Annotated in this window: 177 protein-coding genes, 2 tRNA genes, 1 pseudogene and 2 riboswitches (1 of these 182 running past the window's edge); of the genes and pseudogenes, 71 read left to right on the top strand and 109 right to left on the bottom strand. The window is 70.7% G+C overall.

Annotation, left to right across the window (positions count from 1 at the left end; genetic code table 11):
* Positions 1-3: 3 nt before the first annotated feature.
* From AC07EJ_RS10005 to AC07EJ_RS09980, 6 genes are all read right to left on the bottom strand, one after another.
* Positions 4-76 (bottom strand) — tRNA-Glu (locus tag AC07EJ_RS10005).
* 41 nt (positions 77-117) lie between these two features.
* A tRNA-Gln gene (locus AC07EJ_RS10000) sits at positions 118-189 on the bottom strand.
* Between the two features lie 88 nt (positions 190-277).
* Complete coding sequence (locus tag AC07EJ_RS09995) at positions 278-1024, bottom strand: HAD family hydrolase (RefSeq protein WP_389485796.1); 747 nt, start codon at positions 1022-1024, stop codon at positions 278-280.
* 10 nt (positions 1025-1034) lie between these two features.
* On the bottom strand, positions 1035-2513 hold the full coding sequence (gene gltX / locus AC07EJ_RS09990; RefSeq protein WP_478884033.1) for a glutamate--tRNA ligase: 1479 nt from the start codon (positions 2511-2513) through the stop codon (positions 1035-1037).
* The gene (locus tag AC07EJ_RS09985) at positions 2506-3294 is read right to left on the bottom strand and encodes a fumarylacetoacetate hydrolase family protein (protein ID WP_383882713.1); all 789 of its coding nucleotides are present in this window, start codon (positions 3292-3294) and stop codon (positions 2506-2508) included. The genes gltX and AC07EJ_RS09985 overlap by 8 nt, the downstream gene beginning before the upstream one ends.
* 101 nt (positions 3295-3395) lie before the next feature.
* Positions 3396-3593, bottom strand: a complete 198-nt coding sequence (locus AC07EJ_RS09980; protein ID WP_389485800.1) for a hypothetical protein — start codon at positions 3591-3593, stop codon at positions 3396-3398.
* A 578-nt stretch (positions 3594-4171) separates the two neighbouring features.
* Between AC07EJ_RS09980 and AC07EJ_RS09975 the strand changes: the two genes are divergently transcribed.
* The 8 genes from AC07EJ_RS09975 (at position 4172) to AC07EJ_RS09940 (ending at position 14864) form a co-directional block, all read left to right on the top strand.
* On the top strand, positions 4172-8086 hold the full coding sequence (locus tag AC07EJ_RS09975) for a sensor histidine kinase (RefSeq protein ID WP_478884032.1): 3915 nt from the start codon (positions 4172-4174) through the stop codon (positions 8084-8086).
* Between the two features lie 9 nt (positions 8087-8095).
* Complete coding sequence (locus AC07EJ_RS09970; protein WP_362904909.1) at positions 8096-8509, top strand: roadblock/LC7 domain-containing protein; 414 nt, start codon at positions 8096-8098, stop codon at positions 8507-8509.
* A 108-nt stretch (positions 8510-8617) separates the two neighbouring features.
* The gene (locus tag AC07EJ_RS09965) at positions 8618-9028 is read left to right on the top strand and encodes a DUF742 domain-containing protein (protein ID WP_100595020.1); all 411 of its coding nucleotides are present in this window, start codon (positions 8618-8620) and stop codon (positions 9026-9028) included.
* Complete coding sequence (locus AC07EJ_RS09960) at positions 9009-9590, top strand: GTP-binding protein (protein ID WP_100595019.1); 582 nt, start codon at positions 9009-9011, stop codon at positions 9588-9590. Before AC07EJ_RS09965 ends, AC07EJ_RS09960 begins: the two co-directional genes overlap by 20 nt.
* A 367-nt stretch (positions 9591-9957) precedes the next feature.
* Entirely contained in the window at positions 9958-13194 is a 3237-nt protein-coding gene (locus AC07EJ_RS09955) for a sensor histidine kinase (RefSeq protein ID WP_478884031.1), read from the top strand.
* Positions 13195-13204: 10 nt separating this feature from the next.
* Positions 13205-13618 (top strand): roadblock/LC7 domain-containing protein, encoded by a 414-nt coding sequence (locus AC07EJ_RS09950; protein ID WP_100595178.1) that lies wholly within the window; start codon positions 13205-13207, stop codon positions 13616-13618.
* A gap of 93 nt (positions 13619-13711) precedes the next feature.
* A complete protein-coding gene (locus tag AC07EJ_RS09945; protein WP_389485807.1) occupies positions 13712-14302 on the top strand; it encodes a DUF742 domain-containing protein in 591 nt (196 codons plus the stop codon).
* A complete protein-coding gene (locus tag AC07EJ_RS09940; RefSeq protein ID WP_054239772.1) occupies positions 14283-14864 on the top strand; it encodes a GTP-binding protein in 582 nt (193 codons plus the stop codon). The genes AC07EJ_RS09945 and AC07EJ_RS09940 overlap by 20 nt, the downstream gene beginning before the upstream one ends.
* Before the next feature lie 112 nt (positions 14865-14976).
* Here AC07EJ_RS09940 and AC07EJ_RS09935 read toward each other — a convergent pair whose 3' ends face one another.
* From AC07EJ_RS09935 to AC07EJ_RS09915, 5 genes are all read right to left on the bottom strand, one after another.
* Positions 14977-15171, bottom strand: a complete 195-nt coding sequence (locus AC07EJ_RS09935; RefSeq protein WP_389485810.1) for an acyl-CoA carboxylase epsilon subunit — start codon at positions 15169-15171, stop codon at positions 14977-14979.
* 22 nt (positions 15172-15193) lie between these two features.
* Positions 15194-16795: an acyl-CoA carboxylase subunit beta gene (locus AC07EJ_RS09930; protein WP_393586655.1), complete on the bottom strand. Its 1602-nt coding sequence runs from the start codon at positions 16793-16795 to the stop codon at positions 15194-15196.
* A gap of 154 nt (positions 16796-16949) precedes the next feature.
* Positions 16950-19292 (bottom strand): polysaccharide lyase 8 family protein, encoded by a 2343-nt coding sequence (locus AC07EJ_RS09925; RefSeq protein WP_389485814.1) that lies wholly within the window; start codon positions 19290-19292, stop codon positions 16950-16952.
* A gap of 93 nt (positions 19293-19385) precedes the next feature.
* A complete protein-coding gene (locus AC07EJ_RS09920) occupies positions 19386-23225 on the bottom strand; it encodes an endo-alpha-N-acetylgalactosaminidase family protein (protein ID WP_478884030.1) in 3840 nt (1279 codons plus the stop codon).
* A gap of 116 nt (positions 23226-23341) precedes the next feature.
* A complete protein-coding gene (locus tag AC07EJ_RS09915) occupies positions 23342-23851 on the bottom strand; it encodes a hypothetical protein (protein WP_478884029.1) in 510 nt (169 codons plus the stop codon).
* Between the two features lie 244 nt (positions 23852-24095).
* Here AC07EJ_RS09915 and AC07EJ_RS09910 point away from each other — a divergent pair, with 244 nt between their 5' ends.
* Both AC07EJ_RS09910 and qcrB read left to right on the top strand, forming a co-directional pair.
* Complete coding sequence (locus tag AC07EJ_RS09910) at positions 24096-24704, top strand: YceI family protein (protein ID WP_389485820.1); 609 nt, start codon at positions 24096-24098, stop codon at positions 24702-24704.
* A gap of 217 nt (positions 24705-24921) precedes the next feature.
* The gene (gene qcrB / locus AC07EJ_RS09905) at positions 24922-26565 is read left to right on the top strand and encodes a cytochrome bc1 complex cytochrome b subunit (RefSeq protein WP_478884028.1); all 1644 of its coding nucleotides are present in this window, start codon (positions 24922-24924) and stop codon (positions 26563-26565) included.
* A gap of 15 nt (positions 26566-26580) precedes the next feature.
* Here the strand turns inward: qcrB and AC07EJ_RS09900 are convergent, their stop codons facing one another.
* The 3 genes from AC07EJ_RS09900 to AC07EJ_RS09890 form a co-directional block, all read right to left on the bottom strand.
* Entirely contained in the window at positions 26581-27456 is an 876-nt protein-coding gene (locus AC07EJ_RS09900) for an LLM class flavin-dependent oxidoreductase (protein ID WP_389485824.1), read from the bottom strand.
* Positions 27457-27645: 189 nt separating this feature from the next.
* Positions 27646-29016: a hypothetical protein gene (locus AC07EJ_RS09895; protein WP_393586647.1), complete on the bottom strand. Its 1371-nt coding sequence runs from the start codon at positions 29014-29016 to the stop codon at positions 27646-27648.
* A gap of 92 nt (positions 29017-29108) precedes the next feature.
* Positions 29109-32135 carry a glycoside hydrolase family 3 protein gene (locus AC07EJ_RS09890; protein ID WP_478884027.1) on the bottom strand — a complete coding sequence of 1009 codons (3027 nt, stop codon included), beginning with the start codon at positions 32133-32135 and terminating at the stop codon, positions 29109-29111.
* Positions 32136-32418: 283 nt separating this feature from the next.
* Here AC07EJ_RS09890 and AC07EJ_RS09885 point away from each other — a divergent pair.
* Positions 32419-33897, top strand: a pseudogene (locus AC07EJ_RS09885) (glycoside hydrolase family 30 protein); the annotation flags it as partial.
* A gap of 77 nt (positions 33898-33974) precedes the next feature.
* On the opposite strand, the gene cimA reads toward AC07EJ_RS09885, so the two are convergent.
* The 6 genes from cimA to ureA all read right to left on the bottom strand — a co-directional run bounded on the left by cimA (position 33975) and on the right by ureA (position 41419).
* Positions 33975-35600, bottom strand: a complete 1626-nt coding sequence (gene cimA / locus AC07EJ_RS09880; protein ID WP_389485830.1) for a citramalate synthase — start codon at positions 35598-35600, stop codon at positions 33975-33977.
* 295 nt (positions 35601-35895) lie between these two features.
* Positions 35896-37212: an MFS transporter gene (locus AC07EJ_RS09875; protein ID WP_389485832.1), complete on the bottom strand. Its 1317-nt coding sequence runs from the start codon at positions 37210-37212 to the stop codon at positions 35896-35898.
* 117 nt (positions 37213-37329) lie between these two features.
* The gene (locus AC07EJ_RS09870; RefSeq protein ID WP_389485873.1) at positions 37330-37884 is read right to left on the bottom strand and encodes a TetR/AcrR family transcriptional regulator; all 555 of its coding nucleotides are present in this window, start codon (positions 37882-37884) and stop codon (positions 37330-37332) included.
* A 76-nt stretch (positions 37885-37960) separates the two neighbouring features.
* Positions 37961-38989: an agmatine deiminase family protein gene (locus AC07EJ_RS09865; RefSeq protein ID WP_389485834.1), complete on the bottom strand. Its 1029-nt coding sequence runs from the start codon at positions 38987-38989 to the stop codon at positions 37961-37963.
* A 10-nt stretch (positions 38990-38999) separates the two neighbouring features.
* The gene (locus AC07EJ_RS09860; protein WP_389485836.1) at positions 39000-40733 is read right to left on the bottom strand and encodes an urease subunit alpha; all 1734 of its coding nucleotides are present in this window, start codon (positions 40731-40733) and stop codon (positions 39000-39002) included.
* Entirely contained in the window at positions 40730-41419 is a 690-nt protein-coding gene (gene ureA, locus AC07EJ_RS09855; RefSeq protein WP_326711006.1) for an urease subunit gamma, read from the bottom strand. The genes AC07EJ_RS09860 and ureA overlap by 4 nt, the downstream gene beginning before the upstream one ends.
* 225 nt (positions 41420-41644) lie before the next feature.
* On the opposite strand from ureA, the gene AC07EJ_RS09850 reads away from it, so the two are divergent.
* Positions 41645-43090: a cytosine permease gene (locus tag AC07EJ_RS09850; RefSeq protein ID WP_389485838.1), complete on the top strand. Its 1446-nt coding sequence runs from the start codon at positions 41645-41647 to the stop codon at positions 43088-43090.
* A 46-nt stretch (positions 43091-43136) separates the two neighbouring features.
* On the opposite strand, the gene AC07EJ_RS09845 is transcribed toward AC07EJ_RS09850, so the two are convergent.
* From AC07EJ_RS09845 to AC07EJ_RS09830, 4 genes are all read right to left on the bottom strand, one after another.
* Positions 43137-44444 (bottom strand): KamA family radical SAM protein, encoded by a 1308-nt coding sequence (locus AC07EJ_RS09845; protein WP_389485840.1) that lies wholly within the window; start codon positions 44442-44444, stop codon positions 43137-43139.
* A 38-nt stretch (positions 44445-44482) separates the two neighbouring features.
* Entirely contained in the window at positions 44483-45553 is a 1071-nt protein-coding gene (locus tag AC07EJ_RS09840; RefSeq protein ID WP_389485842.1) for a hypothetical protein, read from the bottom strand.
* Between the two features lie 160 nt (positions 45554-45713).
* On the bottom strand, positions 45714-46802 hold the full coding sequence (locus AC07EJ_RS09835) for a branched-chain amino acid aminotransferase (protein WP_389485844.1): 1089 nt from the start codon (positions 46800-46802) through the stop codon (positions 45714-45716).
* 288 nt (positions 46803-47090) lie between these two features.
* Positions 47091-48140: a 3-isopropylmalate dehydrogenase gene (locus AC07EJ_RS09830; RefSeq protein ID WP_362904705.1), complete on the bottom strand. Its 1050-nt coding sequence runs from the start codon at positions 48138-48140 to the stop codon at positions 47091-47093.
* Positions 48141-48297: 157 nt separating this feature from the next.
* Between AC07EJ_RS09830 and AC07EJ_RS09825 the strand changes: the two genes are divergently transcribed.
* Positions 48298-49929 carry a purple acid phosphatase family protein gene (locus AC07EJ_RS09825; protein WP_389485848.1) on the top strand — a complete coding sequence of 544 codons (1632 nt, stop codon included), beginning with the start codon at positions 48298-48300 and terminating at the stop codon, positions 49927-49929.
* Between the two features lie 12 nt (positions 49930-49941).
* On the opposite strand, the gene AC07EJ_RS09820 is transcribed toward AC07EJ_RS09825, so the two are convergent.
* Positions 49942-50082, bottom strand: coding sequence for a hypothetical protein (locus AC07EJ_RS09820; protein WP_362904700.1), 141 nt, complete (start codon positions 50080-50082; stop codon positions 49942-49944).
* 252 nt (positions 50083-50334) lie between these two features.
* The gene (locus tag AC07EJ_RS09815; RefSeq protein WP_478884026.1) at positions 50335-50871 is read right to left on the bottom strand and encodes a GNAT family N-acetyltransferase; all 537 of its coding nucleotides are present in this window, start codon (positions 50869-50871) and stop codon (positions 50335-50337) included.
* A gap of 76 nt (positions 50872-50947) precedes the next feature.
* Between AC07EJ_RS09815 and AC07EJ_RS09810 the strand changes: the two genes are divergently transcribed.
* From AC07EJ_RS09810 to bla, 4 genes are all read left to right on the top strand, one after another.
* Positions 50948-51772 carry a CDP-alcohol phosphatidyltransferase family protein gene (locus tag AC07EJ_RS09810; RefSeq protein WP_389485852.1) on the top strand — a complete coding sequence of 275 codons (825 nt, stop codon included), beginning with the start codon at positions 50948-50950 and terminating at the stop codon, positions 51770-51772.
* Positions 51769-52623 carry a phosphatidate cytidylyltransferase gene (locus AC07EJ_RS09805; protein ID WP_478884025.1) on the top strand — a complete coding sequence of 285 codons (855 nt, stop codon included), beginning with the start codon at positions 51769-51771 and terminating at the stop codon, positions 52621-52623. Before AC07EJ_RS09810 ends, AC07EJ_RS09805 begins: the two co-directional genes overlap by 4 nt.
* A 53-nt stretch (positions 52624-52676) precedes the next feature.
* Positions 52677-53816: a lysophospholipid acyltransferase family protein gene (locus AC07EJ_RS09800; RefSeq protein WP_389485875.1), complete on the top strand. Its 1140-nt coding sequence runs from the start codon at positions 52677-52679 to the stop codon at positions 53814-53816.
* Positions 53817-53900: 84 nt separating this feature from the next.
* Positions 53901-54803 carry a class A beta-lactamase gene (bla, locus tag AC07EJ_RS09795; RefSeq protein ID WP_393584965.1) on the top strand — a complete coding sequence of 301 codons (903 nt, stop codon included), beginning with the start codon at positions 53901-53903 and terminating at the stop codon, positions 54801-54803.
* Positions 54804-54887: 84 nt separating this feature from the next.
* On the opposite strand, the gene pruA is transcribed toward bla, so the two are convergent.
* Complete coding sequence (pruA, locus tag AC07EJ_RS09790; RefSeq protein ID WP_389485858.1) at positions 54888-56519, bottom strand: L-glutamate gamma-semialdehyde dehydrogenase; 1632 nt, start codon at positions 56517-56519, stop codon at positions 54888-54890.
* Positions 56520-56551: 32 nt separating this feature from the next.
* On the bottom strand, positions 56552-57478 hold the full coding sequence (locus AC07EJ_RS09785) for a proline dehydrogenase family protein (protein WP_478884024.1): 927 nt from the start codon (positions 57476-57478) through the stop codon (positions 56552-56554).
* Positions 57479-57661: 183 nt separating this feature from the next.
* Between AC07EJ_RS09785 and AC07EJ_RS09780 the strand changes: the two genes are divergently transcribed.
* Entirely contained in the window at positions 57662-58882 is a 1221-nt protein-coding gene (locus AC07EJ_RS09780) for a PucR family transcriptional regulator (RefSeq protein WP_389485862.1), read from the top strand.
* On the opposite strand, the gene AC07EJ_RS09775 is transcribed toward AC07EJ_RS09780, so the two are convergent.
* Positions 58871-59452, bottom strand: a complete 582-nt coding sequence (locus AC07EJ_RS09775) for a TetR/AcrR family transcriptional regulator (protein WP_389485864.1) — start codon at positions 59450-59452, stop codon at positions 58871-58873. The genes AC07EJ_RS09780 and AC07EJ_RS09775 overlap by 12 nt on opposite strands.
* Before the next feature lie 109 nt (positions 59453-59561).
* Here AC07EJ_RS09775 and AC07EJ_RS09770 point away from each other — a divergent pair, with 109 nt between their 5' ends.
* Positions 59562-61100 (top strand): MFS transporter, encoded by a 1539-nt coding sequence (locus AC07EJ_RS09770; RefSeq protein ID WP_393584962.1) that lies wholly within the window; start codon positions 59562-59564, stop codon positions 61098-61100.
* 140 nt (positions 61101-61240) lie between these two features.
* On the opposite strand, the gene serA is transcribed toward AC07EJ_RS09770, so the two are convergent.
* The 6 genes from serA to AC07EJ_RS09740 all read right to left on the bottom strand — a co-directional run bounded on the left by serA (position 61241) and on the right by AC07EJ_RS09740 (position 71231).
* The gene (gene serA / locus AC07EJ_RS09765; RefSeq protein ID WP_389478379.1) at positions 61241-62866 is read right to left on the bottom strand and encodes a phosphoglycerate dehydrogenase; all 1626 of its coding nucleotides are present in this window, start codon (positions 62864-62866) and stop codon (positions 61241-61243) included.
* Between the two features lie 300 nt (positions 62867-63166).
* Positions 63167-64168: a ketol-acid reductoisomerase gene (gene ilvC / locus AC07EJ_RS09760; RefSeq protein WP_326773974.1), complete on the bottom strand. Its 1002-nt coding sequence runs from the start codon at positions 64166-64168 to the stop codon at positions 63167-63169.
* A 109-nt stretch (positions 64169-64277) separates the two neighbouring features.
* Entirely contained in the window at positions 64278-64802 is a 525-nt protein-coding gene (ilvN, locus tag AC07EJ_RS09755) for an acetolactate synthase small subunit (RefSeq protein WP_362904674.1), read from the bottom strand.
* A gap of 29 nt (positions 64803-64831) precedes the next feature.
* Positions 64832-66673 carry an acetolactate synthase large subunit gene (locus AC07EJ_RS09750; protein WP_389478378.1) on the bottom strand — a complete coding sequence of 614 codons (1842 nt, stop codon included), beginning with the start codon at positions 66671-66673 and terminating at the stop codon, positions 64832-64834.
* A gap of 243 nt (positions 66674-66916) precedes the next feature.
* Positions 66917-69931 (bottom strand): putative bifunctional diguanylate cyclase/phosphodiesterase, encoded by a 3015-nt coding sequence (locus tag AC07EJ_RS09745; protein ID WP_478884023.1) that lies wholly within the window; start codon positions 69929-69931, stop codon positions 66917-66919.
* Between the two features lie 349 nt (positions 69932-70280).
* Entirely contained in the window at positions 70281-71231 is a 951-nt protein-coding gene (locus AC07EJ_RS09740) for a 2-hydroxyacid dehydrogenase (RefSeq protein ID WP_389478375.1), read from the bottom strand.
* A 98-nt stretch (positions 71232-71329) separates the two neighbouring features.
* Here AC07EJ_RS09740 and AC07EJ_RS09735 point away from each other — a divergent pair, with 98 nt between their 5' ends.
* Positions 71330-72328 carry an aldo/keto reductase gene (locus AC07EJ_RS09735; RefSeq protein ID WP_389478398.1) on the top strand — a complete coding sequence of 333 codons (999 nt, stop codon included), beginning with the start codon at positions 71330-71332 and terminating at the stop codon, positions 72326-72328.
* 193 nt (positions 72329-72521) lie between these two features.
* Positions 72522-73673 carry a PQQ-dependent sugar dehydrogenase gene (locus tag AC07EJ_RS09730; protein ID WP_389478374.1) on the top strand — a complete coding sequence of 384 codons (1152 nt, stop codon included), beginning with the start codon at positions 72522-72524 and terminating at the stop codon, positions 73671-73673.
* A gap of 36 nt (positions 73674-73709) precedes the next feature.
* Here AC07EJ_RS09730 and AC07EJ_RS09725 read toward each other — a convergent pair whose 3' ends face one another.
* The 4 genes from AC07EJ_RS09725 to AC07EJ_RS09710 all read right to left on the bottom strand — a co-directional run bounded on the left by AC07EJ_RS09725 (position 73710) and on the right by AC07EJ_RS09710 (position 78398).
* The gene (locus AC07EJ_RS09725) at positions 73710-74012 is read right to left on the bottom strand and encodes a DUF6191 domain-containing protein (RefSeq protein WP_389478373.1); all 303 of its coding nucleotides are present in this window, start codon (positions 74010-74012) and stop codon (positions 73710-73712) included.
* Positions 74013-74128: 116 nt separating this feature from the next.
* Positions 74129-77188, bottom strand: a complete 3060-nt coding sequence (locus tag AC07EJ_RS09720; RefSeq protein ID WP_478884022.1) for a helix-turn-helix transcriptional regulator — start codon at positions 77186-77188, stop codon at positions 74129-74131.
* 194 nt (positions 77189-77382) lie between these two features.
* Positions 77383-77580 (bottom strand): hypothetical protein, encoded by a 198-nt coding sequence (locus AC07EJ_RS09715; RefSeq protein ID WP_389478371.1) that lies wholly within the window; start codon positions 77578-77580, stop codon positions 77383-77385.
* Positions 77581-77786: 206 nt separating this feature from the next.
* Complete coding sequence (locus AC07EJ_RS09710) at positions 77787-78398, bottom strand: hypothetical protein (RefSeq protein ID WP_389478370.1); 612 nt, start codon at positions 78396-78398, stop codon at positions 77787-77789.
* A gap of 162 nt (positions 78399-78560) precedes the next feature.
* Here AC07EJ_RS09710 and AC07EJ_RS09705 point away from each other — a divergent pair, with 162 nt between their 5' ends.
* The 3 genes from AC07EJ_RS09705 to AC07EJ_RS09695 are packed head-to-tail and all read left to right on the top strand — an operon-like array spanning position 78561 to position 82903.
* Entirely contained in the window at positions 78561-80993 is a 2433-nt protein-coding gene (locus AC07EJ_RS09705) for an FHA domain-containing protein (RefSeq protein ID WP_389478369.1), read from the top strand.
* A 24-nt stretch (positions 80994-81017) separates the two neighbouring features.
* On the top strand, positions 81018-81902 hold the full coding sequence (locus AC07EJ_RS09700) for a hypothetical protein (RefSeq protein WP_478884021.1): 885 nt from the start codon (positions 81018-81020) through the stop codon (positions 81900-81902).
* Positions 81902-82903, top strand: coding sequence for a serine/threonine-protein kinase (locus AC07EJ_RS09695; protein WP_478884020.1), 1002 nt, complete (start codon positions 81902-81904; stop codon positions 82901-82903). Before AC07EJ_RS09700 ends, AC07EJ_RS09695 begins: the two co-directional genes overlap by 1 nt.
* Positions 82904-82953: 50 nt before the next feature.
* On the opposite strand, the gene AC07EJ_RS09690 is transcribed toward AC07EJ_RS09695, so the two are convergent.
* The gene (locus AC07EJ_RS09690; RefSeq protein WP_478884019.1) at positions 82954-84249 is read right to left on the bottom strand and encodes a streptophobe family protein; all 1296 of its coding nucleotides are present in this window, start codon (positions 84247-84249) and stop codon (positions 82954-82956) included.
* Between the two features lie 207 nt (positions 84250-84456).
* Here AC07EJ_RS09690 and AC07EJ_RS09685 point away from each other — a divergent pair, with 207 nt between their 5' ends.
* Positions 84457-85602 carry a DUF6777 domain-containing protein gene (locus AC07EJ_RS09685; protein WP_478884018.1) on the top strand — a complete coding sequence of 382 codons (1146 nt, stop codon included), beginning with the start codon at positions 84457-84459 and terminating at the stop codon, positions 85600-85602.
* 96 nt (positions 85603-85698) lie between these two features.
* Here the strand turns inward: AC07EJ_RS09685 and AC07EJ_RS09680 are convergent, their stop codons facing one another.
* The 12 genes from AC07EJ_RS09680 to AC07EJ_RS09625 all read right to left on the bottom strand — a co-directional run bounded on the left by AC07EJ_RS09680 (position 85699) and on the right by AC07EJ_RS09625 (position 101425).
* A complete protein-coding gene (locus tag AC07EJ_RS09680; protein WP_393584946.1) occupies positions 85699-86247 on the bottom strand; it encodes a GNAT family N-acetyltransferase in 549 nt (182 codons plus the stop codon).
* On the bottom strand, positions 86225-88498 hold the full coding sequence (locus tag AC07EJ_RS09675; protein WP_478884017.1) for an MMPL family transporter: 2274 nt from the start codon (positions 88496-88498) through the stop codon (positions 86225-86227). Before AC07EJ_RS09675 ends, AC07EJ_RS09680 begins: the two co-directional genes overlap by 23 nt.
* A 136-nt stretch (positions 88499-88634) precedes the next feature.
* A complete protein-coding gene (locus tag AC07EJ_RS09670; protein ID WP_389478361.1) occupies positions 88635-89888 on the bottom strand; it encodes an SLC13 family permease in 1254 nt (417 codons plus the stop codon).
* 136 nt (positions 89889-90024) lie between these two features.
* Entirely contained in the window at positions 90025-91536 is a 1512-nt protein-coding gene (gene gatB, locus AC07EJ_RS09665; RefSeq protein ID WP_389478360.1) for an Asp-tRNA(Asn)/Glu-tRNA(Gln) amidotransferase subunit GatB, read from the bottom strand.
* Positions 91537-91552: 16 nt separating this feature from the next.
* The gene (locus tag AC07EJ_RS09660; RefSeq protein WP_100598271.1) at positions 91553-91786 is read right to left on the bottom strand and encodes a hypothetical protein; all 234 of its coding nucleotides are present in this window, start codon (positions 91784-91786) and stop codon (positions 91553-91555) included.
* Between the two features lie 5 nt (positions 91787-91791).
* Positions 91792-93297: an Asp-tRNA(Asn)/Glu-tRNA(Gln) amidotransferase subunit GatA gene (gene gatA, locus AC07EJ_RS09655; protein WP_199842072.1), complete on the bottom strand. Its 1506-nt coding sequence runs from the start codon at positions 93295-93297 to the stop codon at positions 91792-91794.
* Positions 93297-93593: an Asp-tRNA(Asn)/Glu-tRNA(Gln) amidotransferase subunit GatC gene (gatC, locus tag AC07EJ_RS09650; RefSeq protein ID WP_016642027.1), complete on the bottom strand. Its 297-nt coding sequence runs from the start codon at positions 93591-93593 to the stop codon at positions 93297-93299. The genes gatA and gatC overlap by 1 nt, the downstream gene beginning before the upstream one ends.
* A gap of 295 nt (positions 93594-93888) precedes the next feature.
* Positions 93889-96600 (bottom strand): putative bifunctional diguanylate cyclase/phosphodiesterase, encoded by a 2712-nt coding sequence (locus AC07EJ_RS09645; RefSeq protein ID WP_478884016.1) that lies wholly within the window; start codon positions 96598-96600, stop codon positions 93889-93891.
* Between the two features lie 260 nt (positions 96601-96860).
* Positions 96861-99068, bottom strand: a complete 2208-nt coding sequence (gene ligA, locus AC07EJ_RS09640; RefSeq protein WP_389478356.1) for an NAD-dependent DNA ligase LigA — start codon at positions 99066-99068, stop codon at positions 96861-96863.
* Positions 99069-99109: 41 nt separating this feature from the next.
* Positions 99110-100114: a methionine synthase gene (locus tag AC07EJ_RS09635; protein ID WP_389478355.1), complete on the bottom strand. Its 1005-nt coding sequence runs from the start codon at positions 100112-100114 to the stop codon at positions 99110-99112.
* Positions 100115-100179: 65 nt separating this feature from the next.
* The gene (locus AC07EJ_RS09630; protein ID WP_389478354.1) at positions 100180-100878 is read right to left on the bottom strand and encodes an SDR family oxidoreductase; all 699 of its coding nucleotides are present in this window, start codon (positions 100876-100878) and stop codon (positions 100180-100182) included.
* 7 nt (positions 100879-100885) lie between these two features.
* Positions 100886-101425 carry an LOG family protein gene (locus AC07EJ_RS09625; protein ID WP_389478353.1) on the bottom strand — a complete coding sequence of 180 codons (540 nt, stop codon included), beginning with the start codon at positions 101423-101425 and terminating at the stop codon, positions 100886-100888.
* A 53-nt stretch (positions 101426-101478) separates the two neighbouring features.
* On the opposite strand from AC07EJ_RS09625, the gene AC07EJ_RS09620 reads away from it, so the two are divergent.
* Together AC07EJ_RS09620 and AC07EJ_RS09615 are read left to right on the top strand one after the other, a co-directional pair.
* A complete protein-coding gene (locus AC07EJ_RS09620) occupies positions 101479-101802 on the top strand; it encodes a DUF427 domain-containing protein (RefSeq protein ID WP_478884015.1) in 324 nt (107 codons plus the stop codon).
* Positions 101803-101855: 53 nt separating this feature from the next.
* Positions 101856-102635: an alpha/beta fold hydrolase gene (locus tag AC07EJ_RS09615; protein ID WP_389478351.1), complete on the top strand. Its 780-nt coding sequence runs from the start codon at positions 101856-101858 to the stop codon at positions 102633-102635.
* Between the two features lie 43 nt (positions 102636-102678).
* Here AC07EJ_RS09615 and mnmA read toward each other — a convergent pair whose 3' ends face one another.
* Positions 102679-103809, bottom strand: coding sequence for a tRNA 2-thiouridine(34) synthase MnmA (gene mnmA / locus AC07EJ_RS09610; protein ID WP_389478350.1), 1131 nt, complete (start codon positions 103807-103809; stop codon positions 102679-102681).
* 84 nt (positions 103810-103893) lie between these two features.
* Here mnmA and AC07EJ_RS09605 point away from each other — a divergent pair, with 84 nt between their 5' ends.
* Complete coding sequence (locus AC07EJ_RS09605) at positions 103894-104598, top strand: N-acetylmuramoyl-L-alanine amidase (RefSeq protein ID WP_389478349.1); 705 nt, start codon at positions 103894-103896, stop codon at positions 104596-104598.
* 86 nt (positions 104599-104684) lie between these two features.
* On the opposite strand, the gene AC07EJ_RS09600 is transcribed toward AC07EJ_RS09605, so the two are convergent.
* From AC07EJ_RS09600 to AC07EJ_RS09590, 3 genes are all read right to left on the bottom strand, one after another.
* Entirely contained in the window at positions 104685-105854 is a 1170-nt protein-coding gene (locus tag AC07EJ_RS09600; protein ID WP_389478348.1) for a cysteine desulfurase family protein, read from the bottom strand.
* Between the two features lie 79 nt (positions 105855-105933).
* Positions 105934-106209 (bottom strand): DUF4190 domain-containing protein, encoded by a 276-nt coding sequence (locus AC07EJ_RS09595; RefSeq protein ID WP_389478397.1) that lies wholly within the window; start codon positions 106207-106209, stop codon positions 105934-105936.
* Between the two features lie 86 nt (positions 106210-106295).
* Positions 106296-106457 (bottom strand): hypothetical protein, encoded by a 162-nt coding sequence (locus tag AC07EJ_RS09590; RefSeq protein WP_389478347.1) that lies wholly within the window; start codon positions 106455-106457, stop codon positions 106296-106298.
* A 113-nt stretch (positions 106458-106570) separates the two neighbouring features.
* Here AC07EJ_RS09590 and AC07EJ_RS09585 point away from each other — a divergent pair, with 113 nt between their 5' ends.
* From AC07EJ_RS09585 to AC07EJ_RS09575, 3 genes are all read left to right on the top strand, one after another.
* On the top strand, positions 106571-107188 hold the full coding sequence (locus tag AC07EJ_RS09585) for a TetR family transcriptional regulator (RefSeq protein ID WP_389478346.1): 618 nt from the start codon (positions 106571-106573) through the stop codon (positions 107186-107188).
* A 91-nt stretch (positions 107189-107279) separates the two neighbouring features.
* Entirely contained in the window at positions 107280-108137 is an 858-nt protein-coding gene (locus tag AC07EJ_RS09580; protein ID WP_389478344.1) for an alpha/beta fold hydrolase, read from the top strand.
* Positions 108138-108335: 198 nt separating this feature from the next.
* Positions 108336-108509, top strand: coding sequence for a hypothetical protein (locus tag AC07EJ_RS09575; RefSeq protein WP_389478343.1), 174 nt, complete (start codon positions 108336-108338; stop codon positions 108507-108509).
* A 55-nt stretch (positions 108510-108564) separates the two neighbouring features.
* Here AC07EJ_RS09575 and AC07EJ_RS09570 read toward each other — a convergent pair whose 3' ends face one another.
* The 11 genes from AC07EJ_RS09570 to AC07EJ_RS09520 all read right to left on the bottom strand — a co-directional run bounded on the left by AC07EJ_RS09570 (position 108565) and on the right by AC07EJ_RS09520 (position 121037).
* Complete coding sequence (locus tag AC07EJ_RS09570) at positions 108565-109419, bottom strand: thioesterase family protein (protein ID WP_389478342.1); 855 nt, start codon at positions 109417-109419, stop codon at positions 108565-108567.
* Between the two features lie 67 nt (positions 109420-109486).
* Positions 109487-110158, bottom strand: coding sequence for a trimeric intracellular cation channel family protein (locus AC07EJ_RS09565; protein ID WP_478884014.1), 672 nt, complete (start codon positions 110156-110158; stop codon positions 109487-109489).
* 81 nt (positions 110159-110239) lie between these two features.
* Positions 110240-111634: a M1 family metallopeptidase gene (locus AC07EJ_RS09560; protein ID WP_389478340.1), complete on the bottom strand. Its 1395-nt coding sequence runs from the start codon at positions 111632-111634 to the stop codon at positions 110240-110242.
* A gap of 94 nt (positions 111635-111728) precedes the next feature.
* Positions 111729-113087 (bottom strand): ABC transporter ATP-binding protein, encoded by a 1359-nt coding sequence (locus AC07EJ_RS09555; protein ID WP_389478339.1) that lies wholly within the window; start codon positions 113085-113087, stop codon positions 111729-111731.
* An 8-nt stretch (positions 113088-113095) separates the two neighbouring features.
* Complete coding sequence (locus tag AC07EJ_RS09550; RefSeq protein WP_389478338.1) at positions 113096-114196, bottom strand: ABC transporter ATP-binding protein; 1101 nt, start codon at positions 114194-114196, stop codon at positions 113096-113098.
* Positions 114193-115200, bottom strand: coding sequence for an ABC transporter permease (locus AC07EJ_RS09545; protein ID WP_389478337.1), 1008 nt, complete (start codon positions 115198-115200; stop codon positions 114193-114195). The genes AC07EJ_RS09550 and AC07EJ_RS09545 overlap by 4 nt, the downstream gene beginning before the upstream one ends.
* Positions 115201-115272: 72 nt before the next feature.
* Positions 115273-117024 carry an ABC transporter substrate-binding protein gene (locus AC07EJ_RS09540; protein ID WP_389478336.1) on the bottom strand — a complete coding sequence of 584 codons (1752 nt, stop codon included), beginning with the start codon at positions 117022-117024 and terminating at the stop codon, positions 115273-115275.
* Between the two features lie 58 nt (positions 117025-117082).
* Positions 117083-118081, bottom strand: coding sequence for an ABC transporter permease (locus AC07EJ_RS09535; protein ID WP_389478335.1), 999 nt, complete (start codon positions 118079-118081; stop codon positions 117083-117085).
* Positions 118082-118514: 433 nt separating this feature from the next.
* A complete protein-coding gene (locus tag AC07EJ_RS09530) occupies positions 118515-119315 on the bottom strand; it encodes an enhanced serine sensitivity protein SseB C-terminal domain-containing protein (protein WP_389478334.1) in 801 nt (266 codons plus the stop codon).
* Positions 119316-119485: 170 nt separating this feature from the next.
* Positions 119486-120253 carry an enhanced serine sensitivity protein SseB gene (locus AC07EJ_RS09525; protein ID WP_389478333.1) on the bottom strand — a complete coding sequence of 256 codons (768 nt, stop codon included), beginning with the start codon at positions 120251-120253 and terminating at the stop codon, positions 119486-119488.
* A gap of 106 nt (positions 120254-120359) precedes the next feature.
* Entirely contained in the window at positions 120360-121037 is a 678-nt protein-coding gene (locus AC07EJ_RS09520; protein WP_389478396.1) for an AAA family ATPase, read from the bottom strand.
* 137 nt (positions 121038-121174) lie between these two features.
* Positions 121175-121278: riboswitch (glycine riboswitch) on the top strand.
* Positions 121279-121390, top strand: a riboswitch (glycine riboswitch).
* 47 nt (positions 121391-121437) lie between these two features.
* On the opposite strand from AC07EJ_RS09520, the gene gcvT reads away from it, so the two are divergent.
* From gcvT to AC07EJ_RS09500, 4 genes are all read left to right on the top strand, one after another.
* Entirely contained in the window at positions 121438-122577 is a 1140-nt protein-coding gene (gcvT, locus tag AC07EJ_RS09515) for a glycine cleavage system aminomethyltransferase GcvT (protein ID WP_389478332.1), read from the top strand.
* Between the two features lie 91 nt (positions 122578-122668).
* On the top strand, positions 122669-123052 hold the full coding sequence (gcvH, locus tag AC07EJ_RS09510; protein ID WP_389478330.1) for a glycine cleavage system protein GcvH: 384 nt from the start codon (positions 122669-122671) through the stop codon (positions 123050-123052).
* 13 nt (positions 123053-123065) lie between these two features.
* Positions 123066-124325: a serine hydroxymethyltransferase gene (gene glyA, locus AC07EJ_RS09505; RefSeq protein WP_389478328.1), complete on the top strand. Its 1260-nt coding sequence runs from the start codon at positions 123066-123068 to the stop codon at positions 124323-124325.
* Positions 124326-124477: 152 nt separating this feature from the next.
* Complete coding sequence (locus AC07EJ_RS09500; RefSeq protein WP_389478327.1) at positions 124478-125848, top strand: L-serine ammonia-lyase; 1371 nt, start codon at positions 124478-124480, stop codon at positions 125846-125848.
* Between the two features lie 29 nt (positions 125849-125877).
* On the opposite strand, the gene AC07EJ_RS09495 is transcribed toward AC07EJ_RS09500, so the two are convergent.
* Positions 125878-126867: a L,D-transpeptidase gene (locus AC07EJ_RS09495; RefSeq protein ID WP_389478325.1), complete on the bottom strand. Its 990-nt coding sequence runs from the start codon at positions 126865-126867 to the stop codon at positions 125878-125880.
* 260 nt (positions 126868-127127) lie between these two features.
* Here AC07EJ_RS09495 and AC07EJ_RS09490 point away from each other — a divergent pair, with 260 nt between their 5' ends.
* Entirely contained in the window at positions 127128-127679 is a 552-nt protein-coding gene (locus AC07EJ_RS09490; RefSeq protein WP_478884013.1) for a glycoside hydrolase family 25 protein, read from the top strand.
* A gap of 27 nt (positions 127680-127706) precedes the next feature.
* On the opposite strand, the gene AC07EJ_RS09485 is transcribed toward AC07EJ_RS09490, so the two are convergent.
* Positions 127707-128447: an NADPH-dependent F420 reductase gene (locus AC07EJ_RS09485; protein WP_393584900.1), complete on the bottom strand. Its 741-nt coding sequence runs from the start codon at positions 128445-128447 to the stop codon at positions 127707-127709.
* 46 nt (positions 128448-128493) lie between these two features.
* Positions 128494-129186: a FadR/GntR family transcriptional regulator gene (locus tag AC07EJ_RS09480; RefSeq protein ID WP_478884054.1), complete on the bottom strand. Its 693-nt coding sequence runs from the start codon at positions 129184-129186 to the stop codon at positions 128494-128496.
* Between the two features lie 295 nt (positions 129187-129481).
* Here AC07EJ_RS09480 and leuA point away from each other — a divergent pair, with 295 nt between their 5' ends.
* On the top strand, positions 129482-131206 hold the full coding sequence (gene leuA, locus AC07EJ_RS09475) for a 2-isopropylmalate synthase (protein ID WP_478884012.1): 1725 nt from the start codon (positions 129482-129484) through the stop codon (positions 131204-131206).
* A gap of 61 nt (positions 131207-131267) precedes the next feature.
* Here the strand turns inward: leuA and AC07EJ_RS09470 are convergent, their stop codons facing one another.
* Positions 131268-132539 carry a M4 family metallopeptidase gene (locus tag AC07EJ_RS09470; protein ID WP_389478320.1) on the bottom strand — a complete coding sequence of 424 codons (1272 nt, stop codon included), beginning with the start codon at positions 132537-132539 and terminating at the stop codon, positions 131268-131270.
* On the opposite strand from AC07EJ_RS09470, the gene AC07EJ_RS09465 reads away from it, so the two are divergent.
* Both AC07EJ_RS09465 and AC07EJ_RS09460 read left to right on the top strand, forming a co-directional pair.
* Positions 132534-132707 carry a hypothetical protein gene (locus AC07EJ_RS09465; RefSeq protein WP_389478319.1) on the top strand — a complete coding sequence of 58 codons (174 nt, stop codon included), beginning with the start codon at positions 132534-132536 and terminating at the stop codon, positions 132705-132707. The genes AC07EJ_RS09470 and AC07EJ_RS09465 overlap by 6 nt on opposite strands.
* Positions 132708-132724: 17 nt before the next feature.
* Positions 132725-132943 (top strand): hypothetical protein, encoded by a 219-nt coding sequence (locus AC07EJ_RS09460; protein ID WP_389478318.1) that lies wholly within the window; start codon positions 132725-132727, stop codon positions 132941-132943.
* A gap of 15 nt (positions 132944-132958) precedes the next feature.
* Here AC07EJ_RS09460 and AC07EJ_RS09455 read toward each other — a convergent pair whose 3' ends face one another.
* Both AC07EJ_RS09455 and AC07EJ_RS09450 read right to left on the bottom strand, forming a co-directional pair.
* Complete coding sequence (locus AC07EJ_RS09455) at positions 132959-133174, bottom strand: EF-hand domain-containing protein (RefSeq protein WP_389478317.1); 216 nt, start codon at positions 133172-133174, stop codon at positions 132959-132961.
* 41 nt (positions 133175-133215) lie between these two features.
* Positions 133216-134133, bottom strand: a complete 918-nt coding sequence (locus AC07EJ_RS09450) for a helix-turn-helix domain-containing protein (RefSeq protein ID WP_389478316.1) — start codon at positions 134131-134133, stop codon at positions 133216-133218.
* A 58-nt stretch (positions 134134-134191) separates the two neighbouring features.
* Between AC07EJ_RS09450 and AC07EJ_RS09445 the strand changes: the two genes are divergently transcribed.
* Entirely contained in the window at positions 134192-134836 is a 645-nt protein-coding gene (locus AC07EJ_RS09445) for a GNAT family protein (protein WP_389478315.1), read from the top strand.
* A gap of 56 nt (positions 134837-134892) precedes the next feature.
* Here AC07EJ_RS09445 and AC07EJ_RS09440 read toward each other — a convergent pair whose 3' ends face one another.
* The 6 genes from AC07EJ_RS09440 to AC07EJ_RS09415 all read right to left on the bottom strand — a co-directional run bounded on the left by AC07EJ_RS09440 (position 134893) and on the right by AC07EJ_RS09415 (position 141441).
* Positions 134893-136092 carry a YVTN family beta-propeller repeat protein gene (locus AC07EJ_RS09440; RefSeq protein WP_389478314.1) on the bottom strand — a complete coding sequence of 400 codons (1200 nt, stop codon included), beginning with the start codon at positions 136090-136092 and terminating at the stop codon, positions 134893-134895.
* Positions 136089-136892, bottom strand: coding sequence for a polysaccharide deacetylase family protein (locus AC07EJ_RS09435; RefSeq protein ID WP_389478313.1), 804 nt, complete (start codon positions 136890-136892; stop codon positions 136089-136091). The genes AC07EJ_RS09440 and AC07EJ_RS09435 overlap by 4 nt, the downstream gene beginning before the upstream one ends.
* Positions 136893-137187: 295 nt before the next feature.
* The gene (locus AC07EJ_RS09430; RefSeq protein WP_165914622.1) at positions 137188-137691 is read right to left on the bottom strand and encodes an ATP-binding protein; all 504 of its coding nucleotides are present in this window, start codon (positions 137689-137691) and stop codon (positions 137188-137190) included.
* 308 nt (positions 137692-137999) lie between these two features.
* The gene (locus AC07EJ_RS09425; protein WP_389478312.1) at positions 138000-138767 is read right to left on the bottom strand and encodes an enoyl-CoA hydratase/isomerase family protein; all 768 of its coding nucleotides are present in this window, start codon (positions 138765-138767) and stop codon (positions 138000-138002) included.
* Between the two features lie 82 nt (positions 138768-138849).
* Entirely contained in the window at positions 138850-140046 is a 1197-nt protein-coding gene (locus AC07EJ_RS09420; protein WP_389478311.1) for a L,D-transpeptidase, read from the bottom strand.
* 195 nt (positions 140047-140241) lie between these two features.
* Entirely contained in the window at positions 140242-141441 is a 1200-nt protein-coding gene (locus tag AC07EJ_RS09415) for a L,D-transpeptidase (protein WP_389478309.1), read from the bottom strand.
* A 174-nt stretch (positions 141442-141615) separates the two neighbouring features.
* On the opposite strand from AC07EJ_RS09415, the gene glgX reads away from it, so the two are divergent.
* Entirely contained in the window at positions 141616-143931 is a 2316-nt protein-coding gene (gene glgX, locus AC07EJ_RS09410; protein ID WP_478884011.1) for a glycogen debranching protein GlgX, read from the top strand.
* Here the strand turns inward: glgX and AC07EJ_RS09405 are convergent.
* The 4 genes from AC07EJ_RS09405 to AC07EJ_RS09390 are packed head-to-tail and all read right to left on the bottom strand — an operon-like array spanning position 143928 to position 147591.
* Complete coding sequence (locus AC07EJ_RS09405) at positions 143928-144572, bottom strand: response regulator (protein WP_389478305.1); 645 nt, start codon at positions 144570-144572, stop codon at positions 143928-143930. The two genes, glgX and AC07EJ_RS09405, sit on opposite strands and share 4 nt — an antisense overlap.
* Entirely contained in the window at positions 144562-145848 is a 1287-nt protein-coding gene (locus AC07EJ_RS09400; RefSeq protein WP_389478303.1) for a sensor histidine kinase, read from the bottom strand. The genes AC07EJ_RS09405 and AC07EJ_RS09400 overlap by 11 nt, the downstream gene beginning before the upstream one ends.
* A gap of 37 nt (positions 145849-145885) precedes the next feature.
* Positions 145886-146656 (bottom strand): ABC transporter permease, encoded by a 771-nt coding sequence (locus AC07EJ_RS09395; protein ID WP_389478302.1) that lies wholly within the window; start codon positions 146654-146656, stop codon positions 145886-145888.
* Entirely contained in the window at positions 146653-147591 is a 939-nt protein-coding gene (locus AC07EJ_RS09390) for an ABC transporter ATP-binding protein (protein WP_393584884.1), read from the bottom strand. Before AC07EJ_RS09390 ends, AC07EJ_RS09395 begins: the two co-directional genes overlap by 4 nt.
* A gap of 174 nt (positions 147592-147765) precedes the next feature.
* On the opposite strand from AC07EJ_RS09390, the gene AC07EJ_RS09385 reads away from it, so the two are divergent.
* From AC07EJ_RS09385 to AC07EJ_RS09370, 4 genes are all read left to right on the top strand, one after another.
* The gene (locus tag AC07EJ_RS09385) at positions 147766-149619 is read left to right on the top strand and encodes an ABC transporter ATP-binding protein (protein WP_389478299.1); all 1854 of its coding nucleotides are present in this window, start codon (positions 147766-147768) and stop codon (positions 149617-149619) included.
* Positions 149616-151508, top strand: a complete 1893-nt coding sequence (locus tag AC07EJ_RS09380; protein ID WP_478884010.1) for an ABC transporter ATP-binding protein — start codon at positions 149616-149618, stop codon at positions 151506-151508. The genes AC07EJ_RS09385 and AC07EJ_RS09380 overlap by 4 nt, the downstream gene beginning before the upstream one ends.
* A 385-nt stretch (positions 151509-151893) precedes the next feature.
* Positions 151894-153951: a M4 family metallopeptidase gene (locus AC07EJ_RS09375; RefSeq protein ID WP_478884009.1), complete on the top strand. Its 2058-nt coding sequence runs from the start codon at positions 151894-151896 to the stop codon at positions 153949-153951.
* A gap of 288 nt (positions 153952-154239) precedes the next feature.
* Positions 154240-155823 carry a M4 family metallopeptidase gene (locus AC07EJ_RS09370; protein ID WP_393584877.1) on the top strand — a complete coding sequence of 528 codons (1584 nt, stop codon included), beginning with the start codon at positions 154240-154242 and terminating at the stop codon, positions 155821-155823.
* 61 nt (positions 155824-155884) lie between these two features.
* Here AC07EJ_RS09370 and AC07EJ_RS09365 read toward each other — a convergent pair whose 3' ends face one another.
* Together AC07EJ_RS09365 and glgP are read right to left on the bottom strand one after the other, a co-directional pair.
* The gene (locus AC07EJ_RS09365) at positions 155885-156406 is read right to left on the bottom strand and encodes a GNAT family N-acetyltransferase (RefSeq protein ID WP_393584876.1); all 522 of its coding nucleotides are present in this window, start codon (positions 156404-156406) and stop codon (positions 155885-155887) included.
* Positions 156407-156490: 84 nt separating this feature from the next.
* Positions 156491-159109: an alpha-glucan family phosphorylase gene (gene glgP, locus AC07EJ_RS09360; protein WP_478884008.1), complete on the bottom strand. Its 2619-nt coding sequence runs from the start codon at positions 159107-159109 to the stop codon at positions 156491-156493.
* Positions 159110-159599: 490 nt separating this feature from the next.
* Between glgP and AC07EJ_RS09355 the strand changes: the two genes are divergently transcribed.
* The 5 genes from AC07EJ_RS09355 (at position 159600) to glgB (ending at position 168658) form a co-directional block, all read left to right on the top strand.
* Complete coding sequence (locus AC07EJ_RS09355) at positions 159600-160805, top strand: S8 family peptidase (protein WP_389478290.1); 1206 nt, start codon at positions 159600-159602, stop codon at positions 160803-160805.
* Between the two features lie 194 nt (positions 160806-160999).
* Positions 161000-163129 (top strand): alpha-1,4-glucan--maltose-1-phosphate maltosyltransferase, encoded by a 2130-nt coding sequence (locus AC07EJ_RS09350; protein ID WP_478884007.1) that lies wholly within the window; start codon positions 161000-161002, stop codon positions 163127-163129.
* Positions 163126-164841: a maltose alpha-D-glucosyltransferase gene (treS, locus tag AC07EJ_RS09345; RefSeq protein ID WP_389478287.1), complete on the top strand. Its 1716-nt coding sequence runs from the start codon at positions 163126-163128 to the stop codon at positions 164839-164841. The genes AC07EJ_RS09350 and treS overlap by 4 nt, the downstream gene beginning before the upstream one ends.
* Before the next feature lie 152 nt (positions 164842-164993).
* A complete protein-coding gene (locus tag AC07EJ_RS09340; RefSeq protein WP_478884006.1) occupies positions 164994-166421 on the top strand; it encodes a maltokinase N-terminal cap-like domain-containing protein in 1428 nt (475 codons plus the stop codon).
* Positions 166418-168658, top strand: coding sequence for a 1,4-alpha-glucan branching enzyme (glgB, locus tag AC07EJ_RS09335; protein ID WP_478884005.1), 2241 nt, complete (start codon positions 166418-166420; stop codon positions 168656-168658). Before AC07EJ_RS09340 ends, glgB begins: the two co-directional genes overlap by 4 nt.
* On the opposite strand, the gene AC07EJ_RS09330 is transcribed toward glgB, so the two are convergent.
* From AC07EJ_RS09330 to AC07EJ_RS09315, 4 genes are all read right to left on the bottom strand, one after another.
* Positions 168645-170900, bottom strand: coding sequence for a HelD family protein (locus AC07EJ_RS09330; protein ID WP_478884004.1), 2256 nt, complete (start codon positions 170898-170900; stop codon positions 168645-168647). The two genes, glgB and AC07EJ_RS09330, sit on opposite strands and share 14 nt — an antisense overlap.
* Before the next feature lie 200 nt (positions 170901-171100).
* The gene (gene trxA / locus AC07EJ_RS09325; RefSeq protein ID WP_393584864.1) at positions 171101-171427 is read right to left on the bottom strand and encodes a thioredoxin; all 327 of its coding nucleotides are present in this window, start codon (positions 171425-171427) and stop codon (positions 171101-171103) included.
* A 1-nt stretch (position 171428) separates the two neighbouring features.
* Positions 171429-171833, bottom strand: a complete 405-nt coding sequence (locus AC07EJ_RS09320) for a MerR family transcriptional regulator (RefSeq protein ID WP_362908161.1) — start codon at positions 171831-171833, stop codon at positions 171429-171431.
* A 51-nt stretch (positions 171834-171884) separates the two neighbouring features.
* Positions 171885-172484, bottom strand: coding sequence for a CGNR zinc finger domain-containing protein (locus AC07EJ_RS09315; RefSeq protein WP_389478281.1), 600 nt, complete (start codon positions 172482-172484; stop codon positions 171885-171887).
* An 85-nt stretch (positions 172485-172569) separates the two neighbouring features.
* On the opposite strand from AC07EJ_RS09315, the gene AC07EJ_RS09310 reads away from it, so the two are divergent.
* Entirely contained in the window at positions 172570-173364 is a 795-nt protein-coding gene (locus AC07EJ_RS09310; RefSeq protein ID WP_389478279.1) for an MBL fold metallo-hydrolase, read from the top strand.
* Positions 173365-173610: 246 nt separating this feature from the next.
* Here the strand turns inward: AC07EJ_RS09310 and AC07EJ_RS09305 are convergent, their stop codons facing one another.
* Entirely contained in the window at positions 173611-175308 is a 1698-nt protein-coding gene (locus tag AC07EJ_RS09305) for an MFS transporter (RefSeq protein WP_389478278.1), read from the bottom strand.
* Positions 175309-175484: 176 nt separating this feature from the next.
* On the opposite strand from AC07EJ_RS09305, the gene AC07EJ_RS09300 reads away from it, so the two are divergent.
* On the top strand, positions 175485-176081 hold the full coding sequence (locus tag AC07EJ_RS09300) for a TetR/AcrR family transcriptional regulator (RefSeq protein WP_389478276.1): 597 nt from the start codon (positions 175485-175487) through the stop codon (positions 176079-176081).
* A 176-nt stretch (positions 176082-176257) separates the two neighbouring features.
* On the opposite strand, the gene AC07EJ_RS09295 is transcribed toward AC07EJ_RS09300, so the two are convergent.
* Positions 176258-177631, bottom strand: coding sequence for a cation:dicarboxylate symporter family transporter (locus AC07EJ_RS09295; RefSeq protein WP_389478275.1), 1374 nt, complete (start codon positions 177629-177631; stop codon positions 176258-176260).
* Positions 177632-177859: 228 nt separating this feature from the next.
* Between AC07EJ_RS09295 and AC07EJ_RS09290 the strand changes: the two genes are divergently transcribed.
* From AC07EJ_RS09290 to AC07EJ_RS09270, 5 genes are all read left to right on the top strand, one after another.
* On the top strand, positions 177860-179491 hold the full coding sequence (locus tag AC07EJ_RS09290) for a sensor histidine kinase (RefSeq protein WP_389478273.1): 1632 nt from the start codon (positions 177860-177862) through the stop codon (positions 179489-179491).
* Positions 179488-180189, top strand: a complete 702-nt coding sequence (locus AC07EJ_RS09285; RefSeq protein WP_389478272.1) for a response regulator — start codon at positions 179488-179490, stop codon at positions 180187-180189. Before AC07EJ_RS09290 ends, AC07EJ_RS09285 begins: the two co-directional genes overlap by 4 nt.
* Before the next feature lie 128 nt (positions 180190-180317).
* Positions 180318-181691, top strand: a complete 1374-nt coding sequence (locus AC07EJ_RS09280) for an extracellular solute-binding protein (protein WP_389478270.1) — start codon at positions 180318-180320, stop codon at positions 181689-181691.
* 41 nt (positions 181692-181732) lie between these two features.
* On the top strand, positions 181733-182644 hold the full coding sequence (locus AC07EJ_RS09275) for a carbohydrate ABC transporter permease (protein WP_389478393.1): 912 nt from the start codon (positions 181733-181735) through the stop codon (positions 182642-182644).
* Positions 182645-183475 carry a carbohydrate ABC transporter permease gene (locus AC07EJ_RS09270; protein WP_389478269.1) on the top strand — a complete coding sequence of 277 codons (831 nt, stop codon included), beginning with the start codon at positions 182645-182647 and terminating at the stop codon, positions 183473-183475. It begins immediately after the preceding gene.
* Positions 183476-183526: 51 nt separating this feature from the next.
* Here AC07EJ_RS09270 and AC07EJ_RS09265 read toward each other — a convergent pair whose 3' ends face one another.
* Entirely contained in the window at positions 183527-184213 is a 687-nt protein-coding gene (locus AC07EJ_RS09265; protein WP_478884003.1) for a DUF2848 domain-containing protein, read from the bottom strand.
* A gap of 135 nt (positions 184214-184348) precedes the next feature.
* On the opposite strand from AC07EJ_RS09265, the gene AC07EJ_RS09260 reads away from it, so the two are divergent.
* Together AC07EJ_RS09260 and AC07EJ_RS09255 are read left to right on the top strand one after the other, a co-directional pair.
* Complete coding sequence (locus tag AC07EJ_RS09260) at positions 184349-185704, top strand: MFS transporter (protein ID WP_478884002.1); 1356 nt, start codon at positions 184349-184351, stop codon at positions 185702-185704.
* A gap of 43 nt (positions 185705-185747) precedes the next feature.
* Positions 185748-186542 carry a carbon-nitrogen hydrolase family protein gene (locus AC07EJ_RS09255; RefSeq protein ID WP_478884001.1) on the top strand — a complete coding sequence of 265 codons (795 nt, stop codon included), beginning with the start codon at positions 185748-185750 and terminating at the stop codon, positions 186540-186542.
* Between the two features lie 27 nt (positions 186543-186569).
* Here AC07EJ_RS09255 and AC07EJ_RS09250 read toward each other — a convergent pair whose 3' ends face one another.
* Positions 186570-187196, bottom strand: a complete 627-nt coding sequence (locus tag AC07EJ_RS09250; protein ID WP_389478263.1) for a GntR family transcriptional regulator — start codon at positions 187194-187196, stop codon at positions 186570-186572.
* Between the two features lie 135 nt (positions 187197-187331).
* Here AC07EJ_RS09250 and AC07EJ_RS09245 point away from each other — a divergent pair, with 135 nt between their 5' ends.
* Complete coding sequence (locus AC07EJ_RS09245) at positions 187332-188021, top strand: helix-turn-helix domain-containing protein (RefSeq protein WP_389478261.1); 690 nt, start codon at positions 187332-187334, stop codon at positions 188019-188021.
* A 15-nt stretch (positions 188022-188036) separates the two neighbouring features.
* On the opposite strand, the gene AC07EJ_RS09240 is transcribed toward AC07EJ_RS09245, so the two are convergent.
* A complete protein-coding gene (locus AC07EJ_RS09240; protein ID WP_389478260.1) occupies positions 188037-189062 on the bottom strand; it encodes an ATP-dependent 6-phosphofructokinase in 1026 nt (341 codons plus the stop codon).
* A 290-nt stretch (positions 189063-189352) separates the two neighbouring features.
* Between AC07EJ_RS09240 and pta the strand changes: the two genes are divergently transcribed.
* From pta to pyk, 3 genes are all read left to right on the top strand, one after another.
* Positions 189353-191428 (top strand): phosphate acetyltransferase, encoded by a 2076-nt coding sequence (gene pta, locus AC07EJ_RS09235; protein WP_393584852.1) that lies wholly within the window; start codon positions 189353-189355, stop codon positions 191426-191428.
* Between the two features lie 80 nt (positions 191429-191508).
* Positions 191509-192732 carry an acetate kinase gene (locus tag AC07EJ_RS09230; protein WP_478884053.1) on the top strand — a complete coding sequence of 408 codons (1224 nt, stop codon included), beginning with the start codon at positions 191509-191511 and terminating at the stop codon, positions 192730-192732.
* A gap of 74 nt (positions 192733-192806) precedes the next feature.
* Positions 192807-194237, top strand: coding sequence for a pyruvate kinase (pyk, locus tag AC07EJ_RS09225; RefSeq protein ID WP_389478257.1), 1431 nt, complete (start codon positions 192807-192809; stop codon positions 194235-194237).
* A gap of 73 nt (positions 194238-194310) precedes the next feature.
* On the opposite strand, the gene AC07EJ_RS09220 is transcribed toward pyk, so the two are convergent.
* The 4 genes from AC07EJ_RS09220 to AC07EJ_RS09205 form a co-directional block, all read right to left on the bottom strand.
* On the bottom strand, positions 194311-195573 hold the full coding sequence (locus AC07EJ_RS09220) for a hypothetical protein (protein ID WP_389478255.1): 1263 nt from the start codon (positions 195571-195573) through the stop codon (positions 194311-194313).
* Positions 195563-196120, bottom strand: coding sequence for a DUF6114 domain-containing protein (locus AC07EJ_RS09215; RefSeq protein ID WP_389478254.1), 558 nt, complete (start codon positions 196118-196120; stop codon positions 195563-195565). The genes AC07EJ_RS09220 and AC07EJ_RS09215 overlap by 11 nt, the downstream gene beginning before the upstream one ends.
* Before the next feature lie 135 nt (positions 196121-196255).
* Entirely contained in the window at positions 196256-196873 is a 618-nt protein-coding gene (locus AC07EJ_RS09210) for a DUF6230 family protein (RefSeq protein WP_389478252.1), read from the bottom strand.
* A gap of 631 nt (positions 196874-197504) precedes the next feature.
* Positions 197505-198473, bottom strand: coding sequence for a tetratricopeptide repeat protein (locus AC07EJ_RS09205; protein ID WP_389478250.1), 969 nt, complete (start codon positions 198471-198473; stop codon positions 197505-197507).
* 316 nt (positions 198474-198789) lie between these two features.
* On the opposite strand from AC07EJ_RS09205, the gene AC07EJ_RS09200 reads away from it, so the two are divergent.
* Entirely contained in the window at positions 198790-199416 is a 627-nt protein-coding gene (locus tag AC07EJ_RS09200; protein WP_389478249.1) for a TetR/AcrR family transcriptional regulator, read from the top strand.
* Between the two features lie 15 nt (positions 199417-199431).
* On the opposite strand, the gene AC07EJ_RS09195 is transcribed toward AC07EJ_RS09200, so the two are convergent.
* The 6 genes from AC07EJ_RS09195 to AC07EJ_RS09170 form a co-directional block, all read right to left on the bottom strand.
* Positions 199432-200520: an alpha/beta fold hydrolase gene (locus AC07EJ_RS09195; protein ID WP_478884000.1), complete on the bottom strand. Its 1089-nt coding sequence runs from the start codon at positions 200518-200520 to the stop codon at positions 199432-199434.
* Positions 200521-200620: 100 nt separating this feature from the next.
* Positions 200621-202321: a coenzyme B12-dependent isobutyryl-CoA mutase large subunit gene (locus AC07EJ_RS09190; RefSeq protein WP_389478390.1), complete on the bottom strand. Its 1701-nt coding sequence runs from the start codon at positions 202319-202321 to the stop codon at positions 200621-200623.
* A gap of 94 nt (positions 202322-202415) precedes the next feature.
* The gene (locus AC07EJ_RS09185; RefSeq protein ID WP_116509791.1) at positions 202416-202754 is read right to left on the bottom strand and encodes a DUF3817 domain-containing protein; all 339 of its coding nucleotides are present in this window, start codon (positions 202752-202754) and stop codon (positions 202416-202418) included.
* A gap of 43 nt (positions 202755-202797) precedes the next feature.
* Positions 202798-203307 (bottom strand): MarR family winged helix-turn-helix transcriptional regulator, encoded by a 510-nt coding sequence (locus tag AC07EJ_RS09180; RefSeq protein WP_116509794.1) that lies wholly within the window; start codon positions 203305-203307, stop codon positions 202798-202800.
* Between the two features lie 124 nt (positions 203308-203431).
* Positions 203432-203731: an MTH1187 family thiamine-binding protein gene (locus AC07EJ_RS09175; protein ID WP_389478246.1), complete on the bottom strand. Its 300-nt coding sequence runs from the start codon at positions 203729-203731 to the stop codon at positions 203432-203434.
* Complete coding sequence (locus tag AC07EJ_RS09170; protein ID WP_389478245.1) at positions 203728-204072, bottom strand: DUF3817 domain-containing protein; 345 nt, start codon at positions 204070-204072, stop codon at positions 203728-203730. The genes AC07EJ_RS09175 and AC07EJ_RS09170 overlap by 4 nt, the downstream gene beginning before the upstream one ends.
* 165 nt (positions 204073-204237) lie before the next feature.
* On the opposite strand from AC07EJ_RS09170, the gene AC07EJ_RS09165 reads away from it, so the two are divergent.
* The 4 genes from AC07EJ_RS09165 to AC07EJ_RS09150 all read left to right on the top strand — a co-directional run bounded on the left by AC07EJ_RS09165 (position 204238) and on the right by AC07EJ_RS09150 (position 206891).
* The gene (locus AC07EJ_RS09165) at positions 204238-204876 is read left to right on the top strand and encodes an AIM24 family protein (protein WP_478883999.1); all 639 of its coding nucleotides are present in this window, start codon (positions 204238-204240) and stop codon (positions 204874-204876) included.
* Position 204877: 1 nt separating this feature from the next.
* Positions 204878-205528, top strand: coding sequence for an AIM24 family protein (locus tag AC07EJ_RS09160; protein WP_389478243.1), 651 nt, complete (start codon positions 204878-204880; stop codon positions 205526-205528).
* The gene (locus AC07EJ_RS09155; protein WP_389478242.1) at positions 205525-206298 is read left to right on the top strand and encodes an AIM24 family protein; all 774 of its coding nucleotides are present in this window, start codon (positions 205525-205527) and stop codon (positions 206296-206298) included. Before AC07EJ_RS09160 ends, AC07EJ_RS09155 begins: the two co-directional genes overlap by 4 nt.
* Positions 206299-206414: 116 nt before the next feature.
* Positions 206415-206891 carry a MarR family winged helix-turn-helix transcriptional regulator gene (locus tag AC07EJ_RS09150; protein ID WP_389478241.1) on the top strand — a complete coding sequence of 159 codons (477 nt, stop codon included), beginning with the start codon at positions 206415-206417 and terminating at the stop codon, positions 206889-206891.
* Between the two features lie 42 nt (positions 206892-206933).
* Here the strand turns inward: AC07EJ_RS09150 and AC07EJ_RS09145 are convergent, their stop codons facing one another.
* Together AC07EJ_RS09145 and AC07EJ_RS09140 are read right to left on the bottom strand one after the other, a co-directional pair.
* On the bottom strand, positions 206934-208400 hold the full coding sequence (locus AC07EJ_RS09145) for a sensor histidine kinase (protein WP_389478240.1): 1467 nt from the start codon (positions 208398-208400) through the stop codon (positions 206934-206936).
* Positions 208397-209062 (bottom strand): response regulator transcription factor, encoded by a 666-nt coding sequence (locus tag AC07EJ_RS09140; protein ID WP_389478238.1) that lies wholly within the window; start codon positions 209060-209062, stop codon positions 208397-208399. Before AC07EJ_RS09140 ends, AC07EJ_RS09145 begins: the two co-directional genes overlap by 4 nt.
* 139 nt (positions 209063-209201) lie before the next feature.
* On the opposite strand from AC07EJ_RS09140, the gene AC07EJ_RS09135 reads away from it, so the two are divergent.
* Positions 209202-210014 (top strand): PepSY domain-containing protein, encoded by an 813-nt coding sequence (locus AC07EJ_RS09135; RefSeq protein ID WP_478883998.1) that lies wholly within the window; start codon positions 209202-209204, stop codon positions 210012-210014.
* A 37-nt stretch (positions 210015-210051) separates the two neighbouring features.
* Here AC07EJ_RS09135 and AC07EJ_RS09130 read toward each other — a convergent pair whose 3' ends face one another.
* The 3 genes from AC07EJ_RS09130 to AC07EJ_RS09120 all read right to left on the bottom strand — a co-directional run bounded on the left by AC07EJ_RS09130 (position 210052) and on the right by AC07EJ_RS09120 (position 213710).
* Positions 210052-211305 carry an MFS transporter gene (locus AC07EJ_RS09130; RefSeq protein ID WP_389478235.1) on the bottom strand — a complete coding sequence of 418 codons (1254 nt, stop codon included), beginning with the start codon at positions 211303-211305 and terminating at the stop codon, positions 210052-210054.
* 182 nt (positions 211306-211487) lie between these two features.
* Complete coding sequence (gene meaB, locus AC07EJ_RS09125; protein WP_100595830.1) at positions 211488-212444, bottom strand: methylmalonyl Co-A mutase-associated GTPase MeaB; 957 nt, start codon at positions 212442-212444, stop codon at positions 211488-211490.
* A gap of 63 nt (positions 212445-212507) precedes the next feature.
* Positions 212508-213710, bottom strand: a complete 1203-nt coding sequence (locus AC07EJ_RS09120; protein ID WP_478883997.1) for an acetyl-CoA C-acetyltransferase — start codon at positions 213708-213710, stop codon at positions 212508-212510.
* Positions 213711-213847: 137 nt separating this feature from the next.
* On the opposite strand from AC07EJ_RS09120, the gene mce reads away from it, so the two are divergent.
* Positions 213848-214288 (top strand): methylmalonyl-CoA epimerase, encoded by a 441-nt coding sequence (gene mce / locus AC07EJ_RS09115; protein ID WP_389478232.1) that lies wholly within the window; start codon positions 213848-213850, stop codon positions 214286-214288.
* A 247-nt stretch (positions 214289-214535) separates the two neighbouring features.
* Positions 214536-216008 carry the 5' portion of a polarized growth protein Scy gene (scy, locus tag AC07EJ_RS09110; RefSeq protein WP_478883996.1) on the top strand. The gene runs 2616 nt beyond the window's last position, so only the first 1473 of its 4089 coding nucleotides appear in the window; it begins with the start codon at positions 214536-214538; its stop codon lies off the right edge, out of view.

Here is a 216008-nt window from a genome sequence, read left to right as displayed (position 1 = left end):
CTGTACCCCCGACCGGATTCGAACCGGCGCTACCGCCTTGAGAGGGCGGCGTGCTAGGCCGCTACACAACGGGGGCTTTGCGGATCTGGAATCCGCGATGCAGATAAGCTCTGCGAGCTGGCCTACCAGGACTCGAACCTAGACTAACGGAACCAGAAACCGTCGTGCTGCCAATTACACCATAGGCCATCAAAAAGCAACCCCTTGCGAGGGTTCTGTTTGATTTACGCTTCCGGGTCCGGCCTTTCGGCCCGTTTCCCTTGGCGCAGGAAGAACATTACCCGAAGGTGGACGGCGCTCCAAAACGGGTATCCGGGGCCAGCAGGGCGGGGAGCTGGTCGAGCGCCGTGATGCGCGTGAGTTCGGGACGGCCGCCGGTCCGCGCGCGGTCCAGCCAGATGCCGGTGAGCCCTGCCTCCTCGGCGCCGTGGGCGTCGGTGTCGGGCTGGTCGCCGACGTACGCGACCTCGTGCGGGGGCAGTTCCAGGGCCTCACAGGCGGCGTGGAAGGCGGCGGCCTGCGGCTTGGCCACGCCGAGTTCGGCGGCGCAGACGACGGCCTCGAAGCGGTCCCTGACGCCGAGGACCCGCAGCTTGCGGTCCTGGTTGTGGAGTGAGGAGTTGGACAGCACCGCGTGCCGGTAGCGGTCCGCGAGCAGGTCGAGCACGGGGACGGTGTCGGGGAACAGCGCCCAGGCGGCCTCGTAGTGGACGATGTAGCGCCCGAACCAGGCGTCCGCCTCGGTGTCGTCCATGTCATCGGGATTGCCGGCATTACCGGCGCCGCGCCCCACGAAGGCCCGTACGCGATCACGGCGCTGGCCCTCCCAGTCGGTCTCGCCCGACTCGAAGCGCGCCCAGTGCTCCCGGGTGAGGGTGCGCCAACGAGCGAGGGCCTGGCCGACGGAGGTGAATCCGTCGGCCAGGCCCTCGGCCCGAAGGTGATCCCGCATTCCCGCGCGATCCGCGTTCGCGTAGTCGAAGATCGTGTCGTCTACGTCCCACAGGACCGCGCGGATCGGCATGTGCCCGAGCTTAGGCCGTGAGCTTGGCCAGGGCGGCGTCGATGCGGGTCAGGGTCTTGTCCTTGCCCAGGATCTCCAGGGACTCGAAGAGGGGCAGGCCGACCGTGCGGCCGGTGACGGCGACGCGGACCGGGGCCTGCGCCTTGCCGAGCTTGAGACCGTGCTCCTCACCGGCGGCCAGGACGGCCTCCTTGAGGGAGTCGGCCGACGCCCAGTCGGCGGCCTCGAGCTTCGCGCGGGCCGTGGTCAGGAGGCCGGCCGGGTCGCCCTTCATGGCCTTGGTCCAGGACGCCTCGTCCTCCACCGGCTCCTTCAGGAAGAGGAAGTCGACGTTGGCCGTGATGTCGGACAGGACCGTCACACGGGTCTGCGCGTGGGGGGCGATGGCCTCCCAGGCCGCCTGGTCGAAGTCCTCGGGCGCCCAGTTGGCGAACGGGGCGCGCAGCCACGGCTCACAGGCCGCCGCGAACGCCTTCACGTCCAGCATGCGGATGTGGTCGCCGTTGATCGACTCGGCCTTCTTGAGGTCGAAGCGCGCCGGGTTGGAGTTGACGTCCGCGAGGTCGAACTTCGCGACCATGTCCTCGATCGAGAAGACGTCCTGGTCGGCCGAGAAGGACCAGCCCAGCAGGGAGAGGTAGTTGAGCAGTCCCTCGGGCAGGAAGCCGCGCTCGCGGTAGAGGTTGAGCGAGGCCTGCGGGTCGCGCTTCGAGAGCTTCTTGTTGCCCTCGCCCATGACGTACGGGAGGTGGCCGAAGGCGGGGGTGAGCTTCGCGATGCCGAGCTCGGTGAGCGCCTTGTAGAGGGCGATCTGGCGGGGCGTGGAGGAGAGCAGGTCCTCGCCGCGCAGGACGTGGGTGATCTCCATCAGGGCGTCGTCGACCGGGTTGACCAGCGTGTACAGCGGGGCGCCGTTCGCGCGGACGATGCCGAAGTCCGGGACGTTCTCCGGCTGGTAGGTGATCTCGCCGCGGACCAGGTCCTCGAACGTGATCGCCTCGTCGGGCATGCGGAAGCGGACGATGGGCTCGCGGCCCTCGACCTCGTACGCGGCGACCTGCTCGGCGCTCAGGTCGCGGCAGTGGCCGTCGTAGCCGGAGGGCTTGCCGGCGGCGCGGGCGGCGTCGCGGCGGGCGTCGAGCTCCTCGGTGGAGCAGTAGCAGCGGTACGCGTGCCCGGCGGCGAGGAGCTTCTCGGCGACGTCCTTGTAGATGTCCATGCGCTGCGACTGGCGGTACGGCGCGTGGGGGCCGCCGACCTCGGGGCCCTCGTCCCAGTCGAAGCCGAGCCAGCGCATCGAGTCGAGCAGCTGCTCGTACGACTCCTCGGAGTCGCGGGCTGCGTCGGTGTCCTCGATGCGGAAGACGAGGGTGCCCTGGTTGTGCCGGGCGTAGGCCCAGTTGAAGAGGGCGGTACGGACCAGACCCACGTGGGGGTTGCCGGTCGGGGAGGGACAGAAACGTACGCGGACGTTCGTCGCGTTAGCCACGCTTGATCACCTTGTTGGTGAGAGTGCCGATGCCTTCGATGGTGACGGCGACCTCGTCGCCGACGTTGAGCGGGCCGACCCCTTCCGGGGTGCCCGTGAGGATCACGTCGCCGGGAAGCAGCGTCATGGCCTCGGAGATGTTGACGATCAGGTCCTCGATCGAGTGGATCATCTGGGACGTGCGGCCGAGCTGGCGCTGCTGTCCGTTGACGGTGCACTGGATCGTCAGGTCGCTGGGGTCGAGGTCCGTCTCCACCCAGGGGCCGAGAGGGCAGGAGGTGTCGAAGCCCTTGGCCCTGGCCCACTGCTTCTCGCGCTTCTGGACATCACGCGCGGTGACGTCGTTCGCACAGGTGTAGCCGAGGATGACGTCCTTGACGCGCTCGCGCGGGACCTCGCGGCACATGCGGCCGATGACGACGGCGAGCTCGGCCTCGTGGTGCAGTTCCTGCGAGAAGGAGGGGTACGCGATCTGGTCGCCGGGGCCGATCACCGAGGTGGACGGCTTGAAGAACGCGAAGGGGGCGTCCGGGACCTCGTTGCCCAGTTCCTTCGCGTGTTCCGCGTAGTTGCGGCCGAAGGCGACGACCTTGTTCGGGAGCACCGGCGGCAGGAGCCTGACCTTGCTCAGCGGGACCTTCGTGCCGGAGAGTTCGAAGTCCGCGAACGGGATGCCCTTGATGATGTCGAGGACGAGCCCATCGGTCGTTCCGGGGGGACTGTCGCCCTCGACCGCGCCGAAGGCGACATTGCCGTCGATGGAGAATCTGGCGATGCGCACGGGTGCCTTGCGCCCCTCTACTTCCGCTGACTGGAAACTGACGACCCAGGCTAACGCGGCTCGGGCACCCGACCTCGCGGATTACAGCGCGTCAGGACGCGTCAGGAGGCGACGGGCGTCTGCTCCGGGACTTCCATCAGGATGGCGCGGCGCGGATTGGCCGTCTGGGCGGGGAGGTCGACGGAGTACTCCGGCTGCTCCGGTGCCGCCTGCAGCTCATCGGCGTCCTTGAGGTGCATCAGCGTCGTACGCCGCGGGTTGGCGATGTTGCGGAACATCGGGGACTTCACAGTCTTCATGTGTCGCTCGTGACCTTGTCGGTGCGGGCGCCCGCAGGGCGCCGGTTGTCGGATTCGCCATCCCTGTAAAGCGTCAGGCTAAACATCTGATTCCCGTCGAAAGAGAGGAAGAGACGATGTTCCTCATGTGAGTTTGCTCACCAGAGGGTGGGCAAAAGTTTCAATTCGGACCCGAAGTGCGCCGCACCGAAACGGATATTTCGCCACTGAAGCGACCATTCCGCTCCCGATCATGGCGACTGGGACACCCCCGGGGTGTAGATGGAACGTCAGTAAAAGTCCGTTATCGACGAGATCACTTTCTACGTCTCGTGACGCACCCCTCACAAGGCGTCACACTGGTACCGCGCTGACGCTCGGCCCTTGTTGGAGATCCTGCACTGTGCTGGAATTCGCGGGACCGCCGCGAGATCGAGCCGGCGCGTACGGGGCGCGATGCAGCGCCGAGTCGCGGCGGGAAGGGGGAGCAGCGCCGGTCACCGACGACCGAAGGGGGCGTGTCAGCTCGCCCCCGAACTACGCCGACACCGTCCCGTCCGCGCACGCGGGGGACGCCTGGTCCAGAGGTTGCGACGCTAGTGCAGGGACGTAAGAACAGGGATGGCAGCGCTGCGGCGGAGCCGGAGCCGCGTGGCGGGACTGGCCCGATGACAGGCAGTTCCTCGCCCCAGCACGCCCAGAACCCGGGCCGGACCGCCTCCGTCGAGGGCAGTACGGCGGCTTCGGCCGCGCCCAAGGCTGCCGCCAGGCCGAAGAGCCCGAGCGGCCCCGGCTCGCGAATAGCCCTGCGTAACTGGCGCATCTCCACCCGCCTGGTCTCGCTGCTCGCCCTCCCCGTGGTCGCCGCGACCTCCCTCGGCGCGCTGCGTATCGGCGAGTCGATGAGCGACATCCAGCAGCTCGACAACATGAAGCTGCTGACGGACATGACCAAGCAGGCCACCGAGCTCGCGTCCGCGCTCCAGGAGGAGCGCGACCAGTCGGCGGGCCCGCTGGCCAACGGCGGCAATGCGACCGAGGACTACACCGTCAGGGGCGCGCGCGAGAAGACCGACCGCGCGCGCAAGGCCTTCATGGAAGGCACGTACGAGATCACCGACGGGGCCACCAACAGCGGCCTCGACGGTGTGCAGGACCACGTCACGCAGATCGCCGGCCAGCTCAACAACCTCAAGGGCATCCGGCAGGACGCGTTCAAGGACCGCAGCACCTCGTCCCAGACGATCGACGCCTACAGCCGCCTCGTCGAGCAGCTCCTGTCGCTGTCCACCGACATGGCGCAGGCGACCAGCAACCCCGAGATGATCAAGCGCACGCGCGCCCTGGCGTCGTTCTCCTCCGCCAAGGAGTACGCGTCCGTGCAGCGCGCCGTCATCGCGGCCGCCCTGCCCCCGAACGACCGCGACTTCGGCAAGCTCTCCGAGACGGACCGCCGCTACGGCGAGTCCGCACTGGAGAACCAGGAGTCCGACCTCAAGGGCTTCAGCTCCGTCTACGGAAACGTCGCCGCCACCGAGCTGATGAAGCCCATCGACTCGGGCAACGCGACCATCAAGGCCGCCGACCAGTACGCCCGCCGCACCCTCGACAGGGAGGGCGGCATCAAGAACGAGGACAAGCGGTCCTACAAGGACTGGGTCGACGCGGACAGCCAGCGTCTGCAGGAAATGTCCAAGATCGAGCTGACGCTGCTCAACCAGATGGAGCAGCAGGCCCGCGAGCTGCGCAACGAGTCCGAGCGCACGGCCATCATCAACGGTGCGCTGATCCTGCTCGTCCTCGGTGTCTCGCTCGTCGGCGCGTTCGTCGTGGCCCGCTCCATGATCCGCTCGCTGCGCCGGCTCCAGGACACCGCGACCAAGGTCGCCCAGGACCGCCTGCCCGAGCTGGTCAAGCAGCTGTCCGAGTCGGACCCGCAGGACGTCGACACCTCCGTCGAGTCCGTCGGTGTGCACTCGCGCGACGAGATCGGCCAGGTGGCCTCGGCCTTCGACGACGTGCACCGCGAGGCGGTCCGCCTCGCCGCCGAGCAGGCCCTCCTGCGAGGCAACGTCAACGCGATGTTCACCAACCTCTCGCGCCGTTCGCAGGGTCTTATCCAGCGCCAGCTCTCGCTCATCTCCGAGCTGGAGTCGCGCGAGGCCGACCCCGACCAGCTGTCCTCGCTGTTCAAGCTCGACCACCTCGCGACCCGCATGCGCCGTAACGGCGAGAACCTCCTCGTTCTCGCCGGTGAAGAGCCCGGCCGCCGCTGGACCCGCCCGGTCCCGCTCGTCGACGTGCTGCGCGCCGCCGCCTCCGAGGTGGAGCAGTACGAGCGCATCGAGCTGGCCTCCGTGCCGACCACCGAAGTGGCCGGCCGCGTCGTCAACGACCTCGTGCACCTGCTCGCCGAGCTGCTCGAGAACGCGACCTCGTTCTCCTCGCCGCAGACCAAGGTCAAGGTCACCGGTCACGCACTGCCCGACGGCCGTGTGCTGATCGAGATCCACGACACCGGCATCGGCCTCTCCCCCGAGGACCTCGCCGCGATCAACGAGCGGCTCGCGTCGCCGCCCACCGTGGACGTCTCGGTCTCGCGCCGCATGGGTCTGTTCGTGGTCGGCCGCCTGTCGCAGCGTCACGGCATCCGTATCCAGCTCCGCCCGTCCGACTCCGGTGGTACGACGGCGCTCGTCATGCTGCCCGTCGACGTCGCCCAGGGCGGCAAGAAGGCTCCTGGTAAGCCCGGTCCCGGCGCCGCCTCCGGTGGCCCCGCCGCAGCGCAGGCCGCCGCCGGTGTGGCCGCGGCACGGCGTGGGGTCGGCGCGGGTGCGCAGGGCGGTCCCGGAAGTCCCGGTGGCGCGGGCCTGCTCGGTGCCGGTCCCGGCGCGACGCGTCCGCAGGTCGCCGGATCGGGTCCGCGCGCGGCGCTGCCCGGCCGTGACGGCAACGGCCCGCAGGCGCCTCAGTCTCCGCAGTCCCAGCAGTCCCCCCAGCAGGGTCGTCCGGCTCCGGCCGGCGCGCGCGGCGCGCAGGGTCCGCAGGGCGGTCCCGGCCAGGGTCAGGGCCTCGGTCAGGGCCTCGGCCAGGGGCCGGGCCAGAACGGTCCTGTGCCGCCCCAGCAGCGTACGAACCAGGCGCCCGAGCAGGGCCGCCGGCCGGTCCTGCCGCCGCGTGGCGGTCCCCGCGCCGAGCTGCCCGGGGGCAACCCCCAGCCCCGCGCGGCGAGTTGGGGCAACGACGACGCGCAGCCGCCGGTGCCGCGCGCCTCGCTCGACGCCCCGCGCGGGCACGAGGAGCCGGACTCCACGACGCAGTTCCCGCGGGTCGACGACCGCCAGGGCCCCGGCTCGACGGCCGAGTTCGCCCGGCCCGACTTCGACGGGCCCCGTCCCGGCGCGCCCGCCCCGCACGACCAGGGCCAGGGCCAGGACACGGGGGCGTTCGTCCGTAACGACGTCTTCGGCGGCCACCAGGGCCACTCCCAGAACCCGAACCACTTCCCGCCCCACAACCCATCGCAGGGCCAGCCGCAGAACCAGGGTCACCAGACCGGTCAGTTCGCGGCGCCCGGCTTCGACGACGGTCTGCGCCCGGGGCTTCAGGACCCGTCCGCCACGGGCCAGTTCCCGGCTCCCGGCCAGAACAACTCCGGGCGTCCGCGCCAGGACGGCCAGTTCCCCGGCGGCGACGGCTTCGGGCAGCCGCAGCAGGGACCGGGCCAGGGCCAGCAGCAGGGTCAGGGTCAGGGTCAGCAGCAGGGGCAGGGGCAGGGTCAGGGTCAGGGTCAGGGTCAGCAGCAGGGTCGCCCCGGCGGTCCCGCGCGCGACCTGCCGCAGCTCGGCTCCCGGGACGCGGCGGACTTCTCGATGCCGCGGCCTCCCCTCCAGGGCGGCCAGGACCAGCACTTCCCGGCGCAGCAGCCGCAGGCCCCCGGCCGGCAGGACGAACTGCCGCCCGCCGGACCCGGCGACGGCCGCACCCCGCTCTTCGACACCCTCGAAACCAACTGGTTCCACGGCCAGCAGTCGGGCCAGCAAGCCGGACCGCAGCAACAGGACCGGCCGCAGGGGCCCGCGCCCCAGCAGAACAACGGCCGGCCGGGCGGCCTGCCGCAGCGCTCGCCGCAGCAGCAGCCCCAGTCGCCCAACCCCTCCCCCGCGCCCGCCCGCCCGGCGGCCGCCGCACCCGCGGCGCCCCAGCAGGCCCAGGCGCCCGCCAACTGGCGCCAGTCGCCCAACGACGAGCTCGGCCGCCAGGCCGAGCGGGTCCGCCAGCCCTCGGCCGGCGGGGTCACCGTCTCCGGGCTCCCGCGTCGCGTCCCGCGTGCGAACCTCGTCGCGGGTACGGCTCAGCAGCAACAGCACCAAACCGGTCCGCAGGTCTCGCGTTCGCCTGATGACGTTCGCGGCCGGCTGACCAATCTCCGTCGGGGCATCCAGCAGGGTCGCCAGGCCGGTACGGGCCAGACCGGCAGCTTCCCCAGCCCCACTCACCAGCAGGAGCGTTAGTTGAGCCAGATGAGCCAGGCGGCACAGAACCTGAACTGGTTGATCACCAACTTCGTGGACAACACGCCGGGGGTCTCCCACACCGTCGTCGTGTCCGCGGACGGCCTGCTGCTCGCCATGTCGGAGGGGTTCCCCCGGGACCGCGCCGACCAGCTGGCGGCCGTCGCTTCGGGCCTCACCTCGCTGACCGCGGGTGCGTCCCGGATCTTCGAGGGCGGCACCGTGGCCCAGACCGTGGTGGAGATGGAGCGTGGCTTCCTCTTCCTCATGTCGGTCTCGGACGGTTCCTCCCTCGCGGTGCTCGCGCACCCGGACTGCGACATCGGCCTCGTCGGCTACGAGATGGCGCTGCTCGTGGACCGTGCGGGTTCCGTACTCACCCCCGATCTCCGCGCCGAACTGCAGGGCAGCCTGCTGCACTAGTCACGACCTCCCCCACACGCACGTACGACCGCACCGTCAGGCCGCCACGCCCCCCACCGGCCCCGTCAGACGGCACGCAGACCACCTGCTGTCCCGCCCGGAGGATCCATGACCCCGCCCACCGCCTCTCACGACCCGTACGGCGTATCTCCGCACGCCTCGTACGGTCCTGAGGGCGACCAGCCGCTGGTGCGTCCTTATGCGATGACCGGTGGCCGGACACGGCCGCGCTACCAGCTCGCCATCGAGGCGCTCGTCAGCACGACCGCCGACCCGGCCCAGCTGATAGGGCTGCTCCCCGAGCACCAGCGCATCTGCCACCTGTGCCGAGAGGTCAAGTCGGTGGCGGAGGTGTCGGCCCTGCTGTCGATGCCTCTCGGTGTGGCCCGGATCCTCGTCGCGGACCTGGCGGAAGCGGGAATGGTGGCCATCCACCAGCCCGGTGGCGACGAGAACGCAGGCGGCCAGCCCGACGTGACACTGCTCGAAAGGGTGCTCAGTGGACTTCGCAAGCTCTAACGGCGGAGGCGGCCGTTCCACCACGTCCGCGAAGATCGTGGTGGCGGGCGGCTTCGGCGTCGGCAAGACCACGTTCGTGGGCGCCGTCTCCGAGATCAACCCGCTGCGCACCGAGGCCGTCATGACGTCCGCGTCCGCGGGCATCGACGACCTCACCCACACCGGGGACAAGACCACCACCACGGTGGCGATGGACTTCGGCCGCATCACGCTCGACCAGGACCTGATCCTGTACCTCTTCGGTACACCCGGTCAGGACCGCTTCTGGTTCATGTGGGACGACCTGGTGCGCGGCGCGATCGGTGCGATCGTGCTCGTCGACACCCGCCGTCTCGCCGACTGCTTCCCGGCCGTCGACTACTTCGAGAACTCCGGGCTGCCCTTCGTCGTCGCCCTCAACGGCTTCGAGGGTCACCAGCCCTACACGCCCGACGAGGTGCGTGAGGCGCTGCAGATCGGCCCGGACACCCCGATCATCACCACGGACGCCCGACACCGTGCGGATGCAAAGAGTGGCCTGATCACGCTGGTCGAGCACGCCCTGATGGCCCGCCTGAAGTAGTTCCGCCGCCGAAAATCCGGCCACCAAGTGACCAGATCCATACGGCAGTTGTCGTAGTGCGCCCGGAGGCCGCTGTGTCCTTTGACACGGTCGGCCTCCGTGTTCATAACGTTTCGACAGAGAATTCCGGTGCCGCCGACACAGGTCGCGCACACCCGGTTCCACTGCGCGCACAAGAGCCCCGCCTTTTGGCGGGGCTCGCTCTTTATGACCGTTTTATCTGGGGCATGGGTCACTCGGAGGTTCCGGTTCCCAGTGTTTGGAAGAGAACCGCCTGACGTGCTGGAATGCGCTGAACTGCCCAGTAGGTAAGGGCCTGGAGACAGCGGCACAGCGTAGGTGCCGACGCCGAGAGGTTGTTGGTCGAGTGAGGCGAAGCAAGAACAGTCCCGAGCCGTCGTCGGCGCGGGGCAACTTCACCCCGCCGCCGCGTGCAGCGGCGTCGGCCGCGCATGTGCCACGGGCCGAGCAGCCCCCGGCGCCGTCCGGCGGCCGGATGTCGCCGCGCAACTGGCGTGTGCCGACCAAGCTGAACGCGATCCTGCTCATACCCGTGCTCGTGGGTCTGATCATGGGTGGCTTCCAGGTGAAGGGCTCGATCGACACCTGGAACGAGGCCGAGGACGCGGAGAACACCGCGCGTCTGGTGCAGGCGTCCCTGACGTACGCCAACAGCCTGATCGAGGAGCGCGACATCTCCGCGGCTCCTCTCCTGCTCGGCCACAAGAACGACCCGAAGGTCGTCAAGGCCCGCGAGACGACGAACGAGGCCGCCGACGCCTTCGACGCCGCCGCGAAGAACATGCCGGCCAAGGAAGGCCTGGAGCGCCGCCTCACGCAGTTCCGTCAGGTCGAGCCCGGCCTGGAGAAGCTGCGGGCCGCCGCCTACACGAGCAAGCTCCCCGCGGTGCAGACCGAAGAGGGCTACGTCGGCATCCAGCACCCGCTGATGGAGTTCGCCAACGAACTCGGCCTCGGCACCGGAAACATCACGAGCTACGGCCGCACGGTCTACGCGATCTCGCTCTCCAAGGCCGCGCTCTCGCTGGAGCGGTCCATCGGCATGCACCTGCTGGTCGCCCCGGGCCCCTCGGCCTCGACCTTCAACAAGCAGAAGATCGCCCTCTCCTCCTACGCCTACCTCGAGGGCATCGCCATCGAGGAGTACAAGGGCGGCGGCACGCAGGCGGACGTCGACAAGCTCGAAGCCGCCAAGAAGCAGCTGACGATCGACGGCGCGAAGCAGGCCAAGCAGGCCGCCGCCGCCGCGAAGGCGCAGGGAAAGACCTACGTCCCGCCGCCGGCCGACCCCACGGACATGGTGTCCGCGATCGCCACGCTGCCCACCACGCAGCCGAGCGCCCGCCTCGCCATCGCGCAGAGGGGCGTCACCGCGGAGAACTGGTGGGCGGTCAACACCGCCAGGTTCAACGCGTACCGCACCATCGAGTCCGACCTCGCCGACAAGGCGGTGAACGAGGCCGCCGGCATCGCCGACGACGCCAAGCAGTCCACGTTCGTCACCGGTGCGGTCGTCCTGGTCGCCCTGCTCGCCGCGTTCGCGCTGGCCGGGATGATGGCGCGCCAGATGAGCCGCTCGATGCGCCGACTGCGCACCGCCGCTTTCGACGTCGCCGAGCAGCGCCTGCCGATGCTCGTCGACCAGCTCTCGCGCACCGACCCGGGCCGCGTCGACACCCGTGTCCAGCCCATCCCGATCAACTCCACGGACGAGATCGGCGAGGTCGCCCGCGCCTTCGACCAGGTGCACCGCGAGGCCGTCCGCCTCGCCGCCGAGCAGGCCCTGCTCCGCGGCAACATCAACGCGATCTTCACCAACCTGTCGCGCCGCAACCAGTCCCTGATCGAGGGCCAGCTGACCCTCATCACGGACCTGGAGAACAATGAGGCCGAGCCGGACCAGCTGGAGAACCTCTTCCGCCTGGACCACCTCGCGACCCGCATGCGCCGCAACGGCGAGAACCTCCTCGTCCTCGCCGGCGAGGAGCCGGGCCGCCGCTGGGACCAGCCGGTCCCGCTGGTCGACGTCCTGCGCGCCGCCTCCTCCGAGGTGGAGCAGTACGAGCGCATCGAGCTGTCGGGCGTGCCGGAGGCCGAGATCCACGGCCGTTCGGTGACCGACCTCGTGCACCTGCTCGCCGAGCTCCTGGAGAACGCCACCACGTTCTCCTCGCCGCAGACCAAGGTCCGCGTCACCGCGACCCGTCTCCCCGACGGCCGCGTCATGGTCGAGATCCACGACAAGGGCATCGGCCTCACCGCCGAGGACTTCGCGGACATCAACCACAAGCTGGCCAACCCGCCGACGGTGGACGCCGCGATCTCGCAGCGCATGGGCCTGTTCGTGGTCGGCCGCCTGTCCGACCGGCACGGCATCCGCGTCCAGCTGCGCCCCTCGGGCGAGCAGGCCGGCACGACGTCGCTCGTCATGCTGCCCGACGTCATCACCCACGGTGGCAGCGGCGAGCACCTCCCCGAGTCCGAGTTCACCGTCTCGTCGATGATCCCGTCGCAGTCGGCGTACGAGCCGGCCCCGCTGCGCACCGCCGCGGAGCTCGGCTTCGACGACAGCCGCTACGGCGAGGTCCCCGACGACCTGCGCGACCTGGACCCGGTCGGCCGTTCGCTGATGCGCGAGGAGCGCCGTGCGGCCCTGGAGGCCCAGGCGCACACCGGTGACGACCGCCCCCTGTTCCGCGACGAGATCGCGGCGGCGCAGGGGCAGGACCCGTACGAGGAGCAGCAGACCACTTATGCTCCCGCGCAGCCCGCGTACGACGACCGTCAGCAGCAGGCGTACGAGGACCACTCGGCCGGCTACGGGCAGGGCGGGCAGACGTACGACGAGCAGCCGCGGAACGGCTCCTACAACGATTCGTTCTTCGCGCCGCAGGACGGCTACGCGCCCCAGGACTCCTATGCGGAACCCGTCCAGGAGACCTACTCGGCCTTCGGTGACGGGCCGCTGCGCGGCTCGCAGCAGCGCGACTGGCAGACGCAGGACGGCTACGAGGAGCAGTACCGGTCCGAGCACACCGCTCAAGCGGAATCCGCGCAGCGCGCTGACGCCGGTGAGCAGGAGCGCGTAGGCTTCGACCCGCACGGTCCCGCGGCGCCGGCCGGGCCCACCCCGTCCGCCGCACGTTCGCTCACCGACTCCGGTCTTCCGATGCGCGGTTCGGGCGGGCAGCAGCGCCAGGCCCCGGCGGCGACGCCGGCGCCCGACCGTGGCGACAACACCACCCAGGACAACGGCAGCGGCGACGGCAGCGGCCCCGACGACTGGCGTTCGTCCAACGACGAGCGCTGGGTCCGCGCGGAGCAGCTTCGGAAGCCCAAGGCGGGCGGAGTCACCTCCTCCGGTCTGCCGCGCCGGGTGCCCAAGGCCAACCTGGTCGAGGGCACGGCGGAATCGACCCCGCAGGGCGGCCCCCAGGTCTCCCGCGCGCCTGAGGACGTCAGGGGCAGGCTGAGCAACCTGCGCCGTGGCGTGCAGCGGGGACGCGAAGCAGGAAGTGACACGAACGGCCAGGCCACGAATCAGCACAGTGGTCCTGACAGCACCTACAACCAGGAGCGTTAGTGTGAGCCCGATGAGCCAGGCGGCACAGAACCTGAACTGGTTGATCACCAACTTCGTGGACAACACCCCTGGGGTGTCCCACACGGTGGTGGTCTCCGCCGACGGACTCCTTCTGGCGATGTCCGAAGGGTTCCCGCGTGACCGTGCCGACCAGCTGGCGGCCGTCGCGTCGGGACTTACCTCGCTGACCGCGGGCGCGTCCCGCATCTTCGAGGGCGGCAGCGTGAACCAGACAGTTGTGGAGATGGAGCGAGGATTCCTCTTCCTTATGTCCATCTCCGACGGTTCTTCCCTCGCCGTCCTCGCACACCCGGAGGCGGACATTGGCCTCGTCGGGTACGAGATGGCACTTCTTGTCGACCGCGCGGGGACGGTTCTCACTCCCGACCTGCGGGCCGAGCTTCAGGGGAGCCTTCTCAACTGACAGACAAGCGGTGCGATTTCGCGTCCCGTAGCCGTAAGGTTTCGGGACGCGGCTCCACGGTGATGGTGCCCGGCACAGTTGGAGGAGGAAAGCGTGGCTGGTTCTGCAACACCCCCGAGCGGTTCATCGGCGAATTGGTCCTACGGGCCTGGCCAGGGCCAGGGGCAGGGTGACGCGTCGAACCGGTACAACTTCCCCTCCGCGCCGAGCCACCGGCGTCAGCCGTACGCGCCCCCGCACCCGCCGCAGCCGCGGCAGCCGGGGCCGTACGACCAGCCGTCGGCACCCCGCATTCAGCCCGTGCAGCCGCAGCGGCGTCCCGACACCCCTGCGCCGGCTGCCAACAACCCCCTGGTGCGTCCCTACGCCATGACGGGTGGCCGCACCAGGCCGCGCTACCAGCTCGCCATCGAGGCACTGGTGCACACCACCGCGCAGCCGCACCAGTTGCAGGGCCAGTTGCCCGAGCACCAGCGGATCTGCACCCTCTGCCGAGAGATCAAGTCAGTGGCCGAAGTCTCGGCCCTGCTCAGCATCCCCCTCGGCGTGGCCAGGATTCTCGTCGCCGACTTGGCGGAGGCGGGCCTGGTCGCCATTCATCAGCCCGGCGGCGAAGAGAACGCCGGCGGTCAGCCAGACGTGACTTTGCTCGAAAGGGTGCTCAGTGGACTTCGCAAGCTCTAGCGGAGGGCCTTCCCGCTCCACCACGTCCGCGAAGATCGTGGTGGCGGGCGGCTTCGGCGTCGGCAAGACGACCTTCGTGGGCGCCGTCTCGGAGATCAACCCTCTGCGCACCGAGGCCGTCATGACGTCCGCGTCCGCGGGCATCGACGACCTCACCCACACCGGGGACAAGACGACGACCACCGTCGCCATGGACTTCGGCCGCATCACCCTGGACCAGGACCTGATCCTGTACCTCTTCGGTACGCCCGGTCAGGACCGCTTCTGGTTCATGTGGGACGACCTGGTCCGCGGCGCGATCGGTGCGATCGTCCTCGTCGACACGCGCCGTCTCGCCGACTGCTTCCCGGCCGTCGACTACTTCGAGAACTCCGGCCTGCCCTTCGTCGTCGCCCTCAACGGCTTCGACGGCAGCCAGCCGTACCAGCCCGACGAGGTCCGTGAGGCGCTGCAGATCGGCCCGGACACTCCGATCATCACGACCGACGCCCGCCACCGCGCGGACGCGAAGTCGGCGCTCATCACGCTCGTGGAGCACGCGCTGATGGCGCGCCTGCGCTAGGCCTGCGGCGCTCCCGCGAACACGGGAAAGCCCCCGGTGACCTTCGGGTCACCGGGGGCTTTTTCGCCCTTCGGGCTCGTCCTCGAACGCCGGACGGGCTGAATATCCGCGCTCAGCCCTGCCAGCTGTGCGGGGCACGGAAGCCGTGCTGGCGCTCCAGGCGGCGCCAGCCGGCCTTGTCGCGGCCGCGCAGGGCGGGGCTGTCGGTCGGTGCGGCGGCGGCGCGGGCCAGCAGGATCGCGGTCAGGGCCGCGACCTCCTCGGGCTCGGCGTGGCCCTTCTCAACGCGGATGTCGGATGCAGACATGTGCAGTGATCTCCTTGTGGGGTTACTGCGGGGGGTTGCCGTGCTTGCGCGAAGGCAGGTCGGCGTGCTTCGTGCGCAGCATCGCGAGGGAGCGGATGAGCACCCCGCGGGTCTCGGCGGGATCGATGACGTCGTCGACCAGGCCCCGCTCGGCCGCGTAGTAGGGGTGCATCAGCTCGGCCTTGTACTCCTTGACCATGCGGGTGCGCATGGCCTCGGGGTCCTCGGCCTCGGCGATCTGACGGCGGAAGATGACGTTGGCGGCGCCCTCGGCGCCCATGACGGCGATCTCGTTGGTGGGCCAGGCGTAGGTGAGGTCGGCACCGATCGACTGCGAGTCCATGACGATGTAGGCACCTCCGTACGCCTTGCGCAGGATGAGCGAGATCCGCGGCACGGTGGCGTTGCAGTACGCGTACAGCAGCTTGGCGCCGTGACGGATGATCCCGCCGTGCTCCTGGTCGACACCCGGCAGGAAGCCGGGGACGTCGAGGAGGGTCACGATCGGAATATTGAAAGCGTCGCACATCTGGACAAAGCGGGCAGCTTTTTCGCTGGCCTCGATGTCCAGGACGCCCGCGAGGGACGAGGGCTGGTTGGCGACGATGCCGACGACCTGGCCGTCCAGGCGGGCCAGCGCGCAGATGATGTTGCGCGCCCAGCGCTCGTGGATCTCGAGGTAGTCGCCGTCGTCGACGAGCTCCTCGATGACCTTGGTCATGTCGTACGGGCGGTTGCCGTCGGCCGGGACCAGGTCGAGCAGGACGTCCGAGCGACGCTCGGCGGGGTCCTCGGAGGCCACGGTCGGCGGGTTCTCGCGGTTGTTGGAGGGCAGCATCGAGATGAGGTACCGGACCTCGGCGATGCAGGTCTCCTCGTCGTCGTACGCGAAGTGGCACACGCCCGACGTCTCGGCGTGCACGTCCGCGCCACCGAGGCCGTTCTGGGTGATCTCCTCACCGGTGACCGCCTTGACGACGTCCGGTCCGGTGATGAACATCTGCGAGGTCTCGCGGACCATGAAGACGAAGTCGGTCAGGGCCGGGCTGTAGGCCGCGCCGCCGGCGCACGGGCCGAGCATCACGCTGATCTGCGGGATGACACCGGACGCCTTGGTGTTGCGCTGGAAGATGCCGCCGTAACCGGCCAGCGCGGACACGCCCTCCTGGATACGGGCGCCCGCGCCGTCGTTGAGCGAGACCAGCGGAGCACCGGCCGCGATGGCCATGTCCATGATCTTGTGGATCTTCGTGGCGTGGGCCTCACCCAGCGCGCCGCCGAAGATACGGAAGTCATGCGCGTAGACGAAGACCGTACGGCCCTCGACCGTCCCCCAGCCGGTGATGACACCGTCGGTGTACGGCTTCTTGGACTCCAGACCGAAACCCGTCGCCCGGTGCCGGCGCAGCTGCTCGACCTCGTTGAACGATCCCGCGTCCAGAAGCAGCTCGATCCGCTCGCGCGCGGTCAGCTTGCCCTTCGCGTGCTGGGCCTCCGTCGCCTTGTCACTGGGCCCACGCAGCGCCTCTTCGCGGATCGCGTGGAGCTCGGCGACGCGTCCGCGCGCGTCGGTGGGCTCATCCCCGGGGGAACCGGCTGAGGCGGTGTCGTCCAAAACGGTCATGTAGCGACCTTACGAAGGCGACCAAGCAAAACGGGCCGTCGACTCCGTACAGTCTCCGGCCCGTTTTCCTGGTACCCCCGAACAGAACTCCGTCGCCATGCAGGCGAAGTGACTGCTCAGGGCCCTGCTGTCTTGTAGAGGTCACACAAACGGCTCAACTGAGAGTCACCTCACACCGATGGCTCACGCATGCCGCCCCAGGAGTGACGCGCAGCCGCAGCCTATGGCCTGTGGCGACCACTTCGACGGAGGGGTCGTGGCTGACGACGCGGCGCACCGGCCGGTCCCAGACGACATCCACGGGCTCGCCCGTGCGCGGCGGTTCGCTGATGGTCAGCGTCGCGGTGCGCCCCTTCCTGCGCAGGAGGACGCTCGCGGGAGCCGACACCGTGAGCTCCCCCGCGCTCCCCGCTTCCCAGAAGTTCGCCGCGCTCACGCCGAGGGAGGGCACGGTGACGGCCTGGGCGGCGGCAGTGTTGGCGAGGACCGACAGCCAGTGGCGGTCGCCCGCACGCCGCGCGAGGTCGTGCTTCGAGGCTCCCGGCATCAGCAGATAGGCGTACGCGGCGTCGGTCGGGTCCGTGCCGTGGTCGAGCCAGAGGGTCTGCCAGCGGCGGGTGCGGCGCTCGGTGGAGCTGGTGGTGTTGATGTCGGACCAGGCACCGGTGCGGTCCTCGCACAAGTGCCGCAGCGGGGCGCCGCCGGGGAAGACCCAGCCGCCGTGGCCTTCCAGGTGGGCCCATCGGGCGCGGGCGGCGCCGTCGACGGTGAAGGCCTGGGTGCCGCCTTCTCCGAGGTTGCGGTTGTCGACGACGGTCTCGACGGGTACGCCGTCGGCCGCCGTGATCCCGGCGCCCAGGCACACCACGGTGTCGGCGAGGCAGAACCACGACTTGCGGGCCTGGAGCGTCGAGCCGAGGCCCTTGACGTGCTGCCCGACCGACGCGAACTCGCCGTCCGTCGCGCCGCCGACCCACTTCACGTCGGGCCGGGCCGCGCCCCACTCGCCGCCTGCCTTGTCGGCGAGGCGCTTGGTGGAGACGGTCGTGCCGGGCAGCCGGTAGAAGTCGACGGTCGGCCAGAACCAGTCCGTGTACTCATCGCTGCGCTTACCCGCCGCCCACCACGAGAGCATGCCGGCGCCGGTGTGCCAGCCGCGCGGGTTCTCGCCGTTGCCGCACTCGTAGTACGCGATCCGGTCCGAGGACATGGAGATGTTCGCGGCGAAGCCGGGGCGCTTGTGCACCGCACGGTCCATGGCGGCGAACAGCTGGTGGCCGACGGGCTCGGGCGCGGCCTCGACGGCGGAGTCCGCGACGGCGTGCAGCCGGGACAGGTCGGCGACCCCGAACTGCCGGGCGGTCAGCAGGGGCGTGACCGTGTCCCGCTCGATCCAGCCCTTGATCCGCCCGTGCCAGCGCTCGCGCTCGGCCGCGCTCGCGCCGGCGGCCAGCTGCGCCATGGCGGCGATCAGACCCTGGCCGTGGAAGTGGTCGCTGCGCATGACCTTGAGGTCGTCGCTGTTGAGGTAACCGCGGCTGATGGCACGGCCGTTGACGCTGTCCATCATCAGGCCGTCGAACAGGAGCGGGGCGTAGGCGTGCTCGACGCTGTCGAGGATGATCTGCCGGTTCGGGTCGGTGACGGCCCAGGTGGAACCGGCGAGCAGCGCGAAGAGCCGGCCGAGACCGTCGAGCATGACCTGTCCGTAGGTGCCCGAGTAGGCGATGTACGTGTGCTGGACGAACGAGCCGTCGGCGTAGAGGCCGTCCCCCTTGGTGACGTAGGGGAAGACGGGCGAGAGGGCGTCGCGGGCCAGGGCCGTCTTGTCGGGGTTCCTGCCGAGGATGCCGCGCAGGGCGACCGAGCGGCACAGGTCGACGCGGTTGGCGCCGGTGGAGGTGCCGGAGTAGTCGCGGAGGATCGCGTCGGGGATGAAGTGGTCGACGGCGGCGAAGGCGGCGTCGCGCTGGTCCTGCGTGAGGTGGTCGTGGAGGACGGCGACGATGTCCATCAGGAGGCGGGGGCTGCCGATCTGCCATTCCCACCAGTTCCCGTACGGGGTCGTGGTCGCCTTGTAGACGGTCGCGGAGAGGTGGTCGAGGCCCTTGACGACGTCGGCGAGGAGGGCCTCGTCGCCGGTCGAACCCGTGCCCTCCTGGGCGTACGCCTGCGTCATGGTCCACAGGCGGTTGTAGCCCTGGGTGATGCCGGCCGGCGGGTCGAAGGGGTAGCCCGGCCAGAGGGAGGTGGCGGTCGGGGCCATCGTCGCTCTGAAGCCGCGGGCGAGTTCCCCGAGTTCCTTCAGACGCGAGGCGTAGGGCTCGGCGGTGGCGTCGAAGCCGGTGCCGAGGGAGATCTCCAGCCATCGCTTGCGAAGGGTCTCGAACTCGTCGTCGGAAGCGTCCGAAGCGTCGGCGGCATGGGCGGGCGGGGCAAGTGCCGCACCGGCAAGGAGAGTTGACGCGATGAGGAACGTGCGGCGCGTGGGTGTCATGGGGTTGCACCTAATCAGTCGTAGAAAGCGCTGTCTACGGTGTGCGCGGAAGGGGCCCCGCCGCTGAGAGCGGGGCCCCGGGGCGCGGTGGGATCAACTCCCGCAGTGGAAGCGGGCGTTGCCCCAGTCGGCGTGGTCGTTGCCCGGACCGTCGCCGCCGTCGCCGGTGATCAGGTCGACGTACTTGGCGCCACTCACGTCGGCGGTCAGGGACCAGGCGTCGTCGGCGGCCTCGAGGACCGGCGACTGGACCTTCTGGATGCCGTCCGCCTCGACGGAGAACTGCACGCTGCCGCGCGTCCCCTGCGAGTCGTCCTGGCCCACCTCGGCGGTGAACGAGGTGCAGCGGCCGCCCAGGTAGTAGCGGATCTTCCCCGGGGATGCGGTGCCGAGACCCTTGGCGTAGACGGTGCCGTTGACAGTCAGCGGCTTGCCGTCGCCTGCGCCGGTCTCACCGTTCTCCAGGTCCTTCTCTGCGGGACCCCAGCCGTTCTCCATGGCCGTCCAGTCCAGGTCACTGGCGTACGTGTCCGTCGTGGGCGGCGGCGGGAGGGTGCGCACGGTGGCGCCCGCAGTCAGCGTCCGCGCGCTGTCCCCGACGGTGTACGTGGCCTTCGAACTCAGCTGGTACGGCTGGTACTTGGCGTCGACCGGCGGGGTGACCTGCCAGGTGGCGGTGGCCTTGGCGCCGGGCGCGACCGGGTCGAGCGCGACCGGGCCCGCGGGCTCCGCCGTCCAGCCCTCGGGCAGGTCGAGCGAGAGGGACGCGCCCTTGACCTCGCTCGCCTCGTAGTTGGTGAAGGTGGCCTCGACCTTGTTCTTCTGGCCGGGCTCCAGCGTCTCGTCCGACTTCAGGGCGAGGGTGCCGCAGGCCGCCTTCTCCTTCGCCGGTCCGAGGTCGGTGACGGTGAAGTCGTCGAGCACGAAGTCGGCGCCGTCCGGGGCCCCTTCGAGCTTGCGCAGGCCGGTCCAGGCGTCGCCGCAGCCCGCCGTGACGGTGCCCTCGTAGTGGCCCGTGGTGCGCTGCTGCCCGATCTGGGTGCTCGCGGTCTCGACCTGGTCGGGGGTGCCGTCGGCGGCGATCCGGTCGTAGCCGCTCACCCACTGGTAGGCACCCGCGTGGCTGGACTGGTAGTCGAACGCGACCTTGTAGGCGTGTCCGTCCGCCATCGGGACGTCGGCCGGGGACGTGCGGTAGACGACGCCCGCGTTCTCCTCGTGGGACTTCAGGGACTCGCCGGCGCCGATGACGTCGTCGACGAGCTTCCCGTTCCAGCCGGCCTGGGTGTACGGGGCGTTCTTCTGCGCGATGTGCGTGCGCGGGTCCGTGACGCCGCCCGCGTCACCCTTGTCGAAGGGGCCCCAGCCCTGGTCGACGTCCTCGAAGTCCTCGTGCACGACGGTGCCGGGCTTCGTCGACGGGGCATTGCTCACGAGGCGCACGTCGTCGATGCGGACCTTCGCGGGCGACCCCTTGGCGGCCTCGATCCGCAGTGTGGTGCGGCCGCTCGCGGGCGCCGTGAAGTTGACCTTCACGCGCTGCATGTAGGTGCCGCCCCAGTCGTTCGAGGAGATCCCGTTCTGCAGCGTGGAGCGCTCGACCGCGACGGACTTGCCGCCCGCACTGAGCGTCGTGCGGCGGGACTTCCCGGGTTCGACCTCGACCCAGGCGGAGGCGGTGTAGCGCTTGCCCGCGTCGAGTCCGCTCACGCGCTGCTCGATCGCGGCGGTGGCGGCGCCGCTCAGGGCGGCGCTGTTGCGCCCGTGGTCATCGGTGTCGCGCCCGACCGTGCCGTCCTTGTCCCAGGCGGCGAGACGGGCGTCGTTGAAGCCGGGGTCCTTGACGTGTGTGCCCTCACCCCAGGCCGGGTCGACCGCGTGGGGCGCCTTGTCCGCCGGGTAGAGCACGTACGGCTGTTTCGCGTCGGCCTTCAGCGTGACCTTGCCGCCGGAGGCGCGCACGGTGCCGGTCTTCACGCGGCCGTTGTCGGTGAGCTTGTAGACGGTGTACGACGCTCCGGGCACGGCCCAGCTCGTCGTGCCGCCGTCCTTGTTGTAGTGGTACAGCTTCTTGCCGCCGTCCCACGGGAGCAGGTAGGCGCTCCCGTCGAGGACCTTCCTGCCCTGGTCGTAGAAGGTGCGGCGGCCGTCCTCGACGGTGCCGCGGAGCCCGCCGGTGAAGGTGATGTCGTTGCCGTTCCAGCGGGTGATCCGCTGGTGCTGGAGGAACTTGGCGGGCAGGTCGCGCTGCCAGACGTTGTCGTAGAAGGCGTTCCAGTCGTTCTCGCCGGTCCAGCCCTCGAACTCGTCGATGGCGCTCTGGCCGAGGACGGGGTCGCTGTTCCAGACGTCCTTCTCGCCGTTGCGGATGAAGCGGATGATCTTCGAGTTGAGGCCCTTGTCGGTCTTGGGCCCGTAGTCGAGGTCGTTGGCCCAGTGCGACCACAGGGACTCGCGCTCGAACTTGTCGGCCCACTCCGAGGCCAGGTTCCAGCCCTGCGAGCGGACGGCCTCGGCGGTCTTCTCGGCGATCCAGCCGTGCGTGTAGTACACGTCGAGGTAGATCGTCGTGAGGTTCGGGTCGGTCTCCTCGCGCAGCTGCTTGAACCGGGCGGCGAGGTCCCCGCTGTTGATGTCGCGGCGCTGGTCGATGTAGTAGCTCTGGTCGAGCCAGTTCCAGCCCGGGGCCTTGGGGTCGACGAGGTCGCCGGTGAAGTGCTTGGCGACGGGGTACGCCTCGGTGGCGTTCACGTGCACGCCGAAGCTGGTGCCGAACTTCTTGCCGCCCTTGAGCAGCTTATTGAGGTCCTTCAGGCCGCCCGCGCGCTTGTTGATGTTGCCGCCGTAGTCGGGGTGCGCGGAGTCGTGGCCCTCGGAGGCGTAGCCCTTGAGCAGGGCGAACTGGCCGAGGTTGTCGGTCGCGAGCGAGATCCGCTTGACGTCGTCGAGCGTGCGCAGGAAGGGGTGCGTGGCCTGGCTGGCGAAGTTGAAGGGGATGTGCGTGATGACCCGGTCGGGGGTGCCGTCGCTGCCTTTCGCCTTCACGCCGATGTCGTGGAAGGCGACCGCGCCGTCCTGCCAGTCGACCGTGCCGTCGCCGTTCGCGTCCGGGGTGACGACGACCTTGGCCCAGGGCAGATCCTTGTCCGGCGCCGGGGCCCCTTCGCCGCGGTAGGTCCACTGGCCCGACCAGACGCCGACGCGCGTGGAGCCGTCGGCCGACTTGCGCGCCTGGTGCCAGAAGCGGGCGTGGTCCCCGCCGGTGTTGCCGCTCGGCTTGTCGTACGTGGAGTTGGACTCGACGGCGGCGGCGAGGGAGCCGGTGTTGACGATGGCGTACGAGGCGCCGACGGGCGAGGCGTCTGCCGGGGTGTCCCCCGTGACCTTGCCGAAGACGTCGGCGGTCCGCGTCGAGTCGTTGTCCAGCGTCGTGAACGCGGTCTCGGCGCCGCCGTCCGAACTGCCCACGGAGACGAGGTCGTGCCCGGGTATGTCGATCGTGCCGACCCGGAAGGCCGCGGTGTCGCGCACGGCGGTCACCTCGAAGGTCGTCGCGCGCCCGCTGACGCTCAGCGAGGCGTCGATCTCGACACCCGCGAGATCCGGGAAGGTCAGCGTGTACGAGGCCTTCGAGCCGGTGAGGACCGGCGCACCCTTCGTGGCGACCGTGTAGGCCTTGCCGTTCAGGGTGACCTTCTCCACCGGGCTCGTACTCCCCAGGAGCGCGGCCCCCGAGGCGCGGTCGGTGTACGTCAGGACGCGCGGGAAGTCGTCGGCGACGGCGACGGACAGCTGCGCGGATCCGATGACGGCCTGCGCCACGGCGGGCACGGGGTCGGCGGCGGCCGGCAGTACGGGGCTCGCGAGGGCGAACACGGCGGACGATGCGGCGACGACGGCGACTGCGCAGGCGGCGCGAGATCTTCGTGACATAGGGGACTGGGTATCGGCGCGGGCGCGGCGGGTCAACGGACCTGGCGCTTCCGGGCGGCGGCAGTCCAACAACGCCGCCCGGAAGTCCAAGTCAGCGCGCGCGGGCGCCGGCTGGGTCAGCAGCCGCCGCAGTTGTAGTAGAGGACGTCCCAGTGGTTGCCCTCGTCGGCGTAGATGTTGCCGGAGCCCGACTGGTACTGCGGGGCTCCGTCGCCGCGCAGACCGATGTACGTGAACGTGTTCTTGATGTAGTTCGTGACGCAGGTGTTCTTGCCGTAGTCGAGCTTGTAGCCGTTCCAGTGCGAGTAGGTGCCGCTCGCGTGGCCGGTCTCGGTGCCGCCGGTGATGTTGAGGGCGCAGCCGGTGGCGCGCTTGAGGGTCTGGGCGCCCTGGGCGGTGGCGAGGTTGAGCTGGTCGAAGGACGTACAGGTGGAGTTGTTGCGGTTGGAGCAGCCGCCGGAGGACGACCAGGTGATGCCGACCTGGCTGAACATCGAGGTCACGGTGGCGTGGCTGATCTTGGTGGCGGCCTGGGCGTCGGTGGCGGAGCTGAGCACACCGAATCCGGGGGCGAAGAGGGCGCCGAGTACGAGCGCGAGGGCGCTCACGACTGAGCGGATTCTCATGGGGAGGAGGTCCTTCCTGCTGGTGACCGTGCTGGCTGTGAGACGGCTGTGCAGGTGGAGCAAGGAGATAGTGCCCGAGTTCTACGCGCGTCCGCCAGAGCGCGTCGGGTGACGACACGGTGTAATCGAGAAGACACGAGCTGTTTGATGTTGAAAGTTGAACAGAACGGCGCTACAGTCGTTCTCGTTGAACATTAAACATTCAACCGACTCCCCCTCCACGCCCCGTCCCCAAGGAGCAGTCATGGGTCTCTTCGGCCGCAAGAACGACGACGCCGCCCCCGCAGCCACCGGCACCGCCGGCCCCGACCTCGCCGCGCTGACCGGCGACTACGCCATCGACCCGGCGCACACCACGATCGGTTTCGTGGCCCGTCACGCCATGGTCACCAACGTCAAGGGCTCTTTCACCCAGTCGTCGGGCACCCTGCACCTGGACGGCGCGGACCCGGCGAAGTCGACCGCGTCGATCGACGTCACGATGAGCAGCATCGACACCGGCTCCGCCGACCGTGACACCCACCTGAAGAGCTCCGACTTCTTCAAGACGGACGAGTTCCCGACGATGACGTTCCGCTCCACCTCCGCCGAGTTCCTGGGCGACGACGACTACCGGATGACCGGCGACCTGACGATCCTCGGCACCACCAAGCCGATCACGATCGACCTCGAGTTCAACGGCTCCGCCACGGACCCGTTCGGCAACGAGCGCGTCGGCTTCGAGGGCAAGGGCCAGATCCTGCGCTCCGAGTGGGGCCTGACCTGGAACGCGGCCCTGGAGACCGGTGGTGTCCTCGTCTCGGACAAGATCAAGCTGACCTTCGACATCTCGGCGATCAAGAACGCCGCCTGACGCTGCCACCGGAAGCCGGCCCCCGCACGGCTCCCCGCGCCACGAGCACGCCCGTCCTTCCCGTCCCCCGCGGATGAAGGGCGGGCTCTCGTCGTCAGGGACTTCCCGAATGTGATGTGGGCCACAGATAACCTCCCTGATGTCACACTCCGGCCCGCCTCCCCCGTCCAAGTGGTGAGCACCCATGTGGTGAGCGCCCAGGGGAGGAGCCGGCCAGATGTCCGAGAGGACCGCGGAAGGCAGCACGGGGACGGCGCGCGAGCGAGGACCGGCACCGGCCGGTGAGCGGCTCGCGGACTGGGCGGACGGCCGCCTGGGCCTGCACACCCTGTCCAGGAAGTACCTGCGCAAGGTCTTCCCGGACCACTGGTCGTTCCTGCTCGGCGAGGTCTGCCTCTACACGTTCGTGATCCTGGTCCTGACCGGGGTCTATCTCACCCTGTTCTTCCACCCGTCGATGAACGAGGTGGAGTACCACGGCAGTTACGTCCCGCTCAACGGGATCCGGATGTCCGAGGCGTACGCCTCCACGCTCGACATCAGCTTCGACGTGCGGGGCGGACTGCTGATCCGGCAGATCCACCACTGGGCGGCGCTGATCTTCGTCGCCGCGATGCTCCTGCACATGATGCGGCACTTCTTCACGGGCTCGTTCCGCAAACCGCGCGAGCTGAACTGGGTGTTCGGCTGGACGCTGCTCGTACTCGGCCTGTTCGAGGGCCTGTTGGGGTACTCGCTGCCGGACGACCTGCTCTCCGGTACGGGCATGCGCTTCCTCGACGGGGCGATCCTGTCGGTGCCCGTCGTGGGGACGTATCTGTCGATGTTCCTGTTCGGCGGTGAGTTCCCGGGGCACGACATCGTGGGGCGGTTCTACTCGGTGCACGTGCTGCTGTTCCCCGGCATCATGGCGGCGCTCGTGGTGACCCATCTGATCCTGGTCGTCTACCACAAGCACACGCAGTTCCCGGGCCCGGGAAAGACCGAGCGGAACGTCGTGGGGGCGCCGTTCTTCCCCGTCTACCTCGCCAAGGCCGGCGGCTTCTTCTTCCTGGTGTTCGGCGTCGTCGCGTTCCTCGCGGCCGTCGCGTCCATCAACCCCGTCTGGAACTACGGGCCTTACCGGGTCGACCAGGTGTCCACGGGGGCGCAGCCCGACTGGCACCTGGGGTTCGCGGAGGGGCTGCTGCGGGTGATGCCGGGGTGGGAGATCACGCTGTGGGGACACACGCTGGCCCTCGGCGTACTCGTCCCGCTCGTCGTCTTCCCCGCGGTGCTCGTCGTGATCGGCGCGTATCCCTTCCTGGAGGCCTGGGTCACGGGCGACCGGCGCGAACACCATCTCCTGGACCGGCCGCGCAACCGGCCGGTGCGCACCGGGCTCGGGGTGGCCTGGCTGACGTTCTTCCTGGTGGCCCTGGTGGGCGGCGGCAACGATCTCTGGGCCACCCGCTTCCATGTGTCACTGAACGCGGTCACCTGGTTCGTGCGCGTCGCCCTCGTCGTAGGCCCGGTGATCACCTTCGTGATCACCCGGCGGATCTGCCTCGGGCTCCAGCTCCGCGACCGCGAACTGGCCTTGCACGGAAGGGAGTCGGGCCGCATCAAGCGCCTTCCGCACGGCGAGTACGTGGAGATCCACGAGCCGCTCACCCAGGCCGAGCTGCACACCCTGACCGCGCACGAGCAGCCCCCGGCCCTGGAGAGTGCGCCGGAGACCGACGTGAACGGCGTGCGGCGGCGCATACCCCGGGCCGAGCGGCTCCGGGTACGCCTCTCGCACGCCCTCTACGGCGAGGGCGCGCGCGTGCCGAAGCCGACCGCGCAGGAGTACGAGGAGGCCTGGCGCGAGCACCGGTGAAGCAGGCGGGTGGCGTCAGAACACCACGTCGGCCAGGCGGTCGACCTGGTCCGGGTCGGTGCCCCAGCAGTAGAGCATCACCTCGTCCGCGCCGATGTCCGCGAAGCCGGAGACCGCCTCGCGGATCTGCGCGGGAGCGGCGAGCATGCGCTCGGCCGATCCCGCGGCGCGCGGGTCGAAGCCGTAGTACGCGGTGATGGCGTCGCGGGCACGGGCGATCAGGTCGTCCGGGCCGAGCGCCACATTGACCTGGGCGACCAGGCGCGGGCGGCCTGGGCGGCCGTGCTCGTCCCAGAGCCGCTCCACATCGCGGAACATCGGGTCCATCCACTGCGGGGGCAGCGCGGCGCCGAGGAAGCCGTCGCCGAAGCGGGCCACGCGGGCGAGGGCCGCCGGTGCGAAGCCCCCGAAGAGGACCTCGGGGCCGTCGGGGGTGACGGGGGCCGGGCCGATCGGGCCGACGCCCTCGGCGTCGTCGTAAGGGTGGCCCGCCCAGGTGCGCCGCAGGGTCTCCATCTGCTGGTCGAGGCGGCGGCCGCGGCGGCGGATGTCGATGCCCGCGGCACGGCAGTCGTCCTCGCGTCCGCCGACGCCGATGCCGAGCGTGAAGCGGCCGCCGGACATCCGGTCGAGGGTCGCGGTCTGCTTGGCGAGCAGGGCGGTGCCGTGGTGCGGGGCGAGCAGGACCTCGGTCTGGAGCCGGATGCGGGAGGTGGCTCCGGCGAGAGTGGCGAGGGTGATCAAGGGCTCGGGGTTGTCGTAGACGAGCCGGTCGAGGAGGCCGAGCGTGCAGAAGGGGGTCGCGTCGGCGCGGCCGGCCCAGTCGAGCAGGACGGCGGGGTCGTCGACGGGCAGGCCGAGGCCGATACGCGGGGTGGCTTCGGTACGCATGGGGTGGAGCTCCTTCGGAAGGGGGCATGCGGAATCTCGCTGCCGCCCCTCCGGGACCGCGCACGGTGTGTACGTGCCGGCTTGCTTCCCGTCTGCGGCGTACTTCTGGGGAAGCGGTTCGTAAGAGTGCGGTCAGGCTACCCGGGCCACTGGCCTTCGCGCCTCCCCTTTTCTGGACCGGCAGAGCGCTCAGAAGCCGCCGCCGAAGTCCCCGCCTCCCCCGAAGTCGCCTCCGCCGCCGAAGTCCCCGCCGCCTCCGAAGTCCCCGAAGTCGTTCGAGTCGAAGTCCGCCCCCGAGTAGTCCCCGCCGTCGTATCCGGCTCCCGCGCCGAAGTCGCCATATCCGGAGCCGTAGTCGGCCGCGTAGGCGGGGCTCGCCATCATCGAGCCGAGCACCGTGCCGAGGAGGAGTCCGGGCAGGATGCCGCCGCCGAAGTAGCCGCCCGCCCAGGGGCCGTAGGCCGGGCCCGCGTCGTAGTAGGGGCGGCGCTCGCCGTAACCCGTGTCGACCGTGCGGACCATGGGGTCGACGCCGTCCTTGAGCCGGGTCGCGTCGGCCGCGCAGACCGGGACCTCGCGCTCGGCGCCGGACGGGGGCGCCCACCGCGCGTCCGTCACGGAGGGCCCGTGCCGCGGGTCGAAGAAGCAGGGCACCCGGCGCTCGGGCAGTGGCCGGCCCTCGCGGCGCGCCGCCAGCATCGCCAGCGAGAACCGCCCGTCGTCCAGGGCCTGGGTCACCCCGCGCACCTCCTCGGGGCGCTGGGCGGCGGCCATGAACTGTTTCGCCTTCTCGTACGAGTCGAGCGCCCGCTCGTAGTCGGCGCGCATCGCGTCGTCGGCGCCGGGCTCGGCGGGGTGGAAGTCGAGCCGGTCCAGCTCCTCGCCGAACGCCGTGATGTCCTCGTCGACGACCACGCGGAGCTTATCCAGGGCGGCCCGCTGCTCGTCCTCGCGCTGCTTGCGCCGCCTGCGGGACACGGCGTACGCGGCGCCGCCGCCCGCGACGACGACCGCGCCGATGCCGATCAGGGCGCCGACCGGGGCGCCGCTGTCACCGCCGCCCGCACCCCACGCGGAGGGCGCGGAGCCGCCCGCGTTGCGGACGGCCGTGTCGACGAAGTCGTTGAGCTGCGTGGTGGCGTTCTCGCCCTGGACGCTGGTCGTCAGGTTTCTGACCGCGTCCTGGGACATGACCCGGCTGTCGGCCCTGGCGTCGAACTTCTGGCCGAGGCGGATCGCGTAGACACCGGTGATGCCGGTCTTGGTGCGCAGGTCGGTGAAGAGGTCCTGCGTGGGGAAGTTCGCGGGCAGCACCGCCACCATGACGGGCTTGTCCGCGTCCTTGATCTTCTTGGTGAGGGCGTCGGCGTCCCCGGCGGACAGCTGCGCGGAGGCGGCCGGGTCGACGTACACAGGGCTCTTCTTGAGGGCGTCGGCGACGGTCGAGACGTCGGAGGCAGCCGCCTGGGCCCCCGGTGTCACCGCCGTCATGGCACTCAGGGCGAGGAGTGAACCGGAAAGGACGGATATCAGGCGCGATGCCCGACGGGTGGGCCTCATACCTCGACGCTAACCCAGGAGGGGACCGGATGCCGTATGTACCGCAAGGAGGGGCCCACCGCACTCGGTGGTGAGCCCCTCCCTGCGCTGTCTCACGCGGCGCGGTACGCCTCGGTCAGCTTCGCGACCGCGTCCGCGTAGCGCCCGGACAGGAGCAGGTGGTCGGCGTCGGCGAACGGCTTGGCCACCGCCGGCGTGATGTCCTGTCCCACCTTCTGCTGGACGAGCAGCCGCGCCCTGCCCACGACCGCCCGGCCCGCCTCGGCCGACCCGGCCTTCTGCGCCGCGGCGGCCGCCAGGGCGAGGGCCTTGAGGGTGAGCGTGCCGCCGCCCGGCGGGGTGCGCAGCGTCGTCAGGCCCCAGCCGAAGGGGTACTGCGGGTCGTACGCCGTGTCCCCGACGTTGATCGGCAGCTGGGCCTCCGACTTCGGCCAGGTCACAGGCAGCTGCCCGGTGAACGGCTTGGCCCCGTACAGGACGTCCGCGACGCCGTCGCCCTCCGTGCCGGGCAGCCAGGACGCGACGAGCGCGTCGATGTCGCCCAGCCGGTCGCCGATGAGCTGCGGGCGCCCGGAGACGATGAGCACGGCGCACTTCATGGCGCCGCACACCTTGTCCACGGCTGCCTGGTCGGCGGCCGTGAGCTCCAGGTCGTTGCCGTTGCCGACGTCGCCGATGCCTTCCGCGTACGGGGTCTCGCCGACCACGACGACGCCCACGTCATAGCCGGCCGTGGGCGCGGAGGCGTCCTTGGAGTAGCTGATGGTGGCGCCGGGTGCGGCCTTCTTCATGCCCTCCAGGACGGTCGTCCCGTCGGTGATCTTTCCGGACGAGCCCTGCCAGGTGACGGTCCAGCCGCCGGTCTGGTTGCCGATGTCGTCGGCGTTGGACCCCGCGACGTACACCTTCTGGCTCTTCTTGAGGGGGAGCACGCCGCCCGCGTTCTTCAGGAGTACCTGGGACTCGGCGGCGGCGGTGCGGGCGACGGCACGGTGTCCGGCGGAGCCGATGGCGGCGGCCCCGCTCGTGTCGGCATACGGCTTCTCGAAGAGGCCCAGCTTGAACTTCTGGGTCAGGATGCGCGAGACGGCGTCGTCGATCCGCGGCTCGCTGATCCGGCCCGCCTTCACCTCGTCGATCAGGGTCGTGCGGAAGTCCTTGTAGGCGGACGGGACCATGATCATGTCGAGGCCGGCGTTGACCGACGTACGGACGTCGGACGCGTAGTCGCCGGGGAGCTGGTCGATGGCCTGCCAGTCGCTGATGACGAAGCCGTCGAAGCCCATGCGGTCCTTCAGGACTCCGTTGATCATCGCGGCGTCGGCGTGCATCTTCACCGGGCCCTCGTCGTCGCCGATGATGTCGAGCGACGAGTACGAGGGCATGACCGTGCCGACCCCGCGGTCCACGGCCTCCTGGAACGGCGCGAGGTGCACCGCCTCCAGCTCCTGCCGCGTGACCTTCGTGACGCCCTGGTCGATGGTGTAGGAGCCCGTGGTCGACGAGCCGTACTCCGTGCCGCCGTCGCCCACGAAGTGCTTGGCGGTGGCGAGGACCTTGTCGTCCCGGTCGAGATCCTTGCCGCTGCGTGCCCCTTGGAGCCCCTGGACTACGGTCTCCATCTGCTTCACGAGAGCGGGGTCCTCGCCGAAGGACTCGTACGACCTGCCCCAGCGTTCGTCACGGGAGACGCACAGGCAGGGCGCGAAGTCCCAGGGGATGCCGGTGGCGCGGACCTCGGCGGCCGTGACCGCGCCCGCCTTCTCGGCCGTCCCCGGGTCGCGGGTCGCGCCGATGCCGATGTTGTGCGGCAGGACCGTGGCGCCGACGAGGTTGTTGTGGCCGTGCACCGCGTCCACGCCGTAGATCAGCGGGATCTGGAACCGCGTCGCCTGCGCCCGGAGCTGGAAGCCGTCGATCATCTTCGCCCAGGCCGCGGCGGTGTTCGGCGTCGGTGTCGAGCCGCCGCCGGAGAGCAGCGAGCCGAGGTCGTACGCGGCGATGTCGCCGCCCGTGCCGACCGCGTTGCGCTCGGCCTGCGTCATCTGGCCGGCCTTCTCCTCCAGGGACATCCGGGAGAGCAGGTCGGCGACGCGCCGCTTCACCGGGAGCTTGGTGTCGAGGTAGGGCAGCCCGTGGGCGTCGATCACCACCTGCGGGGTCTCGGCGGGCGCCTTCGCGCCGGTGACCGTCAGCTTCAGGGGGATCGTCTCGGCGGACTCGGCCGCCTTGTCCTTGAGGGTCGGTACGGACACGGTGTGCGCGGCGCCCGAAGCGGTGCCTGCCGGGAAGGTGAACTCGCCCTTGACCGGCGTGTAGTCCGTGCCCGCGCCGGCGCTGCCGCCCGCGCTCTCGTACGCGACGGTGACCGGCTCGGCGAGCGGGGCGGAGCCGGTGGTGGCGACCGAGATCGGCACGGCGGCCGTGCCGCCCTCCTTCACCGGGTAGACGGCGGCACCCGTCAGGACCTTCGTGGTCAGGGCGGGGTCGGCCTTGCCGTACAGCTCGACGCCGTCCATGGCGAAGGTGCCGGGCGTGCCGGTGGGCAGCGTGAGCGCGTAGCCCCACATCTCGGTGAGGCCGAGGTTCTGGTCGATGCCGCCGACGGGCTGGTAGTCGGTGCGGTACGTGAAGTCGGTGAAGGGGATCTCGACCTGGTGCCAGCCGGTCCACTCGTCGGTGAAGGAGGTCGTCCACAGCTCGGACGCCTCGCCGTTCGAACCGCCGTCCTTGATCTCGAAGTTGACCCGCTTGCCGCTGTTCTTCCCGTCCCACCAGAAGCGGATGCCCTTGTGCGCGGACCAGTCGTGGCCCGGCTCGTTCGCGGCGAAGTCGTGGGTGAAGCCGCCGTAGCCGCTGATGTCGTACGTCCCGGAGAGGACCTTGTCGCCTTCGGGGGCGTCGCCCCGCGCCGCGAGTTCCAGCTTGGGCGGGTCGTCGCTGTCGCCGCCCCACGTGAAGATGCCCTCCGCGGGCTGGGACGCGAAGGGGACCTCGCCCTCGAAGCGGTCGACGGGCACCGGCGGCGGTTCCTCGGCGCCGGTCGCCGCGCCCGCCGAGGCGAGCGGGAGCAGCCCCGTGAGCAGGGCTGCGGAGACGAGCAGGGCGGTTCTTCGCATGGACTTCCCTTCGGCCGGTTCGGGTACGCGCCGCAACCTCTGGGGGGGGTAACGGGAGTCCCTGGTGAAGCTCCAGACTTAGCTCACGCCGTGAGTTAACTGGCGCCCCGTGAACCCGTCAAGACTTCACGTCAGAACCGGTGCACAGCCAATTCCCGCTGGGTTACTGGGCAGTTGAGCATTCAGTTTCTGAACGCGCGCCCCCTTGACTCCCGTTCGCAGCCGTCATTTACTCACGCCTCGCACGCCCCATCTCCTCACCCCCACAGAAGGGCGGCGCACCATGAGAACCCCCACACGGCTCCGTTCGGGTCCGCGCCGGGCGGCCCGGCTGCTCGCCGCGGGACTGCTCACGACCGCGGGTCTGACCGGGCTCGTGGCCTCCCCCGCGCAGGCCGCGGGCGAGCCGGTCACGGCCTGGCTGACCACGACGGACGACGCCGGCGGACGCCATGTCGTCCGCGGCCTCGAACAGCAGGCCCCGTTCTCGTTCCAGGCGGGCACGGGCGGCGATGGCGAGAACATCACCGTCGACGACGGCACCCGCTACCAGACCTTCACCGGCGGCGGCGCCTCGTTCACGGACACCGCTGCGTGGCTGATGAACAGCAGCGGCGCCCTGTCACCGGCCACGCGCGACGCCACGATGCGCAAGCTGTTCTCCCCCACCGAAGGCATCGGCCTGTCGTTCCTGCGCAACCCGATGGGCGGCTCCGACCTGGCACGTTACGGCTACACGTTCGACGACGTGCCCGCCGGACAGACCGATCCCGACCTCTCCCGGTTCTCCGTCGCCCACGACCTCGCGGACGTCCTGCCCCTCACGAAGCAGGCCCGTCAGCTCAACCCGGACGTCACCGTGATGGCCTCACCCTGGACCGCGCCGGCCTGGATGAAGGACAGCGGACAGCTCAACGGCGGCTGGCTGAAAGCGGAGGACTACGGCACCTACGCCTCGTACTTCGTGAAGTACCTCCAGGCCTACCGGGACCAGGGCGTCCCGGTCGACTACGTCAGCGCGCAGAACGAACCGACGTGCTGCGGGGGCTACCCCTCGATGAGCTGGAACGCCTCGGGGCTCGCCTACTTCACCAAGAGCGAGCTGCTGCCGAAACTGGCGGCCGCCGGCCTGAACACCAAGGTCCTCGCGCACGACTGGAACTGGGACACGTACGACGGCTACGCGGCGCAGACCGTGGACGACGCGGCGGTGCGCGCGCACCCGAACTTCGGCGGGATCGCGTGGCACGGCTACGGCGGCGACGTCGCCGAGCAGAGCAGCATCCATGACCGCTACCCCCAGCTCGACGCCTTCGGGACCGAGCACTCAGGCGGGACGTGGATCGCCGACCAGCAGCGCGAGGACATGCTCAACATCGTGGACTACACCCGCAACTGGGCGAAGTCGGTGACCAAGTGGTCGCTCGCCGTGGACCAGAACATGGGCCCGCACAACGGCGGCTGCGGCACCTGCACGGGGCTCGTGACCGTGCACAACGGTGACGGGCGCAGCGGACAGGTCGACTACACCGTCGAGTACTACACGATGGGCCATCTGACGAAGTTCGTCCGGCCCGGAGCCCAGCGCATCGCGTCGACCGGCAGCTCGGCCGTGCCGAACGTCGCCTGGCGCAACCCGGACGGCTCGAAGGCGCTCATCGCGTACAACGGCGGCACGTCCGCGAAGACCATGACCGTCAACTGGGGCGGACAGCACGCCACTTACACGCTGCCCGCGAAGACGTCGGCGACGTTCACCTGGTAGCGAACCGGTAGCCGGGGCAACAGAAAGCCGGAGGGGCCGGACCACGGCCCCTCCGGCGTCTGCACATGTGCCGCCTACTCGACCGGCTCGACCCCGGCCCGCAGAAGCCCGTACGTGTAGGCGTCCTCAAGGGCGCCCCACGACGCGGCGATGACGTTCTCGGCGACGCCGACCGTGGACCACTCGCCCGTGCCGTCGCTGGTGGAGATCAGCACGCGGGTCGTGGAGGACGTGCCGTGCTTGCCCTCCAGGATGCGGACCTTGTAGTCGACGAGCTCCAGCTTGGCGAGCTGCGGGTAGATCCGCTCCAGACCCACGCGCAGGGCGCGGTCGAGGGCGTTGACCGGGCCGTTGCCCTCCGCCGTGGCGACGATGCGCTCGCCCTTGGCCCACAGCTTCACGGTCGCCTCGTTGGCGTGGCTGCCGTCGGGGCGGTCCTCGACGATGGCGCGCCACGACTCGACGCGGAAGTAGCGGCGGGCGCGGCCCTCGGCCTCCTCGCGCAGGAGGAGTTCGAAGGAGGCGTCGGCCGCCTCGTACGTGTAGCCCTGGAGCTCGCGCTCCTTGACGCGCCCGACGACGCGGGCGACGAGCTCGCGGTCGTCGGAGATGTCGACGCCGAGCTCCTTGCCCTTGAGCTCGATGGACGCGCGGCCGGCCATGTCGGAGACGAGCATGCGGATGCGGTTGCCGACCAGGTCCGGGTCGATGTGCTGGTAGAGGTCCGGGTCGACCTTGATCGCCGAGGCGTGCAGGCCCGCCTTGTGGGCGAACGCCGAAACTCCCACGTACGGCTGATGCGTGGAGGGCGTGAGGTTGACGACCTCGGCGATGGCGTGCGAGATCCGGGTCATCTCGCGCAGGGCGCCCTCGGGGAGGACCTTCTTGCCGTACTTGAGCTCCAGGGCGGCGACGACCGGGAAGAGATTGGAGTTGCCGACGCGCTCGCCGTAGCCGTTGGCCGTGCACTGTACGTGGGTCGCGCCCGCGTCCACGGCGGCGAGGGTGTTGGCGACCGCGCAGCCGGTGTCGTCCTGGGCGTGGATGCCGAGCCGGGCACCCGTGTCGGCGAGGACCGTGGCCGTGATCGCCTGGACCTGCGCGGGCAGCATGCCGCCGTTGGTGTCGCACAGGACGACGACGTCGGCGCCCGCCTCGTGCGCGGCCGTGACGACGGCCTTGGCGTAGGTGGGGTTGGCCCGGTAGCCGTCGAAGAAGTGCTCGCAGTCGACGAAGACGCGGCGGCCCTGCTCGCACAGGTAGGAGACGGTGTCGCGGACCATCTCCAGGTTCTCCTCGAGCGTGGTGCGCAGGGCCAGTTCGACATGGCGGTCGTGCGACTTGGCGACCAGCGTCACGACCGGGGCGCCGGACTCGACGAGCGCCTTGACCTGCGGGTCCTCGGAGGCCTTGGCGCCGGCGCGGCGGGTGGCGCCGAACGCGACGAGCTCCGCGTGCTGGAAGTCGATCTCCTGCTGGGCGCGGGCGAAGAACTCGGTGTCGCGGGGGTTGGCACCGGGCCAGCCGCCCTCGATGAAGCCCACGCCGAAGTCGTCCAGGTGCCGGGCGATGGTCAGCTTGTCCGCGACGGTCAGATTGATGCCCTCACGCTGCGCGCCGTCGCGCAGCGTGGTGTCGAAGACGTGGAAGTCGTCGTCGACGCGGGAAGAGCGGGGATTGTCGTCGGTTGCGTCCGTCATGCTGATCTGGCTCCTGTGTCGGATCTCGGTCTACCGGAATGACCGGCTCCACCGTCCCCCTATGATCCCTCGCGCTCCGGTCCTGGCTTGTGGTGGGCCAGGAAACCAAAAAAACCCCTCGCGGGTGCGAGAGGTCTGCGCGCGGGTCGAGACGACGATGTCCGCCCGTACCTGGTCGTACGTGGCGGTCACTGCGGACCGGCGCGCCTGCTGCCAATAATCATGGCGAACGAGAGCACGTCGGCAGTCTGCCACAGCCCGGGCGTGGCCCGGACCGTGGTCTCACGATGTGGGCTCAGACCGCTTCGGCCGCGGTCTGCCGGGTCTCGGGCGCGGCGACCGCGACCTGGTTCAGGTCGATGTCCCTCGTCTCGCGCATCGTCAGGTAGACGATCAGCGACACGGCGGCGCAGCCGGCGACGTACCAGTAGAAGCCCGACTCGACGCCCGCGTCCTTGAACCACAGGGCCACGTACTCCGCGGTGCCTCCGAAGAGCGCGTTGGCGATGGCGTACGGGAGGGCGACGCCGAGGGCGCGGATGCCGGTCGGGAACAGCTCGGCCTTCACGCACGCGTTGATCGACGTGTAGCCGGTGACGACGACGAGGGCGAGCAGGGCGAGGCCGAGGGCCGGCCAGAAGGAGCCCGCGTGCTTGAGCATCGTCATGATCGGCACGGTCAGGAAGGTGGAGCCGACGGCGAAGGTGATCAGGAGCGGGCGGCGGCCGATCCGGTCGGACAGCTTGCCGGCGAGCGGCTGGATGCAGGCGAAGACGATCAGCGCGCAGAACGAGACGAGCGTCGCGGTCTGCTTGCTGAGCCCGGCGGAGTTGGAGAGGTACTTGGTGAGGTACGTCGTGTACGTGTAGTACGCGACGGTGCCGCCCATCGTCAGGGCCATCACGAGGAACGCCTCGCGCTTGTGCGCCCACAGCGCCGTGAGGGTGCCCTTGCTGTCGGCGCCCGCGTCGTCGGCGGATTCCTCGTAGACGTCGGTCTCCAGCATGTTGCGCCGCAGGTAGAAGATGATCGCGGCGCCGAGCGCGCCGATGATGAACGGGATGCGCCAGCCCCAGCTGTGCAGCGCGTCGTCGGACAGGGTGCGCTGGAGGATGATCTGGAGGCCGAGCCCCACGATCTGCCCGGCGGTCATGGAGACGTACTGGAAGCTGGACGCGAAGCCGCGGCGGCTCGGGTCGGACGCCTCCGTGAGGTAGGTGGCGCTGGCCGCGTACTCGCCGCCGACCGAGAGGCCTTGCAGGAGGCGGGCGATGAGCAGGACGACGGCGCCGCCGTATCCGGCGACCGCGTAGGTCGGCGCGATCGCGATGAGGACGGCGGACGCCGACATCAGCGTGACGGTCAGGGTGAGCGCCGCCTTACGGCCCTTGCGGTCACCCACCCTGCCCAGCAGCCAGCCGCCCACGGGCCGCATGAAGAAGCCGACGGCGAAGATGCCGGCCGTGTTCATGAGCTGTGCCGTGGGGTTCCCGTCAGGGAAGAAGGCTCCCGCGAAGTACGTGGCGAAGCTCGCGTACACGAACCAGTCGAACCACTCGACCATGTTCCCGGCCGACCCGACCAGGATCTTCTTCCATTGCTCTCGTCCCATGAGCGGCCACGGTGCCGGAATGCTCCACTCCGTGACAAGGGTGTACCGCGCAACGATCACGCGTACTTGTGTTCATAGTGTTCATGGAGCGTCGGCGGACGCGGCGCGCACGAAGGGCTACGCGGGGTTCTTGACCAGTGCCTCGTCCAGGAACTCCCGTACGTGGGAAAGGATCTGGGCCCGGTCCGTGCCGCGCAGACCGATCGCGACATGGATGGAGAAGCCGTCGAGCAGCGCCCGCAGCCGGGACGCGAACCGGTCGGGGTCGAGCGGCGGGAGCTCGCCGCGCGAGGTGCCCTCGGCGAGCAGGGCGACAAGGTCGCGGTGCCAGGCCAGCTCGATCGCGGCCTGCCGCTCGCGCGCGTCGCCGTCGGCCTCGGCGTTCTGCGAGCGGTTCCAGACCTCCAGCCACAGCGTCCAGTGCGGGTCGCCCTGGGCGTCGGGGACGTACAGGTCGACGTACGCGTCGAGACGCTCGCGGACCGTGCCGCCGCCGGACAGGAGCCGCGCCCGCTCCGCGCCGAGGCGGCCCTCGCTCCACTCCAGGGTCCGCAGGAGCAGCTCGTCCTTCGAACGGAAGTAGTAGAGGAGGTGGCCGCTGCTCATGCCGACCTCGCGGCCGAGCGCGGCCATGGTGAGCTTCTCCAGGCCGCGCTCGGCGATCATCTCCATGGCGGCGGCGAGGACTTCTTCGCGCGGAGGGGCGTTCTTCCGGCGGGCCTGTGCCACGGGGACTCCTGCGGGTCTTTCAGCGTGCGGGCGTGATCTCGGGTTGCTGCTGGGTGATGCAGTGAATGCCACCGCCCCCGGCGAAGATCGTACGGGCGTCCACGAGCTGCACCGTCCGGCCCGGGAAAAGACGGCGGAAGATGCCGGCCGCGACCTCGTCATTCGGGTCGTCGAAGGAGCACAGGACGACGCCGTCGTTGCACAGGTAGTGGTTGATGTACGAGTAGTCGACCCAGCCCTCGTCGTCCTTGAGGACGGTCGGCGCGGGGACCTCGACGACCTCCAGGGGCCGGCCCTTGGCGTCCGTCTCCCCCTTGAGCTGGGCGATGAGCTGCTTGCTCAGCTCGTGGTCGGGGTGGGCGGGGTCCTGCTGCGAGTGGACCAGGACGACGCCGGGCGCGGCGAACGCGGCGACGATGTCGACGTGGCCGCGGGTGCCGTAGACGCCGTAGTCGCCGGTGAGGCCGCGCGGCAGCCAGATGGCCTTGGTGGTGCCGATCCGGGCGTGGATCTCCTGCTCGACCTCGGCCTTGGTGCGGCCCGGGTTGCGGTCGGGGTCGAGCTGCACGGTCTCGGTGAGGAGCACGGTGCCCTCGCCGTCGACGTGGATGCCGCCGCCCTCGTTGACGAGGGAGGAGGAGTGGACGGGGACGTCGGCGAGGTCCGCGATGTGGCGGGCTATTTTCGCGTCGTGCTCCCAGACGGCCCAGTCCTGGGCGCCCCAGCCGTTGAACGTCCAGTCCACGGCGGCCAGTTGGCCGTCGCCGACGACGAACGTGGGGCCGATGTCGCGCATCCACGCGTCGTCGAGGTCGCGCTCGACGAGGTCGATGTCGTCGCCGAGGAGCGCGCGGGCCGAGTCGCTCTGGCCGGGGGCGACGATCACGGTGACCGGCTCGAAGCTGCGTACGGCGCGGGCCACGGACGCCCAGGCCTCGCGCGCCTCGGCCAGCTCCTCGTCGTTGGTGAACGTCGGGTTGGGGCTCGGCCAGGCCATCCAGGTGCGCTCGTGCGGGGCCCACTCGGGGGGCATGTGGAAGCTGCTCATGAGCGGGTCCTCACAGGAAGTAGAGACGGTTCAGGGAGACGGAGTCGGCCGGTTCGGAGCGGACCGGGTCGCCGTCGAGCGTGACGAGTCCGGTGGCCTGGTCGACGTCGATGGAGCCGGTGCGGGAGTTGAGCCGCAGGTCGGCGGGGCCGATGCCGCGAGTGCCGCGGACGGCGACACGGCGGCGGCGGGTGGGCATCTTGTCGTTGCCCTGGTCGAGGGCGGCCTGGGCGACGAACGCGACGGAGATGTCCGCCGCGGTCGCGCCGTGCGCCCCGAACTGCGGTCCCAGGACGAGGGGTTCGCAGGTGTCGGTGGCCGCGTTCGGGTCGCCGACGACGCCGTACGCGGGGAAGCCGGACTTGAGGACGAGCTGCGGCTTCGCGCCGAAGAACTCGGGGCGCCACAGCACGATGTCGGCGAGCTTGCCGGCCTCGATGGAGCCGACCTCGTGGGAGAGGCCGTGCGCGATGGCGGGGTTGATGGTCAGCTTCGCCATGTAGCGCAGGACGCGCGCGTTGTCGTCATGGTCGCCGTCGCCGGACATCGGGCCGAGTTCGGCCTTCATCTTGCCGGCCATGGCGAAGGTCCTGCGCACGGTCTCGCCGGCGCGGCCCATGCCCTGCGCGTCCGACGACGTGATGCCGATGGCGCCCAGGTCGTGCAGGACGTCCTCGGCACCCATCGTCCCGGCGCGGATCCGGTCGCGGGCCATGGCGGCGTCGCCCGGCAGGTCGGTCTTGAGGTCGTGGACCGAGACGATCATGCCGTAGTGCTCGGCGACGGCGTCGCGGCCGAAGGGCAGCGTGGGGTTGGTGGACGACCCGATGACGTTCGGGACGCCCGCCATCTTCAGGACGTTCGGTACGTGTCCGCCGCCGCAGCCCTCGATGTGGAAGGCGTGGATGGTGCGGCCGTCGAGGACCCTCAGGGTGTCCTCGACGGACAGGCACTCGTTCAGGCCGTCGCTGTGCAGGGCGACCTGGACGTCGTGCTCCTCGGCGACGCGCAGCGCGGTGTCGAGGGCGCGGGTGTGGGCGCCCATGTCCTCGTGCACCTTGAAGCCGGACGCGCCGCCCTCGGCGAGCGCCTCGATCAGCGGGGCGTCGTGCGAGGACGAACCCCGGCCGAGGAAGCCGATGTTGACGGGCCAGGCGTCGAAGGCGTTGAACGCGTGGCGCAGCGCCCAGGGCGAGTTGACGCCGACGCCCCACACGGGCCCGAACTCCTGGCCGATGATCGTGGTCACACCGGAGGCGAGCGAGGCCTCCATGATGCGCGGCGACAGCAGGTGTACGTGGGTGTCGACGGCGCCCGCGGTGGCGATGAGGCCCTCGCCCGACACGATGGACGTGCCGGTGCCGACGACGACGTCGACCCCGTCGAGGGTGTCGGGGTTACCGGCGCGCCCTATGGCGTGGATCCGACCCTCGCGGATGCCGATGGAGACCTTCCTGATCCCCTGTACGGCGTCGATCACGAGGACGTTGCTGATCACGACGTCGCAGGTCTCGCGGACGGCGGCGGCCTTGAGGTGCAGTCCGTCGCGGGCCGTCTTGCCGAACCCGGCGAGGAACTCCTCGCCGTACGCCTGTGAGTCGGACTCGACGCGGACGGTCAGGCCCGAGTCGCCGAGGCGCACGCGGTCACCGGCGCGCGGGCCGTGGGTGGCGGCGTACGCGTGGGGGTCGATGTGCCGGCTGCCCGGCGCGCAGTGGTCGCTGTGCTTGGTGGGCCTGCTCATGCGCCCGTTCCCTTCACTCCGAGATATCCGCAGGCGGCTGCCCTGCGCAGGGCCTCCTCCTTGGCGCCCGGCGCGTCCAGCGGGCCGTCGACGAGCCCGGCGAAGCCGATCGCGACGCGCGCGCCGCCGATGGGCACGAGGCCCACCTCGGCGCTCTCCCCCGGCCCGAACCGCACCGACGACCCGGCGGGGACGGCGAGCCGCATGCCGTACGCGGCCGCGCGGTCGAAGTCGAGCCGCGGGTTGGCCTCGAAGAAGTGGAAGTGGGAGGTGACGGAGACGGGGACGCTCGACGTGTTGGTCGCCGTGAGCGTCACCGTGGCCGGCGGGTCGCTGTGCTCGGGGCCCGGGAGCAGCGCGCCCGGCGCCTCGTCGCCCAGCGACGAGCCGATCGGGTCGCTGACCACGGCGAGCCGGGACCCGTCGTCGAAGACGGCCTCGACGTGCACCTCCGTGACGACGTCACTGACGCCGGGGAGCACATCGTCGGGGCCGAGGACGGAGCGGGCCGCCTCGATGGCCTCGGCGAGCCGCCGGCCGTCCCTGGCCGCCTCGCACACCGTGTCCGCGATCAGGGCCGTCGCCTCGGGGACATTGAGCCGCAGGCCCCGGGCCTTCCGGGCCCTGGCCAGCTCGGCGGCCCCGAACAGCAGCAGCCGATCGCGTTCCGTGGGGGTCAGACGCACGCCACCACACCTCCGTGTCCTGATTCGTTGCCTGAAGCCGTCTCGCTCACTATCCGTCACTCGGTGACGACCAGTCGTCATTGCCGGACGAGCCTCGATTTAGAACACCACTCTAACAACCGAATTATTGCCCGTGAAGTGTTGACTGAACTTGACGTGTCAGTCACATTAAAACGTCATTGAGCGACGCTCTAACCGCGAATCGTCCCTCCAGGAGAGCACGCAATGCCGATCGAAACGCGCGGTGTCGACACCGTCCCGGACGAAGAACGCACCAGCCGCCCACGGGACTTGGTGAGCATCCTCCTCGGCTCCAACCTCGCCCTCGGCGTGATCATCTTCGGCGCGCTGCCGGTGACGTTCGGTCTCGGATGGTGGGACGCCTTCACGGCTCTGGTCACCGGCACCGTCGTCGGCAGCATCCTCGTGGCGCCGCTCTCCCTGGTCTCCCTGCGCACCGCGACCAATCTCTCCACCAGCAGCGGCGGGGCCTTCGGCGTCCGGGGCCGGCTCCTCGGCTCGGTCATCGGTCTGCTGCTCTCCCTCGGCTACAGCGCGCTGACCCTCTGGGTCGGCGGCGACTCGGTGGTCGGCGCGCTGCACCGCGTCATCGGGCTCCCCGAGAACGGCGTGACCACCGGCGTCGTCTACGCCGTGCTGGCCTTCGCCACCGCCTTCGGCGCCGTGTTCGGCTACAAGCTCCTGCTCCGCATGAGCCGCTTCCTGGCCATCGGCATGACGATCCTGCTGGTCCTGGGCGTTGTCGCCTACGCACCGCACTTCACCACCGCCGCGCCCGACCCGAGCGGATACGCGCTGGGCGGCTTCTGGCCGACCTGGATCCTCTCCGCCGTCGCCGCCGGCCTCAGCGGTCCGATCGCCTTCATCACCCTGCTCGGCGACTACACCCGCTACATCTCGCCCAAGCGCCACAGCAGCAAAGCCGTCTACCTGTGCACCTACGCCGGCCTCATGGTCGGCCTGCTGATCCCGCAGCTGTTCGGTACTTTCACCGCCATCGCGGTCCACGCCGACGACTGGGCCGTCGGCCTCGTCGCCATGGCCCCGGGCTGGTACCTGATCCCGCTGGTGCTCGCCGCCTCCGCCGGCTCCGTCGGCAACGCCGGTCTGATGCTCTACAGCATGGGTCTGGACATGGACGCGATCCTGCCGAAGGCGACCCGGACCCAGTGCACGTACGTCATCGCCGGTGCCTCCACCGTCCTCGTCTACGCCGGCCACTACCTGTGGAACGCGGCGGACGCCATGACCGCGTTCGTGCTGATCCTGACCGCCCTCGGCACCCCGTGGGCCGTGATCACCCTGCTCAACCACTTCCGCTGCAAGGGCACGTACGACTCCGAGTCGCTCCAGGTCTACAACCGCGGCACCGTCGGCGGCATCTACTGGTTCCAGGCCGGCTGGAACGTCCGCGCCGCCCTCGCCTGGGCCATCGGCGCGATCGTCGGTGTCCTGTGCGTCGACGCCACCCCGACCTACACCGGCCCCATGGTCCCGTACACCGGTGGTATCGACTTCAGCTTCCTGCTGTCCGCCACCATCACGACCATCGCCTACCTGACGCTGAACATCGGGCAGAAGGCCCCCACCGCCCCGCCCTCCACCGGGGCGGAGAAGCCGACGGAGGAGCCCGTGACGGCCTCCGCCTGACGCCTCTCACGCGTGGCCCGGCGCGCGCCGGGCCACGGCCGCAACGTCAGGTGGCGTCTAGGCCCGGCAGGAACTGGCTCGCGCCGAAAGCGGGCTTCAGGTCGGTGAACCAGGTGGCGTCCTCGTCGTACGCGGCGAAGAACGGCCGGTTCACCAGCGCCGGATCGCGCGCCTGGATCAAATGCAGGACGAACACCTTCTCGCCGCCCACTTCGGTGATCCCGTCCACGGACACCTTGCCGGGCATCGCCGACATCACGGGGCCACGCACCGTCCGCGCGAGCCCGGTGACCTGGGCGTAGGCATCGCGGAAGATCCGGTACCCGCGGGCCAGCGGCACACCGAAGAACCCCTGCGGGCCCGTGTCGCGCTCCACGAACTGGTAGTACGGCACGGCTCCCAGGCGGGTCGTCTCGCTCCACAGACCGGCCCAGGCCTCCGCACTGTCGTTGATGCCCCGGACCAGGGGGCCCTGGCAGCGGATCACGGCGCCGGTGTCACGGATGCGGCGCATCGCCTCCCGCACGACGGCGGGGCGCAGCTCCTGGGGATGCGTGAAGTGAGCCATCAGCGCGAGATTGCGGCCGCTCTCCGCCACCTGCGCGAAGAGGCGCAGCAGATCGTCGGCATCCCGGTCGGTCACGAACCGGTACGGCCAGAAGGCCAGTGATTTCGTGCCGATCCGGATGGACTGGACGCTCTCAATCCCGAGCAGCGGCTCGACGGTACGCCGCAGCACCTCGGTGCTCATGACGAGCGGGTCGCCGCCGGTGACGAGCACGCTGGTGACCTCGGGGTGGGCGCGCAGGTACGCCGTGGTGGATGCCATGTCGTCGGTCGCGATCCGCAGTTCGGGCTCGCCCACGAACTGGGGCCAGCGGAAGCAGTAGGTGCAGTACGCATGGCACGTCTGCCCGGGGCGCGGGAAGACGAGGACGGTCTCCGGGTACTTGTGCTGGAGGCCTTCCAGGCGGCGCCCCTCGTGCACCGGGACGTTGGCGTCCAGCTGCCCCGAGGGATGCGGGTTGAGCCTCATCCGGATCTCGTGCGCCGCCCGCCGCACCTCGGCCGCGGGCGCCTCACCCGCGATCAGGCCGGCCATCTGCTTCAGGTCCGGCGCGGGCAGCATGCCCACCTGTGGAAAGGTCAGACGGAAGATCGGATCGTCGGGCGCGGCCGACCAGTCGATGACCTCGTCGACGACGTACGCGTTCGTACGGAACGGCAGGACGGCGGCCACGGCGCGCAGCCCGAGCCTCTCCTCTCCGGACAGGCCCATCCGCCGCAGCAGTCCGTCCAGGTCCCGGGACGTGAAGGCGCGAAACCTCCCCGCCCCGTTCTTCTCCGGCCCCAAGGCTGGAACGTGCGCTGAACTCATCCGTGCCAGGGCCTCTATTCCGTCACCAGGGCTTGCGGGCGCAGCCAGACAAATGCCGCCGCGGGAGCGTCGTACTTCTCCGCGAAGTGCTGGGTGAGCCGCGAGTGCAGCTGACTCTCGTCATCGACCACGATCAGCTCGTGCGAGACGGGAGACCCCAAAGTCTCACTATATGCGGTGAGTTGGTCCAGCCGGTGGCGGGCGATGTGCGACACGAGATCGAACTCCGCCACGTAGAGGACCTCGTCCACCACTACGAAGCGGCACATGAACTCGCGCCGCCCGTCGGCGTCGTCGACCAGGGTGACGGCCAGATGCGTGAACTGCTCCATCGGCTTGCTCTGCTGCCACAGCTCGTCGAAGCGCTGCTCCACGAACGCGCCCAGGGGCGATCGTACGGCGACCTCCAGCTGGGGGCCCTCGCCGGAGAGCCGGCCGACGGTGAGGAAGGAGACGAGCGCCCGGTCGTCCCACCCGTAGAGCGTCACTCCGGGCGAGGTCGAGCACAGCCGCACCTCGAGGAGCTCGCGGGACGCCTCGTCGAGCCTGCCCCGGAAGGCATGGAGTGTGCGCAGATTGCGCATGATGTCGCGGCGGATGTCGGCATGCTGGTCGCCGAGTTCCCTGCCGCGCAGGATGACGGCCAGGGAGTCCGGGTCGAGCAGCAGGATCTGGACGCGTGCCCCGTGGGCGGTGGCCGCCTTGACGCCGCGGAAGAGCCGCTCGGAGAACTGCGGACCGAGGACGTTCGAGAAGGTGTCGAGCAGTTTGACGTTCGACGTGGTGCCGTACACCTGGGCACTGAACCACTCGTAGTCGAGCCGGGTGTGTTCACGGACGCGCCCCTCCTGGGCCCGGCTGATGAGGGGGCCGATCACGAAGACCGTGACCACCACTCCGACGATGTCCGTGCCGAGGTTGAGCGCCAGGTTCTCGCCGTAGTTGTCCATGGCGGAGCTGCGCCACAGCAGGACCGCGGAGACCGCCGCGAGACCGATCAGAACGGAGAGGCTCTGCGGTCTGCGCGGGGTCCGTAACACGCGCAGGAGCCAGCGGGGCCGGGAGATGGGCGGGATCGCGGACACGTGTGGTGCACCCCCCTCGTAGAGCCACAGGAGGGCCCGATCCCCCCGTGGAATCTTTCGATACCCGCCCGGCACGGGCCGTACTCCGTGGGGGTCGAACGAATTGCCGGTCCCCGGATGCCCGTCGGGGCACCGGGAACCGGCGGGAAATCCGTCCGGCTCAGCCGAGCTGGTGCATCCAGCCGTGCTTGTCCGCGGACGTGCCGCGCTGGATGTCGAGCAGCGCCTCGCGCAGCTTCAGCGTGACCTTGCCGGGCTCGCCGCCCGACTGGGACCACTCGGCGCCGGCGCGCTTGACAGTGCCGACGGGCGTGATGACCGCCGCGGTGCCGCAGGCGAAGACCTCGGTGAGCGTGCCGTTCTCGGTGTCGGCCTGCCACTGGTCGATGGAGACGCGGCCCTCGACGGACTCGTAGCCCAGGTCGCGGGCGACCGAGAGGAGCGAGTCACGGGTGACGCCCGCGAGGAGCGAGCCGGTCAGCTCGGGGGTGACGATCTTGTCTCCGTACACGAAGTACAGGTTCATGCCGCCGAGTTCCTCGACCCACTTGTGCTCGACGGCGTCGAGGTAGGCGACCTGGTCGCAGCCGTGGGCGGCGGCCTCGGCCTGGGCGAGCAGGGACGCCGCGTAGTTGCCGCCGGTCTTGGCGTCGCCCATGCCGCCGGGGACGGCGCGCACGCGGTCCTCGGACAGCCAGATCGACACGGGCTTGACGCCACCGGCGAAGTAGGCGCCCGCGGGCGAGGCGATCACGATGAAGAGGTACTCGTTGGCGGGCTTCACGCCCAGGCCGACCTCGGTCGCGATCATGAAGGGGCGCAGGTAGAGGGACTCCTCGCCGCCATGCGCCGGGACCCACGCGATGTCCTGCCGGACCAGCGCGTCGCACGCCTCGATGAACGTCTCGACCGGCAGCTCGGGCATGGCCAGGCGGCGAGCCGAGGCCTGGAAGCGCTTGGCGTTCATCTCGGGGCGGAAGGTCGCGACGGTGCCGTCGGGCTGGCGGTAGGCCTTGAGGCCCTCGAAGATCTCCTGTGCGTAGTGCAGGACGTTCGTCGCCGGGTCGAGGGAGAGCGGTCCGTAGGGCACGAGCTGCCCGTCGTGCCAGCCGCGGCCCTCGGTCCACCGGATCGTCACCATGTGGTCGGTGAAGTGGCGGCCGAATCCCGGGTTGGCCAGGATCGCCTCGCGCTCCGCGCCGGACAGCGGGGTCGAGGAGGGCTTGAGCTCGATCGTGGGCGTCGTCATGGTTGCGTGTCCTTCACCGGTTTGTGTGTGACGGACCGCTTTGCACGCTCGTGCAGCTGGAAGCTCGAACTACCCAACTGCTCAACTACTTGGTCGTCCGAGCTTTTGCGTTCACCGCGGCCCCACGTTCGATTATCGCTCGTGGGGTCCGATGGACGAAAACGGCCCGTACGGGTCCGGCGTGAGGTGCGGTCCTGGGGTTGATGGTGGCACCCGGGGACCGCAAAGGTGAAGCCGCCGGGTGCGGATGCGACCCGGCGGCTGCTTAAGTGCATTAAGCGCGGCGGGTCAGCCGGCTACTCGGCCGGCGAGCGCGTCGCCGATCTCGTCGGTCGTCCGCGCGGTGGTGCCGCGCTCGGCCAGGTCGGCGGAGACGGCGTCCTCGATGCGGGCGGCCTCGGCCTCGTAGCCGAGGTGACGCAGCAGGAGCGCCACGGACAGGACGGTGGCCGTGGGGTCGGCCTTGCCCTGGCCGGCGATGTCGGGGGCCGAGCCGTGGACCGGCTCGAACATCGACGGGAACTCGCGGGACGGGTTGATGTTCCCGGAGGCCGCGACGCCGATGCCGCCGGAGACGGCAGCGGCGAGGTCGGTGATGATGTCGCCGAAGAGGTTGTCGGTGACGATCACGTCGAAGCGCTCGGGGTCGGTGACGAGGAAGATCGTCGCCGCGTCCACGTGCAGGTAGTCGGTGGTGACCTCGGGGAACTCCGCGGCCACCTTGTTGAAGATGTTCGTCCAGAGGTGACCCGCGAAGGACAGCACGTTGTTCTTGTGGACCAGCGTGAGCTTCTTGCGGGGGCGGGCCTGGGCGCGCGCGAAGGCGTCACGGACCACGCGCTCGACACCGAACGCCGTGTTGACGGAGACCTCGGTGGCGACCTCGTGCGGGGTGCCGGTGCGGATCGAGCCGCCGTTGCCCGTGTACGGGCCTTCGGTGCCCTCGCGGACCACGATGAAGTCGATCTCCGGCTGGCCCTTGAGGGGCGTCGCCACACCCGGGAGCAGCTTGCTCGGGCGGAGGTTGACGTGGTGGTCGAAGAGGAAGCGGAGCTTGAGCAGGAAGCCGCGCTCGAGGACGCCGGACGGGACCGAGGGGTCACCGATCGCGCCGAGCAGGATGGCGTCGTGCTGCTTGAGCGCCGCGACGTCGGCGTCGGTGAGGGTCTCACCGGTCGCGTGGTAACGCCTGGCGCCGAAGTCGTACTCCTTGGTCTCCAGCTTCACATCCTGCGGGAGGACGGCGCCGAGGACCTTGAGCCCCTGGGCCACGACCTCCTGGCCGATGCCGTCACCGGGGATCACTGCGAGATTGAGGATGCGAGAGCTAGCCGACATGCTGGACAGCATACTTCGGCGTCCCATGGGATGACACTCGCTGTCCAACATTCGGACAGTCGACCGTGCGGGTCCGTCGCGGGGGACGCCATACGGCCCACCTGTGTTCACCCGTAGGTATGACCCTTGTTGGTTGCTGCTGGGAAGTTCTCTTTCCATGACTGCGCCATCCAGGGGAACACCTCCCGGACCCCCCACGCCGAACGTCGGGATACCCGAGCAGCTGGCCCGCCGCCTGAGCATGCCGGAACAGCACGAGTACCTGCGCGCCCGGTTCAGCAGGCGGCGCGTCCTGACCGGGACCGCCGCGAGCGTGGGCGGCCTGACCCTCCTGGGCGGCTCGGCCCCCTCGGCGTACGCGGGACCTTCCGCTCCCGCCTCACCCGCCGCTCCCGTCCGCTCGGCGGCGGTGCAGGTCGACGGCTCCCTCGTCGCCCCCTTCGCCCGCCATCTCGCCTTTGGCGCCGACCCGAAGACGCAGATGCGGATCTCCTGGCAGGTGCCGTTCGCGGTGCGCAGGCCGTTCGTACGGGTGGGCCTGAAGCCCTGGGACCTCAGCCGGAAGATCGAGGCGGAGGTGCGCGCGCTGCACACCCCGCCCCTCTCCAAGAAGCTCCCGGCGGTCGAGCAGCACTATCTGCACGCGGCCCTGGACGGCCTGACCCCCGGGACGACGTACTACTACGGGGTGGGCCACGACGGTTTCGACCCGGCGTCCGCGGAGCGCATCGCGACGATCGGCTCCTTCCGCACGGCTCCGGCGAAGGCGGAGACGTTCGTCTTCACGGCCTTCGGCGACCAGGGCGTCAGTTATGACGCGCTCGCCAACGACCAGTTGATCCTGGGGCAGAACCCCTCGTTCCATCTGCACGCGGGCGACATCTGCTACGCCGACAGCACCGGGCACGGCAAGGAGTCGGACACGTACGACGCGCGCGTGTGGGACCAGTTCCTCGCACAGACGGAGTCGGTCGCGAAGTCGGTGCCGTGGATGGTGACGACCGGCAACCACGACATGGAGGCCTGGTACTCCCCCAACGGGTACGGCGGCCAGTCGGCCCGCTGGAGCCTGCCGGACAACGGCCCGGACCCGCGGAACGCGCCGGGCGTCTACTCCTTCGTGTACGGGAACGTGGGCGTCGTCGCGCTCGACGCGAACGACGTCTCGTACGAGATCCCCGCCAACAAGGGATACACGGACGGCAAGCAGACCGCGTGGCTGGGCAGGCGGCTCGGTGAGCTGCGCGCGCGCAAGGACATCGACTTCGTGGTGGTCTTCTTCCACCACTGCGCGTACTCGACGTCGACGCACGCCTCCGACGGCGGGGTGCGCGCCGCGTGGCTGCCGCTGTTCGCCGAGCACCAGGTGGACCTGGTGATCAACGGGCACAACCACGTGTACGAGCGCACGGACGCCATCAAGGACGGAGAGGTGGGCAAGCCGGTGCCGGTCGGCGCGTCGACCGATCCGACGCGCGACGGCATCGTGTACGTCACCGCGGGCGGCGCCGGCAAGGACCTCTACGGGTTCGGAACCGGGGTCGGGGACAGCTACGAGGGTCATGTCCACGACCACGAGTCGATCGTGACGTTCCACTGGACGAAGTCACGCCGGCCGAACCCGGACACCGTTCAGTGGTCGCGGGTGCGGTACACCGGCTTCTCGTTCCTCGCGGTGGAGGCGGAGAGCGGCGGGGCGGGCGTGACACCGAGGCTGAAGGTCTCAGCGCTGGCCGAGAGCGGCGAGCGCATCGACTATTTCGAGGTGAGGCGGGGCGCGAAGCCGTAGGGGCGAGGGGCCCTAACGGATCTCGTGCCCCGTCTCGCCGCCGTTGTCCCTGCGGTCGAGGGCGCGCTGCAGGGCGGCGGCGGCGTTCTTGCGGTCCGATTCGGACGGCGATGCGTGACGGACTCGACGGCGGACGGGCGTCGCAGTGGCCATGAGAGATCGACTCCTTGAGATCACGGGGGATATCGAGGCGCCGGAAGAGGCGGGGAGCCTGGAGCCGCAGGGGTTACCTGCCTTCTGCTCAGCTCACGACCGCCATTCGCTGGATCGAGCGAGACGTTCGGCTCCTACAAAGCTAAGCGAGGAGCCCGCTTCTGTCTCCACAATTACTCGGACTTCCTACTATCTGAGACGGGGACCACGGCGACCTGCGCCTTCGCGCCGGGGGCAGTCGGCGCTCCGGGCTCAGAGAACGTCGCCGCCCCGCCAGTCGAAGAGGAGCGTGTGGGCCGGGTCGAGGGCGGCCGTGACGTGACGCAGGAACGGCGGGCTCTCGTCGTCCGGGAGCCACACCGGCCCGTCGGGACCGTACGCGCCGAACTCCCCCGGCCACTCCTCCCAGCCGCGCGCCCGGTAGAGCGCCGCTCCGTCGGGCGACGCGGACAGCGCGCCCAGTTCGTAGGCCGCGTCGATCACCCGCTCCAGGGCCGCCAGTACCTGCCCGCCCAGGCCGCTCCTGCGCGCGTCGGCGCGGACGGCGACGCCCTCGACGTAGCCGGTGCGCAGCGAGCGGCCGTCGTGCGCGAGCCTGCGCTGCACGACCGAGCCGTGCGCCACGAGGGTGCCGGCGCTGTCGCGCACGAGGGCGTGCACGCCGCCGACGGTGTGGTCCCAGTCGTCGTCGCTGAAGCCGCCGTTGAAGGCGTCGTCCAACAGGGCGCGCACGGCCCGGAGTTCGGCTCGGCTGAGGTCGGCGGTGTGTGCGGTGCTCAACGAGGTCACCGGGACACCGTACTCACGCGCTATTTGAGTACGCGTGCCGATTTCACGCCCCGTCCGCGGCGGCACAGTCGTACTCATGAACGGCCTCTACGCTCTCAAGCCCTGGTACGCGGACCGGCTCTCCGGTCTGCGCCACGCGCTCGCCGCCCGGCAGGTCTCGCCCGACACCCTGACGGCGGCCGGCGTCGGGTGCGCCGCGGGCGCCGCGGCGGCGCTCGCCTGGCTGCCGGCGCCCCTGGCCGCGCTTCCGGTGGCGGTGCTGCTCGCGGCGCGGCTCGCCTTCGCGAACCTGGACGGCGCGCTCGCCCGCGACACCGGCCGCACGACGCGTCGTGGCGCGCTCCTGAACGAACTGGGCGACCGCACGGCCGACCTGCTCGTCATCGCGGGCTTCCTGCCGCTGGCCCCCCTGTGGCTGGTGGCCGCGGCGGCCTTCGCGACGACGCTCCCTTCATGGGTCTCCCTGGCGGGCGCGGCGGCGGGCGCGCCCCGGCGCAACGGCGGCCCGGTCGGCAAGACGGAGCGCTGCCTCCTCGCGGTCGTGGCCGCGGCCTCCAGCTGGGCGGTACCGGCGCTCGCCATGATCGCGGCAGGGTCCGCGGTGACGGCGGTGCTGCGAACGGTGTGGGTGTGGCGGGCGCTCGGCCGGCCTGGGCCGGATGTGGCTACGGGCACGGCTGTGGCTAGGGAGACGGCTGAGGTTCCGGTGGCGGAGCCCCCGGCCCCGGCCACCCGTCGCCGCCCGTCCGCCTCTCCCTCCCGCTCCCCCAAGCTCAGCTCCCCTCCCTCGAAGCCCGATCGAGCCCTCCCTCTCGACCCCGGCGAAGTGTCCGGCTCCATCACGCACACCCGCCCACAGTCCCCCGCGGACCGCGGCACGCAGCTGCGGGGCACCCGATGAGCGCCGTGTTCGTCGCCGGCGAGGTGGCCGGGCGGGCCGTGCCGGTCGTGGCCGGAGTGCTCGGGGCCGGTGGCGTCGCCGTCGCCTCGCTGCCGTCCCGGCTCCGGATGCGGGCCGAGCTGCGCAGACGCTGGCGGACCTGGGCGCTGGCCGCGCCGCTGTTCATCGGAGCGTTCTTCGTGGGCCGCGCGGGCGCGTTCGTGCTCGCGGCCGGGCTCGGCGTGATCGCGGTGGGCGAGTACGCGCGGATGGCAGGCCTGCCACGCGCGGAGCGGGCCGTACTGGTCGCCGCCGCGATCGCCGTACCGGGCGCGGCACTTGCGGGGCCCGACCCCCGCATGACCGGGGCCCTTCTCGTGCTCGCCGTCCTCGCGGCGGTCTGCGCGGGCGACGCCGAACAGGGCTTCACGCGCGCGTGCCGCACGCTCTTCGGTCTGCTGTGGATCCCGGTGTCGCTGAGCGGCCTGGTGCTGCTCGGCGACACGGCGCTCGCGGTGGGGGTCGCGGTGGCGTTCGGTGACGTGGGCGCGTGGTGCGGCGGTACCGCGCTCGGCCGACGGGGGCCGCTCGCGCGGCGGCTTTCGCCGCTGTCCCCCAACAAGACGTGGGCCGGTGTCGTGGGCGCCGCGGTCGCAACTGCCGCCGCCCTCGCGGCAGTCGGCGCGTTCACGCCGGTCCTGTGGGCGGCCGTCCTGGCCGGCTGCGTCCTCGGCGATCTCGTCGAGTCGATGGTGAAGCGCGAGGCGGGCGTGAAGGACGCGGGCAGCTGGCTGCCGGGCTTCGGCGGGCTCCTCGACCGCGTCGACTCGCTCCTCGTGGCCCTCCTCCTCGTGATGGTGGTGACCCTGTGACGACGACCGTGACCGCTCCGGCCCGTGTACGCCCGCCCCGTGCGGCCGCCCGTATGCGCCACGCCCTGTGGTGGCTCGCCCTCACCCTCACCGGCGGCGTGGAGCGCCGGGGCCTGCTCCCGCGCGGCGGCTGTGTCGTGGTCGCCAACCACAGCTCGCACGCCGACACCGCGGCGCTGCTCGCGGCGCTCGACGCCTCGCACGCCCCGGCGATCGGCGCGGCGGCGGACTACTGGTTCGCCTCGCCCTGGCGCAGCCGGATCTGCCGCCGCCTCGCCGCCGGGTTCCCGGTGCGGCGGTCGGGCGGGGGCATGGACGACCTGCTCGGCATGACGGACACACTGCGCGCGGGCCGCGCCGTGGTCCTCTTCCCCGAGGGCACGCGCGCGCGTGCGGGTGAGCTGGGTTCGTTCCACCGGGGCGCCCTGGTCCTGGCGGAGCACGCGCGCGTGCCGGTCGTGCCGGTCGGTATCGCGGGCACGGAGCGGCTCCTTCCCAAGCACGGCAGGCTGCGCCCGTCCCTGGTCCGGGTGCGCATCGGTGAGCCGCTCCCGTACACGGCGACACCGGAGGAGGCCCGTATCGCGGTGGCCGCCCTTCATGCCCGTACGGTCGCGGAGCCGCTGCGGGACTCCCGCGTCCGCAAGGTTCTGGCCCGTGTGATCAGCGCCCGGCTCGGGCTGCTCCTCGCCTTCGCGTGGGCGTTCGCGGAGGCGCTGAGCTGGCCGCTGATGCCGGAGCTGTTCCTCGCAGTGGCGTGCGTGGCGGTGCCGCGCCGGTCCCTGAAACTGTCCGTCACGGCGCTCGCGGGCAGCCTCGCGGGCGGCCTGTTCGCGCTCCAACTGGCCTCCATGGGCGTCTCGTTGCCCGCACCTCTGACGACGGACCGGATGCGGGCGGAGGTCCGTCACGAACTGTCCGTCGAAGGCGCGTCGGCCGTACGCCACCAGCCCTGGAACGGCATCCCGTTCAAGGTCTACGCGAAGGAGGCGGGCCGTGCGGACGTCCCCGTCACGGGCTGGCTGTCCGAGTCGGCTCGTGCCCGCGGATCCCGCACCCTCACCGTGGGCCTCGCCTTCGGCGCCTTCGGCTTCCTGGTGCACCGGCTGCGCCGGCTCTACGGGCTCTACCTGGGCCTGCTGTGCGGCGGCTTCGCGGCCGGCCTCGCGCTCATCGTGGCGGGCTGGAGCTGACGCGGGCCGTCACAGAGGGGCGCGGGCCTTCGGACCGGGCGATCCTCGCCGCGTCTCCGACCCCGTTCACGTACCGTCGAGATCATGAAATTACCTCCCTCGCGCAGGACCCTCCTCGGCGCCGCGGCCCTGGCCCCCGCCCTCCTCTCCGTGCCCGGTACCGCGCGGGCGACGCCCTCCCTCGACGCCCGCGAAGGCGCCCGGCGCCGGCTGCGCGAGCTTGAGGCGGGCTACCCAGGCCGCATCGGTGTGCACGCCCTGGACACCGGCACCGGCGCCGTCCTCGCCTACCGCGCGCACGAACGCTTCGCGATCGCCTCGACGTTCAAGGTGCTCGCCGCCTCGGCGATCCTGCACAGGGCGCGCGAGCAGGAGCCCGGACTGCTCGACGTACTGATCCGCTACGGACGCGACGACCTCGTGGCCGCCTCGCCCCGCACCGAGATGCACCTCGAAACCGGCATGACGGTAAGGGAGTTGTGCGACGCGGCGATCACGTACAGCGACAACACCGCGGCCAATCTGGTGATGCGCCGGATCGGCGGCCCCGCCGGCGTCACCGCGTTCGCCCGCTCGCTCGGCGACTCCGTGACCCGGCTCGACCGGTGGGAGACCGACCTCAACACGAACATCCCCGGCGACCGGCGGGACACCACGACGCCCGCCGCCATGACCGGGGACCTGCGCGCGCTGGTCCTCGGCGACGCCCTCCACCCGCTCGACCGCGGTCAGTTGACCCGGTGGCTGGTGGAGAACACCACCGGCGACAAGCGGATCCGCGCGGGGCTCCCGACGGGCTGGCGCGTCGGCGACAAGACCGGGTCCCCTGCCTACGGCGGGGTCAACGACGTGGCCGTGGCCTGGCCGCCGGGCGGCGGGGCTCCCCTGGTCGTCTGCGTGTACACGACCCGGCTCGACGCGGACACGCCGGGCGAGGACCGGATCGCCGCCGACATCACGCGCATCGTCGTGGACGCGCTGCTCTGACCCCGGACACGACACCGCCTCCGACCGGGGTGGGGCCCTGGTCGGAGGCGGGGTTCAGAGGGGCGTCGAAACGCCGGGCGGGCGTCAGCCCATGTGCGGGTAGCCGTACTCGGTCGGCGGGACCAGCGTCTCCTTGATGGCGCGGGTCAGAGTCCAGCGCTGGAGGTTCTGCGGGGCGCCGGCCTTGTCGTTGGTGCCGGAGGCGCGGCCGCCGCCGAAGGGCTGCTGGCCGACGACGGCGCCGGTCGACTTGTCGTTGATGTAGAAGTTGCCCGCGGCGTAGCGGAGCTTGTCCATCGTGTGCGCGGCGGCGGCGCGGTCGTTCGAGATGACCGCACCCGTCAGGGCGTAGTCCGAGGCGGACTCCATCTGGTCCAGCATCTCGTCGTACTTGGCGTCGTCGTAGACGTGCACCGCGAGGATCGGGCCGAAGTACTCGGTCGTGAAGACCTCGTTCGCCGGGTCGCTGCACACGATGACGGTCGGGCGGACGAAGTAGCCGACCGAGTCGTCGTACTCGCCACCTGCGATGACCGTGCAGGTCGGGTCCGACTTGGCGCGGTCGATGGCCGCCTTGTTCTTGGCGAAGGAGCGCTCGTCGATGACAGCACCGATGAAGTTCGTCAGGTCGGTGACGTCACCCATCTTGATGCCGTCGACCTCGGTCGCGAACTCCTCCTTGAAGCCGTCGTTCCAGATGGAGGCCGGAACGTAGGCGCGCGAGGACGCGGAGCACTTCTGGCCCTGGTACTCGAAGGAACCGCGGGTCAGGGCCGTCTTGAGGACGGCGCGGTCGGCGCTCGGGTGGGCGACGACGAAGTCCTTGCCACCGGTCTCACCGACGAGCCGCGGGTAGGTGCGGTACTTGTCGATGTTCGTGCCGACCGTCTTCCACAGGTGCTGGAAGGTCTTGGTCGAGCCGGTGAAGTGGATGCCGGCCAGGTCGCGGTGGTTCAGGGCGACCTCGGAGACCGCGATGCCGTCACCGGTGACGAGGTTGATGACGCCCTTGGGCAGGCCGGCCTCTTCGAGGAGCTGCATGAGCAGCACGGCGGCGTGGGTCTGCGTCGGGGACGGCTTCCAGACCACCACGTTGCCCATGAGGGCGGGGGCGGTGGGGAGGTTGCCCGCGATGGCGGTGAAGTTGAAGGGCGTGATCGCGTAGACGAAGCCCTCGAGCGGGCGGTGGTCCATGCGGTTCCACACGCCGGTGGAGTTCGCCGGGGGCTGCTCGGCGAGGATGTTGCGGGCGTAGTGCACGTTGAAGCGCCAGAAGTCGACGAGCTCACAGGGCGTGTCGATCTCGGCCTGCTGCGCGGTCTTCGACTGGCCGAGCATCGTGGACGCGGCGAGGGTCTCGCGCCAGGTCGTGGAGAGCAGCTCGGCGGCGCGCAGGATGATCGCGGCGCGGTCGTCGAAGGACATCGCGCGCCAAGCCGGGGCGGCGGCGAGCGCGGCGTCGATCGCGTCCTGCGCGTCCTGCTGCGTGGCGCCGCGGCCCGTACCGATGACGGCCTTGTGGTTGTGCGGCTGGACGACGGTGAACTCGTCACCGCCACCGAGGCGCTTGACGCCGCCGATGGTCATCGACAGCTCGATCGGGTTCTCGGCAAGCTCCTTGAGCTTGACCTCGAGGCGCGCCCGCTCCGGGGAGCCGGGGGCGTAGCCGTGCACCGGCTCGTTGACGGGAGCGGGGACCTGGGTTACAGCGTCCATGAGTCTCGGAACTCCTTTGAGAGGGGTGGGGCTCAGCCCTTGGTGAGGATGGAGCGGGCGAAGAACAGCAGGTTGGCGGGCTTCTCCGCGAGGCGGCGCATGAAGTAGCCGTACCAGTCGGTGCCGTACGCGGTGTAGACGCGCATCCGGTGGCCCTCGGCGGCGAGGCGGACGTGCTCGTCGCTGCGGATCCCGTACAGCATCTGGAACTCGTACTCGTCCAGCTTGCGCCCGGCGCGGCGGGCGAGCTCCTGGCTGATGGAGATGAGGCGCGGGTCGTGGGACCCGATCATCGGGTACCCGTCGCCCTCCATCAGGATCTTCAGGATGCGGACGTACGCCTTGTCGATCTCGGCCTTGTCCTGGTACGCGACGGAGCCGGGCTCCTTGTAGGCGCCCTTCACGATGCGTACGCGGCTGCCGGCGGCGGCGAGGCGGGTGGCGTCGTCCTCGGTGCGGAAGAGGTAGGCCTGGATGACGCATCCGGTCTGCGGGAAGTCCTTCCGCAGCTCCTCGTGGATGGCGAACATCGAGTCGAGGGTGGTGTGGTCCTCGGCGTCCAGGGTGACCGTGGTACCGATCTCGGCGGCGGCCTCGACGACCGGGCGGACGTTGGCGAGGGCCAGCTCGTGGCCGCCGTCCAGCGCCTGTCCGAACATCGACAGCTTGACGGACATCTCGGCCTTGGTGCCGAGGCCCAGGTCCTTGAGGCGCGCGATCAGCTCGAGGTAGGCGTCGCGCGCGGCGGCGGCCTGCCCGGGCGTCGTGATGTCCTCGCCGACCACGTCGAGAGTGACCTCGAGGCCCTTGCCGCAGGCGTCCACGACGATCGGCACGACGTCGTCGACGCTCTCACCGGCGATGAACCGGTCGACGACCTGCTTCGTGCCGGGGGCTGCCGAGATGAAGCGGCGCATCTTGTCGCTGCGCGACGCGGCGAGAATCACGGGACCCAGCACGGGCCACCTCCACGGAGAGTACGAACGAGTGGCCGTATCGGCGTAAACGAACTGAATCGCAACAGACCGGTACGGCACGGAGAACCACCGTGAAATCTAAGGATCCCTCCGATCGTGTGCCATCGACAGCTGTCACGCATCTGTGGCCACCACCTCAGACATTTGTCTGAAGAGTGCCGCGGGGTGCGCGAGAATGGCGGGGTGAAGGGCGACTACCAGGAACTGGTCGACGAGATCTCGGCGCTGCTCAGCGCCCCCGCGACGCTGGAGAACCGGGATTTCGGGCTGATCGCGTTCGGCGCGCACGACAGCGACAGCGATTTCGACGAGTCGACGCTGGACCCTGTCCGCACCCGCTCGATCCTGACCCGCCGCTCCACGACGGCGGTGCGCACCTGGTTCGAGGGCTTCGGCATCGCCCGCGCCACCGGTCCCGTCCGCATCCCGCCGACCCCGGAGGCCGGGGTCTACCGGGGCCGCATCTGCCTTCCCGTACGCCATCGGGGTGTGGTCCTCGGCTATGTGTGGCTGCTCGACGACGAGCCGGGGCCGACCGAGCAGCAGCTGACCGCCGCGATGGAGGTGGCGGGCCGCATCGGTGCGCTGCTCGCGGACGAGGCGCAGGCGGGAGCGGACCTGACCCGTGAGTTCCGCGAGGTCCTCACGGCCGAGCGCGGCTGGCAGCGGGACATGGCGGTGGCGGCCCTGCGCACGGCGCTCGGGTCGCGGGCGGACGGGCTGCACGCGGTGGTGTGCGTCGCGCCCTGGCCTTCCCCGAGCTCTCAGCTCCACTCGGGCGGGGGATACCCCCATGCGGAGGACCCGGACGACGCGCCGTCCTTCCGTACGATCCCGGCGGCCGACGCGCTGTGCACGGTGCCGTGGGGCGCGGCGGGGCAGGCGCTGGCCCTGCTGGTGCGGCTGCGGTCGGCGGACGCGCTCGGGCCGGCCACGGCCGCGGCGGCGAAACTGCGGGAGCGCGCCGGTGCCGCGGTCGTCGCGGCGGGGTTCGCGGGCGCGCGACGGGAGCTGGACGACCTGGGCGCCGCCTGGCAGGAGGCGACGGCCGCGGCGCGCGCGGCACTCGCCGAGCCGCGTCTCGGTCCGGACGCGCACTGGGCGGCGATCGGCCCGTACCGCCTGCTCACCGCGCTGCCCCCGGACACGGCGCACGACCCGGTCCTGGCCCCGCTCCTGCAGCCGGCCCACCGCGAACTGGCCCGTACCGCCGAGGTGTTCCTCGACTGCGCGGGCCAGGCCGGGCGCACGGCGGCGGAGCTGGGCATCCACCGCCAGACCCTCTACTACCGCCTGTCCCGCGTGGAGCAGCTCACCGGGCTCGACCTGGACGACGGCGAGGACCGGCTGCTGCTGCACATGGGGCTCAAGGCGTCACGCCTGTGACTTCTGGGCGGCTTCCATCAACAGCCGTACGCCCTCGGTGAGTTCGTCGGCGCTGGGCGAGTAGTCCGCGTCGAAGGTGTGCTGGGCGACGAGCCCGAGGACCAGCACCGAGAAGAGCTTCCCGAGCGTGTGCACACTCGGATCGTCGGCCGGCGGCTCCTCCCCCATGACCATGCCGATGAAGCCCCGCCCCGCCTCGTGCTGAGCTTGCGCCAGGTGCTCGCGCACGACCGGCATCTTGTCGCCCATCGTCACGAGCTCGATGCTCAGGTGCCAGATCGACCCGGGCTTTCCTAGGCTGTCGGTGATCCCGGCCATCACGGCCCGGAACCGCTCCAACGAGCCGGGGGCACCGGGCAGTTCGCCCACGTCGCTCCAGTCGTCCGAGGCCCCTTCGGCCAGCGCGACGTACGCCTGCGCGAGCAGCGCGTCCTTCGACCCGTAGTGATAGCCGATGGACGCCAGGTTGGCGCCCGACTCCTTGACGATGTCGCGCGCCGTCGTGCGCACGAACCCCTTCTCCAGAAGGCAGCGCTTGGCGCCTTCGAGCAGATCCTCACGATGTCCCATGCCGCCACCGTACCCCCGTTTCATACAGCCGTCCCAGACGAACGTCTTACACAACCGATCTATACGCTCGTACTAGACAAGCGTTTAAGACACTCGTACAGTCCTCCTCATGACGAACTCACCGAGCACCAACTCCCGTGCGGGACGCCGTGAATGGACGGCGCTCGCGGTCCTGATGCTTCCGCTGCTCCTCGTCTCGATGGACGTCTCCGTCCTCTACTTCGCGATCCCCTCGATCAGCGCGGACCTCGAGCCGACCGGCACCCAGCAGCTGTGGATCTTCGACATCTACGCGTTCGTGCTCGCCGGCCTGCTGATGACGATGGGCTCCCTCGGCGACCGCATCGGCCGCCGCAAGCTCCTGATGATCGGCGCCACCGCCTTCGGCGCGGCGTCCGTGTGCGCGGCCTACGCGAACAGCGCGGAGCTGCTGATCGCGGCCCGCGCGATCCTCGGCATCGGCGGAGCGACCCTGATGCCCACGACGATGGCACTGGTGCGCAACATGTTCCGCGACGACAAGCAGCGCGCCACGGCCATCGGCATCTGGTCCGGCGTCATGACCGGCGGCATCGCGCTCGGCTCGGTGATGAGCGGCATCCTCGTCGAGCACTTCTGGTGGGGCTCGGTCTTCCTCGTCAACCTGCCCGCGATGGCCCTGCTCCTGCTGCTCGCCCCGGTCCTGCTCCCCGAGTTCAAGGACCCGAAGCCGGGCCGCTTCGACTTCCTGAGCGTCCCGCTGTCGATGGCCGCGGTGCTCCCCCTCGTCTACGGCATCAAGGAGATCCCCTCCGAGGGCTTCGAGCCGCTCTACGTCGCCTCGATCGTGGTCGGCCTCGTCTTCGCCGCCCTGTTCGTACGCCGCCAGCGCACCGCCGAGTCACCGATGATCTCGCCGGACCTCTTCCGGGGCCGCGGCTTCGGCCCCGCCGTCACCCTCAACCTCATCTCGGCCTTCGCGATGATGGGTTCGGCGTACTTCACCACGCAGTACCTCCAGGCCGTCCTCGGCAAGAGCGCGCTCGAAGCGGCCCTGTGGGCGCTCGCGCCGACCGTCTTCATCGGCCTCGCCGCCCCCGTCGCGACGGTCCTCGTCCAGCGGGGCGTGCACCGCGGCTCCGTCGTCACCGCCGGATTCCTGACCAGCGCCTGCGGCTACGGCCTCCTGATGCTGGCCGGCACGGACTCGCTGTGGACCGTCCTGGCCGGAGCGGGTGTACTCGCCTCCGGCGCGGTGATCGTGGGCTCCCAGCTCACGGACCTGGCGCTCGGCGCGGCCCCGGCCCAGAAGGCGGGCGCGGCGTCGTCCCTCCTCGAGACGGGCCAGGAGTTCGGCGGCGCCCTCGGCATGGCCGTGCTGGGCTCGATCGGTACGGCGGTCTACCGCCACGAGATCGGCGACGCGCCGGCCGAGGCGAAGGAGACGCTGGGCGGGGCGCTCGCGGTGGCGCAGCACCTGCCGGGCCGGGCGGGCGACGCGCTCCTGACGTCAGCGCGGGAGGCGTTCACGAGCGGGATGCACATCGCCGCGCTGGCCGGCGGGGTGGTCCTGCTGGGGGCGGCGGTACTGGCTCTGCGGGGCCTGCGCGGGGTGGCTGCGCCGCAGCGGGAAGCGCAGCCTGAGCCGGAGTCGGAGGTTCTCGTCTGAGTCCCGGGGCGCCGCCCCGGACCCCAACCCGAACGCCGTACGGGCTGAACTTCAGCCCGTACGGCGTTCGGGTTGGGGGGAGAAAAAGAAGAGCCCGAGCCCCCCACAAGGGTGACTCGGGCTCAACCACGTACCAGGAACTAGTCGGTCAGGTTCACCGAGCGCGCGGACGCCGCGCCGATCTCGTCACCCAGCTCACTGAGCACCCCGGCGGGAACCGTGTCGTCGACGGTCAGGACGGCCAGCGCCTCGCCGCCCACATCCGCACGGGCGACCTGCATGCCGCCGATGTTGATGCCCGCCTCGCCGAGCACGCGGCCCACGGTGCCGACGACACCGGGACGGTCCTCGTAGCGCAGGACGACCATGTGGTCGGCCAGGGCGAGGTCCACGTCGTACTCGCCGACGGCGACGAGCTTCTGGAGGTGCTTGGGTCCGGCCAGCGTGCCGGAGACCGAGATCTCCTCGCCGCCGGTCAGCGTGCCGCGCACGGTGACGACGTTGCGGTGGTCCGGGGACTCGGAGCTCGTGGTGAGGCGGACCTCGACGCCGCGCTCCTGCGCGAACAGCGGAGCGTTCACGTACGACACCGTCTCGTCGACGACGTCCTCGAACACGCCCTTCAGAGCGGAGAGTTCGAGCACCTTCACGTCGTGCTGGGTGATCTCGCCGTAGACCTCGACGTCGAGGCGGGCCGCGACCTCGCCCGCGAGCGCGGTGAAGATCCGGCCGAGCTTCTCGGCGAGCGGCAGGCCCGGCTTGACGTCCTCGGCGATGACGCCGCCCTGGACGTTCACCGCGTCCGGGACGAGCTCACCGGCGAGCGCGAGCCGCACGGAGCGGGCGACGGCGATACCGGCCTTCTCCTGCGCCTCGTCCGTGGAGGCTCCGAGGTGCGGGGTGGCCACGACCTGGTCGAACTCGAACAGCGGGGAGTCCGTGCAGGGCTCCTTCGCGTACACGTCCAGGCCGGCACCGGCGACGCGGCCCTCCTTGAGCGCCGAGTACAGCGCCGCCTCGTCGACGATCCCGCCGCGCGCGGCGTTGACGATGCGGACGGTCGGCTTGACCTTGCGCAGCGCGTCGTCGCCGATCAGGCCGACCGTCTCGGGGGTCTTGGGGAGGTGCACGGTGATGAAGTCGGAGACCTCGAGCAGCTCGTCCAGCGTGAGGACCTTGACGCCCATCTGGGCGGCGCGCGCGGGCTGCACGTACGGGTCGTACGCGACGACCTTCATGCCGAACGCCGACATGCGCTGCGCGACAAGCGCGCCGATGCGGCCGAGGCCGACGACGCCGAGGGTCTTCTCGGCCAGCTCCACGCCCGTGTACTTGGAGCGCTTCCACTCGCCGGCCTTGAGGGCCTGGCTGCCCTGCGGGATGTTGCGCGCGGTGGCGATGAGCAGGCCGCAGGCGAGCTCGGCGGCGGTCACGATGTTGGAGGTCGGAGCGTTGACGACCATAACGCCGGCCTTGGTGGCGGCGGAGACGTCGACGTTGTCGAGGCCGACGCCGGCTCGGGCGACGACCTTCAGCTTCTTCGCGGCGGCGATCGCCTCGGCGTCGACCTTGGTGGCCGAGCGGATCAGGATCGCGTCGACATCGGCGATGGCCGGGAGCAGCTCGGCCCGGTCTCCGCCGTTGCACTGGCGGATCTCGAAGTCAGGTCCAAGCGCATCGACGGTCGCGGGAGACAGCTCTTCCGCGATGAGTACGACAGGTTTGCCGGTTGCAGCAGTGCTCACGTGAGTCCTCACAAGTCCCATTGCGGACGGCCGTCCCGACGGCCGCAGGCGGTGGAGGGGTGTCAGCGGCGCCGGGAAGTGGGGGGCGTGCTTGCACTTCTTCGGTGTCGCTGTGCCGCGTGGTAGACGCACGACGCTGTGGGCCCGACGCGAATGTGTTCTGCAGTCTAGTGGCGCTTCACAGGTGGTCTTGCGCCTCCGTGGAAGGATCACCCGTCCGTGGCTGGACGAGGTGGACAAGCCCTTGACGCGGGAGCGCGGCGGGCCGTCCACCTGGACGAAGGGGCCGGGGCGTTCGCCCCGGCCCCTTCGTCACAAGGCTTACGCCTCGTCGTTGTCCACCCAGCTCATGAGCTTGCGGAGCTCCTTGCCGGTGGTCTCCAGGAGGTGGTTCTCGTCCTGGGTCTTGTACTCGTTGTACTTCTTCAGGCCCGAGTGGTACTCGTCCATCCAGTTCTTGGCGAACGTGCCGTCCTGGATCTCGGCGAGGACCTTCTTCATCTCGGCCTTGGTGGCGTCCGTGATGATGCGGGGGCCGGTGACGTAGTCGCCCCACTCGGCGGTCTCGGAGATCGACCAGCGCATCTTCTCCAGGCCGCCCTCGTACATGAGGTCGACGATGAGCTTCAGCTCGTGGAGGCACTCGAAGTACGCGATCTCCGGCTGGTAGCCGGCCTCGGTCAGCGTCTCGAAGCCCGCCTTGACCAGCGCGGCGGTGCCACCGCAGAGGACGGCCTGCTCACCGAACAGGTCGGTCTCGGTCTCCTCGGTGAAGGTCGTCTTGATGACGCCGGCGCGGGTGCCGCCGATGCCCTTCGCGTAGGAGAGGGCCAGCTCGAAGCCGTTGCCCGTGGCGTCCTGCTCGACAGCCGCGATGCACGGAACGCCGCGACCCTCTTCGTACTGGCGGCGCACCAGGTGACCCGGGCCCTTGGGCGCGACCATCGCCACGTCCACGTTGGCCGGGGGCTTGATGAAGCCGTAGCGGATGTTGAGGCCGTGGCCGAAGAACAGCGCGTCGCCGTCCTTGAGGTTGTCCTTGATGGACTCCTCGTAGACCTGGGCCTGGATCGGGTCCGGGACCAGGATCATGATGACGTCGGCCTCGGCGGCGGCCTCGGACGGCGTCACGACGCGCAGGCCCTGCTCCTCGGCCTTGGCCTTGGACTTGGAGCCCTCGTGCAGACCGACGCGGACGTCGACACCGGAGTCACGGAGCGACAGCGCGTGGGCGTGGCCCTGGCTGCCGTAACCGATCACCGCGACCTTGCGGCCCTGGATGATGGACAGGTCGGCATCGTCGTCGTAGAACAGCTCGGCCACTGGATTTTCTCCTTGGTGTGCAGGTGTTGCGTCCCACCGTACGGCGGGATTGCGGAGGGAAGTTTTCGGGTCTCGGTATACGAGAGGGCGCTCGAAAGCGCCTGGGGGCTCAGGCCGTGCGGTCGAGCGCCCGCAGGCTCCGGTCGGTGATGGAGCGCGAGCCGCGGCCGATCGCGATGGTGCCCGACTGGACGAGCTCCTTGATGCCGAAGGGTTCCAGCATCTTGAGCATCGCTTCCAGCTTGTCGCTGGAGCCGGTGGCCTCGATGGTGACGGCCTCCGGGGACACGTCCACGGTCTTGGCGCGGAACAGCTGGACGATCTCGACGATCTGCGAGCGCGTCTCGTTGTCGGCGCGGACCTTGGCGAAGACGAGCTCACGCTGGACGGCGTGGCCCTGCTCCAGTTCGACGATCTTCAGGACGTTGACCAGCTTGTTGAGCTGCTTCGTGACCTGTTCGAGCGGCAGGTCCTCGACATTCACCACGATGGTGATGCGGGAGATGTCGGGGTGCTCGGTGACGCCGACCGCCAGCGAGTCGATGTTGAACCCGCGGCGGGAGAACAGTGCGGTGATCCGGGCGAGGACACCGGGCTTGTTCTCGACCAGGACGGAGAGCGTGTGCTTGGACATGGCTCTTGGTCTCTCTTTCGCTCTCGGTCTCAGTCGTCTTCGTTGTCGCCGAAGTCGGGGCGGACCCCGCGGGCGGCCATGACTTCGTCGTTGGAGGTGCCTGCGGCGACCATCGGCCACACCATGGCGTCCTCGTGGACGATGAAGTCGACGACGACGGGGCGGTCGTTGATGGAGTTGGCCTCTTCGATGACCTTGTCCAGGTCCTCGGGACGCTCACACCGGATGGCGTAACAGCCCATGGCCTCCGACAGCTTGACGAAGTCGGGGACGCGGGTGCCCTTGTTGTCCTTGACGTCGTCGGGGCCGCTGTGGAGCACGGTGTTGGAGTAGCGCTGGTTGTAGAACAGCGTCTGCCACTGGCGGACCATGCCGAGGGCGCCGTTGTTGATGATGGCGACCTTGATCGGGATGTTGTTGAGCGCGCAGGTGGTCAGTTCCTGATTGGTCATCTGGAAGCAGCCGTCGCCGTCGATCGCCCAGACGGTGCGGTCCGGCATGCCGGCCTTCGCACCCATCGCGGCAGGCACCGAGTAGCCCATCGTTCCGGCGCCGCCGGAGTTGAGCCAGGTGGCGGGCTTCTCGTACTGGATGAAGTGCGCGGCCCACATCTGGTGCTGGCCGACGCCCGCGGCGAAGATCGTCCCTTCGGGGGCGAGCTGACCGATCCGCTCGATGACGTTCTGCGGCGAGAGCGAGCCGTCCTCGGGCTGGTCGTAGCCCAGCGGGTAGGTGTCGCGCCAGCGGCTGAGGTCCTTCCACCAGGCGCTGTAGTCGCCCGTGTGGCCCTCGCTGTGCTCCTTCTGCACGGCCTGGACCAGATCGGCGATGACCTCGCGGGCGTCACCGACGATCGGCACGTCGGCGACGCGGTTCTTGCCGATCTCGGCCGGGTCGATATCGGCGTGGACGATCTTCGCGAACGGCGCGAAGCTGTCCAGCTTGCCGGTGACACGGTCGTCGAAGCGGGCTCCGAGGGCGACGATCAGGTCGGCCTTCTGCAGCGCGGTGACGGCGGTGACCGCACCGTGCATGCCCGGCATTCCCACGTGCAGCGGGTGGCTGTCGGGGAATGCGCCGAGCGCCATCAGGGTGGTGGTGACGGGCGCTCCGGTGAGTTCTGCGAGGACCTTCAGCTCGGCCGTGGCGTGCGCCTTGAGCACACCGCCGCCGACGTAGAGGACCGGCCGCTTCGCGGCGGTGATCAGCTTCGCGGCCTCGCGGATCTGCTTGGCGTGCGGCTTGGTCACCGGGCGGTAGCCGGGCAGGTCCTGCTGCGGCGGCCAGGAGAACGTCGTCTGCATCTGCAGCACGTCCTTCGGGATGTCCACGAGGACCGGGCCGGGACGGCCGGTCGAGGCGATGTGGAATGCCTCGGCGATCGCCTTCGGGATGTCCTCGGCCCTGGTGACCAGGAAGCTGTGCTTCGTGATCGGCATCGTGATGCCGACGATGTCCGCCTCCTGGAAGGCGTCCGTGCCGATGGCCTTGGTCACGACCTGACCGGTGATCGCGACCAGCGGGACGGAGTCCATCATGGCGTCCGCGATCGGCGTCACCAGGTTCGTCGCACCCGGACCACTCGTCGCCATGCAGACGCCGACCTTGCCGGTGGCCTGCGCGTAGCCGGTGGCCGCGTGCCCCGCGCCCTGCTCGTGCCTCACGAGAACGTGCCGCACCCGGGTCGAGTCCATCATCGGGTCGTACGCGGGAAGGATCGTGCCGCCGGGAATGCCGAATACGGTGTCGACCCCGACCTCCTCGAGCGAACGGATGAGGGACTTCGCACCCGTGACGTGCTCGACGGGGGCGGACTGCTGTCCTCGGGGCCGCGGCTGCGGATGGTGGGCCCCGGTGGCCTGCTCGGTCATCGGCATTCTCTTCTCGATGCTGAGGGTTTTTGCGAGGTTTGTACGGTGTTCGGTTACTGGACTACACGCGCTTGTGCAACAAAAAACCCCTCGTGCCGTGAGGCAAGCGAGGGGAGCGCGCCGGGTGCGGTCGCTGGGGTCCGGTGTTCCGACCGGTGGGTCCCAGCTTCAGCCGACGCGCTTTCCAAGTACGAGAATTCGGGTGCGCATGGCATTGACCCTCTCCCCGGCACACTGTGCGTGTCAAGTAGGTGGGACGGGAGTCTCATCATGTGAGCGCAGCAGGGTCGTCCGGCCGGACGGCGAGGGTACGCCCGCGAACACCGGCTCGGCCGGACCGCTCGGCACCGGGTAGTTCCCCGAGGCCAGGGCACGGCGCAGTCGGTACTCGTCGAGCGGCCCGGAGAAGGCCATCCCTTGTCCATGTGTGCATCCCATGTCGCGCAGCGCGACGACCTGCTCGGGCAGGTCGACCCCGTCGGCCACGGACTTCAGGCCGAGGTCGCCGGCGATGCGCAGCAGGCCACTGGTGATCTTGTGCAGGCGGGCGGATTCCACCACTCCTTCTACAAGGCTGCGGTCGAGTTTCAGTACATCGACAGGGAGCCTGCGCAGCGCCGTGATGGCCGCGTATCCGCTGCCGAAGCCGTCCAGGGCGATCCGGACGCCGAGTCTGCGCAGCGCGGTGAGGCGGCGCTCCAGCTCGTCCAGGGGCACCCTGGGGTCGCTGTCGGCCAGCTCGATGACCAGCGCGCCCGAGGGCAGCCCGTGGCGGGTGAGGAGCGCCTCGATGGAGCCGAGGGGCAGCGACCGGTCGAGGAGCCTGCGGGCGCCGATCCGGACGGTCACGGGCACGGCATGGCCTCCGCAGCCCCGCCCGGCGGCCTGCTCGACGGCCTCCTCCAGCATCCAGCGGCCGAGCTCGGCGGTCCGCTCGCCCTCCTCGGCGGTCCGCAGGAACTCGGCGGGCGTGAACAGGATGCCCTGATGCGAGCGCCAGCGGGCCTGCGCGGCGACCGAGGTGATCCGGCCCGTGGCGAGCGAGACGACCGGCTGGTGCAGCAGGGCGAACTCGCCCTCGTGCAGGGCGGTGCGCAGCCGCGTGGCGAGCTCCGCCTTGCGGACGACGTCGGCCTGCATCTGGGGCGCGTACAGCTCCACGCGCCCCTTGCCGGCTGCCTTCGCCCGGTACATCGCCAGATCCGCGTTGCGCAACAACTCGCCTGCGGATACGTCGGGTTCGGCGAAGGCGACGCCGATGGAGGCGGCCACCCGGACATCGTTGCCGTCGATGCCGTACGGCTGCGAGAGGGTGACCCTGAGGCGGTCCGCGAGCTCGTAGATGTGCTGCTCGCGCGCGGTGTCGTCGCGGCTGCCGTCGCCGACGATCAGTGCCGCGAACTCGTCGCCTCCCAGGCGGGCGGCGGTGTCTCCGGAGCGCACGGATTCGGCCAGCCGTCGGGCGGCCTGGACGAGGAGTTCGTCGCCCGCCTGGTGGCCGATGGTGTCGTTGACCTGCTTGAAGCCGTCGAGGTCGATGAAGAGGACGGCTGTGCCGCGGTCGGTGGCGCGGCGGCCTCCCAGCGCGTGGCCGACCCGCTTGGTGAACAGGGCGCGGTTGGGCAGGTCGGTGAGCGGGTCGTGCTCGGCGTTGTGCTGCAACTGCGCCTGGAGACGCACCCGTTCGGTGACGTCCCGGCTGTTGAGGATGAGGCCGCCGTGGTGGCGGTTGATCGTCGACTCCACGTTCAGCCAGGCGCCGGCGCCGGAGCGGAAGCGGCACTCGATCCGGGTCGTGGGCTCCTCGATCTGGCTCGCCGCGAGGAAGCGGCGCACTTCGTGGACCACGCGCCCGAGGTCCTCGGGATGGATGATCGAGGCGAGCTCGGACCCGACGAGTTCCTCGGCGTCGCGCCCGTAGACCCCGGCGGCGGCCGGACTGACGTATCTCAGGATGCCGTTCGGCGCGGCGATCATGATGACGTCGCTGGAGCCCTGCACCAGGGAGCGGAAGTGGTTCTCCTTCTGCGCCAGCTCCTGGGTGAGGGTGATGTTGTCGAGGAGCATGATGCCCTGGCGGACGACGAGGGCCAGGACGACCGTGCAGGCCGTGAAGAGGACCACACGGTCGACGCTGTGGCCGTTCAGGACGTTGTAGAGGATCCCCAACGTGCAGACGGCGGCGGCCAGATAGGGAGTGAGCGCCCCGAGCGATCCGGAGATGGGGCGGGTGACCTGGTACCGCGCGAAGGCGGGTCCTTCGTCGGGCTCCCCGCCCCTCGGCCCCACCCAGGGCGCGCACGCGAGAAGCAGCGATCCCGCGAACCAGCCGGCGTCGAGGATCTCCCCCGAGCGGTAACTCGCGTGCAGCAGGGGCGAGGTGAACAGCGCGTCACACATCACGGTCAGGGCGAGCGCGCCGATCGCGGTGTTCACCGCCGTGCGGTTGCCGGGCGAGCGGCGGAAGTGCAGCGCGAGCACCATGCTGACCAGCACGATGTCGAGGAGCGGGTACGCGAGGGAGAGCGCGGTGCGGGTGACGCTCTGCCCCTCGAACCGCGCGGTGTGCACGAGGGCGAGGCTCCAGGACAGCGTGATCAGCGAGCCGGCGATGAGCCAGGCGTCGAGCGCAAGACAGACCCAACCGGCCTTGGTGAAGGGGCGCTTGGCGAGAACGAGCAGCCCCACGATGGCGGGCGGCGCGAAGCACAGGAAGAAGAGGTCGGCGAGGCTCGGCGTCGGCACGGGGCGCTGGAGGACGACCTCGTACCAGCCCCACACCCCGTTTCCCAGGGACGCCATGGCGGAGGAGACCGCGAACAGGACCCAGGCCGGTCGAAAGCGGCTGCGCCGGCTGCGCGCGTAAGCGAAGTTCGACACGGCGGCGACCGCGGCGGCGGCGCTGAGTCCGAAGTCACCCATGAACAGGGCGAGTCGGTCGGATCCCCAGCCGAGCGCGGATCCCGTGGCGTACCCGGTGCACAGGAGGGCGAGCGTGAGCTGTGAGGCGAGGCCGGTCCCTCCGCCCTGGAACAGGCCACGGCCGGTGAGCACGGCTCCGGGGGCGCTCACGTGGACACTCCGGTCCGTGCCGCCCCCGTGTCCCGGTGTCCGTGCCCTGCTTGCTGAGGCCTCCGGCGTCCGCCGCTCCTGTGGCGTCCGCCCCTGCGGCTGCCGAGGCAGCTGGGTCGGCTTCTGCGGACCGGTGCGCGCGCGGGTCGTCGCCGGCTGCCCCGCCGAGTCGGATCGTTCGCCCATAGGCCGTGCATCGCCCGTCGCCCCCCTCGCAGTCCCGGTGTCCGTCCCCGGCGCCGAACTCTCCACGGCGCTACCCCAGTCGGGACGATACACCAGACTCGTCACTCAGGGACATAGTCTCTCTACTCTCCGTGACGACCAGCGGCGATGTGCGCACGGGGCGCATCCGAGCGGGCGCGGAGCGTGTGCGGGGGCGCGCGAAGTCGGGCCGGGAGGCCCCGGACCGGCCTCTCCTGAACCCGCCTCGGTTCGTCGTCCGTCGGTGATCGGTTCGTTGGTGATCAGTTCGTCGGTGATCAGGCCGCCGGTGATCAGGCCGTCCGTGATCAGGCCGTTCGTCAGTCTGTGGTCAGTCCGTCGTCAGGACGACGTTCTCGAGCGGCTCTCCCGCCGCGAACCGGGTCAGCTGAGCGGCGAGCAGACGCTTGGCCCGCGGCCAGAAGGCGGATGTGGAGCCGCCGACGTGCGGGCTGACGAGTACCCCCGGAGCGTGCCACAGCGGGTGGCCCTGGGGCAGGGGTTCGGGATCGGTGACGTCGAGCGCGGCGGTGATCCGGCCGCTCTCCAGTTCGGCCAGGAGTGCCTCGGTGTCGACGACGGCCCCGCGCGCGACGTTCACGAGCAGGGCGCCGTCCTTGAGTCGCGCCAGGAAGGGGGCGTTCGCGAGACCACGCGTCGCGTCGTTGAGCGGCGTCGAAAGGATCACCACGTCCGCGTCGGGGAGCAGCGCGGGCAGTTCGGTGAGCGGGTGCACGGGGCCGCGCGCGGTCGTGCGGGCGGAGCGCGCGACGCGCACCACCCGCGCGCACTCGAAGGGAGCGAGCCGGTCCTCGATGGCGGAGCCGATCGACCCGTAACCGACGATCAGTACGTTCTTGTCGGCGAGCGCCGGATAGAAACCGGAGCGCCACTCCTCGCTCTCCTGTCCCCGCACGAAGCCGGGGATGCCCCTCAGGGACGCCAGGATCAGGGCGAGGGTGAGCTCGGCGGTGCTCGCCTCGTGCACGCCGCGCGCGTTGCACAGCTGCACGCACGACGGGAGCGACTTGAGGCCTCCCTGTACGTGGTCGATGCCGGCGGAGAGTGTCTGTACGGCCCGTACGGACGTCATCTCGGCCATGGGACGTACGCCGACGTCCGCGCCCTTCATGTAGGGGACCACGTAGAAGGCGCAGTCGGCCGGGTCGGCGGGGAAGTCGGGGCCGCCGTCCCAGAAGCGGTAGTCGAGCCCGCCGGGAAGCCCGGGGACCTCGTCTTCACGGAACGGGAGCCATACGTCGGCGGATACCTCAGCACTCATGGTCAGGAGGCTAATGGGAGGTGGGCTGTGCGCGGCGGGCCGGGTCCCAGAGGTTAGTTTGGGTGCCTCTCGAACACGCAGGGGGAGGCTACTTCCAGGTGGAGCGCAGGACGATCGGGGCGGCAGCGCTCGAGGTGGGCGCGATCGGGCTCGGGTGCATGCCGATGAGCTGGGCCTACACCGGCTCGCGGCAGCGGGGGGACGAGTCCGTACGCACCGTGCATGCCGCGCTGGACCGGGGGTCGACCCTGCTGGACACGGCGGACATGTACGGGCCGTTCACGAACGAGCTGCTGCTCGGGCGGGTCCTGAAGGAGCGCCGCGGCGACGCCTTCGTGTCGACCAAGTGCGGGCTGCTCGTCGGGGAGCAGCACATCGTCGCCAACGGCCGTCCCGGGTATGTGAAGCGGGCCTGCGACGCGTCGCTGCGGCGGCTCCAGACCGACACCATCGATCTGTACCAGCTGCACCGCGCCGACCCCGAGGTGCCCGTCGAGGAGACGTGGGGCGCCATGGCGGAGCTGGTGGGCGCCGGGAAGGTGCGGGCGCTCGGGCTGTGCGCGGTGGGGGCGCGGGCGGCGCGCAGGGGCGGGGCCGGGCTGCATGCGGGAACGATCCAGCAGCTGGAGCGGGTGCAGCAGGTGTTCCCGGTGAGTGCAGTGGAGGCCGAGCTCTCGGTGTGGTCGCCGGAGGCCCTGGAGGCGCTGCTGCCGTGGTGCGAGGCGCGGGGCGTGGGGTTCCTCGCGGCCATGCCGTTGGGCAACGGCTTCCTCACGGGCACGCTGACGCCGGGGCAGGGCTTCGAACCCGACGATCTGCGGGCCCGGCATCCCCGGTTCATCGCGGAGATGATGGCGGCCAACCAGCCGATCGTGGCGGGCCTGCGCCGGATCGCCGCGCGGCACGGGGAAGCGGTGACTCCGGCGCAGGTGGCGCTGGCGTGGGTGCTGGGACGCGGGCGACACGTGGTGCCGGTGCCGGGCGCCAAGCGGGAGCGGTGGGCGGTGGAGAACGCGGCGGCGGCGGAGCTGCGGCTCACGGACCGTGACGTGGCGGAGATCGGGGAGCTGCCGCGGGCACGCGGGTCCTGGGACTGAGGAGACCGTTAGGGGGGCTTGAGGCTGGGGATGCGAGAGCGGGGGCGGGATCAGGTTGCTCCGAACGCGTCGGGGTTGATCGGGAACCTGCGGGGTGGCTGCGGTGTATGAACAGTAGAACCGCAGCGCAGAACAGCAGCCCAGTCCGCGGCGTCGAGGGGATCCGATCGTGCAACGTCCAGGTGTGCAGCCCATGTTGGCCGTGGTGGCCTGCGCCTCGATCCTGTTCGCGGCGGGGTGTTCCTCGGGTGACGACAGTCCGTCGGACAGCCGGCACAGCGCCTCCCCCGGCTCGTCCGCTTCCGGGAGCTCGGGGGGCGACACCGGTCCGGCGAAGGGCTCGGTGAGAGTGGTACGCACGGTCGCCGAGGGCCTGAATTCCCCCTGGGGCCTGGCCCCGCTACCGGGCGGCGGACTGCTGGTGTCCTCGCGGGACGAGGCGACAATCACGCGGGTCGACACGAAGACGGGCAAGAAGACCGAGGTCGGCACCGTGCCCGGGGTGGTCCCTGGGGGCGAGGGCGGACTGCTCGGACTGGCCCTCTCCCCGTCGTTCGCCTCGGACCACTGGCTCTACGCGTACTTCACCGCGCAGTCGGACAACCGCATCGTGCGGATGCGGTACGACGCGAAGAAGCCGCCCGGTGATCAACTGGGTGCGCCCGAGACGGTGTTCACGGGTATCCCGAAGGGCTCGAACCACAACGGCGGGCGCATCGCGTTCGGCCCGGACAAGCTGCTCTACGTGGGCACGGGCGAGACGTACGTGAAGAAGTACGCCCAGGACAAGAAGTCCCCGGGCGGCAAGATCCTCCGGATGACCCCGGACGGGAAACCGGCGCCAGGAAACCCCTTCGGCGACTCCGTGGTCTATACGTACGGTCACCGAAACGTCCAGGGGCTCGCCTGGGACAAGGACAAGCGGCTGTGGGCGTCGGAGTTCGGCCAGGACACGTGGGACGAGCTCAACCTGATCGAGCCGGGTGACAACTACGGCTGGCCCGTTGTGGAGGGCAAGAGCGGCAGGTCCGGCTTCCACGATCCGGTGGCCGTGTGGCACACGTCCGAGGCATCCCCGAGCGGGATCGCCTACGCGGAGGGCTCGATCTGGATGGCGAGCCTGAGAGGCGAGCGGCTGTGGCGGATCCCCGTGCGGGGGGCGAAGGTGGCGGACACGCCCCAGTCCTTCCTCATCGACGAGGCGACCGAGCAGGGCAGGTACGGGAGGTTGCGCACGGTGGTCGCCGCGGGCAGGAACAAGCTGTGGCTGACGACGAGCAACACGGACTCACGAGGTACGCCGCGCAAGGGCGACGACCGGATCCTGGAACTGGAGGTGTCCTGAGGGGCGGGGCCCGATCCCGGCGGGGGTAGGACGCGCTCAGCTCCGGTCATCGGACGGGGCGGTGGGGTCGAGGTCAGGCGCGGAGTCATGGCTCGGGTCGGGGCCGGGGCCGGTCTTCGGGGTCGCGCCCGCCTCGGGGGTCCGCTCAGGAAGTGGCTCGGGCTCGGCTGTCGGCTCCGGTGAGGCCTGGGCAGGGACGCGGACGACCACCTTGCCGGAGGTGAGGTCTATCGGGCCGCGCCCGGGATCGCCGTCGTTGAGGTCGACGCGAGTCAGCTCCAGCCGTTTGCGCTCCTCGTTGGTGTGCTTGCGGCCGGGCGAGAAAAGCTCCTCGAACATGTTGAACACGACGCCTCCGGGTGGCCGAGACCTCCGTCCAGCGTACGACAGTGCGAATTTTCACCCTTCGTGGCGATCCGGTGTGGTTCGGGGCGGGCCGAGTCCCGGCCCGGTCGTCAGCCCGTCGGCGCGAAGAGCCTCAGGCGGTGGGCCAGAGCGGCTGCCTCACCGCGGCCGGCGACGCCCAGTTTGGCGAGGATGTTGGAGACGTGGACGCTCGCCGTCTTCGGGGAGATGAAGAGCTCCTCGGCGATCTGGCGGTTGCTGCGTCCTGCGGCGACGAGGCGCAGGACGTCGCGTTCGCGGCTGGTGAGGCCGAGTTCCTCGGCGGGGTCGGCCGGGGCCTGGGGGCGTGGTGCGGCGCGGTTCAGGGTGAGGCGGGCGCGCTGGGCGAGGAGGGCGACCGCTTCGGTGAGCGGGCGCGCTCCGAGGTGGTCGGCGACGGCGCCGGCGAGCCGCAGCAGTTCCGTGGCCCGCTCCCGCTCGTCGTCGAAGGTGGCGGCTGCCGTGAGGAGGGACTCCGCCGCGCGGAAGCGGACGCGGGCGAGGTCGTAGGGGCGGTCGAGCGACTCGAAGGTGGTGAGGGGATGGGACCAGTCGTCAGGGGTGTCGCGGCCTTCGGCGCGCAGGAGTTCGGCGCGGACCCACTGCTCGTGGGCGAGCCACACGGGCATGGGGGTGACCAGGCGCTTCGCAGCGGTGCGGATGCGGTCGACGGCTCCGGCGCGGCCGGGCTCCGCGGCCGGCAGGCCCCGTGCGTCGGTCTCGGCGACGGCGGCCGCGACGAGGAGGGGCCAGGCATAGCGCTGGTTGCTCGGCGGGATGCCGTCGGCCACGACGCGGGCGAGTTCGGTGCGGGCGTCGAGGAGTCCCTGGGTGCCGCCCGCGGCCGCCGCGATGCCCACGGCGAGGGCGGACAGGGGCAGGGTGTACTGGGGCATCGTGTCGTGGGTGCCGTAGTGGGCGCGGGCGGCGGCGAGCTGGGCCGCCGCCTCGGCGTGGTCGCCGCGGCCGAGGGCCACGGTCGCGAGACGGGTGGCGGCCGTGCCGCGGGGCTTGGCACTCAGGGCGGAGGACCGCAATGCCGTGTCGACAGCGGCCTCGGCCTCGGTCCAGCGGCCCAGGGAGGTGAGGGACTCGGCCATGTTGGTGAGGACCCAGCCCTCCGTGTCGAGGAGGCCGTAGCGGCGGCACAGGCCCATGCCCGATTCGGCGACGGTCACGGACTCGAGGGAGCGGCCCGCGCCCTCCAGGACGGAGGCGAGGTTGATGTGGACGCGGCCGACCTGCGGGACGAGGCCGATCTCGACGACGCGGTCGCGGACGGCGTGCATCTCGGCGAAGCCGCGGTCGGCATCGCCCGCGTCGACGAGGAGGCCGCCGAGAGTGAGTCTGGCGTTCAGCTCGATGTCCTCGGCCTTGACCATGCGGGCGTACTCGACGGCCCGTTCGGCGGCGGCCAGGGTCTCTTCGCCGGGCTCGTGGAGCATGCCCCAGGAAGCGACGTTGGTGAGGACCTCGGCGTGCACCTCGGACGGCGGCAGTCCGCGTACGAGTTCCTGGGCGGTGGCGATCTCGGCCCAGCCGTCACCGCGGCCGAGGGACGGGACGAGACGGGAGCGCTGGATCCAGAACCAGGCGGCGCGCAGTGGGTCCTTCTCCTCGTCGGCGTCGTCGATGAGGCGCAGGGCGCGTTTGATGATTTTCAGGGCGCGTTCGCGTTCACCGCACAGGCGGCCGGCGACGGCGGCCTCGGCCATCAGATCGAGGTAGCGCAGGGGGGTGGTGGCGGGATCGCAGCCGCAGGGCGGATAGACCTCGGTGTAGTCGACGGGGCGCAGTTCGGCGCGGATGTCCTCGGGGGTCTCGTCCCAGAGGTTCATCGCCCGTTCCAGGAGCCGCAGTTGCTCGGAGTAGGCGTGCCGGCGGCGGGCTTCGACGGACGCGTCGAGGACGGCGGGCAGGGCCTTGGCCGGGTCGTGGGCGTGGTACCAGTAGCTCGCGAGGCGCGTGACGCGTTCGTCGGCGCGGACGAGCGAGGGGTCGGCCTCGAGCGCCTCGGCGTAGCGGCGGCTGAATCGGGAGCGTTCGCCCGGCAGGAGGTCGTCGCCGACGGCCTCGCGGACCAGGGAGTGGCGGAAGCGGTAGCCGTCCCCGTCGGGGGTGGCGAGCAGGATATTGGCGCCGACGGCGGCGCGCAGGGCCTCGATCAGTTCGTCCTCGCCGAGCCGGGCGACGGCGGCGAGCAGCGCGTACTCGACGGTGGAGCCGCCCTCGGCGACGATCCTGGCCACGCGCTGGGCGTCGTCGGGAAGGCTCTCCACACGGACGAGGAGCACGTCGCGCAGTGTCTCGGACAGGCCGGTGCAGCTGCCCTCGCTGGTGGCGACGGCCAGTTCCTCGACGAAGAACGCGTTTCCGTCGGAGCGCTCGAAGATGTCGTCGACCTGGGCCTGTTCGGGCTCGGCCGCGAAGATCCCGGCGATCTGGCGGGACACCTCGTCGCGGCTGAACCGGTCGAGTTCGAGGCGGGTGACGGTGCGCAGGCGGTCGAGTTCGGCGAGGAGCGGGCGCAGCGGGTGGCGGCGGTGGATGTCGTCGGCGCGATAGGTGGCGAGGATGACGAGGCGGCCGCTGCGCAGCGTGCGGAAGAGGTAGGAGAGGAGGTGGCGGGTGGAGGCGTCGGCCCAGTGAAGGTCTTCCAGGACGACGAGGACGGTGCGGTCGGCGGCGACGCGCTCCAGGAGACGGGCCGTCAGCTCGAAGAGCCGGGCCATGCTCTCCTCGTCGTGGCGTCCGTCGCGTCCGGTCGGCGCCGGGGAGAGTTCGGGCAGGAGCCGTGCGAGTTCGGTCTCCTGTCCGGCGGCCGCCGCGACGAACTCCTCGGGCAGCAGCCGGCGAAGGGCCCGCAGGGCGGTCGAGAAGGGGGCGAACGGAAGCCCGTCCGCACCGATCTCGACGCATCCGCCGAGCGCGACGACGGCGCCCTCGCGGCGTGCGGCGAGCGCGAACTCCTCGACGAGACGGGTCTTGCCGACCCCCGCCTCACCCCCGAGCAGCATGGCCTGCGGCTCCCCCGTGGTGGCACGGGCGAGCGCCTTGTTGAGTACGCCCAGTTCACCGGCGCGGCCGACGAACACCGGGCTGACGCACCTGGTCTCCACAGGGGCGAGCATCGCACAGGGATCCGACTGCGCGGCACCCGTTATCGCCAACGGCGGAGCCGGGCGCGGGTCAGGTGCGTCGAGACGCCTGTCAGATGTGTGGAAGTCGAGGTGACCGTCAAGCGCGTGGAAGCCAAGGTGACTGTCAGGCGCGTGGAAAGGGAGGACCACCCGCGCGTGGCCCTCCCCCGGCTCTGCCTTCATCGTCAGGCCGCGCGGGCGAAACGGGAGCGGAGCGAGCGCGGACTGCTCACCCGCCCCTCCGCGTCCTGGCCGGCAGAGCCGGCGCGGCGCTCCGCGCGCCGGTTGCGCCGGGCTTCACGGGCCTCGCGGACCAGGCGGCTGTGCTCGGCCTGGCGGACCAGTTCGGCGGCGCGGACCTGGTGGATCTCGTACTCGTACATCTGGTGCTCCTGGTGGTGAGTGGTGGTGGGCTTCGCTTTCTGCGATGCCTCAACACTCGTCTCCCAGGGGGGTCCGCCACATCGGGAGAGTGCCGCATGTTCCGGGTGCGGGGGGCCTTAGACGTACCTCAGAGGTCCTCAGAAAAGTCTGAGGTGCCCCCGACGCACGTCTCAGGAAACAGGAACCAGGAGTCAGGTATCAGGAATCAGGAAGAGGCCGAGGGGAGAGCCATCAGAACGTCGGTGTACTTCGCCACGGCGAGGATCAGACCGAGAGCGCCGAGGGAGAAACCGGCCCAGGCGACCGACTTGATCCACACGGCCTGCGGCCTGCCGGGGGCGCCGAACGCGGGCCTCGCCAGGACGACCGCGGCGACGATCAGCGCGAGGAGCGCGAAGACCCCGCCGACCAGGGCGGTGGCGTGCCACGAGTCGCCGTAGACCTCGGAGACCTGCTTGGCGACGCTCGCGCCCTGCGAGGTCTGGAGCTGGCCGATCAGGGACTCGCGGGCCGAGGCGACGGTCGCGACCCAGCTGCCGCTGAGCGCGACGACGCCGAGTGCGGCGGAGACGACGGCGCCGGCGCCCTGCCCCACGCCGGAGGAGTTCTCCACGGGCTCGGCGGACGCGAACGGCTCGTCGTCCAGGTCCGCGTCAGTGCCGTCGGTGACCTCGGCGGCATCGGTGGTGTCAGTTTCCTTGGTGACCTGAGTGACCTCAGGGGTCCCGGCGGCCTCCGGGGCATCGGCGGTGGTGGCCTCGGGGGTCTCGGCCGTGTCGGGCGTCTCGACCGTCTCGTCATCAGTCTTCGTAACCATGCCCCGCACCGTACGGACGGAGTCTGAGAGCTCTCTTAACGAGCTGAGTCCGGGCTGAGTCCGGCCTGTGCCGGGCCTGTGCCGGGCCTGTGCAGGGTCTGTGGGTGGCCGGGGCACTCATCCGATCAGGCACATGCCAGTACATATCGTTAGAATTCGAGCATGGCAGAGCGGCCAGTCTCGCCGACTGCGCCCGAGCTTGTGCTCGAAACCGATGCGGGACCCACGGTGATGAGTCCGAGCAGGGACTACCACGTCGGCCGCGACCCCCTGAGTGACATCGTCATCGACGACGTCCGCGTCTCGTGGCACCACGCGGTGCTCCGGCCCGTCGCCGACCACTGGTCCCTCGAGGACGAGGACAGTACGAACGGCACCTACACCGGGGGCAGGCGCATCCACGAGTCCGGGGTGGGAGCGGGCACGGTCATCCGGTTCGGTCACCCCGCCGACGGGCCGCGCGCCGTACTGGTCGGCCATGAGCCGCCGCCGGCACCCAAGTCCGTAACGGAACACCCGGCGGATCAAGTGCCGGACCATATTCCTGATCACGTACTCGATCAGGTGGCGGCGGCACCCGGCCGCGCCGAACGGCCCTCGTCCGTGTCCATGCCCGGCGCGACCGGCACGTTCCGGCGGCCGTCCACCGTGCGGCCGCTGCCGGCCCGCACCGTTCACATCGGCCGCAGCACCGACAACGATCTCGTCGTCGACGACCTGACCGTCTCCCGCCGCCACGCGGAACTGCGGGCGCAGCCCGACGGCACGTACGAGATCGTCGACCTCGGCTCGCACAACGGCACCTTCCTCAACGGCTCGACCGTCTCCCGCGCCCGGGTCTCACCCGGGGACATCGTGGGTATCGGCCACTCCGCGTTCTGCCTGGTCGGCGACACGCTGCAGGAGTTCGTCGACACCGGCGAGGTCTCGCTCGACGTCCAGGGCCTGGCGGTCACCGTGGACCGGGGCCGCAAGACGCTGCTCGATCACGTCTCGTTCCCGGTCGGCGAGAAGTGTCTGCTCGCCGTCGTGGGCCCCAGCGGCGCCGGCAAGTCCACGCTGCTCAACGCGCTGACCGGACTGCGCCCCGCCGACCAGGGCACGGTGCTGTACGACGGCCGCGACCTGTACCGCGACTACGCGGAGCTGCGCCAGCGCATCGGGCTCGTACCGCAGGACGACATCCTGCACTCCCAGCTGACCGTGCACCGGGCCCTCGGCTACGCGGCCGAACTCCGCTTCCCGCAGGACACCGCACGGTCCGAGCGGCGCGACCGCGTCGACGAGGTCGTCCGCGAACTGGGCCTCGAACAGCGGGCGGCGCAGCCCATCCACAGCCTCTCCGGCGGTCAGCGCAAGCGCGTGAGCGTCGCCCTCGAACTGCTCACGAAGCCGTCCCTGCTCTTCCTCGACGAGCCGACGTCCGGGCTGGACCCGGGCATGGACCGCTCGGTGATGAACATGCTGCGCGGCCTCGCCGACGACGGGCGGACCGTCATCGTCGTCACCCACAGCGTCCTCAGCCTGGAGGTGTGCGACCGGCTGCTGGTGCTCGCCCCCGGCGGGAAGATCGCGTTCTACGGGCCGCCGGGGGACGCGCTCGGGTTCTTCGGTTTCGAGGAGTGGCCGGAGGCGTTCGAGGCCTTCGAGAACGACCGGGACCGCCCCTGGGCGGAGGACTACAGCACGTCCCTGTTCCACCGTCAGTACATCGTGAACTCCACGGCGCAGCCCCGGGTGCCGAACGCCCCGTCGGCGGAGGTCGCCCCGCCGCCGAGGACGCGGAGCTGGGGCGCGCAGCTGCGGACCCTCGTACGGCGGTACGCGGCCGCGCTGAGCGCCGACCGGACCTTCCTCGCCATCATGATCGCGCTGCCGTTCGTGATGGGTGCGATGGTCCGTGCGCTGGCCGGCAGCCGCCTCACCCAGGAGTCGGCGATGAACGCGCTGCTCCTGCTGTGTGTGGGCGGTGTGCTCACGGGCGCCGCCAACGCCGTGCGCGAGCTGGTCAAGGAACGGGTGATCTACCAGCGGGAACGTGCCGTCGGGCTGTCCAGATCCGCGTACCTGATGTCCAAGGTCGTCGTTCTCGGCGCCATCACGGTGCTCCAGGCCGTCGTCCTGACGCTGGTCGGGCTCGTCGGTGTCGACCTCAACGCGCCGGGTGGCAAGGGGGTGTTGATGCCTCCGCTCGTGGAGATCACGCTCACCGTGGCACTCCTGTCGTTCACGGCGATGATGCTCGGCCTGCTCGTCTCCGCCCTGGTGCGCAAGGAGGAGGTCACCATGCCGCTCCTGGTGCTCCTCGCGATCATCCAGGTCGTGTTCTGCGGTGCGCTGCTCAAGCTGCACGGGGTGCCCGGGATCGAGCAGTTGTCGTGGCTGGTTCCGTCGAGGTGGGCGCTGGGCGCGATGGCGGGCACGGTCGGTCTGTCCCGGATCGTGCCGGGGAAGCTGACGAGCGACCCCCTGTTCGAGCACTCCGCCGGGGTGTGGCTGCTCAACATGGGGATGCTGGTCGTGCTCTCGGTCGTCTTCGGATTCGCCGTCGCACGCCTGCTGCGCCGGCACGAGCCCGCCATCATGCGGAAGTAGCGGAGAGGCAGCGGAGAGGCGCCCATGGCGACACCGGAATTCCGCCCCACCCATGTCGTGCCCCCGGACGGGCTGCCCGCCTGGGAGGAGCCGGACGTGTCCCGGCCGACGCAGCCCCTCGACCCGTTGCTCCCGGTCGAGTTGGTCGACCGGCGCGCGGACTGGGGCCGGATCGTGTGCGCCAACGGCTGGTCGGCGTGGGTCGACGGGCGCCTGCTCGTCGCCGTGCCGCACGACCCGCCGGAGGCCGGAAAGCCGATGGCCCGCACTGCGGATCCGCGACCGCTGATGGCGCGCGTCGAGGAGGCGGCGGGCCAGTACCGGCGCGCCGCGCGGGAACTGGCCGAGGAGCGCATCGACGGGGAGACGTTCCGGCGCCGCACGCAGGGGCTGCGGGTGGGGATGGTCGTCGACGGCGAGGCGGTGTGGCTGTACGACGCCGAGCACGAGCGCTGGGTGTACTGCGACGGTACGCAGCTGAGTACGTACGCGGCGGAGGCGGGCCCTGGGCGCCCGAGCGCGGCGACATCGGCGCCCGCGCACCCGGCGGACCCTGAACCCGCGCACCACTCGGACCCTGAACCAACCGGCATCGCGGACCCTGAACCCACGGGCGTCGCGGGCCCGACACAGGCCGGCGTCGCGGACCCGACACAGGCCGGCGGCTCGGGCCCGGACGAGAACGCCGACGGCCCCGGCCCCGGCCCGGACAAGAACCCCACAGGCCCCGGCCCGGACGAGACCCTCGATGGGGCACCCCCCACCCCGAACGAGACCCCGACCCCGACTCCGGCCCAGACCCCGCCCCCCAAGCCCCCCGAACCCACGCGCGTCGTGGACCCCGGGCAGATGACCGGCTACGACGCGGACGAGCGCGAGCGCAGCGCCCAAGGGCCGGGTGACCGGTGATGGTGGACGATCCGCGGTTGCCCGCCGGACGGCCGTCCGATCTGATCGGGCGGCAGATCGCCGGGTACCGCGTGGAGTGCGAGATCGGCCGGGGCGGCATGGCGGTCGTCTACCGGGCCATGGACCTGCGCCTCGACCGCACCGTCGCGCTCAAGCTGCTCGCACCCGAACTCGCCCGTAACGACACCTTCCGCAAACGGTTCACGCACGAGTCGCGCGTCGCCGCCGCCATCGACCATCCGCACATCGTGCCGGTCTTCGAGGCGGGCGAGACCGAGGGCATCCTCTACATCGCCATGCGCTTCGTCGCGGGTCAGGACCTTCGCGCGCTCCTCGACCGCCAGGGGCCGCTGCCCGTGGGGACGGCAGTACGGATCGCCGCTCAGGTCGCGTCCGCGCTCGACGCCGCCCACGACCACGACCTGGTGCACCGGGTCGTGAAGCCGGGCAACGTCCTGGTCGCCGCGGGCACGGACAGCGATCACCCCGAGCACGTCTACCTCACGGACTTCGGCCTGACGAAGAAGTCGCTGTCCCTGACCGGGTTCACGTCCGTGGGCCAGTTCGTCGGCACGCTCGATTATGTGGCGCCCGAGCAGATCTCCGGCCGCCCCGTCGACGGCAGGTGCGACGTCTACAGCCTCGCCTGTGTCGTCCAGGAGACCCTGACCGGTCTGCCGCCGTTCCAGCGCGACGACGACATGGCGCTGCTGTGGGCCCACCAGTTCGACCCGCCACCGCCCCTGACCGGGCTGCGCCCCGAACTCCCCGCCGCCATGGACGCCGTACTCGCCAAGGCGCTGGCCAAGAGCCCGGACGACCGCTACGACTCGTGCCTCCAGTTCGTGGCGGCGCTGCGCGCGGCGGCGCGTGGCGGTGTCCGGGACAGCCATCCTCCGACGCGCGTGGACGGCCGGATCAGTGCGTGGTCTCCCACGGCCGAACCCCCGCCCGCACCCCCGCGATGGGCACTGCCGGTCTTCACCGGTCTCGTGCGCTGACCCCGCCCCTCATGTCTGACCCGCCCAACTCGCTGAACAGGCCCCGCCCCTCACTTCTGCACCGGCCCCGCCACCCGCACCTCTCCGCGCCGGTGGAGCCGCGACGCGAGCAGACCGCCGAGGAACCCCGTGACCAGGCCCCACAGGACGGCGAGGCCGAGGGCGGTCCACAGGTGCGGGCGCAGCGACACCTCGCCGCCGAGCCCACCGCCGATGTCGCCGATGCCGAGGAGCGACAGGCCGTAGCGCGCGGAGATGCGGGCGAGGAGGCAGATCGCGAGCACGGTCAGGACTAGGGCCACCGCCATGTGGACGGCGTGCTGCCACGCCCGCATCCGGGCGGGTGACCGCAGCGCCATCCCGAACGCGGCCGCCAGCGTCAGGATCGCGGCCACCGCGACCGACCACCAGATCCGGCCGTCCTGCTCGGCGAGCGTGCTGACGTTGACGGTGGAGATGTCGGGCGTACGGAGTACGGCGTCGAGGATGTGCGGCATGGGCAGGCCGAACGGGCCGTCGACCTTGCCGTCCCAGGACGCGCCGAGGCCGATGGTGTAGCCGAACCAGACGAGGTTGGGCAGGCCGAGGAGGATCACGGCGAACGTCTCGGACGCGTGGCCGCGCGTCGCGGCGACGACGAGCCCGATGACGACGCCCAGGGCCACGTACACGAGGAGCAGCGCGACCATCGCGTACGCGGCCGGGCGCACCGACTCCTGGAAGCGGACGAGGCGGGCGGGGAGCGGGGCGCCGCGTGACACGAGGACGGCGAGGATCATGACGCCCGCGAGCCACAGCACGCCGAAGAGGATCGTGAGGGGCAGGTTCGTCCGGAATCCGACCTTGGGCGCGCCGTTCAGGATGCCCTCGATGATGCCGCCGGTCGGGTCCGTGACGGGGATGTCGAAGTTCTGCCTGGCCAGGAGCGAGAGGACGATGAGCGCCACCACCCACGGCACGGCCACCCGCCCGGCCCAGCCGAGGAGTTCGCCGCTGCTCGCGATGGCCCGGTGCCGCAGGGGCCGCAGGAAGCCCGCGGCGATCACCAGCGCTCCGGCGAGGGTCACGGAGAGGGGCAGGACGGAGATGTCGGCGTGCGTCCGGGCGAGGTCCCCGGCGTTTCCGTCCAGTTCGACGGAGCCGCCGGCCGCCATCACCACGACGGCGGCGACCACTCGGGGGAAGGCGCTCCCGGGGAGCCCGGTCGCACCCGCGGCCCACAGGCCGAGGGAGGCCGTGACCACCATGGCCACGAGCCCGGCGAGCACCGCCACGAGGGCCGCGGCCCAGCCGTGTTTCGCGCTGCGCCTGGTTCCGGTCGGGCCGTCGGATGCCTGTTCACTCACGTGGCCACGCTAGGCAGACGCCCGGCGGTCCGCCCCTCGGGAGGGCCGACCGCGCCGGCTTACGGGCCGTACGAGTTCGGCTTGCGAGGCGTACGAGCACGGAGCACACAATGTGGAGGTAGCGGGACAGAGGGACCCGGCCACCGGACCGAGAGGCGGGCCCTCCCCCGTCCCGTCCCCTGCCTCCTACGGTGAGAAGAAGCGCCCGTGAGTGACCGACCGACGGAGCCCGGCCGCCCCACCGGCCCCCCATCCGGCCCGCTCTCGGGCCCGACCCGGCCCGCGTCCGTACCCCCGCCGCCGTCCGAGCACCCCAACGACGGCGAGCGCGGGCCGTCCGGCGAAGGCACCGACACCGGCTCCGGCTCCGGCTCCGGCAGAACGGGCGGCGGCCCCGGCGGAACAGGCGGCGATCCCGGCGACACCCCACCCCCCGGCGGCCCGCCCCCGCCGAGTGGGACCCCGCCACCGGAGGGACCGGGACCCGATCGCCCCTGGTGGCGGTTCACGCCCAAGAAGCTCGTGGGGCTCGGTGTCCTGATCGTCGCCGCGGTGGTCCTCACCATCGTCCTCACCAGCTCCGGCGGCGGTGGTGGAGGCAGGGGCGGAACCACGGCCGGCGGCAAGCTCTTCCTCCAGAGCGCCGACTCGTCCGGCCCCGACCCGTACACCGGGTCGAGCACCCGCAAAGGTGCCACCGCGACGACTCCGACCACGCTGCCCAGCGCGCCCGGCGACGGCTCGTCGCAGAGCGCGAACGTCGTACGGGGAGTCGAGGGCTCCGCCGCCGGTCTGTACGGCGGCACCCGCAACGTCTCCAGCTGTGACGTGGAGAAGCAGATCTCCGCGCTGGGCGCGGAGCCGGACAAGAGCAAGGCGTTCGCCTCGGTCCTCGGTATCGACCCGTCCGGAGTCCCCGCCTATCTGCGGTCACTGACACCGGTTCGGCTCCGCCTCGACACCCGGGTCACCAATCACGGCTTCCGCGACGGCGCCGCGACCACGTTCCAGTCGGTTCTCCAGTCCGGCACGGCCGTCCTCGTGAACGACCGCGGCGAGCCGCGCGTGCGGTGCTCGTGCGGGAATCCGCTGCTCGCGCCGGTGCCTCTGCAGGGGTCGGTGAAGCGTGAGGGCAAGGCCTGGTCCGGTTACAAGTCGTCGGACGTGGTCGTCGTGTCGCCCGCGGCGCAGCCGGTGAACAGGTTCGTGATGTACGACCCGGAGACCGAGGGCTGGTTCACCCGGAACGCGGGCAGCACGGGCGCCGGCGACATGAAGACCACGCCGCGCACCCCACCGTCGGGCGCAGATTCCCCCGCCCCGAAGTCACCCCCCTCACAACCGGCGAGCTGACCCCGGCCTCCGGAGTCCCGGCCGACGGAGCCCCGGCCAACGGATCCCCGGCCGGCGAATCCCCGGTCCACCGAGTCATGGGACGGACCCGGCGAATCAGCTCGCGCGCCACTCCGGCGCGAGCACCGACCACACCTCAAGGTCCTGCTTGACGCCGTTGTGCGAGCCCGCCGCGCGCAGCACCCCGTCCCGCCGCATGCCGAGCCGGCGCGCCACGTTCAGACTGGGTCCGTTCTCGGAGGAGACGACCCACTCCACGCGGTGGATGCCGCGTTCGTGGACCGCCCAGTCGATGAGGAGGCGGGCGCCGCGCGTGACGAGGCCCCGTCCGGCGCCCGCCGGTTCCAGCCAGCAGCCGATCTCGCAGTTGCCGCCCTCCGCGTCGAAGATCCGGAACAGCAGGCCGCCGACGAGTGTCCCGTCCAGCCAGAGGCCGTGCAGGCTTCCGCTGTCGGCGGCGCGCTTGTCGGCGTAGGACCTGAGCAGGTCTCGGGCCGAGGCGACGTCCTTGATGTCCGAGCCGAACGCGATGTGCTGCCCGATGAACTCCCGGCCGCGCTCCAGATGGGCGAGGAACTGCTCGGCGTGCCACGTCTCAAGGGGCCGCAGCTCCGCGCCGTCGTCACCCAGGGAGATCGTGTACATCGCGCCTCCGCTCCTCGGCTCGGGCCTTCACCAGAGCGTCCACCAGCGCGTCGTCCGCGGCCGGGCGCTGTCCGGAAATACTCGCATGCGCCTCGCGGCGCTCGGGCGGCTCGATGCTGATGCGGGGCAGCCGGCGGTCCAGCCACTTCGGCAGCCACCAGTTGGCGCCGCCGAGCATGTGCATGAGGGCGGGCACCAGGAGCGTGCGCAGGACGAACGCGTCGAGGGCCACGGCGGCGGCCAGCGCGATGCCGAACATCGCGATGACCCGGTCGCCACTGAGGACGAAGGCCAGGAAGACCGAAATCATGATGACGGCCGCGGAGTTGATGACGCGGCTGGTCTCGGCGAGCCCGACGCGGACGGCCCGCCGGTTGTCGCGGCTCTCCAGCCACTCCTCGTACATGCGGCTGACCAGGAACACCTGGTAGTCCATCGAGAGCCCGAACAGGACCGAAACCATGATCACGGGTAGGAAGGGTTCGATCGGGCCCGCTCTGCCGAGGCCGAGCATTTCGCTGCCCCAGCCCCACTGGAAGATCGCGACGACCACGCCGAAGGCCGAGGCGACCGCCGCGACGTTCATCGCGGCGGCCTTGAGGGGGATGCCGATCGAGCGGAAGGCCAGGAGCAGCAGGACGCAGCCGAGCCCGATGACGACGCCCACGAACAGCGGCAGTTTGCCGATGATGACATCGGCGAAGTCGTCGTAGCTGGCGGTGACTCCGCCGAGCTGCACGTCGAGGGACGTGTTCTTCTCGGCCGCCGGGATGACGTCGCTGCGCAGCCGGTCGACGAGCTCGCTGGTCCTCTGGGACTGCGGCGCGGACTTCGGCACGACGGTCAGAAAGGCGGCGGTGCCGCTGTCGTTGTACGTCGCGGGGGTCACGGAGGAGACGCCCTCGGCCGAGCCGATCATGGACTCAAGACGGCTCACGGCCACCTGGTCGCCGGCGCCGTCTATGGGGGTGACGAGGGTCAGCGGCCCGTTCACACCTGGCCCGAAACCGTCGGCCAGGAGGTCGTAGGCCTGCCTGGTCGTGGACGACGACGCGTTGTTGCCCTGGTCGGACGTGCCCAGGTGCAGGAAGAGCGTGGGCACCGAGAGCACCGTGATCACGCCGAGGGCGACGCCGCCGAGGAGACGTGGGTGGCGCTCCACGAAGACGGCCCAGCGGGCGGCGAGCCCGGTCGGCAGCTCCGGTTCGGGCCCGTGTTCGGCGAGTCTGCGCCGCTGGCGCCTGCTGAGTGCGCGCATGCCGATGAACGACAGGAGCGCGGGCAGCAGTGTGACGGACGCGGCGACGGTGAGGAGCACGGTCAGGGACGCGGCGATCGCGACGCCGTTGAGGAAACTGAGGCGCAGGATCAGCATGCCGAGGAGCGCGATGCAGACGGTGGCGCCGGCGAAGACGACGGCGCGTCCGGTGGTGGCGACGGCGCGCTCGGCGGCGGCGTTCACGGACAGGCCCTGTTTCAGGCCGCGCCGGTGCCGGGTCACGATGAACAGCGCGTAGTCGATCCCCACGCCGAGGCCGACGAGCATGCCGAGCATCGGGGCGAAGTCGGCGACGGTCATCACATGGCCGAGGAGCACGATGGCGGAGACGGCTGTGCCCACGCTGACGAGCGCCGTGGCGATCGGCAGGGCGCTGGCCGCGAGGGAGCCGAAGGCGACGAGCAGCACGGCGGCGGCGACCACGACGCCGACGATCTCGGCGACATGGCCCTGGGTGGACTCGGTCAGGGCCACGGCGCTGCCGCCGAGTTCGACCCGAAGTCCGTCGGGGGCGTTCTTCTCGGCGGCCTTGGCGGTGTCGACGAGGCGCTGCGCGTCCGCCTTGGCGATGTCGCCGGACTGCTCGTGGAAGGTGACCGTGGCGTAGGCGGTGCGTCCGTCGGCGCTTATCTGTCCGGTGCCCTGCTGGTCGTACGGGCCGGTGACGGCGGCGATGCCGGGCAGGTGCTCGATCTTGTCGAGCGTGCGGGTCATGCGCTCTTTCACGTCGGCGGCGCGGACCATGCTGCCGTCCGTGTGCCACACGACGGTGTCGCTGTCGCCGCCGAGGCCGGGGAACCCGTCGTTCAGGAGCTGGGTGGCGCGTCCCGACTCGGTGCCCGGTGCCTCGTAGTCGTTCGAGTACGAGGAGCCCGCGACGGCCGCTGCCGCGCTCGTGCCGCCGAGGGCGAGGAGCCACAGCAGGACGACTACGAGGCGGTGCCGTGCACACCATCGTGCGAGTGCTGCCACGGACGTGCTCCCAGGGTTTGTGGATCTTCACCGGGAACAGCCCGCAAAGACACATGAGCAATGGCAAACCACTCTTACAGCAAGAAGTGATCTTTTGTCTCTTTCGTGGCCTTACTCACAAACCGAGTCAGCTGAGTCAGCCGAGCACCTGAAGTCCCGCCCAGAGCGCGACCGTTGACACCACCAGCATCGCCGGGACCGTGAGCACGCCGAGCCGCGTGAAGTCGCCGAGCTCGGGATGCACATCGTGGGCATGGACGATGCGGCGCCACAGGAGCGTGGCGAGCGAGCCCACATACGTGAGGTTCGGGCCGAGATTGACGCCGATGAGCACCGCGAGAACCGGTCCCGGACCCGCGGCCGCCGCCACGGGGAGCAGCGCGAGAACAGCCGGAAGGTTGTTGATCAGGTTGGCGAGCAGGGCCGCGACCCCGGCGACGGCGAGCAGCGCGGGCAGCGACGAGCCCGCGGGAAGCAGCCGGTCGATGCCGTCCCCGAGCCCGTTGTCGACGACCGCCTTGACCACGATCCCGAGCGCGAGGACGAAGAGGCAGAAGTACGGGTGCGCCGACTTCACCAGCGCGAACGGGGTCGTGCGCCGCTGCCCGAGCGCCCGCGCCGCGAGGACGGCCGTGCCGGCGATCGCCGCCCACAGCGGATCGATCCCGGCGAACGAGGTGACGACGAAGCCCACGAGTGTCAGGGCGAGGACGGTCAGGGTGAACACGGGCAGGCCGGGCGGCTCCTCGGCGTCCGGCTCGTGCGCGGGCGCCGCCAGGTCGGCGGCGAAGTACCGCCGGAACACCGCGTACTCGACGGCGATCGCGCCCAGCCACGGCAGCGCCATCAGGCCCGCGAACCGCGCGAAGGTGAGTCCGCTCGCGGTGAAGGCGAGGAGGTTGGTGAGGTTCGAGACCGGCAGGAGCAGCGAGGCGGAGTTGGCGAGGTGGGCACTCGCGTAGACGTGCGGGCGCGGCCTCGCGCCGATCCGGCGGGCCGTGGCGAGGACGACCGGCGTGAGCAGCACGACGGTGGCGTCCAGACTCAGTACGGCCGTGATCACGGCGGCCGCGGCGAAGACCCCGCCGAGCATGCGGCGCGGACTGCCCTTGCAGGCGCGCGCGATCGCGTCGCCCGCGGCTTTGAACAGGCCCTCGTCGGCGCAGAGCTGAGCAAGCACGAGGACGGCCGCGAGGAATCCGACGACCGGCAGCAGCTCCCGCGTCTCGGCCCACGCGTGCGCGGGCGACACCGCGCCGACCGCCACGACGACCGCCGCGGCGGGCACGGCGACGACGGCCTCCGGCAGCTGCCGGGGACGCACCACGGCGAAGCCGAGGATGCACAGGAGGAGGGCGACGGAGAGGAATTCGGCGGGGATGGTGCTCAACGTGCGACTCCAGAATTCGTACTCCCCACGGCAAACGCCGACCGGGCATCTCAGCCCGGCCGGCGTTTGAGGCCAAAGGACGCGGGGGTACGGGGGCGGAGCCCCGAAGGAACCGCCTCAGCCCCCGCAAGAACCCTCAGCCCTCGGAGACGCCCAGCTTCTCCAGGATGAGCTCCTTGACGCGCGCCGCGTCCGCCTGGCCACGGGTGGCCTTCATGACGGCGCCGACCAGCGCACCGACCGCCTGGACCTTGCCACCGCGGATCTTGTCCGCGATGCCCGCGTTGCCCGCGATCGCGTCATCCACGGCAGTGGACAGCGCACCCTCGTCCGAGACGACCTTCAGGCCGCGCTTCTCGACGACCGTGTCCGGGTCGCCCTCGCCCGCGAGGACACCCTCGATGACCTGGCGCGCCAGCTTGTCGTTGAGGTCGCCGGCGGAGACGAGCGCCGCCACCCGGGCCACCTGGGCCGGGGTGATGGGCAGCTCGTCGAGCGCGGTGCCCGACTCGTTGGCGTTACGGGCGAGTTCGCCCATCCACCACTTGCGGGCGGAGACGGAGTCGGCGCCGGCCTCGATCGTGGCGACGATCGGGTCGACCGCGCCCGCGTTGAGGATGGACTGCATGTCGTGCTCGGAGACTCCCCACTCCTCGCGCAGCCGGTTGCGGCGCACGCGCGGCATCTCGGGCAGCTCCGCGCGCAGCTCCTCCACCCAGGCGCGGGCGGGCGCCACCGGCACCAGGTCCGGCTCGGGGAAGTAGCGGTAGTCCTCGGCGTTGTCCTTGATGCGGCCGGCCGTGGTGGAGCCGTCCTCCTCGTGGAAGTGCCGGGTCTCCTGCACGATCGACCCGCCCGACGAGAGCACCGCCGCGTGGCGCTGGATCTCGTAGCGGGCCGCGCGCTCGACGGAGCGCAGCGAGTTGACGTTCTTCGTCTCGCTGCGGGTGCCCATGGGCACCTCGGGGCTGGTGCGCAGCGACAGGTTCACGTCGCAGCGCATCTGGCCCTTGTCCATCCGGGCCTCGGAGACGCCGAGCGCCTTGATGACCTCGCGCAGCTCGGCGACGTACGCCTTCGCGACCTCCGGCGCACGCTCCCCGGCGCCCTCGATCGGCTTGGTGACGATCTCGATGAGGGGGATGCCGGCGCGGTTGTAGTCCAGCAGGGAGTGCGAGGCGCCGTGGATACGGCCCGTCGCGCCACCGACGTGCAGCGACTTGCCGGTGTCCTCCTCCATGTGGGCGCGCTCGATCTCCACGCGGAAGATCTCGCCGTCCTCCAGCTGTACGTCGAGGTAGCCGTCGAAGGCGATGGGCTCGTCGTACTGGGAGGTCTGGAAGTTCTTCGGCATGTCCGGATAGAAGTAGTTCTTCCGGGCGAAGCGGCACCAGTCGGCGATCTCGCAGTTGAGCGCGAGGCCGATCTTGATGGCCGACTCGACGCCGATCGCGTTGACGACCGGGAGGGAGCCGGGCAGGCCGAGACAGGTGGGGCAGGTCTGCGAGTTGGGCTCGGCGCCCAGCTCGGTGGAGCACCCGCAGAACATCTTCGTCTTCGTACCCAGCTCGACATGGACCTCGAGGCCCATGACGGGGTCGTACGTCGCGAGTGCCGCGTCGTACGGCATCAGTTCAGTGACGGTCACGGTGAGACTTTCCCTCTCAGCCCAGCAGGACGTCGTCGTCGCCCAGGCGCTTCAGCTCCCGGTAGAGGATCGCCAGGCCGGTAACGATGGCGGCGGCGGACACCGCGGCGTCGATGAGCCGCAGGGTGTCGTGGTCGTTGCGGGCCAGCTTCGCCTGCTTCGCGACACTGATCGCGCCGAAAGCAGTGGTCGCAATCGACACGTATGCGCCGGTCTTGGACTTCTTGAAGTTCTTGGCCTTCTTTGCCATGGCACTCACAGCGACGGAGCCTCCTCGAGCAGCGGGTGGCCCCACTTTTCCACGAAGGCGGCCTCGACCGCGGCGCCGACCTTGTACAGCCGGTCGTCCTTCATGGCGGGGGCGATGATCTGCAGCCCGACCGGAAGGCCGTCCTCCGGCGCGAGGCCGCAGGGCAGCGACATGGCTGCGTTGCCCGCCATGTTGGTCGGGATCGTGCACACGTCGGCCAGGTACATCGCCATCGGGTCGTCGGCACGCTCGCCGATCGGGAAGGCGGTGGTCGGCGTCGTCGGCGAGACGATCACGTCGACCTGCTCGAAGGCCCGCTCGAACTCCTGGGTGATCAGGGTGCGGACCTTCTGGGCGCTGCCGTAGTACGCGTCGTAGTAGCCGGAGCTGAGCGCGTACGTGCCGAGGATGACGCGGCGCTTGACCTCGTCGCCGAAGCCGGCCTCACGGGTGAGGGCGGTGACGTCCTCCGCCGACTTCGTGCCGTCGTCGCCGACCCGCAGGCCGTAGCGCATGGCGTCGAAGCGGGCCAGGTTGGACGAGCACTCGGACGGCGCGATCAGGTAGTACGCCGACAGGGCCAGGTCGAAGGTCGGGCAGTCCAGCTCGACGATCTCGGCGCCGAGCGACGTGAGCAGCTCGACCGACTCGTTGAAGCGCTGGACGACGCCGGCCTGGTAGCCCTCGCCGGAGAACTGCTTGACGACGCCGACGCGCATGCCCCGGACCGAGCCGTTGCGAGCGGCCTCGACGACCGGCGGGACCGGCGCGTCGATGGACGTCGAGTCGAGCGGGTCGTGGCCGGCGATGACCTCGTGCAGGAGCGCCGCGTCCAGGACCGTGCGGGCACAGGGGCCGCCCTGGTCGAGGGAGCTGGAGAACGCCACCATGCCGTAGCGCGAGACGCCGCCGTAGGTCGGCTTGACGCCGACGGTGCCGGTGACGGCCGCGGGCTGGCGGATCGAACCGCCGGTGTCCGTGCCGATGGCGAGCGGGGCCTCGTAGGCGGCGAGGGCCGCGGAGGAGCCGCCGCCGGAGCCGCCGGGGATGCGGGTGAGGTCCCACGGGTTGCCCGTCGGGCCGTACGCGCTGTTCTCGGTGGAGGACCCCATGGCGAACTCGTCCATGTTGGTCTTGCCGAGGATGACGACGTCGGCTTCCTTGAGCTTGCGCGTCAGGGTGGCGTCGTACGGCGGGATCCAGCCTTCGAGGATCTTCGAACCGACCGTGGTCGGGATGCCCTCGGTGGTGAAGATGTCCTTCAGCGCGAGCGGGACGCCGGCCAGCGGGCCGAGCTTCTCGCCCGCGGCGCGCTTGGCGTCGACGGCGCGGGCCTGCGCGAGCGCGCCCTCACGGTCGACGTGCAGGAAGGCGTGCACCTTCTCGTCGACGGCCTCGATCCGGGCCAGGTGGGCCTCGGTGACCTCGACGGCCGTGAGTTCGCCGGCGGCGATCTTCGAGGCGATCTCGGCGGCGGTGAGCTTGATGATGTTGCTGTCCGTCATGGTGATTAGTCCTCCCCCAGGATCTGCGGCACCTTGAAACGCTGCTGCTCCTGGGCCGGGGCGCCGGAGAGCGCCTGCTCGGGGGTGAGCGACGGACGAACCTCGTCCGCCCGCATGACGTTCGTCAGCGGGAGCGGGTGGGAGGTCGGCGGTACGTCTTGGTCGGCGACCTCCGAGACGCGGGCGACCGCGCCGATGATGTCGTCGAGCTGTCCGGCGAAGTGGTCGAGCTCTTCGTCCTTCAGCTCCAGACGCGCCAGCCGTGCGAGGTGTGCGACCTCCTCGCGCGTGATGCCAGGCATGCAGCGATCCTCTGGGGTGAGTGAGTGTGGTTTGGGCCGGGGCCAGTCGTCCCATTCCCGTCGTCCGCCCGAAGGGCGGGTCGTGCGTCGTCCGGTGCGTGCGATCGCAAGGCGCCGGAGCGTCCTCGTGGCGGAGCCACGTGGACGCTTCGGCAACGCGGCGAGCGTGCGTGCCGGGCGTCGCACGACAGACGGGAATGGGACGACTGGCCCCAATCCTATGGGGCACGGTGCCGTGCCCCCTAAACGGTTTCCCGTTCGGAGGTCCTGACGCCCCCCGTCACCCCTGTACGGCTCAGTTGACGGTCTGTCCCGACGACTGGTCCTCGGCCTCGGCGGCGAGGACGGAGGGCCGCTGCCATCCGCGGGACCCGCGCGCCCGCAGCCACGCCGTCGTCTCGTCCGGCGGCATCGCGGCGGCGACCAGCCAGCCCTGCACGGCGTCGCACCCGAGGTCGCGCAGGCGCTCCCAGGTCTCGTCGTCCTCGACGCCTTCGGCGACGACGAGCAGGCCGAGCGAGTGCGCCAGGTCGACGGTGCAGCGGACGATCTCCGCGTCCTCGTTGTCCACGGCGAGGCGGGCCACGAACGAGCGGTCGATCTTCAGCTCGCTGACCGGGAGGCGACGCAGGTGGACGAGGGAGGAGTAGCCGGTTCCGAAGTCGTCGAGCGACATCTTCACGCCGTGCCCGGTGAGCCCGGCGAGGGTGTCGGCGGCGCGCTGGGGGTCCTCCAGCAGGACGTGCTCGGTTATCTCCAGCTGCAGGGCGCCCGGGGGGACGCCGTGCCGGGCGAGCCGCGCGGCGACCGCGCCGGCGAATCCCGGGGTGTGCACGTCCCTCGGCGACACGTTCACCGCGACCGGCACACGCAGGCCCTGCGCCCGCCACCGGGCGACCTGCGCGAGCGCCGTCTCCAGGACGTACTCGGTCAGATGGGGCATGAGTCCGGACGACTCGGCGATGGCGATGAACTCGTCCGGCGGGACCTTTCCCCGCTCGGGGTGCACCCAGCGCACCAGCGCCTCGAGGCCGGCGACCTGTCCGTCGAAGCGGACCTTCGGCTGGTAGTGCACCTCCACGTCGCCCGCGTCGAGCGCGCGGCGCAGATCGCCGAGCAGGCCGAGGCGGTCGGGGGTGTTGGAATCCCGCTTCGACTCGTACACCTCGACGCCCGTACGGTCGCGCTTCGCCTGGTACATGGCGACGTCGGCGCGGCGCAGCAGCCCTTCGGCGTCGAGCGCGTGGTCGGGGAAGACGGCGAGTCCGGCGCTGGCCTCCAGGACCAGGGTGAGTCCGTCCAGGTCGAGCGGGGAGCCGAGGGCGGCGACCAGCGTGCGCGCCACGCGGGTGGCGGACGTCGTGGAGTCGGCCACGGGCAGGAGTACGGCGAACTCGTCGCCGCCGAGGCGTGCGGCCTCCGCCCCGCGGGGCAGGGCCATCCGGAGCCGGTCGGCTATCTGGAGCAGGAGCCGGTCCCCGGCGAGGTGGCCGAGGGTGTCGTTGACCGAACGGAAGCGGTCCATGTCGATCAGCATGAGGGCGCTGCGCGCGCCGATCCGCTCGGCGTCGTCGAGCGCGGTCCAGGTCCGCTCCAGGAGCCACTGCCTGTTGGGCAGCCCGGTGAGCGGGTCCCGCAGCTGCTCCTCGGCGCGGGCGCGGGCGATCCACAGCGTCGAGTCGAGGGCGATGAGCGGGACGGCGAACAGCGGCAGCAGCACGGGCAGGGCGATCGCGACCACGCAGATCAGCGGGGCGATGCCGAGCAGCGCGACGCCGACGAGGCCCTGCCGGACCAGGGCGGTGCGGGCGACGGTCGGCAGTCCTGAGGCGCGCGGCGCGTGGACGGACCAGAGCAGGCTGCGGGTGACCGTGAGGTAGGCGGCCGCGACGAGCGCCACCTCGGGGACGTTGAGGACCGTCCAGGTCTCCGGCTTCCAGGGGGACTCCACGGAGGGGACCTGGCCGAACACGGCGAGCACGAGGGCCCCGGTGCCGATCCCGATGATGTCGACCGCGCCGTGCAGGATGCCCTGGCGCCAGCGGTGCCGGCGGGCGATGCCGACGAGGACGACGACGGTGAGGCTGACCATGCCGGCGGGCACCCAGCCGTAGAGCAGCAGGACCGCGAGCGTTAAGGCAGCGCCCGAGCCGGTGCCGCCCCACCAGCGGTCGCGGCCGAGCGCGACGAGGTGGCCGACGATGATGCCGGTCAGCACGGCGAGGGACCAGCCGGCGGCGCCGGACGGGAAGAGCGCGTGACTGCCGGTGAAGGCGCGGTAGAAGCCGGTGCCGAGCACGGCGGAGGCGAGGGCGACGAGGGCGAGGGGCAGCATGGGCAGCGCGCCGAGCCAGGAGCGCTCCCGACCGTCCCCTTCCGCACCGAAGGCCGCACCGAAGCCCCCGTACGCGCGGTGCGGCCAGCCGCCCGCGTCTCCCGGGTCGGCGCCCGTCCACCCGGAACCACCGTCAGCGGCGGGCCCGGTCCAGCCGGTCCCGCCGCTCACCGCCGCTCCGGACGCGGCACCGCCGATGGCACCGATGCCCGCCCCGCCGTTCGAACCCGGGGCGGGCCAACCGGACGCCACCGCACCGGATCCGGTGACGCCGTACGCGCCGATCCCCGCGCCCCCGTTCGAACCGGACGCGGGCCAGCCGGGCGCGGGCGCCATGGATCCGGCCGATGAGCCGGGAGAGCCGCTCCGTCCGCTCTCGCCCGGCGCAGCGCGACGGCGCGTACGCCCCGCGCCGCGGATCGCGAACGCCGCGCGCCACCCACCGCTCCCGCTCACCGGACCACCGCTCTCGCTCCCGCCACGGCCGTCGTCCGCGGGGCGCCCGTCCCCCCGGCCCGTCTCACCGGTGGTGTTGTCCGTCTGACCGGACTGGTTCGTCTCGTCCGGCCGCGGCACGCTGCGCGCGGCCGGCGCCGTGCTCGCGGTGCCTCGCCACACGCGCCAGCGCGTGCGCAGCCGTGAGTCCGGAGCGGCGCTCTCGGTCGGTTCCATTCCCGTCCCTCTCACAGCCGGCGGTGCCCACGCCACGCGATCCGATGCGGACGACTTCCGTCAGCGGTACCGCGTCCTCGTTCTCTGCCCCGTGCCCGCCGTGGGCACGGGATGCCCCATCCGCAGCCGGGCACGGCAGGCGCACCCCTCAACAGTAGGCCGCAGAAGGCTTCCAGGGGCAGCGGTCGCCCACGGTTGCCCGAATGCGCCCCGGCCACCCGTATGCATCTGGTATGCGCTGAACGGGTGGCCTTCAACCGCTACTCCTCGGTCGGAAGCGCCGCGTCCGCCGCCGCGTCCGGCCCCTGTTCGAGCAGCACGGCGAACCCGTCCTCGTTCAGAACCGGAACCTTCAACTGCATCGCCTTGTCGTACTTGGAGCCCGGGTTGTCCCCCACTACGACGAAGGAGGTCTTCTTGGAAACGGAGCCCGTCACCTTGGCCCCTCTGCTCTGCAGGGCCTCTTTCGCGCCATCTCGGGTGTGGTGTTCGAGGGTGCCGGTGACGACGACCGTGAGGCCTTCGAGCGGGCGCGGGCCCTGGTCCTCGCCGGCGCCCTCCTCCTCCATCCGGACCCCGGCGGCCCGCCACTTGCGCAGGATCTCGCGGTGCCAGTCCTCCGCGAACCACTGCTTGAGCGAGGCGGCGATGATCGACCCGACGCCGTCCGTGGCGGCGAGCTCCTCCTCGGTGGCCTGCTCGATGCGGTCGATGGAGCGGAACTCGCGGGCCAGCGCCTCGGCGGCGACGGGGCCCACATGGCGGACGGACAGGCCGGTGATGACGCGGGCGAGGGGCCGTTCCTTGGCCGCCGCGATGTTCTCCAGCATGGACAGGGCGTTCTTGCGGGGCTCGCCCTGCTGGTTGGCGAAGACCGTGGCGATCTTCTCCTCGCCGGTCTTCGGGTCCCGCTTGGGCAGTCCGCTGTCCTGGTCGAGGACGTACGCCCTGATGGGCAGGAGCTGCTCGATGGTGAGGTCGAACAGGTCACCCTCGTCGGCCAGCGGCGGCTCGGAGGGCACCAGGGGCTTGGTCAGGGCAGCCGCCGCGACGTAGCCGAAGTTCTCGATGTCGAGGGACTTGCGGCCCGCGAGGTAGAAGAGGCGCTCGCGCAACTGGGCCGGGCAGGAGCGGGCGTTCGGGCAGCGGAGGTCGATGTCGCCCTCCTTCATGGGGCGCAGCGGGGTGCCGCACTCGGGGCACTCGGCGGGCATGACGAACTCCCGCTCGCTGCCGTCCCGCAGGTCGGTGACCGGGCCGAGGATCTCGGGGATGACATCGCCGGCCTTGCGCAGGACGACGGTGTCGCCGATGAGGACGCCCTTCTTCTTGACGACGTCCTGGTTGTGCAGGGTCGCGAACTCGACCTCGGATCCGGCCACCGTGACCGGCTCGACCTGCGCGTACGGCGTGACACGGCCGGTGCGGCCCACGCCCACGCGGATGTTGACCAGCTTGGTGTTGACCTCCTCCGGCGGGTACTTCCAGGCGATGGCCCAGCGCGGCGCGCGCGAGGTGGAGCCGAGGCGGCCCTGGAGGGGGATCTCGTCGAGCTTGACGACGGCGCCGTCGATCTCGTGCTCGACGATGGAGTGGCGGTTCTCCCCGTAGTGGGCGATGAACTCCCGTACGCCCTCGATGCTGTCGACCACCCTGTTGTGCCGGGCGGTGGGCAGGCCCCATTCGTGCAGCAGCTCGTAGGCCTGGGAGAGGCGGTCGATGTCGAAGCCCTCGCGGGCGCCGATGCCGTGCACGACCATGTGGAGCGGGCGGGTCGCGGTGACGCGGGGGTCCTTCTGGCGCAGCGAACCCGCCGCCGCGTTGCGCGGGTTGGCGAAGGGCTTGTCGCCGGCCTCGACCAGGCGCGCGTTGAGCTCCTCGAACTTCTCCATGGGGAAGAAGACTTCGCCGCGGATCTCCACGAGCGCCGGGACGCGGTCGCCCTTGAGGCGGTGGGGGATCTCCGCGATCGTGCGCACGTTGGGCGTGATGTCCTCGCCGGTGCGGCCGTCGCCACGGGTGGCGGCGCGGGTGAGCCTGCCGTCCTCGTACGTGAGGTTGACCGCGAGGCCGTCGATCTTGAGTTCGCACAGGAAGTGGTAGTCGGACGTGCCGACGTCCCGGGCGACGCGGTCCGCCCAGGCGGCCAACTCGGCGTCGTCGAAGGCGTTGTCGAGGGAGAGCATGCGCTCGCGGTGCTCGACGGCCGTGAACGACGTGGACACCGGCTCGTACGAGCCCGCGACCTTCTGGGTCGGCGAGTCGGGTGTGCGCAGCTCGGGGTACTGCTCCTCCAGCGCTTCCAGGGAGCGCAGGAGTTTGTCGAACTCGCCGTCGCTGACGACCGGCTGGTCCTTCACGTAGTACCTGAAGCGGTGCTCCTCGATCTGCTCGGCGAGCTGCGCGTGCTGCTCCCGTGCCGTCGTGGGCACCTCTGCGGGCTGTGCGTGCTGCTGTTCGCCGGCCACCGTCTCGTCCTCCCGTTTGTCCCTGTGCGGATCTCGACCCGTCACTCTGGGTTGTCCGCGAGTGATCTCGCCGCCCGGACGCAGTGGGCGAGCGCGGCGCGCGCGTACGCGGGAGAGGCCCCCGCGAGACCGCACGCCGGAGTGACCGTGACCGACTCCGCGAGGGAGCCGGGATTCAGCCCGAGCCTGCGCCACAGCGTCCTGACTCCCATGACGCTACCGGCAGGGTCTGACAACGGGCTGTCCGTGCCCGGCACGACACCGGCGAAGAGCCGCGTGCCGGCCTCGACGGCCTCACCGATCGCGTCGTCGTCACGCTCGGTGAGGAGCGAGAAGTCGAAGGAGACGGCGTCGGCGCCCGCGCGGCGCAGCAGGGCGAACGGGACGTCGGGGGCGCAGGAGTGCACGACGACGGGCCCGTCGTGGACGGAGACGACCTCGCGGAGCGTGCTCTCCACGAGCTGGCGGTCGACGGCGCGGTGGGTGCGGTATCCGCTGGCGCTCTTGACCTGGCCGCGCAGTACGGCGATGAGGGACGGTTCGTCGAGCTGGAGCACGATCTCGGCTCCGGGGACGCGGCGGCGCACGTCGTCGAGGTGGAGGCGCAGGCCCTCGGCGAGCGAGCCGGCGAGGTCGCGGCAGGCGCCCTCGTCGGAGAGGGCGACCTCGCCGTTGCGCAGTTCCAGGGCGGCGGCGAGCGTCCAGGGCCCGACCGCCTGCACCTTCAACGGCCCCTGGTAGCCCTGGGTGAACTCCTCGAGGGCGTCCAGGTCCTCGCCCATCCAGGACCGGGCCCGCCGGGTGTCGCGGCCGGGCCGGTCGCCGAGCCGCCAGCCGCTGGGCTCCACGCGCGCGTACAGCTCGACGAGCAGTCCGGCGGTCCGGCCGATCATGTCGGCGCCGGGGCCGCGTGCGGGCAGTTCCGCCAGATACGGGAACTCCTCGACACTGCCGGTGACCGTCTTGGCCGCCTCGCGCGCGTCGCCACCGGGCATGGATCCGACCCCGGTGGCGGGCCCCGGCCTGAACTTGCTGTTTTCGCTCACCCGCGAAGCGTACGTAACAGGGCGGGGGCCGGCTCAAGCGCAGGTGGACCGAGGCTCGGAAGGAGCTAGCGGCCCGGACGCACCGTGAGGTCGTTGACCTCGGCGTCGCGCGGCAGGTCGAGGGCCATGACGATCGTCGTGGCGACCGACTCGGGGTCGATCCAGCGGGCGGCGTCGTACGGCTTGCCCTCCTGCTGGTGCACCTTGACCTGCATGGCGCTGGCCGTGCGGCCCGGGTAGACCGAGGTGACCCGCACGCCGTTGCCGTGCTCCTCCTGGCGCAGGGAGTCGGCGAGCGCCTTCAGGCCGTGCTTGGAGGCGGCGTACGCGGACCAGTCGGCGTGCGCGCTGAGGCCCGCACCGGAGTTGACGAAGATCACGTGGCCGTGGGCGACGCGAAGCTGGGGCAGGAAATGGCGGGTCAGCTCGGCGGGGGCGACCAGGTTCACGTTCAGCTGGTGACGCCACGTCTTGGGGGTGAGCTCGCCGACGGGGCCGAGGTCGACGACGCCCGCGATGTGCAGCAGCGAGTCCACCCGGTCGGGCAGCGACTGGTGCGAGAACGCCCAGGAAAGCTTGTCCGGGTCGGCGAGGTCTCCGACGAGGGTGCCCGCGCCGGGGAACTGGGCCGCGAGTTCCTTCGCGCGGGCCGCGTCGCGCGCGTGAAGGACGAGTCCGTCCCCGCGTGTGTGCAGACGGCGCGCCACGGCCGCGCCGATACCTGATCCGGCCCCGGTGATCACATGTGTTGCCATACGGGCCATGCTCGCATTAGAGCGTGCCTACTGATTCCTCCAGGTAGGCCAGCGCGCCGACCGGCTCCTCGGCGAAGAAGACGAGTTCGGTGAGCGGCAGCGGCAGGAACCCCTCTTCGTCCATGCGGCGGAACTGCTCCTTGAGGCCGTCGTAGAAACCGGCCGTGTTCAGCAGGACGACCGGCTTGGTGTGCTTGCCGTGCTTCTTCAGCTCCAGGATCTCGGTGGCCTCGTCGAGCGTGCCCGCGCCGCCCACCATGATCACGACGGCGTCGGCCTTCTCCAGGAGCAGCGCCTTGCGTTCGGCGAGGTCACGGGCGATCACCATCTCGTCGGCGTTCGTCCGCGCCTCGGCGGCCAGGAAGTCCACGGAGACGCCCACGAGGCGCCCTCCGGCCTCCTGCACGCCGTCCGCGACGACCTTCATGAGACCGCTCTCCGAACCGCCCCACACGAGCGTGTGCCCGCCCTTGCCGAGCAGTTCTGCGAACTCACGGGCGGGGCGGGTGTAGCGGTCGGCGAGGTCGGCGGCGGAGAGGAAGACGCAGATGTTCATGCGTCCTACCGTACGGGGGGAAGAACGGCGCCCGTTCCGGTGCTGTCCAAGGTATGGCTGATGGACACACGATCACGATCGAGCAGGGCACCGGTGCCGTACGCGTCGTCCACGGCGGGGTGGTGCTGGCGCAGAGCACCCGCCCGCTGCTGCTGCGCGAGACGGGCTGTCCCGTGCGCTACTACATCCCGCCGGCGGACGTCCGCACGGACCTCCTGACCCCGTCCGACACGCAGACGTACTGCCCCTTCAAGGGAACGGCGTCCTACTGGTCCCTGCCGGACGCCCCCGACCTGGTGTGGGCGTACCCGGACCCGAAGCCGGACGTGGCCGAGATCAAGGACCACCTCTGCTTCTACGAGGTGGAGGCCTCCTGACCGCGCGGCGCGTCGCTCGATGAGTTCCGCCGGGCGCGGCAGTCTTCACCCGCATGGACAAGAAGACGATTTCCCGCGACGGGACGGCCGTCGCGTACGGGCGCACCGGCGCGGGCCCGGCGGTCATCCTGGTGAGCGGCGCTCTGTCGGCGGGCTCGTCGATGGAGCCGCTGGCCGCTCGGATCACCGGCGGCCTCGGCCCCGTCCCGTACGACCGCAGGGGCCGCGGCGCGAGCGGTGACACGGCCCCGTACGCGGTCGCCCGCGAGGTGGAGGACATCGCGGCGCTCATCGACGCGGTGGGCGGCAGTGCGGCGTTGTACGGCATGTCGTCGGGTGCGGCGCTGGCCCTGGAGGCAGCGGCGAGCGGGCTTTCGGTGACCCGAGTCGCCGTGTACGAACCGCCGTTCGCGGTCGACGAAGGGGGCGGCAAGGAGCGCGCGGCGTACACGCAACAGCTGTCCGAGCTGCTGGCCGACGGCCGGAACGGGGACGCGGTGGAGCTGTTCATGTCGCTCACCGGCGCACCGGCCGAGATGATCGCGAGCGCCCGGCGGGCCCCCTGGTGGCCGGACATGGAGGCGGTCGCGCCGACGCTCGCCTACGACGACGCCGTGATGGGTGACGGACTGGTGCCGCGGGAGCGGCTGGCCTCGGTCACCGTGCCGGTGCTCGCCGTCGCCGGCGGCGCGAGCCCCGCGTGGATGCACGAGGCAGCGCGGGAGGTGGCGGAGGCGGTGCCCGACGGGACGTACCGCACGCTGAACGGCCAGACCCACGCGGTGGATCCGGACGCGCTCGGTCCGCTGCTCACCGACTTCTTCTCGGCGTAGGCCGGCGCCACCCCGTAAGCGGCTGGGCAGCCGTCTTCAGCGGCTAGGCAGCCGTCTTCGCGCGCGTGGTCGTCGCGATCGTCGCCGAGCCGACCACGCGCGTGCCGTCGTAGAGCACGATGGCCTGGCCGGGGGCTACGCCGCGCACGGGCTCGTCGAAGGTGACGGTCAGGGTGCCGTCCACCAGCTCCGCCGTCGCCGGCGTCTCCTCGCCGTGGGCGCGCAGCTGAGCGGTGTAGGTGCCCGGTCCCGTGGGGGCCGTGCCGCACCAGCGGGGCTTGATGGCCGTGAGGGTCGTGACGTCGAGAGAGTCGACGGGGCCGACCGTCACCGTGTTGTTCACCGGCGAGATGTCCAGGACGTAGCGCGGCTTGCCGTCGGGGGCCGGGGTGCCGATGCGCAGGCCCTTGCGCTGGCCGATCGTGAAACCGTACGCGCCCTCGTGCGTGCCGACCTTGCTGCCCGTCTCGTCGACGATGTCGCCCTCGGCCTTGCCCAGGCGCGACGCCAGGAAGCCCTGGGTGTCGCCGTCCGCGATGAAACAGATGTCGTGCGAGTCGGGCTTCTTGGCGACCGCGAGGCCGCGCCGCTCTGCCTCCGCGCGGATCTCGTCCTTCGTCGTGACCGTGTCGCCGAGGGGGAACAGGGCGTGCGCGAGCTGGCGGTCGTCGAGCACTCCGAGGACGTACGACTGGTCCTTGGCCATGTCGGAGGCGCGGTGCAGCTCGCGGGTGCCGTCCGTGAGCTCGACCACCTTCGCGTAGTGGCCGGTGGCGACCGCGTCGAAGCCGAGGGCGAGCGCCTTGTCGAGGAGCGCGGCGAACTTGATCTTCTCGTTGCAGCGCAGGCACGGGTTCGGGGTGCGCCCGGCCTCGTACTCGGCGACGAAGTCGTCGACGACGTCCTCGCGGAACCGCTCGGCGAGGTCCCAGACGTAGAAGGGGATGCCGATGACGTCGGCGGCCCTGCGGGCGTCGCGGGAGTCCTCGATGGTGCAACAGCCGCGGGCTCCCGTGCGGAACGACTGCGGGTTCGCGGAGAGGGCGAGGTGGACGCCCGTCACGTCGTGGCCGGCTTCCGCCGCGCGGGCGGCGGCGACGGCGGAGTCCACGCCGCCCGACATGGCGGCGAGGACGCGGAGGGGGCGGGTGCTCTGCGGGGTCTGCGAAGTCATAGCTCTAACAGGGTACGGGGCTGTGGGAACCGAATCCCGCGAGTATCCGTTGTGGATCTCGTACGACGTGAACGGGGGCGGGTCGTGGGAGCACAGGGAAAGTCGCGGCAGAAGACCGAAGGCCGCGCGAAGCGCGACGGTGACCGGGGGGTCAGCCGGCGGACGCTGCTGATCGGAGGCGCGGCGACAGCCGTCGGCGTGGGCCTGCTCGCCCGCAGCGACCTGGCGCACATGTGGTGGCAGATGCCCGGCATCGACAAGCCGCGCAAGGCCGGCGAGGTCGACTTCAGGGGCGCGGAGTGGGTGGCCGCGGCGGCGGCGAACTGGCGGCGGGCGGACCGCCCGGCCGACTACACGATCGACCGCGTGATCATCCATGTCACGCAGGGCAGTTATCAGGGGACGCTGAAGGTCTTCAAGGACCCGTGGCACGGGGCGGCCGCGCACTACGTGGTGCGCAAGGACGGGCACATAGCGCAGATGATCCGCGAGCTGGACGTGGCGTTCCACGCGGGGAACAAGGACTTCAACGAGCGCAGTGTGGGGATCGAGCACGAGGGGTTCGTGGACCGCCCGGCCGACTTCACGGACGCCATGTACGCGTCCTCAGCGCGGCTCACCGCCGGGATATGCAGGCGCTACGGGATACCCGTCGACCGGAAGCACATCATCGGCCATGTCGAGGTGCCCGGCACGGACCACACCGATCCGGGCCCGCACTGGGACTGGGACCGGTACATGCGCCTGGTGAAGCGCGCCCATGAAGAGGGGCGCACGGCCAAGGCGTAAGGCGTAGGCGTAAGGCGTAGGCGTAGGGCGTCCTGGCCCAGCCCGGCCGTCAGCCGAGCCCGGCCTTCAGCTCAGCTCAGAGGCCGTCAGCTCAGCCCGGCCGTCCTGGCCCGCTCCACCGCCGGTCCGATCGCGCCCGCGACGGCCGCGACGTCCGCCTCGGTCGACGTGTGGCCCAGGGAGAAGCGCAGGGTGCCGCGGGCGAGGTCCGGGTCGGTGCCGGTGGCCAGCAGGACGTGGCTGGGCTGGGCCACACCGGCCGTGCACGCGGAGCCGGTGGAGCACTCGATGCCCTGCGCGTCCAGGAGCAGCAGCAGGGAGTCGCCCTCGCAGCCGGGGAAGGTGAAGTGGGCGTTGGCGGGCAGTCGGCCGCCGGGGGCCGGGTCGCCGCCGAGGATCGCCTCGGGGACGGCCGCGCGCACGGCGTCGGCCAGGTCGTCACGCAGGCCGCCGATCTCGCGGGCGAACCGCTCGCGCCGTTCGGCGGCGAGCCGCCCGGCGACGGCGAAGGCGGCGACGGCCGGCACGTCGAGCGTCCCGGAGCGCACATGCCGCTCCTGTCCGCCGCCGTGGAGCACGGGTACGGGGGTGTACTCGCGGCCCAGGAGAAGCGCCCCGATGCCGTACGGGCCGCCGATCTTGTGGCCGGAGACGGTCATCGCGGCGAGGCCGGAGGCGGCGAAGTCGACAGGGATCTGACCGTAGGCCTGGACGGCGTCGGCGTGCAGCGGGACGCCGAACTCGGCGGCCACGTCGGCGAGTTCACGGACGGGCTGGATCGTGCCGATCTCGTTGTTCGCCCACATGACGGTGGCGAGGGCCACGTCGTCGGGGTTGCGGGAGATCGCCTCGCGCAGGGCGTCCGGGTGCACGCGGCCGTACGCGTCGACGGGCAGGTACTCGACGGTGGCGCCCTCGTGTTCGCCGAGCCAGTGCACGGCGTCGAGGACTGCGTGATGTTCGACGGGGCTCGCGAGGACGCGGGTGCGGGCGGGGTCCGCGTCGCGGCGGGACCAGTACAGGCCCTTCACCGCGAGGTTGTCGGCCTCGGTGCCACCCGAGGTGAAGACGACCTCACTGGGGCGGGCGCCGAGGGATTCGGCGAGGGTCTCCCGGGACTCCTCGACGGTGCGTCGGGCGCGTCGGCCCGCTGCGTGCAGCGAGGACGCGTTGCCGGTGACGGCGAGCTGGGCGGTCATCACCTCGACGGCCTCCGGGAGCATCGGAGTGGTCGCGGCGTGGTCGAGGTAAGCCATGGTGGGCTCGATTCTACGAGCCCCGGTCCCGGTGCTCAGCGCCGCGTGGGGTCCCGACCCACGGCGGGCGTCGCAGAGGTCAGCCCGTGAGGCTCCAGGACAGCGTGTGGTCTGCGGCGACGAATGCCGCGAGGACCGCCAGGTCGGCGATGCCGAGCCCGAGTCCGAGCAGCGCACGGCCACGGCGGGCGGTGCCGCGCCACAGGGCGAGGCCGGCGAGCACGATGGCGATGGGGCCGAGGAAGAGGTTGAGGACGAGCAGTCCGAGCAGACCGAGGACGAACGAGGCGACGGCCATTCCGTCGGCGTCGCGCGCACCCGTGCGGGGCTGCTCCGCAGAGGCCGTCGCGGCCACGGTGTCGGCGTGGGTGTCAGCGGTGATGTGCATTGGTGGTACCCCCTCTTTGATCAGGCTGATGGATCTTTGATCGGGCCGATGGATCAGTGCTGTTGGCGTCGCCGGGCGGTCCGCTCGCGCACGGCGAAGACGACCAGCCAGACACCGATGACGGCGGCGGCGACGAGAGTGACGGGAAGAGGCGCGTGGGCCACGGAGCCCAGCGCGACGCCCAGCAGAAGCAGGGCGGCTACGAGGAACAGCATGAGTGCCTCTCATGTCGGGTCGGTGACAGTTGGGATTACAACCGTTCACTGACTCATGAGTCTAGCGCGCACGCGGCTTCCGGATTACAGAGAACAAGTGTTAACTGCATGGCATGAGTCACACTCTCGGCATCCGGCAGGCCCAGAAGCAGAAGACCCGACAGGCGCTGCTCGACGCGGCGTTGGAGCTGCTCGAGGACCAGAGCCTGTCCAGCCTGGGGCTGCGCGAGGTCACCCGGGCCGTCGGGGTCGCGCCGACCGCGTTCTACCGGCACTTCGACTCGACGGCCGAGCTGGGCGTCGCGCTCGTCGAGGAGGCGCTCGGCAGCCTGCACGAGATGATCACCACGATGCTGACCACGACGGGCAGCAACGAGGAACGTCTGGGCCAGACAGTCGAGTTGATCGCCCGTCTGGTCCGCACGCACCCCTCCCACGTGCGGTTCATCGCGCGTGAGCGGCACGGCGGCGTCCAGCGCGTGCGCGACGCCATCGGCGGGCAGCTCGCGCGGTTCGCCGAAGAGGTGGCCGAGGGACTGGCCGCGGACCCCGTGTCCGAAGGCTGGAGCCGCGACGACCTGCGGATGCTGGCATGGCACTACGTCGAGCACATGGTGATGACCGCGTCCGTCTTCCTGGAGACCCCGCCGGAGCGCATGGACGCGGCGATCGACGTCGCCACACGGCAGTTGCGCCTCGTCAACCTCGGCCGGGCGCACTGGCTGGACTGAGGCCGCCCACGGTGGCCTGCCCCGGCCACCGGCGACATCCGGCGCCCAACTCCCCGCGCCCCGGGCCGGCACACGCCCTAGCCTGAACGGCATGACCGCCGACTGGAATCCCGACCGCTCCTACGCCAGTTCGTCCGGTGACGTCGCCTGGGCCGCGCTCGGCCCGACGGACGCGCCGCCGGTCGTCCTGGTCCACGGCACGCCCTTCTCCTCGTACGTCTGGCGCGGCCCGGCCCGCGCGCTCGCCGCCCGGCACCGCGTGTACGTGTGGGACCTGCCCGGGTACGGCGCCTCGGCCAAGCACGACGGGCAGGACGTCTCCCTGGCCGCCCACGCCCGCGTCCTGACCGAGCTGCTCGGCCACTGGGGCCTGGACCGGCCCGGCGCCGAACCCGCCGTGGTCGCCCATGACTTCGGCGGCTGTGTCGCCCTGCGCGCCCGGCTGGTGCACGGTGCGCGCTACGAGCGGCTCGCGCTCGTCGACCCGGTGGCCCTCGCCCCGTGGGGCTCCCCCACGTACCGCCATCTCGGCGCCCACGCCGACGTGTTCGCCCAGCTCCCGCCGGCCCTGCACGAGGCGCTCGTGCGCGAGTACATCAGCTCGGCAAGCCACCGGGGCCTGCACCCGGCCACCCTCGACCGACTGGTCGCCCCCTGGTGCACACCCGAGGGACAGCCCGCGTTCTACCGCCAGATCGAGCAGAACGACCAGCGCTTCACCGACGAGATCCAGGGCCGGTACGGGGAGTTGGACCTGCCCGCACTGATCTGCTGGGGCACGGAGGACACCTGGATCCCGGTCGCGCGCGGGCACGAGCTGGCCAAGCTGATCCCCGGCGCCGAACTGCGGCTGATCGAGGGCGCGGGGCACCTCGTACAGGAGGACGCCCCGGCCGAACTGACCGGCGCCCTTGCGGAGTTCCTGGGAGCGGACCGTAGACGCCGGTGATCGCGGCGGCACAGCGGGCGAGCACGGCCGATCGGGAGCCGCTCGCGGGCGTCACCCGCTACACCCCGCCCTCCCACGGCCCCCGTGTACTCCCATGACCCCTGTCAGGCGAACCGGGGAAGCAGCCTGAGCGCGTTGTCTCGTTCCACGCCGCGGAGCTCGTCCTCGGTGAAGCCGTCGAAGCCGGTGAGGTTGTCGATGTTGCGTACGACCGTGGGTTCCGGGGCCGCGGGCCAGTCGGTTCCAAACGGCCGGATGGCGCTCGCCTCGATGATGAACCCGGAGTTGACGTCGACGGAGGAGACCCGAGTGCGGCTCTACACCGAAGGCGTGGCCGAAGTGATCCTCAACGGGCTTTCGCTGCCCGGCTGAACCAGCAGGCCACGGCGTCGGGCTCGGCCCACCCGGCCCCGCCGCCCCGCCCCGTTCAGCTCAGCTTCGCGCGCGCGAGCTGCCGGGACTGGGCCACCAGGCGGTCCTCGCTGTCCCAGACCTCGGCGTCCTCCTCCAGGAAGCCGCCCGCGAGGTTGCGGGTGGTGATGGAGACGCGCAGCGGGCCGGGGGCGGGGCGGCAGCGGACGTGGACGGTCAGTTCGACCGTCGGGACCCAGCCGGTCAGGCCCATCTCGAACGCGGTCGGCGGCAGCGCGTCCACCGCGAGAAGCAGGGAGAGCGGGTCCGCGTCACGCCCGTCCGCGAGGCCGAACCAGGCCCGCATCTCGCCCTTGCCGGAAGGCGAGCCGAGCGCCCAGCCGAGCGTCGAAGGGTCGAGCTTGAGAGCGAGCCGCTCGGTGATGGCGGAGCTGCCCTTGATCGGAGTGGGGCCGTCCTGCGCGCCGAAGCACTGCTCGACCGGCGGGAGGTGCGGGGGCTTCGCGGTGGTGCGGACGTCGTCCGGGAGCGCGTCGAGGTCGCCGTAGGAGGCGAGGACGCGGATCCGCTCGACCTCGGCGCCCTCGTCGTCGTACTGGAAGAGGGAGGCCTGGCCGGTGGAGAGGGTGCGGCCGGTGCGTACGACGTCGGTCCTGATCACGGCGGGGCCGGGCCGGGACGCGGTCAGGTAGTGCGCGGAGATGGTGAACGGGTCGCTGTGCGGCAGCGCGTCGCCGAGGGCGCGGCCGAGCACCGCCAGCAGATAGCCGCCGTTGACGGCGCTGATGATCGTCCAGCCGGCCGAGAGGTCGATGTCGTACACACCGGGCTCGCGCCGGGTGACCGCGGTGTCGCGGTCGAACTCACTGTCGCCGATGACCGCCTGCGCGGCGGACGATACCTGTGCCATGCAGGTACGGTACAACAGCGAACTACTAAGCGGTAGCTTTTTAATCCGGGATCATCATAAGCCCAGGTCAGGGTGTCTCCTCCGGTACCTCCGCCGCCGACGACCTGCGGTGCCAGGCCCGCGGCGCGCGCCAGTGGTAGCGCATCGCGAGCAGCCGCAGCACGAACGCAGTGATCACCGCGACACCACTGCTGAACGCGGACAGCGCGTCGAAGCGGATGCACAGGACGATGATCGTCGAGCCGACGATCGCCGGTACCGCGTAGAGGTCACGGTCCCAGCGGACCAGGGACGGGACCTCGTTGGCGATGATGTCGCGCAGCACACCGCCGCCCACGGCGGTCGTGAGGCCGAGCGCCACGGAGGCCGTGAGCCCGAGACCGTAGTCGTACGCCTTGACCGTGCCGGTGACGCAGAACAGGCCGAGACCCGCCGCGTCGAAGATGTTCACCGCGACCTGGGTGCGCTCCACCTCGGGGTGCAGGAAGAAGACCAGGCCCGCGGCGAACAGCGGGGTCAGGAAGTAACCGAGGTCGGTGAACGCGGCCGGCGGGACGGCACCGATGATCACGTCGCGGAACAGCCCTCCGCCCAGCGCGGTGACCTCGGCGAGAACGGCGATGCCGAAGACATCGAAGTTCTTGCGGACCGCGAGGAGAGCGCCGGAGATCGCGAAGACGAAGATCCCGACGAGGTCCAGCCAATGCTGGACGGAGGGGGTGAAGAGTTCCAGAAGCACCCGACATTCTTACGCACCGCCGGACGCGCCCCGGGCCAGGCATGGCACGTGGCCTACAGCGCGTGGCCTACGGCACATGGCCTACAGCGCGGGCTTGCCCTTCGTGTAGAGCCAGGTCCGGAAGAGGCCGTCGAGGTCCTGCCCGGAGACCTTCTCGGCGAGGCGGATGAAGTCGGCGGTCTGCGCGTTGCCGTAGCGGTGTGTGGAGGTCCAGGTGCGAAGGAGCTTGAAGAAGTCCTTGTCGCCGATCCGCTCGCGAAGGACCTGGAGCGTCATCGCGCCGCGGTTGTAGACGGCGCTGTTGAACATGGTGTCGCGCTGCGGGTCGGCGATGACGCTCTGCCAGAAGGACGAGGTGGCGGGGACGGAGTTGTACGCGGCGAGGAAGGAGTCATGGGCGCTGGTGCGTCCCTTGTGCTCGTTCCACAGCCAGGGCCCGTAGCTGGCGAAGCCCTCGTTGAGCCAGATGTCCTTCCACTGCCGCACCGAGACGGAGTCGCCGAACCACTGGTGGGCCAGCTCGTGCACGATCGTGCCCTCGGAACGGACGGCGGAGTAGCTCGGCTTGGACTGCGTCTCCAGGGAGAAGCCCGCCTGCGGCATGTCGTCGACGACCGCGCCGGTCTCCTCGAACGGATAGGGGCCGAACACCTGCGACCAGTAGTCGGTGACCTCGGCGGTGACGCCGTACACGTCGACGTTGTTGCTGTTCTTCAGGACCGGGTCGATGGCGACGTAGATCGGGATGCCCGAGGGGGTCCGGCCGGTCTTGACGTCGAACTTCCCGATGGAGGCGGTCGCGAGGTAGGTCGCCATCGGCCGGGACTCGCGCCAGTGGTGCACAGTCTGCCCGCCCCGGACGTCGTACGTGTCGACGAGCCGGCCGTTGGAGACGCCGGTCAGGCCCTTGGGCGCCTTGATGCGGATGTCGTACGTCGCCTTGTCGGAAGGGTGGTCGCTGGAGGGGAACCAGGTGGAGGCGGCGTTGGGTTCGCAGGCGACGAAGACACCGTCGTCGGTCTTCATCCAGCCGTAGTCGGAGCCGAAGACGATGGGGCCGTTGAGCGCCTCCGGGACGCCGCCGTAGGTGACCGTGACGGAGAAGGTGCGGTGGTCGCGGATCGCGTCGCGCGGGGTGACGCGTATCTCGTCGCCGGAGCGCGTGAACTGGGCGCGTCTGCCGTTCACTTCGACGGACGTGACGGTCAGCTTCTGGAGGTCGAGGTCGAAGGAGGAGAGGTTCTGGGTGGCGCGCGCGGTGACGGTGGTGACGCCGTCGAGGCGGTCGGTCGCGGGATCGTAGGAGACGTTCAGGTCGTAGTGGGTGGCGTCGAAGCCGCCGTTGCCGAGCTGCGGGAAGTACGGGTCGCCGATGCCGTCCGAGCCCGGGGTGGGGGCCGGGGCCGCGGCGATCAGACAGAACGAGGCGGCCGCTGTCACGACTGACGCCAGACGTGCCGAACGGGAGAGTGCCATGAGTCGCCCTTCGCGCGTGTTCCGATGTGACGGACACGCAGACTCTGCACTCTCCCGTCAGGGCGTGTACATGACCTGCTCGGTCAAATTCCCGCTAACTGCCGGACGACCCCTGCGCCTCGTCCGCCCCGTCCGCGTCACCCGCATCGTCCACCGGCTGTACGTCACTGTCTTCACCGGCGTCGGCAGCCGCCTCGGGAGCCACCGCCTCGGGAGCATCGGCAGCCTCCGTAACCGACCCCTCGGCCGGCTCCTTCGTCAGCTCCTTCGTCAGCTCCTGTGGAGCGTCATCCGCCTCGGTCGGCGCCAGCGTCACCACCTCGATCGCCTCCTTGGCGACCGCGAGCAGCTTGGTGTCGCCCGGGGCCTGGTCCTCGGCGTTCTCCGGGTGGTGGCAGGCCACTTGGCGTCCGGGGGCGAGCTGGAGCAGCGGCGGCTCCGACGTCTTGCAGATCTCCGTCGCCTTCCAGCACCGCGTGTGGAAGCGGCAGCCGCTCGGCGGCGAGATCGGCGAGGGCACATCGCCCTTGAGCAGGATCCGCTCGCTCTTGGCGCCCCGGCGCTTGGGGTCGGGGACGGGCACGGCCGACATCAGGGCCTTGGTGTACGGGTGCATCGGCGCCTCGTACAGCGAGGTGCGGTCGGCGAGTTCGACGATCTTGCCGAGGTACATCACCGCGATGCGGTCCGAGACATGGCGGACGACGGAGAGGTCGTGCGCGATGATCACGTACGTCAGGCCGAGCTCGGACTGCAGGTCGTCCATGAGGTTGACGACCTGCGCCTGGATCGACACGTCGAGCGCGGAGACCGGCTCGTCCGCCACGACCAGCTTCGGCTTGAGCGCGAGCGCGCGGGCGATGCCGATGCGCTGGCGCTGGCCGCCGGAGAACTCGTGCGGGTAGCGGTTGAAGTGCTCCGGGCTGAGGCCCACCAGCTCCAGGAGGCGCTGGACCTCCTTCTTCACCCCGCCCTCGGGCTCCACGCCCTGGAGCCGGAACGGCGCCGAGACGATCGAGCCGATGGTGTGCCGGGGGTTCAGGGAGCCGTACGGGTCCTGGAAGATCATCTGGATGTCCCGGCGCAGCGGGCGCATGCCCCGCGTGCCGAGGCGCGTGATGTCCTGGCCCTCGAACTCGATCCTGCCGCCGGTGGGTTCGATCAGCTTCGTGATGACCCGGCCCATGGTCGACTTGCCGCAGCCGGACTCGCCGACGACGCCGAGGGTCTCGCCCTTGCGGACCTCGAAGCCGATCCCGTCGACGGCCTTCACCGCGGCGACCTGCCGCTGGAGGATCCCCTTCTTGATCGGGAAGTGCTTGACCAGGCCCTCGACCTTGAGCAGCACCTCCCGGTCCTCGGGGGACGCCGCCTGCGCGGGGACCGTGGCCGTCTCGGTGGCCGCCCCGGTGCCCGCCGTGTCCCCTGCGGATGCCTTCTTCGTCTCGCTCACGGGCTCACTCACAGCTTCGGCGCAATCTCTTCGGTCCAGATCCGCGTACGGTCCTCCGGCGAGAGGTGGCAGGCGGAGAAGTGGTCGCTGCCGACCTCGTGCAGCTCGGGCCGCTGGGTGCGGGTGATGCCGCCCTTGGGCAGGTCCGCGTACGGACAGCGCGGGTGGAAGGCGCAGCCCGAGGGGATGTTGATGAGGGACGGCGGCTGGCCCTTGACGGGGATGAGCCGCTCGGTCTGCTCACGGTCGATGCGCGGCATCGATCCGAGCAGACCCCAGGTGTACGGGTGCTGCGGCTCGGCGAAGATCTTGTCGACGGGGCCGCGCTCGACGCAGCGTCCGCCGTACATGACCAGGACCTGGTCGGCGATCTCGGCGACGACACCCAGGTCGTGGGTGATGAGGACGACCGCGGACTCGAACTCCTTCTGCAGATCCCTGATCAGGTCGAGGATCTGCGCCTGGACGGTGACGTCGAGCGCAGTGGTGGGCTCGTCCGCGATGAGCAGCTGCGGGTTGTTCGCCAGCGACATCGCGATCATCGCGCGCTGGCGCATTCCGCCGGAGAACTCGTGCGGGTAGCTGTCGACGCGCTTGGCCGGCTCGGGGATGCCCACGCGGTCGAGCAGTTCGACGGCCCGCTTGCGCGCGGCCTTCTTGGTCACGTCGTTGTGGACGCGGTACGCCTCGACGATCTGGCTGCCGACCGTGTAGTACGGGTGCATCGCGGACAGCGGATCCTGGAAGATCATCGCCATCTCGCGGCCGCGGAGCCGGCGCACGTCGTCCGGGGCGGCCCCGATCAGCTCCTTTCCCTCGAGCCAGATCTCGCCGGACATCTGCACGTTCTTGCCGCGCGCGCCGAGCCGGTGCAGCCCCATGATCGCCAACGATGTCACGGACTTGCCGGACCCGGACTCGCCCACGATGGACAGGGTCTGGCCCTTCTCCAGCTTGAAGCTGAGCCCGTCGACGGACTTGACCAGACCGTCGTCGGTCGGGAAGTGCACCTTGAGGTCGCGCACTTCGAGGAAGGCCGTCGGGGGCTTGGCCGGGCCCGCGGCCACCGGCTCGCCCACGGCGGCACCGGTCTTGGACAGTTCGGTCACGAGAGCCTCACCCGCGGGTCGGCGGCGGCGTAGAGAAGGTCCACCAGGAGATTGCAGAGGACGACGAAGAACGCGGCGAGCAGCGTCACGCCGAGGACCTTGGGCAGGTCGTTGTCGGTGATGCCCTGGACGGCGTACTCACCGATGCCGTGCAGGGAGAACACGTTCTCGGTGATCACGGCGCCGCCGAGCAGCAGACCGACGTCCATACCGAACACGGTGATGATCGGGGTCAGTGCGGCTCGCAGGCCGTGCCGGCCCACCACGGTGCGCTCGCGCAGACCCTTGGCGCGCGCGGTGCGGATGTAGTCCTCGTTCATCGTCTCCAGCATGCCCGCGCGGGTCAGCCGGGCGTAGATCGCGGAGTACAGCAGAGCGAGTGAACACCAGGCAGGGAAGAGGGTGTTGGCCCACTGTGCCGGGTTCTCCGTGAGTGGTACGTAGGTACGACCGAAGATCGGGATCTGATAGGTGAAGACGAGGAGTGCCAGCTGGCCCGTGAAGAAGATCGGCAGCGAGACACCGGCGAGGGCGACACCCATGAACGCGCGGTCGAAGAACGATCCGGGCTTGAGCGCCGAGATCACACCCACCGTGACACCGGACAGCAGCCAGATGACCGCGGCACCGGCGGCCAGGGACAAGGTGATGGGCAGCCGGTCGGTCAGCTCGGGCCACACCGCGACGTGGTTCTTGAAGGAGTAGCCGAAGCACGGCGCGTTGCAGTGGACCGTGGTGGGGCCGAGGTCGTAGGTGGACCCCGCGAAGATCCCCTTGATGAAGTGCCAGTATTGAAGATAAACGGGCTCGTCCAGGCCGAGGTTGTGCTTGACCGCCGCGATGTCCGCGGCCGAGGGACTCTTGCCGATGTACTGCTGCGCGAGCTGGTCGGCGGTCTGGCCGGCCATTCTCGGCAGCAGGAAAAAGATGCCAAACGTAACCGCGGTGACGACCAGCAACAGGATCACTGCCGCGATCAGCCGGCGGATGATGTACGAGATCACGGGGACCGGCGCTGGTGCCCGCGGACCGTGCGGCCCGCGGGCACCAATGCCTTCACCTGCCTTCCGGGGCTGCTACTTCTTCGTGGTGCCGATGTTGAGGTAGTCGTACTGCCCGCTGAAGGCGGCCGTGGACACCAGGTTGGTGGCGTACGGCGAGCGGTACAGCAGGACCTTGAAGTAGGTCAGCGGGACGAGCGCCGCGTCATCCATGGCCTGCTTGTCGATCTGCGCGTACAGCTTGTTGCGGGTGGCCTCGTCGGGCGCTCCGATGGCCTGGGCGAGCAGGGAGTCGACCTTCTTGTCGTCGAGCTCCGACAGGGCGGTGTTGCCGGAGGCGCCGACCGCCTTGCTGTTCAGGATCTGCTGCAGGAAGCCGTAGCCGGAAGGCCAGTCGGCACCCCACTGCATCATCATGATGCCGACGTTGTTCTTCTGGTTGAACTTCGGGACGCCCGCGTAGTCGGTGAAGTACTTGCCCGACGGGAACTGCTTCAGGCTGGCGTTGATGCCGACCTTCTTCAGCGACTCGATCAGCGCCTGGGCGCCGGAGACCTCGTCGTCGCGGTCGCTGCGCGCCGTGATCGTCGTGTTGATCTTCTTCTCGCCGCAGGCCTTCAGGGCGTCCTTGGCCTTGGCCACGTCACCCTTGTTGCCGCTGGTGGCGTAGACGTCTTCCTTGGCGTAGCCCGTGATGTCCGGGGGCAGCACGGTCGTGGCGACGTCACCGCGGATGGGACCGCCCTGCGCGGTCTGCACCGAGACCTTGTCGATGGCGTACTCGACGGCCTTGCGGCAGTCGACGTTCGTGAACGGCTTCAGCTTGGTGTTGATCGCCGCGTAGACGAGACGGCCGCCGTAGGCGTTGTCCGTGTTCCCCATCTTCGACTTGTCGTTGACCAGCTGCGCCTGCGTCTGGGTGTCGACGCCCTTGCCCTGGAGGTCGATCAGGGTGTCGCCGGACTGCAGGTCCTTGTCGATCGTCTGCTGGTTGACCTTCAGGTCGACGACGATCTTGTTCGGGTACTGCTTGCGCAGCGGGTCGGACTTCGGGTCGAAGTTCTTGTTGCGGACCAGGACGGCCTGCTTGCCCTCCTGGTAGCTCTGGAACTGGTACGAGCCCGAGGACACGATGTGCTTGACGTAGTCGATGCCGTCGTCCTTGGCCTTCGGCACCGGCGCGGTCTGCGGGGTGGCGACCAGGTAGTCGAACTCCTGGAAGGGCCGGTCGAGATGGAAGACGATCGTGGTGTCGTCCGGCGTCTCGATGGACTTCAGGCCCTTGTCGCTCTTGTCCTTGTAGGGGCCCTTGTACTTGTCACCGCCCGCGAGGAACTGCTGGAAGTAGTTCGGGCCGAGGGACAGCACGTCACGCGCGAAGTTCGAGCGCTCGACGGCGTACTTGACGTCCTTGGACGTGATCGGCGTGCCGTCCTGGTACTCAAGACCCTTGCGGATCGTGTACGTCCAGGTCTTGCCGCCGTCCGACGACTTGCCGGGGGCCGAGGCGAGGTCGGGGACGAGCGTGTTGCCCTTCTCCCCCGCGTCGGGCTTGAACGTCATCAGCGGGCGGGCGTACAGCCGGCTGAAGTTGTACATGTACGCGTAGTACGTGTTGCCCGGGTCGAACGAGTCGGGGACGTCCGACATCGCGTAGGTGACCGTGCCGCCCTTCTTCGTCGAGGCGTTGACGAAATCCTTCGTGGCGGCGTTCGCACCGGCCGACTTGTTGTTGTCGCCCGAGCCGTCGTCGGCCTTGCTGCAGCCGGCGAGCAGCAGGCTCACGCTGCCGATGGCCGCGACCGCGGCGATAGATGACCTTCGCATGATGGTCGGAATCCCCTCCATTGTCGGAAACTTGTGGAGCTCTCGGTGCGGCCTTGGGTCAGCGGCTGCGCGGGTCGAGGGCGTCGCGGAGACCGTCACCGAGCAGGTTGAACGCGAGCACGGTGACGAAGATGGCGAGACCCGGAACGATCATGTATTGCGGATCGACCTGGAAGTAGTCGACGGCGTCCTTGAGCATGCCGCCCCAGGAGGCCTGCGGCGGCTGGATGCCCACGCCCAGGAAGCTGAGCGACGCCTCGAAGATGATGTTCGTCGGGATCAGCAGCGTCGAGTAGACGATGATCGGGCCGACCAGGTTGGGCATCAGTTCCCGGAACAGGATGTACGGGCCGCGTGCCCCCATTCCGCGGGACGCGTCCACGAACTCCCGCTCGCGCAGCGCCAGTGTCTGGCCGCGCACGATCCGGCCCAGATACGGCCAGTTGAAGAATCCGATCACGAAGATCAGCACGCAGATGTGCAGCGGAAGCCCGTTCAGGCCGAACGCGCCGCCCTGCAGGGTCGCGGAGATCGAGATCGCGAACAGCAGCAGCGGGAACGCCAGGAACGTGTCCATCAAGCGGCTGATGATCGAGTCGACCCGGCCGCCGTAGTACCCGGCGACGACACCGAGGACCGCCCCGATCACGTTCGACAGGACGGTCGCGCCGAAGGCGACGACGAGGGAGACCCACGAGCCTTCGAGGATGCGCGCGAGGATGTCGCGGCCGAACTTCGGTTCCACACCGAGGGGATGGTCACCGCTCATACCGCCCAGTCCGCCCTTGGGGAGCGAGGAGGTGGGGTCGATGAGGTCCTGGTGGAACGTGTTCGGGTCGAGGCCGAAGAGGTGCTGCAGGGGGCGCGCGCAGGCGGCGATGAGGATGAGCAGAATGACGATGACGCCGCCGGCGACGGCGACTTTGTCCTTCTTGAAGCGGTTCCAGGCGATACGCCCGAGGGAACGCCCCTCGATCTGCTGCCCCTTGGTGCCGGCGAGCACAGCCTCGGGCTGCACCTCGGCCTGGGCCCCAGTGGTCTCGATCGGTGCGGTCACGGTGTGGTTGACCCCTCTCGGCCGACTGTGGCCGGCCCACGCCCGCCGCGGTAGCGGCTTGATCTTGTCTCGCGCGCTGGACAGTCCGGAGGCATGGCCCCGCAGTTGACCGTTCAGCTCGTACACAGAGTCGAAACCCCGTGTCTGCAGGGAGTCTTCAATGCGCTTGCGACCAGCCGCCAGACTTCCCCGTGAAAGGTTGCGCAACCGTGATGAGGCGGCAGGCGTGCATTATGCGGACGCGGGAACCGGCTGAGCGGACAATTCACGCCGACCCGGCAGAGCCGCGTCGGGTCCGGAATACGACACGGTGACCGATGTGGCGAGAATGCCCGGGTGCTGCGCCGACTCACCCTAAAACGGGGCGGAATGGGGCCGGGTCAACCCGGATGTCTCCGGCGGCAGTTGGAGCGAGGGCCCGCGGTGAACGGTTTCAGTACGTCCCGTGCGGCGGCGGGTACCCGTACCCCGCGGCGGGGGCGGGCGCGGCCGGGGCCGCGTGGGCCTCGCGGTCGTAGAACGGGCGGGCGTTGGCGCGCAGCCACATGGCGACGGGGTCGTGCTCGTCGGACATCGCGACCGTGGAGACGGGCAGTCCCTCGGGCACGGCGACGACCGACTGCTGCATCATCGCGCGCACCGCGTCCACGGACACCGGCGACGTGTCGTACACATCGAGGCCGATCGCCAGATAGGGCGCACCGAGCGTGGGCTGGACCCAGGCGCGGCGCAGCGAGCGGATCGCGGTGGTGCGGTGCGCGTTCTGCGTGAGCAGGGCGTAGAACTGCGGGATCTCGATGGCGGGGTCGCTCAGGCGCAGGGGCCCGGCGGGCTGACGGTCGAGGCCGCCCGCGATCCGGCGCAGGTCGAGCCACGGGATGCCGACGCCGCCGCCGGGCGCGTGCGGGTTGAGCCAGAGGCCGTAGTGGTCGGGGTAGAGCGTGCGGGCCGCGTCGACACCGCCGACGACCTCGTAGGCGCGGCTCCAGCCGGAGGCGGACAGCTCCTGGGCGGAGGTGACACAGGGGGCGTACGAGAAGCCCTCGACCTCCATGTTCCCGTACTGCGCGTCGGGGGATCCGGCCTGGCCGTGCCAGAGCAGCATCCACACCTGGCCGGTGCCCGCGTCCGCGAGCGCGTTGAGCAGCGCCTCGTAGGCGTCGTAACGCCCCGGCGTCACCTGGCGCAGCATGTGCTCGACCTGACCGGCCGCGGCCGTGCCCGACGCACTCACCCGTAACCGCCCCTTCGTGACGTACCCGACGATTTCGACCCGCTCCCCGCGGCGGGACCGCCCAGACAGGTCATGAAACCAGCTTAAGCGGCGATCCTGACACCGACTTGACGTACGCGCGGTCGACCGCATTCCCGTGCCGTCCCCGAACGGGGACCGGCGCCGGGCTTTCAGTGACCCTGCGTGTAGAACGGCCGCAGCGTGGCGCGCATCCAGTCACCGACCGGGTCCTGGGTGATGTCGAGCAGGACGAGGTTCACCGGCCAGGGCGCCGGGGCCCGGCCGAGGGCGCGGCCCAGGGCGTCCATGGGCAGGTTGCGCGCGGGACCCTCCCACTGCGACACCTCGACGCCGACGAAGAGGAGCGGGTCGCCGCCCTCGACGCTGGCGAGGCAGCGGCGGGCGGTGAGCACGACGCCTGCCGCCTCGAACTCCTCGCGCACGGCGGCCAGGAAGTCGACCGGGTCCTCCTGCCAGTCGGGCTCGTAGAGGCTGACCCGGCCGCCCGCGGCGGGCCCGTCCAGCGGCGTACGCCCCGACTTGCACAACTCGGCGACGGCGGGCGGGGGGAGCGGGATGCCGACGGCGCCGTCCGGGTTCACCGCGATCCCGACCTGCGGGGGCAGCCCGCGCGCGAACTCGACGGCCGGCGCGACCGTGCAGCCCATCCGGTCGCCGACGACCGCGAGGAACTGCTCCTCCGAGCTGAAGACGGGCACATAGGCCTGGCCCTCGATCTCCAGCGTCGGCAGGTCGAGGTTCGGGCTGCCGGGCCCGCCGCCCTGGGGCAGCGGTATCCACACCTGGCTGCGCCCGAGGACCTCGACGATCCGTCCGCCCGCCGAGCCGACCCCGAGGGAGGCGGCGAGCACCTCCTCCAGCTCGTTGGCCGGCCACCCGCCGTACGGGTGTGCGTGAGCCTGCGCCGGAATGTCCATGTGCCTACCACCCGCTCTGGAACCGCTCTGTCTGCGGCCGAACCCTAGCGCGTACAAGTGACACGGCACCCTCCGCATCCACCTGCGCACAGAGGGTCACGGTCGCTCAACTCCCCTCGAACCCGATCCCGTTCAGCACATCCGTCGCGTCCCGGTCGAGCAGCACGGCGGACGCGCAGCCCCACGGCAGGTCACCGCGCTCGGCCGACTGCACCAGGACCGCGACCGCGCGGCGGTGCCGGGCGAACGCGTAGCGCGAGACCCCGCGGCCGCGGTCCCGCTGGCCCGCGAGCGCCGTGTCCGCGTCGACGTCGAGCAGCATCAGGTGCAGATCCGCGCCGCGCCGCCCGGCCTCCCTGGCCAGCCAGCGCCGCACCCAGGCCTGCGTGCCGCAGTCGTGCAGGACGACGCTGCCACCCGAGCGCAGGGCCCGCCGCAGCCCGACGAAGTGCGCGAGCCGTACGAGCGGGCGGTACACGGCGTACGGGAGCAGCCGTGGCAGCCGGGCCGCCCAGCGGTCGCGGGTGTCCTGCGAGTCGATACGCACGGCTCCCCCGCCGCCGACCACGCGGCTCATCAGCGTGGACTTGCCGCTGCCCGGGAGCCCCGAGACCACGATCAGGTCACCCCGCGCGAAGCCGAGACGGCGCGGGGTACGCCCGCGCCTGCCGCGCAGATCCCTGACGACGGGACCGCGCCCTGCCAACGGCCCGGGGCGGGACACCGCCCGTTGCGCGACCCCTGTCGCCGCGTACGCACCCGCCACTGCCTTGTGCACCGTGATCGTCCTCCCCGCTCCGGTCACGCCACCCTTGCCCGCCAAGTGTAAAGAGACGGTAATGCCGTACAAGTGGTTTCCCCGTACGGTCGGCATGCAATGATGTGCGCGCCAAGAGCACGACCAACTGCATACCGGCCGCTTGAATCCGCGCGGGAGAGCTCCCCGGACGCCTACGCGTCCCCGGGGGCGCCGAAGGAGCAAGTTCCTCCCTTGAATCTCTCAGGCCCCGTACCGCGCGGGCGAGGCATATCTGAAAAGCGGGCGGCCCTCGGCCGCTCCACCCAAGGTGCAAGCCGCGACCACCCGTACGTGTGGCGCCGGCGAACCTCTCAGGTTCCGATGACAGATGGGGAGGAAGACCATCGCCCTCGTCTGTCATGCCTGGGATCCTGGAGCACCACTCATGAGCAACGTCCCCCGTAAGACCGCCCTCGACGCCCTGCACCGCTCGCTGGGCGCGAAGATGACCGACTTCGCCGGCTGGGACATGCCGCTGCGGTACGGCAGCGAGCGCGACGAGCACCTCGCGGTCCGCACCAAGGCGGGCCTCTTCGACCTCTCACACATGGGCGAGATCACCGTCACCGGGCCGCAGGCCGTCGACCTCCTGGACTACGCCCTCGTCGGGAACATGTCCACGATCGGCCCCGGCCGCGCCCGCTACACCATGATCTGCCAGGAGGACGGCGGGATCGTCGACGACCTGATCGTCTACCGCCTGGGCGAGCACGACGCCGGTCTTCCTGAATACATGGTCGTCGCCAACGCGGGCAACGCGCAGATCGTCCTCGACGCGATCACCGAGCGCGCCGCCGGCTTCGACGCCGAGGTCCGTGACGACCGCGACGCCTACGCGCTGATCGCCGTCCAGGGCCCCGAGTCCCCCGGCATCCTGAAGTCCCTCACGGACGCCGACCTGGACGGCCTCAAGTACTACGCGGGCCTGCCCGGCACCGTCGCCGGCGTCCCGGCCCTCATCGCCCGCACCGGCTACACCGGCGAGGACGGCTTCGAGCTGTTCGTCGCCCCGGAGCACGCCGAGAAGCTGTGGCAGGCGCTGACCGACGCGGGCGCGCCGGTGGGCCTCGTCCCCGCCGGCCTCTCCTGCCGTGACACGCTCCGCCTGGAGGCGGGCATGCCGCTGTACGGGCACGAGCTGACGACGGCGCTGACCCCGTTCGACGCCGGTCTCGGCCGCGTCGTGAAGTTCGAGAAGACGGGCAACGAGGGCCGCTTCGTGGGCCGCGAGGCGCTCGAGGCCGCGGCCCTGCGCGCCGAGACCGCTCCGCCGCGCAAGCTCGTCGGTCTGATCGCCGAGGGCCGCCGGGTGCCGCGCGCCGGGATGTCCGTGGTCGCCGACGGCCAGGTGATCGGCGAGGTCACCTCCGGCGCCCCCTCCCCCACGCTCGGCAAGCCGATCGCCATCGCCTACGTGGACGCGGCACACGCCGCCCCGGGCACGGAGGGCGTCGGCGTGGACATCCGCGGCGCCCACGAGCCGTACGAGGTCGTGGCGCTGCCGTTCTACAAGCGCCAGAAGTAGCCCGACCGTCCTCACAGGGGGCGCCGGAAGTAACCCAGCGCACACCCCTCTCGTTCCGCAGCACCCACCCGCGTACAGGAGAATTCAGATCATGAGCAACCCCCAGCAGCTGCGCTACAGCAAGGAGCACGAGTGGCTGTCGGGCGCCGAGGACGGCGTCTCGACGGTCGGCATCACCGAGTTCGCGGCCAACGCGCTCGGCGATGTCGTCTACGCCCAGCTCCCCGAGGTCGGTGACACGGTGACCGCGGGCGAGACCTGCGGCGAGCTCGAGTCGACCAAGTCCGTCAGCGACCTGTACTCCCCGGTCACCGGCGAGGTCGTCGAGGCGAACCAGGACGTCGTGGAGGACCCGTCGCTGGTGAACTCCGCCCCGTTCGAGGGCGGCTGGCTGTTCAAGGTCCGCATCTCGGAAGAGCCGAAGGACCTGCTCTCCGCGGACGAGTACGACGCGTTCTCCGGCTCCGGCAACTAGGGACACCACGACCATGTCGCTCATGAACACCCCCCTGCACGAGCTCGACCCGGACGTCGCCGCCGCGGTCGACGCCGAGCTGCTCCGTCAGCAGTCGACGCTGGAAATGATCGCGTCGGAGAACTTCGCCCCGGTCGCCGTCATGGAGGCCCAGGGCTCGGTCCTGACCAACAAGTACGCCGAGGGCTACCCCGGCCGCCGCTACTACGGCGGCTGCGAGCACGTCGACGTCACCGAGCAGATCGCCATCGACCGGGTGAAGGACCTCTTCGGCGCCGAGTACGCCAACGTCCAGCCCCACTCCGGCGCCTCCGCCAACCAGGCCGCCCTCTTCGCGCTCGCCAAGCCCGGCGACACGATCCTGGGCCTGGACCTCGCCCACGGCGGCCACCTCACCCACGGCATGCGCCTGAACTTCTCCGGCAAGCAGTTCGACGTGGTCGCGTACCACGTCGACGAGGCCGGCCTGGTCGACATGGCCGAGGTCGAGCGCCTCGCCAAGGAGCACCGCCCCAAGGTGATCATCGCGGGCTGGTCCGCCTACCCGCGCCAGCTCGACTTCGCCGCGTTCCGCCGCATCGCGGACGAGACCGGCGCCTACCTGTGGGTCGACATGGCCCACTTCGCCGGCCTCGTCGCGGCCGGGCTGCACCCCAACCCGGTCGAGTACGCGGACGTGGTCACCTCCACCACGCACAAGACGCTCGGCGGGCCGCGCGGCGGGATCATCCTCGCGAAGAAGGACTTCGCGAAGAAGCTGAACTCGTCCGTCTTCCCCGGCTTCCAGGGCGGCCCCCTGGAGCACGTGATCGCCGCCAAGGCCGTCTCCTTCAAGGTCGCCGCGAGCGAGGACTTCAAGGAGCGCCAGCAGCGCACCATCGAGGGCGCCCAGATCCTCGCCGCCCGCCTGACCTCGGACGACGCCCGCGCCACCGGCGTGAACGTGCTGTCCGGCGGCACCGACGTGCACCTGGTCCTGGTCGACCTGCGCGAGTCCGAGCTGGACGGCCAGCAGGCCGAGGACCGCCTCCACGAGGTCGGCATCACCGTCAACCGCAACGCGGTCCCCAACGACCCGCGTCCCCCGATGGTCACCTCGGGCCTGCGGATCGGCACCCCGGCCCTGGCCACCCGCGGCTTCCAGGCCGAGGACTTCACCGAGGTCGCCGACATCATCGCCGAGGCCCTCAAGCCGGAGTACGACGCGGATTCCCTCAAGACCCGCGTCACCGCCCTCGCCGACAAATACCCCCTGTACCCCGGCCTGAAGTAGTTTCGTACGCATTTGTACGTATGAAAGTTCGGGGCACCGCGCACACTGGACAGTGAGAGCGGTGCCCCGCCCCATGCACCGCCCCCAGCAGCACCCTGCGCACGACCCCGGCAGACAACGGCGTCCACCGAAACCCACCTAGGAGTTCCCCCGTGGCCATCTCGGTCTTCGACCTGTTCTCGATCGGCATCGGCCCGTCCAGCTCCCACACGGTCGGCCCGATGCGGGCGGCCCGCATGTTCGCGCGCCGCCTCAAGAACGAGGGCCTGCTCGCCCACACCGCCGCGATACGCGCCGAGCTCTACGGCTCCCTCGGCGCCACCGGACACGGCCACGGCACCCCCAAGGCGGTCCTGCTGGGCCTGGAGGGCGACTCGCCCCGCACCGTCGACGTGGAGAAGGCCGACGACCGCGTCGAAGCGATCAAGACCTCCGGGAAGATCAGCCTGCTCGGCGTCCACGAGATCCCGTTCAGCTTCGACGAGGACCTGGTCCTGCACCGCCGCAAGGCACTCCCGTACCACGCCAACGGCATGACGATCTTCGCCTACGACCACGAGGGCGCCCTCGTCCTGGAGAAGACGTACTACTCGGTGGGCGGCGGCTTCGTCATCGACGAAGATGCCGTGGCCGGCGAGAACCCGATCGTGCCCGAGGACACGGTCCTCAAGTACCCCTTCCGCACGGGCGACGAGCTGCTCCGCCTCACCAAGGAGACCGGCCTGTCCATCTCCGCGCTGATGCTGGAGAACGAGAAGGCCTGGCGCACCGAGGACGAGATCCGCTCCGGACTCCTCGACATCTGGCGCGTCATGCAGGCCTGCGTCTCGCGCGGCATGTCCCGCGAGGGCATCCTGCCCGGCGGCCTCAAGGTCCGCCGCCGCGCCGCGAACTCGGCCCGCCAGCTGCGCGCCGAGGGCGACCCGACGGCCCGCGCCATGGAGTGGATCACCCTCTACGCGATGGCCGTCAACGAGGAGAACGCCGCGGGCGGCCGCGTCGTGACCGCGCCGACCAACGGCGCCGCGGGCATCATCCCCGCGGTCCTGCACTACTACATCAACTTCGTGCCCGGCGCGGACGAGGAGGGCGTCGTCCGCTTCATGCTCTCCGCTGGCGCCATCGGCATGCTCTTCAAGGAGAACGCCTCCATCTCCGGCGCCGAGGTCGGCTGCCAGGGCGAGGTCGGCTCCGCCTGCTCGATGGCCGCGGGCGCGCTCGCCGAGGTCCTCGGCGGCACCCCCGAGCAGGTCGAGAACGCCGCCGAGATCGGTATGGAGCACAACCTCGGCCTGACCTGCGACCCGGTCGGCGGCCTCGTGCAGATCCCCTGCATCGAGCGCAACGGCATGGCCGCCGCGAAGGCCGTCACCGCGGCCCGCATGGCGCTGCGCGGCGACGGCCGCCACCACGTCTCCCTCGACAAGGTCATCAAGACCATGAAGGAGACCGGCGCCGACATGTCCGTCAAGTACAAGGAGACGGCGCGGGGCGGCCTCGCCGTCAACATCATCGAGTGCTGACGATCAGCGGGGGCTGAGGGCGGCGGCGGTCACAGGGTCGCCGTCGTGCCCTCCCCCGAACCGCTCCCCGCGAGCCACTGGTCCCAGCTGAGGTTGAAGGCCGCGTACCCGTTGTCGGCCGGAGCCTTGGCGCGCGGTGAGCCCGTGATGGTGACGGGGTCGCCCTGCTTGACCTGGCCGTAGAACCACTTGGCGTCGGCCAGCGACAGGTGGACGCAGCCGTGCGAGCCACGGGCGGAGCCGCTGCCCGGGTTCGGGTCACCGGTCGAGTAGTGGACGTACGTGCCGGACTGGGTCAGGTGGACGTCCCAGGGCAGCGTCAGGTCGTAGTAGTTGGCGCTGCCCTTGTTGCAGCTGATGCCGACGCTGCAGGAGGTCATGTGGACCTTCTCCTGCTTGTCGATGACGGCCATCGTGCCGTTCCAGGTGGGGTACTCGGCGCTGCCCGCGTTGATCGACAGCGTCCGCACGGCCTGGCCGTTCTTGGTGACCTTCATGGTGTGGCCGGTGACGGAGACGTCGGCCCGGACGTCGTCGCCGACCGTGAACGAGTGCGTGTAACTGTGCACGCCGTAGCGGCCGTTGCCGTTGCTGACGCCCTTCATGTCGGCGTCGACCTTCACCTTCGTACCGGAGGGCCAGTACGTCTTCGGCCGCCAGTCGGCGCGCTTGTCGCCGAACCAGTGCCAGGCGCCGGCCACCGGCTGCGAGGTGCTGACCTTCATGTGCTTCTCGACGGAGGCGCGCGCCTTGGCCGCCACCGGGTTGGTGAAGACCACCGAGATCGGCATCGCCACACCGACCTTGGCGTCGCTCAGCGGAGTGATCGTCTCCAGGAGCATCGGCGGGCCCTTCGGCTTCGCCGGTGAGGGCTTGGCGCTCGCGCCCGGCTTCCCCGCCTCCTTCCCGTCGTTCCCGCCCGCTGCCTTGTCGCCACTGCCGCCGCCGCAGGCGCTCGCGCCCACCAGCACCGCGACCGTCACGAGCGCGATCCGTATTCCGCCCTTGCGCCGTCCCACGACCTGCCCCACTCTCCGATTCACCCCATGCCCCCCATCGGGCCCAGCTCCCTGTCAGACATCCACACGGCTCCGGCAGTTCCGCGGAGCCATGTAAAGCGTGTTCCAAGACTGCGGCCGCCGAAACGTCCTGGCGGCGGCTCACCGCACAGACGGATCAACGTGCGAAAAGGGGTCCCCCGACGGCACCGGATCGGGGACGATGGTTTTTCGACCTCGTCGCCCCACCGACCAGTCGCCCCACCGACCAGGAGGCCAGCATGCTCCGCGGTATCGACGTCAGCTCCTACCAGTCCACGTTCGACACGGATGGTCTGTCGTTCGTCTTCATCAAGGCGACGGAGGGGCGTTCGTACGTCAATCCGCGCCTGACCTCGCAGACGAAACTGGCCCGTGACGGGGGCTGCGTCGTCGGGTTCTACCACTTCCTGTGGCCGGGCAACCTCACGGCCCAGGCCGAATACTTCGTCAGCAAGGCCCCGGAGAAGTCGGGGGAGCTGCTCGCCGTGGACTGGGAGACGACCGGGGAGGGCACCCACGCGAGCAACGCGGAGAAGGACCGCTTCATCCGCGAGGTGAAGCGCCTGCGCCCCCATCACCGGGTCCTGCTCTACACGAACAGGAATTTCTGGCTGAACGTGGACACGACGTCCTATGCGGGTGACGGGCTCTGGATCGCCGACTACACGACGTCGGGCAAGCCGCGCATCAAGGCGGAGTGGCGTTTCCACCAGTACACCGACAGCCCTCACGACAAGGACGTCGCCGATTTCACGAGCAAGGGCGCGCTGCGGGACTGGGCCACCCCGTGACGCGCCCTCGCACCCGGTGACTCAGACTCAGGCGCGCCACTCCGCCGTACGCCCCGGGGACGCCTCGGCCAGGGCCTTCCTGACGGTGTCCGCGTCCGCCGCGAGGCCGTAGACGGGGGTGCCGGGCTGCTGGCGCCAGGAATCGTCGAGGCCGCCCGTGTCGACCGAGTCGAAGCCGATCCCGTCGAGCAGGCCGCGTACGACCGTCTTGGCCGCCTCGTCGTCGCCGGCGACGGGCAGGGCGATGCGCTCGGCGTCGCCCTTGGGGCGCGGCTTGTCGAGGAGGTCGTGGGCGTAGGTGCCGTTGAAGACCTTGACGACCGGGTGGCCGATCTGGAGCTCGGTCCAGCGGCTCTCGGGCAGGCCCTCCTCGATGGCGGCGATGCGGCCGTCGCGCTGCTGCGGGTAGTAGTTGCCGGTGTCGATGACGGTGACGCCTTCCGGCGCGTCGTCCAGGAGTCCGTCGGGCAGGCCGGGGACCGACTTCATGGGGACGGTGACCACGACGACGTCGGCGCCGCGGGCCGCCTCGGCGACGGTGACCGGCGTGGCACCGGTCTCCTCGGCGAGGTCGCGCAGGGTCTCGGGGCCGCGCGAGTTGGCCACGGACACGTCGTGGCCGACCGCGGTGAAACGGCGGGTGAGGTTGCCGCCGATGTTGCCGGCGCCGATGATGCCGATCTTCATGTCGTGCCCTTCCGGATGTGCGTGCGGGGTGACACGGCGCTCAACCGGTGGTCCCGCGGACGTATTCCGGACCGCCGCCATTCGGGTCATCCCGGACCAAGAAGGCGTCGGACACATCTGGACACGTCTAGTTGTGGCGGGCCAACTTGCCCTGCATCACGGCGAGTTCCTCCCGGGCCGTGCGCTCCGCGGTGTCCTCGTCGCCCGACACGACGGCGTCCACCAGCGCGGTGTGCGCCTCCTCGCCGTGGCCGGCCTCCGCGGCGCGGACGTCGACGAGGGCGAGCAGGTCGATGAGGCCCTGGCGCAGGGCGGGCGCGAACTCGGCGAAGAGGTCGGTGAGTACGGGGTTGTGCGCGGCGGCCACGACCGCCGCGTGGAGCGCGATGTCGGCGTCCACGAACGCGGCACCGCCCTCCTGCGCCTTCGCCCTGCGCACGTCGAGCGCGCCGCGCATCGCCGCGACGTCCTCGGGGGTGCGGCGGCGTGCGGCGAGGCGCGCGGCCTGGACCTCCATCAGGACGCGGACCTCGTAGACGTCGGCGACGGCCGCGGCGCGCAGCCGGGCGGGCCAGTCGTCGACGGGCCGGTCGGCGGTGACGAAGACGCCCGCGCCCTGGCGGGCCCGGACGAGTCCGGCGCCGGCGAGGGCGCGCAGGGCCTCGCGGACCGTGGAGCGGCCGACGCCGAGTTCCTTGGCGAGGGTCGTCTCGCCGGGCAGCTTGGTGCCGACCGGCCAGTGCCCCGACGCGATCTGCTCGCGCAGCCGCTCGGCGGCCTGTTCGACCAGGGGGCTGGGACGGAGCGCACCGAGCGCCACGGGAATCACCTGCTCTTCTTTGAACACCGCATGCGACACCGCATGTGAATACGGCATGTGAACACCGCTGCTCGTCTTGAACACCGCGCGAACGCGGAGACTTTATCCCCCGGCCGCGCCGGACTTTCCCAAAGTACTTGTCTGAGGACCTGAGCTGTGACTAGCCTACTGCTCATGATCTTCTGCGGTCTCCTTCTTCTCGGCTGCCGCGGCGGGGCCTGACGCGACCGGCACCCCGCCGCGGGATGCCGTGCTGCCGGTCGTCGTCCGACCGAGCCGAAGGACACGTCACCCCATGACCACCGCCTACGACTGGAACCCGCAGCAGCCGGGCCCCATGCCGTACCACCGCTACCGCCCGCACCACGACCGCGTCGACGTCCCCGTGCGGGAGCGGAGCTGGCCGGGCGCCCGGATCGAGCGGGCGCCCCTGTGGGTCCCCGTCGACCTGCGCGACGGCAACCAGGCGCTCGCCGAACCGATGGACACCGGCCGCAAGCGCCGCTTCTTCGACCTGCTCGTCCACATGGGGTTCAAGGAGATCGAGGTCGGCTACCCGTCCGCGAGCCGTACCGACTTCGACTTCGTACGCCACCTGGTGACGTCGGGCGCCGTCCCCGACGACGTCACGCCCGTCGTCTTCACGCCCGCGCGGCGCGATCTGATCGAGCGCACCTTCGCGTCGATCGACGGCCTGCCGCGCGCGGTCGTCCACCTGTACATCCCGACCTCCCGCGTCTGGCGCGACGTCGTGCTCGGCCGCGACCGGGCGCAGGTGCGGGAGACCGTACGGGACGCCGCCGCGCACATGGCGCGCCTCGCGGACGCCCGGCCGGGCGCGCACATCCGCTTCCAGTTCGCCCCGGAGACCTTCAACGTCACCGAGCCGGACTTCGTCCTGGAGATCTGCGACGGCCTGACCGAGCTGTGGGACGCGAGCCCCGACCGGCCGGTCACGCACAACCTGCCCGCGACGGTCGAGATCGCGACACCGAACGTGTACGCGGACCAGATCGAGTACATGCACAGGAACCTGTCCCGCCGTGACTCGGTGATCCTTTCCGTGCATCCGCACAACGACCGCGGCACGGGCGTCGCCTGCGCCGAACTCGCGGTCCTCGCGGGCGCCCAGCGCGTCGAGGGCTGCCTCTTCGGCAACGGCGAGCGCACCGGCAACGTCGACCTGGTCACCCTGGCCATGAACCTGTACGCACAGGGCGTCGACCCGATGCTCGACTTCTCCGACATCGACGCCGTACGGGAGGTGGTCGAGCGCTGCAACCGGCTGCCCGTCCATCCCCGCCACCCCTACGGCGGCGACCTCGTCTATACGGCCTTCTCCGGGACGCACCAGGACGCGATCAGCAAGGGCCTCGCGCATCACGCGGCGTCCGCCGCCGCGGCCGGGGTCCCGGCGCGGGAGGCCCGCTGGGACGTGCCGTACCTACCCATCGACCCGGCCGACGTGGGCCGCAGCTACGAGGCCGTCATCCGCGTCAACTCGCAGTCGGGAAAGGGCGGGATGGCCTATCTGCTCGGCACCCACCACGGCGTCGACCTGCCGGCGAGGATGCGGCCCGAGTACGCGCGCGTGGTCCAGGAGGCCACGGACGACAGCGGGCACGAGGCGAGTCCGAAGGACCTGTACGAGCTGTTCCGCGCGACCTATCTGGAGCCGGGGCGCGGCGCCGGGCACGTGTCCCTGACGGCGTGGTCGACGGACGGCGAGGGGCAGGCGCACCGGTTCGTGTGCACCCTCCAGGTGGGCGACCGGACGGGCGACTTCGAGGGGCGGGGCGGCGGGACGCTCTCCGCGTTCGTGGACGCGCTCGCCGCGGCCGGGGTCGGCGTCGACGTCGTCGATTTCACCGAGGACACGCGCGGCGAGGAGGCCACCGCGTACGCACAGTGCCGGGTCGACGGCGTGACGGCGTGGGGCGCGGGCCGTGACCCCTCGCCGCTGGTGGCGTCGGTCCAGGCGGTCCTGGCGGCCGTGAACCGGGCGGTGACGGCGGCGTAGCGGAGCGGGGGCGCCCGCCGGGACTTCCGGTGGGCGCCCCCGCGAGGACGGTCGGGCCGGGCTACTCGCAGGTGCCCGCGAACGTCTTCCTGGTCACGACGTCGGTCGCCGCGGCGCTCGTGTCCAGCCACGCGATCCGCTGGCCGTCACCGAGGGACGGGGCCAGCTGGGCGACGGAGGAGCACGAGACGCGGGTGTAGACACCGGTCCCCGCGACGATGTCCGCGGTCCTGGCGACCTGCGCCTTCATCGGTCCGGTCCAGGAACCGATCGCGCCCCAGGCGTCGTAGGACGCATACGCGAAGTAGTCGTCGGTGACCGAGAACTGGGCGATGTACGCGCTCGACGGCTTGCTCAGCTTCGCCGCCTTGGACAGGTCTCCGAGCGGCGCCGACATGAACTTGGTGCTGGGGATCAGGAAGCCGCCCGTCTCACGCCAGAAGACACGGTCGGAGGTGATCTGGAGGTCCGAGACGTAGCTGAACAGAGGGCTGGCGATCCGCTTGCTCTGCGTGGTGCCCGTGGCGATGTCGTATACGTACACCCAGGTGCCGTCACCACCGGCCCAGGCGATCGTGCCGTGCTTCATGGCGAGGTGCGCGGCCTTGGTGCCGGCCTCGGGCGTCACGTCGACGGTGGTGCCGTCGGCCTTGCGGAGCATGACGTCCTGCTCGCCGTCGGCGGTGGTGCGGATGTAGGCGAGCGCCCCGTGGTCGGTGACCGGCTCGGTCTCGTCGGCGTCCGGGGTGTCGACGATCTTCCTGATCGGGCCCTGGCCCTTGTCGCCCGCGCCGTAGACGCCGATGCCGTCGGCGGTGATCCGGGTGAAGACGATCCGGCCGCCGTCGAGGGACGGGTCGAGCAAGTAGGCGTCTTTCTGGGCGAGTTCGTGCTGGTGCTTCTTGTCGAAGCGGCCGACGGTGATACCGAAGCCGGCCGACCCCGCGCCCCAGGCGACGGCGTCGCCGTGACCGATGGCGTAGACGTCGCCGTCGATCTGCGCGGCCTGCTCGTCGACTGCTCCGCCGTAGACCTCGTACGCGGGCAGCACGTTGCCGGCGAGCGTGGTGGCGTCGTGGGTGCCGCCCTTCTGCTCCCAGCCCCGCTCGATGCCGTGGGCGTCGAAGGCCTTGGCGATGGTGGCGAGGTCGGCCTTGGAGACCTTCAGGGACTTGGCCGCGAGGGTGACCGCGTTGCGCATGTCGGTGAAGCCGGACAGCGGCGTGAGGTAGTTCTGCGCGGAGCGGTAGACGATGCGGTCCGCGAGCTTCGGGTCGAGGTTCTTGCGGATGTCCCACAGGGCGCCGCCGACGATGGTGGAGTTGTAGTGCACTCCCCCGTTGCCGATGTCCAGCGTGATGGGCTCGTGGTCCCGAGCGTACGACTGGGCGGAGCGGTGCCGTTCCGCCAGGTCGCCGACGAGCGACTCGACCCGATGCAGCGCGGCACGGCGGGATTCGAGGAGCGGTCCGAGCGCGAGGACGGGTGGGCGGCGCGGTAGCGGACGGTGCCGTCGCGGTGTTCGACGCTGGCGAGGCCGCGTTCCACGAGGAGGCCGAGGGCGCGGACGATGTCGTCCGGCACGGTCCCCGGGCCGGTCAGGGCGGCCGGTTCGCTGTCCGGCCGGTCCACCAGAAGCCGGTAGACGGCGTCCTCCTCGGGGCCGAGCCCGAGGAGGGTGAGCAGCGAAGCGTCCGCGAGTCCCGGCACCTCGGGCGCCGGGACTCGCGGACGTGACTGGGGTCTCAGCGCTCAGGCCTTGCTCAGGTTCGCCCAGAACTCGTCGAACGAGAGGACCTTGTCCCCGTTGGCGTCCTGCCGGGCGATGAGCGCCTCGGCGACCGACTCGGTGACGTTGAAGTCGCCCATCTGAGCCATCGCGCTCTTGTACTCGGCCGCCGTGATGAAGCCGTCGCCGTCCGCGTCGAACCGCTGGAACGCCTTGCGTGCTTCCTCGATGTCCGCCACCGGGTCCACCCCTTCTTGCTGTAACACTGACGGGGGTCAGATTAACTGGCTGTACGAGCGCGCAGTGCGGCGACCACCCAAGCCAACTCCTCGTTGTGCCGGGGCAGCGTTTCCAGGCCCCGCACCAGGGACACCAGGTCCCGGAACCGGGCCACGTCGTTGTTGGCCGCGGCCTCCATGCGCTCCAGTACGGCGGCCAGGTCGGCGTCGGCGCCGAGCAGGCCCCGCAGCACCTCCTTCGCCGCCGGCGACTCGGGAGCGATGCCGCGCTCCCGTGCCTCCCCGGCGAGCTGCACCAGGCGGCTCATGAACCACAGCGAGCTGCCCGGCGGCACGTCGGGCCCCCGGTCGGCGGCGTTGAACTCGATCATCCTGCGCATGTGCGCCCGGAAGTCCGGGTCCTGCATCAGCTCGGCCAGCTCGACCCACGCGTCGACCTGCGCGGCCGTCGGGTCGTCCGGCAGTTCCGGAACCATGACCCGCATCCGGGTGCGGATGTCCGGGTCGGCGGCGTCCAGGCCGCCGAAGGTCTGCTCCATGAAGTCGTCGACGATGTGCTTGCGCTCGGCGGCGCTCAGGCGTGCAAGCTTGTTCATCAGGGCCATCTCCTCTGCGCTCGAGTTCCTCTTCGCGACGGTCGACAGGACGGCCCGGCTCAGCCGCAGCGAGCGGATCTGCGCGTCCAGCGCCGCCACGTGCGCTGCGGCCACGGTCGCGATGTCCGACTCCCCCTCCACCACCCGCCGTACGTCGTCCAGGCCCAGGCCCAACTCCCTCAGAGTGCGGATGAGTTCGAGCCGGGCGAGAGACTGGGCGTCGTACAGGCGGTAGCCGCCGGAGCTGCGTCCGACGGGCGGCAGGGCGCCCACGTCGGACCAGTAGCGGATGGTGCGCACCGACAGGCCGGTGCGCCGGGACAGCTGCCCGATGGTGAGCAGCCGCGGGCCGTCGTCGATCATGTGGAGGAGTCTGGACCTTCCAGCGGGTGGAGACTCAAGCGAGCCGAGGGGAAACGTCATGCCGGGCACTGTGCGGGACATTCTGGACGCCGCGGCGCGAGGAGTCTTCCCCCCGCCGGACGGGGGCACGACGGTCGTGCCGCAGGCGGATCACCGGGACGCCGGGGTGCTGTCCTTCACCGCCCACTCCGTGGTGTTCACGGACGAGGACCCGGAGTGGGTGCACGAGACGCTGCACGGCCTGGACTGCGATCCGCTGGCGGCGACGATGAATCCGCGGTTCCTCGGCGCGCTCATGGAGCGGACGGGGCGCCGTCATGACACGACGGACCTGCTCACGGTGGCCCCGGCGCTGCCGGGCGGGCCGCCGCTGGCGCTGAAGGAGATCGCGGACCCGGACCACCCGCGGGTGGTCCGGGCGCGGGTGCGCCGCGACGACGTGCGGATGTGGGCGGCGGACGGCGGGGTGCTGGTCCTCGGACGCGGCGTCGCGGGCCGCTGGGAGACGGCGGTCGAGGTCGACGAGGAGGCGCGCCACCGGGGCCTCGGCCGGCTCCTGGCGGTGTCCGCCCGGCATCTGGTCCCAGGCGGCAGGCCGGTGTGGGCCCAGCAGTCCCCGGGGAACGCCCGCAGCGTGCGGGCGTTCCAGGCGGCCGGTTACCGTCCCGTCGGCGCGGAGGCGCTGTTCATCGCGCCCCGGTAGGTCTTGTCCTAGGGTCTTTTGTTCGGATCAGCCCGGCATGATCCGAACGAGAGGCCCTAACGGAAGATGCCGGTGTGGCCGAGCGAGTAGCGGCCGGGCTGCGGGTACACGGCCAGGCCGTGCGGGCCGGACCCGACGGGGATGCGGGCGATCTGCTTCCCCGTTCGCGTGTCGATGGCGTACACCTCGGCGTTGTAACGGCCGGACAGCCAGAGGATCTTGCCGTCGGCGGAGACGCCGCCCATGTCGGGGCTGCCACCGGCCGGCAGCGCCCACTTCTTGGTCAGCTCGTTCTTCGTGAAGTCGAAGATGGAGATGGTGCCTTCGTCGCGGTTGGAGATGTACATCTCGCGGGAGTCCCTGCTGACGTAGAGGCCGTGGGCGCCCTTACCGGTGGGCAGGAGCTTGGGGGTGGTGAACTTCTTGCCGTCCAGGATCCAGACGCCGTTGGCCTTCATGTCGGCGATGTAGAACGTCTTGCCGTCCGGGGAGATCTTGACGTCCTGCGGCATCGCGCCCGCGAAGGGCAGCCGCTCCTGGGCGACGACCTTCATCTTCGCCGTGTCGACCTTGAGGAGCTCGCCGCTGAACTCGCAGGAGACGATGAAGTACCGGCCGTCGGCCGAGAAGTCGGCGTGGTTGACGCCGTAGCAGCTGACGGGCACGGTCTTGAGCGGCTTCATGGTGTGCGGGTCACGGAAGACCAGCTCACGGTCGAGCGAGGCCATCACGATGGCGTACTTGCCGTCGGGCGTGAAGTAGAGGTTGTACGGGTCGTGCACCTCCACCGTCTTCCCCGCCTTGCCTGTCTTCGGGTCGATCGGCGTGAGCGTGTTGCCCTTGTCGTTGTTGACCCACAGCGTCTTCATGTCCCAGGACGGCACGACGTGCTGCGGCTCGCCGCCGACCGGGATCGTCTCGATGACTTCGTACGTCTTGGGGTCGATGACGGAGACGGTGTCGGACTCGCTGTTGGGCACGTAGATGCGGGACGGGAAGTCCTTGACGACCGGCGACAGCTTGTTGGGGCGGTCGGCGGCGTAGAGGTCCTTGGGGTCGAGGACGGGTGGCATGCCGGGCAGGCTCTGCACGACCGGCTTCGCCTTCGGCTTCGGCTTGACGGCCTTGACGCCGTGCGTGCCGAGCGCCTCGGTGGCCCGTTGCTTCTTGGCGTCGGTGCCGCAGCCCGCGAGGGCCGCGAGGACCGTGGCGGCGGCGATCAGTGCGGCGGTGGTACGGGTGCGGCGGGGTGTCATGTCAGCAGCTCCGTGGTGGTCACCGCGGCCAGGCCGCGGCGGTCGAGGTCTTCCAGCAGGGCAGGGAGCGCAGCGACCGTGTCCGCGTAACCGAAGTGCAGGCTCACGACCGAGCCTTCGCGGATCTCCGAGGTGACCTTCCGGGTCACCTCGGCGGCGCCCGGCGAGGTGAAGTCGAGGGAGTCGACGTCGTACGACAGGACGTGCGGGTAGCCGGCCGTGCGGGCCAGGCTCTCGACGAGCGGGGTCGCCCGCTGGGTGCGCGAGGGCCGGAACCAGGTGCCGATGGAGCCGGTGAGCCGGCGCAGGCGGTCCGCGCAGCCGGTGATCTCCGCGCGTGCCTCGGCCTCGGACATCGTGTTGATGTCGCGGTGGTTCAGGGTGTGGTTGCCCAGGTCGTGGCCGCCATCGAGGATGCGCCGGGCCACGGCGGGGTGCTCGTCGAGCCAGGTGCCCACGGCCAGGACGGTCACCTTGGCGTGGGCCCGCTCGGCCTCCTTGAGGAGCGCGTACGCGATGGCCGGGTCGCCCTGGCCGTGAAAGGTGAGGGCGACGCGGGGGTGGTCACGGGGGCCGTGGTCGATCTGGACGGGCTGCCCGGGGAAGCGGCGGGGTGCCGGGGCGGCCGGGGCCGCGCGGGCGGGGTGGGCCGGGCTCGCGGGGTGGGCCGGGCTCGCGGAGTGCCCGGCGGCCACCGGGTCGCGGGCGGTGGTGGAGCAGCCGGTGGTGAGGGCGGCGGCGGTGAGTCCGGCGCCGAAGCGGAGGGCTCCGCGGCGGTCGGTCGTGGTCACCCGCCCCATTTAAGGACGATAAGGGACAAAAGGTGCTTACCGACCCGAGGGTCTTAACGAATACTGGACGGGGGCATAAATAAATCTTCATTTACCAGGCCCGTGGCCCACATCACCGAGGATTCATTTGGCCTGAGGGGCCGAGGTCTGCCATAGTCGGGAACACGACCCCCATTGACCCGGGCTCGGTCGTCAACAGCGGCCGTGGATAACACCCCCCACCTTCCACGGCGCTCCACGAAAGCCCCCGCGGCGCCCCACAAGGCGAAAACGGGGGCTTTCGTGCACCCCCGGCCAGCCACACTCAGCGGTCGGCGACCCGCATCTCGAACCAGGTGGTCTTGCCGCGCGGCAGCAGGTCCACGCCCCAGCGATCGGAGAGCTTGTCGACCAGGCAGAGCCCGCGTCCGCTGATGTCGAGTTCATGGACGGGCATCAGACAGGGGAGGCCGCGCGAGGGGTCCCGCACCTCGACCCTGATCCAGCCGCGCCTGCGGACCATGCGTAATCCGAAGATCCTGGCCCCCGTGTGCCGCACCGCGTTGCCGACGAGTTCGGAGACGAGCAGCACGACGTCCTCGGTCATCTTCGGGGAGAGCCCCCAGTGCCGCAGGACGACCACCTGGGCGAGCCTGCGCGCGGTCGCCGCCGACTCGGGTCGCGACGGCAGCGGGACCTCCGCCTCGGCCGGATTCCCGAACAACTCCAGTGCTTTCAGAGCCCGTTCGTCCTCAACCGCAGGCGACCAGCGCGCCGCGGTCGCACTCCCGTGCCTCCGCGGTTGTTCGATACCCTCCAGCCCCGCCATGCCCCCATCATGGCTGCCCAGAGCGGGTTCCGGGGCCGTTCCTGCCGAATAAGCCCCCCGGAACCTTCCATTCCGGGGGGACGGTTTGGCATATGACACTGACAGTTAGACCCTTGCCGCATGCCCGCTGAGCTGCGACGATCGCCCGATTCGGCCAGATCACCGACCGCGGCGTCCCCGACGCCCTTAAGGTTCCCTTAAGGCTGCGATAAACCGCTCCAACGAGGGACGGCGGTGAGACGTCCCGCCAACTGCGAGTGGATCAGGGGAAGTTGATACGGGTCATCTCCGCGAGCTTTGCGCACCCGCTAGAGGAACTTGGCCTTGCCCGGGCCCTCCTCGACGAAGCTCCGCATCCCGCGCTCGCGGTCCTCGGTGGCGAACAGGCCCGCGAACCAGTTCCGCTCGACCGCGAGACCGGTGTCGATGTCCGTCTCCAGGCCCACGTCGATGGACTCCTTCGCGGCGCGCAGCGCGAGCGCCGGCCCCTTCGCCAGCTTCGCGGCCCAGGCGTGCGCCTGCTCGTAGACGTCCGCGGCGGGCACGACACGGTCCACCAGGCCGATGGCGAGGGCCTCTTCGGCCTTCACCTGGCGGCCGGTGAAGATGAGGTCCTTCGCCTTGGAGGGGCCGACCAGGCGCGCGAGGCGCTGCGTGCCGCCCGCGCCGGGGATCAGGCCGAGCAGGATCTCGGGCTGGCCGAGCCTCGCGTCGTCGGCGGCGATGCGGAAGTCGGCGCACAGCGCGAGTTCGCAGCCGCCGCCGAGCGCGTAGCCGGTGACCGCGGCGACGACCGGCTTGGGGATGCGCGCGACGGCCGTGAAGGAGTCCTGCAGGGCGCGGGAGCGCACGATCATGGCCGCATGGTCCATGACCTGCATCTCTTTGATGTCCGCGCCCGCGGCGAATGCCTTGTCGCTGCCGCGGACGACCACGGCGCGTACGTCGTCGCGGCGCGAGGCCTCCTCGGCGAGTTCCTTGATGCGGTCCTGGGTGGCGACGTCCAGAGCGTTCATCGGCGGCCGGTCGAGCCGGATCGTGCCGACGCCTTCGGCGACTTCGAGGTGGGCAGTCATGGACAGCAGGTTAGTGCGCGTTAACGGGAGAGGCCCGGTGCACTTGGTCACAGTGCGCCGGGCCTCTCCATGTACGGGCGGGTCAGGCCTTCCACTTCTCCCAGGACATGTTCCAGCCGTTGAAGCCGTTGTCCGGGGCCACCGTCCGGTCCTGCGAGTTCTTCACCTCGACGACGTCACCGATCATCGAGCTGTTGAAGAACCAGGCCGCGGGCACCTTGCTGTCGTAGCCGCCGCGCACGTCGCGCAGGCCCACGCAGCCGTGGCTGGCGTTGTAGTTACCGAAGGCGCCGCCGCCCCAGTAGTTGCCGTGGATGAACGTCCCGGACGTCGTCAGGCGCATCGCGTGCGGCACGTCCTTGATGTCGTACTCGCCGCCGTAGCCCACCGTTTCGCCGTTCATACGGGTCACCGTGAGCTTCTCGCTGATGACCATCTGGCCGTTCCACGTGGAGTAGCCCGGCTTGCCCGTGGTGATCGGGACCTTCTTGATCGTCTTGCCGTCGCGCTTCACGGTCATCATGTGCGTCTTGGCGTCGACCGTGGAGACCTGGCTGCGGCCGATCGTGAACTTCACGGTCTTGGCCTGCTTGCCGTAGACGCCCGGCCGGCCCTCGACGCCGTCGAGGTTGAGCTTGACCGTCACCTCGGTGCCCGCGGCCCAGTATTTCTCGGGGCGGAAGTCGAGGCGGTCGTTGCCGAACCAGTGGCCCTCGACCGGCACGGACGGCTCCGTCTTGATCTCGATGGCCTTCTCCACGTCCTCCGGGTGCGTGATGCCCCGCGTGAAGTGGACCGAGAACGGCATGCCGACGCCGACCTTCGAGCCGTCCTCCGGCGTGAACTGGCCGACGAACGTGTTCTTCGGGACCAGCGTCGTGAACGCAACGTCCTTCGCGGACTCGCGGCCCTCGGAGTCCTTCGCGACCGCGTGCACCTTGTACTTGGTGGAGGCGGCCAGGTGGTGGGCGGGGGTCCAGCCGGCCCCGCCGTCCACGATCTTGCCCTCGACCGGGTTGCCCTTGGTGTCGGCGACCTTCACCTCGGTCAACTTGCCCTTGTCGGCGGTGATCCGGAGGTCACCGCTGGTGGCCACGCCGTCCGCACCGTCCTTGGGTGCGATGGCGACGACGGCCTGGGACGGCTTGTTGGTGTCCGCCTTGCCCGAGTCGCCGCCCTTGCCGTCGCTGCCCGAACCGCTGCCCCCTCCGCCACATGCCGTGGCCAGCAGCAGAGCGGCCCCCAGCAGAGCCGCCGTTATCGGTCGTCGCCCGTTCACGATCTTGATCTCCCCTCGCGCAAGGCCGGTCAGGCCCCCACCCCAGCGCGTCCTGGCGCGCACTGCGAAAGATAACCACACGACCTGCGGTTATGGATCCCCACGTATGTCACCGTTCAGTCCCAACTGGTGGGGCTTTGAGGGGGCATGGGGCAGGGCGCGGGGCGGGGGGCGGGTTGGCCGGCCGCGCGGGGATCAGCCGGCGGCGGAGCCCGCGGTCCAGTCCTTCCAGTTCATGTTCCAGCCGCCGAGGCCGTTGTCGGGAGCGACGGTCTTGTCAGTGCTGTTGACCACTTCGACCACGTCGCCGATGAGAGTGCGGTCGAAGAACCAGGCGGCGGGTGTGTCCGATGCGTCGGCGTCGCCGGCCTTCACATCGGGCAGCCCCACGCAGCCGTGGGTGATGTTGCTTTCGCCGAAGGCGTACTTCGTCCAGAAGTTGCCGTGCAGGAACGTGCCCGACGTCGTCAGCCGGATGGCGTGCGGCACCTCGGGGACGTTGTACTCGCCGCCGAACCCGACGGTGCGGCTGTCCATCCGGGTCACCTCGAGCATCTCGCTGACGACCATCTTCCCGTTGTACGTGGGCGTCTTGGCCGCCCCGGCGGTGATGGGGAGGGTGTCGAGGAGTTCGCCGTTGCGGCGTACCTCCATCGTGTCGTCGGCCGCGTCCACCGTGCTGATCTGGCTACGGCCGATGGTGAAGCCGATCTTCTTGTGCTGGATGCCGTAGACGCCGGGGGCGCCCTCCACGTCGCGCAGCCCCAGATCGACCGTCACCTTCGTGCCCGGCTCCCAGTAGGCGCGCGGCCGGAAGTCGAGGCGGGACTTGCCGAACCAGTGCGGGGCGATGTCCACGGCGGGCTTCGCCGTGACGTGGATGGCTCGTTCGACGGCGGCACGGTTCTCGATGGGCCTGTTGAACTCGAGCGAGACAATCATGCCGGTGCCTACGGTGGAACGGTTCTCCGGCGTCATGTAGCCGACGAACCGCTTGTCCGGGACGGACGTCGTGAAGGTGGTGTGGCGGGCCGAACGGTGGCCGTCCTCGTCGACCGCCACCACGTCCACGGTGAACTTTGCGGCGCCCGCGAGCCGCCGCGCGGTCGGCCGCCATCGCGTACCGTCGTCGTCGATCCGGCCGGGTACCAGGGTCTCCTGTCCGTCCTGGAACTTCTTGACCTTGACCGATTCCAGGCGGCCGTCCGGCAACTTCACCTCCATCGGCCGATCGGTCCGTACGTTCTTCGCCCCGTTTGCCGGGACAACTCTGATCGCTTCCTCGGGGGACCGCGGCTTGCCGAACAGAGAGTCGGTGGCGCTGCATCCGGTGACTCCGGTCAGCACCACCGCCCAGGTCAGTACGGCGGCCAGCGCGGCCCCTGCGCGTCTCACATCAGTTCTCACGCCTGCTCAACGACCGTCACCCCGTCGGGGAAACGTGAGTGCGACCCAAGCTCTGGGCAGAACACTGGGGAGGACGACGCGACGGGGAGCCGCGGCCGGGACGCCGCACGCCCTTCCCCTGCCGGTGGCGCCGGCCCGACCGAGCCGCGGGAGGCATGACAGGTGGCGAGCGCACCCGAGCAGGAGGCACCACAGGATGCCCTGGTGGAACGGCCCGCGGGGGTTCCGCAGGCGCGCTCCGCGACCGGAAGGAAGGGCCGCCGCACGAGAGAGCGGCCGCCGCCCGTCGAGCCGGTGTGGCCGGGCGCCCCGACCCCGCTGGGCGCGCGCTTCCGGGTCGGACCCGACGGCACGGCGGGCACCAACTTCGCGCTCTGGGCGGGCGGCGCCGAGTCGGTCGACCTCTGTCTCTTCGACGAGGCGGGCCGCGAGCGGCGCGCCCCGCTGACCGAGCTGACGCACGAGATCTGGCACGGCTTCGTACCGGACGTGCTGCCGGGGCAGCGGTACGGGTTCCGCGTGCACGGCCGCTGGGACCCGTGGACCGGCGCCCGCTGGAACCCGGCGAAGCTGCTCCTCGACCCGTACGCGCGCGCCGTGGACGGCGACTACTCCACTTTCGGCCTGCCGCCCGAGGTGTACGGCCATGTGCGCGACTGGCCCGAGCAGCACGTGGCCGACACGGTGCGAGACGACCGGGACTCGGCGCCGTTCGTCCCCAAGGGGGTGGTCGTCCACGACGACGCGCCCGACGACGAGTGGGCCGACGACCGCCGTCCGAAGACGCCGTGGGCGGACTCGGTGATCTACGAGCTGCATGTGAAGGGGTTCACCAAGCTGCACCCGGGGATCCCGCAGGAGTTGCGGGGGACGTACGCGGGGCTCGCGCATCCCGCGGCCGTGGAGCATCTGGTGAAGCTGGGGGTGACGGCCGTCGAGCTGCTCCCTGTGCACCAGTTCGCCCACGAGGACCACCTGCTGCGGCGCGGACTGCACAACTACTGGGGCTACAACTCCATCGGGTACTTCGCCCCGCACGCGGCGTACTCGGCGTCGGGGACCGGCGGCCAGCAGGTCGGCGAGTTCAAGCGGATGGTGCGGGCGCTGCACGCGGCCGGGATCGAGGTCATCCTCGACGTGGTCTACAACCACACGGCGGAGGCGGGCGGGCTGGGCCCGACGCTGTCCCTGAAGGGCATAGACAACCGCGGCTACTACCGCCTCCAGGACGACGCGCGCCGGTACGCGGACTACACGGGCTGCGGCAACACCCTGCACGTCGTGCAGCCGCACGTGCTGCGCCTGCTGACCGACTCCCTGCGCTACTGGGTGACGGAGATGGGCGTGGACGGGTTCCGCTTCGACCTGGCGGCGGCGCTCGCCCGCTCGATGCACGACGTGGACATGCTGTCGCCGTTCCTCGCGGTGATCGCGCAGGACCCGGTCCTGCGGCGGGTGAAGCTGATCGCGGAGCCCTGGGACGTGGGCTCGGGCGGCTACCAGGTCGGCGCCTTCCCGCCCCTGTGGACGGAGTGGAACGACCGCTACCGCAACGCCGTACGGGACTTCTGGCGCGGCGCCCTGCCGGACGTGCGGGACCTGGGCTACCGCCTGTCCGGGTCGAGCGACCTGTACGCGTGGGGCGGGCGGCGCCCGTACGCGTCGGTCAACTTCGTCACCGCCCACGACGGGTTCACGCTGCGCGACCTGGTGTCGTACGGCCGCAAGCACAACGAGGCCAACGGCGAGGGCAATCGCGACGGCACCGACGACAACCGCGCCTGGAACTGCGGCGTGGAGGGCGAGACGGCCGACGAGGACGTACTCGCCCTGCGACGGCGGCAGTTGAGGAATCTGCTGACGACGCTGCTGCTGTCCACCGGGGTGCCGATGCTCGTCGCCGGTGACGAGCTGGGACGCACGCAGGGCGGCAACAACAACGCGTACTGCCAGGACAACGAGATCAGCTGGGTGGACTGGTCGCTCCTCGAAGAACCGGGCTGGCGGGCCCTGTCCGACCTCACCTCGCGGCTCATCGCGCTGCGGCACGCGCATCCGGTGCTGCGGCGGCGCGCGTTCTTCTCCGGGCGCGCGCACTCGGCGGACGGGCTGCGGGACCTCGCGTGGTTCACGGCCCGCGGCACGGAGATGACGGAGCGGGACTGGTACGCGCCGGCGGCGACGCTCGGGATGTACCTCTCCGGGCGCGACATCCCGGGCCGCGACGCGCTGGGCGCGCCCGTGACGGACGACAGCTTCCTCGCGGTCCTGCACGCCGGGGACCGCCCGGAGAGCTATGTCCTGCCCGGCGGGCCGTGGGCACGCGCGTACGAGGTCGTGGTGGACACGTCGCTGGAGGGGCAGCGGGACGCGCCGGCGGTGACGCACGCGGCGGGGGCGGTGATCACCGTGCCGGGCCGGACGGTGCTGCTGCTGCGGGTGCTGCCCTCCGACAACGGGGAGGGCCCCAGCCGCTAGCCGAGGATCTTCCGGTCGTACGCCACGGCGACCGCCGCGGCCCGGTCCTTCACGCCCAACTTGCCGTAGACATGGGTGAGATGGGTCTTCACGGTCGCCTCGCTGATGAACAGGACGCGGGCGATCTCCTTGTTCGACGTGCCCTTGGCGACCAGGGCGAGGACCTCGCGCTCGCGGGCCGAGAGGGGTTCGTCGGCCGGGGCGGCCGGGGTGCGGACCGCGGTGACCAGACGGGAGGCGACCGCCGGGGACAGCACGGTGCGGCCGTCGGCTGCGGCGCGTACGGCCGTGAACAGCTCCTCGCGCGGGGCGTCCTTGAGGAGGTAGCCGGTGGCGCCCGCCTCGATCGCGGGCAGCGTGTCCGAGTCCGTGTCGTACGTGGTGAGGACGAGGACGCGGGAGCGGGCGCCCCGGCGGGTGAGTTCCTTGATGGCGTCCACGCCGTTCCCGCCGGGCATGCGCAGGTCCATGAGGACGACGTCCGGGTCGAGGCGGGCGGTCAGTTCGACGGCCTCGACGCCGTTCGACGCCTCGGCGAGGACCGTGAAGTCGCCGGCCGACTCGAACATGCCGCGCAGGCCGTCCCGTACGACGGGGTGGTCGTCGACGATCAGCAGGGAGATGACGGAGTCACTGGTCATGGCGCACCAACGGTACGCGAGCCGAGACGGCCGTGCCGCCGCCCGGCTCCGACTCGACCGTCAGCGCGCCCGCGATGCGTTCGGCGCGGGCCCGCATCCCGTCGAGGCCGAAGCCGCCGGTACCCGTGCGGGCGGGCAGCTCCAGGGGGTCGAAGCCGCGGCCGTCGTCGCGTACGTCGAGGGTGACCTCGCCTGCCATGTAGGAGAGCGTGACGCCGAGCCGTCCGGCGTGGGCGTGCCGCCCCGCGTTCGACAGGGCCTCCTCGGCGATGCGCAGGAGGGTCGCCTCGATCTCCTCGTGCAGCTGCTCCGTGGTGCCGGTGACGGTGAACTCGGCGCGTACGCCGGTGCGCCGGGACCACTCGGTGACGGTCTTCTTCAGCGCCTCGGGCAGGGAGGCGTTCTCCAGGGCCGCCGGGGAGAGGTTGTGCACGGAGCGGCGGGCCTCGCCGAGGCTGTGCCGGGCGAGGTCGGCGGCGCGGTCGAGGTGCTGGCGGGCCTGGGCCGGGTCGGCGGTGCCCGCGACGACCTGGAGCTGGGCGATGATCCCCGTCAGGCCCTGCGCGATGGTGTCGTGGATCTCGGCGGCGAGGCGGCGGCGCTCGTCGGCGACGCCCGCTTCCCGTGCCTGGACGAGGAGTTGGGTGTGGAGCTGGGCGTTCTCGTCCAGGGCCTGCTGGAGCGCGGTGTTCGTGCGTTCCAGTTCGGCGATGGTCTCGATCTGGATGCGGGCCTGTTCCTTCTCCTTGTTGTTGATGTGGCCCATGAACCCGACCAGGACGGAGTTGACGGCCAGCAGCCCGCCGAACAGGACCCAGCCGGCCGAGTTGTCCGGCGGCAGGCCGCCGGACTGGGAACCCGCCACGACGACGATCGCGGCGAACAGGCCCGGCCTGACCTGGCGGCGCGGCAGCAGGCGCTCGACGTCGAAGTAGCCGCAGGCCGCGTAGAACACGTAGAACGGGTTGATCAGGGAACCGACGAAGGCGATGGCCCAGCGGACCCAGTAGTAGAAGACACCGGCGGGGGTCGGGCCCGGCCTGGTGCGCATGGCCCGGCTCCACCACAGCTGGAGGGCGAGCGCGCCGGCGGACAGGGGCCAGAAGACGTACCAGTCGGTCCGGTCCATGCCGACGACGTCGGCCGTCGCGACGGACAGGACGACGCCGACGACGAGCAGGCCGAAGGGGCCGTAGCGGTGGAAGTTGGCCCAGCGCTCCGCGACCGTCCTGGCCGCCTCGGCGGCTGCGCTGCCCTGGTCCGTTGCCGTCGTCATGCACCCAGTCTGCACGGCCGCACCTGCGGTCATCGGCTCACTCCCAGCGGAACCAGCGGGCGGCGGCACCCGACAGCAGCACCGCCCAGACGACCAGCACGGCCAGGTGCGACCAGGGCCAGCCACCGGCGGCGGCCTCGCTCATGGCCTGGGACGCGGCACCGAACGGCGTGAGCTCGACGACGCTCGCCAGCGTGTGCGGCATCGACTGCACCGGCAGCCACACCCCGGCGCAGAACATGCTCGGGAAGAACACGGCCGAGCCGATGGCACCGGCGACCTTCTGCGTGCGGGCGCGGGCGGCGACCAGCGCGCCCAGCGCCAGGGCGACGACCGCCGAGAGGACGAGCGCCAGCAGATAGCCGGCCGCCTGCTGCGGCAGCCGTACGTCGAAGGCGATCCGCCCGATGGCGAGCGAGAGCAGCGAGGACAGGAGCGCGGCGACACCGTGGATGGCCATCTGCGCGCCGAGCAGCGCGCGCGGCCGCACCGGCGTCGTCGACATCCGGCGCAGGATGCCGCGCTCGCGGTGCCCGGCGATGACCGGGGCCATCGCCTGCAGGCCCGCCACGATCAGCGGCAGCAGCACGGTGACGGGGACGTAGGCGTCGATGAGGCGCAGGCCGTCGGGCCCGGAGTCGGCCTCGCGGAAGGCCGGGATGCAGCCGAGGATGACCAGCAGCGCGGGCGGGAACACCGCGATCCCGAAGAGGGCGCCCGGCTCCCGCAGGAACAGGCGGACCTCGGCCTTCAGGACGGCGGCGTCGGCGCTCGGCCGGCGCGCGGGGACAGCGGTGGCGGTGCTCATGACTGACCGGCTCCCGTCAGATCGAGGAACGCGTCGTCCAACGTGGCGTCGGACACGCGGAGTTGGTGGGCGGTGATGTGGTGGCGGGCGAGCAGGGTGAGCACGGCGTTGACCGTCTCGTCGCTGCCGGTGAGGGTGACCCGTCCGTCCCGGTGGTCGGCGGAGGCGAGCCCCGGCAACCCGGCCAGCTCGCGCTCGTCGAGCGGCGCGGACGGCGTGAAGGAGATGACGGTGGCCCCCGCGGCCTGGCGGATCAGCCCGGCCGGGGTGTCGAGCGCGGCGATCCGGCCCTTGTCGATCACGGCGATCCGGTCGCAGAGGCGCTGTGCCTCCTCCATGAAGTGGGTGACGAGCAGGACGGTGACGCCGCTGTCGCGGACGTCCTCGATGAGCTGCCAGGTGTCGCGGCGGGCGCGCGGGTCGAGGCCGGTCGTCAGCTCGTCGAGGACGACGACCCGCGGGTTGCCGATCAGCGCGAGCGCGATGAACAGGCGTTGCTTCTGGCCGCCGCTGAGTTTCGCGAACCGGGTGCCGAGCTTGTCGGTGAGACGCAGGCGCTCGGCCAGGGGGCGCCAGTCGGCGGGGTTCGGGTAGAACGCCGCGTACAGTTCGAGCGCCTCGCGGACGGTGAGTTTCGCCTGGAGTTCGCTCTCCTGGAGCTGGGCACCGAGGATTTCGGTGACGCGGTCGTGGTCGGCGACGGGGTCGAGGCCCGCGACGCGGACGCGGCCGGCGTCGGGGACGCGCAGCCCCTCGACGCATTCGACCGCGGTCGTCTTGCCGGCGCCGTTCGGGCCGAGGATGCCGAAGATCTCGCCCTCCCCGACGGTGAACGACAGGTCGTCGACGACGGCCCGCCCGGCGTAGACCTTGCGGAGCCCGGCGACCTCGATCAGGGGCCGCTCGCCCCGTGCTGCGCTGTGTGTCGTGGTCATGCTCCGAGAATCCCCGCGCGGGACCCTCCCGGGCATCGCCCAACGCGCTCGAAAGGGCATCAGCCGATCGGTTGATACGGAGCTACGACTCCTGAGGGGACGGCCGTGGCGCCGTAGCCCGATCGCCGGAAAACCCGGTGGCGTTGTCAGTGCCGATCCGTAGTCTCACTCCTGATGCCCACTACGCATGCACCGGCCACGGACCCCGACCAACTCGCCCCGGCGGCGGAGCAGTCCGCCGTGCGCACGCTGCTGCGCCTGTGGCCTTACGTACGGCCGGTGCGGGCGCGCTGGGCCGGGGCCGCGGCGGTCGCCGTGGTCGCCTCCTGTCTGTCGCTCGTCTTCCCCGTCGTCCTGAAGTGGATCGTGGACGGGCCGGTCACGGACCATGACCCGGGCGGGGTGTGGCTGGGCGCGGGCGTGCTGCTGGCGCTCGGGGTCGCCGAGGCGCTGCTGTTCGGGCTGAGACGGTGGCTGGTGGCGCGACCGCTCGCGGGGGTGGAGGCGGCCATGCGGGCGGATCTGTACCGCCATCTCCAGCGGCTGCCCGTCGCGTTCCACGACCGGTGGGCCTCGGGGCAGCTGCTGTCACGCGGGACGACCGACCTCATGGTCGTACGGATGTTCCTGGCCTTTCCGCTGACGTTCCTGATCGTCAACGGCGTGACGATCGTCGCCGGGTTCGTGCTGCTCGTCGCGCAGGACTGGGGGCTCGGGCTCATCCTGCTGGCGCCCGCGCTGCCGCTGATGGTGCTCTGCTACCGCTTCGAGTCGACGTACGCGTCGGCTTCGCGCCGCGCCCAGGACCAGGTCGGTGATCTGACCACCGTGGTCGAGGAGTCCGTTCTCGGGATCCGGATCATCAAGGGGTTCGGGCGGCACCGCAGTCAGGCACGGGCCTTTCGCGAGCTGTCGCGCACGCTGCGCGGGATCGAGCTCACCAAGGCGCGGCTGCTCGCCGGGGTCCTCTCAGTGATCACGCTGCTTCCGGAGCTGGCGCTCGGGGCCGCGCTGGTGCTCGGCTCCGTGCAGGTCGCGGACGGGAAGCTGTCCGCCGGGACGCTGGTGGCCTTCCTGTCGACGGCGCTCGCCCTGCGCTGGCCGATCGACTCGATCGGGTTCCTGGTCGCCATGAGCCAGGAGGCGGCGACGGCGACCCGCCGGATCTTCGAGGTCCTGGACGCGCCGCAGGAGAGCGAGGAGGTCCCGGCGGCGGGCGCCCCCGCCCCGCAGGACACCGCGGGCGGGCTGCGGTTCGAAGGGGTCCGCTTCCGCTATCCGGACGCCCCCGACGCGTCCGAGCCCGTCCTCGTTTCGATCGATCTGGAGGTGCGGTCCGGGGAGACCATGGCGCTCGTCGGGGCGACCGGCAGCGGCAAGACGACCCTGACCGCGCTCGTGCCCCGGCTGCACGAGCTCACCGGCGGGCGGATCACGCTCGACGGGCGGGACATCGTCTCCATGGAGCGCGAGGAGCTGCGCACCCTCGTCTCCGTGGCCTTCGAGGAGCCGACGCTGTTCTCGGCGTCCGTCGCGGAGAACGTGCTGATGGGGGCGGCCGGCGCGGACGCGGCGCAGCTCGACCGGGCGCTCGGGGTCGCACAGGCGGGGTTTGTGCAGGCGTTGCCGGAGGGGGCCGGTACGCAGGTCGGCGAGCAGGGGCTGAGCCTCTCCGGCGGGCAGCGGCAGCGGCTCGCACTCGCCCGCGCGGTCGTGGGGAGTCCGCGCTTCCTCGTGCTCGACGATCCGCTGTCCGCGCTCGACGTGCACACGGAGGCCCTGGTGGAGGCGGCCCTGCGGGAGGTGCTCGCCGCGAGCACGGCGCTCGTCGTCGCGCACCGGCCGTCGACGGTGCTGCTCGCGGACCGCGTCGCCCTGCTGTCGGGCGGCCGGATCACCGCCGTGGGCACGCACCAGGAGCTGCTGCGCGCGAACGCCGAGTACCGGCATCTCATGTCCGGTGCGGACCCGGAGACCGGGATCGAAGAGGACGGGCAAGACGGGCCAGAGGGGAAGGGCACGCGATGACCACGACGACCCGGCCGGACCGTACGCCGCGGGATCCGGCGGCCGAAGACGGAGACGTCAGCGACGACGGCGGGGAACTGCGGCTCCCCTCGCCCGGCGACCCCTTCGACCAGGACGACCTGCCCACCCCCAAGGGAGCGACCGGCACGCTGCTGCGCTCCCTGCTCGCGCCGTGCCGGCGCACCGTGTGGCTGGCCGTGCTGTGTCTGCTGCTCCGGCAGGCCGCGGTGCAGGTGGGGCCGCTGCTCGTCGCGTACGCCATCGACCGTGCGGTGCCTGCGTTCCGTGCGAGCGACCACGGCCCGCTGATCGCGGTGGCGGTCGGCTATCTCCTGGCGGCGTCCTGCTCCGCCCTCCTCCAGTTCGCGTTCGTGCAGGTGTCGGCGCGGGTGAACCAGAACGTGCTGCTCGACCTGCGCGGCCGGATCTTCCGGCACGCGCAGGCCCTCAGCGTCGACTTCCACGACCGCTACACGTCGGGGCGGCTCATCTCCCGGGCGACGACGGACGTCGAGTCCCTGCGCGAGCTGCTCGCCGAGGGGCTCCAGGAACTCATCAACATCGTCCTGGCCTCCGTGTACATCACGGCGATGCTGCTCTGGCTCGACGTCGGCATCGGGGCCGTGGCCGCCCTGTCGTTCCTGCCGCTCACCGTTCTGATCCAGCTGTACCGGCGGCGCGCGGCCCGGGTGTACGCGGTGCGGTCCTCCGCGATCGCGCGCGTCATCGTGAAGTTCGCCGAGACGATGAACGGGATCAGGCCGGTGCGCGCCTTCCGCCGCGAGCGCGCCAACGACGCGGACTTCGCCGGGCTGAACCACCGTCACGAGCGGCTCAACGGCGACGCGATGCTGGAGATGGCGCGCTACGTCGTCGGCTCCCGCCTCCTCGCGAACACCGCGGTGGCCGGAATGGTCCTGTGGGGCGCCTACCGCGTCGCCGACGGCACGCTCGAACTGGGTGTCCTGGCGGCCGCCGTGCTGTTCATCCGCCGCCTGTACGACCCCATCGACCGGCTCGCGATGTTCCTCAACTCCTATGAGTCCGCGGCCGCTTCGCTGCGGAAGATCGCGGGTCTGCTGCACCAGACGCCGACGGTGCCGGAGCCGTCGTCGCCGAGCACACTGCCCGGACTCGCCGGTGACCGGCCGGGCCGCGAGGTCATCTTCGACCAGGTCTCCTTCGGCTACCGCACCGGCGGCGAGGTGCTCCCCCTCTTCGACCTCACTCTGCCCGCGGGGCAGACGGTCGCCGTCGTCGGCTCGACGGGCGCGGGGAAGTCGACGCTCGCCAAGCTCCTGGCCCGCTTCTACGACCCCTCGGCGGGACGGGTCCTGCTCGACGGCGTCGACCTGCGCGACCTGGGAACGGCCGAGCTGCGGCGGGGCGTGGTGATGGTGACGCAGGAGGCGTTCCTGTTTTCCGGGACGGTCGCCGAGAACATCGCGATCGGGCGGCCCGATGCGAGCCGCGAGGAGATCGAGCGCGCGGCGAAGGCGATCGGCGCGCACGACTTCATCACGGCGCTCCCGGACGGCTACGACACGGATGTGCGCAAACGCGGGGGTCGAATTTCAGCCGGGCAGCGGCAGTTGGTCGCGTTCGCACGCGCGCTGCTCGCCGACCCGGCGGTCCTGATCCTCGACGAGGCGACGAGCTCCCTGGACATCCCCGGCGAGCGGGCGGTGCAGCGCGCGATGCACACGGTGCTGCGCGGCCGTACCGCGGTCGTCATCGCGCACCGGCTGTCGACGGTGGAGATCGCCGACCGCGTTCTGGTCATGGAACACGGGCAGATCACCGAGGACGGCACTCCGGACCAACTGATCTGCGGTACAGGAGCGTTCGCGGATCTGCATCGTGCCTGGCGGGAGAGCGTGGTCGGCTGAGCGGCGGCCCGGACGCGGCCCCTCCGCACCCGGGCAACGGCTCCGTATATCGAACGTGAACCTCCGGGCAACGGACCATTTCCGGCCAACCTCCTGACGCGCTCCTGACAGACAACGCTCTCTGCTGCCACTCTTCCCTCGGTCTCGCACAGCTGTCCCACAGCCGAACTGGCGCGGCCCGTTCGTGAACTGCAGCACGACCTGTTGTGCCCCGATGTGCCCAGTTGTGCCCGGCTTCGCAGTTCCATCTCGTAACGCCTCGTGCCACTTCGCAGCACCACGTACCACCCTGTTCTGCCTTGTTCTGCCTTGTTCTGCCCGGACGGTCATTCGCCGTCCGGTCTTCCCCGGCCGTGCGATCCGCGGCCCGCAGAAGGAGTCAGCCTTGAGAACGTCCGACACCTCCCACAGATCCGCCTCCCGCAAGAGGGCGACCGCCTACGGCGCGCTCGCCGCGGTCACCGCCCTGCTCGCCGCCGCCGTCCAGGCGGGCGGCATGGCCTCGGCGGACGTCCAGCCGGCTGCGGCGGCCGCCCAGGCCGTCGCGAAGGGCGCCGACCCCGGCGCACTCCCCGCGAAGCTCTCCCCCGCCAAGCGCGCGGAGCTGCTGCGCGACGCCAACTCCACCAAGGCGGACACCGCCAAGGACCTCGGCCTCGGCGCCAAGGAGAAGCTCGTCGTACGGGACGTCCTCCAGGACCGTGACGGCACCACGCACACCCGCTACGAGCGCACCTACGACGGGCTGCCCGTCCTCGGCGGTGACCTGGTCGTCGACACCGCCAAGTCCGGGAAGACCGAGGGCGTGACGCGCGCCGCGAAGTCGGCGCTCAAGGGCGTCGCCACCACCGCGGCGGTCAAGCCGGCCACGGCGGAGCGGCAGGCGGTCAAGGCCGCCACGGCCGACGGATCGAAGAAGACCGCGGCGGACCGCGCGCCGCGCAAGGTCGTGTGGATGGCGCAGGGCAAGCCGACCCTCGCGTACGAGACCGTGGTCGGCGGTCTCCAGGACGACGGCACGCCGAACCAGCTGCACGTCGTCACGGACGCGGCGACCGGCAAGAAGCTGTACGAGTGGCAGGGCATCGAGAACGGCACGGGCAACACGCAGTACAGCGGCACCGTGACGCTCGGCACGGCCCTGTCCGGATCGTCGTACACGCTCAACGACACCGGGCGCGGCGGGCACAAGACGTACAACCTGAACCACGGCTCGTCCGGCACCGGGACGCTCTACTCGGGCACGGACGACGTGTGGGGCAACGGCAGCGCCTCGAACACCGAGACCGCGGCCGCGGACGCCCACTACGGCGCGGCGGAGACCTGGGACTACTACAAGAACGTGCAGGGCCGCACCGGCATCAACGGCGACGGCGTCGCCGCGTACTCGCGGGTGCACTACGGCAACGCGTACGTCAACGCGTTCTGGGACGACAGCTGCTTCTGCATGACGTACGGCGACGGAGAGGGCAACCTCAAGCCCCTCACCGCGATCGACGTGGCGGGCCACGAGATGACCCACGGCGTCACCGCCGCGACGGCCGGTCTCAACTACAGCGGTGAGTCCGGCGGTCTGAACGAGGCCACGTCCGACATCTTCGGCACCGCGGTCGAGTTCTACGCCAACAACACCAAGGACGTCGGTGACTACCTCATCGGCGAGAAGATCGACATCAACGGCGACGGCACCCCGCTGCGCTACCAGGACAAGCCCAGCAGGGACGGCACGTCCCCGGACAACTGGTACTCCGGGCTCGGCAACCTCGACGTGCACTACTCGTCGGGTCCCGCCAACCACTTCTTCTACCTGCTCAGCGAGGGCAGCGGCGCCAAGGTCATCAACGGCGTCAGCTACAACTCGCCGACGGCAGACGGTCTTCCGGTCACCGGCATCGGCCGCGCCAAGGCCGAGCTGATCTGGTTCAAGGCCCTCACCACGAAGTTCACCTCGACCACGAACTACGCGGCGGCGCGCACCGGCACGCTCGCGGTGGCCGGTGAGCTCTACGGCACCACGAGCACCGAGTACAAGGCCGTACAGGACGCCTGGGCCGGCATAGCCGTCGGCTCGCGCTCCGGTGGCGGCGGTGGCGGCACCTCGTTCGAGAACACGGCCGACGTCGCGATACCGGACGCCGGCGCGGCGGTCACCTCGTCGATCGCCGTGACCGGTCGCACGGGCAACGCGCCGAGCAACCTCTCGGTCGCCGTGGACATCGTGCACACCTGGCGCGGTGACCTGGTCGTCGACCTGGTGGCCCCGGACGGGTCCACGTACCGCCTGAAGAACTCCAGCGGCAGCGACTCGGCGGACAACGTGAACGCGACCTACACGGTCAACGCCTCCTCCGAGGTGGCCAACGGCACCTGGAAGCTGAAGGTCCAGGACGTGGCCGCGCAGGACACCGGCTACATCAACAGCTGGAAGCTCACCTTCCCGTAGACCGCACACACCGGTAACTCCGGTCCGGTCATTATCTGTTCGGCCCGCACGGTCTGGGCGCGTCGCCCCGGGTGAGTGAACTCCCCGGGACGGCGCGCCCGTTCATGTTCCGTTCGCAATACGTACAAGGAGCATCGCTCAACGGACGATTTCCAGCCAACCTCTGATCGCCCCCCTGACATGTACAAGCCTCAACTGGCACGCTTCCCCACGCAACACCAGCAATTCCAGTACCACACGGCTTTTCAGCACCACACAGCTCTCTTACCCCACACACAAGGAGCTTGCGTGACCCCCCACATATCGCGCTTCACCAAGAAGCGTTCGACTCTGGCCATTGCCACCGCCGTTGCCGCCGGGGCCCTCCTGACCGCCGGGATGACCACCGGCGCGTCCGCGCAGCCCGTCGCCGACGCGACGCCCGCCGCCGCGCCCATGAAGCTCTCGGGCGCCGCCCACGCCGGCCTCCTCAAGGACGCCGACGCGAAGAAGGCCGAGACGGCGAAGGAGCTGAACCTCGGCTCCAAGGAGAAGCTCGTCGTGCGTGACGTGGTCAAGGACCGCGACGGCGCGACGCACACCCGCTACGAGCGCACCTACGACGGACTCCCGGTCCTCGGCGGCGACCTGGTCGTCCACGAGTCCAAGGCCGGCAAGTCCGAGGGCGTCACCCGCGCGACCTCGAAGAGAATCGCCGTGTCGACGGCCTCCGCCTCGCTCAAGGCCGCCCCCGAGGGCGCCCGCAAGGTGGTCTGGGCGGCGTCGGGCACCCCGCGCCTCGCCTACGAGAAGGTCGTCACCGGCAAGCAGAAGGACGGCACGCCGCGCAAGCTGCACGTCGTCACGGACGCCGCGACCGGCAAGAAGATCTTCGAGTGGGACGCGATCCACACCGGCGCCGGCGAGAGCCAGTACAGCGGCAGCGTGACCGTCGGCTCCACCAAGTCCGGTTCCTCGTACGCCCTCACGGACGCGGAGCGCGGCGGCCACAGCACGTACGACCTCAAGCACGGGTCGTCCGGCAAGGGCACGCTGTTCACCGACGCCGACGACAAGTGGGGCGACGGCACGACCAACGACGCGGCGACGGCCGCGGTCGACGCCGCCTACGGCGCCCAGGTCACGTGGGACTACTACAAGGACGTGCACGGCCGCAGCGGCATCAACGGTGACGGCAAGGGCGCGTACTCGCGGGTCCACTACGGCAACGCGTACGTCAACGCGTTCTGGGACGACAGCTGCTTCTGCATGACGTACGGCGACGGCGAGGGCGACAAGAAGCCGCTGACGTCGATCGACGTGGCCGGCCACGAGATGTCGCACGGCGTCACCGCGGCGACCGCGGGCCTCATCTACAGCGGTGAGTCCGGCGGCCTGAACGAGGCCACGTCCGACATCTTCGGTACCGCGGTCGAGTTCCACGCGAACAACCCGAAGGACGTCGGCGACTACCTCATCGGCGAGAAGATCGACATCAACGGCGACGGCTCCCCGCTGCGCTACATGGACAAGCCGAGCAAGGACGGCGCGTCCCTGGACAACTGGAAGAGCGGCGCGGGCAACGTCGACGTCCACTACTCGTCGGGCATCGCCAACCACTTCTTCTACCTCCTGTCGGAGGGCAGCGGGAAGAAGGAGATCAACGGGGTCTCGTACGACTCCCCGACCGCGGACGGCCAGCCGGCCGCGGGCATCGGCCGCGACAAGGCCGAGCAGATCTGGTTCAAGGCCCTGACGTCGTACTTCACGACGAACACGGACTACGCAGGCGCGCGCAAGGGCACGCTGAGCGCGGCGTCCGACCTGTACGGCGCCGACTCGGCGGAGTACAAGGCGGTCGACCGGGCGTGGGCCGCGGTCAACGTCAAGTGACGTAAGGGACAAGCAGGTCGGGGGCGGCACCGCCGGGTGCCGCCCCTTCGCGCGTCAGGCGTCAGCCTTCGTATTCCGTGAGGTCGATCTCGTGCACCTGGAGCGCGAAGCCGAGCTTCGGGTGCGCGAACTCGTGTCCCTCCGTCATGCCGAGCTTGCGGGCGACGTTCTCCGAGCCCGTGTCGCCCGGACGGATCAGGGCGACGACCCGGTCGACGCCGCGGTCCTGGAGGGCGAACTCCAAGGTGGCCTGGGCGGCCTCGGAGGCGTAGCCCTGGCCCCAGAACTGGCGGCCGAGCCACCAGTTGATCTCGATGCCGGGCTGCAGCTCGGACACCGAGAGGCCGACGACGCCGGCCAGTTCGCCGGAAGCGAGGAGTTCGACGGCGAACGGGCCGAAGCCCTCCTCGTCCCACTCCTCCTCCCAGCGCTCGATGTCCTCGGCCGTCCGCTCCAGGTCGCGCGGGCCGCCGTCGCCGACCTGGCGCATGACCTCCGAGTCCGCCTGGATCTCGGACAGGGGCACGAGGTCGTCTTCGGACCAGCGGCGGAGCAGGAGGCGGGGCGTCTGGATCTCGGTCATGGGTCCATCTTCGCCGAGACCCGCGACGCCGCCGACCACCCGGCCACCCGACCGCCAGACCACCCGGCTGCCCTCAGCGCATCGTCACCGCAAGAGCACCCCCGCCGCTTCCGCCGCCGTATCCGACGGGACGGTCACCAGGCCCGTCTCCGCCGGCGAGGCGAGCAGCCGGTGGGCGGGCAGGATACGGACCGTGTAGCCGTAGGGGCCCGTGCGGTCGAGGGAGAGCGGGCCCTCGTACGCCCAGCGGCCGTCCAGGTCCGGGCCGCCGGCCGGCTTGAGGGCCACCGTCGTCGCGTCGGTGATGCGGTCGTCGGAGCCGACGCGGCCGGCCACCGCCTGGACCTCGACGTCCTCGGGACCGAGCTCGTCGAGCGCCACCCGCACGCGCAGCACCAGCGTCGCGCCGAGCTCGGCCGTGGCCGTGGACGCCTCCACATGGTCGACGGCCACCCGGGGCCAGGACGCGCGGACGCGGGACTTCCACCGGGCGAGTTCGCTCGCCGCCTCGGGGGTGAGCGCGCGGCCCGAGCGGGCCGCGGGAGCGTACAGCTTCTCGACGTACTCGCGGACCATGCGCCCGGCGAGGACCTTCGGGCCCAGATGGGTGAGGGTGCGGCGGACCATCTCGATCCAGCGGTCGGGCAGCCCTTCGGGTCCGCGCTCGTAGAAGCGGGGCGCAACCCTGCGCTCGACGAGGTCGTAGAGGGCCGCGGCCTCCAGGTCGTCGCGCCGCTGCTCGTCGGTCGCGGTGCCGTCCGCGGTGGGGATCGCCCAGCCGAAGTCGGGCGTGAACCATTCGTCCCACCAGCCGTCGAGGACGGAGAGGTTGAGACAGCCGTTCAGGGCGGCCTTCATGCCGGACGTCCCGCAGGCCTCCAGGGGACGCAGCGGGTTGTTGAGCCAGATGTCGCAGCCGGGGTAGAGCTTCTGCGCCATGGCCATTCCGTAGTCCGGCAGGAACACGATGCGGTGGCGCACGCGCGGGTCGTCGGTGAAGCGCACCAGCTCCTGCACGAGGCGCTTGCCGCCGTCGTCGGCCGGGTGTGCCTTGCCCGCGACGACGATCTGGACGGGCCGGTCCGGGTCGAGGAGGAGGCGCCTGAGCCGTTCCGGGTCGCGCAGCATCAGGGTGAGCCGCTTGTAGGAGGGGACGCGGCGGGCGAAGCCGATGGTGAGGACGTCGGGGTCGAGCACCCCGTCGATCCAGCCCAGTTCCGCCGCGCCCGCGCCGCGCTGGCGCCAGGACGCGGCAAGGCGCTCGCGGACCTCTTCCACCAGACGGCCGCGCAGCTCGCGCCGCAGGTCCCAGATGTCCTGGTCGGCGATGTCGGCGACGGCGTCCCAGCGGTCGGATCCGGCGACGGCGAGCGCGTCCAGGGTGCGCTGTTCACCGACGTGGCGCGCGCCGAGCCGCAGGACCTCGGGGGCCACCCAGGTCGGCGCGTGCACGCCGTTCGTGACGGAGGTGATGGGGACCTCCTCCGCGTCGAAGCCCGGCCACAGGCCCGAGAACATCTCGCGGCTGACCCTGCCATGCAGGGTGGAGACGCCGTTGGCGCGCTGGGCGAGGCGCAGGCCCATCACGGCCATGTTGAAGACGTTCGGGTCGCCGCCCGCGTACGTCTCCATGCCGAGGCCGAGGATGCGTGCGGCGTCGATGCCGGGGAGTTCGGCGCCGGGGCCGAAGTGGCGGGCGACGAGTTCCCGGTCGAAGCGGTCGATGCCGGCGGGGACGGGGGTGTGCGTGGTGAAGACGGTCCCGGCGCGTACGGCTTCGATGGCGGCGTCGAAGTCCACGCCGTGTCCGGCCAGCTCATGGATCCGCTCGACCCCGAGGAAACCGGCATGCCCCTCGTTCGTGTGGAACACCTCGGGCTCGGGATGGCCGGTGAGCCGGCAGTACGCGCGCACGGCCCGCACCCCGCCGATGCCGAGCAGCATCTCCTGGAGGAGCCGGTGCTCGCTGCCGCCGCCGTAGAGCCGGTCGGTGACGTCGCGTTCACGGGGGCCATTCTCCTCGACGTCCGAGTCGAGCAGCAGCAGGGGCACGCGGCCGACCTGCGCCTGCCAGACGCGGGCGAGCAGCCGGCCGCCGCCGGGCAGGGCGAGCGCGACGCGGCAGTCGGTGCCGTCCGGTTCGCGCAGCGGGGTCAGCGGCAGTTCGTGCGGGTCGAGCACGGGATAGTGCTCCTGCTGCCAGCCGTCCCTGGACAGGGACTGCCGGAAGTAGCCGTGCCGGTAGAGGAGTCCTACACCGATCAGCGGCACCCCGAGGTCGCTGGCCGCCTTGAGGTGGTCGCCGGCGAGGATGCCGAGGCCGCCCGAATACTGGGGCAGGGCGGCGGTGATGCCGAACTCGGGCGAGAAGTATCCGATGGCGGCGGGCAGGCCGCCGCTCCGCATCTGCGTCTGGTACCAGCGGTCGCCCTCCACATAGGACCTGAGGTCGTCCGCGGCCTCGCCGAGCAGGCGCAGGAACCCCTCGTCGGTCGCGAGTTCGGCGAGCCGCGCGTGCGGCACGGCGCCGAGGAGTCTCACCGGGTCCCCGTCGGCCGCGGCCCAGCGCGCCGGGTCCACGGCCTGGAAGAGGTCACGCGTCCCGGTGTGCCAGGACCAGCGCAGGTTGCGGGCCAGCTCTTGGAGGGGGGCGAGGGGCTCGGGCAGGACGGGACGGACGGTGAATCGACGGATGGCCTTCACGTTCTCACCTCTGTAGGGGGACGCGGCGGGCATACGCGCACACGTGCGAGGAGGACGCGCTCCGTCGAGCGGCCCCCGGCTGTCACTCCGACGGTACGGCCACCGGGCTCCGGCTACCACGGCGCACGGGGTCGCGTCGGCACCCGGTTCACGGACATCTCGGCGCATCGTGGGGGTCCTTGACGGGGAGCGGGCCGGTGCGCCGGTCGTACGCCATGAGGATGACCCGGTGCGTCGCGCCGCTCCCGGTCGCGCTGCGCCACCGCCCGCGTACCGGCCGGAGGAAGTCCGGTTTTCGCCGCAGCCTTCGCAGCATCCGCCATCGGTCCCCCACGGGCAATATGGCCGATTCCGCCCCCTCATGCGGTCTTGTAGGGCCTGACACCGCACGAGAGGCTGCCAAGCGGTGTGCGTGGATTCCCGGCCGTCAGGACCGGCGGCCGCGCAACTCCGGTCCTCGCGCGCCGAGTCGAGGAGGGGAACTCACGACATGAATCCGACGCGCAAGAGGCGGCTGCGCCGGTCGGGCGCGCTCATCGCCGCGACCACGGCAGCGGTGCTCTCGGCCGGCACGCTGCCCGCGCATGCCGCGCCCCCGCTGGGACGGATACTCGGCGCCGGTGAGCCCGGCGCCGTCGCGGACAGTTACATCGTGACGCTCAAGGGGGGAACGCAGGCACCGTCCGGCACGGGCAAGGGCCTCGCCGAGAAGTACGGGGCGAAAATACGCCACACCTACAGCACTGCACTGAACGGGTACGCCGTACGGGCGGGCGAGACCCAGGCCAGAAGGCTCGCGGCCGATCCGTCGGTCGCCGCGGTCGTCCAGGACTCGCGGGTCTCGCTCGACCACACGCAGAAGAACCCGCCGTCCTGGGGGCTCGACCGCATCGACCAGGGCGATCTGCCGCTCGACAAGTCATACACCTGGCCCGAGTCCGCGGGCTCGGGCGTGACGGCGTACGTCATCGACACCGGCATCCGGATCTCGCACCGGGACTTCGGCGGCCGGGCGCACTACGGCTGGGACTTCGTCGACGGCGACGCGACCGCCCGGGACGGCAACGGCCACGGCACGCATGTGGCCGGAACCGTCGCCGGGGCGGGCTACGGCGTCGCGAAGAAGGCGGACGTGGTCGCGGTGCGCGTGCTCGACGACGCGGGCTCCGGGACGACCGCCCAGGTCATCGCGGGCATCGACTGGGTGACGAAGAACGCGCGCAAACCGGCCGTCGCGAATCTGAGCCTCGGCGGCTACGCCAACGCCCAGCTGGACGCGGCGGTGCGGAACTCCATCGCCTCCGGCGTCACGTACACGGTCGCGGCCGGCAACGACGGCCTCCCGGCGAGCCTGTACTCGCCGGCCCGCGTAAAAGAAGCCATCACGGTCGGCGCGACCGACCGCACGGACCGGCGCGCCGACTTCTCGAACTGGGGCAGCCGGGTCGACCTGTTCGCGCCAGGCGTCGACATCACCTCGGCGTCGTACGCGAGCGACACGGGGAGGGCGACCTTCTCCGGTACGTCGATGGCGTCGCCGCACGCGGCGGGTGCGGCCGCGCTGTACCTGTCCGGCCACCCCTCGGCGGGCCCGGCCGAGGTGAGCCGGGCGCTGACGGGGCGCGCGGCGACGGGCCGGGTGACGGACACCCAGCCCGGCTCACCGAACAAGCTGCTCCAGGTCAACAACCCGTAATCGAAAGGTGAGTTCATGGTCCGGTCCCGTCGTTCGCGGCGGGGCCGGGCTTGTCTGTGTGCTTACGCGCGAGTAGTTAACAAAGCGCCGGATTGCCCGCCCTGCGACCGTGGAAGGCTCCCCCGGTACACACTGCGCGACCCTCGTCGTCACCCCCGTTTCCGCAAGCCGAACCCCCGCGGTCAGGAGCGGTCATGCCCGCACAGAGTCCCTCGCCGAAGCCGCACACGGAACCGGCGAAGCAGTCGGCCAGAAGCGCGACATCACAGAAACCACCGGGCCGGCGGCGCCCACCTGTCACCTCCGCCGCCACCACGCTCGGACGGATCCCCGTCCTGGACGTCCAGCCCCTCGTGGACCACGGCCGCAGGCCCGCCAAGGCGGTGGCGGGCGAGTCCTTCCAGGTCAGCGCCACCGTCTTCCGCGAGGGCCATGACGCGGTCGCCGCGAACGTGGTGCTGCGCTCGCCTCGCGGCCACAAGGGCCCATGGACCCCGATGCGCGAACTGGCCCCCGGCACCGACCGCTGGGGCGCGCAGATCACGCCCACGTCGCAGGGCCGCTGGACCTACTTCGTCGAGGCGTGGGGCGACCCGGTCACCACCTGGCGCCGCCACGCGCAGATCAAGGTCCCGGCGGGCATCGACACCGAACTCGTCCTGGAGGAAGGCGCGTTGCTGTACGAGCGCGCCGCCGAGGGCGTACCGCAGCGCAAGGGGCAGCGCGAGACGGTGCTGCGCGCCGCCGCCGCACTCCGGGACACCGGGCGCCCGGCCGCGGCCCGCCTGGCCGCCGCGCTCACCCCGAAGGTCGACGAGGTCCTGACCCGCCACCCGCTGCGCGAGCTGGTCACCGGCTCCGACCCGCTGCCGCTCCTCGTGGAGCGCGAGCGTGCGCTGTACGGCGCGTGGTACGAGTTCTTCCCGCGCTCGGAGGGCGCACTCGTGCGCGAGGGGGAGCCGCCGGTGTCCGGCACGTTCCACACCGCCGCGAAGCGCCTGCCGGCCATCGCCGCGATGGGCTTCGACGTCCTCTATCTGCCGCCGATCCACCCCATCGGCACCACGTACCGCAAGGGCCCCGACAACTCGCTCTCCCCGGGGCCGCACGACGTGGGAGTCCCCTGGGCGATCGGCTCGCCGGAGGGCGGTCACGACGCGATCCACCCGGATCTCGGCACCCTGGACGACTTCGACGCGTTCGTGAGCCGGGCCGCGGACCTGGGCCTGGAGATCGCGCTGGACTTCGCGCTCCAGTGCTCGCCCGACCATCCGTGGGTGGACAAGCACCCCGAGTGGTTCCACCACCGGCCGGACGGCACGATCGCGTACGCCGAGAACCCGCCGAAGAAGTACCAGGACATCTACCCGATCGCCTTCGACCAGGACATGCCGGGACTGATCGCGGAGACGACCCGCGTCCTGCGCTTCTGGATGGACCACGGCGTACGCATCTTCCGCGTCGACAACCCGCACACCAAGCCCGTCGTCTTCTGGGAGCGGGTCATCAAGGGGATCAACCGCACCGACCCCGACGTGATCTTCCTGGCCGAGGCGTTCACGCGCCCCGCGATGATGCGCACCCTCGCGCAGGCGGGCTTCCAGCAGTCGTACACCTACTTCACCTGGCGCAACTCGAAGCAGGAACTCACCGAGTACGCCACGGAGTTGGCGAAGGACACGGCCGCGTACATGCGTCCCAACTTCTTCGTGAACACCCCGGACATCCTGCACGCCTACCTCCAGAACGGCGGGCGCCCCGCGTTCGAGGTGCGCGCGGTCCTGGCCGCCACGCTCTCCCCCGCCTGGGGCGTCTACAGCGGCTACGAACTGTGCGAAAACGCCCCGCTACGGCCCGGTAGCGAGGAGTATCTGCATTCGGAGAAGTACGAACTCCGGCCGCGCGACTGGGAGTCGGCCGAGCACGAGGGGCGTTCGATCGCCCCCCTCATCACCCGGCTCAACGACATCAGGCGCCGCAGCCCCGCCCTGCGCCGGCTGCGTGACGTGCACTTCCACCACACCGACAAGGACACGGTGATCGCGTACTCCAAGGCGGTCGCGGGAGCGCACGGCTCGAACACGGTTCTGGTGGTCGCCAACCTCGACCCTCACCACACCCAGGAGGCGACGGTGTCGTTGGACATGCCGCAACTGGGACTCGGCTGGCACGAGTCCGCACCGATGCGCGACGAGCTCACCGGTGAGACCTACCACTGGGGCAGGGCCAACTATGTGCGCCTCGAGCCGGGCCGTACGCCCGCGCACATCCTCACCGTCCTGCGACCGTCCTCACCGTTGATCGGAGGGTCACCCACACCATGACCGTCAATGAACCCGTCCCTGACACCTTCGAGGACACCCCCGCCAAGGACCGCGATCCCGACTGGTTCAAACGCGCCGTCTTCTACGAGGTCCTCGTCCGCTCCTTCCAGGACAGCAACGGCGACGGAGTCGGCGACCTCAAGGGCATCACCGCGAAACTGGACTACCTCCAGTGGCTCGGCGTCGACTGCCTGTGGCTGCCACCGTTCTTCAAGTCCCCACTGAGGGACGGCGGTTACGACGTGTCCGACTACACAGCCGTCCTGCCCGAGTTCGGCGACCTGGCCGACTTCGTGGAGTTCGTCGACGCCGCGCACCAGCGCGGGATGCGCGTGATCATCGACTTCGTCATGAACCACACGAGCGACCAGCACGAGTGGTTCCAGGAGTCCCGCAAGGACCCCGAAGGGCCGTACGGCGACTACTACGTCTGGGCCGACGACGACAAGAGTTACGAGGACGCGCGGATCATCTTCGTCGACACCGAGGCGTCCAACTGGACCTTCGACCCGGTGCGCAAGCAGTACTACTGGCACCGCTTCTTCTCCCACCAGCCGGATCTCAACTACGAGAACCCGCGCGTCCAGGAGGAGATCATCTCGGCCCTGCGCTTCTGGCTGGACCTCGGCATCGACGGCTTCCGGCTCGACGCCGTGCCCTACCTCTACGCCGAGGAAGGGACGAACTGCGAGAACCTGCCGGCCACGCACGAGCTCCTCAAACGGGTCCGCAAGGAGATCGACGCGCACTATCCGGACACGGTGCTGCTGGCGGAGGCCAATCAGTGGCCCGAGGACGTGGTCGACTACTTCGGCGACTACGCCTCCGGCGGCGACGAGTGCCACATGGCGTTCCACTTCCCGGTCATGCCGCGCATCTTCATGGCGGTGCGCAGGGAGTCGCGGTATCCGGTCTCGGAAATCCTCGCCAAGACCCCTGCCATTCCGTCGAGTTGTCAGTGGGGCATCTTCCTGCGCAACCACGACGAGCTCACGCTCGAAATGGTCACCGACGAAGAGCGCGACTACATGTACGCGGAGTACGCCAAGGACCCGCGCATGCGGGCCAACATCGGCATCCGCCGCCGCCTCGCGCCCCTCCTCGACAACGACCGCAACCAGATCGAGCTCTTCACCGCTCTGCTGCTCTCTCTGCCGGGCTCGCCGATCCTCTATTACGGCGACGAGATCGGCATGGGCGACAACATCTGGCTCGGCGACCGCGACGCCGTCCGCACACCGATGCAGTGGACCCCGGACCGCAACGCGGGCTTCTCCTCCAGCGACCCGGGCCGCCTCTCCCTGCCCACGATCATGGACCCGGTCTACGGCTACCAGGTGACCAACGTCGAGGCGTCCATGACCTCGCCGTCGTCACTGCTGCACTGGACCCGGCGGATGATCGAGATCCGCAAGCAGAATCCGGCGTTCGGCCTCGGCTCGTACACGGAACTCCCGTCGACGAACCCGGCGGTGCTCGCCTTTCTGCGGGAGGCCCCCGCATCAGGGGAGGAAGGGGACGACCTCGTCCTGTGCGTGCACAACTTCTCGCGCTTCGCCCAGCCCACCGAACTCGACCTCCAGGCCTTCACCGGCCGCCACCCGGTCGAGCTGATCGGCGGGGTGCGCTTTCCGGCCATCGGTGAACTGCCATATCTCCTCACCCTCGCAGGTCACGGCTTCTACTGGTTCCGGCTGCGCAAGGACGCCTGAACGCCGCCCGGGGAGGGCCGGTTTCCGCCGCCCCTCCCTGGGCACCCATCACCACACACCCCGACACGTCCCGCTCGTTCTGCCTCTGCCGCATTTCCGGGACGCCGCCCCGCACCCAGTCGCGGCCCGCCCCGGGGAAAGGACGTGACGCCATGCCGGATGCCGTCACCCGAACCGGCCCGACCGCGCGACCCGAACTGCTCGCCTCGCTGGACCCGCCCCTGCGCGCGTGGCTGCCCCGGCAACGCTGGTTCGCGGGCAGAACAGCACCCGCCCTCACCCTGCTCGCCGCGACGGACCTGCTGCCGGTCACGGCACGCCAGCCGGGCCTGATCCACGCCCTTGTGCGCATCGAGCCCACCCAGGACACGTACCAACTCCTGCTGGGCGTAAGGGAGTCACTGCCCCCGTACCTGGCGCCGGCCCTCATCGGCCATGTCACGCAGGGCCCCCTCGCCGGACGCACGGTCTACGAGGCCCTGCTCGACCCCCGCCTGACGGACCTCCTCCTGGAGCGGCTGCGCCACCCGGGCCGCCTGGACGGACTCCGCTTCGCGCACGACGGCGAGACGCCGATCCCGCCGGGCCTCGCTCCCCGCCCCCTCGACGCGGAGCAGTCCAACTCGTCGGTCATCTACGGAGATACGTTCATCCTCAAGGTGTTCCGCCGGGTGACGCCGGGCCTCAATCCGGACCTGGAACTCCAGCGCGCGCTGGCCGACGAGGGCTGCGGACGCGCGCTCGCCCCGGTGGCGTGGTTCGAGACGACGGACGACGACCCGCTCTCGCTCGGCCTGCTCCAGCCCTACCTCACGGGCGCGACGGACGGCTGGGACCTCGCGCTCGGCGAACTGTCCAAGGGGCAGGACTTCCGCCACGAGGCCCGCGAACTGGGCCGCGCGACAGCGGAGATCCACCTCGCCCTCGCGCACGCCCTGCCGACGGTCACCCTGGGCCGCGCCCACACGGTGCAGCTGGCCCGGTCGATGAAGGACCGCCTGGACAAGGCGGTCCAGGCCGTGCCCGCCCTCCATCCCTACGCGCCCGCGCTGCACACCGCCTTCGACGCCCTCGCGGCCGACGCGACCCCCCGCACCGCCCAGCGCGTGCACGGGGACCTGCACCTGGGCCAGTGCCTGCGCTCGCCCGCCGGCGCCTGGTCGGTCATCGACTTCGAGGGCGAGCCGTCCCGCCCCCTGCCCGAACGCCGGCTGCCGCACCCGCCCGCCCGCGACGTGGCCGGCATGCTGCGCTCCTTCGACTACGCGGCCCGCACCAGCCGGCCCTGGGCGCCGGACTGGGCGCGCCAGTGCCGGGACGCGTACTGCGCGGGCTATGCGCAGGCCGCCGGCGACGATCCGCGGACGGACCCGGTCCTGCTGCGCGCCTACGAGACGGACAAGGCGGTCTACGAAGCCGTCTACGAGGCCCATCACCGCCCGGACTGGCTGTCGATCCCCTTGTCCGCGATCGACCGCCTCGCCACGGAGGCCTCCGGCCTGCCGCGCCCCCGCCCCAAAGACGCGGACGCGGCACCGCAGCACCCCATGTCCACACCGAGCCAGGAGGCCACCCCGTGACGCACGACCCCTCCCGCTCCACACCTCCCACACCCGTCACCGCCGCCCCTGCCCCCACCCCCGCCGCAGACCGTGACCGCCTCCTCGCCGGCACCCACCACGACCCGCACTCCACCCTGGGCGCGCACCCCACGCCCTCCGGCACGGCGTTCCGGGCGCTGCGCCCGTACGCCCGCGCGGTCACGGTCGTCGCGGACGGCCTCAGGGTCCGGCTGCACGACGACGGCGACGGCTTCTTCTCGGGCCTCGTGGACCTGCCCGCGCCCCCGGCCGACTACCGCCTCCTGGCCACCTACGAGGGCGCTGCCGAGCACGAGTCCCCGGACCCGTACGGGCTGGTGCCCGCCCTGTGCGAGTTCGACCTGCACCTGATCGGCGAGGGCCGGCACGAGCAGCTGTGGCAGGCGCTCGGCTCGCACCCCATGACGCATCAGGGCATCACGGGCACCCGCTTCACGGTCTGGGCGCCCAATGCCCAAGGGGTGCGCGTCGTGGGCGACTTCAACTACTGGAACGGCACCGGCTTCCCGATGCGCTCGCTCGGTTCCACGGGGATCTGGGAGCTCTTCGTCCCGGCCCTCGGCGAGGGTGAGCTGTACAAGTTCGAGATCACCCGCCCGGACGGCTCGAAGACGATGCGCGCGGACCCGCTGGCCCGCCGCACCGAGGTCCCGCCCGCCAACTCCTCCGTCATCGACGCCTCGCACCACATTTGGCACGACGACGAGTGGATGGCCCGCCGTGGCACGCCGCCCGCGCACGAGGCCCCCTTCTCGGTCTACGAGATCCACCTCGCGTCCTGGCGCCCAGGGCTCACGTACCGCCAGCTCGCCACCCAACTCCCCGCTTATGTAGCCGACTTGGGATTCACGCACGTAGAGCTGATGCCCGTGGCCGAGCACCCCTTCGGCGGGTCGTGGGGCTACCAGGTCACCGGCTTCTACGCCCCGACGGCCCGTATGGGCACGCCCGACGACTTCAGGTGTCTGGTCGACGCGCTGCACCAGGCCGGCATCGGCGTCCTCATGGACTGGGTGCCGGCCCACTTCCCGCGGGACGACTGGGCCCTCGCCGAGTTCGACGGCCGCACCCTGTACGAGCACGAGGACCCGCTGCGCGCCGCCCACCCCGACTGGGGCACCCTCGAGTTCGACTACGGCCGCAAGGAGGTCCGCAACTTCCTGGTCGCCAACGCCGTGTACTGGTGCGAGGAGTTCCACATCGACGGCCTGCGCGTCGACGCCGTGGCTTCGATGCTGTACCTCGACTACTCGCGCGAGCACGGGCAGTGGACCCCGAACGAGTACGGCGGACGGGAGAACCTGGACGCGGTCGAGTTCCTTCAGGAGATGAACGCGACGCTGTACCGCAGGGTCCCCGGCGTCGTCACGATCGCCGAGGAGTCGACGGCGTGGGACGGCGTGACCCGGGCGACCCACCACATCGGACCGGGCGGCTTCGGGGGTCTCGGCTTCGGCCTGAAGTGGAACATGGGCTGGATGCACGACTCGCTCGGCTACGTGTCCCACGACCCGGTCCACCGCAGCTACCACCACGACGAGATGACGTTCTCGATGGTCTACGCGTACAGCGAGAACTACGTCCTGCCGATCTCGCACGACGAAGTGGTCCACGGCAAGAAGGCGCTGGTCTCCAAGCTGCCCGGCGACTGGTGGCAGCAGCGGGCGACCCACCGTGCCTACCTGGGCTTCATGTGGTCCCACCCGGGCAAGCAACTCCTGTTCATGGGGCAGGAGTTCGCGCAGGGAGCCGAGTGGTCGGAGGCGCACGGCCCGGACTGGTGGCTGCTCGACCCGTCGTACCCTGCGGAGCCCGACCACCGCGGCGTCCGCGACCTCACACGCGACCTGAACGCCGCCTACCGCCACGCACCCGCGCTCTGGCAGCGGGACATGGACCCGGCGGGCTTCGAGTGGATCGTCGGTGACGCGGCGCAGGACAACGTCTTCGCCTTCCTGCGCCGCGCCGCCGACGGCAGCCCGCTCATGTCGGTGTCCAACTTCTCGCCGGTGGTGCGCCACGAGTACCGGCTCGGTGCCCCCGAGGACGTACCGGCCTGGCACGAGGTCCTCAACACCGACGCGGCCCGTTACGGCGGCGGCGACGTCGGCAACCCGGACCCGGTCAAGCCGGACGCCCAGGGTGCCCACGGGCGTCCGGCCAGTGTCCGGCTCACGCTCCCGCCGCTCGCGACGGTGTGGCTCAGGCCTGCGTGACCGGGACAGCCCTCAGCACGCCGCGCAGCGACTCGGGCAGCTCCCCGCCGTGCACGACGCCGAGGGTCTGGGTGGCCCGGGTCAGCGCGACGTAGAGGTCACTGACGCCGTACTCGCCGGGTTCCACGACCAGTACGCGGTCGAACTCGAGCCCCTTGGCCTGCCGGGGGTCGAGCAGCACCAGGTGCTTGGTGAGGTCGGGCTCGCCGCCCGCCACGACGTCCGGCAGCACGGCGGCGAGCGCCGCGTGCAGCCGACGGGGGGCGATCACCGCGAGCCGCCCCTCCTCGGGCGTCGCGGCGACGGCCTCCTCCGCCACGGCCTGCACGACGTCGTCGGCTTCGCGCGCCCAGGGGCGCACGCCCGTCGAGCGGACCGAGGACGGCGGCTCGAAGCCGGGGTGCTCGGCGCGCAGCACGGCCGCCGCCACGTCCATGATCTCGGACGGGGTGCGGTAGTTGACGCCGAGCCGGGTGTGCTCCCAGCGGTCCTCGACGTACGGCGCGAGGATCTTCTCCCACGATCCGACGCCGGCCTCCTCAGCGGTCTGCGCGGGGTCGCCGACCAGCGTCATCGACCGCGTCGGCGAGCGCCGCATCAGCAGCCGCCACGCCATCGGCGACAGCTCCTGCGCCTCGTCGACGATGATGTGCCCGAATGCCCAGGTCCGGTCGGCCGCGGCACGCTCGGCGGCGCTGCGGTGGTCCTCCTCCTCGTACCAGTCGGCGACCCGCTCGGCGTCGACGATGTCGTGCGCGGCGAGGACCTCGGAGTCCTCCTCGTCCTCGAACTCGTACGTCTCGGAGCCGCGCGAGAGTTCCAGGACGCCCTGCGCGTAGCCGATCCGCTCCTGCCGCGCCGCTTCGGCCAGCGCGCGTTCGGCGCTGTCGTCGACGCCGAGCAGCTCGGCGGCCTCGTCGAGGAGCGGAACGTCGGCGGGGGTCCAGTCCGCCGGTCCCGTCACGTCCCGCCGGATCGCCCCCGCGTCCTCGTCGGCCAGGTGCACGGGCTCGGCCAGGAAGTCCGCGACCAGGCCCTGCGGGGTGAGCTGCGGCCACAACTCCTCGATGGCGGCGTGCACTTCGATGCTGGAGGCGACGCCCTTGCCGAGCTGGGCGAGGTCGTCGGGGCCGAGGAAGTTGGGCCCGCCGTACGGGTCGGCGCCGATGCGCTCCGCGAGCTGCGCGGTGAGCGCGTCGATGATCCGGAAGGCGAAGTGGGGGCGGGCGAGGTTGTGCGGCAGGAGCGTGTCGCGGGCGGCCTGCCGGGCCTCGTAGGCGATCTCCCAGTCGAGGACCAGGTCACCGTCGTCGTGCCGGACGATCAACGGGGCGCCGGGCTCGGGGAGCTGCTGCCGGTCGCGGGCGGCGAGCGCGAGGGCGTCCACCATGGCCTCGGCGCCCTTGACGGCGGCGGCGTGCGGGGTGTCCTCGGCGGTGGCGTGCACGCCGGGGAACAGCTCGCCGAGCGAGGCGAGCAGCACACCGGTCTCGCCGAGCGCGGGCAGAACCTCGCCGATGTAGCCGAGGAACGCGGGGTTCGGTCCGACGATGAGCACGGCCCGCTTGGCGAGGAGCTCGCGCTGCTCGTACAGCAGGAACGCCGCCCGGTGCAGCGCCACCGCGGTCTTGCCCGTGCCCGGGCCGCCCTCCACCACGAGCACGCCGCGGTGCGAGTGGCGGATGATCCGGTCCTGCTCGGCCTGGATGGTCTGCACGATGTCGCCCATGCGGCCGGTACGGGCCGAGTTCAGGGCGGCGAGCAGCACGGCGTCGCCCGTCGGGTCCTCGAACCCGGTGCGCTCCTCGTCACCCAGGTCGAGGATCTCGTCGTGCAGCTCGGTGACGGTGCGGCCCTCGGTGGTGAGGTGGCGCCGCCGCCTGATGTCCATCGGCGTGTGACCGGTCGCGAGGTAGAAGGGGCGGGCGACCGGCGCGCGCCAGTCGATCAGAATCGGGGTGTGTTCGCTGTCTTCCTCGCGAATTCCGATGCGCCCGATGTGATGCGCGGCGCCGCCCGCCTTTTCGGTGAGATCGATCCGCCCGAAGCACAGCGAACCGTCGACCGCGTTCAGCGCGGCGAGCAGGCCGGAACGCTCGACGACGAGGAGATCCCTTTCGAGCCGCGCCTGCTGGCCGGTGCCGACCGGTGTCAGGGCGTCCGAGACCGACTCCGCGGCGTCGCCGCGCAGCACATCGACGCGCGCGTAAAGCCGGTCGATGAATTCCTGCTCTTTCTTCAATTCAGCGATTTCACGCGCTTCACGGGTTGACAAAGCGGCTCCCTGCCAGGTACGGTGTGGTTATTCGGCCCCTCGTGAGGGGCCTTTTCTGTGGGCACACAGAAACACCGAATATACCCCCTGGCAGGATCCAATTGCACCCCGGGGATTTCACGGCCGCTATTCGGCCCGGTCAACAGCCCCGCGCCGACCCGGCGCGATCAGACGACCTCTGCCAGCTCCTCCAGCAGTCGCCGCTTCGGGCGTGCCCCGACCCGCGACCACACCGGCTCGCCGTCCTTGAAGACCATGAGCGTCGGCATCGACAGCACCCCGTAACGCACGGCGGTCTCCGGGTTGCGGTCCACGTCGATCACCACGACGTCGAGCCGGTCCCGCTCCTCGTCCGCGATGGAGCGCAGCACCGGCGCGAGCTGCCGGCACGGCCCGCACCACTCGGCGGTGAACTCCACCAGAACCGGCCGCCCGGCCCCCAGCACCTCCGCGCCGAAGTCCGCGTCCGTGACATCCCTCAGATCCGTACCCACTTCACCCTCCCAGTTCGCAGCGCGGCGACGGGTCCTCGCCCGCCAGCGCGTCCATGGCCTCCTCGGCGCGCTCCAGCTGCGCGCCGACTTTCTGCCGTACGGCGGTCAACTCACCGATCAGCGCATCGAGTTCACCGAGCTTGCGGCGGTACACCGCGAGCGAGGCGGGGCACGAGTCACCCTCCGGGTGCCCGGCCCGCAGGCACTCCACGAACGGCCGGGTCTCCTCCAGCTCGAACCCGAAGTCCTGGAGCGTCCTGATCTGCCGCAGGGCCCGCAGGTCCGCGTCGTCGTACGTGCGGTAGCCGTTGCCTCCGCGCCGCGCGGGCAGCAGCCCGCGCGACTCGTAGTACCTCAGCGTCCGCGTGGTCGTCCCCGCCCGCTCAGCCAGCTCTCCGATGCGCATGTCCTCGACGGTAGACGTTGACGCCGACGGAAAGGCCAGCCACGGGGTTCGTCAGTCTGCTTTCGGCTGGGTGCGCCGGGCGTAGGCGCGGGCGGCACGGGCACGGTCGCCGCAGCGGGTGGAGCACCAGTGGCGGCGTCCGTGGCGCAGCAGGTAGCGGTTGCAGGGGGTGGAACCGCAGCCGGTGAGGCGGTCGGCGTCGGGGCCGGTGAGGAGGTCGGCCGCGTCGGCCGCGAGGGTCGCGAGAGCGCGGCCGAGGATCTCGTCGGTGGGACAGGGCACCGCGCGGTAGGGGCCCTTTTCCTCGTCCCAGTAGAGCAGGGCGGCTGCGGGGGCTTTGCCCATCGCGTCGTTGACGGCGGACAGCGCCATGGGCGGGGCGGGCAGTTCGGCGACCCGGGCGGCGAACAACGCCCTGAGGTGTTCGCGCAGGGAGCGCAGCTGCGCCGCGCACATCTCCTGCACCCCGGCGTCGGCCGGCGCGAGGCCGTGTTCGGTGAGCCACCGATTCGCGGACGCGGGGGTGCCGAGGAAATCGATGAAGCGCCCACCGGGCAACGCGATGGCGCTGTTGACGAAGTCGAGGGCGAGGTAATCCTCCGCCCCCGGCGCGGGCGGCGGCATGGATTCCGCGGTCAGGGTCTCGCTCATGACTGTCATGGTACGGCTTGCCTTCATCCGTGAGACAGGACTATCGTTTCTCACGGATCACTCGCTTCCTATCCGTGAGGTTTTGATGGCTGACGCCAGTACGACCACGACCACCGAGCAGATCCCCATCCGCGTCCTGGGCGGCCCGACCGCCCTCTTCGAATACGGCGGCCTGCGGTTCCTGACCGATCCGACCTTCGACGCGCCCCGCGACTACGACGTGCCCGGCGGACGGCTGACCAAGACGGCGCCCTCCTCTGCCGCGCCGGCCGGACTCGGCCGCATCGACGTGGTCCTGCTCTCCCACGACGAGCACCCCGACAACCTCGACGGCTCCGGCCGGGCCCTGCTCGCCGACGTCCCGCTGACCCTGACCACGCCCGGGGGCGGACGGCGCCTGGGGGCGGGGGCCAAGGGGCTGGCCGACTGGGAGTCGATCGACCTGGACCGCACCGATGGCGGCACCGTCACGGTCACGGGCGTGCCCGCCGTCCATGGGCCCGGCGCACGCGAGGAGGTCGAACCGATCAGCGGCCAGGTCGTCGGATTCGTCCTAACCGGGCAGGGCCTGCCCACGGTCTACGTCAGCGGCGACAACGCCTCGCTCGACCTGGTCAAGGAGATCGCCGATCGGTTCGGCCCGGTGGACACCGCCGTCCTGTTCGCCGGGGCTCCCCGCATCCCTGTCCTCTTCGACGGCGCGACGCTCGTCCTCGACAGCGCACAGGCCGCCGACGCCGCCCGGATCCTCGGTGCCCGCCGGGTGGTCCCCGTCCACTACGACAGCTGGGCGCACTTCACCGAGGGCCGTGCCGAACTGGTCGCCGCCTTCACCGACGCCGGCCTGCTGGACCGCCTGGACCTTGGCGACCGGGGCTGACCGTGCGGCCGGGATCCCGGCCGCCGCTGCACTCGGTCGCCCGGGCCACACGGCATGGGGCACCAGCCGCGCCCGGACCGTCTTGCCGAGGTCCGGGCGCAGGAACCAGTCCAGTTCCAGGGCCAGTTGACGTACGACCGTCAGGCCCCGACCGCGCTCGCCCTCCAAGCGGGGATCCGCCACCGGGAAGACGGGCGACGGGTCCGACACATCGACCAGCAACCCACCGCCGCCCTTAGCGGGTAACTAGCCTTCGCTGCCCACCAGTTCGGCGGTTCCAGCCGCATCCTCGGTGCCCGGCTCCGCTGCGTCCGGCTCCGCCGCTCCCCGCGCACGGCGCGGCAGCAGCACCGCTACCAGCACCGTCCCGACGCCCAGGATCACCGCGCCGACCACGCTCGTGTGCGCCACGGCGTCGGAGAACGCGGAACCCACCGCGTCGGCCATCTGCTTCGCGCCGCCCGCGAGCTGCTCGGCCTGCGCCTTGAACTGGGCCGCCTGCTCGGGGCTGGTCGCGCCCGCCGCCTTCGCGGCAGCCTTGTGGGCTTGGTCCCCGATGCCGTGGGCCACCGCGTAGCCCGCGCCGACCGAGTCCTGCGCGGTGCTCAGCGCGTCGGCGGGCAGCTTCGATCCGGCCGTGTTGTCCGCCAGCTGCGAAGAATACGAACCGGCCAGGACCGAGCCGAGGAGGGCGATGCCGAGCGAGCCGCCGAGTTCGAGCGACGTGTCGTTGACCGCGCCGCCGACGCCAAGTTCCGACTCGGGGAACGAGCCCATGATCGCGTCGGTGCACGGCGAGAGCGCGAGGCCGATCGCGAGGCCGAGGATGGCGAGGGGCAGCACGAAGTCCCCGTACGTCGACGAGGCGTCGATGCGCGTGAGGAGCGCGAGGGCCGCCGTGCCGCCGACCATCCCGGCCGTCACCGTGACCTTCATGCCGATGCGCGGGGTGAGGTACCCGGTGAGCGCCGAGCCCACGAAGACCGCTCCGGCCAGCGGCAGCATGCGGATGCCGGTGGCCAGCGCGTCGTAGCCGAGGACGAACTGGAGGTGCTGCGTGAGGTAGTAGAAGGCGCCGAAGACCGCGAGGAAGAAGAGGGCGACGGCGAGGTTCGCGCCGGAGAAGCGGCGGTCCGTGAAGCGGCGGACGTCCAGGACCGGGCGCGGGTGGCGCAGCTCCCACAGGACGAATGCCACCAGGGCGACGCCCGCGACGACCGCGGCGCCGATCGCCTTGGCGCCCCAGCCGAAGTGCGGCCCCTCGATGATCATGTAGACGAGAGCGCCGACCCAGACGACGGAGAGCAGGCCTCCGACGTAATCGATGCGGTGCTGGTGCGCGGCCTTGGACGGCGGTACGAGGACGAGGGCGCCGACGAGGGCGACGGCGGCCACGGGCACGTTGATCAGGAACGTGGACGACCAGCCGTGGTTGCGCAGGAGCGCGCCGGCGACCAGGGGTCCGGCGGCGATGGCGAGGCCCGCGGTGGCGGTCCACAGCACGATGGCCTTGGCGCGCTCGGCGCGCGGGAAGGTGGCCGCGAGCAGCGACAGCGTGGCGGGCATGATCATGGCCGCGCCGACCCCCATCACCGCGCGGGCCGCGATGACCCCGGTGGAACTGTCGACGAGCGAGCCTGCGACGGCGCCCCCGCCGAAGACGACGAGGCCGAGGATGAGCGCCCCGCGCCGGCTGTACTTGTCGCCGATCGCGCCGAGCAGCAGCATCAGCGCCGCGTACGGAACGGTGTAGCCGTCGATGACCCACTGGAGGTCGGCGCTGGTCAGGCCGAGGTCCTTGGTCATGTCCGGCGCCGCGACGGTGAGGGCGGTGTTCGCCATCACGATGATCAGCAGGCTCAGGCACAGCACGAGCAGGGCCCACCAGCGACGGGCGTACGGCCGGTCCATCCCCTCGACCGGTTCCTTCATGACGAGGCGCATTCCCCTGCCACCCTTCGGGGCGCTCGGCCCCACAGTCCACGAGTTCACGTGTCCGCGCGTTCACGGACATTGCACAGCAGCGTGCAATTACACAACACTGTGCAATTTACGTCATTGCACAGTGCTGTGCAAAACCACACGTGAACGGGGTGGGGGCCGGGGTGCAGAATGGGCGCGTGACTTCAGGACGAGCCGACACCAACCGCCGCCGCATCCTCGACGTCGCCCTCGCCGAGCTGCTGCGCGACCCGGACGCGTCCATGGACCAGATCGCCAGGGCCGCGGGCGTCGTGCGGCGCACGGTCTACGGGCACTTCCCCAGCCGCGAGGCGCTCGTCGCCGCGCTGGTGGACGACGCCGTCGTCGCGGTCGAGGCCGCCCAGACCGAGGGCCGCGCGGGGGTGACCGACCCCGCCGAGGCCGTGGCCCGCTCGTTCCTCGCCGTGTGGGAGGTCGCCGACCGCTACCGCCTGCTGGTCGCCCTCGCGCAGCGTGCCGTCACCGTCGAGGGCATCCGCGCCCGGCTGACCCCGGTCCGCGACAGCTGCACCGAACTGCTCCGACAGGGCCTGGAATCAGGTGAGTTCACCTCTCCCCTGCCGCCGCCGGCCCTCGCGTACGTCCATGAGCAGGTGCTGTTCGGACTGCTCGAAGCGGTCAACGACGGGCTGATCCCAGCAGAAGAGGCGGGCCGCTCCGCCGCGGTCACCGTACTGACCGCGGCAGGCGTACCCGCCTCACGCGCCACCGAACTGGTGGCGGGACTCAACTAGGGCGCCGCCACACGCCCCACCACGGGCGCCCCGTCAGGGGCTCGGGGAACTGCGCGACCAGCCCCCACCGACCCGCAGCTTCACACAGGCCCACGCCACCCCGTGGGGCGCGGGGAACTGCGCGACCAGCCCAGGGCCGGCCCGCAGATTCCTCACCCGCGAACCCAGCGGAGCGCTCAGGCCTTCGCCAGCTCCTTCTCGCCCTCACCCCGCTGATCAGGAACAGCGGCAGCGTCACCACTCCCGTCGTCCACAAGCGTCCGCTCGTCGAACGGCAGGTCGCCCGCGAGCACGCGCGCGACGCGGTCCTTGTCGACCTCGCCCGTCCACGTACCGATGAGGAGCGTCGCCACCGCGTTGCCCGCGAAGTTGGTCAGGGCGCGGGCCTCGCTCATGAAGCGGTCGATGCCGATGATGAGGCCGACGCCGTCGACGAGCGCCGGCTTGTGCGACTGGAGTCCGCTGGCGAGCACCGCGATGCCGGAGCCCGAGACGCCCGCGGCGCCCTTCGACGCGATCATCATGAACAGGAGCAGGCCGATCTGCTGGCCGATGCCGAGGGGCTGGTCCATGGCGTCCGCGATGAACAGCGAGGCCATGGTCAGGTAGATCATCGTGCCGTCGAGGTTGAACGAGTACCCGGTCGGCACGGTGATGCCGACGACGGGACGGCTGACGCCCAGGTGCTCCATCTTCGCGATGAGCCGCGGCAGCGCGGACTCGGAGGACGAGGTGGACAGGATCAGCAGGAACTCGCGGCCCAGGTACTTCAGGAGTGCGAACAGGTTGTAGCCGGTGGCCAGGCGCAGCACGGTTCCGAGGACCACCACGACGAACAGGAAGCAGGTCACGTAGAAGCCGAGCATGATCGTGGCCAGGGCCTTCAGGGCGTCCACACCGGTCTCGCCGATGACGGCCGCCATCGCGCCGAAGGCGCCGACGGGCGCGGCCCACATGATCATGCCGAGGACGCGGAAGACCAGCTTCTGGATGTGCTCGACCCCCTTGAGGACCGGCTCACCGGCGCGGCCCATGGCCTGCAGCCCGAAGCCGACGAGGAGCGCGACCAGGAGCGTCTGGAGCACCTCGCCCTGGGTGAACGCCGACACGAGAGTCGTCGGGATGATCCCGAGGACGAAGTCGACGGGGCCCTCGGCGGCGTCCTTCGCCGCGGTGTGGCCGACGTCCTTCACGGCCTGCGTGAGGTGCATGCCGTCGCCCGGGTGCAGGATGTTGCCGACGACCAGGCCGATGGCGAGCGCGACCACGGACATCACCAGGAAGTAGCCGAGCGCGAGCCCGCCGACCTTGCCGATCTTGGCGGCCTTGCGTACGGACCCGACGCCGAGCACGATCGTGCAGAAGATGATCGGCGAGATCATCATCTTGATCAGGTTCACGAAGCCGGTGCCGACCGGCTTGAGCTCCTTGGCGAAGTCCGGCCAGATGAAGCCGACCGCGATGCCGAGCAGGACGGCACCGATGACGGCGAGGTACAGATAGTGGGTGCGGTCTCTCTTGGTGGCGGCTGCCACCTGGGTCTCGGCCACGGGTGTCTCCTGACGACGGTGTCTGGCGTACTGCGTACGGGAAACCTGCAACTGCGTACGGGAAACCTGCACGTACGCGCCATGCGTGCGGCTCACGTCTGGCGAATCACGGTGACTATCTCCCGGCTTGTGAGGGCCGTCACCCTTCCGTTCATTTAGTTCGCGCTTATACGTTCAAGTAGTTCACGTTTGAACGTTCGCACCTGTACCGAGAGGCAGACTGGGCCCATGCGCTTCCCCCTCCTGCCACGTGCCCGCAGCCTGGCCGGCCAGCTCTTCGCGATGCAGGTCGTCCTGGTCGCCGTCGTGGTCGCGGGGTGCGCGCTCTTCACGTACATCAGCGACGGCAGGCAGGCCGAGGAGGCCGCCACGCGCCAGGCCACGGCGGCGGCCCGCGCGGTCGCGGACGCGCCCTCCGTGCGCGGGGCGATCGCCGGGAGCGGTGACCCGACCCGCACGCTCCAGCCGTACGCGAGCGACGTCCAGCGCCACACCGGCGTGGACTTCGTCACGATCATGGATCCGCACGGCATCCGCTGGACGCACCCCGACGAGCGCCGCATCGGCGAGCGCTTCCTCGGCCACATCGGGCCCGCCCTGCGGGGCCGGACCTTCTCGGAGACGTACACGGGCACGCTCGGCCCGTCCGTGCGCGTGGTCACCCCGATCGTGTCGGGGCACCGGATCGTCGGGCTGGTCAGCGCGGGCATCACGGTCGAGGAGATCAGCGCCCAGGCGCGCGGCCAGGTGCTGGCGCTGGCCGGCGTCGCGGCCGGCGCCCTCGTCCTCGGCGGCATCGGCACGTACGTCATCAACGCCCGGCTGCGGCGGCACACCCACGGGATGAACGCCACCGAGCTGAGCCGCATGCACGCCTATCACCAGGCGGCGCTGCACGCGGTGCGCGAGGGTCTGGTGATGCTGGACGGGCAGCGCAGGATCGCGCTCATCAACGACGGGGCGCGCGAGCTGCTCGGCGTCGGGGACGAGACGGTCGGGCGCAACGTCGCGGAGCTGGGCCTGCCCACCCCGCTCACGGGCGCGCTCCTGGCGGCGGAGCCCCGGGTCGACGAGGTGCACCTGACCACCGACCGCGTGGTCGTCGTCAACACCTCGCCCGTGTCCAGCGGCGACCGGCGCGGCACCGTGGTGACCCTGCGTGACCACACCGAACTCCAGGCGGTCATGGGTGAGCTGGACTCGGAGCGGGGCTTCACGCAGGCGTTGCGCTCACAGGCCCACGAGGCCGCGAACCGGCTCCACACCGTCGTCTCGCTGATCGAGCTGGACCGCGCCGGCGAGGCGGTCGACTTCGCGACCGCCGAGCTGGAACTGGCGCAGACCCTCACCGACCAGGTCGTCGCCGCCGTGAGCGAGCCGGTGCTCGCCGCGCTCCTGCTCGGCAAGACGGCACAGGCCAACGAGCACGGCGTGGAGCTGGAGATCTCCGAGGACAGCCGCATCGACGACGGCCTGGTGCCGCCCACCCTGCCGGCCCGCGATCTCGTGACGATCCTCGGCAACCTGCTCGACAACGCGGTCGACGCGGCCCAGGGTTCGCCGCACGCGAAGGTGACGGTCACGGCCCGCGCCCAGGACGACAACCTGCTGCTCCGGGTCACGGACACGGGCCCGGGTGTCGCCGACGGCCACGCGGACGCGGTCTTCGAGCGGGGCTGGTCCACCAAGCCGGCCGGGCCCGGCGGCCGCGGCCTCGGTCTCGCGCTCGTCCAGCAGTCCGTCGCCCGCAACTCCGGCACCCTGACCCTGGCCGAATCCCCCACGGGCGGCGCACAGTTCACTGTCGTCCTGCCACTCCAGCGCACGAGCGCGACCACGCCCACGGGAGGCACCGCGTGACAGACCCCGGCACCGCCGGCGGCACCATTCGCGTCCTGGTCGTCGAGGACGACCCGGTGGCCGCCGACGCCCACGTCCTGTACGTGAACCGGGTCCCCGGCTTCACCGCGATCGGCAAGGCGCACACGGCCGCCGAGGCCCACCGCGCCCTGGAGCGCACCCAGGTCGACCTGCTCCTACTCGACCTGCACCTCCCGGACGGCCACGGTCTGCAGCTGGCGCGCTCGCTGCGGGCGGCGGGCCATCACGCGGACGTGATCGCGGTGACCTCGGCGCGCGACCTCACCGTGGTCCGCGAGGGGGTCTCGCTCGGCGTGGTGCAGTACGTGCTGAAGCCCTTCACGTTCCCGACGCTGCGCGACCGGCTCGTGCGCTACGCGGAGTTCCGGGCGGCGGCGGGAGAGGCGGGCGGCCAGGACGAGGTCGACCGCGCCCTGGCCACCCTGCGCGCACCGACTCCGGCCGCCCTGCCCAAGGGACTGAGCGCGCCGACCCTGGAGCGCGTGACGCGGACGCTGCGCGCCGCCCCGGAGGGTCTGACCGCGGCGGCGGCCGCCGAGTCCGTGGGCATCTCGCGCATCACGGCCCGCCGCTACCTGGAGCATCTCGTCGACTCGGGCCGCGCCGCCCGCAGCCCCCAGTACGGCCAGGTGGGCCGACCGGAACTGCACTACCGCTGGCTCACCGCGGACCAGTAGCGGACTAGACCATTGGTCAACCTGCCACCCCTGCACGGGGATTGACCTTGGTCCGACCCCGCCCGTACGTTCACCGGGCAGCCCCGCTCGGCAAGCCGGCCGGCGGCGGCCCGTAGGAGGTCGTGCCCGTGCGCCCCACTGCTCCCGTGCTCCTCAGCGCCACTCTGCTCGTCGCCGCGACCGGCCTGACGGCCTGCAGCAGCGGCTCCGGGGACGACCCGGACACCGTCCGCATCTCCTACAAGCAGTCGACCGACAATCAGATACGTGTCATGGACAAGTACCTGGCGTCGATGAAGAAGCAGTTCGAGAAGGAGCACCCCGGCAAGAAGGTGGAACTGGTGCCGATCAAGGCGCCGGACTCCGAGTACTACACCAAGCTCCAGCAGATGCTGCGCTCCCCGAAGACGGCACCCGACCTGGTCTACGAGGACACGTTCCTCATCAACTCGGACATCACCAGCGGTTATCTCAAGCCCCTGGACTCCTATCTCGCCAAGTGGCCCGACTGGAACCAGTTCATCGACACGGCGAAGAACGCGGCCAAGGCCGAGGACGGCAAGACGTACGGCGTCCCGGACGGCACGGACACCCGCGGACTCTGGTACGACAAGGGCATCTTCGCGAAGGCCGGCATCAAGACGCCCTGGCAGCCGAAGACCTGGGACGAGGTCCTCGACACGGCCCGCACGATCAAGAAGAAGGTCCCCTCCGTCACCCCGCTCAACGTCTACACGGGCAAGCCCGGCGGCGAGCAGTCCGCGATGCAGGGCTTCGAGATGCTCCTGTACGGGACCGGAGCGGGGTCGGGTGCCGCGGACCCGCTGTACGACAGGTCGTCCAACAAGTGGATCACCGCGGGCAAGCCGTTCAAGGACGCGCTGAATTTCGTGAAGACGGTCTACGGCGAGAAGCTCGGCCCGGACGTCTCGGACGCCCTCGACCCGAACATCGGCACCCGGGTCCGCGGCGAGCTGCTCCCCAAGAGCAAGCTGGCGATCAACCTCGACGGGTCCTGGCTGCCGCAGGACTGGCTGAAGGGCAGCGGCCACGAGTGGCCCGAGTGGTCGCAGAAGCTGGGCCTCGCGGCCATGCCGACGCAGAACGGCCAGGCGCCGGGCAAGGTCAGCATGTCGGGCGGCTGGACGTGGGCGATCCCGTCGAAGGCGTCCAACCCCGACCTGGCCTTCGAGTTCGTCAAGACGATGCAGACCAAGGCCAACGCCCAGAAGTGGTACATCGCCAACTCCGGCATCGCGGTGCGCAAGGACGTCGCGGCCGACCCGGCGTACATGAAGGCGCAGCCCGGCATCAAGTTCTTCACGGACCTGGTGGCGTCGACCCACTACCGGCCCGCGTACCCGGCGTACCCGAAGGTCTCCACGGCGATCCAGGAGGCGATGGAGTCGGTCACGACGGGCGACAGCTCGGTCGACAAGGCCGCGAGCACCTATGACGAGCAGCTCAAGACGGCGACGGACGGCAAGGTGACAACCAAGTGAAGGTGGGGCCGAGCGGTGTCCGCCGCCCCGTGACACAGCCCCTGCCCCAGCCCCCTTCACGCGGTGATCTTCAGGTGAGGCCGGGGCGGGGCGGTGCACGCCGCCCCCTGACACGCGCCCTGCCCCTGGCCCCTTCCCTGGTCCTGCTGCTGCTCTTCCTCGCCGGGCCGATCGCGTACTGCGCCTACATCGCCTTCACGGACCTGCAGTTGACGGGCCAGGCCCACTCCTCCTTCGTGGGCTTCAAGAACTTCACGGCCGCGTTCAAGGACGACGCGTTCCTGAACGCGGTCTGGCTCACCCTCGTCTTCACGGTCCTGTCCTCCCTCATCGGCCAGAACACGCTGGGCCTCGCCCTGGCCGCGCTGATGCAGCGCGCGTCGAAGACGGTCCGCACGGTCACGGGCGCGGTCGTGGTCTGCGCGTGGGTGCTGCCGGAGGTCGTCGCCGGTTTCCTCCTCTACGCGTTCTTCCGCCGCGAGGGCACACTGAACGCGATCCTGGACTGGCTCCATCTGCCCACCCAGAACTGGCTGTTCACGCTGCCCATCCTCGCGGTGTCGTTCGCGAACGTCTGGCGCGGGACGGCGTTCTCCATGCTGGTCTACTCGGCGGCGCTGGGCGAGATACCCAAGGAGATCACCGAGGCCGCGGAGATGGACGGCGCCGGCGGCTGGCGCCGCATGTGGCACATCACGCTCCCGATGATCCGCCGCTCCATCGCCACGAACCTCATGCTGAACACCCTGCAGACCCTGTCCGTCTTCGGCCTGATCTGGGTGATGACCCGGGGCGGCCCCGGAAACCGCAGCCAGACCCTGCCCCTGTTCATGTACGAGCAGGCCTTCCAGAAGAGCATGATCGGCTACGGCACGGCGGTGGCCCTGCTCCTCCTGGTCGTCGGCTCGCTGTTCTCGCTGGTCTATATGCGCCTGCTGCGCTCGGAGGCCTGAGTGTCCTCACCCCGCACCGTCCGCCACCGCCTCGCGGCCGACGCCGGACTCCTGATCGTCGCCGCGGCGTTCGTCCTGCCGCTGGCGTGGGTGATCCTCTCCGCGCTCGACACGCACGCGAATCTCCAGGTGAAGATCCCCGACGGCGTCACCCTGGACAACTTCGACGCGGTCCTGACCCCCGACATCACCTTCACGCCGCTGCTCAACAGCCTGCTCCTGTGCGGCGGCGCGACCCTCCTGACGGTGGCGAGCGCGGCTCTCGCGGCGTACCCGCTGTCCCGCTACCGCTCCCGTTTCAACAACCCGTTCCTGGCGACGGTCCTGTTCGCGACCTGCCTGCCCATCACGGCGATCATGGTCCCGGTGTACGCGCTCTTCGTGCAGGTCAACCTGATCGACACGATGCAGGGCACGATCTTCTTCTTCGCGGCGTCCCAACTCCCGTTCGCCATCTGGCTGATGAAGAACTTCATGGACGGAGTCCCCAAGGAGCTGGAGGAAGCGGCCTGGACGGACGGAGCGTCCTCGTTCCAGTCCCTGATCCGCATCGTGCTCCCCCTGATGGGCCCGGGAGTGGCGGTGGTCACCGTCTTCTCCTTCGTCATGATGTGGGGAAACTTCTTCGTCCCCTTCATGCTCCTGCTCACCCCCGAACAGATGCCGGCCTCGGTGAGCATCAACGACTTCTTCGGCAACCGGGGAACCGTCGTCTACGGCCAGCTCGCAGCCTTCTCGATCATCTACTCGACGCCGGTGATCCTGCTGTACATCCTGGTGGCCCGGAAATTCGGCGGAGGATTCGCACTGGGGGGTGCGGTCAAGGGCTGACCGGCCGCACCCTCGCGCACGGCTTGACCGACCGGCGGACCGGCCGCCCGCTCAGCCGATCGGCACCGGCATCCTGACCACGTCGTACGCCAGGTCGATCGTGTCGCCCGCGGCCGGGTCGGTCAGCGCCACGCGCCAGCGGGAGGCGAACTGGTCGACGCCCTCGGCCATCGGGATGGTGCCGGAGATCAGGACCGTGCCGGGCACCAGGTCACCCCTCTCCCGCAGGACGTCGGCCCAGTAGGCCGGCGTGAGCAGCTCGGCCAGGGTGCCGTCCTGGATGAGGGTCTCCTGCCCGTCGTGGGTCACCCAGGCGCGCAGGGTCAGGTCGTCCAGGCGCTCCTGCACGTCGGCGAGGCGCCAGGCGCGTCGGGCGAGGACGTCGGGGCTCGCGTTCTTGCTCCATGCCACGCCGTGCACCTCCAGCTCGCGGTCGGTGTGGTCGCAGGCGGCCGTCAGGAGCAGGTCGCCGTCCTGGTCGACGACCAGCGCCCACTCGGCCTCGCCGGAGGTGCGCCCGTGCTGGACGCGGACCTGCTCGGTGTGCTGGGCGAGGTAGGGGGAGACGGGGTAGAGCGCGGGGGTCACGGAGGGCGCGGGCACCCCCAGCTCGGCGAGTTCCGCCACGTGCGCGGCCACGTCGTCCTGGCTGCGCCCGGCGTACCCGGCGTTGAGCACCTGCACGACGTCGACCTTGCGGGTGGTGCCGTCGGGCAGTTCGAAAGTCAGCAGCGCCATGGGGTTTCTCCACATCGTTCGCGATATCGGGGAGGTTAACTTTGCGCGGAAGGCTTGCGCATACGACCTGTATACAAGAAGTATGCCGGAAGGTCGACAGTTAGCCTCAACCCAGGAACCTCAGGGACGGACGTCGTGAACCACACCAGCACGAGCACGGAAAAGACCCCGCTCGGCGGGTCCGCGGTCCGCCGCGCCTTCTTCGCCAGCCTGACCGGAACCGCACTGGGGTGGTACGACTTCGCCATCTACTCCGTCGCGGCGGCGCTGGTCTTCGGCGACGTCTTCTTCCCCTCGGAGGACCCCGCCACCGGCACCCTGCTGGCGTTCTCCACGTACGCCGTCGGCTACGTGTCGCGCCCGCTCGGCGGCTTCGTCTTCGGCCGCCTCGGCGACAAGCTCGGCCGCAAGAAGGTCCTGATCGCGACCCTCGTCCTGATCGGGGCCGCGACCCTCGCGATCGGCCTGCTTCCGTCGTACGCCACGATCGGCGTGGCCGCGCCGATCACCCTCGTGATCCTCCGCTTCGCCCAGGGCGTCGGCGTCGGCGGCGAGTGGGGCGGCGCGGTGCTGCTCTCCAGCGAGTTCGGCGATCCGCGCCGGCGCGGCTTCTACGCCTCGGCCGCGCAGATCGGCCCGCCGGTCGGCAACCTCCTCGCCAACGGCGTACTCGCGGCCCTCGGCGCACTCCTGACGGAGGCTCAGTTCACGTCCTGGGGCTGGCGCGTGGCGTTCCTGCTCTCCGGGGTGCTCGTGTTCTTCGGCCTGTGGATCCGCGCGAAGCTCGAGGAAACCCCCGTCTTCAAGGCGATGGAGGCCGAGCAGCAGCGCCCCGAGGCCCCGATCCGCGAGGTCTTCACGACGCACCCGCGCGCGCTCGCGGCCGCGATCCTCAGCCGCGTGGCCCCGGACGTCCTGTACGCGCTGTTCACCGTCTTCGTCCTGACCTACGCGACCGGCGAGCTCGGCATGTCCCGCGGCTCCGCCCTGGCCGCCGTCCTCATCGGCTCCTCGCTCCAGGTCTTCCTCATCCCGCTGGCCGGAGCCCTGTCCGACCGCGTCAACCGCCGTGTCCTGTACGGGGTCTCGGCGGCGGCCGCCGGCGTGTGGCCGTTCCTCTTCTTCCCGATGATCGGCGGCGGGAACTGGCCGCTGCTCGCCCTCGGCGTCGTGGTGGCCCTGGTCTTCCACTCCGCGATGTACGGGCCGCAGGCGGCCTTCATCGCCGAGCAGTTCTCCCCGCGCCTGCGCTACACCGGCTCCTCGCTCGCGTACACGCTGGCCGGTGTCATCGGCGGCGCCGTCGCGCCCCTGCTGTTCACGGCGCTGCTCGACGCGTACGACTCGTGGATCCCCCTGGCCCTCTACGTCGCGGGCACCGCGATCGTCACGATCGCCGGACTGTGCCTCGGCCGCGACGGCGACCGCAGTGACGAGGAGCTGCTCGGCGGCGAGCCGGTCCGCTCCCCCGCCGCGTCCGCGGCGCCCTGACCGCACCCCCGAATTCCGGCACCCCACACGAGGAGGACGTCTCATGCGTATCGCGCTGAGCCAGATCACCACCGGCCCCCGCCCCGAGGGGAACCTCGCCCTCCTGCGCGAACAGACCCGTCTCGCGGCGGACGCGGGCGCCCGCGTCGTCGTCTTCCCGGAGGCCGCGATGGCCTGCTTCGGGACCCCGCTGGCGCCGCTGGCCGAGCCGCTCGACGGCCCCTGGGCCACGGCCGTGCGCCAGATCGCCAAGGAGGCCGAACTCGTCGTGGTCGCGGGCATGTTCACCCCCGCCCCGGACGGCAAGGTGGCCAACACCCTGCTCGCCACCGGCCCCGGCGTCGAGGCGGCCTACGACAAGATCCATCTCTACGACGCCTTCGGCTTCGCCGAGTCCGACACCGTGGCACCCGGGTCCGAGGTCGTCACCTTCGACGTCGACGGCACCCGCATCGGCCTCGCGACCTGCTACGACGTCCGCTTCCCCGAACTGTTCAGGGCCCACGCCGACGCGGGCGCGGTGGTGTCCGTACTGCCCGCCTCGTGGGGCGCGGGACCGGGCAAGCGTGAGCAGTGGGAGCTGCTGATCCGCGCCCGTGCGCTCGACGCCACGCTCTGGCTCGCCGCCGTGGACCAGGCGGACCCGGCGGCCTCGGGCGTCCCCGCCGCGTCGAACGCCCCCACCGGCATCGGCCACAGCGCCGTCGTCGGCCCCGACGGAACCGTACGGCAGCGCCTCGAGGAAGGACCGGGGCTGCTCGTGGCGGACCTGGACCTCGACGAGGTCGCCTCGGTGCGCCGTTCCATCCCGGTACTGGCCAACCGCCGGAGCCTGTGACGGCGAGACGGACCACCGGCAGGCCCGCTATCCCGCGAGCAGCACCTTGAGCGTCGACTCCAAGTGGCTGTCGATCGCGGTGCACGCGGCCTGCCGGTCGCCGGAGGCGATCGCGTCGAGGATCGCCTCGTGCTCGTGGAGCACCGACTCCTGCCGGCCGTGCTGGTTGAACAGCGCCACCACCCCGGCCCGGATCTGCCGGCTGCGGAGCCCGTCGTAGTGGCGGTCGAGCAGGGCGTTGCCCGCCGCCGCCACGATCGTCGCGTGGAAGAGGTGATCCACCGCGATGAACTCCTTGGCATGCTCGGCCCCGCTGAGCGTGCGCTGGCGGACGAGCAGCGCGGTCAGCTCGGACACGGGGGCCTTGCCCTCGGCGATGATCCGCTCCGCCGAGTACCGCTCGACGATGCCGCGCAGCTCCATCAGCTCGGTGATCTCCCGCCCCGACAGCGGTACGACCTGCGCCCCGCGCTTGGGGACCAGCCGCACGAGGTCCTCGGCGGCGAGCAGCAGGAGCGCCTCGCGGATCGGGGTGCGGGAGACGCCGATCCGGTCGGCGAGCTCCTGCTCGGAGAGGAACTCCCCTTGCCTGTCCGGGTCGGCGAGCACGTTCTCCTTGAGAAACGCGTATGCCTTGTCCCGTCCCGACGTCACGACTGCCCCCAGGGTTGCATACAAGGAGTATACGGATTTGGTTACCGGGAGTCTCGTCACCGTAGGTTCCTACGACACGTAACCCGGTGCGAACAGACCGTAGCCACCGGCCTCCCCCGCCCCTACCGTTTGCCCGTGCACCCAAGCGACTCCGCCCCGCCGTTCAACGCTCCGGCCGCCCGACACCTCCGAGAGGCCCTGGGCATGGCGCCCGGCCATGTCGCTTACGGCATGCGCGCCTCGTACGGCCAGCATCACGTCACGCCCGACACGATCATCGCCTGGGAGCGTGGGCTCACCTCGCCGACGTCGGCGGAGCTGACCGCGCTCGCGGGTGCTCTGTGGTGTTCGCCGGGTGAGCTCATCGGCGCGGCACGGACGCTGCGTGAACACCGGATGGCCCGCAGCATGGCGCCGGAGGACGTGGCGCGCACGGTGGGGGTGGAGATCCACTCGTATCTGCGGATGGAGGAGACCGGCGAGTGGCGCGGCAACGAGCGCCAGTCGGCCGTCCTCGCCGAGGTGCTCGGCCTCGCGCCGCAGAACTTCGCGACGGTCACGGGCCGCGACGAGCAGCTGGCGGACCTTCTGCGCAGCGCGGTGACCACGCGCTGGCAGGCGTACACGCGCCCGATCGTCAAGCTGGTCCCGGTGGATAAGAGTCAACTGGAGGAAGCGCTCCAGGAGATGCAGCTCGAGTACCAGGCGCTGATGGCCGCGACGCTCACCTGGGGCGGCGGCTCGGGGCGCGAATCGGGCGAGGCCGGGCGGGAGTTCCTCGACGGGATCCTCGACGAGTTCTGGTCGAGGATGCCCACCTCGTAGGACGAGCCGTGCGCCCTAGAACACCGATTCCGCCTCGTCCATACGGTCCTTCGGCACCGTCTTCAGGGCGGCGACGGCCTCGGCGAGCGGGACCATCTCGATCTCCGTGCCGCGCAGCGCCGTCATGCGGCCGGAGACGCCCCGGTGCGCCGCCTCGACGGCGTGCCAGCCGAAGCGCGTGGCGAGGACCCTGTCGTACGCGGTCGGGGTGCCGCCGCGCTGGACGTGGCCGAGAATGACCGGCTTCGCCTCCTTGCCGAGGCGGCGCTCCAGCTCGAACGCGAGGGCGGTGCCGATGCCCTGGAAGCGCTCGTGGCCGAACCGGTCGATCGCACCGGTCTGGTAGTCCATCGTGCCCTCGGCGGGGTGCGCGCCCTCGGCCACGCAGATGACGGCGAACTTCTTGCCGCGAGCGAAGCGCTCCTCGACCATCTTGACCAGGTCGGCCGGGTCGAAGGGCCGCTCGGGCAGGCAGATGCCGTGCGCGCCGCCCGCCATGCCGGACTCCAGGGCGATCCAGCCCGCGTGCCGGCCCATCACCTCGACGACCATGACGCGCTGGTGGGACTCGGCGGTGGTCTTCAGCCGGTCCATGGCCTCCGTGGCGACGCCGACGGCGGTGTCGAAGCCGAAGGTGCGGTCCGTGGCGGAGATGTCGTTGTCGATGGTCTTCGGGACGCCGACGACGGGCAGGCCCGCGTCGGCGAGCATCCGGGCAGCGGTCAGCGTGCCCTCGCCGCCGATGGGGATGAGGACATCGAAGCCGATCTCGGTGGCGAGTTCCTTGGCGTTCTCGCAGGCGGCGCGGAAGCGGTCGCGCTCGAGCCGGGAGGAGCCGAGAATGGTGCCGCCGCGGGCGAGGATGCCACTCACGGCGTTCAGGTCGAGGGTCCTGTAGCGGCCGTCGAGCAGTCCCGCGTACCCGTCCTCGAAGCCGATCACCTCGTCGCCGTGGTGGGTGACGGCGCGGTGCACGACCGACCGGATCACTGCGTTCAGGCCAGGACAGTCGCCGCCGGCGGTGAGAACTCCGATACGCATCGTGCGTGTCTCCTGCTCGCTGTTGAGACTTGTGAGCCGTTGCGATTCTTTCACGGCCGTGGGGGCGATGCGGGTCACCGGCGGGGCGCACAGGCCCGCGGGGCGCGCGCTCCGGGGCCTTTCGGCCCCCGGACCAGGGCCTTTGTCCGGCGGGCGACCTAGCTACCCCCGGAGGTATTGTCAAGAGGGCACGGCTACGACTTTCATCAGAGGCCGGTTCAGCGGCCGAAACTCTGCGGCAGAGGCCCCCTTCTCTGCTGCCCGTCCGACGAAAGAAAGGGAGAGCACGCGTGACGCGCAGCGTGTACGTGACCGGGATCGACCGGGGTGACGGCCGGCAGGTCGTGGAGCTGGGAGTCATGGAGCTCCTGACCCGGCAGGTCGACCGGGTGGGCGTCTTCCGCCCGCTCGTCCACGACGGTCCCGACCGGCTCTTCGATCTGCTGCGGGCGCGCTACCGCCTCTCCCAGGACCCGGCGACGGTCTACGGCCTCGACTATCACGAGGCGTCGGCCGTGCAGGCCGAGCAGGGCACCGACGAACTGGTCTCACGCCTCGTGGACCGCTTTCACGAAGTCGCCCGCGACTACGAGGTCGTCCTCGTCCTCGGCACGGACTTCGCCGACACGCAGCTCCCCGACGAGCTGGCCGTCAACGCCCGCCTCGCGAACGAGTTCGGGGCGTCCGTCATCCCCGTGGTGGGCGGCCGCAAGCAGACCCCGGAGTCCGTGCACGCCGAGACCCGTAACGCGTACCGCGCGTACGAGGTCCTCGGCTGCGACGTGCTCGCGATGGTCGTGAACCGGGTGGCGGCGCAGGACCGCGAGGAGATACGCGACAGCCTGGCGGCCCATCTCCCGGTGCCCACCTACGTACTGCCGGACGAGCCCGCCCTGTCCGCGCCGACCGTCTCCCAGATCGCGCAGGCCCTCGGCGGCGAGGTGCTGCTCGGCGACGAGGCGGGGCTCGCGCGCGACGCGCTGGACTTCGTGTTCGGGGGCGCGATGCTGCCGGCGTTCATCAAGGCGCTGACGCCGGGCTGTCTGGTCGTGACGCCCGGGGACCGCGCGGACCTGGTGGTGGGTTCCCTCGCCGCGCACAGCGCCGGCACCCCGCCGATAGCCGGCGTCCTGCTGACCCTCGACGAGCGGCCCGGCGAGGAGATCCTGACGCTCTCCGACCGCCTCGCGCCCGGCACGCCGGTGGTGGCGGTGCAGGGCGGCTCCTTCCCCACGGCGGGTGAACTGTTCGCCATGGAGGGCAAGTTGAACGCGGCGACGCCCCGTAAGGCGGAGACGGCGCTCGGCCTCTTCGAGCGGTGGGTCGACACGGCCGGTCTTCTGGAACGCGTCTCGGCGCCCAGCAGCGACCGCGTCACGCCGATGATGTTCGAGCACAAGCTCCTGGAGCGGGCCCGCGCCGACAAGCGCCGCGTCGTGCTGCCCGAGGGCACCGAGGAGCGCGTCCTGCGCGCGGCGGACGTCCTGCTGCGCCGCGGGGTGTGCGACCTGACGCTGCTCGGCCCGGCGGAGCAGATCCGCAAGAAGGCCGCCGACCTGGGCGTCGACCTGGTGGACTCGCAGATCATCGACCCGGCCACGTCCGAGCTGCGGGACCGGTTCGCCGGCGAGTACGCGCAACTGCGCGCCCACAAGGGCGTCACGGTCGAGCTCGCGTACGACGTCGTGGCGGACGTGAACTACTTCGGGACGCTGATGGTGCAGGGCGGTCTCGCGGACGGCATGGTGTCCGGTTCCGTGCACTCGACGGCCGCGACGATCCGGCCCGCGTTCGAGATCATCAAGACCAAGCCGGACGCCGACATCGTGTCGTCCGTCTTCTTCATGTGCCTCGCCGACAAGGTCCTCGTGTACGGCGACTGCGCGGTGAACCCGGACCCGGACGCTCAGCAGCTGGCCGACATCGCCGCCCAGGCGGCGGCCACCGCCGAGCAGTTCGGCGTGGACCCGCGGATCGCGATGCTGTCGTACTCGACGGGAACGTCGGGTTCGGGCGCGGACGTCGACAAGGTGCGCCGGGCCACGGAGCTGGTGCGCGAGCGGCGGCCCGACCTGAAGATCGAGGGCCCCATCCAGTACGACGCGGCGGTCGAGCCGTCGGTGGCGGCGACCAAGCTGCCCGGCTCTCAGGTCGCGGGCCAGGCCAGCGTGCTGATCTTCCCCGACCTGAACACCGGCAACAACACGTACAAGGCCGTGCAGCGTTCGGCAGGCGCCATCGCCGTCGGTCCGGTCCTGCAGGGTCTGCGCAAGCCGGTCAACGACCTGTCGCGCGGCGCGCTCGTGCAGGACATCGTCAACACGGTCGCCATCACGGCGATCCAGGCCCAGACGCCGGCCTCCTGACCCCTACGAAGAGGTAAGCACCTGTGACCTCCCACCCGTCGCCCACCACCGCCCTGCCTGACGAGCTTCGCTCGGCCCCCCTGGCCAGCCGAGTTCTCGTCCTCAACTCCGGTTCCTCGTCGCTGAAGTACCAGCTGCTCGACATGGAGAGCGGCGCCCGGCTCGCCGCGGGCCTGGTCGAGCGCATCGGCGAGGAGACGTCCCGCCTCAAGCACACGCCGCTGACCGGGGACGGCGGCGCGGCGCGCGAGGTGAACGGCCCGATCGCCGACCACGACGCGGCCCTGAAGGCGGTCGCCGCGGAGCTGGCCCGCGACGGGATGGGCCTGGACTCCCCCGAACTCGCCGCGATCGGCCACCGGGTGGTGCACGGCGGCATGTTCTTCACCGAGCCGACCGTCATCGACGACGCGGTCCTCGCGGAGATCGAGCGGCTGATCCCCGTCGCGCCGCTGCACAACCCGGCCAACCTCACGGGCATTCGCACCGCGACGGCGCTGCGCCCCGATCTGCCGCAGGTCGCCGTCTTCGACACGGCGTTCCACACGACGATGCCGGAGTCGGCGGCGCGCTACGCGATCGACGTGAAGACCGCCGACGAGCACCGCATCCGCCGCTACGGCTTTCACGGCACGTCGCACGCGTACGTGTCCCGCAGGGCGGCCGAGCTTCTCGGCAAGGCCCCCGAGGAGGTCAACGTCATCGTGCTGCACCTGGGCAACGGCGCCTCGGCGTCGGCGGTGCGCGGTGGCCGGTGCGTGGACACCTCCATGGGCCTGACGCCCCTGGAGGGTCTGGTGATGGGGACACGTTCGGGCGATGTGGACCCGGCCGTCATCTTCCATTTGATGCGGGTGGGCAACATGTCCGCCGACGAGATCGACGTACTGCTCAACCAGAGGAGCGGGCTCCTCGGTCTCTGCGGCGACAACGACATGCGGGAGATCCGCCGCCGCATCGACGAGGGCGACGAGGCGGCGCGGCTCGCCTTCGACATCTACATCCACCGTCTGAAGAAATACATCGGCGCCTACTACGCGGTGCTCGGCCGGGTGGATGCCGTGGTGTTCACGGCGGGGGTCGGCGAGAACGCGGCGCCGGTGCGCGAAGCTGCCGTGGCGGGCCTGGAGGAGCTGGGCCTGGCGGTCGACGGCGAGCTCAATTCCGTACGTTCCGACGAACCGCGGCTGATCTCGCCGGAGTACGCACGGGTGGCTGTCGCCGTCGTCCCGACCGACGAGGAACTGGAGATCGCGCAGCAGACCTACGCCCTCGTGCACGACTCCGCGAACCGCAACGACTGAGCGCACCACCGCCCATTTGTAGATTCCGCCAGACGGAATATTCCGTAGCGAAACAAACCGATAGGATCGCCCCCATGCGCCGTTCCAAAATCGTCTGCACGCTGGGCCCCGCCGTCGACTCCGAAGAGCAGCTCGTTGCGCTGATCGAAGCCGGCATGAATGTGGCCCGCTTCAACTTCAGCCATGGCACGCACGCCGAGCACCAGGGGCGGTACGACCGTGTCCGGGCCGCCGCGGAGCGAACCGGCCGCGCCGTCGGTGTCCTCGCGGACCTCCAGGGCCCCAAGATCCGTCTCGAGACCTTCGCCGAAGGCCCCGTCGAGCTGGTGCGCGGTGACGAGTTCACCATCACCACCGACGATGTGCCGGGCGACAAGTCGATCTGCGGCACGACCTACAAGGGTCTGCCCGGCGATGTCTCCAAGGGCGACCAGATCCTCATCAACGACGGCAACGTCGAGCTGCGCGTCGTTGAGGTCGACGGGCCGCGCGTGAAGTCGATCGTCGTCGAGGGCGGTGTCATCTCCGACCACAAGGGCATCAACCTGCCCGGCGCGGCCGTGAACGTGCCCGCGCTGTCCGAGAAGGACGTCGACGACCTGCGCTTCGCCCTGCGGATGGGCTGCGACATGGTCGCCCTGTCCTTCGTGCGCAACGCCGACGACGTCCAGGACGTCCACAAGGTGATGGACGAGGAGGGCCGCCGGGTCCCCGTCATCGCCAAGGTGGAGAAGCCGCAGGCGGTCGAGAACATGGAGGGCGTCGTCGCGGCGTTCGACGCCGTGATGGTGGCTCGCGGTGACCTCGCCGTCGAGTACCCGCTCGAAAAGGTCCCGATGGTGCAGAAGCGCCTCGTGGAGATGTGCCGCCGCAACGCCAAGCCGGTGATCGTCGCGACCCAGATGATGGAGTCGATGATCACCAACTCCCGCCCCACGCGCGCCGAGGCGTCCGACGTCGCCAACGCGATCCTGGACGGCGCGGACGCGGTCATGCTGTCCGCCGAGTCCTCCGTGGGCGCCTACCCGATCGAGACCGTGAAGACGATGTCGAAGATCGTCGTCGCGGCCGAGGGAGAGCTCCTCTCCAAGGGCCTCCAGCCGCTCGTGCCCGGCAAGAAGCCGCGTACGCAGGGCGGTTCGGTGGCCCGTGCCGCCTGCGAGATCGCCGACTTCCTGGGCGCCAAGGGCCTCGTGGCCTTCACCCAGTCCGGCGACACGGCCCGCCGGCTGTCCCGCTACCGCGCGGCCCAGCCGATCCTGGCCTTCACCACGGACGAGGGCACCCGCAACCAGCTGACCCTGAGCTGGGGCGTCGACTCGCACATCGTGCCGTACGTCGACAACACCGACGCGATGGTCGACCTCGTCGACGCCGAGATGGTGAAGCTGAACCGCTTCAACGACGGCGACACCGTGATCATCACGGCCGGTTCGCCCCCCGGCGTCCCCGGCACCACCAACATGGTCCGGGTGCACCACCTGGGCGGCGGAGAGCGCGACTGACGTCTCGCCCCGAACTGCGCCGAGGGCGCCCCCTGTTGCAGGGGGCGCCCTCGGCGTCTGTACGGCAGCGGGTTCAGCCGGTGAGGTACTGGTGGAGACCCGGCACGTGCAGGTCACCGCCGAACTGACCGGCCTGCTTGACCTTCACGTTCGTGAAGTAGATCAGCGGGATGTTCAGCGGCGGCGGGTGCTCGGCGTCGAACGTGATCGGGATCAGGCCCAGGAGGTTGCCCGAGATCGACTCCGTGTACATGGTGGTCGTCCCGCCACGGATGGTGGACGTGGTGCCCTTGCCGGCCTGGACGTGGTACGTCTTGCCGTCCGGACCGTCCACCGTCTGGTGCAGGTCACCGATGTCGGTGCCGTTCGAGATGACGTACTTCAGGACCTTCTTGATCGTGCCGTTGGGCGTGCGCACGTTCACGACGCCCTGGTAGTCCGCACCCTTGAGGGTCAGCGAACTGGCCTCCAGGTGCCACGAGTCGTTCGGGACCTGAGCAGGGGTCTGCTCGTTGTCGCCCTCGGCATCCGTGGCGACCGGGCAGTTGTCCGGCACGCCGGTCTCGCTCGGCGACGGCGTGGGGACCACCTTGGTGGCCTTGTCCGCGGCGTCGTCGACGGCCTTGCCGGCCTTGTCCACCGTGTCCTTGACCGCGTCCCCGGCCTTGTCCGCCGTGTCCGTGACGGGCTTGGTGACCTTGTCGACGGTGTCCTTGACGGTGCCGCCCACGTCCGTGGACTTGGACGCCGACGGCGAGGGGGTCGGGGTCGCCGACTCCTTCTCCTTGGGCGTCAGCAGGTCCTTGAGCGCGTCGCCGACACCCAGCGGGTCGAGCGGGTTCTTGGTCTCGGAGGGCGCCGGGGTGGGCGTGGCCGTCTTGGTGCCGGCCGTGCTGCCGCCCGAGGAACCGTCCGAGGTGTCCGAGGACTTGGACGCGGAGGGCGACGGGGTGGGCTCGGCCTTGTCGCCCGAGTCCGCCTTGTCGTCCGACGCGTCCTTGCCCGCGGACGCCGAGGGCGTCGGGGTGGGCGAGGCGGACTCGTCACCCTTGCCGTCGGTCCCGTCCTTGCCGTCCTCGGACGCCTTGATCGCGTCGGCGCACGCCTTGTAGTCGTCCGCCGAGAACTTGGTGGGATTGTCCTTGGCCTGCGCGAGCGTGGGGGTCAGCCCCATGCCCATGAGCACGGCGGTGGGCATCGCCGCAATGGCTATGGCCTTGCCCGCGGGAATGTGCAGCCTGGTGAACATCGGCTTTCTGGGGGCTGCATGCCGCGGCCCGGTTCTCTCACGGAACTCTGCCGCAGAGTTCTCGTGACGCACCTCGTCAGCCGGCACGGTGCCTCCCGTTCGTCACGTCGTTACCGTTCGGGCTCGTTCCTGACAGATTGTCCGACGCACCGCCGAAGGCGTCGAAGGCTGCCGTCTCGCCCTTCAGGGCGTCCGCGTCGTCCGCGGACTTCCCGCCGCCCGCCTCCTGCTTCGCGGCCCGTGCGGGCCCCCAGGAGATGCCGAGAGCGCCGCCGAGCAGCGCCAGCAGGAAGCCGATGACGAAGCCACCGAAGTTGGAGACCACCAAGGAGACCAGGGCGAGCAGGATCGCCGCGACGCCCGCGAAGATGCGGGACATCGGCTGGAACCAGAGCGTCAGGCCGAGCACCACAAGCAGGACGCCGATGATCAGTGAACCGGCGCCGGCAGTCGTCGACATTCGGATGGTCATCGAGCCGAGCGTGAGATTCGCGTACGGGAAGTACATGATCGGAATGCCGCCCAGCAGCGTCAGCAGACCACCCCAGAATGGGCGCTGACCGCGCCACCCTCGGAACGATCGGCGCGTCCGGCCGAGCCTGTCGCCCAGCCCTGCTTGCGCTTCGGCGCTCATGTCGTACAGCTCCTCGGGAATGGCGTTGTTCTGTGGTGATGGTGCGTGTCGGATACGGGCACGGGGACGTCCCGGAGCTTCCGTTCGCCCCCGCGCCCGGCCGTTCAGCGCTGTGAGTGAACTAGACCCTGGGGCCTAGTAGCACTCGTGTGCGCCCTTCTGCACCTGCATGTGCAGGCCGGAGAGCTTGAAGGTGCCGGCCGTGGTCGCCCACGCGCGCTGCTTGACATCTTCGAAGTGCACCGAGTCGGCCTGCTGGGAGAACGAGTCCGGGACGTACTTGTCGCCCTTGGACGGACCCGGACCCTTGGTGGTCGAGTCGATACCGACGCCGATGTCGATGTTCTTGAACGTGGCGTTGGTCTGCAGGTCATCGGCGTCGATGTAGAGCTTCTTCGCCTCGACGCGGGGGCCGCCCGCACCGCCCGCGCTGAGCTTCATCGACACGTCACCGAAGACCGGCACCGGCACGACGACCGACTGGCACAGGTTGGTGATCTTCGCCTCGTTGAGGCCGACGACGGCAACCGGGTGCGTACCCGTCTTACCGCTGTCGAGCGCCCCGTACTGGACGAATCCCGTGCCGTCGAGCGAGTCGGCCGTCACCTTGAACGACTGACCCGAAACACTGAACGATGCCGCAAGCGCACCCTGCGAGAGGGCGACGCCTATCGCGGCAGTCGCCGCGACGCTCGGCACCATGACTACGGCGAACCGCTTCCATCTGGTTCCGCCACGAGCCACGGACTCCATGACTTTCCTCCTTCTCGGACGTACATCTCCGGCCCTGACTGCACCCCTTGGGGCGATCAGCCGGGCAGGGATGGGAGAAGTGCTACGTCCTCGGGAAGGAGAGCGCCCGTTTCGGGGGCGCGCAATGGCACCCGAATCACCGGCGATCACCCCCGAGCGACAACCACCACTGGTCGCACCTGACAGTCACGCGCAACCTGCTGGACAGGCCCTGCCGGGAAGCAGAGACCCCCCTGCCCAAGGCCGGCGGCACTGCTGCCGGCCTGCTCGGTGGGGACCCTGAAACCCCGCGACCCGATTGGCTGTCGGACTGCGGGATGAGGACCGAGCGTCGCCGATCGTGGTGCATTCTCGGCGCGGGCACAAGGGGGTTCGTTACTCGCTAGTAACGGACGGATAACCGAACAACGACCCGATGGTGTCACCCGACAACACAGGGTGGTGTCAAGCGAGTTGCCAAAACAGAGGAAGAAGGGGCGTAACCGGACAGAAGATGGCCCTTGACTTACTCCAAGTAACAGCGGCCGCCTTTACCAAGTTTTGGCAAAGCGCGACCGCTGTGCACCCGTGGCGACAGAACTTTCACCTGGGCGCCACATCGCCCGGCGTTTAGGAACTGGTCAGAAACGGCTCAGAAGAGAACCCGGGCCAGAGCCGCACGGCCCGTAGTCACGCGCGGATCGTCGGAGCCGACGACCTCGAAGAGTTCGAGCAGCCGCACGCGCGCGGCGTTCCGGTCCTCGCCCGCAGTGACCTTCACCGTGTCGACAAGTCGGCCGAACGCGTCCTCGACATGGCCTCCGACCAGGTCGAGGTCGGCGGCGGCGATCTGGGCCGCCACGTCGGAGGGCCGGTCCGCGGCGTCCTGACGGACCTTCTGCGGATCGAGATCCTGCACCCGCAGGAGCAACTCGGCCTGCGCCAGGCCCAGCTTGGCCTCGGTGTTGCCGGGGTCGTCGCTCAGCACGTTCTCGTACGCCTGGACGGCTCCGGCGAGGTCGCCGGCGTCAAGAGCCTGGACGGCGGCTTCGAGCAGAGCGTCGTAGGGACCGGCCGGAGCCTCCACGACCGGTGCAGGTCCCTCCGCATCGGCGTCGACCGTGATGCCGGTCAGGCCGAAGCGCTCCTCGGCGACCTGGATCAACTGGTCGAGCGTCCCGCGGATCTGCTCGACCGGCGCGGCTCCCTGGAAGAGCGGCAGGGCCTGTCCGGCCACCACCGCGAAGACCGCCGGGATCCCCTGGACCCCGAACTGCTGCATCAGCATCTGGTTGGCGTCGACGTCGATCTTGGCGAGCACGAACCGGCCGTTGTACTCGGCCGCGAGGCCTTCGAGCAGCGGGCTCAGCTGCTTGCACGGCTCGCACCACTCGGCCCAGAAGTCGATGACGACGGGCACTTCGGCCGAACGCTGGAGGACGTCGCGCTCGAAACCGGCCTCATCGACGTCGATGACGAGGCTCGACGGGGAGACGGCCCCGCCGCCGCCCTGCCGTGCGGACTCGGCGCGCGCCTGCTCCGCCTTCGCCTTGGCCTCCTGGGCCGCCTTCACCGCGGCGAGGTCGACGACTCCGCTCATGGACATGTTCCGTGGCTGCATGAGTACATCCTCCCCCTTCCGCGGTGTGTTGTGGGCCGGGACCGCCCGTCGCGGCCTCCCGCCGGAGTGCGGGTGCCGTCAGGGATCCGGTCGCGGACGTGATCCACGGCCCCAAGAGGGGCCGTTCTGCGGCCCGAAGGGGCCTGTGCGGCGCCGGGTCCCCACCCGGTGCCTCGTGGTTGTCGCAAGATCTGTCGCGCTTTCGCTACGGGTCGTAGCGTAACTCTCGCGCGGACTGCGTGGGGAGGGGGCCCCGGTGATCTTCGCTGTGGTCTGCCTCACGGCGCTATCCCTACCGGCCGGTATGGTCCCTTTCATGCAGAGCCGCATTCCCCCGCCCCTCCCGAGAACGGGCCGCCCGCGAAGTGCCACCGCCGACGCGGCGATCCTCGATGCGACCCGTGCGGCGCTGGTGGACCTCGGCTGGTCCAAACTCACGATGGGGGACGTGGCGTCCCGCGCGGGCGTCGCCAAGACGACGCTCTACCGGCGCTGGGCCGGCAAGAACGAGCTCGTCGTGGACGCGGTCGCGGTCCTCTTCGACGAACTCGAACTCCCGGACAGCGGCAGCCTCGCCGCGGACATCGGTGGCGTGGTCCTGCAGTTCGCGGCGCTGCTGAACCGTCCGGAGACCAAGACGGCGCTGATGGCTGTGATCGCCGAGTCGACGCGCGACGAACCGCTGCGCGAGCGCATCCGCACCTCGATCGTGGACCGGCAGAAGCGCCTGGTCCTGGAGGGCCGCGCCCGCGCCCACGCGCGCGGCGAACTCCCCCTCGAACCCGACCCGGCCGCCGCGGCCCGCACCGCCGACCTCATCTTCGACGTGGTCGCGGGAGCCGTGGTGCACCGCACGCTGGTGAGCGCGGAGCCGGTGGACGAGGAGTGGGTGGACCGGTTCACGGCCCTGCTCCTGGGCGGACTCGCGTCCGTACAGGCGTAGCCCGCCCAGGTTCCCTCACTTCTGCCAGGCGCAACTGCCCAGCGTGGCACGCTTCTTGGTGACCAGTCGGTCCGCCTCGTCCGCGGGCAGGACGCGGGTGTGCGAGCCCCGGCACACGACCGTCCGGTCCCCGTGTCCCGCGAGGTCCACGAGGATCTGGTCCCAGTGGCGGTACTGCACGTCGTGCGCGGAGTCGGCGTACGTGCGGACCGTGACGCGGTCCGGGGAGAACTGCTCGCGCCAGGTCGCGAGCGTGGCCGGCGGGACCGTGGTGTCCTTGTCGCCGCCGTACAGGTACACGGGGGCCGTCAGCTTCGACAGATCGGGGCCCGGCCGCTCGCAGTACAGCTTCTGCTCGTGGACCTGCGGCGCCGGATCCGCCTGCTGGCCGCGCTGGTTGTAGGTACGGGCGCCGTCCTCGTACGCCGTGTCGGCGAAGCCCGGGATGGACTTGACGGGGCTGTCGTCGGGGAACGCCCACCACTTGCGGGGGTCGGTGATGGAGTCCTTCAGGGCCGCGGCGAGCGCGTCGTCGGACATCGAGCAGTACGCGGGCTTCTCGCCGTACGGGGGCAGGGCCGCGGCCAGGTGCAGGGCGGAGACACGGCCGGGCGCGCGGGCGGCGAGTTCGGCGGCGTAGGGGCCGCCGCCGGAGATCGCGACGATCCTGAACTTCTCCACGCCTAGGCGGTCGAGCACGTCGAGGGCGTCCCGCGCGAAGTCGGCCTTGCCGAGGGCGGGGTCGTACGCGGTGTCGCCGAAGCCGTTGCGCTCGACGGAGATGAGACGCAGGCCCAGGTCCGCGCGCGTGGTGCGGAAGAAGTCGGTCATGTGGACGGCCCGCGCGCTGGTCCCGGTGCCGCCTATGTAGAGGACGGGGACGCCGTCGCGCGGGCCCGAGTCGGTGTAGTGGGCCGTACGTCCGGAGGGGAGCTGCGCGGCGCGTACGTCGGGGCCGAGCGGGTCGAAGGTGTTCTGCACCTTCGGCTCGGCCGGCGGACTCGCGCTCACCGCCCCGGATCCGCCGAGGACCATCCCGCCGAGCAGGGCGAGGGCGGCGCATCCGACGGTCGTGGTGGTGCGGTTGAGCCCGGACAGGCGCATGGATTCTCCAGAGGCAGGCGACGATCGACGTGCCCGCGCCTACCCGGCCAGCGCCGGGTGACACCTGTCAGTCCCCAGGTGTCACCGGCGCGAACTCCCGTCAGAACCCGGCGGGTTCGGTGTACACGCCCCACTCGTCGCGCAGCACCCCGCAGATCTCGCCCAGGGTGGCCTCGGCGCGTACGGCGTCGAGCATGGGCGGGATCATGTTGCCGCCGTTGCGGGCGGCCTTCAGCATGTCGTCGAGGGCGGAGCGCACGCGGGCGTCGTCCCTGGCCGCCTTGCGGACGCCGAGCTCGCGCACCTGCTCGCGCTCGACCTCGTGGCTGACGCGCAGGATCTCCAGGTCGCCGGTGACGGACCCGTGGTGCGCGTTGACGCCGACGACCCGCTTGTCACCCTTCTCCAGCGCCTTCTGGTACTGGAACGCGGACTCGGCGATCTCGCCGGTGAACCAGCCGTCCTCGATGCCGCGCAGGATGCCCGAGGTCATGGGCCCGATGGGGTGCTGCCCGTCCGGGTGGGCCCGCAGGCCGCGCTCCTTGATCTGCTCGAAGATCTTCTCCGCGTCGGCCTCGATGCGGTCCGTGAGCTGCTCCACGAACCACGAACCTCCCAGCGGGTCCGCGACGTTGGCGACGCCGGTCTCCTCCATGAGGACCTGCTGCGTGCGCAGCGCGATCTCGGCGGCCTGTGCGGAGGGGAGCGCCAAGGTCTCGTCGAGGGCGTTCGTGTGCAGCGAGTTGGTGCCGCCGAGCACGGCCGCGAGCGCCTCGACGGCGGTCCTCACGACGTTGTTGTACGGCTGCTGCGCGGTCAGGGAGACACCTGCGGTCTGCGTGTGGAAGCGCAGCCACTGCGCCTTGTCGGTCTTCGCCCCGTACACGTCCCGCAGCCAGCGGGCCCAGATGCGGCGCGCGGCGCGGAACTTGGCGATCTCCTCGAAGAAGTCGAGGTGGGCGTCGAAGAAGAAGGAGAGGCCGGGCGCGAAGACGTCCACGTCGAGCCCGCGCGACAGGCCGAGCTCCACGTAGCCGAAGCCGTCGGCGAGCGTGTACGCCAGCTCCTGCGCGGCCGTGGAGCCGGCCTCGCGGATGTGGTAGCCGGAGACCGAGAGCGGCTTGTACGCGGGGATGCCCTCCGCGCAGTGCTCCATGAGGTCGCCGATCAGGCGCAGGTGCGGCTCGGGCTGGAAGAGCCACTCCTTCTGCGCGATGTACTCCTTGAAGATGTCGGTCTGGAGCGTGCCGTTGAGGACGGCCGGGTCGACGCCCTGGCGCTCGGCGGCCACGAGGTACATGCAGAAGACGGGCACGGCGGGGCCCGAGATCGTCATGGACGTCGTGACGTCCCCGAGCGGGATGTCCTGGAACAGGACCTCCATGTCGGCGGCGGAGTCGATGGCGACGCCGCAGTGCCCGACCTCGCCGAGCGAGCGCGCGTCGTCGGAGTCGCGGCCCATGAGCGTCGGCATGTCGAAGGCGACGCTCAGCCCTCCCCCGCCGGCGGCGAGGATCATCTTGTAGCGCTCGTTGGTCTGCTCGGCGTTCCCGAACCCGGCGAACTGCCGGATCGTCCACGTACGGCCCCGGTACCCGGTCGGGTACAGGCCGCGCGTGAACGGGTACTCGCCGGGCCATCCGATCCGCTCGAAGCCTTCATAGGTGTCCCCGGGGCGTGGCCCGTAGACCGGGTCGACCGGGTCCCCGGAGAGCGTCGAGAAGTCGGCGTCCCGCTTGCGGGCGGAGTCGTACCGGGCCTGCCAGCGGCGGCGGCCCTCTTCGATGGCGTCAGCGTCCATGCTTCCCATGCCTTCAAATTTACTAGGACGTCCTAGTAAATGTCGATGGCAAACCGCCCGCACATCGTGCGGGCGGTTGGGGTGGCGCGGTTCGTCAGGCCTTGGCGACGGCGGGGGCGTCGTCGGCGACCTTGGAGTCCAGCTCACGGGAGACCTTCCGCTCCACGAAGAACGCGGCGGTCGGGATCGTGCCGGCGATCAGCACCCACAGCTGCTTGCCGACCGGCCACTTCGCCTTGGAGCCCAGGTCGAAGGCGAAGACCAGGTAGATCACGTACAGCCAGCCGTGCGCGATGGCGACGACGCGCGTGACATCCGCCGCGCCGTCGATGCCGAGCACGTACTTGGCGATCATGCCGAGGCACAGCAGGACCAGCAGGACGCCCGTGACAAAGGCCATCACCCGGTACCGGGTCAGCACGCTTCGTTTCATGGATACGAGCGTAACGGCCCGTTTTGCGCGATCTTCGCGCGGGTCAGGCCTCGTCGAAGTCGTGGGCGGCGACCCGCAGCGGCCGCAGCATCGCGAAGATCTCGCCGCACTCCTCGGCGTCGTACACCCCGAGCCCGAAGTCCATCGCCATCAGGTCGCGGGTGGCGGCGTCGCAGACCTCGCGGCCCTTGGCGGTGATGGAGGCGAGCGTTCCGCGCCCGTCGTTCGGGTTGGGCCTCTTGTCGACGAGCCCGGACCGCACCAGGCGGTCGACCGTGTTCGTCACCGAGGTCGGGTGCACCATGAGCCGCTCGCCGATCTTCGACATCGGCAGCTCGCCGGCCTTGGAGAAGGTGAGCAGGACCAGCGCCTCGTACCGCGCGAAGGTCAGCCCGTACGGCTTCACGACCGCGTCGACCTCGGCCAGGAGGATCTGGTGCGCGCGCATGATCGAGGTGATCGCGCCCATGGACGGCACGGACCCCCAGCGCTGCTTCCAGAGTTCGTCTGCACGGGCGATGGGATCGAAGGCAAGGCTGAGCGGCTTCGGCACGCCCAAGACCTTACCGGCCGGTCATATGCTGGTCAGCCCCGTCTCGCCCTTCGGTCCCGGACGCGCGAAAGCCCCGGCCCGCCCGGGCCGGGGCTGCACGCGGAAGACGGTTTCCGAGCAGGTGTCACTCCACGGCGAGATGCCGCTCCACCGTCGCGACCTTCGACGTCATGCCGTCCGTCACACCGGGGCGGATGTCCGCCTTGAGGACGAGGGACACGCGCGGGGCCCGCGCCTCGACGGCGGCGACGGCGCGCTTCACGACGTCCATCACCTCGTCCCACGACTCGCCCTCGATGGTGGTGAACATCGCATCGGTGCGGTTGGGGAGCCCGGATTCGCGTACGACGCGGACGGCGTCGGCCACGTACTCGCCGACGTCCTCGCCGACACCGAGCGGGGAGACCGAGAAGGCGACGATCATGCGCTCGCGACCTTCTCCTGGCGGGCGCGGGACGCGATGACCGCGGCCTCCGCCTCACGCTTCAGCTTGCGCTCGGCGAAGAAGCCGCCGGTCGGCAGGACGGAGAGGACGAAGTAGAGGGCGCCCGTCTTCACGCCCCACTTCGTGCGGTTCCACGCGTCGAGCCAGAAGAGCACGTAGAGGATGAACAGGACGCCGTGCACCATGCCCATCACCGGGACGGCGTCGAACTCCGTGGTCCGCTTCAGCACCGAGCAGACGAGGAGCAGCAGGAAGGAGACCGCCTCGGGGGCGGAGACCAGGCGGAGTCGGCGGAGTGCGGAGGCGGTCTTGATGTCCACGGGGCACCTTCGGCAGAAGCGGTGAGGGGGGCCGGCGTTCGATCTTGTGAACGCAAGCACAAGCGCTGCCCATTGTGGCATCGGGGATGTCATGGGGTTCGCTCAGGGTTCGTTCAGGGGCGGGACCCCTGTCCCGGGGGGCATCTCGCCCATTACCGTCACATCGTGGCTACGTTCCGGCTTCAAGGCAGCAGAGTGCTCGCCGTCGACATGACGGGCGACAGCGTCAGGGCGAAGAACGGCTCGATGGTCGCGTACGACGGCCGGATGGCGTTCAAGAAGATGACGGGCGGCGGCGAGGGCATCCGCGGCATGGTGACCCGCCGCCTCACCGGCGAGGAGATGACGGTGATGGAGGTGAAGGGGCAGGGCACGTGCTGGTTCGCGGACCGGGCGAGCGAGATCAGCGTCGTGAACCTGCGGGGCGACAAGCTCTTCGTCGAGTCGAGCAATCTGCTCTGCACGGACGCGGGCCTGCGCACCGGCACGTCCTTCACCGGCGTGCGCGGCGCCTCCCAGGGCAACGGCCTGTTCACGACGACCATCGAGGGCCACGGCCAGGCCGCGATCATGAGCGAGGGCCCCGCGGTGGTGCTCCGCGTCAGCCGGGACTTTCCGCTGACCGTCGACCCGGGCGCGTACGTCGCACATCAGGGGAATGTGCGGCAGACCTTCCAGTCGGGCGTCACGTTCCGCACGTTCCTGGGCGAGGGCGGCGGCGAGGCCTTCCAGATCCGCTTCGAGGGCGACGGCCTGGTCTACGTACAGCCCAGTGAGCGCAACACGATCGCGGGAGACGTGTGAGATGCCCTTCCGTGAGATCAACTCGAAGATGGTCGAGGCGACGGTCGTCCCCGGGCAGCGGATCTACAGCCAGCGCGGCGCGATGCTCGCCTACAAGGGGGACGTGACCTTCACGCCCAGCATCCAGGGCGGCCAGGGCGGGGTGATGTCGATGCTCGGGCGCCGCGTGGCGAACGAGGCGACGCCGCTGATGACCGTGGACGGCAGCGGGACGGTCCTCTTCGGGCACGGCGGCCACCACGTCCAGGTGATAGCCCTCTCCGGAGACACCCTCTACGTGGAGGCGGACCGGCTGCTCGCCTTCGACGGGAGTCTTCAGCAGGGCACGATGTTCATGGGCTCGCAGGGCGGTGTCATGGGCATGGTGCGCGGCCAGGTCACCGGCCAGGGCCTGTTCACCACGACCCTCAAGGGACACGGAGCGGTCGCCGTCATGGCGCACGGCGGCGTCATCGAGCTGCCGATCACCCCGGGCCGCCCCGTCCATGTCGACCCGCAGGCATACGTCGCGCACCACGGCGACGTACGGAACAAGCTGTCCACGGCCCTCGGCTGGCGCGACATGGTGGGGCGCGGCTCCGGCGAGGCGTTCCAGCTGGAGCTCAGCGGCAGCGGCGCCGTGTACGTCCAGGCCTCGGAGGAGAAGCTGTGAGCACCCCCGTGATCTTCGACCCGGCCACCCTGCCGGCCGACGACAACGTGAACGCGTACACGTTCTGCGTGGAACTCAAGGGCAGCAGCTGGTTCCTGCAGAAGGGCAAGATGATCGCCTACTACGGGCGCATCGACTTCAACGGGATCGGGCACGGCCGCCTCGACCGCCTCGTGCGGACGTCCTTCCACTCCCCGCTGCACGCGAGCGACTGGGTCGTGGCGGAGGGCTCGGGCAAGATGCTGCTCGCCGACCGGGCCTTCGACGTGAATTCGTACGACCTGGAGAACGGGAACCTGACGATCCGCTCGGGCAACCTGCTCGCTTTTCAGCCAACTCTCGCGCTGAAACAGTCCATCGTTCCCGGCTTCCTGACACTCATTGGCACGGGCAAATTCGTGGCGGCCTCGAGCGGCCCGGTGGTCTTCATGGAACCGCCCATCCGCGTTGATCCACAGGCGCTGGTCGGCTGGGCCGACTGCCCGTCACCGTGTCACCACTACGACCACGCCTATCTCACGGGCGTGATCGGCGGTCTACGTGCGATGACGGGCGTCGGAGGCGTCTCCGGGGAGGAGCACCAGTTCGAGTTCGTGGGCGCCGGGACGGTATTGCTGCAGTCCACGGAGACGTTGATGGCCGAACAGGCGACGGGCGCGGTGCCGCGGCAGGCGGGCGTGCCGGGGGGTCAGGGGGTGCCCGGGCAGCAGCCGGGGGTACCGCGTCTTCCCGGACAGCTCGGCGACCTCCAGCGTCGCTTCGGACTGTGAGCGGTAATCTGCGGAGTGTGACGTCGAACGCGTGACCCCTTTGTGCCACGAAGGGGTGGGAGGCGTCACATCCCCCACTTTCGTTCGCATTTCAACTTCTTAGGTAGACTCAATATATGGAGACCGAGACGGCCACACGCTGGCTGACCGACGAGGAACAGTGCGCCTGGCGCACGCACGTAGAGGTCAACAGGATGCTGACGTACCAGCTCGAGAAGGACCTCCAGCCGTTCGGCCTGACGATGAACGACTACGACATCCTCGTGCATCTCTCCGAGACGGACGACCACCGGATGCGCATGAGCGATCTCGCGACCGCCACCCTGCAGTCCAAGAGCCGACTCTCCCATCAGATCACCCGCATGGAGAACGCCGGACTCGTCCGCCGTGAGAACTGCGAGTCCGACCGCCGCGGCCTCTACACCGTCCTGACCGAGGACGGCATGGAGACCATGAAGAAGGTCTCCCCTCACCATGTGGCATCCGTACGGCGGCACTTCGTGGATCTGATCTCCGCCGAGGAGCTCGACGCCCTCCACAAGGCGCTGACCCCGATCGCCGACCACCTGCGTTCGCAGCGCGGCAAACCGTGACCATTGCGAACGGGGAACGCCGACCTTCCCCGTCCGCCGGTCTCAGGCCTCCGGCGCCACCGGCAGCCTGAGCTCGAAGAGCGCTCCGCCCGCGGGCGACGAGCGGACCGTCAGGGCGCCGCCGTGCCGCACGGCGACGTCCCTGGCGATGGCGAGTCCCAGACCCGCCCCGCCGTCGTCCCGGGCCCGCGCGTCGTCCAGGCGCACGAACCGCTCGAAGATCCGCTCCCGCTCCGCCTCCGGCACTCCCGCGCCGTCGTCGCCGACCTCGACGACCGCCCACGGCCCCTCGGCCCGTACGGCGATGTCCACCCGGGACCCGGCGTGACGCTGTGCGTTGTCCAGCAGATTCCCGACCACCCGCGCCAGCTGGCTGCGCGAGCCCGCCACCTCGACGGATTCGAGGTGCGGCTGCACCGCGACGCGGCCCGCCGGGCGCTGCGACAGCTCCTCGCCGGCCAGGGCCGCCAGATCGACGCGCGCCCCGCCCGGCCGCTCCCCCGCGTCGAGCCTGGCGAGCAGCAGGAGTCCCGCGGCGAGCTCCTGGAGCCGCACCGTGTCGGCCACCGCCCCGTCCACGTCGAGCAGTTCGGGATGGGCGGCGCCCACTTCCAGCTGGGTGCGCAGCGACGCGATGGGGCTGCGCAGCTCGTGCGAGGCGTCGGCGACGAACCGGCGCTGGCGCTCCACGGACGTCTCCAGCGCGGCGAGCGTCTCGTTCGTGGTCCTCGCGAGGCGCGCCACCTCGTCGTGCGTGGCCGGCTCCGGCACCCGGCGCGCCAGGTCCTGCGACGCGGTGATCGCGGACATCTCGCTGCGGATGCCCTCGACGGGGCGCAGCGCCCTGCGGGTCACCAGCCAGGTGACCGCGGCGACGACGCCGAGCAGCACCGGGAAGCCGATCAGCATGACGGTCAGCGCGACGGCGACGGCGCTCTGTTCGGCGGCTAGTGCTGCGCCCGCGTACACGGTGAGGTCGCCCTGCCGGGTGTTCTTCACCTCCAGCGACGCGAACCGGTAGTCCCGGGTCTCCCCGTCGACAGTGGCCGACCCCTTGCTGCCCTCGGCGTCGTCGGCGATCTCCCCGTACGCGTACGAGTCGTCGTCCCCGCCCCCGCCCTTGCCTCCATGACGGTCGGAGCCGCCGTCGTCGTCATCACCACCGTCGTCGTCGACCGGCGGGGTCACCGGTTTGACGGCGGAGGAGCCGGTCCCGCTGATCCGCTCCAGGTCCTCACTGGCCGCCAGGAGACGGCCGTCGCTGTCGACGACCTGCACCGGGGTGTCGTCCCCGTCCGGGAGGTCGAGAGCGCCCGGCGCGGTGCCCGTCGCGATCGACACGGCCACCTTGCGGGCGGAGGACTCCGCCTCGCTCGACGCCTGGTCGGTGAGGTTGGACCGCAGCGCGAGCAGTACGGAGGCGCCGGCGGCGAGGAGCGCGACGGCGACGACGAGGGTCGCGCCGAGCGTGGCTCTGGCCCGTACGGAACCGAACAGCCGGCGCCTCATCGCGGCGCCTCCAGCCGGTAGCCCGCCCCGCGCACCGTCCTGATCAGCTCCGCGCCCAGCTTCTTGCGCAGGGTGCTGATGTACACCTCGACGATGTTCGGGTCGCCCTCGTACGCGAAGTCCCAGACGTGCTCCAGGATCTCCGCCTTCGAGACGACCTCGCCCGTCCGCACCACCAGCTGCTCCAGAACCGCGAACTCCTTTGCGGTGAGCGGCACTTCGCTCTCGTCGCGCAGGACGCGGCGCGCGGCGGTGTCGACGCGCAGCGGTCCGAGCGTGTGGACGGACGAACCGCCCGCGGTGCCGCGCCGCCGCAGGAGCGCCTTCACGCGCGCGACGAGCACGACGTACGAGAACGGCTTGGTGAGGTAGTCGTCGGCGCCCGTGTCGAGCCCCTCCGCCTCGTCGTACTCGCCGTCCTTGGCGGTGAGCATGAGGATCGGCACGTCGTGGCCGGCGGCGCGCAGGGCGGCGCAGACGCGGTAGCCGTTCATGCCCGGCAGCATGATGTCGAGAACGACCAGGTCGTACGCGCCCTCGGCCGCCCGGTGCAGCCCTTCGAGGCCGTCGTGGACGACGTCGACGGCGTAGCCCTCGGCAGTCAGGCCCCGGGCCAGGGAGAGGGCCAGACGCTTTTCGTCTTCCACGATGAGCAGGCGCATACGGGCAAGGGTCGCAAAGCGAAGCTGAAGAAGTCTTCAGGATCCTTCAGCGGGGCTTCAGCATCGGTCGGCCACTGTGGTCCTCGTCGAAGCGCACCGGATGTCCGGTGGGCCGGGAACGTCTCGGGGAGGATCCCTCATGAAGCGCAACATCGTGATCGCCAACATCGCCGCCGTGGCCCTGATCGGCGGCGGCACCGCGACCGCCGTCGCGGTCTCGGGCGGCGACGACAGCACGTCGACCGTGTCGCGGGGTACGGGGTCGACGGGGCCGGCCGGGCACGACGACGACCGCGCGGAGCACGTCACCGAGCTGAAGGCCGCGAAGGTGACGGCCTCGGACGCCATCGCCGCCGCCCTCAAGTCGGTGCCCGGCGCGGCGGTCTCCGCCGAGCTCGACGACGAGAACAACCAGGTGGTCTGGGAGGTCGAGGTCCTGAACGGCACGACGTGGCACGACGTCCTCGTCGACCCCGCCACGGGCGAGGTCACCGGCTCGCACACCTCACGCCACGACGACACCGCCCGCGTCACCGCCATCCTGAAGGGCGCGAAGACGACGGCGCAGGACGCGGCCCGCGCCGCCGCCGCGAAGGGCACCGTCACCGAGATCGACCTCGACGACGACGGCGCGGCCCACGCCTGGGAGGCCGAGACCACGGCGGCGAACGGCACCGACGCCGACTGGCGCGTCGACCTCCGGACCGGCGCGGTGACTCCAGACCGCTCGTCCCACGACGACAGCGACGACGACAGCCGCGACGACCACGCGACGCGCGCCACGCACGACGCGGGCGACGACCACGGCCGCGACGACGCCGCCACACACGACGCCGGTGACGACCACGGCCACGACAACACCGCCACACACGACACCGGTGACGACCACGGCAGCCACGGCCGCGGTCACGACTCCGACGACGACCACGGCCACCACGGCGACGACGACTGACGTCGGCGTCGGCAAGCCCGGCTCGGCGTACGCCAGTTCAGCGCGCCGCCGAGCCCGTCTCCTGAGCCGCGTCCGGGACACCGTTCCCGGGGGCGGCTTCCGGCGTCGTACGGGCGCCGCGCACACCCCGTACGCCCCACACCGCCGCCGCGACCGGCGCCGCCGCGGCGACGGCGAAGCAGGCCGCGAGCGGGAGGCGGGCCACCAAGAGGCCCGCGCCCGCCGTGCCGGCGGAGATGCCGGCGTTCGCCGCCGTGTTGACCCAGGCCCCGGCCTGGGTGCGGAACGCCGGGCCGGCCGCCTCGTCCGCCACGAGATACGCGGTCGTCAGGGCGGGCGCGACGAAGAGGCCCGCACACACGGCCGCCGCGCCGAGCGTCACCAGGCCGGGCGCGAGCGCCGCCGCCCCCAGCGCGGCGGCGAGCCCCGCGGCGAGGAACGGCAGCCGGGTGCGGGCGGGAGTGGACCAGGTGACGGCGCCGTTCACGAGGCCGCCGACCGCGCTGCCCGCCGAGAGCGCGGCCATCACCCAGGCCACCGCGTCGGCGTGCTGCCGGGCGTCGGCGAAGGCGAGGACGAGCAGGTCGAGTGCGCCGAGGGCAAGGCCGACGCCCACCGCGACGACCACCGGCTGCGCGAGACCGCGCACCGGCGAGACCCCGCCGGACCGCCCACGCCGCCCCGTGTCGCGGCCGGCGATGCCCCGTACGGCCGGGGACGCCACGAACGCGGCCGTTCCCACGGCCACCAGGACCGCGCTGATGGCTACGCCGAACGCCGCGGGGGCGAACTGCACGACCACGCCCACGATGAGCGGGCCGGACACGAGCAGCAGCTCCTCGGCCACGCCGTCGAGGCTGTACGCACGCTGGAGCAGCCCCTCGCGCTTGCCGACGAGTTCACTCCACACCGTCCGCATGGTCGGGCCGAGGGGCGGGGTGCACGCGCCCGCGGCGAGGGCGGCGGCACCGAGCACGAGGGCGGAGGCCCCCGGCCGCCAGGTCAGGGCGGCGAGCACGCCGAGCAGCACGGCGTACGCCCCGGTCATAGGCGGGAGCGCACGGCGCGGCCCGTACCGGTCGATGAGGAGCGCGCGCAGGGGCGAGAGGAAGACGCTCGCGGCGCCGAAGAGCGCCATGGCCGTGCCCGCGACGGCGTACGAGCCGGTGGCGGACTTCACCGCGAGCATCAGGGACAGGGACAGGGTCCCGTACGAGAGCCGCCCGAGCAGGGCGGCGCCGAAGGTACGGCGGGCATGGGGAACGCGCAGAAGCGCTGCGTACGACGACATGGGTGGGAGTTCCTCAGAACGAAGGGCACACGGACGCCGAGGACCGCGACATCACCGTTCGACGGTGGCCGCGGTCGGGTCGTGCCCTACACACAGAGAAGGAACATGCGTCCAACGTAACAGCGGGGAGCGGGAGTTGGCCACGGATGACACCGCGGCGCAGCCCCGCCCCCACCGTCCGCTCAGGCCTCCGTCAGGCCCTCCACCAGGGAGTCCGCCGCCCGGTACGGATCGAGCTCACCCGCCACGATGCGCTCGGCCAGCGAGCTGAGGCGGCGGTCGCCGTGGAGGTCCGCGATGCGCTCGCGCAGGGCCGTGACGGCGATCGTCTCGACCTCGCGGGAGGCACGGGCGAGGCGGCGCTCCTGGAGGACACCGCGCTCCTCCATCCACGCCCGGTGCTTCTCGAGCGCCTCGACGACCTCGTCGATGCCCTCGCCGCGCGCCGCGACGGTCTTCACGATGGGCGGGCGCCAGTCACCGGCGCCCCGGGACTCGCCGAGGCCCAGCATGTGGTTGAGCTCGCGGGCGGTCGCGTCCGCGCCGTCGCGGTCGGCCTTGTTGACGACGTAGACGTCGCCGATCTCCAGGATTCCGGCCTTGGCCGCCTGGATCCCGTCGCCCATGCCGGGGGCGAGCAGGACCACGGACGTGTCGGCCTGCGAGGCGATCTCGACCTCGGACTGGCCGACGCCGACCGTCTCCACCAGGACCACGTCGCAGCCGGCCGCGTCGAGCACCCGGATCGCCTGCGGCGCGGCCCACGCGAGGCCGCCCAGGTGCCCGCGCGTGGCCATGGAACGGATGTACACGCCGGGGTCGGACGCGTGCTCCGACATGCGGACGCGGTCACCGAGCAGGGCGCCGCCGCTGAACGGCGACGACGGGTCGACGGCGAGCACACCGACCCGCTTCCCGGCCCGCCGGTAGGCACTGACCAGGGCGGACGTGGACGTGGACTTGCCCACGCCCGGCGACCCGGTGAGCCCGACGACGTACGCGTGCCCCGCGAGCGGGGCCAGCGCCGCCATCACCTCGCGCAGCTGCGGGGACGCCCCCTCCACGAGGGAGATCAGCCGGGCCACGGCCCTGGGCCGGCCTTCCCTGGCCTGGGCCACCAGGGTGGAGACGTCCTGCATCACAGCTCCGTTCAGTGAATTTCCGTACCGACCGACATACAGCAGCAGGGTCGCGCCGCGGCGTTACGCCTTGGGTACCCGCACGATCAGCGCGTCACCCTGACCGCCGCCGCCGCACAGCGCGGCCGCGCCGACGCCGCCGCCGCGCCGCTTCAGCTCCAGGGCGAGGTGCAGGACGACACGGGCGCCGGACATCCCGATCGGGTGACCCAGGGCAATCGCGCCGCCGTTGACGTTCACCATTTCCGAGGACACGCCGAGGTCCTTCATTGACTGCACGGCGACGGCCGCGAAGGCCTCGTTGATCTCGATGAGGTCGAGGTCCTCGACGCCCAGGCCCTCCTTCTTGAGGGCGTGCCGGATGGCGTTCGACGGCTGCGACTGGAGCGAGTTGTCGGGGCCCGCCACGTTCCCGTGGGCGCCGATCTCGGCGATCCACTCCAGGCCGAGCTCCTGCGCCTTCGCCTTGCTCATGACGACGACCGCGGCGGCGCCGTCGGAGATCTGCGAGGACGATCCGGCCGTGATCGTGCCGTCCTTGGCGAACGCGGGCCGCAGCTTGCCGAGCGACTCGGCGGTCGTCTCGGCGCGGATGCCCTCGTCCTTGCTGAACAGGACCGGGTCGCCCTTGCGCTGCGGGATCTCGACGGGGGTGATCTCCGCCTCGAAGAGGCCGTTCTTCTGGGCGGCGGCGGCGCGCTGGTGCGACTGCGCGGCGATCTCGTCCTGCTCGGGGCGCTGGATGCCGAGGCGGGTGTTGTGCTTCTCCGTCGACTCACCCATCGGGATGTTCTCGAAGGCGTCGGTCAGACCGTCGTACGCCATCGCGTCGAGCATCTCGACGGCGCCGTACTTGTAGCCCTCACGGGACTTGGGGAGCAGGTGGGGCGCGTTCGTCATGGACTCCTGGCCGCCCGCGACGACGACGTCGAACTCGCCGACGCGGATCAGCTGGTCGGCGAGCGCGATGGCGTCGAGCCCGGAGAGACACACCTTGTTGATGGTCAGCGCCGGCACGTTCATGGGGATGCCGGCCTTGACGGCCGCCTGGCGCGCGGGGATCTGCCCTGCCCCCGCCTGGAGCACCTGGCCCATGATCACGTACTGCACCTGGTCTCCGCCGATCCCGGCCCGGTCGAGCGCCGCCTTGATGGCGGCCCCTCCGAGGTCGGCACCGGAGAAGGACTTCAGCGAGCCGAGCAGTCGGCCCATGGGCGTACGGGCGCCCGCGACGATGACGGAGGTGGTACCGGTCGTTCCAGACATGAGGCACGGCCCCTTGGAGATGAGGAGTGAACGAGGGTTTACTCGAATGTACTGAGCAGTACCCCGCACGTCACCGGCCGGACGGTGTGATCGCGCGCACGTTGCGTAACCATGTCCGACCGCGCTGCACTTACAGCATGCTGACGCGAATCGACCACATCGGAATCGCCTGTTTCGACCTCGACAAGACCGTTGAGTTCTACCGCGCTACGTACGGCTTCGAAGTGTTCCACTCCGAGGTGAACGAGGAGCAGGGCGTGCGCGAGGCCATGCTCAAGATCAATGAGACGAGTGACGGCGGGGCCTCCTACCTCCAGCTCCTCGAACCCACCCGGGAGGACTCCGCGGTCGGGAAGTGGCTGGCCAAGAACGGCGAGGGCGTCCACCACATCGCCTTCGGCACCGCGGACGTCGACGCCGACTCCGAGGACATCAGGGGCAAGGGCGTACGCGTCCTGTACGACGAGCCGCGCATCGGTTCGATGGGGTCGCGGATCACCTTCCTGCACCCCAAGGACTGCCACGGCGTACTGACCGAACTCGTCACTTCCGCACCGGTTGAGTCACCTGAGCACTGACCTCCGTATATCTGGGCCGGTAGGGTTGGGGGCGGCCGTCCGTCACGCGGACGGCCGCGGGCCGGGGTCCGGGTTTCGGGGGGCGAGCGACGGGGCAGCAGCCCATGCTCCGCCGTTGATCTGACACCATTCCCCGGGGGCCCCGTTCGGCGGATGGACGGTGCTCGCTTGGAGAGACTTGCGACCAGGAGTGGGGTCTCCCCTGCTCGAACGCAGTTGAGAGCTTGGGGAAGGATGGGACCGCGCAGTGCGGGGCTACGAGAGCCAGGACAGCCGGCGGCCGGCTGAGACCGACCATCTCTCGCGGTTCGAGGCCGAGATGGACCGGCTGAAGACCGAGCGGGAGAAGGCGGTCCAGCACGCCGAAGACCTGGGCTACCAGGTCGAGGTGTTGCGCGCCAAGCTGCACGAGGCGCGTCGCAACCTCGCGTCCCGTCCTGCCTACGACGGCGGGGACATCGGGTACCAGGCCGAGCAGCTGCTGCGTAACGCGCAGATCCAGGCCGACCAGCTGCGCGCCGACGCCGAGCGCGAGCTGCGTGACGCCCGCGCCCAGACGCAGCGCATCCTCCAGGAGCACGCCGAGCAGCAGTCCCGGCTCCAGTCCGAGCTGCACGCCGAGGCCGTCTCGCGCCGCCAGCAGCTCGACCAGGAGCTGGCCGAGCGCCGCCAGACCGTCGAGGCACATGTCAACGAGAACGTGGCGTGGGCCGAGCAGCTGCGCTCCCGCAGCGAGCAGCAGGCCCGCCGGCTCGTCGACGAGTCCCGCGCCGAGGCCGACCAGGCGCTCGCCGCCGCCCGCGCCGAGGCCGAGCGGGTCGCCACCGAGGCCCGCCAGCGCCTGACGTCGGACGCCGAGACGGCCCGCGCCGAGGCCGAGGCTCTGCTGCGCCGCGCCCGCACCGACGCCGAGCGCCTCCTGAACGCCGCGTCCACGCAGGCCCAGGAAGCCACCGACCACGCCGAGCAGCTGCGCTCGTCCACGGCCACCGAGTCGGACACAGCCCGCCGCCAGTCCGCCGAGCTGAGCCGCGCCGCCGAGCAGCGCCTGTCCGAGGCCGAGACGGCGCTGCGCGAGGCGCGTACGTCCGCGGAGAAGGTCCTCACCGAGGCGAAGGAAGCCGCCGCCAAGCAGCTCGCGAACGCCGAGTCGGCGAACGAGCAGCGCACGCGCACCGCCAAGGAGCAGGTCGCCCGGCTCGTCTCGGAGGCCACCAAGGAAGCCGAGTCCACCAAGTCCGAGGCCGAGCAGGTCGTCACGGACGCCAAGGAGCAGGCCGAGAAGATCCTCGCCGAGGCCGGCGAGAAGGCGCGCAACGTCACGGCCGAGGAAACCGCCTCCCAGCTCGCCAAGGCCGCCCGTACGGCCGAAGAGGTGCTCACCAAGGCGTCCGAGGACGCCAAGGCCACCACGCGGGCCGCCTCCGAGGAGGCCGAGCGGCTGCGCAGCGAGGCCGAGGCCGAGGCGGACCGGCTGCGCGGCGAGGCGCACGACATCGCCGAGCAGCTCAAGGGCGCCGCGAAGGACGACACCAAGGACTACCGCGCCAAGACCGTCGAGCTCCAGGAGGAGGCGCGGCGGCTGCGCGGCGAGGCCGAGCAGCTGCGGGCCGAGGCGGTCGACGAGGGCGAGCGGATCCGCAGCGAGGCGCGGCGGGAGGCCGTCCAGCAGATCGAGGAGGCGGCCAGGACCGCCGAGGAGCTGCTCGCCAAGGCGAAG

Source organism: Streptomyces sp. NPDC045026 (assembly GCF_056432625.1).
The sequence above is the reverse complement of the archived record's forward strand: the minus strand, read 5'-3'. Positions and strand labels throughout refer to the sequence as shown.

Bases quoted from the DNA above. Each gene is read 5' to 3' on its own strand.
- AC07EJ_RS09995 (WP_389485796.1), bottom strand. From the start codon at position 1,024: ATGCCGATCCGCGCGGTCCTGTGGGACGTAGACGACACGATCTTCGAC.
- AC07EJ_RS09980 (WP_389485800.1), bottom strand. From the start codon at position 3,593: ATGAAGACTGTGAAGTCCCCGATGTTCCGCAACATCGCCAACCCGCGG.
- AC07EJ_RS09970 (WP_362904909.1), top strand. From the start codon at position 8,096: ATGAGCCAGGCGGCACAGAACCTGAACTGGTTGATCACCAACTTCGTG.
- AC07EJ_RS09965 (WP_100595020.1), top strand. From the start codon at position 8,618: ATGACCCCGCCCACCGCCTCTCACGACCCGTACGGCGTATCTCCGCAC.
- AC07EJ_RS09950 (WP_100595178.1), top strand. From the start codon at position 13,205: ATGAGCCAGGCGGCACAGAACCTGAACTGGTTGATCACCAACTTCGTG.
- AC07EJ_RS09935 (WP_389485810.1), bottom strand. From the start codon at position 15,171: ATGTCTGCATCCGACATCCGCGTTGAGAAGGGCCACGCCGAGCCCGAG.
- AC07EJ_RS09930 (WP_393586655.1), bottom strand. From the start codon at position 16,795: ATGACCGTTTTGGACGACACCGCCTCAGCCGGTTCCCCCGGGGATGAG.
- AC07EJ_RS09925 (WP_389485814.1), bottom strand. From the start codon at position 19,292: ATGACACCCACGCGCCGCACGTTCCTCATCGCGTCAACTCTCCTTGCC.
- AC07EJ_RS09920 (WP_478884030.1), bottom strand. From the start codon at position 23,225: ATGTCACGAAGATCTCGCGCCGCCTGCGCAGTCGCCGTCGTCGCCGCA.
- AC07EJ_RS09915 (WP_478884029.1), bottom strand. From the start codon at position 23,851: ATGAGAATCCGCTCAGTCGTGAGCGCCCTCGCGCTCGTACTCGGCGCC.
- AC07EJ_RS09910 (WP_389485820.1), top strand. From the start codon at position 24,096: ATGGGTCTCTTCGGCCGCAAGAACGACGACGCCGCCCCCGCAGCCACC.
- qcrB (WP_478884028.1), top strand. From the start codon at position 24,922: ATGTCCGAGAGGACCGCGGAAGGCAGCACGGGGACGGCGCGCGAGCGA.
- AC07EJ_RS09900 (WP_389485824.1), bottom strand. From the start codon at position 27,456: ATGCGTACCGAAGCCACCCCGCGTATCGGCCTCGGCCTGCCCGTCGAC.
- AC07EJ_RS09895 (WP_393586647.1), bottom strand. From the start codon at position 29,016: ATGAGGCCCACCCGTCGGGCATCGCGCCTGATATCCGTCCTTTCCGGT.
- AC07EJ_RS09890 (WP_478884027.1), bottom strand. From the start codon at position 32,135: ATGCGAAGAACCGCCCTGCTCGTCTCCGCAGCCCTGCTCACGGGGCTG.
- cimA (WP_389485830.1), bottom strand. From the start codon at position 35,600: ATGACGGACGCAACCGACGACAATCCCCGCTCTTCCCGCGTCGACGAC.
- AC07EJ_RS09875 (WP_389485832.1), bottom strand. From the start codon at position 37,212: ATGGGACGAGAGCAATGGAAGAAGATCCTGGTCGGGTCGGCCGGGAAC.
- AC07EJ_RS09870 (WP_389485873.1), bottom strand. From the start codon at position 37,884: ATGGAGATGATCGCCGAGCGCGGCCTGGAGAAGCTCACCATGGCCGCG.
- AC07EJ_RS09865 (WP_389485834.1), bottom strand. From the start codon at position 38,989: ATGAGCAGCTTCCACATGCCCCCCGAGTGGGCCCCGCACGAGCGCACC.
- AC07EJ_RS09860 (WP_389485836.1), bottom strand. From the start codon at position 40,733: ATGAGCAGGCCCACCAAGCACAGCGACCACTGCGCGCCGGGCAGCCGG.
- AC07EJ_RS09850 (WP_389485838.1), top strand. From the start codon at position 41,645: ATGCCGATCGAAACGCGCGGTGTCGACACCGTCCCGGACGAAGAACGC.
- AC07EJ_RS09835 (WP_389485844.1), bottom strand. From the start codon at position 46,802: ATGACGACGCCCACGATCGAGCTCAAGCCCTCCTCGACCCCGCTGTCC.
- AC07EJ_RS09830 (WP_362904705.1), bottom strand. From the start codon at position 48,140: ATGTCGGCTAGCTCTCGCATCCTCAATCTCGCAGTGATCCCCGGTGAC.
- AC07EJ_RS09825 (WP_389485848.1), top strand. From the start codon at position 48,298: ATGACTGCGCCATCCAGGGGAACACCTCCCGGACCCCCCACGCCGAAC.
- AC07EJ_RS09820 (WP_362904700.1), bottom strand. From the start codon at position 50,082: ATGGCCACTGCGACGCCCGTCCGCCGTCGAGTCCGTCACGCATCGCCG.
- AC07EJ_RS09810 (WP_389485852.1), top strand. From the start codon at position 50,948: ATGAACGGCCTCTACGCTCTCAAGCCCTGGTACGCGGACCGGCTCTCC.
- AC07EJ_RS09805 (WP_478884025.1), top strand. From the start codon at position 51,769: ATGAGCGCCGTGTTCGTCGCCGGCGAGGTGGCCGGGCGGGCCGTGCCG.
- AC07EJ_RS09800 (WP_389485875.1), top strand. From the start codon at position 52,677: ATGCGCCACGCCCTGTGGTGGCTCGCCCTCACCCTCACCGGCGGCGTG.
- bla (WP_393584965.1), top strand. From the start codon at position 53,901: ATGAAATTACCTCCCTCGCGCAGGACCCTCCTCGGCGCCGCGGCCCTG.
- pruA (WP_389485858.1), bottom strand. From the start codon at position 56,519: ATGGACGCTGTAACCCAGGTCCCCGCTCCCGTCAACGAGCCGGTGCAC.
- AC07EJ_RS09775 (WP_389485864.1), bottom strand. From the start codon at position 59,452: ATGGGACATCGTGAGGATCTGCTCGAAGGCGCCAAGCGCTGCCTTCTG.
- AC07EJ_RS09770 (WP_393584962.1), top strand. From the start codon at position 59,562: ATGACGAACTCACCGAGCACCAACTCCCGTGCGGGACGCCGTGAATGG.
- serA (WP_389478379.1), bottom strand. From the start codon at position 62,866: ATGGGACTTGTGAGGACTCACGTGAGCACTGCTGCAACCGGCAAACCT.
- ilvN (WP_362904674.1), bottom strand. From the start codon at position 64,802: ATGTCCAAGCACACGCTCTCCGTCCTGGTCGAGAACAAGCCCGGTGTC.
- AC07EJ_RS09750 (WP_389478378.1), bottom strand. From the start codon at position 66,673: ATGACCGAGCAGGCCACCGGGGCCCACCATCCGCAGCCGCGGCCCCGA.
- AC07EJ_RS09745 (WP_478884023.1), bottom strand. From the start codon at position 69,931: ATGGGCGAACGATCCGACTCGGCGGGGCAGCCGGCGACGACCCGCGCG.
- AC07EJ_RS09740 (WP_389478375.1), bottom strand. From the start codon at position 71,231: ATGAGTGCTGAGGTATCCGCCGACGTATGGCTCCCGTTCCGTGAAGAC.
- AC07EJ_RS09730 (WP_389478374.1), top strand. From the start codon at position 72,522: ATGTTGGCCGTGGTGGCCTGCGCCTCGATCCTGTTCGCGGCGGGGTGT.
- AC07EJ_RS09725 (WP_389478373.1), bottom strand. From the start codon at position 74,012: ATGTTCGAGGAGCTTTTCTCGCCCGGCCGCAAGCACACCAACGAGGAG.
- AC07EJ_RS09720 (WP_478884022.1), bottom strand. From the start codon at position 77,188: ATGCTCGCCCCTGTGGAGACCAGGTGCGTCAGCCCGGTGTTCGTCGGC.
- AC07EJ_RS09715 (WP_389478371.1), bottom strand. From the start codon at position 77,580: ATGTACGAGTACGAGATCCACCAGGTCCGCGCCGCCGAACTGGTCCGC.
- AC07EJ_RS09710 (WP_389478370.1), bottom strand. From the start codon at position 78,398: ATGGTTACGAAGACTGATGACGAGACGGTCGAGACGCCCGACACGGCC.
- AC07EJ_RS09705 (WP_389478369.1), top strand. From the start codon at position 78,561: ATGGCAGAGCGGCCAGTCTCGCCGACTGCGCCCGAGCTTGTGCTCGAA.
- AC07EJ_RS09700 (WP_478884021.1), top strand. From the start codon at position 81,018: ATGGCGACACCGGAATTCCGCCCCACCCATGTCGTGCCCCCGGACGGG.
- AC07EJ_RS09695 (WP_478884020.1), top strand. From the start codon at position 81,902: ATGGTGGACGATCCGCGGTTGCCCGCCGGACGGCCGTCCGATCTGATC.
- AC07EJ_RS09680 (WP_393584946.1), bottom strand. From the start codon at position 86,247: ATGTACACGATCTCCCTGGGTGACGACGGCGCGGAGCTGCGGCCCCTT.
- AC07EJ_RS09660 (WP_100598271.1), bottom strand. From the start codon at position 91,786: ATGGCAAAGAAGGCCAAGAACTTCAAGAAGTCCAAGACCGGCGCATAC.
- gatC (WP_016642027.1), bottom strand. From the start codon at position 93,593: ATGCCTGGCATCACGCGCGAGGAGGTCGCACACCTCGCACGGCTGGCG.
- AC07EJ_RS09645 (WP_478884016.1), bottom strand. From the start codon at position 96,600: ATGGAACCGACCGAGAGCGCCGCTCCGGACTCACGGCTGCGCACGCGC.
- AC07EJ_RS09630 (WP_389478354.1), bottom strand. From the start codon at position 100,878: ATGGCCCGTATGGCAACACATGTGATCACCGGGGCCGGATCAGGTATC.
- AC07EJ_RS09625 (WP_389478353.1), bottom strand. From the start codon at position 101,425: ATGAACATCTGCGTCTTCCTCTCCGCCGCCGACCTCGCCGACCGCTAC.
- AC07EJ_RS09620 (WP_478884015.1), top strand. From the start codon at position 101,479: ATGGCTGATGGACACACGATCACGATCGAGCAGGGCACCGGTGCCGTA.
- AC07EJ_RS09615 (WP_389478351.1), top strand. From the start codon at position 101,856: ATGGACAAGAAGACGATTTCCCGCGACGGGACGGCCGTCGCGTACGGG.
- mnmA (WP_389478350.1), bottom strand. From the start codon at position 103,809: ATGACTTCGCAGACCCCGCAGAGCACCCGCCCCCTCCGCGTCCTCGCC.
- AC07EJ_RS09600 (WP_389478348.1), bottom strand. From the start codon at position 105,854: ATGGCTTACCTCGACCACGCCGCGACCACTCCGATGCTCCCGGAGGCC.
- AC07EJ_RS09590 (WP_389478347.1), bottom strand. From the start codon at position 106,457: ATGCTGTTCCTCGTAGCCGCCCTGCTTCTGCTGGGCGTCGCGCTGGGC.
- AC07EJ_RS09585 (WP_389478346.1), top strand. From the start codon at position 106,571: ATGAGTCACACTCTCGGCATCCGGCAGGCCCAGAAGCAGAAGACCCGA.
- AC07EJ_RS09580 (WP_389478344.1), top strand. From the start codon at position 107,280: ATGACCGCCGACTGGAATCCCGACCGCTCCTACGCCAGTTCGTCCGGT.
- AC07EJ_RS09575 (WP_389478343.1), top strand. From the start codon at position 108,336: ATGTTGCGTACGACCGTGGGTTCCGGGGCCGCGGGCCAGTCGGTTCCA.
- AC07EJ_RS09570 (WP_389478342.1), bottom strand. From the start codon at position 109,419: ATGGCACAGGTATCGTCCGCCGCGCAGGCGGTCATCGGCGACAGTGAG.
- AC07EJ_RS09560 (WP_389478340.1), bottom strand. From the start codon at position 111,634: ATGGCACTCTCCCGTTCGGCACGTCTGGCGTCAGTCGTGACAGCGGCC.
- AC07EJ_RS09540 (WP_389478336.1), bottom strand. From the start codon at position 117,024: ATGCGAAGGTCATCTATCGCCGCGGTCGCGGCCATCGGCAGCGTGAGC.
- AC07EJ_RS09525 (WP_389478333.1), bottom strand. From the start codon at position 120,253: ATGGACATTCCGGCGCAGGCTCACGCACACCCGTACGGCGGGTGGCCG.
- gcvT (WP_389478332.1), top strand. From the start codon at position 121,438: ATGAGCAACGTCCCCCGTAAGACCGCCCTCGACGCCCTGCACCGCTCG.
- gcvH (WP_389478330.1), top strand. From the start codon at position 122,669: ATGAGCAACCCCCAGCAGCTGCGCTACAGCAAGGAGCACGAGTGGCTG.
- glyA (WP_389478328.1), top strand. From the start codon at position 123,066: ATGTCGCTCATGAACACCCCCCTGCACGAGCTCGACCCGGACGTCGCC.
- AC07EJ_RS09490 (WP_478884013.1), top strand. From the start codon at position 127,128: ATGCTCCGCGGTATCGACGTCAGCTCCTACCAGTCCACGTTCGACACG.
- AC07EJ_RS09485 (WP_393584900.1), bottom strand. From the start codon at position 128,447: ATGGCGGCGGTCCGGAATACGTCCGCGGGACCACCGGTTGAGCGCCGT.
- leuA (WP_478884012.1), top strand. From the start codon at position 129,482: ATGACCACCGCCTACGACTGGAACCCGCAGCAGCCGGGCCCCATGCCG.
- AC07EJ_RS09450 (WP_389478316.1), bottom strand. From the start codon at position 134,133: ATGATCGACGACGGCCCGCGGCTGCTCACCATCGGGCAGCTGTCCCGG.
- AC07EJ_RS09445 (WP_389478315.1), top strand. From the start codon at position 134,192: ATGCCGGGCACTGTGCGGGACATTCTGGACGCCGCGGCGCGAGGAGTC.
- AC07EJ_RS09440 (WP_389478314.1), bottom strand. From the start codon at position 136,092: ATGACACCCCGCCGCACCCGTACCACCGCCGCACTGATCGCCGCCGCC.
- AC07EJ_RS09435 (WP_389478313.1), bottom strand. From the start codon at position 136,892: ATGGGGCGGGTGACCACGACCGACCGCCGCGGAGCCCTCCGCTTCGGC.
- AC07EJ_RS09430 (WP_165914622.1), bottom strand. From the start codon at position 137,691: ATGGCGGGGCTGGAGGGTATCGAACAACCGCGGAGGCACGGGAGTGCG.
- AC07EJ_RS09425 (WP_389478312.1), bottom strand. From the start codon at position 138,767: ATGACTGCCCACCTCGAAGTCGCCGAAGGCGTCGGCACGATCCGGCTC.
- AC07EJ_RS09405 (WP_389478305.1), bottom strand. From the start codon at position 144,572: ATGACCAGTGACTCCGTCATCTCCCTGCTGATCGTCGACGACCACCCC.
- AC07EJ_RS09400 (WP_389478303.1), bottom strand. From the start codon at position 145,848: ATGACGACGGCAACGGACCAGGGCAGCGCAGCCGCCGAGGCGGCCAGG.
- AC07EJ_RS09395 (WP_389478302.1), bottom strand. From the start codon at position 146,656: ATGAGCACCGCCACCGCTGTCCCCGCGCGCCGGCCGAGCGCCGACGCC.
- AC07EJ_RS09390 (WP_393584884.1), bottom strand. From the start codon at position 147,591: ATGACCACGACACACAGCGCAGCACGGGGCGAGCGGCCCCTGATCGAG.
- AC07EJ_RS09385 (WP_389478299.1), top strand. From the start codon at position 147,766: ATGCCCACTACGCATGCACCGGCCACGGACCCCGACCAACTCGCCCCG.
- AC07EJ_RS09380 (WP_478884010.1), top strand. From the start codon at position 149,616: ATGACCACGACGACCCGGCCGGACCGTACGCCGCGGGATCCGGCGGCC.
- AC07EJ_RS09365 (WP_393584876.1), bottom strand. From the start codon at position 156,406: ATGACCGAGATCCAGACGCCCCGCCTCCTGCTCCGCCGCTGGTCCGAA.
- AC07EJ_RS09355 (WP_389478290.1), top strand. From the start codon at position 159,600: ATGAATCCGACGCGCAAGAGGCGGCTGCGCCGGTCGGGCGCGCTCATC.
- AC07EJ_RS09350 (WP_478884007.1), top strand. From the start codon at position 161,000: ATGCCCGCACAGAGTCCCTCGCCGAAGCCGCACACGGAACCGGCGAAG.
- treS (WP_389478287.1), top strand. From the start codon at position 163,126: ATGACCGTCAATGAACCCGTCCCTGACACCTTCGAGGACACCCCCGCC.
- AC07EJ_RS09340 (WP_478884006.1), top strand. From the start codon at position 164,994: ATGCCGGATGCCGTCACCCGAACCGGCCCGACCGCGCGACCCGAACTG.
- AC07EJ_RS09320 (WP_362908161.1), bottom strand. From the start codon at position 171,833: ATGCGCATCGGAGAGCTGGCTGAGCGGGCGGGGACGACCACGCGGACG.
- AC07EJ_RS09315 (WP_389478281.1), bottom strand. From the start codon at position 172,484: ATGAGCGAGACCCTGACCGCGGAATCCATGCCGCCGCCCGCGCCGGGG.
- AC07EJ_RS09310 (WP_389478279.1), top strand. From the start codon at position 172,570: ATGGCTGACGCCAGTACGACCACGACCACCGAGCAGATCCCCATCCGC.
- AC07EJ_RS09305 (WP_389478278.1), bottom strand. From the start codon at position 175,308: ATGCGCCTCGTCATGAAGGAACCGGTCGAGGGGATGGACCGGCCGTAC.
- AC07EJ_RS09290 (WP_389478273.1), top strand. From the start codon at position 177,860: ATGCGCTTCCCCCTCCTGCCACGTGCCCGCAGCCTGGCCGGCCAGCTC.
- AC07EJ_RS09265 (WP_478884003.1), bottom strand. From the start codon at position 184,213: ATGGCGCTGCTGACTTTCGAACTGCCCGACGGCACCACCCGCAAGGTC.
- AC07EJ_RS09255 (WP_478884001.1), top strand. From the start codon at position 185,748: ATGCGTATCGCGCTGAGCCAGATCACCACCGGCCCCCGCCCCGAGGGG.
- AC07EJ_RS09240 (WP_389478260.1), bottom strand. From the start codon at position 189,062: ATGCGTATCGGAGTTCTCACCGCCGGCGGCGACTGTCCTGGCCTGAAC.
- pyk (WP_389478257.1), top strand. From the start codon at position 192,807: ATGCGCCGTTCCAAAATCGTCTGCACGCTGGGCCCCGCCGTCGACTCC.
- AC07EJ_RS09215 (WP_389478254.1), bottom strand. From the start codon at position 196,120: ATGAGCGCCGAAGCGCAAGCAGGGCTGGGCGACAGGCTCGGCCGGACG.
- AC07EJ_RS09210 (WP_389478252.1), bottom strand. From the start codon at position 196,873: ATGGAGTCCGTGGCTCGTGGCGGAACCAGATGGAAGCGGTTCGCCGTA.
- AC07EJ_RS09205 (WP_389478250.1), bottom strand. From the start codon at position 198,473: ATGCAGCCACGGAACATGTCCATGAGCGGAGTCGTCGACCTCGCCGCG.
- AC07EJ_RS09200 (WP_389478249.1), top strand. From the start codon at position 198,790: ATGCAGAGCCGCATTCCCCCGCCCCTCCCGAGAACGGGCCGCCCGCGA.
- AC07EJ_RS09195 (WP_478884000.1), bottom strand. From the start codon at position 200,520: ATGCGCCTGTCCGGGCTCAACCGCACCACCACGACCGTCGGATGCGCC.
- AC07EJ_RS09190 (WP_389478390.1), bottom strand. From the start codon at position 202,321: ATGGACGCTGACGCCATCGAAGAGGGCCGCCGCCGCTGGCAGGCCCGG.
- AC07EJ_RS09185 (WP_116509791.1), bottom strand. From the start codon at position 202,754: ATGAAACGAAGCGTGCTGACCCGGTACCGGGTGATGGCCTTTGTCACG.
- AC07EJ_RS09175 (WP_389478246.1), bottom strand. From the start codon at position 203,731: ATGATCGTCGCCTTCTCGGTCTCCCCGCTCGGTGTCGGCGAGGACGTC.
- AC07EJ_RS09160 (WP_389478243.1), top strand. From the start codon at position 204,878: ATGCCCTTCCGTGAGATCAACTCGAAGATGGTCGAGGCGACGGTCGTC.
- AC07EJ_RS09150 (WP_389478241.1), top strand. From the start codon at position 206,415: ATGGAGACCGAGACGGCCACACGCTGGCTGACCGACGAGGAACAGTGC.
- AC07EJ_RS09145 (WP_389478240.1), bottom strand. From the start codon at position 208,400: ATGAGGCGCCGGCTGTTCGGTTCCGTACGGGCCAGAGCCACGCTCGGC.
- AC07EJ_RS09140 (WP_389478238.1), bottom strand. From the start codon at position 209,062: ATGCGCCTGCTCATCGTGGAAGACGAAAAGCGTCTGGCCCTCTCCCTG.
- AC07EJ_RS09135 (WP_478883998.1), top strand. From the start codon at position 209,202: ATGAAGCGCAACATCGTGATCGCCAACATCGCCGCCGTGGCCCTGATC.
- AC07EJ_RS09130 (WP_389478235.1), bottom strand. From the start codon at position 211,305: ATGTCGTCGTACGCAGCGCTTCTGCGCGTTCCCCATGCCCGCCGTACC.
- meaB (WP_100595830.1), bottom strand. From the start codon at position 212,444: ATGCAGGACGTCTCCACCCTGGTGGCCCAGGCCAGGGAAGGCCGGCCC.
- AC07EJ_RS09120 (WP_478883997.1), bottom strand. From the start codon at position 213,710: ATGTCTGGAACGACCGGTACCACCTCCGTCATCGTCGCGGGCGCCCGT.
- mce (WP_389478232.1), top strand. From the start codon at position 213,848: ATGCTGACGCGAATCGACCACATCGGAATCGCCTGTTTCGACCTCGAC.